Genomic DNA, 227,569 nt, shown 5'->3' with positions numbered 1-227,569 from the left:
ACGTGCAGCCGATTCCGCCGACTCGCGGGCTGATTTTCGACCGCAACGGCGTGGTGATCGCCGATAACCGGCCCAGCTTCAGCCTGAGCATGACCCGCGAGCGGTCCGGCGACTGGCAGAAAGTGCTCGACGTGATTGTCGAAGTGCTGGAGCTGACACCCGAGGATCGGGTGATTTTCGAGAAGCGCATGCGCCAGGGGCGCCGGCCGTTCGAACCGGTGCCGATCCTGTTTGAGCTGAGCGAAGAGCAGATCGCCCGGATCGCCGTGAACCAGTTCCGCCTGCCTGGGGTGGAAGTGGTCGCGCAACTGGTGCGCCACTATCCGCAGGGTGCGCACTTTGCGCACTCGGTCGGTTACATGGGGCGGATCAACGAGAAAGAGCTCAAGTCCCTCGATCCGGTCAATTACAGCGGCACCCACCACATCGGCAAAACCGGCATCGAGCGTTTTTATGAGCCCGAGTTGCACGGCCAGGTGGGCTACGAAGAAGTTGAAACCAACGCTCGCGGCCGCGTACTGCGCGTGCTCAAGCGTACCGATCCGATTCCCGGCAAGGACATCGTCCTGAGCCTGGACATCAAATTGCAGGAAGCCGCCGAAGCGGCGCTCGGTGGTCGTCGTGGCGCGGTGGTAGCACTGGACCCGAAAACCGGCGAAGTGCTGGCGATGGTCAGCCAACCGAGTTTCGACCCGAACCTGTTTGTCACCGGCATCAGCTTCAAGGCCTATTCCGAGCTGCGCGACTCTATCGACCGGCCGCTGTTCAACCGCGTATTGCGCGGCCTGTACCCGCCGGGTTCGACGATCAAACCGGCGGTGGCGATTGCCGGTCTGGACGCGGGCGTGGTGACGGCGTCGTCACGAGTGTTCGACCCGGGTTACTACATGCTGCCCAACTACGATCACAAATACCGTAACTGGAACCGCACCGGCGACGGCTTTGTCGACCTCGATACGGCGATCATGCGTTCCAACGACACCTACTTCTATGACCTGGCCCACAAGCTGGGGATCGATCGGCTGTCGGCATACATGACCAAATTCGGCATCGGCCAGAAAGTCTCGCTGGACATGTTCGAAGAATCGCCTGGGCTGATGCCGTCCCGCGAATGGAAGCGTGCGACCCGTCGGCAGGCGTGGTTCCCGGGTGAGACGCTGATTCTCGGGATTGGCCAGGGCTATATGCAGTCGACCCCGTTGCAACTGGCCCAGGCCACCGCCCTGGTCGCCAACAAAGGCGTCTGGAACCGTCCGCACCTGGCCAAGACCATCGAGGGCGTGAAACCGGTGGATGAAAATCCGATGCCGGACATCATCCTGCGCGACCCGTCGGACTGGAACAAGGTCAATCACGGTATGCAGCAGGTGATGCACGGTGCTCGCGGTACGGCACGCAAGGCCTCGATCGGTGCGCAATACCGGATTGCCGGCAAGTCGGGTACGGCCCAGGTGGTCGCGATCAAGCAGGGCGAGAAGTACGACCGTTCCAAGGTTCAGGAACGCCATCGCGACCACGCCCTGTTCGTCGGTTTCGCGCCGGCCGACGACCCGAAAATCGTGGTGTCGGTGATGGTCGAGAACGGCGAGTCCGGCTCCGGCGTTGCCGCGCCAGTGGTGCGCCAGATCATGGATGCCTGGCTCCTGGACCAGGACGGTCGGTTGAAGCCCGAATACGCCAGCCCTATCAGTGCAGAGGCTACCGCCCGTGATGAATAACTTCGATCGCATGCTCTCCAGTGAGGATGTGATGCGTCGCCGTGCGACGCTGCTGCAACGCTTGCACATCGACGGCCCGTTGCTGATCCTGCTGCTTACCCTGGCGGCCGGCAGCCTGTTCGTACTCTATTCGGCCAGTGGCAAAAGCTGGGATCTGCTGGCCAAACAAGCCACTTCTTTCGGCATCGGCCTGGTGTCGATGATCGTCATTGCCCAGTTCGAGCCACGCTTCATGGCCCGCTGGGTCCCGGTGGGTTATGTGCTCGGCGTGCTGTTGCTGGTAGTGGTCGACATCATGGGGCACAACGCCATGGGCGCCACGCGCTGGATCAACATTCCCGGGGTGATCCGCTTCCAGCCTTCGGAATTCATGAAGATCCTGATGCCGGCGACCATCGCCTGGTATCTGTCCAAACGCACCTTGCCGCCGCAACTCAAGCATGTGGGGGTGAGCCTGTTTCTGATCGGCTTGCCATTCATCCTGATCGTGCGTCAGCCCGACCTCGGCACTTCATTGCTGATTCTGGCGGGGGGCGCCTTCGTGCTGTTCATGGGTGGCCTGCGCTGGCGTTGGATCCTCAGCGTGCTCGCTGCCGCCGTGCCGGTGTCCGTGGCCATGTGGTATTTCGTGATGCACGATTACCAGAAGCAGCGCGTCCTCACCTTCCTCGACCCGGAAAGTGACCCGCTAGGCACTGGCTGGAACATCATCCAGTCCAAGGCCGCCATCGGCTCCGGCGGTGTGTTTGGCAAGGGCTGGTTGCTGGGCACCCAGTCGCACCTGGACTTCCTGCCGGAAAGCCATACCGACTTCATCATTGCCGTATTGGGTGAAGAGTTCGGCCTGGTGGGGATCTGCGCGCTGTTGCTGATCTACCTGCTGTTGATCGGCCGTGGCCTGGTGATTACCGCCCAGGCGCAGACATTGTTCGGCAAGTTGCTCGCGGGCAGCCTGACCATGACGTTTTTTGTTTATGTTTTCGTCAACATCGGTATGGTCAGTGGCCTGTTGCCGGTGGTGGGGGTGCCGTTGCCGTTCATTAGCTACGGAGGAACTTCGCTGGTGACGCTACTGTCAGCGTTTGGGGTTTTGATGTCGATCCATACCCATCGCAAGTGGATCGCGCAGGTTTGAATAAGGTGAAATTTTCAATGCAAGTAATGCGTGGCTGGGCGACTCGATATGCGCCATGGGTCGGCCTGGTAAGCATCCTTGGCACCATGCAGGAAACGTTGGCCGGCGACTACGAAGGCTCACCCCAGGTGGCCGAGTTCGTCGGTGAAATGACCCGCGACTACGGTTTCGCCGGTGAACAATTGATGGGCGTGTTCCGCGAAGCCGAGCGCAAGCAGTCGATTCTGGACGCCATCTCGAAACCCGCCGAACGGGTCAAACAGTGGAGCGAATATCGCCCGATGTTCATCACCGATGCGCGCATAGCCCGGGGTGTGGACTTCTGGCGTCAGCACGAAGCGGTGTTGGCCCGTGCCGAGCAGGAATATGGTGTGCCGGCCCAGGTGATTGTTTCGATCATTGGCGTTGAAACCTTTTTCGGCCGTAATACCGGAAATTTCCGGGTGATCGATGCCTTGTCGACCCTGGGTTTCGACTATCCTCCCCGTGCCGAGTTTTTCCGCAAGGAATTGCGTGAGTTCCTGCTGCTGGCCCGCGAAGAGCAGGTCGATCCGTTGACGCTCAAAGGCTCCTACGCTGGCGCAATGGGCTTGCCGCAATTCATGCCGAGCAGTTTCCGCGCCTATGCGGTGGATTTCGACGGTGATGGCCATATCAACATCTGGACCAACCCGGACGATGCCATTGGCAGTGTCGCCAGTTACTTCAAGCGTCATGGCTGGGTCGCCGGCGAACCGGTGGTCAGCCGCGCCGATGTCCGTGGCGATCAGGTCGACGAAGGTTTGACCGCAGGAATCGAACCGACGAAAACCGTCGGGGAGTTGCGAGCGCTGGGGTGGTCAAGTCATGATGCGCTGCGCGATGATATGCCGGTTACTGCTTTCCGTCTGGAAGGCGACAATGGTTCCGAGTACTGGATGGGCCTGAAGAATTTTTACGCGATCACGCGATATAACCGCAGCGTGATGTACGCCATGGCCGTACATCAACTGTCTGAACAGCTGGTCCAAGCACGGGGCGTCAAGTAATGCGGGCATTGCCTATGAGTAAACCCCTGAAGCTGATGGCATTCGCCGCGTTGGCAGTGCTGGTCGCCAGTTGTTCGACCAGCCGCGCGCCGGCCCAGAAGTCCACCGCCGCCGTGCGCACGACGCCGGGGCTGGACATCAACCGCGCCCACAAGGATGGCGCGCCATGGTGGGATGTCGATGTTTCGCGTATCCCGGACGCCACGCCGACCCTGCACACCGGCCCGTACAAGGCCAACCCGTACACTGTGCTGGGCAAGACTTACTTCCCGCTGCAAGAGTCCAAGACCTATGTGCAGTCGGGTACGGCGTCCTGGTACGGCACCAAGTTCCACGGCCAGAACACCGCCAACGGCGAAGTGTATGACCTGTACGGCATGAGTGCCGCGCACAAGACATTGCCACTGCCAAGTTACGTCCGGGTGACCAACCTGGACAACAACAAGAGCGTGATCCTGCGAGTCAACGACCGCGGTCCGTTCTACTCGGACCGGATCATCGACTTGTCCTACGCTGCCGCCAAGAAACTCGGTTACGCCGAAACCGGCACCGCGCGGGTCAAGGTCGAAGGCATCGACCCGCAGCAATGGTGGGCCGCCAAGGGCCGTCCGGCACCATTAATGCTCAACGAACCGAAAGTCGCACACAATAGCGCCCCGGTGATCACGGCTTCGGCCGGCACCGTCGAGCAATGGACACCGCCGCCACAGCAACACGCCGCCGCGGTGGTGCCTGTGCAGCTTGATGCAAAAAAAAACGCTTCTGCACCAGCCTCTGGCCAGTATCTGCAGGTGGGCGCGTTCGCCAACCCGGACGCTGCAGAACTCCTGAGATCGAAGCTCAGCGGGACGGTGAGCGCTCCGGTGTTCATCAGTTCGATCGTGCGCAATCAGCAGACCCTGCATCGGGTTCGCCTGGGTCCGATCGGATCGCCGGGTGAAATCCAGCAGGTGCAGAACAGTGTGCGCCTGGCCAATCTCGGTTCGCCAAGCGTTGTGACTGAGTAATACGTAGGACTTGATTGACGGTTCATCTGCGGTTTTGGGGGGTGAACCTGGTTGTTGGCTCTTCGAAGAACAAAAGCCCGGCAAAGGGTGATTGGAGTGAGCAACTGAACACGCGATGACTCGTTAGAAAGTCATCTGATTAGTTTTGCCCTTGGGCAGTTTCCATTAGCGATTTCGAGAGACGGATGAACATCACCACCTTTGCCAAACGCCTTTTCCTGTTAGTCCCGCTGCTCCTCTCGCCCGCCGCGTTCGCGGTCGAGATGATGCCGTCGCCACCGCAACTGGCCGCCAAGGCCTACGTGCTCATGGATGCCAGCAGCGGCAACGTGCTGGTCGAGAACAATGGTGACCAGCGTCTGCCACCGGCCAGCCTGACCAAGCTGATGACCGCGTACATCGCGACCCTGGAAATCCGTCGTGGCCAGATCGGTGAAAACGACCCGGTAACCGTCAGCGAAAACGCCTGGCGTACCGGCGGTTCGCGGATGTTCATCAAGGTCGGCTCTCAGGTCACGGTCAGCGATCTGCTGCACGGCATCATCATCCAGTCGGGCAACGACGCCAGTGTTGCGCTCTCCGAGCACATCGCCGGCAGCGAAGACGCGTTCGCCGACATGATGAACAAAACCGTTAGCGACCTGGGCATGACCAACAGCCACTTCATGAACCCGACCGGTCTGCCGAACCCGGAGCACTACTCGTCGGCTCACGACATGGCGGTACTGGCTCGCGCAATCATTCACGAAGACCCGGCTCACTACGCGATCTACTCGCAGAAAGAGTTCTTCTGGAACGGCATCAAGCAACCGAACCGCAATCTGCTGTTGTGGCGTGACAAGACCGTCGACGGTCTGAAAACCGGCCACACTGACGAAGCCGGCTACTGCATGGTGTCTTCGGCCGTACGTGATGGCATGCGCCTGATCGCCGTGGTGTTCGGTACCAACAGCGAAGTGGCCCGTGCCGCCGAAACCCAGAAGCTGCTGACCTACGGTTTCCGTTTCTTCGAAACCCAGACCTTCTATCAGAAGGGCACCGAGCTGGCTCAGGCTCCAGTCTGGAAAGGCTCCACCAACCAGATCAAGGCTGGCCTGGCGCAAGACCTGACCATGACCCTGCCAAAAGGCCAGCTGAAAAAGCTCGCTGCCAGCATGACCATGAACCCGCAACTGATCGCGCCAATCGCCAAGGGCGACGTGATCGGTAAAGTCGAAGTGAAACTGGACGACAAGGTGGTGCACAGCGCCGATCTGATCGCTCTGGACGCCGTCGAGGAAGGTGGTATCTTCCGCCGCATGTGGGATAGCATCCGTCTATTCTTCTTCGGCTTGTTCAACTGAATTTAGTGTGCACCTGCATGGCTCCGCGCTGATCTGGCGCGCAGCCATGCCCGTCGCCACGGCTTACGCTTACGAGGCCGTTACGCCATGACCGATACCGAAGTAAAGGCGCCAAAAATCGAATTCCCAGCCAATGATTACCCGGTTAAGGTGATCAGCGACACCGGCGTGGGCAATAAGGACAGGATCATCGACATCGTTCGCAAACATGCAACGATCAACGATGAGCGTGTTGACGAGCGCCAGAGCAGCAACGGCAAATACACCACCATTCAGTTGCACATCGTCGCGACCGACCAGGACCAGCTGTACAACATCAACAGCGAGCTGCGGGCCACCGGTTTCGTGCACATGGTGCTGTGATGTCTGGCGCGCTGGGCTTTCGCGAACTCGGCCAGATGGCTTACGAGCCAGTCTGGCATGCCATGCAGCGCTTCACCAACGAACGCGGCAGCGATGCCGCCGACGAGATCTGGCTGGTTGAGCATCCCGCGGTGTTCACCCAGGGCCAGGCCGGCAAGGCCGAGCACCTGCTGCTTCCCGGGGATATTCCGGTGGTGCAGGTCGACCGTGGTGGTCAAGTGACTTACCACGGCCCCGGCCAGTTGGTGGCTTACCTGCTGCTGGACGTGCGCAAGCTCGGGTTTGGCGTGCGCGATCTGGTCAGCCGGATGGAGCAATGCCTGATCGAGCTGCTGGCCAGTTACGGTGTGACCGCCGTGGCCAAGCCCGATGCACCGGGTGTCTACGTTGACGGGGCGAAAATCGCTTCCCTGGGTCTGCGGATCCGCCACGGCTGTTCCTTTCACGGCCTGGCCCTGAACGTGGACATGAACCTGGAACCGTTTCGACGGATTAATCCCTGCGGCTACGCCGGGCTGGCGATGACCCAGCTGAGCGATCACGCAGGATCGATTGAATTTGCCGAGGTAAGTGCCCGGCTGCGTGCGCAGCTCGTCAAACACCTCGACTATGCTGAGCAGACGACCCTGACGGGCGGAATCGACTGATATGACTACTGATGCAGTGCAAACCATGATCCCGACGCTCGATGTCACCGAGCGCCCGGCCCCGCGTCCCAAGGTTGAAGCCGGCGTCAAGCTGCGCGGCGCCGAAAAGGTTGCACGCATCCCGGTGAAGATCATTCCGACCACCGAACTGCCGAAGAAACCAGACTGGATTCGTGTACGCATCCCGGTTTCGCCGGAAGTCGACCGCATCAAGGCCCTGCTGCGCAAACACAAGCTGCACAGCGTGTGCGAAGAGGCGTCCTGCCCGAACCTGGGCGAGTGCTTCTCCGGTGGCACCGCGACGTTCATGATCATGGGTGACATCTGCACCCGTCGTTGCCCGTTCTGCGACGTTGGCCACGGTCGTCCGAAGCCACTCGACGTCAATGAGCCGGAAAGCCTGGCCATCGCTATTGCCGATCTGCGCCTCAAGTACGTAGTGATCACCTCGGTAGACCGCGACGACCTGCGTGACGGCGGTGCCCAGCACTTTGCCGACTGCATCCGTGAAATCCGCAAGCTGTCGCCGAACGTGCAGCTCGAAACCCTGGTCCCGGACTACCGTGGCCGCATGGACATCGCGCTGGAAATCACCGCCGCCGAGCCGCCGGATGTGTTCAACCACAACCTGGAAACCGTGCCGCGCCTGTACAAGGCTGCACGTCCGGGTTCCGATTACCAGTGGTCGCTGACCCTGCTGCAACGCTTCAAGCAGATGATGCCGCACATTCCAACCAAGTCCGGTTTGATGCTGGGCCTGGGCGAGACCGACGAAGAAGTCATCGAAGTCATGAAGCGCATGCGCGAACACGACATCGACATGCTGACCCTCGGCCAGTACCTGCAACCGTCCCGCAGCCACTTGCCGGTGCAGCGATTCGTGCATCCGGACACCTTCGCCTGGTTCGCCGAGGAAGGCTACAAAATGGGCTTCAAGAACGTTGCCTCGGGTCCGTTGGTACGCTCCTCGTATCACGCCGACGAGCAGGCCAAGCTGGTCAAGGCCGAGCTGATGTCGTCCTGATCGACTGTGAAACATAAAACGCCCGCAAGGTTTCAACGCCTTGCGGGCGTTTTTTTGCCTGGACCATGGCAACGGCTGTTTTTTCCTGCAACCTGCGGGGCAACGGTTCCTCTTCTGTTTGTCCCCGTTCCTGACTACTGTGTGCTGAAGATTTCACGCAGGGAGATTCACGGATGACCGCTCGACCGACCCACACTCTTTGTCCTCATGCTCCCGTCCCGGCACTGCCGTCGGAAGGCATGATCGGCGTTATCGCACCTGCTGGCCCAGCCCCGCTGGACACCGACAAGGCGGTGCAATGGATGCGTGCCCGGGGTTATTCATTGAAAGTGTTTCCCGGCGTCTACGAAAAAAACGGCTACCTGGCCGGTAGCGACGAGGTGCGACTTGGCGATCTGCATGCTGCGTTCGCCGACAGTGAGGTGGATGCCATCATCTGCCTGCGGGGTGGTTACGGCACGCCCCGGCTGCTCGATCGCATTGATTTTGATTTGCTGCGTGACAACGCCAAGCCGTTTGTCGGCTACAGCGACATCACCGCGCTGCATTTGGCGATCAGTCGTTATGCCGGTTTCGTGACCTTTCATGGTCCGATGCTCAATGCCGACCTGCTGGGTGACAAGCAAAAACCTACGGAACCTTCCTTCTTCAATATGCTGCGAGGGCAGGTGAGGGCGGGAACAGTGCTGGCTCATCCGGTAGCCTGCCCGCTGACCACGATCGAGCCAGGTGTGGCTCATGGGCGCTTGCTGGGTGGCAATCTGGCCATGATCGCCGCGACCATGGGCACCCCTTACGAGATAGATGCCGAGGGCGTCATTCTGTTGATCGAGGACATCAACGAGCCGCTGTATCGCATCGACCGGTTGCTGACCCAGCTGCGATTGGCAGGCACGTTGCACAAGCTGCGCGGCGTGTTGGTCGGGGATGTGGCGGGGGTTGAGGTGGCAGCGCTGGACAGGTTGCTCAAGCAGACCTTCGAGCCATTGAAGATTCCGGTGCTGTCCGGGTGGCGCAGTGGGCATTGTGACCCGAACCTGACGCTGCCCATGGGGGCCTTGGTCAGTCTGGATGCGGGGAGCAAGGAATTGGTGCTGGAGCAGGATGTGGTGGTCAGGCGCTAGATCCTCATCGCCTGTTAGTCAGTCATCGCGAGCAGGCTCGCTCCCACATTGATTTGTGTCGTTAATGTGGGAGCGAGCCTGCTCGCGAAGCTTTTAGCGGTTACGCAGTCCTTCCAGCAACTTGTGCGTCGGATGCCCGTCCGCCGGCCAGCCAAATGACTGCTGGGCGCTGCGAATCGCCTTGCGGGTGTTGGCGCCGATGATCCCGTCGGCGGTGCCGGCGTCATAGTTTTGCGCGCTCAGCAGGTTTTGCAGCTCAATCCGCTCGGTACGGCTCAGAGGCAGGTCATCCTTTGGCCACGTGCCGCTGATCAGGCCTGCGCCATTGAAGCGTTCCGACAACAGGCTCACCCCCAGGGCGTAGGACGACGAGTTGTTGTACTTGAGGATCGCCCGGAAGTTGTCGAGCACCAGGAAGGCCGGGCCACGGTAACCGGCCGGCAGCAACAGTGCGGCAGACAATTGCTCGGAGCCGGCCGGGACCTGGCCACCGTTGGGCAGCATAACGCCCAGTTGTCGCCACTCGGCGACACTCTTGCGAATCGTGCCATCGGCCAGTACGTAGTTGAAACCGCTCGGCAGCTGGACTTCGAAGCCCCACGGCTGACCTCTTTGCCAGCCGGAGCTTTGCAGGTAATGCGCGGTCGAGGCCAGGGCATCGGCCGAGCTGCCCCAGATATCGCGGCGCCCGTCACCATCGAAGTCCACGGCATGGGTGTTGTAGGTGGTCGGGATGAACTGGGTCTGGCCCATGGCGCCGGCCCAGGAACCCAGCATCTTCTCGGGTTCGATGTCGCCTTGTTGCAGGATTTGCAGGGCCGCGATCAATTGCGCGTGGGCGAAACCGGGACGACGACCTTCGTAGGCCAGGGTCGCCAGCGAGTTGATCACCGACTTGCTGCCCTGGAACTGCCCGAAGTTACTCTCCATGCCCCACACCGCCACCAGTGCCTGGCGATCGACGCCGTAGCGCTGCTCGATACTTTGCAGGACATCAGCGTATTGGTTGACCAGCGACTGGCCTTTGCGTACCCGCAGCGGCGACAAGGCGCCGTCGAGGTATTCCCACACCGGTTTTGCGAATTCCGGCTGGCTGCGGTCGGCGCGGATCACGCTGGGGTCGAAGCTGACATCGGCGAAGGCGCGGTCGAACAGATCGGCGCGGATACCGGCGGCCATGGCATCCTTGCGGAAACCCGCCTGCCATTCGGCGAAGGTCTGGGTTGGCTGGATGTCGAGGTTCTCACCGGTCGGAACCACAGGCGGAACAACCGCCGGGGCGGTGGCGACAGGAAGCGTCTGAAGTGGCTGAGCGTCGGCTGCGGTCGGTTTTTCCGCACAGGCGACAAGCAAAACAAGGCTGGAGGCAGCGATCAATTGGCGTAAGTGCCAACGACGGGAAAGACAAAAGGGCATGCACGGGTCCAGGGAATACGAATCAGGTACAGACCTTACCATGTCAAAGGGGTGTTCTGCTTTACGCAGCCAGAAAGTAAGAAGCCTCCCAGCTGTCAGACTGGAAGGCTTCGCGGCGGTAACTGCCTTTGCCCTTGGCCGGGCGTTCCTGGCGGCTGCGGAACAATGGCTGGGCGATGATGGATTTGGCCTTGTTGGGGCCAGGCTTTGATGGCTTTTTGCTCATGATGATGCCTCGCAAGTGAGTGATTTTTGCGGGGCAAATCATCGGCCGAAGTTGAGGGGATGTCTAGTCCCTACATTGTGTAGGAAATGATACCTGTGGCGAGGGAGCTTGCTCCCGTTGGGTCGCGAAGCGACCCTGAAAACCAGCCATCCCTATTTTTCAGGTAAGCCGCATTCGCCGGCTTTGCGGCTGCTGCGCAGCCGAGCGGGAGCAAGCTCCCTCGCCACGGGAAAGCGGATTATTCAGCGGGCAACGTCAGGCGTTGCCCGGCCATCAACAGCGTCAACCGGCTCAAACTCATCCACGGCGAACCGGCCGCCTGGCCCTTGATCTGCGCATCGATGCGCTGCGCTTCGAGCAGCAGTTGCGCCCAACGTTGCGCCGAGTAGCGTTGCAGGGCTTTGCTCATCAACGGTTTGCGTTTGTCCCAGACTGGCGGTTTGGCCAGGCTGAAGGCCTTGTCCAGCGGCGTACCCTGGCTGTATTGCAGGGAAATATTGGCCAGCAGGCGCAACTCCCGCGCCAGGGCCCAGAGAATCACCGGCGGCTCGACGCCTTCGCCGCGCAGCCCTTCGAGCATGCGCAGCGCGTGGGCCGCTTCGCCATTGAGCACCGCATCGGTCAGGCCGAAGACATCGAAGCGCGCACTGTCGGCCACCGCAGCCTGCACGGTTTCGACGGTGATCTGGCCTCCTTCGGCCATCAGTTTGAGCTTTTCGATTTCCTGGGCCGCGGCCAGCAAGTTGCCCTCGACCCGCGCGGCGATCAGCTCAACGGCGTCCTGGCTGGCGGAAAGCCCGGCCTGGGACAGGCGCTGGCGGATCCAGCTCGGCAACTGGGCGACATCGACAGGCCAGATCTGCACGAACTGGGTCTGCTGTCCTTCGACCAGCGCTTTACCCCACTTGGTTTTCTGTGCGCTGCCATCGAGCTTCGGCAAGCTGATCAGCAGTACGGTGTCGTCGGCCGGGCGCGAGCAGTATTCGATAAGTGCGGCGGCACCCTTGTCGCCGGGTTTGCCGGACGGCAGGCGCAGTTCCAGCAGGCGTTTTTCGGCGAACAGCGACATGCTGGCACCGGCTTGCAGCAGCGTCCCCCAGTCGAAACTGGCGTCGGCGGCAAACACCTGGCGTTCATCGAATCCCTGCTGGCGGGCGGCAGCGCGAATGGCGTCGGCCGCCTCCTGGCACAACAGCGGGTCATCGCCGCTGATGATATAGACCGGCGCAAGGGCGCCTTGCAGGTGTTTGGCGAGTTGGGCGGGGGCGAGTTTCATAAGAAAGGGCGAACGGGGCGCCTGAGCGCCCCGTAAGTCTTACTGCTGCGGCAGTTCGACAGGCGACTGACGCGGGGTATCCGCTTCAGCCTTCTTTGCCGCTTCCAGCGCGGCGGCATCAGCCTTGGCCCTGGCTTCGGCAGTCTGCTGCAACTGGTTCAGTTGGGTCGGGCTCAGTTGTTCCAGGCGCAGCATCATGCGCTGGACCATCTCCCGGCGGCCTTCTGTCCGGGCCGTTTCAGCTTCCTGGTCAGAGCCCACCAGGTTGTTGCCGTCGTGCATATAGATCTTCTGTACTTCGATTTTGTCGCTCAGCAGTGGCAGATCGCCGCGACCACGGATGTCGTAGTTCAAAACGGTGGTGATCTGGTACTCGCCGGCACGACCGGCACCTGCGTAGCTGAGGATGCGCTGGCTTTCCTGCTCATTGCTCAGCACCAGCTTGTAAGGAGCGCCGGTATAGACGTTGACGCCGCTGCCAATCAGTACCTGACGCAACTGGGTAACGGTTGGACCATATGCGTTACGGGCGCTCAGGTCGAGTTCCTTGATCGCCAGTTCATTGGTGCCGGTGCCGCGCAGCTGGAAACCGCAGGCGCTCAGCAGAACCGCGAGGCCCATCACCAGCAGATTGCGTTTGATCATCTTGTTGCTCCCCTTGAAACCATGTGGGCCGATCAAGCGGCCCGAAAGGTTTTACTCGGCGCCAGGCTCACCTGGCGCCTGATCCAATTAGCTGGCGACGATATTGACCAGTTTCCCGGGCACTACGATCACTTTACGAATGGTCAGACCGTCGACGAAGCGCAGCACGTTCTCGTTGGCACGGGCGGCTGCTTCGACTTCTTCGCGGCTGGCGCTGGCGGGCATTTCGATGTGGCCACGCAGCTTGCCGTTGACCTGAATCACCAGTTGCAGGCTGTCCTGTACCAACGCGCTGTCATCCACCACCGGCCAACCGGCGTCGATCACAGGTCCAGCGTGACCCAGTTGATTCCACAGCTCGTGGCTGATGTGCGGCGTGATCGGAGCCAGCAGCAGAGTCACGGTTTCCAGGCCTTCGTGAATCAGTGCGCGATCCTGTTCGGTGGCTTGCGCGGCTTTTTCCAGCACGTTCATCAGCGTCATCACCTGAGCGATGGCAGTGTTGAATTTGTGGTTCTGGCCGACGTCCTGGCTGGCCTGCTTGATGGCGAGGTGGATCGAGCGACGAACGGCTTTCTGCTCGTCGTTCAGGCTGGCGACGTCCAGTTTGCCCGGCAGGCCCTGAGTGACGTGCGCTTGAGCCAGGCGCCAGACGCGCTTGAGGAAACGGTGCGAACCTTCTACGCCGGAGTCGGACCATTCCGCACTCATGTCAGGTGGCGAGGCGAACATCATGAACAGGCGGCAGGTGTCTGCGCCGAACTGGTCGATCATCGACTGTGGGTCGACGCCGTTGTTCTTCGACTTGGCCATCTTTTCGGTGCCACCGATTTCCACCGGCAAGCCGTCAGCTTTCAGCTTGGCACTGATCACCTTGGCCTTGCTGTCACGCTCAAGCTCGACGTCCGCCGGGTTGAACCAGGTGTAAGCGCCGTTGGCTTCGCGACGATAGTAAGTCTCGGCGATCACCATGCCCTGGGTCAGCAGGTTCTTGAACGGCTCGTTGGAGCTCACCAGGCCTTCGTCACGCATCAGCTTGTGGAAGAAGCGCGCGTAGAGCAGGTGAAGAATCGCGTGTTCGATGCCGCCGATGTACTGATCCACCGGCAACCAGTGGTCGGCCGCCGATTTTTCCACCAGGCCACCTTCAAAGTGCGGCGAGGCGTAGCGGGCGTAGTACCACGAGGACTCGACGAAGGTGTCCATGGTGTCGGTTTCACGCTTGGCAGGCTGGCCGCATTTCGGGCAGCTGCACTCGTAGAACTCGGGCATGCGCGCCAGTGGCGAACCGGCGCCGTCGGGTACGACGTCTTCCGGCAGCACGACAGGCAGTTGATCTTCCGGTACCGGCACGTCACCGCAAGTGTTGCAGTGGATGATCGGGATCGGGCAGCCCCAGTAACGCTGGCGGCTGATGCCCCAGTCGCGCAGGCGGAACTGGGTACGCGAGGCGCCCAGTTCTTTCTTGATCAGCGCGACTTCGATGGCGTCGAAGGCACCCGCGAAGTCAAGGCCGTCGAACTCGCCGGAATTGATCAGCGTGCCGTACTCGCCGTAGGCGTCTTGCCATGGCGCCGGGTTGCTGTCACCGGAACTGGTGCGCACGACCGATTTAACCGGCAGGTTGTACTTGTGGGCGAATTCGAAATCGCGCTCGTCGTGGGCTGGAACCGCCATTACCGCGCCGTCGCCGTAGTGCATCAGCACATAGTTGGCGACCCAGACCGGCAGTTTTTCGCCGGTCAGCGGGTGCTCGACGAACAGGCCGGTCGGCAGGCCTTTTTTCTCCTGGGTGGCGACGTCGGCTTCGGCCACGCTGCCGCCCTTGCATTCAGCGATGAACGCTTGCAGCTCAGGATTGTTCTGTGCGGCCAGGGTGGCCAGGTGGTGTTCGGCGGCGACAGCGACGTAGGTCGCGCCCATCAGGGTGTCCGGACGGGTGGTGAAGACTTTCAGCGCGCCCGCTTCGCCGATGGAATCGACGTTGTACGGGAACTGCACTTCCATGCCGCGGGATTTGCCGATCCAGTTGCGCTGCATGGTCTTGACCTGTTCAGGCCAGCCAGTCAGCTCGTCGAGGCTCTCCAGCAGCTCATCCGCGTAGGCGGTGATCTTGAAGTAGTACATCGGGATTTCGCGCTTTTCGATCAGCGCGCCGGAACGCCAGCCGCGACCATCGATCACTTGCTCGTTGGCCAGGACGGTCTGGTCGACCGGGTCCCAGTTCACGGTGCCGCTTTTCTTGTAAATCACACCTTTTTCGAACAGGCGAGTAAACAGCCATTGTTCCCAGCGGTAGTAATCGGGCTTGCAGGTGGTCACTTCACGCGACCAGTCCACCGCCAGACCCAGGCTGCGCAGCTGGGACTTCATGTAGGCAATGTTTTCGTAGGTCCACTTGGCGGGCGCTACGTTGTTCTTCATCGCGGCGTTTTCCGCCGGCATGCCAAAGGCGTCCCAACCCATGGGTTGCAGAACGTTCTTGCCTTGCATGCGCTGGTAGCGGGAGATCACGTCGCCGATGGTGTAGTTGCGCACATGCCCCATGTGTAGCTTGCCGCTGGGGTAAGGGAACATCGACAGGCAGTAGTAAGTCTCCTTGCCTGGCTGTTCACTGACTTCAAAGGACTTTTGCTCGTCCCAGAACGACTGGGCGGCGGCTTCGATTTCACGGGGCTGATATTGTTCGTGCATGGCTACTTTTGAACTGAATAGGGGTGGCCTAATCCTCTTCAATGCAACGCTGGACGTTGATCACGCCACATTGGCGTTTTCGATGCCCAGCCGAGCTGGAAGTGGAGTTACAGGAAGCGCCGTAGCATACATGACCGCGCTCTACCGAGGGAAACCCTGATTGCTGCCGCACGTCCTGCAAAAACCGCTGCGAGGGCCGTTGGTCGCGGCGTTCAGCCGGTTTGTTCATGGAAGCTAAGCTCTAACTGGGGAGTAGGTCTTATCTTCCAATGAGGTGAGGGATGGTTGAGTCACAGCAAAAAGCTACAAAACCGGAGCTGTACGAAAGGCTGATCGATCGTTTGGCCTTGGCCCTGGATGCGGCAAGGACCGCTGGCCGGTTGCGCGACGAACACCCTCTGGAACTGGAACTGCGTGGTTTGAGCCCCGCAGAGTTTGCACTGGTCAAGGCGTATCTGGATCGCAGTGAGCGTGAGACACACGGATGCTTGTCAGAAGCGGTAAAGCAACTCGACGTACCACGTTCGGCCAAGATCATCTGGCTCAAGGATAAGGTTCCCGGCAGAGACGCGGTAAAGGTCCGGTCTTTCCAGTTCAAATAGGGCACAGAGCCATGCTCCATGTGTTTTTGAAGCATAGTCCTTCCGTAATGATTGTCGCATTGCGCCAACCCACTTAGGCTTCGGGCATCTCCGGGAGATGCTCAATGCCTTTTCGTTATTTCGTAAAACAACTTCTTTTGCCGCCCGGCATTCTATTGCTGCTGCTTTTGCTTGCCTGGTGGTGGCGCCGTTCAAGGCCAAGGCTTGCCGGTGCGTGCTTTGCTCTGGGGCTGGGTGGTTTCTGGCTGATGAGTCTGCCGGTGGTGGTGCAGTGGAGTGCCGGCTTGCTCGAGCGGGAGCCACCGCTGGCCCGCGATGAATGGGCAATCCTGGGGCAGCGCGCGGACGCGATCGTGGTCCTCGGCTCGGGGCGCGAGCGTGGTGATGCGGCCTGGGGAGCCGACCAGCCCACGGGCATAGGCCTGGAACGCCAGCGCTTTGCCGCGCGGCTGGCCAAGGCTTCCGGCCTGCCGGTATTGACCAGCGGCGGCCTGCATTACGGCACTCCGCCAAGCGAAGCGCAGATGATGGCTGACTCCTTGCGCGACGATTTTGGCGTGACCGTGCGCTGGCAGGAAGGACGCAGCCGAACGACCTGGGAAAATGCGCAGTTCAGCGCTGAGGTATTGCTGCCACAGGGCGTCAAGCGTGTGGTGCTCGTGACTCATGCCTGGCATATGCCACGAGCGGTCTGGAGTTTTCGCAAGGCCGGGTTTGAGGTGGTGCCGGCGCCAGTAGGGTTTCTGGGCGGCGACAATGGGCTGCCACTGGGTGGCTGGATGCCGGAGTTCAAGGCGATCTGGCAGAACGGGCAGTTGATGAACGAGGCGGTGGGGCAGGTCGGTTATTCGTTGTTTTACCGGTAAAGATCAAAAGATCGCAGCCTGCGGCAGCTCCTACAGTTGGAATGCAATCCCCTGTAGGAGCTGCCGCAGGCTGCGATCTTTTCTAGACAGTCTTGGCCATCCGGCTCGCAATCAGCGCCCAGCCAAACAACAACACGCAGAGAATGAGCAATGGCCACGAACGCCATTCCAGGTACGGCGTGAGGTTGTGCATCGGCACCACTTCGCCATACAGGATGCCGCGCTCGAACTGCGGGATCTGATCGGTAATCTGACCGAACGGGTTGATCAGGCCGGACACGCCGTTGTTGGTGGCGCGGATCATCCAGCGGCCGGCCTCCAGTGCACGCATCTGCGCCATCTGCAGATGTTGCAGGGGGCCGATGGAGGTGCCGAACCAGGTGTCGTTGCTGATGGTCAGCAGCAAGTCGCTGCGGGCGGCAAGGCTGGCGGCGAATTCGGGGTAAACCACTTCATAACAGATGAACGGCGCGATCTGATAACCCTTGGCTTGCAGTAGAGGCTGGTCGGCCGGGCCGCGGGCAAAGTCCGACATCGGCAGGTCGAAGAATGCGATCAGCCCACGCAGCACATCCTGCAGCGGAACATATTCACCAAACGGCACCAGTTTTTGCTTCAGGTAAGTGCCGTCGCCTTCACCGGTAACGGTGATGCCATTGAAGAAACGCTTCTCGTTGCGTACCTCCATGCGGACCGGGACACCGGTAATGAACGCCGATTTACGTTCGGCCGCGAAGCTGCCCATCATGTTCAGGTAGCCCTCGGCGGACTCCTTGAGCACCGGGATCGCCGTTTCCGGCCAGATGAGAAGGTCGACGCGCCTGGAGCTGAAACTCATGTCGCGGTACAACGCCAGTTGCGCGTTGAGCTGCGTCGGGTCCCATTTCATGCTTTGTTCGATGTTGCCCTGAATGGCGGCGACGCTCAGTGGCGGGCCCGACGAGCTGGTCCAGGCATGATGTTTGAGGGCCATGCCGAGCAACCATGGGCCGACCAGCAGCAATGCACCGGCGGCGATGAAGCCTTTGCGCCCCGTGCGAACCAGGCGCAAGCCGTTGTAGATCAACGCAGCTGTCAGGGCCAGGGTGAAGGAAATCAGCCACATCCCGCCGATGGGGGCGAGCCCGGCCAGCGGGCCATCGAGCTGGCTGTAACCGGAATACAACCACGGGAAACCTGTCAGGAACCAGCCGCGGAAGGCTTCCTGGCCGACCCACAGCGCCGCGAAGGCCAGGGCGTCGGCCAGCGGCGCCTCATTGCGGCGCAGCCAGCGCGCCCAGATCCAGGCGGGCAGGGCAAAGAACCAGGCAATCGCCGCCGTGAAGAGCAGCATCAGGAAACCGGCCAGCAAGACCGAAGCGCCACCGAAGTGGTGAATGCTGTAGTAGATCCAGCTGGTGCCGGCACCGAACAGGCCGAAACCGAAACACCAGCCGCGACCCAGCGCCTGACGTGGGCTCAGTTCCCGCAGACCGGCATAGAACAGGCCGACGGCGAGCAGTGCCAGTGGCCAGATATCGAACGGCGCCAGGGCCAGTGTGGTGATTGCACCGGCCGCCACGGCCAGCAGGTTACCGGGCCAGCCGGGGCGGGTTGTCCAGCGCATTTCAATCCTTAGCGAGCAATGGGCGTCAGGCGAAGCAAGTGAATCCGACGGCTGTCGGCGTTCAGGATGCGGAAACGGTACGGGCCGATTTCAGTGATTTCGTTACGTTTTGGCAAATGCCCGAACGCGCTCATCACCAGGCCGCCAACGGTGTCGAACTCATCGTCGGAGAACTCGCTGTCGAAAAACTCGTTGAAGTTCTCGATCGGCGTCAGGGCCTTGATCAGGAAATCACCGCTGGGCAGCGGCTTGATGTAGCTGTCTTCTTCGACGTCGTGTTCGTCTTCGATGTCGCCGACGATCTGTTCCAGCACGTCTTCGATGGTCACCAAACCGGCCACGCCGCCGTACTCGTCGATGACGATGGCCATGTGGTTGTGGTTGGCGCGAAATTCGCGCAGCAGCACGTTAAGGCGCTTGGACTCCGGCACGAAGGTGGCCGGGCGCAGCAGGTCCTTGATGTTGAAGCTGTCGCCGTTCTCCTTGAGGATCAACGGCAGCAAGTCCTTGGCCAGCAACACGCCCATCACGTCATCGTGGCTTTCGCCGATCACCGGGTAGCGGGAGTGGGCTGAGTCGACCACGGCAGGCAGGAACTCGCGGGGTGTCTGGGTCGCCTTGATGCTGACCATCTGCGAGCGCGGGACCATGATGTCCCGGACCTGCAGGTCAGCCACCTGGATGGCGCCTTCGACGATGGCCAGCGCTTCGCTGTCCAGCAGTTTGTTCTGGTGTGCATCGCGCAGCAGCTCCAGCAGCTCCTGGCGGTTTTTCGGCTCGTGGGCAAAAGCCTGGGTGAGCTTACCCAGCCATGACTTCTGCCCGTTGCTCGATCGATCTTCGCTCATAGCGATTACTCTGAATCCTTTGTTGTTTCGGTAGGGGATACATCTGCTTCGTCGTCCGCGTACGGATCGGGAAAGCCCAACTCTGCAAGCAACGTTCGTTCCAGTGCTTCCATTTCTTCGGCTTCCTCGTCATCAATATGGTCGTAACCAAGCAGATGCAAGCAGCCGTGAATCACCAGGTGTGCCCAATGGGCCTTGAGCTCCTTGCCCTGTTCAACGGCTTCGCGCTCGACCACGGCCACGCAGATCACCAGATCGCCCAGCAGTGGGATGTCGAGGAACTCATCCGGCACGTCGGCCGGGAATGACAAGACGTTAGTTGCGTAGTCCTTTTGCCGCCAGGTGTGGTTCAGCTCGCGTCCTTCAGCTTCGTCGACCAGACGAATGGTCATCTCCGAGTCGGCGGTGCGCTGGCGCAAAGCCAGTTCGCACCACTGGCGGAACTCGGCTTCGCTGGGGGCGCAGGCTTCGGTGGCGATTTGCAGGTCAAGCTCAAGCATCGCGGCGGCTATCCTTGGCGGCGGCATCATCGGCCGCTTTGGTTTCGAAGCGCTCGTAGGCTTCGACGATGCGCTGCACCAGCGGATGGCGCACGACGTCCTTGGGCTGGAAATGGGTGAAGCTGATCCCCGGCACATCCTTGAGCACTTCAATCACGTGGTGCAGGCCGGACTTGGTGCCGCGTGGCAGGTCGACCTGGGTGATGTCCCCGGTGATGACGGCCGTGGAACCGAAGCCGATCCGGGTCAGGAACATCTTCATTTGCTCGACCGTGGTGTTCTGGCTTTCGTCGAGAATGATGAAGCTGTTGTTCAGCGTACGGCCGCGCATGTAGGCCAGCGGCGCGACTTCGATCACCTGACGCTCGATCAGCTTGGCGACGTATTCGAAGCCGAGCATTTCGTAGAGCGCGTCGTAGAGCGGACGCAGGTACGGGTCGATTTTTTGCGACAGGTCGCCGGGCAGGAAGCCGAGTTTTTCACCCGCTTCGACCGCCGGACGAACCAGCAGGATGCGGCGAATCTGCTCGCGCTCCAGTGCATCCACCGCACAGGCTACGGCCAGATAGGTCTTGCCGGTACCGGCCGGGCCGATGCCGAAGTTGATATCGTTACCGAGGATTTCCTTCACGTAGCGCAGCTGATTCAAGCCACGGGGGCGAATCATGCCTTTTTTGGTGCGTAGGGCCACGGACGGTTCGGCGGGGGAGTGGTTGTCCAGCTGCTCAACGGCAGATTCCTGCAGGAACAGGTGCACCATGTCCGGCGACAGCTCGGTACCCTTGGTTTCCCGGTACAGGCGGCGCAGGAGGTTTTCCGCGGAGGTGGTGTGTTTGGGTTCGCCGATCAGCTCGAACTGGTTTCCGCGATTGCGGATCTCGATGGTCAGGCGCTGTTCGATCAAGCGCAAATGCTCGTCGAATTGCCCGCACAGATTGGCGAAGCGACGAGCTTCAAAAGGCTCGAGGATGAAACGATGTGGTTCTATGGGTGCGTTCAAGGTCGTATTTAGCCGCCCTGGGGCAATAGTGATGAATCAAGGATAGCGCCAGTGGCGTGGGTGCGAAAGCTCTTAAATAACCAACGTCGTACGCGGTCCCTGTGGGAGCGAGCTTGCTCGCGATGACGGCCAGACATTCAACATATCAGTTGTCTGGCCTGACGCTATCGCGAGCAAGCTCGCTCCCACAGGGGTATGCGGTGTTATTGAATCAACGAACCCCGCAACGAGTGCGGCTGCGCGGCATCGATGTGCACATCCGCGAACTGGCCGATCAGGGTCGGATTGTCGCAGCGGAAGTTGACGATACGGTTATTTTCGGTCCGGCCTTGCAGCTCACCCGGGTCCTTTTTCGAGTAATCGGTCACCAGGATCCGCTGGATCGAACCGACCATTTGTCGGCTGATCTCGAAACCTTGCTGGTTCAATCGATGCTGCAGGGCATTCAGGCGTTCTTTTTTCAGTTCTTCCGGAGTGTCGTCGGCCAGATCGGCGGCCGGTGTGCCCGGGCGCTGGCTGTAGACGAACGAGTAGGAAAAGTCGAAACCCACGTCGGCAATCAGCTTCATGGTTTGTTCGAAGTCTTTTTCGGTCTCGCCCGGGAAACCGACGATGAAGTCCGAGCTGATGCAGATCCCCGGCACGGCGGCGCGCAGTTTGCGCAGCTTGGATTTGTATTCCAGCGCGGTGTGGTTGCGCTTCATCGCGGCGAGGATGCGGTCCGAGCCCGATTGCACCGGCAAGTGCAGGTGCTTGACCAGCTCCGGCACGTCGGCGTGGGCCTGGATCAGGCTGTCGGAAAACTCCAGCGGGTGCGAAGTGGTGTAACGGATGCGGTCGATACCGTCGACCGCGGCGACCACGCGGATCAGCTCGGCCAGATCCGCCAGGCGCCCATCATGAGTAGTCCCGCGATAGCCGTTGACGTTCTGCCCCAGCAGCGTCACTTCGCGCACGCCGTTTTCGGCCAGGTGAATGATCTCGGCAAGCACGTCGTCGAACGGCCGGCTGACCTCTTCACCGCGGGTGTAGGGCACCACGCAGAAGGTGCAGTACTTGCTGCAACCTTCCATCACCGACACGTAAGCGCTCGGGCCGTCGATGCGGGGCTCGGGCAAATGGTCGAATTTTTCGATTTCCGGGAACGAGACGTCGACTTGCGGCAGCTTGCTGATGCGCGCGGCGTCGATCATTTCCGGCAGGCGGTGCAGGGTCTGCGGGCCGAAGACCACGTCGACGTACGGCGCGCGATCACGGATGGCCGCGCCTTCCTGGCTGGCCACGCAACCGCCAACGGCGATCACCATGTCCGGGTTGGCCAGTTTCAGCTCGCGCCAGCGACCGAGCTGGGAGTAGACGCGATCCTGTGCGCGCTCGCGGATCGAGCAGGTGTTGAGCAGGATCACGTCGGCGTCTTCGGCGCGGGCGGTGACTTCCAGGGCCTGATGTTCGCCCAGCAGATCGACCATGCGCGAGCTGTCGTACTCGTTCATCTGGCAACCGTGGGTTTCGATGTAAAGCTTCTTGGCCATGGAAAGAGTCATCACGTGATTCAAAGAACCGCGCATTATAGGGAACATGTACCCAGGTTCCTACCGCTGCGCGTCCAATGGCTATGCTATAGTTCGCGCCCTCATTTTTATCCCCCGATGTGTTTCGCCTGCCATGACCAAACGTGAAGCTCCAATCTACAAGGTGATTTTCCTCAACCAGGGCCAGGTGTTCGAAATGTACGCCAAGCAGATCTATCAAAGTGATCTGTGGGGCTTTCTGGAAGTGGAAGAGTTCGTCTTTGGCGAGCGCACGCAAGTGGTCGTCGATCCGAGCGAAGAAAAGCTCAAGGCTCAGTTCGAAGGCGTGGTGCGCAGTTTTGTGCCGATGCATTCGATCGTGCGTATCGACGAAGTCGAGCGTATGGGAACACCGAAAATCAGCGAAGCCCGTGGCGCGGTCGGCAATGTCATGCCGTTTCCGATGCCGATGCCTGAGAAGTAAGTCTCAAGACCGAGTCGCCCCCATCGCGAGCAAGCTCGCTCCCACAGGGAATTGCGGCGCACACAGGTTTTGTGAACGCCAGAGATCAAATGTGGGAGCGAGCTTGCTCGCGATGGGGCCAGTCAGATCAACACAGAATCAGGGCAGTGGCGCGAACGGCGTACGCCCGTCAGCGCTCTGCAATTCCATCAAATATTTACGGAAGATTTGCCCGAGCACCTGGGTAGCAAGCTCCAGTTCTTCGCGGGGCATCTTTTCGGTGACTTCGTCGGCGGTGTCCAGTGCGTCTTCGGCGCCGTTGACCGCCGCCATCTTCAGCAGGATGTACGCCTGAACGTTATTGGCCGGCACGCCTTCGCCGTGGAAGAACATGGTGCCGAGTTTGAATTGTGCCTGGGCGTGGCCTTGCAGCGAGGCTTTTTCGAAATAGCTCAGGGCTTGATTGAGGTCGCGCGGCGTGTTTTTGCCTTCGTAGTAGAACTCACCCAACTCGTATTGCGCTTGCGCATCCCCTTCTTCCGACGCTTTCTGGCAGGCGGTGAGTGCCTGTTCCAGGTCTTGCGGCTGGGTATTGAGGGTGCAGCGACCCATCGCTGGGATTAACAACGAGTTGCCGCCTGCTTGTGCGTGCGCGAGCAGGGGCTGAAGAAGCAACAGGCAGCCCAGTGCAAGGGTGCGGCCGGTGCGGTTCATGGGAATCGACTTACCTCTGAAGGGCGCGCGGACCCATCGAGGGATCCAATAAGCGCGCATTATGAAATAAGCAGGGGCAACCTTACAAAGTCTTTACTCGTTTTTCTGCTGCGCGGGAAATTTATCGCCCACTTTGCGGGGGATTATTAGCAGATGAGTAGGAAAAAACGCGGGAGTGTAGGCGAAAGCTGACGCTGGCAAGGGCCAACGTCAGCATTTGAGCGTTACTTCAAGGCCGCGAAGGCGCGCTCGGCGGCGTCCAGGGTCAGCTTCAGTTCTGCTTCGCCGTGGACGATCGAAGTGAAGCCGGCTTCGAATGCGCTCGGTGCCAGGTACACACCACCTTCGAGCATCAGGTGGAAGAAACGACCGAACAGGGCTGCGTCGCTGGCCATGACGTCATCAAAAGTAACGATGTCGTCGGCACCGCTGAAGTACAGGCCGAACATGCCGCCGGCCTGGGTGGTTACGAACGGAATGCCGGCCGCATCGGCGCGCTGTTGCAGGCCGTCGAGCAGGCGAGTGGTGTAGTCGGTCAGCTCGGCGTGGAAGCCCGGGCGGCTGATCAGGCGCAGGGTGGTCAGGCCGGCGGCCATCGCCAGCGGGTTACCGGACAGCGTACCGGCCTGGTAGACCGGGCCCAGCGGGGCGATGCGCTGCATGATTTCGCGCTTGCCACCGAAGCAGCCGACCGGCATGCCGCCACCGATGATCTTGCCGAAGGTGGTCAGGTCCGGCGTCACGCCGTAGTACGCCTGGGCACCGCCGAGGGCGACACGGAAGCCGGTCATCACTTCGTCGAAAATCAGCACCACGCCGTGCTTGTCGCACAGGGTCCGCAGGCCTTCGAGGAAACCCGGTGCCGGCGGCACGCAGTTCATGTTGCCGGCCACTGGCTCGACAATGATGCAGGCCACGTCCTGGCCGACTTCGGCGAGCATCGCTTCAACAGCATCGATGTCGTTGAACGGCAGGGTCAGGGTGTGTTTGGCGAATGCCGCCGGTACACCGGCCGAACTCGGTACGCCCTGGGTCAGTGCGCCGGACCCGGCCTTGACCAGCAGGCTGTCGGAGTGACCGTGGTAGCAGCCTTCGAACTTGATGATGCTGTCGCGGCCGGTGAAACCACGGGCCAGGCGGATGGCGCTCATGGTCGCTTCGGTGCCGGAGCTGACCATGCGCACCATTTCCATCGACGGCACCAGCGAGCAGACCAGATCGGCCATCTGCGTTTCCATCTCGGTCGGGGCGCCGTAGGACAGGCCGTGCTCAAGCTGTTTGCGCACGGCGTCCAGCACGTCCGGGTGGCTGTGGCCGAGAATCATCGGACCCCAGGAACCGACGTAATCCACATAACGCTTGTCGTCCTCGTCGGTGACGTAGGCGCCTTCAGCGTGCTTGAAGAACAACGGTGTGCCGCCGACGCTCTTGAACGCGCGAACCGGCGAGTTCACGCCACCGGGAATGTGTTTCTGGGCATTGGCAAACAGCGTTTCGGAACGAGACATGATCGGGCTCTCAAATCAGATTTAAAGCTTAAATAGAAAACAATTCGTTGAAGGCGCGGGCGCGGCGGGTCACCTCAGCCGTGCTCTCGGCACCGAACAGGCCATGCACCACCGCCAGCAGATCGACGCCATGGGCCACCAGTGGGGCGGCGTTATCCAGGGTGATGCCGCCGATCGCGCAGATCGGCAGGTGCAACTGCTTGCGGGCCTGGTCGAGCAGGTCGAGGCTGCAGGTCGGTGCGCCGGGCTTGGTGTTCGAATTGAAGAAGCGGCCGAAGGCGACGTAGCTGGCACCTTCCTTGGCGGCCTGTTCGGCCAGTTCGAGCTGCGCGTGGCAGGTCGAACCGATGATCGCCTGACGCCCGAGCAGTGCACGGGCCGGAGTCAGCGGGCCATCGGTCTGGCCCAGGTGCACGCCCACGTTCAGGCGGGCCGCCAACTCGGCGTCGTCGTTGATGATCAATTGCGTCCTGTAGCGTTCGCACAGCCCGCGCAAGGCTTCGGCCTCTCGCAGGCGGCGGGCCTCGTCGCTGCTCTTGTCGCGGTATTGCAGCAAGGTGACGCCGCCTTCCAGCGCCGCCTCCACGTACTTGAGCAACTTACCGTCCAGCAAATGGCTGTCGGTAATGGCGTACAGGCCACGTAGTTTCATCGGACAAGCCTCACCGCATTACAAATAGAAGTTACGAACAGAAATCCAGTGGCAAACGGCGCGGCACAAACTGGCCTTTGCCCAGCTGCTCGGCATCACGCAGGGTGCGCCATGTGTAGTTAAGCGCGGTCTGTACGGCACTGGCGAGGTTTTCGCCTTGGGCCAGACGACCGGCCAGCGCACTGGCCAGGGTGCAGCCGGAACCGTGATAGCTGCCCGGCAAACGCTGGCAGGTATAGGTTTCGCGCAGGCCGTCGCGGCTGTACAGGCGATTGTGGATTTCGGTTTCGTCGCCATGGCCGCCGGTGATCAGCAGGTGTTTGACGAACGGCAGGAGTTTTTCAGCGCACTCGTCCGCGGTGCCTTCTGGCAGTTCAGCGAGGATACGGGCTTCGGGAAGGTTGGGGGTCGCAATGATGGACAAAGGCAGCAGGCGTTCGCGCATGGCATAGCCGACTTCGTCCTTGCCCAGGCGTCCGCCGCCGCCGGCGCGCAGCACCGGGTCGCAGACCACCGGCAAATGCGGATGCGCCGAAAGCAGTTCGACCACGGTGTCGACCATTTCCAGAGAACCGAGCATGCCCAGCTTGACCGCCGCGACTTCGGAATCGTTGAGCACGGCATTGGCCTGGGCCAGTACCCACTCACGGTCGAGGACGCGGAAGTCAGTGACATTGACAGTGTCTTGCACGGTCAGGGCGGTGACGGCCGGAGCCGCATGGCAACCCTGAGCGAGCAGGGCTTCGATATCTGCCTGCAAGCCGGCGCCACCACTTGGGTCGTGGCCGGAGAGACAGAGGACAACGGGGCGAGAGCTGTAGATATTCATGGTGCGCGAGCTTACCACCAAACAACGTTTTTCGGGTGTAGCGACAACCAGCCTGACTGTTGCATTGTGGCGAGGGAGCTTGTCGGATCGCCGCACCGTCCCGTTGGGTCGCGAAGCGGCCCCAACAAACTGTCAGGTTCATCAGTCGGCTGGTTTTACGACTGCTTCGCACTCGAACGGGAACAAGCTCCCTCGCCACGGTGACTCATTAACCACAAAACGCCTTCTGCTAGTCGCTCTGAGACGCCCGTTCTAGAGCCTTTTCAGGAAAAATTTCAATGGTGTTTAATGGCTATCAACGGCTATGCTAGAGTGGATCCAAACCAATAACAGGTGATACCGGTTTTACGTCTGCTCAAAAGGAATGGGGGGCTTCCTGACAGAACCGGACAGGCCACGCTGGGGCTTCAATGCACTATTTGCTGATGTTGCTGTTGTGTTTGCCCCTCCTGGCAAACGCCGTCGAGTTCGATGAGTCCACTCAAAGCCTCCCCTTGGGCCGTACCCTGCAGGTCTATGAGGACGCAGGTGGTCAGGCAACCATCGCGGATATCCGTGCACAAGCGGCGGCCGGCAACTTCAAACCACACCACAAAGACACGCTCAACGCCGGGTACTCGCGTTCAGTGTTCTGGCTGAAAATCGACCTGCATTACCGTCCGGTCAATCCGGCGGCACAACGGACCTGGCTGCTGGAACTGGCCTATCCGCCCCTCGATCATCTCGATCTCTATTCGCCCGATGCGACCGGCAACTATCAGTTGGTCAGGCAAACCGGAGATGCCTTGCCGTTCGCCAGCCGCGAGATTCGTCAGAACAGCTATTTGTTCGACCTGACGTTCAGACCTGACCAGGCCGAAACCGTATTCTTGCGATTGCAAAGCGAAGGCTCGATCCAGGCACCGGTCACTTTGTGGTCGAGCACCGCCTACCTCGAAGAGCAGCCCTTGCGCCTTTACGTACTGGGATTGATCTACGGCGTATTGCTGGGGATGCTGGTCTACAACCTGTTCATCTACCTCAGCGTGCGCGACACCAGTTACCTCTACTACATCTTCTATATCGCCTCGTTCGGTTTGTATCAGCTGTCGGTAAACGGTGCGGCCGTGCAGTATTTCTGGCCAGACAGTCCGTGGTGGGCTAATGCTGCGACGCCGTTTTTCATCGGCTGTGCGGGGCTGTTCGGCAGTCAGTTCGCCCGCAGTTTCTTGCAGATTTCTACCCACAGTCGCTGGCTCGACCGCTTGTTGCTGGCGCTGGTTGCCTTCAGTGCGCTGGTGGTCGGCTTGTCATTGATGACCAGCTACGCCCTGGCCCTGCGACTGGCCACGGCCCTGGCGTTGGCATTCACTGTGGTGATTTTTGCCGCCGGGATCTTTGCCTGGCTGCGGGGCCTGCGCGTGGCGCGGTATTTCATCATTGCCTGGTCGGCGTTTTTGCTCGGCGGCATCGTCAATACGCTGATGGTGCTGGGCTACCTGCCGAACGTGTTCCTGACCATGTATTCCAGCCAGATCGGTTCGGCCATCGAAGTGGCCTTGCTGTCTCTGGCGCTGGCCGACCGCATCAACGACATGCGCGAGCAGCAGGCGCAAACGCTGTTCGACGCCAGTCAGAAGCTTGAAGTCCTCAACCAGCAACTGGCTCGCAGCAACAAGCTCAAGGACGAATTCCTTGCCACCCTGACCCACGAACTGCGCACGCCCATGAACGGGGTGATCGGTTCGCTGGAGCTGATGCAGACGGTCGAGATGGACCCGGAGCTCGAGCAGTATCAGCAAACGGCTTCGGGATCGGCGCGGGACATGATGCGCATGGTCAACGGCATCCTCACCCTTACGGAATTGCAGGCCGGCAAACTCAAGGCCTCGGCCGACACCTTCAGTTTGCGCGGTATGGTCGAGGCACTGCGCACGCAGTTCGAGGGCAACGCATCGGGCAAGTCGCTGGACTTCAAGGTCGATGTCGCGCCAGGTGTGCCGGATCGTTTGCACGGCGACAACGTCAAGATCGCGCAGTGCCTGGAATGTCTGCTGGATAACGCCATCAAGTTCACCCGGATCGGCGGCCTGGCCTTGCGGGTGACCGGCAAGGCCATTGAGCCCGACCGGCTGGCGTTGAGCTTTGCGGTGATCGACACGGGCATTGGTTTCACCGATTTGGGGGAGGCCACGATGTATCAACGGTTCTTCCAGCTCGATGGCTCGATGACCCGTGAATACGGTGGCCTGGGTGTTGGTCTGGCGATTTGCCGACAGTTGATCGAGTTGCTGGGTGGACGCCTGACGCATCGCACCGAGCCAGGACGCGGCAGCCGGTTTCAGCTGGATGTGGAAGTTGGGCTGGCGGTGGCCGAACGTACGGTGACGCCGTTGATGTCCGGGGATTTTCCGCGCCTGCGCTTGCCTCAGGATTGTGCGGTGCTGTTGGTGGATGACAACAGCATCAGCCAGTTGGTGATGCGCGGTATGTTGCTCAAGCTGGGGTTCCGCGTGCGTACGGCCGATAGCGCCTACGTTGCGCTCGATCTCTTGCAGCGCGAAGTGTTTGACGCAGTGCTGGTCGATTGTCAGTTGCCGCTGCAGGACGGTGAGTCGGTGTGCTGCCAGATCCGCGCGTTGCCGGGTTATACCGAACTGCCGCTGTTCATGATCGCTCTGGGCGGTGACCGTGAGCGCTGCTCGATCGGCGCGGTGATTGATCACTTGAGCAAACCGGTGAAATTCGAAGACTTGCAGGCCGCGCTCTACCGCCGCGTGCTCTGCTCGCAATAGGGCGAAAGCGCCGACAGTTAGGCGTATATGACACTTTTTTCAGCCGGGGGGCGGTGCTTAACTGAAGTCCCTTGGCCGACCAAAGGAGCCCTGTCATGAACCTGCATCAGTTCGCCGAAACCCACGAAGTCACCAACCAGCCACCGTCACTGGACGGCGCCAACCTGTACCGTATCGACTTGCCGTTGCAGGAATGGTCGCGGCGGTTCGGGGCCGGTTGGGCCGAATCGCGGATCGACGCCTATGGCGCGCTGGCCGGTGGCCCGTTGATGGAAGCCGGGTTCCTCGCCAATCAGAACAAGCCGGTGTTCAACAGCCATGACCGGTTTGGTCATCGCATCGACCTGGTGGAATTTCATCCGGCCTATCACCAATTGATGCGCACGGCGGTCGAACACGGCCTGACCTCGTTGCCCTGGGCGCACCCGCAAGACGGCGCCCATGTGGCCCGTGCCTCCATGACTTACCTACACAGCCAGGCCGAGGCCGGCAGTGGCTGCCCGCTGACCATGACTTTCGCCAGCGTTCCGGCCATGCGTCTGCAACCGGACCTGGCGGAAAAATGGCTGCCGAAAATCCTCGCCACCGAATACGACCCGCGCAACGTCGGCATGGCCCACAAGGCCGGGGTTACCATCGGCATGGCCATGACCGAGAAGCAAGGCGGTACCGATGTGCGGGCCAATACCACCAAGGCGTATCCGGTCGGTGCCAGCGGTCCGGGCCAGGCCTATGAACTGGTTGGGCACAAATGGTTTTGCTCGGCGCCGATGTGCGACGCCTTCCTGACCCTGGCGCAGACCGACAAGGGCCTGACCTGTTTCCTGCTGCCGCGCCATCGTCCGGACGACACGCGCAATCAGTTCTATATCCAGCGCCTGAAGAACAAGCTCGGCAATTGCTCCAACGCCTCCAGCGAAGTGGAGTTCCGTGGCGCACTGGCGTGGATGGTCGGTGAAGAGGGCCGTGGCGTTCCGACGATCATCGAGATGGTCGCCATGACCCGCTTCGATTGCATGGTCGGTTCCAGTTCGCTGATGCGTCAGGCGCTGACCCAGGCCAGCCATCACTGCGCTCACCGTTCGGTTGGCGGCAAGCTGCTCAGCGAACAGCCGTTGATGCAGAACGTGCTGGCGGATCTGGCGCTGGAAAGCGAAGCCGCCCTGGCCTTGAGCCTGCGCATGGGCCGGGCGCTGGATCATCTGGACGAATCACAGGAAGCCAAGTTCGCCCGGTTGGTGACGGCGGTGGGCAAGTACTGGATCTGCAAGCGGGCGCCGGCGATGATCAACGAAGCGGCCGAATGCATGGGCGGCGCGGGTTATGTCGAAGACAGCATCCTGCCGCGGCTTTACCGCGAGGCGCCGGTGAATTCGACGTGGGAAGGTTCCGGCAACGTGCAGTGCCTCGACGTGCTGCGTGCCCTGTCGAAAGAGCCGGGTGTGCTCGATGCGCTGTTCAGCGAGTTGGGCGATGGCCATGGCGACAAGCGTCTGGCTGCGCACATCAATCAATTGCAGGCGGCCTTCAAGGACACCAGCGACATTCAGTACCGTGCCCGGCAGTTGACCGAGGACATCGCGCTGGGCCTGCAGGCCAAGCTGTTGCTGGAAGCAGGGAATGCGCTGGTCAGTGATGCCTTCATCGCCAGTCGTCTGGATGGTGGTGGCCGAGTGTATGGCGCATTGCCTCGCGGCCTGGATGTGGAAGCCATTGTCGCCCGCTCGACCCCACAAGGCTTCTAAGCAACACCGGCCTCCTGTGGGAGCGAGCCTGCTCGCGAAGGCGGTGTCATATTCAACATTGATGTGACTGACAGACCGCTTTCGTCGGAACGCCGCCCGGAGCAGGCTCGCTCCCACAGTTGTTTTGCGTACACCGCAATGCTGTTTTGCCAACACACTACTGTTCCCGTGAAGCGACGATGCAGGCAAGATGAAGGTCTGCAAGTCAGAACACAGGATGCTGATCGTGACCGAAGCTTTTATTGTCGTTCAAACCGCCGAGCAAGCCGTGGACCGGCTTGCACACTTGCACAATCGTGCAACCACCGCGCTGAGTCAGGCGCTCAAGCGTTACCTCAAGGATCGCGTCGAGCCTGATGCCGAACAGCGAGCGTTGTTCCGTTATCCCGAACTGCGACTGACCTACCACTGCCAGGGCGAAGTCCCGCAGACCACCCGTGCCTACGCCAAGGTCCAGCTGCCGGGCACCTACAGCGTCACCGTCACCCATCCATCGGCTTTCCGTAAATACCTGCTGGAACAGCTCGTTCCGCTGATGCACGACTTCACCGTGACCGTCGAAGTCGGTGTCAGTCAGCAGAACATTCCGTATCCGTATGTGGTCGAGCAGGGCGATGAGCTGGGAGGTTCCGGCGTCACCGCCGCCGTGCTGGCGCGGGTGTTCCCGAGTACCGACCTGTCGGCCGCGACCGACGGCATTGCCGATGGTTTGTACGATTGGGAAAACACCGATCCGCTGCCACTGGCCCTGTTCGATGCTGCGCGGGTGGATTTCTCCCTGCGCCGACTGGTGCATTACACCGGCAGCGACTGGCGGCATGTGCAGCCGTGGATCCTGCTGACCAACTATCACCGCTACGTCGACCAGTTCATCGTCCATGGCCTGGAGCAACTGCGCAGCGATCCGCGTTTTGTGCGCATGGTCCTGCCGGGCAACGTGATCATCGAAAAGAGCATGGATCACGGTGAAGCCTCGGCGATTGCCGCCGGGGTGGTCTGGCACCGCTACCAGATGCCGGCCTATCACCTGATCGCCAGTGACGGCCATGGTGTGACCCTGGTCAACATCGGTGTCGGCCCGTCCAACGCCAAGAACATCACCGACCACCTGGCCGTGCTGCGCCCGCATTGCTGGCTGATGATCGGCCACTGCGGCGGCCTGCGTCAGTCGCAGACCATTGGCGATTACGTGCTGGCCCACGCCTACATGCGTCGCGACGGAATTCTCGACCGGGTGGTGCCGCCGAACATTCCGATTCCGGCGTTGGCCGAAGTGCAACTCGCGCTTCAGCAAGCGGCGGCCAACGTCACCGGCGAGAAGGGCGACGAACTGAAGAAACGCCTGCGTACCGGCACCGTGCTGACCTACGACGACCGTAACTGGGAGCTGCGCTGGGCGCAGGAGCGGCCGCTGATCAACCTGTCCCGCGCCGTGGCGGTGGACATGGAAAGCGGCACGATTGCCGCGCAGGGTTATCGTTTGCGGGTGCCGTACGGTACGTTGCTGTGCGTCTCGGACAAACCACTGCACAGCGAAATCAAGCTGCCGGGCTCGGCCAACGCCTTCTATGAACGCGCGGTCAGCCAGCACTTGAAGATCGGTATCGAGGCGGTGGATCTGCTGCGCACCGAGCTCAACTCGCTGCACTCGCGCAAACTGCGCAGCTTCGACGAGCCGCCGTTCCGCTGATTCACGATGGCCATTTAGCGGTTGGGGCACTAGCATTGTCAGCCCTGATCGCTAGATGTTCTCTCTGCCATGTCTCGTCCTCAACGTCCCGTTTCCAGCCGTCCTGGCGCGAAACCCTCTCCTTCAGCCCCGCGCCGTGTCGCCAAGGCACCACCGGCCGAGCCGAAGCTGATCCTGTTCAACAAACCTTTCGATGTGCTGACGCAATTCAGCGATGGCGAAGGGCGCGCGACGCTCAAGGATTACATCGATGTACCGGGAATCTATCCGGCCGGACGGCTGGACCGCGACAGCGAAGGCTTGTTATTGCTGACCAACGACGGCCAGCTTCAGGCGCGGATCGCCGACCCGAAACACAAGCTGGCCAAGACCTATTGGGTGCAGGTCGAGGGCGAGCCGAGCGCCGAGCAATTGCAGCGCTTGCGTGACGGCGTCGAATTGAATGACGGCATGACCTTGCCCGCCGAGGCGCGGCAACTGGACGAACCCGAGCTGTGGCCACGCAATCCACCAGTGCGCTTTCGTAAAAGCGTGCCGACCAGCTGGCTGGAACTGGTGATTCGCGAAGGGCGCAACCGGCAGGTGCGGCGCATGACCGCGGCGGTCGGGTTGCCGACCTTGCGTCTGGTGCGGGTCAGGATCGGCGACTGGACGATCGAAGGGCTCGATCAGGGCCAGTGGAAGGAAGTGCCGGCGCGCTTATAACGTGCCGGATTCGATCAGGCCGATCACTACGCTCTTGATGATGAACGCGGCCACGCCCAGGCCCAGCACGAAGAACAGAATGAACGAGCCAAAGCGCCCGGCCTTGGACTTCTTCGCCAGATCCCAGACGATGAAACCCATGAAAATGATCAGGATGCTGACCAGTCCGGTCATCATCCACTCTTCGAAAACGGCAGGATCCATCGAACATCTCCAGCGCGGGCGTGGCTAAAAGGGCGCGGGGAGTATACGCCTGCGCGGGTTCGCGCTGTATTGACCTGCGTCGGTGTGTCGCAGTCATTCGTCGCCTGTGCAGGCCTCTTCGCGAGCAAGCTCGCTCCCACAGGTTTTGTATGGATCACAATACTGCAGTCAACACAAAACCTTGTGGGAGCGAGCTTGCTCGCGATGGCGTCTTCAGCTACGCAGATGAGTCAAAGGCAGTTCGGTGCTGTTCAACACCTGATTCAATACAAAACTCGAACGCACGCTGGTCACGCCTTCAATCCGCGTCAGATGCCCCAGCAGCAGTTTCTGGTAGTGATCCATGTCCGGCACCACGACCTTGAGTTGATAGTCGGCATCCATTCCGGTCACCAGGCTGCATTCGAGCACTTGGGGCAGGGTGCGGATGGCCGCTTCGAAATTCTCGAAACGCTCCGGCGTGTGACGGTCCATGCCGATCAGCACGTAAGCGGTCAGGCTCAGGCCGAGCATCTTGCGGTCGAGCAGGGCGACCTGGCGGGAAATGTAGCCGTCGTCTTCCAGTTGCTTGACCCGCCGCGAGCACGGCGAAGGCGACAGGCCGATGCGCTCGGCCAGCTCCTGGTTGGAGATGCGTGCGTCGCGCTGCAATTCCGCCAGAATACTCAGGTCATAACGGTCGAGCTTGCTCATCAAACGGTCCTTTGTCGTAACTATTGCGGAGGATTATGTATCCTGGGTTAAAAATTGCGCAAGTGATGTTTAATTCAGCAATCTTCGCAATCCTCTGCTGGCGCTCCCGGCCTATTCTTATCACCAGAATCACTGCTCGGACAAACAGTCCAGTGCGGCTCGCCGAATCAGGCCCGCCGCGGTCGCCACCCCCACCGGGGATGTGCCGACCCCCGAGCTACACACTGTCCAGAAGACGGCGTGAGGTGAGCCGACGCCACAAGTGTCGAGCCAGGACGAAGTTCTCTAAGGGGAGGCCGACGGGTCTCCCTTTTTTCTTGTGTGGAATTTGACCCGCTGGCCTCAATAAATAAGTTGCGTGACAGATAACCTGTCGCAGAACCGGCCAGCGCTTTCCCAGTCTTACGTACAGGCCCTTACCCGCAATGAGGTAAAGCATGAAATCGCGCATCTGGCGTTTGGCCGGCGTTGGTTTGCTGTGTGTCAGTGTCACCGCGCAAACGATGGCCGATGAACCGCAAAACCGTGGCCATGATGGCGGGCAACACGGCCAGGGTGGGCATCAGGGCGATAACCAGGGCCATGGTGGCAGCAACCAGCCGCACCCGAAAAATGGCCAGCAGCAGAATCAGCCCCGTGCGCAAAACAACGACAATCGCCAGTACGATCACAACGGCCAGAATCAACGTCAGGACAATGACCAGAGGCAGAACCGTCCAGCGCCGGATTTCAACAGCCGGGTGCGATCGCCGCTACCCATGCCGCAGATGCCTGCCACTGACATGCCAATCCAGCCCCGGCCCGACACCGTGCGCCAGACCCAGCAGCCGCAGCGCGGTTACTACCAGGATCAGCCGCGTCGCAACGATTACAACCAGCGCTGGAATGGCTACACAGTCGCACCGTCCTATGACAATTACGGGCAGGGGCGCCCGAGTGGATACGGTAACAGCTGGGGACCTGGTCCCAGGTATCGCCCCGGCCAAGTGATCGACCGCTTCCCCGAGCGCAACTTCCGCGTGCCTTACCGTGGCATGGATTACTACTATTCCGGTGGCTACTGGTATCGCCCGCTGGGCCCGCGTTATGTGGTGGTGGAGCCACCGCGCGGGATTCGTGTCAGGTACCTGCCTGATTACGCCGAGCAGGTGTGGATCGGCGGGGCATTGCTGTTCCTCGCGGCCGGTTCCTATTACGCCTATCAGCAAAGCACTCAGGACTACGTCGTGGTCGAACCGCCGGTTGGCCAATCGCAACCTCCAGCCGGCAACAGTGGTTATGACGTGGAGGCGTATCCAGCCAACGGACAGTCGCCGGAGCAGGTCAGTCGGGATGGTTACGAGTGTTATCAATACGCGGTGCAGCAGAGTGGTTTCGATCCACGAGCCGCCACCTACCAGCCCGACCCGTCGGTGGTGCAAGCCTACCGACAGGCCCAGGGCGATTGCCTGAGCAGTCGCGGTTATCAGGTGACTTACTGATCCCGGGCGGCTTTCACCACTTCCTTCGGATCGGCATGCACCAGTACTTCGGCGCGCGGGTAGGCGCTGTGAATGGCAGCGGCCGCCTGATCGCTGATGCCATGGGCAACTGACAGCGTCAGCTCTCCCGGCAACTCCAGATGCAACTGCACAAACCACTGGTTGCCGGAGATCCGCGTGCGCAGGTCATGGGCACCCAACACGCCAGGCACGCTGCACGCCAATTCCAGCATGTGCTGGCTGACCTCCGGCGGCAGTTCTTCATCCATCAATACCGCAAAGCTCTCCCGGGCGATCTGCACCGCGCTCCACAGAATGTAGGCGGCGATTCCCAGACCGAACCAGGGGTCGACCTGATGCAGTCCAAACCCGGCCAACACCAGCGCGATCAGAATGCTGCCGTTGAGCAGCATGTCCGAGCGGTAGTGCAGGGAGTCTGCGCGCACCGCGTTGGAGCCGGTGGCCTTGACCACCCGATGTTGAAACATCAACAACGCCAGGGTCAGCACGAGGGAAAACACAATCACGCCGATACTGATCCACGGCGCGCCGACCGGTTCGGGATGTTTGAGCCGATCAAAGGCCTGCAACGCGATCAGTACCGCACTGCCGCCAATGAACAACGCCTGGGCCATGCCCGCCAATGACTCGGCCTTGCCGTGCCCGTAGCGATGATCATTGTCGGCGGGGCGCAGGGCGTAATGCACCGCCAGCAGGTTGAGCAATGACGTGACGCCGTCGAGTGTCGAGTCGGTGAGCCCGGCGAGCATGCTCACCGAGCCGCTCAGCCACCAGGCGATGGCTTTGGCGACGATCAGGATGCATGCCACCGCCACCGAGGCACGGGTCGCCAGCCGCAGCAGGCGGGCGTGTTCGGAGCTGGAGGTCATAGGGGCCATCGTTCCTTGAAGAGTCCTTTCACGCGTAGGGATTACGCGGCGGGTTGCAGGCCGAACATCGCCAGTTGCTGGGCGCTGCCCTTGCTCTGGATCAGGCGTGGATCGTCCAGTGGGAAGCTGCGGCCCAGCTCGCTTTCCAGAATAGTCTGCAACTTGCGGTTATCGACCTTGCCGTCGGGACCGATGGCTTCCTTGAGTTTTTCCGGTGCAACTTGTGCGGTCTCTCCCGGCGCGTAGTAAATCGCACCGGTGGCGAAGTCCACGGCAAACGCGATCAGGCCGGGGATGATGTAGAACAGCAGGCCCACGGCGTCGAGCGCGGCGATGGCCGGGTCGATCTTGCCTTCAATCTGGCCACGGCGATCCGGGTAGAAGATCGACCCGCAGGCGGTCACTTGAGTCAGCAAGGTTGCGACCAGAACACCGCCAATCAGGCGAAAGGGAGCACGCATATGAAATCTCCTGGGTAATCTCGAAACGAAACGTCGTCGGTATGAATTAGGACCGTGATTAACGCCACGCAGTTCGCCGTTATACTCGCCGCTCTGTTTGGGAGCCAGCATGATTTCTTTGCCGATCGATGAAGTTTTACCCGCCCTGCGTGAAGCCCTCGCTACACGCCACGAAGCCGTGCTCGAAGCACCACCCGGCGCCGGTAAAACCACCCGGGTGCCTTTGGCCTTGCTCAACGAACCGTGGCTGGCCGGGCAGACCATCCTGATGCTCGAACCCCGCCGGTTGGCCGCGCGTGCAGCGGCGGAGCGGCTGGCCAGTGAGCTGGGGGAGAAGGTTGGCGAAACCGTGGGCTATCGCATTCGGCTCGACAGCAAGGTCGGTCCCAACACCCGCATCGAAGTGGTCACCGAAGGCATCCTCACCCGGCGTTTGCAGGACGACCCTGCGCTCGAAGGCGTAGGCCTGCTGATCTTCGATGAATTTCACGAACGCAGTCTCGACGCGGATCTGGCGCTGGCCCTGAGCCTCAATGGCCGCGAACTGTTCCGTGACGATCAGCCGCTGAAAATCCTCCTGATGTCCGCCACGCTCGAAGGCGAACGCTTGGCCGGGTTACTGGACGACGCGCCGATTCTGCGCAGTGAAGGGCGTATGTACCCGGTGGCGATGCGCTGGGGCCGGCCGTTTCAGTCCGGTGAATTCATCGAGCCGCGTCTGGTGCAGACCATCCTCGAAGCCTTGAACGACGAGACCGGCAGCGTGTTGGTGTTCCTGCCGGGGCAGGCAGAAATCCGCCGCGTGCATCAGCAACTGGCGGATGCCTTGGGCGAAAATACTCAGGTTCTACTGTGCCCGTTGCACGGTGAACTGGACCTCGCCGCGCAACGGGCCGCGATCGATCCGGCACCGGCGGGCAAGCGCAAAGTGGTGCTGGCCACCAACATCGCCGAGACCAGTTTGACCATCAACGGCGTGCGCGTGGTGATCGATGCCGGGCTGGCGCGGGTGCCGCGTTTCGACCCCGGCAGCGGCATGACCCGTCTCGACACCCAGCGCATTTCCAAGGCCAGCGCCACCCAGCGCGCGGGCCGGGCCGGGCGACTCGAGCCGGGCGTGTGTTATCGCTTGTGGTCCCAGGACCAACACGAGCAACTGGCGGCCTATGGCAGTGCGGAAATCCTTTCGGCGGACCTCGCCGGGCTGGCCTTGCAACTGGGACGTTGGGGCGTGACGCCCGGACAACTGGTGTGGCTCGACGTGCCGCCGGCCGCCGCTTATGCACAGGCTCAGGACCTGCTCGAACGCCTGGGGGCTCTGGAGGGTGAAGCGCTGACCCGTCACGGTCAGGCCATGGCCGAGCTGCCGGCGCATCCGCGCATCGCGCATTTGCTGTTGCGCGGCCAGGCGCTGGGCCTGGCGGACATGGCCTGCGATGTCGCGGCACTGCTCGGCGAGCGCGATATCTTGCGCGGCGCCGGGGCGGACTTGCACAGCCGACTGGTACTGCTGTCTGGCGAAGAGCGTGCCGCACGCGGTGCCCAGGGGGGCGTGCAGCGCGCACGGCAACTGGCGCGGCAGTATCGTGGTTACCTGCGCGGCAAAGCCTCGGAGCCGGTCAGCGATCCGGATCACCCGCGCTGGCTCGGCGCGTTGCTGGCGCTAGCCTATCCCGACCGCGTCGCCCAGCAACGGCGCGCCGGTGGAGCGGAATATCGCTTGGCCAACGGCCGTGCCGCGCTGTTCGCCGAGGCTGACAGCCTGATGAAGCAACCGTGGCTGGTGATCGCCGATCTGGGCAGTCGCCAGGGCCAGCGTGAGGAGCGGATTTATCTGGCGACGGACTTCGATCCGGCGCTCTTCGATTCAGTGCTGGCCGAGCAGGTGCGCTGCGTCGATCAACTGGATTGGGATGAACGTGAAGGCGTGCTGCGGGCCGAGCGTCAGCGCAAGGTCGGTGAACTGATCCTCAGCCGCGAGCCACTGACAGGCCTCGACGAAACCGCCCGCAGCCAGGCACTGGTGAACCTGGTGCGACGCAAAGGCCTGGAGCTGTTGCCGTGGACCCCGGAGCTGCGTCAGTGGCAGGCGCGGGTTGCCTTGTTGCGTCAATTGGACCTCGCCGCCAAGGGCGAGAGCCAGTGGCCGGATGTCAGCGACGCGGCGTTGCTCAAGAGTCTGGAGCACTGGCTGATGCCGTATCTGGGCAAGGTTTCGCGGCTCAGTCACTTCGCCAATCTTGATCTGTCGAGCATCGTCCACAACCTGCTGCCATGGCCGCTGCCGCAGCGGCTGGACGAACTGGCGCCCCATCATTTGAGCGTGCCGTCGGGCTCCTCGATTCGCCTGGACTACAGCGAACAGCCGCCGATTCTGGCGGTGCGTTTGCAGGAGTTATTTGGCCTCGCCGAAACCCCGCGCATCGCCGGAGGCCGGCAGGTGGTCAAGCTGCATCTGTTGTCTCCGGCGCGCCGGCCGGTGCAGGTGACGCAGGACTTGGCCAACTTCTGGCGCAGCACCTACGCCGAAGTGAAGAAGGATTTGAAGGGGCGTTATCCGAAGCATTACTGGCCGGATGATCCGCTGGTGGCGGAGGCGACTGCGCGGATCAAACCGCGTAAATAACGGCTGAACGCTGGACTCTGTGGTGAGGGGGCTTGCCACAGAGTTACTGCGATCTTTCGGATTTCGCCGTGAGTTGCTCGCGGCAATAGTCCGCAAACAACTGCGCCGGCTTGGTCAGCTGCCCACGCTTGAGCCATGCCGCCACCAGCCCGGATCCGGTGACGTCTTCGGCGATGTCCACGCACACCACTTTCTGCCCGTCGTAGGTGCACTCCGAATGCGGTTTGGTCACCAGGATCGAGAACCCGAATCCCTGTCCAACCATGCCGCGCACCATCTCGATCGATGGCGAGCTGAAGGCGATGCGTGGCGTCAGGCCCAGTTCATCGAACAGGCTGACGAAATAGGTCCGGCTCGGCTGCACGTCCAGAAGAATCATCGGCTCCAGGTACAGGTCCCGCAGCGACACCTGTGCCTGCTGGGCAAAACGGTGATCCGCCGGCAGTAGCGCGTAAGGTCGTTGCGCCGGCATCAGCGGTTCAGTTTCGATGGTGCCGTCGAGGTCATGTTCATAGAGGATCGCCAGATCGAAGGCTCCGGAGGTCAGGCCTTGCACCAGTTCTTGTTGCTCGCCGTCGCGGATGCGGATTTCCACCCCCGGGTACAACGCCGAAAACCCGGCGATCAATTGCGGCAGGTACAGCGGCGCGACGGTTTCGAAACAGCCGATATCAATCTGCCCGGAGACCACATCGTTGTCGGCCAGGGCGTTCTGTTCGAACTCCTTGGCCATGCGCAGCAGTTCCTGGGCCTTGCGGTAGAAGCGTGCACCGCTGGGGGTCAATGAAACGCCCTGTGCATGGTGACGAATCAGCAGTTGCACGCCAAAACTGTCTTCCAGCCCTTTGATGGCCGTGGAGATCGAAGGCTGGGCGATGTACAGCTTGCGCGAGGCCTCGGCGACGCTGCCGCACTCGACGGTGGTGATGAAGTATTTCAGTTGACGCAGATTGTAGGCAGCCACAGCAAACCTCGGGGGAGAACGGATCAGGCATCCTGGCAATTTGCGCGCCACCCCGATCCGCTCGGGTAGCGATTTGTTGTGTTTGAACAATAACCACATGCTGCGCCAGAAGGGAGATTGGCTACGTAGTTTTTTCTTGGCCTGCGAACACATTTTTACTGGTTTTCCACCGCTTGGGCCTGAGCGACTATCCAATACACAAGAATGTCCTCTGGAGCATCTGAACGTGTTCGAGCTTGAGTATTGGCAACGCAAGGCCGCTTCCCTGCGGTTTCCCGACCAGGCCGTGATCGACGGCCAGCGCCGCCCGGCGCAGTCGGGACAGACTTTCGCCGCGATCAACCCTGCCACCGGGCAATGCCTGGCCAACGTTGCCGCCTGCGGTGAAGAAGACGTGAACGCGGCGGTGCACAATGCGCGGCAGGTCTTCGAGGCTGGCACCTGGGCTGCGCGCTCGCCGACCGAACGCAAGCAAGTGCTGTTGCGCCTGGCCGACTTGATCCTCGAAAACCGTGAAGAGCTGGCGCTGCTCGATTCGCTGAACATGGGCAAGCCCGTCACGGACGCCTACAACATCGACGTGCCGGGTGCCGCCGGGGTGTTCCGTTGGTACGCCGAGAGCCTCGACAAACTCTACGATCAGGTCGCGCCGAGTGCGCAGAACGTGCTGGCAACCATTACCCGCGAAGCCCTCGGCGTGGTGGCTGCCGTGGTGCCGTGGAATTTCCCCCTGGACATGGCCGCGTGGAAACTCGCCCCGGCCCTGGCCGCGGGTAACTCGGTGATCCTCAAGCCTGCCGAGCAGTCGCCGTTTTCCGCCCTGCGCCTGGCTGAACTGGCGCTTAAGGCGGGGATTCCGGCAGGCGTACTCAACGTACTGCCGGGCCTCGGCGAGCAGACTGGCAAGGCCCTCGGCCTGCACCCGGACGTCGATTGCCTGGTGTTCACCGGCTCCACTGAAGTCGGCAAATATTTCATGCAGTACTCGGCCCAGTCGAACCTCAAGCAGGTGTGGCTGGAGTGCGGCGGCAAGAGTGCCAACCTGGTGTTCGCCGATTGTCAGGACTTGGACCTGGCCGCCGAGAAAGCCGCATTCGGGATCTTCTTCAATCAGGGCGAAGTCTGCTCGGCCAACTCACGGTTGCTGGTGCAGCGCTCGATTCATGACGAGTTCGTCGAACGCCTCAAGGCCCAGGCCGAACGCTGGTTGCCGGGCGATCCGCTGGACCCGTCGAGCGCCGCCGGGGCCATCGTCGACAGCCGTCAGACCGCGCGCATCATGAAGTTCATCCAGCAGGCCGAGCAGCAGGGCGCGACCAAGGTTTGTGGCGGTCGGCAGTCGATCTTCAACGGCTCGGACAACTTCATCTTGCCGACGATTTTCACCGGCGTGACACCGGACATGCCGCTGTTTCGCGATGAAGTATTCGGCCCGGTGTTGGCGATCACGCCATTCGACGACGAGGCCCACGCCTTGCAGTTGGCCAACGACAGCGTCTACGGTCTGGCGGCTTCGCTGTGGACCGACGACCTCAACCGCGCCCACCGTGTGGCGCGACAATTGCGGGCCGGTACGGTGTCGGTCAACAGCGTCGATGCGCTGGACGTGACCGTGCCTTTTGGCGGTGGCAAGCAGTCGGGTTTCGGCCGCGACCTGTCCCTGCATTCATTCGATAAATACACCCAGTTGAAGACCACCTGGTTTCAATTGCGCTGATAACAAAACGGAGAACTGGCGATGACCACACCACGTGATACCCGCGACTACCAGGCCGCCGACGCTGCGCACCACATCCATGCGTTCGTCGATCAGAAAGCCCTTAACGACGAGGGGCCACGGGTGATGGTCCGTGGCGAACGCCTGCACCTGTGGGACAACGATGGCCGGCGTTACCTCGACGGCATGTCCGGGCTGTGGTGCACCAACCTCGGTTACGGGCGCAAGGACCTGGCCTTTGCTGCGAGCCAGCAACTGGAACAGCTGCCGTACTACAACATGTTTTTCCACACCACCCACCCGCAGGTGATCGAGCTGTCCGAGCTGCTGTTCAGCCTGCTGCCGGCTCACTACAGCCACGCGATCTACACCAACTCCGGCTCCGAAGCCAACGAGGTGTTGATCCGCACGGTGCGTCGCTACTGGCAGGTGCTCGGCAAGCCCGAGAAGAAAATCATGATCGGCCGCTGGAACGGTTACCACGGTTCGACCTTGGCCGCGACGGCGCTGGGCGGTATGAAGTTCATGCACGAAATGGGCGGCATGATTCCGGACATCGAGCACATCGACGAGCCGTACTTCTTCGCCCACGAAGGCAACCTGACCCCAGCCGAATTCGGTCTGCGCGCGGCACAGCAACTGGAAGCGAAGATTCTCGAGCTGGGTGCGGACAAGATCGCGGGCTTCATCGCCGAACCGTTCCAGGGCGCCGGCGGCATGATCTTCCCGCCGGAAAGCTACTGGCCGGAAATCCAGCGCATCTGCCGCAAGTACGACGTACTGCTGTGCGCCGATGAAGTGATCGGCGGCTTCGGTCGTACCGGCGAATGGTTCGCCCACGAGTACTTCGGTTTCGAGCCGGACACCCTGTCCATCGCCAAGGGCCTGACCTCGGGGTATATCCCCATGGGCGGCTTGATTCTGTCGAAGAAAATGGCCTCGGTGCTGGTGGAGCAGGGCGGCGTGTTTGCCCATGGCCTGACCTATTCCGGGCACCCGGTGGCGGCGGCGGTGGCGATTGCCAACCTCAAGGCCCTGCGTGATGAAGGCGTGGTGACGCGGGTCAAGGACGACATCGGCCCGTACCTGCAGCAGTGCCTGCGCGAAGTGTTCGGCAAGCACCCGCTGGTGGGTGACATCCAGGGCACCGGCATGGTCGCGGCGCTGCAACTGGCTGAAGACAAATCCATTCGCAAGCGTTTCGCCAACGAGAACGACATCGCCTGGCGCTGCCGCACGATTGGCTTCGAGGAGGGGGTGATCATTCGCTCGACCTTGGGCCGGATGATCATGGCGCCGGCGTTGATTGCCAGCCGTGAAGAGATTGATGAGCTGATCAGCAAGACTTTGAAAGCGGTGGATCGCACGGCGCAGGAATATGGTCGGCTCTGATATCGCCTGAAGGTCCTGCGGACCTTATTCGCGAGCAGGCTCGCTCCCACATTGGATTTGTGCCGATCTCAGTAATGAAGTCGGCATAGAACCCCTGTGGGAGCGAGCCTGCTCGCGAATGCTATTGATCATTCGACACATTTTTCATGCCTTGCACTGACCTTGTGCAACTTTGCCATTGCCGCCTTTTAGCAGTGCGCACTAACCAGTTTTTTCATCACTCGCATCCACATATTTCCTCATTTTCCTAATCCCGCCCTTGGGCCAACATCGATCTCGCCAGCCCACCGAATGCTGTCCGCCGAAGGGTCCCCGAGAGACCACAGGTTGCAGCCGATTCAGGGTTCGCCGTACTGCCCATGACAAAACTAAATCAACAGCTTTGGGAGTGCTCCATGATCAAGTCCTTGCTTACCCGCGTTGCCCATCCACTGGCGGTCACCGCCATCGCCGCGACGGTCGCCACCAGCGCCCAGGCCGGCACCCTGTCCATCGGTCATACCACCTGGGTCGGCTACGGCACCCTGCACCTGGCCCGGGACCTTGGCTACTTCAAGGAAAACGGTTTGACCGTCGAATTGCCGGTGGTCGAAGAAGCGGCGATGTACATGGCCGCACAAGCGTCCGGCGAATTGTCCGGCTCGGCGTCGACCATCGACGAGGTGCTCAAGTACCGTCCGCAATTCTGCTTCAAGGCCGTGGCCGCGCTGGACGACAGCCATGGTGGCGACGGCGTGCTGGTGGGCAAGGACGTCAAGAGCCTGCAGGAACTCAAAGGCCAGGCCGTTGCGGTCAACGAAGGTTCGACCTCGCAGTTCTGGCTGTCGTATCTGCTGAAAAAACACGGCATGAAAATGAGCGACATCACCGTGCAGAACATGACGGCCGACGACGCCGCCACCGCGTTCATCGCCGGTCGCGTACCGGCCGCCGTGACCTGGGAGCCGCACCTGTCGATGGTTCGCGACAAAAAGCAGGGCAAGGTGCTGATCGACAGCAGCAGCACACCGGGGGTGATCGTCGACGTGGTCGCACTGAACTGCAGCGTGATCGAAAAGCAGCCGGAAGACGTCAAGGCCCTGGTGGCCGGTTTGTACAAAGCCGTGCAGTACACCAAGGATCATCCGCAGGAAGCCTACAAAATCATGGCCAAGGGTGTCGGCGGTTACCTGGCCGATCCGAAGGAAATGGAAGCGGCCGCCCAGGGCGTGCGTTTCTACGATCAGGCCATGAGCGAAAAACTCCTGGGCTCGCCGGGCAAGCCGGGTGACAGCGCACCGCTGATCAAACTGGCCAACGAGACCGCCAGCGAGCTGCAAGGCAAGCCCTACAACGTCAGCAATGACGACCTGATCGACAACCGCTTCGTCACCCCGCTCTAGGAGGCTGCATGTTCAAGCGCAATTCATGGCTGAGCCGCTGCATCACGCCCAAGACCGGTTTGCCGGTCTCGGTGATCTGGAGCGCGAGCGGCCTGGCCTGGGTGTTGTTGGTCGGCCTGTGGGCCGGCTTGTCCTACGGTGGCGTGGTGCCGGGCATGTTCCTGCCGACGCCGGGCGCGGTGGTCGAGGCCGCCGTGCGCCTGGGTCGCGACGGCACCCTCGGCCAGCATGTATGGGCCAGCGTCGAAGTGGTGATGGTCGGTTTCATCGTGTCGTCCCTGGTGGCGGTGCCGCTGGGGCTGTTGATGGGCAGTTTCCGCATCGTCCAGGCGTTCCTTGAGCCGCTGGTGAATTTCATTCGCTACCTGCCGGTGACCTCGTTCGTGCCGCTGTTCATCCTGTGGATCGGCATCGGTCTGGAGCAGCGGGTGTCGGTGATCATCTTCGGCGTGTTCTTCCAGCAACTGGTGATGATCGCGGACGTGTCCAAAGGCATCTCCAAGGACCTGATCAACGCCTCCTACACCTTGGGTTCGAACCGCCGCGATGCGGTGTTGCATGTGATCGCTCCAGCTTCGCTACCCGGCGTGCTCGACACCCTGCGCGTGACCATGGGCTGGGCCTGGACTTACCTGGTGGTGGCTGAACTGGTCGCCGCTTCCAGTGGCCTGGGTTACCTGAGCCTCAAGGCCATGCGTGGCTTCCAGGTGGATGTGATTTTCCTCGCCATCGCGATTATCGGCCTGCTGGGCCTGGTCACCGATCAACTGTTCCGTTTCCTACGTCTGAGGATCACCGCATGGGCTCAGTAACCGCCGCCACTCATCGTTTTGTCGCCCCTCAGGCTGCACCGGTAAGCGCGCCCCGGCTGAAAGTGGACAAGGTCAGCCTGAGTTACAGGAAACCCGATGGCGGTACCTTTACCGCGTTGGAGGAAGTGTCGTTCGAGGTGCCGGACCAGCAATTTGCGGTACTGGTGGGGCCTTCGGGTTGCGGCAAGTCGAGCCTGCTGTACCTCACCGCCGGCCTGGCCGAACCGACCTCGGGCGAGATCTACGTCGGCGGCCAACAGGTGGAAGGCCCCGGCGCGGACCGTGGCATGGTGTTCCAGAGCTACACGCTGTTCCCGTGGCTGACGGTGCGGCAGAACGTCGAATTCGGCCTCAAGCGCCGCGGCATGCCGGCGGCGCAACGCAAGGACATCGTCGATTACTACGTCAACGAAGTGGGCCTGAGCGGCTTTGCCGACAACTACGCCAAGCAGTTGTCCGGTGGAATGATGCAACGCGTGGCGATTGCCCGGGCGTTGGCCAACGATCCACAGATCCTGCTGATGGACGAACCCTTCGGCGCCCTCGACAGCCAGACGCGCCTGCAAATGCAGCAGTTGTTGCTGCGGGTGTGGGGCAACAGCAAGAAGACCGTGTTGTTCGTGACCCACGACATCGACGAGGCGATTCTGCTGGGTGACCGGGTGTATGTGATGGGCGCCAGGCCGGGGCGGATCAAGCAGATCCTGGATGTGCCGATCGAGCGCCCACGTCACCTCGATATGGTCATGGAACGCTCGTTCATCGAGATGAAGCGCGAGATCTTCGGGCTGCTGCATGATGATCTGGAGGAGGTGCATTAAGGCTGATTGCGGCCATGCACCATCCCTGTGGGAGCGAGCCTGCTCGCGATGGCGTAGTGTCAGTCAATATTGATTTGCCTGACACACCGCAATCGCGAGCAGGCTCGCTCCCACAGGTTATGTGTCTGGCTGGAGTGAGGTGTCAGGGTGCAGCCGGTAGAAGGAACCGCGCAATCACCGGCAGGTGATCGGAGATACGCAACGTATCATCCTGCCGCACCATCGCCTCGACTCGTTTGATCCGCGGGCTGTAGAACAGGTAGTCGACAGTCCGGTCCGGGCCGTTCAGCCCGGGATCGTTCGGGTAATGGGTCAGCCAGCGTTCGCGGTCGATACCACTGGCTTCGTTGTTGGTCGGGATCATCGGGTATTTGTCCCACAGCAGGTGCAACGGGCTGTCGGCGGAGTAGGGGGCGCGTTGCGCGTCGGACAGGCGTCGATACTGGCCCAGCGGCAACAGGTTGAAATCCCCACCGATCAGCCACGGCGTGCCACGGCTTTCGAGTTTATCGAGGGCCCTGGCCACGGCGCTCACCTGGTTCTGCAAGGTATTGTCGGCTTGGTTGGCACGGTCCAGATGGGTATTGAACACCGCTATTTGCCCGCCATCACTCAACGGCAAGTAGCTCACCAGCAAGGCGTCTTTGGGTTTGAATTGGCGGCTGAGCGGATTGCCCGAGGCGATGGGCAGTTGCAGCCGTTCAGCATGTTCGATCCGGTAACGGCTCAGGGTCGCCAGTTGCCGGCCGACACTGCCGAAGATGTGCGGGTTCGGCACGAAGTCGGCCTTCCAGTCGAACGCGCTGGTGCCACAGGGATACAAGTCGGCGAGCCGTTCTTGCAGCAGTTTGAACTGGTGCTGGTAATCGCTGGCCTTGGCGCCGTCGTCCAGTTCCTGCAACAACACGATGTCCGGTTGTTCGTCGCGAATCACCCGCGCCACTTCGTCGAGGCTGAAGGCCATGTCTTCCGCTGTGGGGCGTTCGTCGGTACCGGCGGCCAGGTCATTCCAGAAGACGTAGCGCTTGCCGGCCAGGGACTGGACGTTCCAGGTCATCACCTTCAACGCCTGCCCGGGGACCAGGGAGGGGGCCTGGGCACTGCAACTGACTGGCAATACTTCTTTGGTGTCGGGGCGCCAGGTCAGGCTGTAGATCATCGCGGTGATCAGGCCGGTCACGATCAGCAGGCCCAGCAGGGTGTAGCGCAGTAGACGGGTCATGGCTCGGCTTATTAGCGTTACAGGATTATTGCCGAGCATACCCGAGAGCGATGGTCGTGCCCAAGGTCAGAGCGAGCTGTCATTTCTCTCAGGCAACGGGTTGATCAGCATGAACAGACGGAACAGCACCACGCTGGTAAACAGCTGCAGGAAACTGTGGGCGCTGTCGATCAGCACTGAAACCACCGGGTTCTGAGGTTCCGGGTACGCCGCCAGCGTCACGCCTTTGAGCAGCCACAACGGCCCCATCACACACAGAATGCACAGCAGGATGCGCAAGAAATGCCCTTGGGTCATGCGCAGGCTTTCCTTCATGGCCGCCAGCGGCGCCAGGCCGCGCAACACCAGCAGGTATTCGCCAAACGCCAGGGTCACCATCAGGTAGATACCCGGCAGGAAATACAGCGACAGGCCCAGCAGAATCAGCACGGTATTGAGCGCCGTCAGCAAGGCGAAGCGCGGCCACAGGTAGGCGGACCTAGACAGCAGCTCGCGGTTGCTCGGCGATTCGCCGCGGCTGCGAGCATCGAGAAACAGAATCAGCGCGGCGGTGTACAGCGGGTACACCAGCAAGCCGACAATCACGCTGATGCCCGGGAAACTGTCCGGCTCGGTGGAGTGGTCGACCACTTGTTGCAGTAGTGCCTCAAGCATCACCAGCGGCAGGCACAGCTGCACGATCTGGCGCAGATTGCGCTTGAAGAAATACAGGGAGTCACGCAGCACATCTAACGGATTCATCAGTTGGTATCGCAGGTTGGAAGCAGTGGCTCACTTTAACCGATCAAGCGCCGGGGGACGCAAACGTAAACGTTCGGTAAAGGACATTGAAACATCTTGTTTCAGCCTCCATTAAGGTCGAGCACCTTATCCTCATTGGATAAAGGCAACGATTTTCCCGGCAATCTACGAGGTCGCCATGAACAGCGAAGAACAAACCCTGATCGATGGACTGTTTTCCCGGCTGCAACAGGCCGAAACGGACTCAGCCCCGCGCGACGGCCAGGCCGCGGCGCGGATCAAGGAACACCTGACGCGCCAGCCCGCGGCAGGTTATTTCATGACCCAGGCGATTCTGGTGCAAGAGGCGGCGATCAAGAGCCTCGATGAGCAAAACAAACAACTGACCCAGCAAGTCCAGCAATTGCAGGCCGAACTGCAACAGGCCAAGTCCCAGGCGACCCCGGCTCCGGCACCCAACAGTGGTGGCTTTTTGTCGAGCATCTTTGGCGGCAGCTCTCGTGAGCCTCAGCCCGCGCCAACCCTGAGCACACCAGCATCGAATGCTGGCTGGCGTGAACCGGGACGCCCGTCGTTCGGTTCGCAACCGCCACAGCAGAACTTCGGCGCGCCGCCGCAAAACTATCCACAGCAGGGCTATGCCCCCCAGCAACAGGCTCCGGCAGCGGCTGGCAGCAGTTTCCTCGGTGGTGCGCTGAAAACCGCCGCCGGCGTGGCAGGTGGCGTGATGCTGGCACAAGGCATCAGCAGCCTGTTCCATCACAATCAGCAACCGGAAGTCGTCGAAGTCATCAAGGAAGAGCCGGCCCAGGTCAACGACCAGGGTAACAATGGCTGGGGCGATGACCAGCGCATGGCCGGTAACGATTCCTACAGCAACGATCAGGGCGGGTTCAGCGACGCCGACTACAGCGATGACAGCTCATCGTTCTTCGGCGGCGACGACGATTCCTTCGTCTGACACGCCATTCGTCCGGAGCGCAACCGCGCTCCGGGCCGATTATTCGCGGAACAATCCTTCGGGCTGGCATACTGGGCGACTTTTCGGGCCTGGTGCCTGATTCAGCCTTGAGGAAAGCCGGTGAAAAAAATCGCAGTGTTCGCCGATGTCCAGAACCTCTACTACACCGTGCGTCAGGCTTATGGTTGCCACTTCAACTACGCCGCACTGTGGGCTGACATCAGCAAACAGGGCGAGATCGTCGAAGCCTACGCCTACGCCATCGACCGTGGCGACAGCAAACAGCAGCAGTTCCAGCAGATCCTGCGCAACCTCGGTTTCACCGTGAAGCTCAAGCCGTACATCCAGCGCAGCGATGGTTCGGCCAAGGGCGACTGGGACGTGGGCATCACCCTCGACATCATGGATGCCGCCGACCATGTCGATGAAATCGTCCTGGCCTCCGGCGACGGTGATTTCGACATGCTGCTGGAACGCATCATCAGCAAACACGGAGTGCAAGCGGTGGCCTACGGCGTGCCGGGCCTGACCGCCAACTCGCTGATCCGCGCCGCCAGCCGTTACGTGCCGATCGAAGGCGCGTTGCTGCTCAAGAATTGATTTTTACGGAGTTGAACCAGGTTTGGAACGCATAGCAGTCATCGACTTTGAAACCACCGGGATCTCCCCGAGCAGCAGCTGCCGGGCCACGGAAATCGCCGTGGTGATCCTTGAACAGGGGCGCATCGTCGAGCGTTACCAAAGCCTGATGAACGCCGGCGTGCGCGTCCCGGCCTTCATCGAGCAACTCACCGGCATCAGCAACGCCATGCTGCGCACCGCGCCGTCGGCGGAGCAGGTGATGAACGAAGTGAATGAGTTCGTCGGCTGCACCCCGTTGCTCGCGCACAATGCCGCGTTCGACCAGAAGTTCTGGGACTTCGAACTGGGGCGAATCAAACGCACCCGCTTGCAGAATTTTGCCTGCTCGCTGCTACTGGCCCGCCGCCTGATGCCCGCCGCGCCGAACCACAAACTCGGCACCCTCACCACGTTCGCCAACCTGCCCCATACGGGCAAGGCCCACCGGGCCATGGCCGATGCCGAAATGGCGGCCAACCTGACGGCGCATCTGGCCGAGGAGTTGCGCCAGAAGCATGGCTTGCGCGAGCTGTCCCATGACTTGTTGTGCAAGTTGCAGAAGGTCCCGGCGGCGAAAGTGGGCGAACACCTCAAGCGCTATCGCGGATTCTGAAAACACCGCATACCCCCTGTAGGAGCGAGCCTGCTCGCGATGAACCCGAGAACAGTGCGGGGTGTCAGGTTTCCCGCGTTATCGTTGGCGACCATCGCGAGCAGGCTCGCTCCTACAGGTTCCGCGTTCGATCAAAGCTTGCCATTCCCTTCGATATGCCCCAACGGCACCCGCTTCTCTATCGCACTCGATAACACAATCGACGTCTTGCTGAACCCGAACGTAGCAATCCGGTTGATCAGCTCTTCCAGCTCCGGCATCGAGCCCACCGCCGCTTGCATGATCACGCACGGGTCGCCGGTCACACGATGGCATTCGGTCAATTGCGGGATTTTGATCAGGTCGTCGTAGGCTTTCTGGTTGCCGTGCTGGTTCAGGCGCAGTTCGATCACGCACTGGATCGGCAGGCCGAGCTTGGCCATGTCGACTTTCGCCTGATAACCGGTGATCACGCCGCTGGCTTCGAGCTTGGCCACGCGCTCGGCCACGGCCGGGGCGGACAAGTTGACCTTGCGCGCCAGGTCCGCGTAGGACGCGCGACCGTTTTCCAGCAGGGCGCTGAGCAGCATTCGGTCGTACTTATCCATCGGGGTGACTCCTGAAAATGGCCGACTTTCGAAAACATGGTTTATAGCGCTGAACTCCGTGATTTGAAAAGTGTACCGGCGCTTTAAACAGGTTTTGTAACTTATTTTCCGACGCTGGCCTTTCTAGAATAGCCGTTCACTTGTCCTTGCCTGTGAGCTGCCCCCATGTCCGGCCTTCGTCGCTTTCCCTTACCCTTGATCGCTGCCTTCTTCGCCTTGTATGTGATTTGGGGTTCGACCTATCTGGTGATCCGCATCGGCGTGGAGTCCTGGCCGCCGTTGCTGCTTGCGGGCATCCGCTTCGTGATCGCCGGAACCTTGATGTATGCCTTCCTGCGCTGGCGCGGGGCGCCGGCACCGACCTGGGCGCAGTGGAAAGCCGCCGGGATCATCGGGATTTTGCTGTTGGCGTGCGGCAACGGCGCGGTGAGCGTGGCCGAACACACGGGCGTGGCCTCCGGGGTGGCCGCTTTGGCGGTGGCGACGGTGCCGCTGTTTACCTTGCTCTGCGGCTATTTCTGGGGCGCGCGTAATACCCGTCTCGAATGGGCAGGGATCGTGCTCGGGCTGATCGGCATCGCCATGCTCAACCTCGGCTCCAATCTGCAATCGAGCCCTTTGGGCGCGGCGTTGCTGATATTCGCGGCGGCAACCTGGGCCTTTGGCTCGGTGTGGAGCAAACACTTGCCGCTGCCACAAGGCGCGATGGCCAGCGCAGTGGAAATGCTGGTGGGCGGCGTCGTATTGCTGATTGCCAGCGCAGTCAGCGGTGAACACCTGGAAAAGGTGCCGCCGATCGAAGGCTGGGCCGCATTGGCGTATCTGACCGTGTTCGGTTCGATCATCGCCTTCAACGCCTACATGTACCTGCTGAAACACGTGCGTCCGGCGGCGGCCACCAGTTATGCCTACGTCAACCCGGCGGTGGCGGTGCTGCTGGGGATCGTGTTCGTTGGCGAGACCATCGGTATCGAGGAAGCCCTGGCGATGGCGGTGATCATCAGTGCCGTGGTGTTGATCGGCTTGCCACAATGGCGCCGCACGCCAGAGCGGCCAGTGGTGGCGACGGCAGTACCGACAGAATCCCGTGTGAATTAGGGTAAACTGCGCGGCATTGCATCTTGTTTTGCACACTTGTTTTGAACAACCCGCGCTGAATTTTCCTACGGTACTCCCATGACTTTCGCCACCCTTGGCCTGATCGAACCCTTGCTGCGCTCCCTCGAGACGCTCGGCTACCAGACTCCGACGCCGGTTCAGGCGCAAGCCATTCCGGCGGTGCTGGCCGGTCGTGACCTGATGGCCGCCGCCCAGACCGGCACCGGCAAGACCGCCGGTTTCGCCCTGCCGCTGTTGCAACTGCTGGCCATGGAAGGGCCGAAAGTCACCGCCAACTCGGTCCGCGCGCTGATCCTGGTACCGACCCGCGAGCTGGCCGAGCAGGTTCACGAAGCCGTGCGCCAGTACGCCGAAAACCTGCCGCTGCGCACCTACGCGGTATACGGCGGCGTCAGCATCAACCCGCAGATGATGAAGCTGCGCAGCGGCGTCGACCTGCTGGTGGCGACCCCGGGCCGCTTGCTTGACCTGTTCCGCCAGAACGCGCTGAAGTTCAACCAGTTGCAGACCCTGGTGCTGGACGAAGCCGACCGCATGCTCGACCTGGGCTTTTCCGAGGAACTGGCGAACATTTACCGCGCTCTTCCGAAGAAACGTCAGACGCTGTTGTTCTCCGCGACCTTCTCCGATGACATCCGCCTGCTGGCCGGGCAGATGCTCAACGATCCGCTGACAATCGAAGTCAGTCCGCGCAACGTTGCGGCCAATACGGTCAAGCAATGGATCGTGACGGTGGACAAGAAGCGCAAGCCGGAGCTGTTCGTTCACCTGATGCGCAAGGGCAAGTGGAAGCAGGTGCTGGTGTTCGCCAAGACCCGCAACGGCGTGGATGCGCTGGTGGATAAACTCCAGGGCCTGGGCATCAATGCCGACGGTATCCATGGCGACAAACCCCAGGCGACTCGTCAGCGCGCACTGGATCGTTTCAAGGCGAGTGAAGTGCAGATTCTGGTCGCTACCGACGTGGCGGCCCGTGGCCTGGACATCGAAGACCTGCCGTTGGTGGTCAACTTCGACTTGCCGATCGTCGCTGAGGATTACATCCACCGCATCGGTCGTACCGGCCGCGCGGGTTCGACGGGCGAAGCGATTTCCCTGGTCTGCGCCGATGAAGTTAATCTGCTGTCGGCCATCGAGATGCTGACCCGCCAGACCTTGAAGCGGCAGAACGAACCGGACTTCGAACCGGAGCACCGCGTGCCGGACACCGATGCCAGCGGCCAGGTCGTGAAGAAGCCGAAAAAACCGAAGAAGCCAAAAGCTTCCGGTGGTGGCGGCAAGCGTAATCTTGGCAAGTGGGTGGATAGCGGAGAGGTTGCGCCAGCAGAGCTTTCTATCAAACCTGTTCGCAAGGTGCCGGTGTTCAATACCGGGCCGCGTAAGCGTAAGCCTTAATAGCGGTAGCGTCGGCTAGATCGCCTTCGCGAGCAGGCTCGCTCCCACACTGGATCTGTGTCGTACACAATTTCTGTGTTCACAGAAGATCAATGTGGGAGCGAGCCTGCTCGCGAAGGGCGCGCCTCGGTCTTTAAACTTGGCGCCTCAACCACTCCACCATCCCCAACCCCGCCGCCCGCCCGCTGGCGAAACACGCGGTCAGCAAATAGCCGCCCGTCGGCGCTTCCCAGTCCAGCATCTCTCCCGCGCAAAACACGCCCGGCAGTTGTTTGAGCATCAATCGCTCATCCATCGCTTCAAACAACACGCCACCCGCGCTGCTGATGGCCTCGTCCAGCGGACGGGTTTTCACCAGCGTCAGTGGCAATGCCTTGATCGATTTGGCCAGCAAGTCCATGTCGGCAAAGCAGTCGGCGCTGGTCAGTTCACGCAATAGCGCCGCTTTGACCCCATCGATGCCCAACTGACTGTGCAGGTGCTTGGCCATGGAGCGCGATCCCCGGGGCTTGTTCAACGCCGCCGCAACTTTATCCACAGGCCGGCCGGGCAAGAGGTCCAGATGAATGGTTGCCGAGCCGTGCCGGTTGATTGCCTCACGGATCGGTGCCGACAGGGCGTAGATCAAACTGCCCTCGATTCCGGTGGCGGTAATCACACATTCGCCGAGTCGCGGCACGTCGTCGTTAAGGCCGATGGCGATATTTTTCAGCGGCGCGCCGGCGAATTTGCTGACCATCAATTCGCTCCAAGCCTGCACCTCGAAGCCGCAATTACTGGGTTGCAACGGCGCCAGTCCTACGCCGTGCTGCTCCAGTGGCAGCATCCACGCGCCATCCGAACCCAGTCGCGACCAACTGCCGCCACCGAGGGCGAGCAGGGTGGCATCGGCTTGCACGGTTTTTTCGCCTTCCGGGCTGTCGATGCGCAATCCGCCACGCTCGTCCCAGTCGAGCCAGCGGTGGCGGGTGTGGATAACTACGCCGCTGTCGCGCAGGCGCTTGAGCCAGGCGCGCAGCAGCGGTGCGGCCTTCATGTCGGTGGGGAACACCCGGCCGGAACTGCCAACGAAGGTTTCGATGCCCAGGTCATGAATCCACTGGCACAGCGCTTCGGCGCCGAAGCCGCGCAGCAGCGGGGCGATCTGCGGGGCGCGTTCGGCGTAGCGCGAGAGAAACGCCGGGTAGGCTTCGGAGTGCGTGATGTTCATGCCGCCGACGCCGGCCAGGAGGAATTTTCGTCCGACCGAGGGCATGCCGTCGTACAGGTCGACCTTGATCCCGGCCTGGCTCAACACTTCGGCCGCCATCAGACCGGCGGGGCCGCCGCCGATGATGGCGACGTGAGGGGGAAGGGTTGACGAGGATTGGGTCATGGGATGCGCTGCGGTCTGACGGGATAAGCCGGGCATTCTACCAGCCCCGTCCCCTGTAGGAGCGAGCCTGCTCGCGATGGCGGCGGTACATTCAACATCTGTGGGCCTGACAGACCGCTATCGCGAGCAGGCTCACTCCTACAGGGTTTAGAGGTGTCTTTGAAGGGTGGTTAAAAAACAGTCAGTGTTCTGTAGCCTATACGCCGTGTGGGCTGCAGGCCCTTTCACTCAGGTTATCCACAGGCAGTTCCACAGGCATTGTGGGTAAAGCATCCACAGTTCAGTGACAACCTGATGACTGCCAGACACGCTGCGCGCTGTGATGGAGGATGCCGTGACGGCGTGCCAGGGCCTGGCGGTCCTTGCTGTAGCCGCCGCCGATTACCCCGACCAACGGAATGTCGCGACCCAGGCAATGGCGCATCACGCTTTCATCGCGGGCGGCGACGCCTTCGTCTGTCAGCTTCAGATAACCCAGGGCGTCGTCCTTATGCACATCGACACCGGCGTCATACAGCACCAGGTCCGGTTGGTAGAGCGGCAGCAGGTAGTTGAGTGCATCGTCCACCACCTTCAGGTAGTCGGCATCGCCCATGCCGTTGGGCAGCGGAATGTCCCAGTCACTTTCGGCCTTGCGCGCAGGAAAATTCTTTTCGCAGTGCAGGGAAACGGTCACCGCCTCCGGAGTGTTGTGCAGTATTCGTGCAGTCCCATCACCCTGATGCACGTCGCAATCGAAGATCAGCACCCGATTTACCCGACCACTTTCCAGCAGGTAATGGCTGATCACCGCCAGGTCATTGAAGATGCAGAACCCGGCCGGGTAGTCGTAGTGCGCATGGTGGGTGCCCCCCGCCAGGTGGCAGGCCAGGCCATGCTCCAGCGCCTGCTCGGCCGCCAGCAACGAACCGCCGACCGCCCGCACCGTACGCCGGGTCAGGGCTTCGTTCCAGGGCAGGCCGAGGCGGCGCTGGTCTTCGCGGGACAATTCGCCACTCATGTAGCGTTCGATATACGAAGGGTCATGGGCGAGGGCGAGAATCTCTGCCGGACACAGCTCCGGGCGCAACAGGTCAGCATCGCGGGTCAGGCCGCTGTCCACCAGGTGATCGCGCAACAGGCGGAACTTGTCCATCGGGAAGCGGTGGTCCGCCGGAAACTCGGGGCTGTAGTCTTCGTGATAAATCAGCGGCAGTGGCATGGTCATTTCATGTAGGAATGAGAGAAGGATCCTACCAGCGTTGTAGACTTGCGACATTGAAATGGAGGGGCGGGGCACGATGGAGCCAATACTGGAACTTGAAAGCGCTCGGCTGCTGTTGCGCCAGTGGCGCGATGAAGATTTAGCGGATTTTGCGGCGATGTGTGCCGATCCGCAGGTGATGCGCTATTTCCCGGCAACCTTGAGCCGGCTGGAAAGCGCATCATTGATCGGGCGAATCCGTGGTCATTTCGCCGAGCATGGTTATGGTCTCTGGGCTTTGCAGCGCAAGGACTCTGGCCAGTTCATCGGATTTACCGGGCTCAACGTGGTCGGATTCGACGCGCCTTTCACCCCGGCCACGGAAATCGGCTGGCGCCTGGCCCGCGAGCACTGGGGCCTCGGTTACGCCAGTGAAGCGGCGTGGACCGCTCTGCGCTGCGGGTTCGACCGCTTGCCGCTGAAAGAGGTCGTGGCCTTCACGACGCAAACCAATCTGCCGTCGGAGAAAGTCATGCAGGCCATCGGCATGCACCATGATCCGGCGGATGACTTCGATCACCCGCGACTCGAGGCCGATCATCCGTTGCGTCGGCATGTGCTGTATCGCATCAGCCGCGAGCAATGGCTGCAAACCTTGCATGGATAACCTGACACGGACGTTTACAATGGCCCTCATGGGTAGAGTCCAGAAACTGAATCGACCGTAGCAGCCAAGGCTGCGCGGCAATGTTTTGCGTGAGGAGCATCTGAATGAGCCAAGTGTTGGATGATCTGGTCGACCTGCTGACCCTGGAACCGATCGAAGAAAACCTGTTCCGTGGCCGCAGCCAGGACCTGGGGTTTCGTCAGTTGTTCGGTGGTCAGGTGCTCGGCCAGTCACTGTCGGCGGCCAGTCAGACGGTTGAAGAGGCGCGCCATGTGCATTCGATGCACGGCTATTTCCTGCGTCCGGGCGATGCCGGGTTGCCGGTGGTGTATCAGGTTGACCGGGTGCGTGACGGTGGCAGTTTCAGCACGCGCCGCGTGACGGCGATCCAGAAGGGCCACCCGATCTTCACCTGCAGTGCGTCGTTCCAGTACGACGAGGAAGGCTTCCAGCACCAGACCGAAATGCCGCAAGTGGTCGGTCCGGAAAACCTGCCATCGGAGCTGGAAATCACCCAGCAGCGCGCGCACCTGATCCCCGAGAAAATGCGCGAAAAACTGCTGTGCCCGAAGCCGATCGAATTCCGCCCGGTGACCGAGAAAGATCCCTACAACCCGCTGCCCTCCGATCCGGTCAAGTACGTCTGGTTCCGCGCCGACGGGGCTTTGGCCGATTCGCCAGCTCTGCATAAATACCTGCTGGCCTATGCATCGGACTTCGGTCTGCTGGTCACTTCGATGCAGCCCCACGGCAAGTCGGTGTGGCACAAGGACATGCAGGTCGCCAGCCTCGATCACGCGCTGTGGTTCCACCAGGATCTGCGTGCCGATGACTGGTTGCTCTACGCGATGGACAGTCCGTGGGCGGGCAACTCCCGTGGATTCTCCCGTGGCAGCGTGTTCAACCGCGCCGGGCAACTGGTAGCCTCGGTCACCCAGGAAGGCTTGATCCGTCACCGCAAGGATTGGGCATGAGCCTGGCCGACGTGCGTCACTGGGTGTTTGACATGGACGGCACCCTGACGGTGGCCGTGCACGACTTCGCGGCGATTCGCGTGGCGTTGGCGATCCCTGCCGAACACGACATCCTGACCCACCTCGCCGCGCTGCCGGCCGATGAAGCCGCAGCCAAACATGCGTGGCTGCTGGAGCATGAGCGGGACCTGGCCCTCGGTTCGCAACCGGCACCGGGTGCGGTGGAGTTGGTGCGAGAACTGGCCGGGCGTGGTTATCGCTTGGGCATTCTCACGCGCAATGCCCGGGAGCTGGCACATGTCACGCTGGAGGCCATTGGCCTGGCCGACTGCTTTGCGCTGGAGGATGTGTTGGGCCGAGATGATGCACCGCCAAAACCGCATCCGGGCGGACTATTGAAACTGGCCGAAGCGTGGAACGTGCCGGCGAGCGAGATGGTGATGGTGGGTGACTACCGATTCGATCTCGATTGCGGGCGAGCAGCGGGTGCGCGCACGGTGCTGGTGAATCTGCCGGATAATCCATGGCCGGAATTAACCGATTGGCATGCGGCGGATTGTGTTGAGTTGCGGCAGATGCTGTTGGCTTGAGTGCTTCGTTGCCTGGTCAACCGCCATCGCGAGCAGGCTCGCTCCCACATGTGATCTCTGGTGTCCACAAATGATGTGTTCACCGCAAAATCCTTGTGGGAGCGAGCCTGCTCGCGATGGCGTCAGTTCAAGCCCCGGAAATCTTACTGACCAAACAAAGCCTTCTGCCCCTGCGGCGATGTAAACATCCCGTCCCCGTCATGCCCGACCCCGGGTACTTCAATCAGTTGCTGCTTCAACCCTTGCGGTTGCAGCCGCTTCAGATAATCGAAGTAAAAACGCCCGCGGGCCAATCGAGACGGCCCTTGCGCCTTGGCCTCACAGCTTTTATCCAGCGCCGGATGATTCGGATCGATGTCCTGCTGCCCCAGCAGATAAACGACTTCACGCTTTAGGTAACTTTCCTGCAACTGCGCGGCAGTTTGCCCTTCGGCGTAGGCCGGTAAATCCGCCAGCCCGTACTTCCAGCGATTGAAGTTCGGGCAACCGGCGTGGCTGAACGCCACGGGCCGGCGCTCATCGAAATAAGCGTAGGAGGACGGATTGGCGATCACGTAGCGCACCTGCACGCCGGCCGCATCGAGGTCGGATTGTGCGTGACCGAGCAATGCATAGCGCTGAACCACCTGCGCGCCGCCGGAGTGCCCGGCGATGACGATTTGCTTCACCTCCGAAAACTGCTGACGGTCACCCAAGCGGGCGATGATTTCGTCGAGCGCCGCGTAGGAACTCAGCCGAAACGGCGCCGTGGATTCGCCGCCGGCCATCCATTCATTGCCTTGCCAGCGCAAGACTGTTTCGGCCACCGGATGGACCGCAACGTCGGTTTCATTGAGGAATTGCGGGGCGATCACCAGGGTCGTTGCGCTTTGCCCGGCCAGTTCGGCCGCGTGCTCAGCGCTCTGCAGATAGGTTTGCGCATTGCGCAAGCGGCCGTGGAGGATGATCAGCACCCGTTCGATTTTTGCCGGGGCGGGGCTGATGCCCACCGCGATTTCACCTGATTTCAACAGCAGGCGCCCTGAGCTGAGCTCCTTGACCCCCTGCTCGGCGGCCTGGGACGTTGCGCAAGTAAACAGAACAACCAATAACCACTTCTTCATTTACAGATTTTTCGTCGCAAAGGTATCGCACTGGCTTACCTGGCCTTGGGCGAAACCGGTTTTGAACCAGCGCACCCGTTGCGCCGACGTACCGTGGGTGAACGAGTCCGGGACCACGCGGCCCTGACCCTGCTGCTGCAAACGATCGTCACCAATGGCGTTCGCTGCGTTCAGTGCTTCTTCGATGTCGCCCGGCTCCAGCCAGTTCAGGCGCTTCTGCGCGTTGTTGGCCCAGACGCCGGCCAGGCAATCGGCTTGCAGTTCCTGACGAACCAGCAAACCGCCGTCGCCTTCCATCTGCCGGCCTTGTTGGCGTGCTGCCTGAATTTTTGCGGACACCCCAAGCAGGGTCTGCACGTGGTGTCCGACTTCGTGAGCGATCACGTAGGCCTGGGCGAAGTCGCCCGCGGCGGAAAAACGTTGGGACATCTCCTGGAAGAACGCCATGTCCAGGTAGACCTTCTGGTCGGTGGGGCAATAGAAGGGGCCGGTCGCCGAGGTGGCCAGACCGCAGGCCGAATTCACGCGATTGCTGAACAGCACCAGGGTCGGGTCCTTATATTGGCGGCCTGCCTGCTGGAAAATTGCGCCCCAGGTGTCCTCGGTATCGCCGAGGATCGAGCGCACGAATTCCGCGCTCTCATCGTTGACCGGCGGTGCCTGGCGACTCTGGTTGGTGGCGGGTGCCGATTGCTGGTCCATTTGCCCGGTCAATTGTCCGAGGATCTGCAGCGGATCCTGGCCGGTGATCCAGCCGATGCCGACGATCAGGAGGATCGCCGTCAGGCTCAGGCCTTTGCCACCGCCAAAACGCATGCCGCCACCGCCGCCAACATCATCGCCACGGGCGTCGACCACGTTGTCGCTGCGTCGGCCTTTTTTCCATAGCATGTGGGAATCCTCTTCTGTTCCGGGTAAAGCTCCGTGCGATGAGTGTTGCTGCCAAGTGGGAGCGGCGCCAGTCCGGCCGTCCGTCTTTTTTTCGCGCACAGGTTGATTCCCGGCTACCCGTGAAGGGCTACCGAGAAGGTTTCAGGCTTGTATTGAACACGGATAACCCATCGAATTCCGTCGGGCGATGGGTTTTTATCTTGAAGGCGATCGCCGGTCTTGCGGATTATTCATAAGCAGTGACGCCTGCGATGTGGCGCGCGGCGATGTAGCCGAAGGTCAGCGCCGGGCCGAGATTGATGCCGCCAGCGGGGTAGTGACCGCCCATGATGCTGGCCATGTCGCCGCCCGCCGCGTACAGGCCGGCGATGGGGTGCGCCGCGTCATCCAGGACCTGGGCATGTTGGTTGACCTTGAGCCCGGCGAAGGTGCCGAAGCTGCCCGGCTGGACTTTCACGGCATAGAACGGGCCTTGTTCGATCGGCGCGACGCATGGGTTGGGTTGTTGCAGTGCGTCACCCTGCTTGCGGTTGTAGGGCGTGGAACCACGACCGAACTGCGGGTCTTCGCCGTTGCGCGCGTGGCGATTGTAGTCCGACACGGTGCTGCGCAAGCCAACCGGGTCGATGCCGCAGGCTGCCGCCAATTCCTCAAGGGATTCGCCGGTTTTCAGATAGCCGCTGCGGATGAAGGATGCCAGCGGCACCGGAAATGGCCGAGAGATGCCCAGGCCATAACGACGTTGAAAACCATGGGTGCAGATCAGCCACGACGCCACTTCTTCACCCGGCGGGGCGGCGGCGACCATGGCCGTGACGTAGTCGTAGTAGCCGTTGGCTTCATTGACGAAGCGCTGGCCGTTGCTCAGCACACCGATGATGCCTGGTTTGCCACGCTCGATAATGTGCGGGAAGTGTCCCGTGCTGCCGTCGCTGTGCGGCACTTGCGAAACCGGCGCCCAGGCGACGGCGGACGCCATGTCGCTGTTGACCCGGGCACCGACACTTTCGCCCAGGCGCAGGCCATCGCCGCAAACGCCGAGGGGCGGCAAGGCCAGATGCTCATGCCCGGTCGGTGTGCGGGGGAACAGTGCCTTGCGACGTTCGATGTCATTGGCGAAACCACCGGCCGCGAGCACCACGGCCTTGCGTGCATGGATGCGCACCAAGCCTTTGGCGGTGCTGATCACCGCACCTCGTACCTGATCATTCTCGCGCAGCAATCGGGTCACGGGCGCTGATTCCCAGAGCAACACGCCGAGGTCATCGGCGGATTTCGTCAGGCGCGCCACCAAGGCCACACCGTTGACCAGTTGCATCGCCCGGCCATGCATGGCGAGGTCGAACAGATGACGGCTGAAACGTCGCGTAACGTGCCAGGCCGCCGACAGCGAACGGGTCAGGTTGAGGAATGCCGTGAGGTCCGCCCCCGCCATGATTGGCATGCCCATGAACGAAGTTTCCCGCATGGTTTTGCGCAGACGCTTGAGCAGTGTGCCGACCTTTCGTGCGTCGTAAGGGGCGGCGATCACCGAGCGTCCACCGGTGCCTGCCCCGGGCGTGTCGCCATGAATGTCGGCAATGGCGTTACCGTCGGAAAATTGCAGTGAGGTGTGCTGCTCGAAGAACGACACCATCCGCGGGCCGGCTTCCAGGAAAGCGTCGATCATCGCTGGATCAAAGCGCTCGCCCAGTTCGTGTTTCAGGTAAGTGCGCGGCAGTTCAACGTCTTCGACGATGCCTGCGCGTCGGGCCAGCGGGTTGCAGGGCACCCAGGCCCAGCCACCGGACCAGGCCGTGGCGCCGCCGAACACCGGGTCCTTTTCTACCACTATGACTTTCAGCCCGTGCCACGCGGCGGTCACGGCCGCCGACAGTCCCGCCGCACCGGAGCCAACGATCAGCACATCGCAGTCGATGTCGGGAAGAAAGTGCGCTTCGGCAGGCATTGTTTGAACTCCGGTGCTTTATCGTTTTGGAATCTGGTTCCAGAAAATATAAGAATCAGGTCAGGCCTAACAAGTCTGGAGGGCGTAAAGCGGGCGGTTATCGAACGGTCAGTTCCAGATTTCGCATTCGTGCGGTTGTCTTCTAGAATCGAGCAAATTTTGCGTGGAAGTGACCATGGCCGGCAGTCAGATCGAACGTGTTTTCAGTGTGCTCGAAAGCCTCACCAGCGATCCCCGTGGCCTGCCGATGCAGACCCTGGCGGAGCAACTGGACATCCCCAAGAGCGCGACCCATCGCCTGCTGGCCGAGCTGATCCGCCTCGGTTATGTGCGGCAGAATCCGGATAATTTGCGTTATCACCTCTCGACCAAATTGGTGGCGATGGGCTTCCGTTACCTGTCGAGCAGCGGTGCCGACATCGTGCAGCCGGTGCTTGACCGCCTGGCTCTGGAAACCGGCGAACTGGTGCGTCTCGGGGTGATCGACGGCGAGCGTCAGACCTGGATCGCCAAGTCCCAGGGTGCGCGCTCCGGTCTGCGTTACGACCCGGACATGGGCCGCGATGCGCCGTTGTTCTACACCGCCTCGGGGCATGCGTGGCTGGCGTGCATGAGCGATGCCGAAGCCTTGTCGCTGGTGGAACGACAGGGCGCACAGGAGCCGGAACATGTGGGGCCGAACGCGCCGCGCTCGAACATCGAATTGCTCGAGCGCCTGCGTCTGGCGCGGGAGACGGGCTACGCCTGGGTTGAGGAAAGTTCGGCGGTCGGCACTTCGGCGATTGCGGCAGTGGTGCGCCATCCCGCCGATGGACGGGTGATCGGTGTGCTCAGCATCGCCGGGCCGAGCGCACGGATGCCGGGGGCGCGGCTGCATGAGCTGGCGCCGTTGTTGCTGGCGTACACCGAGGAGTTGAGTGCAGCGAGTTTGGCGTCGGAGTTGTTCAACTAAGGCCTGTGCAAATCGACTGCATTCGCGAGCAAGCCCGCTCCCACATTTTGAACAGCGTTTAACTTGAGAAGCTGTGCGCTGTTCGAACACTTTCAGGACAAGTCTGTGTAAGAATCTGGAACCAGGTTCTAAATTATTGGAATTCATCGCTCCAATAATACTCACAAGAGGACCTCATCTTGAATTCGCCACTTCGCATCGCCCTGATCGGTGCTGGCAACATGGGCCAGCAGCACTACCAGCATCTGCAATCCCTGACTGAAGCGACGTTGTGCGCCGTGGCCGATCCCGGACCGCAGGCGGCCAGTCTTGCGGCGCAATGGGGCGTAGCCTGTTTCGCCGATCATCGTCAGATGCTGGAGCAGGCGAAGCCAGACGCAGTCATCGTCGCCAACCCGAACACGCAGCACGTCAGTACTGCCCTCGATTGCCTCGCGGCCGGCGTGCCGGTACTGCTGGAAAAACCGGTGGGTGTGCATCTGGATGAAGCCAGGGAGCTGGTGGCTGCCTCGAAGGCGAGTGGCGTTCCGGTACTGGTCGGACATCACCGCCGGCACAATCCGCTGATCGTCCGCGCCCACGAACTTGTCCACAGCGGCGCATTGGGTCGGTTGACCACGGTCACGGCGCTCTGGCAGTTGCGCAAGCCCGGCAGCTATTTTGAAACACCCTGGCGCCGCGAGGCTGGCGCGGGGATGTTGTTGACCAACCTGATCCACGACCTCGATCTGCTGCGGCATTTGTGCGGTGAGGTGCGTCAGGTTCAGGCCATCACCAGCAATGCCATTCGCGGGTTTGCCAACGAAGATTGCGCGGCAGTACTGCTGCAATTCGACAACGGTGCACTGGGCAGCCTGACCGGCTCCGATGCGGTGGCGGCGCCCTGGAGTTGGGAGCTGGATTCGGGGGAGAACCCGGTGTATCCGCGTCATCCTGATCAGCCGTGCTACTTGCTGGCCGGAACGGGTGGGGCGCTGAGCATTCCGCAGCTTAAACGCTGGCACTACAACGAAGTCGATGGCGGCTGGCATCAACCGTTGCTGGCAACCCAGGAAAGCTTCAGTGCCGATGAAGCCCTGCGTCTGCAGTTGCAACACTTCGTGCGCGTAGCGCGCCGGGAAGTCGAGCCGCTGGTGAGTGCCGCCGATGCCGCGCGTACGTTGGCGCTGATCGAAGCCATCCGCGAAGCCGCCGAAACCGGGCGTGCCTGCACGCCATCCTTGATCGAGGGTTGAGCATGAGCGAGCGTATTTTCTCCCTGGCCAGCCTGACCGTGCTGGAGTTGTCGCCGCCCGACATGGTCGAGGTAGCCGCGCGGGCCGGTTACAGCCATGTCGGCTTGCGTCTGGTACCGGCGACCCCGGAGGAGCACCATTTTGCCTTGGTGGCCGACCACGAATTGCGGCGCCAGACCCTGGCGCGTCTGCGCGATACCGGTATTCGGGTGCTGGACGTCGAAATCCTGCGGCTCAAGCCGGAAACCGTCGTCGCCGATTTCGAGAAAATCCTGGCAGTGGGTGCCGAGTTCGGCGCCAGTGAGTTGCTGGTGGCCGGTAACGATCCTGACGAGCAGCGGCTGACGCAGCATTTTGCCGAACTCTGTGATCTGGCGGCAGCCTATGGGTTGCACCCGCATCTGGAGTTCATGCCCTGGACCGATGCGCGCAATCTTCAACAAGCCGCGCGTATCGTGGAAAACGCCGGGCGTGAAAACGGCGGCGTATTGGTCGACGCCTTTCACTTCGACCGCTCTGGATCGCGGCTGGAAGAACTGGTCAAAGTTGCCCCCTCACGGTTACGGTATGCACAGTTGTGTGACGTCGCAGGACCACGGCCGACCGACATGGCGGAGATCTTGCGTCAGGCGCGTAACGAACGGCGTTTCCCCGGCGATGGCGATTGTGACCTGCCGGGGTTGTTGCGCGGTTTGCCGGCTGACATTCCATTGAGCCTGGAGATTCCCACCGTGCAGTTGCTGGAGCAGGGCGTGAGTGGATTGGACCGGGCGCAGATGGCGCTGGATAAAACCCGGGAATTGTTGGCGCGGTTGTAAGCGCTGCTGCGCACCTATCGCTTGGAGGAGCGAGCTTGCTCGCGATGGACGTGAGGGCGCCGTGTTTGTCCAGGCGGCCATCATCATCGTTGACGACCATCGCGAGCAAGCTCGCTCCTACATGTGATGCTTTTGACTTCAAGTAAGGAAACCCCATGACCGTCAGCACCCCGCTTTCCGGCGTCAATCAGCCCTTCAAAGGGATCCTGCTGATCGTTGTCGCAACCTTCCTGTTTTCCAGCCACGACGCCTTTTCCAAATACCTCTCCGGTTTCTACCCCATCGTCATGGTGGTCTGGGCGCGCTACGTGGTTCACACCTTGCTGATGGCCGGGATTTTCCTGCCGCAGTCCGGGCTGCGGGTGCTGCGTACCAAACGGCCATTGCTGCAGCTGATCCGGGCGCTGTGCCTGCTGGGCACCAGCCTGTTTTTCACCACGGGGCTGATGTACATCCCGCTGGCCGAGGCCACGTCGGTTAACTTCCTCGCGCCGGTACTGGTCACCGCGTTGTCGGTACCGCTGCTTGGCGAGCGCGTGACCCGGGGGCAATGGCTGGCGGTGATTTTCGGTTTCAGCGGGGTGCTGATCATCGTTCACCCCGGTGGTGATCTGTTTACCCCGGCGGTGTTGCTGCCGTTCTGCTCGGCGTTGTTTTTCTGCTTCTACCAACTGCTGACCCGCAAGCTCAGCGAGATCGACAGCCCGACCACCAGCAACTTCTTCGCCGGCTTGTGCAACACGCTGGTGATGAGTGCGCTGGTGCCGTTCTTCTGGCAGACGCCGAACCTGGTGCATGGCGCGATGATGCTGGCGCTGGGGGCCTGTGGGATGACGGCACACCTGTTCCTGACCCAGGCGTTCCGCCTCGCGGCACCGGCACTGCTGGCACCGTTCAGCTATTGCCAGATCATCTTCGCCGGCCTGCTGGGCTGGCTGCTGTTTTCCCATACGCCGACACTGACCACCGTGCTCGGCATTGCCGTGATCTGCTGCAGCGGGTTGGCAGCGGCCTGGCAGCAAAGCCGACGGTAAAAGCCCAAAGAGAAACGACCTGTAGGAGCGAGCCTGCTCGCGATGTTCGTCAACGATGACGCGGGTTGTCTGGATACCCGCGTCGCTCTCAGGTTTTTCGCGAGCATGCTCGCTCCTACAGGGGGCATTGCGGCGATCTTTAGTCGGTGACGGTCGGAATCTTGCGCGGTGCCATGAAGTACATCCAGATCAGCGCAATGAAGTACATCGCCGGAATCATGGTGAACAGCACGGTGTAGTTGTTGTTGGTGATGGTCAGGATGTGGCCGACCAGTTGGGTCATGAACATCCCGCCAATCGCCGCACACATGCCGCCGAAGCCGAACACCGTACTCATCATGTGCTTGGGCGTGTAGTCCATCACCAGGCTCCAGATGTTCGCGGTCCAGGCCTGGTGTGCGCCGATGGCCAGGGAGATGGCGGCCACCGCGACCCACAGGTTGCTGGAGCCGGCCGCCATGATCACGCCGATGATGCAGCAGGCGAACAGGAACATGGACATCAGTCGCGCCTTGATCGGGTTGACGCCGCGACCGATCAGGAACGAGGAGAGGATGCCGCCGCCAACGCTACCGAAGTCGGCAGTGAGGTAGATGATGATCAGCGGGATACCCATCTGGGTGACGTTGATGCCCAGGTTGTATTGCTGGTTGAGGAACGGCGGCAGCCAGTACAGGTAGAACCAGAACACCGGCGCAGTGATCGAGTAGGCGAGGGCGAAGGCCCAGGTGCCACGCATGCGCAGGATTTTCGAGAACGGCACGCGGGTTTGTTCAGGTTCGACTTCGTTCTGGATGTAGTCCAGTTCCGACTGTTTGACGCTTGGGTGGTCTTCCGGGTTGAAGTACTTCAGGCCCCAGAACAGCAGCCAGATCCCGCCCAGTGCCGCCATGCACAGGAACGCGGCTTGCCAGCCCCAGACGTGCAGGATCAGCGGCAGCAGCATGGGTGTGAACATCGCACCGACGTTGGTGCCGGCGTTGAAAATGCCGGTGGCCACGGCGCGCTCGCCGGCCGGGAACCACAGGCGGGTGGTTTTCACGCAAGCCGGGTAGTTGGCCGCTTCGGTCAGGCCGAGGATGAATCGGCAAACCATGAAGCCGACCGCCGAAGTGGCCAGGCCGTGGGCGCCGGTCGCCAGGCTCCAGAGCAGCACCGCGCAGAAGAACACGCGCTTGACGCCGACCCTGTCGATCAAGCGGCCTTGCAGCACGAAACCAATGGCGTAACCGACCTGGAACCAGAAGTTGATGTTGGCGTAGTCCATCGCCGTCCAACTCATTTCCTTGGCCAGGATTGGCTGCATCACGCCCAGGGCGGCGCGGTCGATGTAGTTCAGGGTGGTGGCGAAAAACACCAGTGCCAGCATCCCCCAACGGGTTTTGCCGACAGCCATGGCGCCGCGAATTTTGTCGCCGATGCCACCGGCAGTGACGTTCATGGCCGGAGCCATGCGTGAGCTTTGGGAAGGAATCATGTGTACCACCCGTTTTTTGAATTTGTTATTTGGTGTTTTGGACATCGCGACCGGTGTTGCGTGTCCGGACTTAATGTGAGGACGATGTTGGGCAGTGGACAAAAAATCGTCAATTCGCTAATCACCATTTTGTTCGATAATCGAACACAAAACTAACTGGGTAGTACACTTTAAATTGCTCAATGCACCGACCGGCTCAATAATCGGTTCACTCTTTTAAAAGCGGCGCAAATTCCCTGTAGCCGAAGCCTCCACCGGGAGCCGAAACATGCAGCGTTCCATTGCCACCGTATCCTTGAGCGGTACCCTGCCGGAAAAACTCGAAGCCATTGCCGCCGCCGGTTTCGACGGCGTCGAGATTTTCGAGAACGACCTTCTCTACTACGACGGTAGTCCACGGGAAATTAAACAGATGTGCGCCGATCTCGGGATCGCCATCACCCTGTTTCAACCGTTCCGCGATTTCGAAGGCTGCCGCCGCGATCGCCTGTCGCGCAACCTGGAGCGCGCCGAGCGCAAATTCGACCTGATGCAGGAGCTGGGCACTGACCTGGTGCTGGTGTGCAGCAACGCCTCGGCCGAGTCCATCGGTGATGAGCGGATTCTGGTCGACGACTTGCGACTGCTGGCTGAGCACGCCGGGGCACGCGGCCTGCGCATCGGTTACGAAGCGCTGGCCTGGGGCCGGCATGTGAACACCTGGCAACAGGTGTGGAACATCGTGCGTCAGGCCGATCACCCAAGCCTTGGCGTGTTGCTGGACAGCTTTCACACCTTGTCGCTCAAGGGCGATCCAAGCGCTATCGCCGAGATTCCCGGGGACAAGATTTTCTTCGTGCAAATGGCTGACGCGCCGATCCTGGCCATGGACGTGCTGGAGTGGAGCCGGCATTTTCGCTGCTTCCCGGGTCAGGGTGAATTCGACTTGCCGGGCTTCCTCGCGCCAATCATCAAGAGCGGATATACCGGGCCGCTGTCGCTGGAGATCTTCAACGACGGTTTCCGCGCCGCGCCGCCACGGGCCAACGCCGCCGACGGCTTGCGTTCGTTGCTGTACCTGGAAGAGAAGACCCGCGAGCGCCTGGCGCAGGAAGCCAAGCCTGCGGCCAACTCTGAGATTCTTTTCGAAACGCCCAAGGCCAGTGAGTACAACGGCATCGAGTTTCTGGAGTTTGCCGTGGACGAAAGCCTCGGCGCCAAGCTCGCCCATTGGCTTGAGCGACTGGGTTTCGTCAAGGCCGGGCAGCATCGTTCCAAGAGCGTCAGCCTGATGCGCCAGGTTGATATCAACCTGATCCTCAACTCCGAGCCTTACTCGTTCGGTCACAGTTTCTTTGAGGCCCACGGCCCTTCATTGTGCGCCACCGCCGTGCGGGTCAAGGACAGCGCCAGCGCGCTGGCCCGCGCCGTGGCCTATAAGGGGCAACCCTATCGCGGGCTGGTCGGCCCCAATGAACTGGAACTGGCGGCGGTGCGTGCGCCGGATGGCAGCCTGATCTATCTGGTGGACCAGGATGCCGACGTCTACGGCACCGACTTCAATCTGCTGGCGGATGCGCCGGTCAGCGGTGGCCTCAAGCGCATCGACCACATGGCCATGGCGCTGCCGGCCGACAGCCTCGACAGCTGGGTGCTGTTCTATAAGAGCCTGCTGGATTTCGAGGCGGACGATGAAGTCGTACTACCGGATCCTTACGGTCTGGTGAAGAGCCGTGCCTTGCGCAGTCGCGACAGTTCGATCCGCCTGCCACTGAACATTTCCGAGAACCGCAACACCGCGATCTCACACGCGCTGTCGAGTTATCGCGGCTCCGGTGTGCATCACATCGCGTTTGATTGTGATGACATCTTTGCCCAGGTCAGTCGTGCAAAAGAGGCGGGCGTGCCGCTGTTGGATATCCCGCTCAACTACTACGATGACCTGGCGGCGCGGTTCGATTTCGATGACGAGTTCCTCAGCGAACTGGCCTACTACAACGTGTTGTACGACCGCGACGCCCAGGGCGGTGAGCTGTTTCATGTGTACACCGAGCCGTTCGAGGGGCGATTCTTCTTCGAGATCATCCAGCGTAAAAAAGGTTATGCCGGCTACGGCGCGGCCAACGTCGCGGTGCGCCTGGCGGCCATGGCCAAATCCCGTAGCGGCGCATTGCGCCAGGCGAAGTTGTAGGAAATTCGTAAACGCGGGATTAAACGTGGGCTGCGCGGCTTCCTTCACCGTGCCGCGCAGCCCATAATCGCCAGCCTGTGCAGTGATGGCCGTGAGCCCGCAATGACAATGACCTCAGAACTCCCCGCAGCCTCCGTAGAACCTGGTACCGAGCCGCGCAAGAGTCGCAAGAACAATCCGGAAAAGACCCGCGAAAACATCCTGCAGGAGGCGATTGTCGAATTCGTCCAGCAGGGGCTTTCCGGGGCTCGCGTCGATGCCATCGCCGAGCGCATCCACACCTCCAAGCGCATGATCTATTACTACTTCGGCAGTAAGGAGCAGCTCTACGTCGAGGTGCTGGAGAAACTCTACGGCGATATCCGCAACACCGAAAATCGCCTGCACCTGGCGGAACTGGCGCCGATCGAAGCCATTCGGCGGCTGGTGGAGTTCACCTTCGATCACCATGATCGCAACGTCGATTTCGTGCGCATCGTCAGCATCGAGAACATTCACAACGCCGAGTACGTGAAGCGCTCCGATGCGATCAAGGCGATGAACAACACCATCCTTGATTCACTGGGCGAGATTCTGCGCCGCGGCGCCGAGCAAGGGCTGTTCCGTACCGGGCTTGATCCGCTGGATGTGCATCTGCTGATCAGTTCGTTCTGCTTCTATCGCGTCTCGAACCGCCACACCTTTGGTGAGATTTTTCAGATCGACCTGCCGGACGAACGCATCAAGCAGCGTCATCGGGAGATGATTTGCGAGTCGGTTCTGCGGTACCTGCAAGCCTGAGGCGAGGTGAGGGGGTTGCCCTCTCACCTCACTTATTCAGTCATTCATTCATGCTCTGAAAATGCTCAAGCATCCGCTGGGCATCCGGCACCACGCCGCTGAACAACTCGAACGCCTTCACCGCCTGAAACACCGCCATGTTGCCGCCGTCCAGCGTCCGGCAACCGAGAGCGCGGGCGTTGCGCAGCAGTTCGGTTTCCAGCGGGAAGTAAACGATCTCCGCCACCCACAATTCGGCCCGCAGCAGCTCGACCGGCACCGGCATGCCCGGCAGCTTTTTCATGCCCATCGGCGTGGTGTTCACCAGGCCATCTGCCTGTGCCATGGCGTTGGGCAGGTCATACCCGGCCACTGCTCGAGCGACGCCGAAATGCTGATTGAGATTGTCAGCCAGATCCTGGGCGCGGCGGATGTCCACGTCAAAAATGCTCAGCTGTTGTACGCCTTCGCTCAACAACGCGTGGGCCACCGCCGCACCTGCGCCGCCGGCGCCCATCTGTACGACACGTTCAACGGCAACGCCTTTCAAACCCCGGCGAAAGCCCTCGGCAAAGCCCAGGCAGTCGGTGTTGTGGCCGATGCGTTTGCCATCCTTGAGCACCACTGTGTTGACCGCACCGATGCCGCGGGCCTCCGGCGAGAGTTCGTCGAGCAGCGGGATGATCGCCTGTTTGCATGGAAAGGTGATGTTCAGCCCGGTGAAGTTCATGCGCTCGGCAGCCATCAACAGGTCGGGCAGGGCGTTGCTGTCGAGTTTCAACTGATCAAGATCAATCAGGCGATAGAGGTAGCGCAGCCCCTGGGCATCGCCTTCATGCTCGTGCATGGCCGGTGTGCGGGAAGCCTGGATGCCGGCGCCAATCAGCCCGGCCAGTATCACGTGGTTCTGAGTCACGGCGATCACCCCTTCAAACGATGACTGAAGTGTTCCAGCGCCAGGCGATAGCCATGACTGCCAAAACCGGCCAGCACGGCGGTGGCAATGGCTGAAACGAAGGAATGGTGGCGGAAGGGTTCGCGGGCGTGGACGTTGGACAGGTGGACTTCGATCACCGGCAGTTCGCTGGCGACCAGGGCATCGCGGATCGCAACGGAGGTGTGGGTCCACGCGGCAGGATTGATGACGATCCCGGCGCAGCGGCCGCGGGCGGCGTGAATCCAGTCGAGCAATTCGCCTTCATGGTTGGTCTGACGAAACTCCACTGCCAGGCCGAATTCTTCGGCGGTACGTGCGCACAGGACCGAAATGTCTGCCAGGGTTTCGTGGCCGTAAGTCGCCGGTTCACGGGTACCGAGCAGGTTCAGGTTCGGGCCGTTGAGCACCAGAACGATAGGGGACATCGGAATCTCTCCACTTATTATTTTTGGAATCGGCCGAGGACTTCAGCCTGTGGAGATAAATTGTACTAACTAGTTAATTTGGTCAATTGAAGTGACGACGCACAGGCTGTTTGTGGGCGGTGATCGGACACTTTCGCAGGTCAGCGCGGCAGGTGCTCCACAAGGAAATCGATAAACGCCCTCAAGCGCAGCGGTACATGACGACTTTGCGGGTACAGCAAGGTAAACGGCCGCGACCGCCCGCCATAGGGCTTGAGCACTTCCACCAGCGAGCCGTCGGCCAGTTCCTTTTCCACGATAAAACGATAGGTCTGAAACAACCCCGCCCCGTGTTTGGCCAAGGTGACACCGCCCAGCACATCGTCGGAACAGCTGAGGCTGCCCTCGGCCAGAATCTCCCGGGGCACGCCTTCATCGTTGAACAGCCAGGCAATGCGCCGGCCGCTGCTGGGCAATTCGTACTGGATGCATTCGTGGTTTTCGAGGTCGTCGAGGGTTTGCGGAATGCCGGCCCGTTTCAGGTAATCAGGGCTGGCGATCATCACCAGGGCGGCATCTTCCAACGGTCGGGCGATCAGGCCGGAATCCGGGATGGCTCGCACGCGAATCGCCATGTCGTAGCCTTCGCCGACGAAATCGATGTTGCGATTACTGATGTGCGACTCGACCTTCACCGCCGGATAGCGCGCCCGAAATTCGGGCAACAAAGGCAGGATTCGATGATGCGCGTAGGTGGTCGGAATACTGATGCGCAAGGTACCGGAAGGCACTTGCTGCTGGCCCATCACCTCGCGCTGGGCCTCGATCAGTTGCGCCAGGGCCAAGCGGCACTCCTCGTAATAGCGGCGGCCACTGTCGGTCAGCTTCACGCTGCGGGTGGTGCGCGCAAACAGACGCACGCCCAGGCGCTCCTCCATGCGCGACACCGAACGGCTCACGGCCGCGGGGGTGACACCCGCCACCAGCGCCGCGGCAGTAAAACTGCCGGCCTCGGCGGCCAGGCAAAACAGCTCAATGCTGCCCAACTGAAGATCGTCGAATTGTCGCTGCATGATTGATTACACCGGGGATCAGATGAAGATACTGGATCAGTATTTATCAGGTGCCAGCGCCGTAATGAAAGGATTTCTTACCATTTTGCGTGGTGTTCCGCAGGGCCGGGAAACGCCAGGACGCTAGCCTGAGGACGCAAGAAATGATTCGACGGCCGATGCCAGCGGTCGGGTTTTCCAGGGAATGCCGAATTCTCGGATTCATTAACCTAACGGATGGGTTAGCATGAAGGTATGCAATTACAAAGGACTGTCGGTAGTGATCATGTTGCGAGACGAGCATTGTCCGCCTCATGCGCATGTGGAGGCGGGTACGTGGAGTGCGAGATTCAGGTTCAGCTTTTGGCACAACGGTGTCGAGCTCTGGGATGTAGTTCCGCTATCGCGTCGGCCACCGTTGGCGGTGCTTGAGGGATTGCGCCAATCGCTCCAGCAACCTGCCCATTTGCGGCGCGCCCGGGGCATCTGGTGGCGAAAATTACAAACAGCCTGTCTTGATAATCAACTGTGGGACTGGCAAAGCAACGAAGTCGTTGTGGTGAAAAGGGTTGTCAGTACCACCAATATGATTGGATCGGCTTGCTACGAACCTGAATCGAACAAGACGTTGCTGTCCCTGATAGGTGCACAGGAAGGTGTGGAGATCGAATTATGAAAACGATAAAAGCCAAGGTTCAGGTCGATAGTCCCGTTACGGAAAGTAGCCTGGACAAAGCCATTGAACGTGGCGAACTACGTAGAAAAAATAGCCTGCAAGCGACAGCGGTTACCTACCTGGCCCCCTGTCTGGCCGTCAGCTTCGAAGACGGCAGCGGCGTATTGTTGCCCGTGGCCAACTATCCGGAGTTCGATGATTTTGAGGGCGGGGACTTCGCCAGTCTGACTGTCGGCTACGCGGGTACTGCCCTGTGCCATGAAGGTAAGGACCTGCATGTATCCATCGCCGGGATGATTTCTGCGAGCAAGCCGCTGATGGCCATGGCGACCTCGGTCGTCGCTTCGCGCAATGGTCGCCAGAGCAGCGCCGCAAAGTCTGAAGCTGCGCGGGCCAACGGCAGGAAAGGCGGGCGCCCGCGCAAGGTCGATGTTGTCTTGCAGGTACCCACAAAAAAGCCGTCGTGAAGACGGCTTTTTTGTGCCTGGCAGGCGCCATCAACGCCGGGTCAGCATCACCCCGGATTCCATGTGATGGGTCCACGGGAACTGGTCGAACATCGCGCATTGGGTGATGCGGTGGGTGTCGTGCAGTTGGGCGATGTTGGCTGCCAGGGTCTCCGGGTTGCAGGAGATGTACAGGATGTTGTCGAAGCGCCGGGTCAGCTCGCAGGTGTCCGGGTCCATGCCGGCACGGGGCGGGTCGACGAACACGCTGCCGAACTCGTAGCTCTTGAGGTCGATGCCATGCAGGCGCCGGAACGGGCGCACTTCATTCAGGGCTTCGGTCAGCTCTTCAGCGGACAAACGCACCAGGGTGACGTTATCCACCGCGTTTTCGCTGAGGTTGCTCAGCGCTGCGTTGACCGAGGTCTTGCTGATTTCGGTGGCCAGCACTTTGCGCACGCGGGTGGCGAGCGGCAGGGTGAAGTTGCCGTTGCCGCAATACAGCTCCAGCAAATCATCGGAGCGATCGCCAAGCGCATCGTATGCCCAGTTGAGCATCTTCTGGTTCACCGTGCCGTTGGGCTGGGTGAACGCGCCTTCGGGCTGGCGATAGCTGAAGGTGCGGCCGCCGACTTCCAGCTTCTCGACCACGTAATCGTGACCGATGACTTCGCGCTTGCCCTTGGAGCGGCCGATGATGCTGACGTTCAGGTCGGCCGCGAGTTTCGACGCCGCCGCATGCCAGTGCTCGTCCAGCGGGCGGTGATAGCACAGGGTGATCATCGCGTCGCCGGCCAGAGTGGTCAGGAACTCCACCTGGAACAGCTTGTGGCTCAGGGGCGCACTCGCTTGCCACGCTGCCTTCAGCTGCGGCATCAACTGGTTGATGCGCAGGCTGGCGATCGGGAACTCTTCGATCAGGATTGGCGTGCGTTTGTCTTCCTGGGAAAACATCGCGTAGTGACGCTCGCCGGCCTCGCGCCACAGGCGGAACTCGGCGCGCAGGCGGAAGTTCTGCAGCGGCGAATCGAAAACGGCTGGCTCCGGTGCATCGAACGGGGCCAGCAGGTCACGCAAGCGCGTGATCTTTTCTTCGAGCTGAACGGCGTAGGCCTGGGAATCAAAAGTCATGCGTTGAACCAACCCAGCTTGATCACGAACAGAATCGACAGGATCACCAGCGCCGGGTTCAGCTCACGGCCGCGACCGGACATCAGCTTGATGGCGGTCCAGGAAATGAAACCGAAGGCGATGCCATTGGCGATGGAGTAAGTGAACGGCATTGCCAGCGCGGTGATCACCACCGGCGCGGCGACGGTAATGTCGTCCCAGTCTATTTCGGCCAGGCCGGATGTCATCAGCACGGCGACGAACAGCAGTGCCGGTGCGGTGGCGAAGGCCGGAACGCTGGCGGCCAGTGGCGAGAAGAACAGCGCCAGCAGGAACAGGAACGCCACTACGATGGCGGTCAGGCCGGTGCGGCCACCGGCACTCACGCCGGCGGCGGATTCGATGTAGCTGGTGGTGGTCGAAGTGCCCAGCAGGGAACCGGCCATGGCTGCGGTGCTGTCGGCGATCAGCGCGCGGCCCATTTTCGGCATGTGGCCGTCTTTGCGCATCAGACCGGCGCGCTTGGCCACACCGATCAGGGTGCCGGAGTTGTCGAACAGGTCGACGAACAGGAAGGCGAAGATAACGCTGACCAGACCGATGTCCAGCGCACCCTTGATGTCCAGTTGCAGGAAAGTCGGGGCCAGGGACGGCGGCATCGACATCACGCCGCCGAATGGGGTGAAGCCCATCACGATGGAAATGATGGTCACCACCAGAATGCCGATCAGCACTGCGCCGCGCACGGCAAGGGCTTCGAGGGCGACGATCAGGGCAAAACCGAGGGTAGCGAGGATCGGAGCCGGTTGTTTCAGGTCACCGAGGCCGACCATGGTCGCCGGGTTGCTGACCACGATGCCGGCGTTGTGCAGGGCGATCAGTGCCAGGAACAGGCCGATGCCGGCGGCAATCGCCGAGCGCAGCGGCAGCGGGATGCTGTTGATGATCCATTCACGGATGCGGAAGATCGACAGCAGGAAGAAACACACCGCCGAGATGAACACCGCGCCGAGCGCCACTTGCCAGGTATGGCCCATGTGCAGGACCACGGTGTAGGTAAAGAAGGCGTTCAGGCCCATGCCCGGTGCGAGGGCGATCGGGTAGTTGGCGATCAGGCCCATGGTCGTCGAGCCGATGGCGGCGGCCAGACAGGTGGCGACGAACACCGCGCCCTTGTCCATGCCGGTCTCGCCGAGGATGCTCGGGTTGACGAACAGAATGTAGGCCATGGCCAAAAAGGTCGTGACGCCCGCCAGAATCTCGGTCCGCACGTTGGTGTTGTGTGCCTTGAGTTGAAACAGCCTTTCCAGCATGTCTGCTCCCCGTGGCGCGCCGGGCGCCGTGAATGTATCGACCTCAACAGCAAAGCACAGGCAGCAGAGCGCGCCTGGAAATTACTGTGGGCCGGAAAAAGCCGCGCATCATACCAGTAGCTTGGGAATATGGCTGCTTTGGCGGTGATCGTCGTCGATGTTTTGCGACAAAGCCAAGTGCGCCATACTGCGCGCTGGTTTTTTGGGGTGGATGGGTCCTGCATGAAAAAGCGTCTGGTTGCCGCCTTCGGAGCATGGGTGGCGTTGTTTCTCGGGACTCAAACGGCCGTGGCGGCCTCTGCTGCGCCACTGACGCAATTGAAAGTACTCAAAGTCGCGTCGCCGTCCTGTGGTGTCGAGAACATCGACGAAGGGCAAACCCGGACGCGCTGCGATCACAATGGCCCGAACATCACGGTGTACGTGCTGGAGGTGGGTTACGGGCGTGAGGCCCATGTCGCCCTCGACGGTTTCGAGGTGAACGGCACACGGACGCCGGTTTGCGCGTTCAAGAACGGCAACCTGACCAGTTGCACCCCCGGGGAAAAAACCGTCGGCTATTTGTACGCCCTCAATCTGGCGGGCAAGCAGGAAGGCACGTTGACCTTCAGCAATACCTCGATCAACGCGCCCGGCAACACGATGTCGACGCAGCTTTACATCAAGTAAACACACGCCTCGAACAAGGGTCGGGAAAGCTGACTACGCTTAAAAGATCATTCCGTGGACAATACCTGATGACCTTTAGAGCCTTGATTGCCCTTGCCGAGGGCACCGACGACCTGCAAACCGTGACCCTGATCGACGTACTGCGCCGCGCCAAAGTAGAAGTGGTGGTGGCCAGTATCGAAGGGCGGCGCATGCTCACCTGCGCCCGCGGCACTCGCCTGACGTCCGATGCGATGCTGGTGGACTTGCTGGCGCAACCCTTCGACCTGATTGCCTTGCCGGGAGGTGCGGTGGGTTCGCAGCACCTGGCAGCACACCAACCCTTGCAACAATTGATCAAGGATCAGGCGGCAGCCGGTCGCCTGTTCGCCGGTATCGCCGAAGCGCCAGCCGTGGCGCTGCAGGCCTTTGGCGTATTGCGTCAACGGCGCATGACCTGCCTGCCCTCGGCCAGCCATCAACTGTCGGGCTGTACCTTCGTCGATCAACCGGTGGTGGTCGACGGCAATTGCATCACGGCCCAAGGCTCAGGCGCCGCTTTGGCGTTTGCCCTGGCGCTGGTGGAGCAACTCTGCGGTAAAGCCATCAGTACAGCGGTGGCGGGGGAGTTGTTGGTTTAGCCTGCTTAGACTTTCGCCTCTTCCTTCTCTTCATCTTTAGCCACGTGCATGCGATCGCGGCTGGCCAGTGTCGGGAACAGTTTGACCCACACCCCGGTCACCACCAGCGTGCCGATCCCGCCCATGACCACGGCTGGCACAGTGCCAAACCAGTGGGCAGTCAGGCCCGATTCGAATTCACCCAACTGATTCGAAGCACCGATGAACAGACCATTGACGGCGCTGACCCGACCGCGCATTTCGTCCGGGGTTTCCAGTTGAACGAACGAGGCGCGGATCACCATGCTGATCATGTCTGCCGCGCCCAACACCACCAACACCGCCAGGGAAAACCAGAACGAGGTCGACAGGCCGAAGGCGATGGTTGCCACGCCGAAGATGCCCACGGCGGTGAACATCACCCGCCCGACGTTGCGCTCCACGGCAAACCGCGCTAGGAACAGCGACATCAGTAGCGCGCCCACCGCCGGTGCCGAGCGCAGCAGGCCCAGCCCCCACGGGCCGGTCAGCAGAATGTCCTTGGCGAACACCGGCAGCAGCGCCGTCGCACCACCCAATAGCACCGCGAACAGATCGAGGGAGATCGCCCCGAGAATGTCCGGACGACTGCGGATAAAGCGAATACCCGCCAGCAGTGAGTCCAGAGTGGCCTTGCCCTTGTTCAGCGGGGTTTGCCGGGCCGGCAGGTTGAGCATCAGCGAACAGGCGATGACATACAGCAGCACCGTCGGGCCATACACCCACACGCTGCCGAAGGCGTAGAGCAAACCGCCGAGGGCCGGGGCGACGATGGTGGCTGATTGCTGGGCCGATTGCGCGGCGGCCACTGCACGGGGAAACAGCGCGCTGGGCACGATACTGGGCAGCAGGGCCTGGGTGGTCGGCATTTCAAAGGAACGGGCGGCACCGAGCAGGAAGGCCAGGATAAAGATCATTTCCCGGGTGACATGATCGGTGGCGCTGCCGATGGCCAGCGACAGGGCGATCAACGCCTGCAGGAACTGGCAGATCGCCGCGACCTTGCGCCGGTCATAGCGGTCGGCGACGTGCCCGGTGTGCAGCATGAACAGTACACGCGGGGCGAACTCGACCAGGCCGACCAGACCCAGGTCGAGCACGTTGCCGGTCAATTGATACAGGTTCCAGCCGATGGCCACGGTGAGCATCTGGAAGCCGCTGGCGGTAAAGACCCGGGCCAGCCAGAACGCGAGAAAAGGGCGATGGTGACGTAACAGCAAGGGCTCTTGGCTGGGCATCTGCGGCAAATCTGGGGAAGGGGAGAGGCGAGGTTATCACCAAGCTGTAACAGGAAGTTGCAGTGACAGAAAATTTAGTTAGCCAGACATCGATTTTCTCCAGGTTCCCACAGGAAATGCATTTCAGCTCGTGACCAAGTCCGTGAGGCAACTTGTCACGCGGCAAAAGACCACGCGAGTCATCCCCGAAATTGGGACTACTCTTTCAACGTTGATTGATCCAGGTCAAAACCCACAAAAGGATTTGATCCGGCGGCCGCAAGGCCAGACTCCCTGCGTTGTGATGCGTGCAAAAAAAAGAACAAGCAGAGATTCGCCACACTCCATATCCGTGGGGGCCGTGGGTGCAGGCTTTAAGCCAGCAGCCGTACTACCTGACAGAGGAAGACTTATGTTCGGTTTAGAGGCACTTGATCTCGCCCGAATTCAGTTCGCGTTCACCATCTCGTTCCACATCCTGTTTCCGGCCATCACCATCGGCCTGGCGAGTTACCTGGCAGTACTCGAAGGCCTGTGGCTGAAAACCCATAACGACACCTACCGTGACCTCTACCATTTCTGGTCGAAGATCTTTGCCGTCAACTTCGGCATGGGGGTGGTTTCCGGCCTGGTGATGGCCTATCAGTTCGGCACCAACTGGAGCCGCTTCTCGGACTTCGCCGGTTCCGTGACCGGACCGTTGCTGACCTATGAAGTGCTCACGGCATTCTTCCTCGAAGCCGGGTTCCTCGGCGTCATGCTGTTTGGCTGGAACAAGGTCGGGCGTGGCCTGCACTTCTTCGCCACCGTGATGGTGGCCATCGGTACGTTGATCTCCACGTTCTGGATTCTCGCTTCCAATAGCTGGATGCAGACCCCGCAGGGCTTCGAGATCGTCAACGGTCAGGTCATACCCACCGACTGGCTGGCGGTTATCTTCAACCCGTCGTTCCCGTATCGCCTGATGCACATGGCCACGGCGGCGTTCGTCGCCACGGCCTTCTTCGTCGGCTCCTCCGCGGCCTGGCATTTGCTGCGCGGCAAGGACAACCCGGCGATCCGCAAAATGCTCTCGATGGCCATGTGGATGGCATTGATCGTCGCGCCGATCCAGGCGGTCATCGGTGACTTCCACGGTCTCAATACGCTTGAGCATCAGCCGGCAAAAATCGCCGCGATCGAAGGCCACTGGGAAAACAAGGGTAACGAGGCGACTCCGCTGATCCTGTTCGGCTGGCCGGACATGAAAGAGGAGAAAACCAAGTTCGCCGTCGAAATCCCGTACCTGGGCAGCCTGATCCTCACCCACTCACTGGACAAGCAAGTCCCGGCGCTCAAGGAGTTCCCGCCTGAAGACCGACCGAATTCGACCATTGTGTTCTGGTCGTTCCGGATCATGGTGGGCCTGGGTTTCCTGATGATCTTCACCGGTTTGTGGAGCCTGTGGCTGCGCAAGCGCGACACCCTCTACACCTCGCGGCCGTTCCTGTATCTGGCGCTGTGGATGGGGCCGTCCGGCCTGATCGCGATCCTCGCTGGCTGGTTCACCACGGAAATTGGCCGTCAGCCATGGGTGGTCTATGGCCTGATGCGTACGGCGGATGCGTCGTCCAACCATAGTTTTATGCAGATGAGCATCACCCTGGTCCTGTTTGTCGTGGTTTATTTCGCGCTGTTTGGCGCCGGTCTTGGCTACATGATGCGCCTGGTGCGCAAGGGGCCGAAGACCGACGAAGGCAAGGAAACCAACGACGGAGGCCCCGGCCAGAAACGCACACCGGCCCGTCCGCTGTCCGCCGCCGCCGACGATGCCGGCCACAGCCTGACCAAGGAGATTTGAATCATGGGTATTGATCTTCCGCTGATCTGGGCCGTGATCATCATCTTCGGCATCATGATGTACGTGGTCATGGACGGTTTCGACCTGGGCATCGGCATTCTCTTCCCGTTCATTCCGGGCAAGACCGATCGCGATGTGATGATGAACACCGTCGCCCCGGTCTGGGACGGCAACGAGACCTGGCTGGTGTTGGGTGGCGCGGCGTTGTTCGGCGCGTTTCCGCTGGCCTATTCGGTGGTGCTCTCGGCGCTGTACCTGCCGCTGATCCTGATGTTGATCGGGCTGATCTTCCGCGGTGTGGCCTTCGAGTTCCGCTTCAAGGCCAGGGACGACAAGCGCCACCTGTGGGACAAGGCATTCATCGGTGGCTCGGTCACTGCGACGTTCTTCCAGGGCGTTGCGCTTGGCGCGTTCATCGACGGGCTGCCGGTGGTCAACCGGCAGTTCGCCGGTGGTTCACTGGACTGGCTGACACCGTTCACGATGTTCTGTGGTGCGGCGCTGGTGGTGGCGTATGCCTTGCTCGGTTGCACCTGGCTGATCATGAAGACCGAAGGCAAGTTGCAGGAACAGATGCATGATCTGGCACGGCCATTGGCCTTCGTGCTGCTGGCGGTGATCGGCATCGTCAGCATCTGGACCCCGTTGGCCCACACGGATATCGCCGCTCGCTGGTTCACCATGCCGAATCTGTTCTGGTTCATGCCGGTGCCGATCCTGGTGCTGGTGACGATGTACGGCCTGATCCGCGCCGTGGCCCGCAACGCGCATTACACGCCGTTCCTGCTGACCCTGGTGCTGATCTTCCTTGGTTACAGCGGGTTGGGCATCAGCCTGTGGCCGAACATCATCCCGCCGTCGATCTCGATCTGGGACGCCGCCGCGCCGCCGCAAAGCCAGGGCTTCATGCTGGTGGGCACGCTGTTCATCATCCCGTTCATCCTGGGCTACACCTTCTGGAGCTACTACGTGTTCCGCGGCAAGGTCACCCATGAAGACGGCTATCACTAGCCCTGTGCGCCACGAAACTAATGTGGGAGCGAGCCTGCTCGCGATGGCGTCCTGACAGACGCCATCGATCTACATCGGAGGATTTATCAATGAACGGCAAACATTCCCTGCACGACATTGAAGAAGCCGAAAAAAAGCCGCTGTGGCAGCGGCTCGGCTGGTTGGTCCTGATCTGGGTCGGCAGCGTGGGCGCCTTGTTCATCGTCGCCAGCCTGATGCGACTGTTCATGAACGCGGCCGGCCTGACCACGCACTGACATCTCTCCCGTGGCCTCGAGGCGCGGATTTACGACCCTCCGACCGGAGGGTTTTTTTTGCCTGTTACTTGCGCGCCTTGAGGATCACGAATTTCGGATTGGCCGCCACTTGCTCGACACCGCGGAACAATCGCGCCAGCTTGCTGTGGTAACCCAGGTGACGATTGCCGACGATGTACAGCGCGCCGCCCACGACCAGCGCTTCGCGCGCCTGCTGGAACATTCGCCAGGCCAGGAAGTCGCCCACCACCTGTTGCTGGTGAAACGGTGGATTGCACAGCACGACGTCAAGCGATTGCGGTTCCTGGCCGGCCAGGCCATCACCGGCTCGCACGATCACTTCCCGTTCACCCAAGGCTGCGCGCCAGTTCTCGGACGCCGATTGCACGGCCATGAACGACTCGTCCACCAGCGTGTAGTGGGCCTCGGGGTTTTGCAGGGCGCTGGCGATGGCCAGGACGCCGTTGCCGCAACCGAGATCGGCGACCCGCGCCGAGCCAAGGTTTTTCGGCAGGTGTGGCAAAAATGCCCGGGTGCCGATGTCCAGGCCTTCGCGGCAAAACACATTGGCGTGGTTGAGCAGTTCGATATCCGGTTCGTCGAGTCTGTATCGCGTTGGGTAAGGCGACACCGCTGGCGTTTTGTCCTGAGCCGTGGCAATCAACAGCCGCGCCTTCTTCACCGCCAACGAGGCTTGCACGGGGCCGATGTAACGCTCCAGCAAGTCGCCCGCCGCCCGGGGCAGATGCTTGATCATGGCGGCGGCAACCACTTGGGCGCCGGGTGCCAGTTGGCCTTGCAGGCGGATCAGTTGTTCTTCCAGCAGCGCCAGGGTTTTCGGTACACGGATGAGTACGCAGTCGAACGGCCCGGCTGGGGTTTCGCTGGCGGGTACGCTCGGCACCGCATCAAACGCCAGGCCGTTGCGCACCAGGTTCTTTTCCAGACCCTGCAAGGCCAGGAACGAATCACCGCTGCTGGCCACCCGCACCTTGCCCGCGAGGCTGGCCGCCAATGCGCCGAAACTGTCATTGAGCACCAATACCCGGGTGTCCGACGCCGGCTGCTGTTCGGCCAGATGATTGAGCAGGTATTCATCGGCTGCATCGAAAGCTTGCAGCGGTTCGTTCTGCTGTTCGGGCTGGCGGATCAGGTCAAGGCTGGCGAAGGGTGTTTCGAGCAAAGGCATGGGGCGGGGCTCTGGGTAATCAACGGATATCCCGCTGCCTGAAGGCGTTGGAGCGGGCGGAGCCGTCCGAGTGTACTGCGTCGTGAAGGTCTACACGCCATCACTCAGGAGGGACCGCAAATGGTACGTTTTTTTTGCCTGGATTACCCGCAGGTTTTCCCGCAGTCGGGCGCTTTCAGATGGCTCCGGACCGGGCCGCGGCGATGACTGCCGCAATCTTGTTGTTGACGCCGAGCTTCTCGATAGCCCTGTGCACATGAAAATTGACCGTGCGTTCACTCAAATTGAGGATCCTGGCAATTTCATAGGCCGTCTTGCCATCGGCCGACAGTTTCAATACTTCGAGTTCCCGCCGTGACAAGGGAGGAACCTGGGGGCGAGCCTTTTTTTTCGGTTGCATCTCGAGCGCCAGAGCGTGCAAATGGCGACTGATGAACACCGAGAATCCGAGATTCTCGTACAGCTCATAAGCTGAAATCGGGCAGTGGCTTCTGGCCAGGCTGAGAATACTGTGCAGGCCGCTCTCCTCATCGTGGATCGCCTGGGACCAGCCATGCCGCAAACCTTGTTGCTGCAGCAACTGCCATAGCCATGGCGTCCTGGAAAAAAGCTCTTCGCTCCAGAGAACAGGCAATGTTGAGTGATTGCAGTGCGCCACTACCGGGTCTATTTGCGTGGTGTTGTTTTTTTCATATTGAATGTTCCACTCATGGGGAAAATTGTTCAGGTTCACCGGACTGGCGCCGGTCACGACTGAGTTCGAAGTAATTGAAAAGCCACAAAATTTATATCCAAGGTTTCTAGCGAAGTTGAGCGCGATTCGATAGGCGGTATTGATCTCTTGTGTGTGTGCCAATTGGTTGAGCTGTGACTCCTTCCAGATCTCCATACAATGATCTCCATTAACGTGTCTTCCGGATGCAATCTTGGATCCAAGATCCGGCACGCCACGAAGTGTAGGACAGTTCCTACGATTATGGTTCGACAATTTTGCTCTTTTGACTGTTGAAAAAGTGTGTTCCTGGTTCTTAGGCAATTGATGAATTATAAAATGCCATTTGTCATTTTGTATTGATGGTTGTGTGCCGCATTTAGTATTCGGTCACTAGTACAGATTAATGTCACTACAAATTGTCGGTGGTTACGCTGCTTTCTTTGCGGGACACTGGGGTATCTTTTGATTGGAGCCTTCCATGTCCGTCAGTGAAGAAAAATTTACCCGTCAGACCTTGCTCGAGGTTCATCCGTTGACCCCGAACCTGTTTACCCTGCGCGCCACGCGGGATGCAGGGTTTCGTTTTCGGGCGGGGCAGTTTGCCCGATTGGGCGTCACCAAGGCTGACGGCAGCACGGTATGGCGCGCCTATTCGATGGTGTCCTCGCCCTTTGACGAGTTCCTCGAGTTCTTCTCCATTGTTGTACCGGGCGGTGAGTTCACCAGCGAACTCAGCCGACTGGGCGTTGGTGATGCATTGCTGGTCGACCGCCAGGCCTTCGGTTACCTGACGCTGGACCGGTTTGTCGATGGGCCTGATCTGTGGTTGTTAGCCACAGGCACGGGCATCGCGCCGTTCCTGTCGATACTCCAGGACTTCGAAGTCTGGGAGCGATTCGAGCGGATCATTCTGGTCTACAGCGTTCGCGAAGCCCGGGAACTGGCTTATCAGGAACTGATCGCAGGGCTGGCGAAACTTGAATATCTGGCGGAGTACGCACACAAACTGCAATTGATCACCACAGTCACTCGTGAGCAACATCCCGGTGCATTGAACGGGCGGATCACCGCGCTGATTGAAAACGGCGAACTGGAGCGCACCGCGGGTGTTGCGCTGACGCCCGAGCACTCACGGGTCATGCTGTGCGGCAATCCGCAGATGATCGATGACACGCGCAAGCTGCTCAAAAAGCGGGATATGCACTTGAGCCTCAGCCGGCGACCCGGCCAGGTGGCGGTGGAAAACTTCTGGTAAGAAAAACGGCGCCTCGAAGGCGCCGTTTTTTTTTGCTAATGCTGTCAAGGCCGGTTGTTCTGGGCCTTGAGCAAGTCGCGGATCTCGCCCAGCAACTCTTCTTCCTTGGTTGGAACCGGCGGCAGGCTAGGGGCCACGGCCTCTTCGCGCTTCAGGCGGTTGATGGCCTTGACGCCCATGAAGATCGCGAAGGCGACGATGACGAAGTCGATGATGGTCTGGATGAATTTGCCATAAGCCAGCATCACTGCCGGAGCAGCACCCTCCGCTGCCTTGAGCGTTATGGCCAGATCACTGAAGTCCACGCCACCGATCAGCATCCCGATTGGCGGCATGATCAGGTCACCGACAAACGACGTAACGATCTTGCCAAAGGCCGCACCGATGATGATACCGACGGCCATGTCGACCACGTTGCCTTTGACCGCGAAGGCCTTGAACTCATTGAGCACGCCCATAGGTTATTTCCTTGTTACAGATGAGGTTGATGCACGCAGTGTAAATCAGCAAATCGCTTCCTGCTCGAATCAACTGCCTGCTGTGCTTGCCAGCAATCGACCCGGGTGGTGTTGAAAAATTCACCGATGGATCTCATCTGTGGGGCGGCCAGGCCTTCTGCGGAGTTTTGCATACGACGATTTTTTTCAGCGAAATGGCGTCGTTTGTGTGGGCGAGCCAAGGTTGAGAGACCATCTCTGAATCGGGGCGTTAAAGATGATCTGGCAGTTAGTGGTCAGAAGGCTCTATTGAAAATTAATTGTAGTTGCAGTGGTATTAACTGTTTCGTTAGTTTTGGGTGTCAGACAAGTTGCGTGTTTCTCTGAATCAATGCTGTGTATTGTGTGAGTGTTTTTGGAATTGTGCATAAAGTATGTAAATGAATAAAGTTTGTATAGGTTTTCAAAGCGTGCGATATGGCAAGTCACTAGAGTTTGTTGGCCGAGTTGAGAAAAATACTTATACAAGGTTTTGTATGGAGGGTGTATTTCAATATACCTGTATTTAATAGGGTTATTTGAAGTCATCAAAGGGGTTGCGAAATATCTGGCCGCACTCGCGCGCCTTGGCTGAGCTATCATCGCGGTTTTTTCCGGGAGTTCCGATGGCCAAGGCCAAGCGCATGTACGGCTGCACCGAGTGCGGCTCAACCTTCCCCAAATGGGCCGGCCAGTGCGGTGAGTGCGGGGCCTGGAACACACTCACCGAAACCATGGTGGAAAGCGGCGGGGCAGCCGCCCCCAGCGGTCGTACCGGGTGGGCCGGACAGCAGGCGCAGATCAAGACCCTGGCCGAAGTCAGTGTCGAAGAAATTCCGCGCTTCTCCACCGCCTCCAGCGAGCTCGACCGGGTTCTGGGTGGTGGTCTGGTGGATGGCTCGGTGGTGCTGATCGGTGGCGACCCTGGCATCGGCAAGTCGACCATTCTGTTGCAAACCTTGTGCAACCTCGCCAAGAGCATGCCGGCGCTGTACGTCACCGGTGAGGAATCCCAGCAGCAAGTGGCCATGCGTGCGCGGCGCCTGGGGTTGCCTCAGGATCAACTGCGCGTCATGACTGAAACCTGCATCGAAGCCATCATCGCCACGGCCCGTCAGGAAAAGCCCAAGGTGATGGTGATCGACTCGATCCAGACGATCTTTACCGAGCAACTGCAATCGGCACCGGGTGGTGTATCCCAGGTGCGTGAAAGCGCGGCATTGCTGGTGCGTTATGCCAAGCAGAGCGGTACGGCGATTTTCCTGGTGGGCCACGTCACCAAGGAAGGCGCGCTGGCTGGCCCTCGGGTGCTGGAACACATGGTCGACACCGTGCTGTATTTCGAAGGCGAGTCCGACGGACGCCTGCGCCTGCTGCGAGCGGTGAAGAACCGTTTCGGTGCAGTCAATGAACTGGGCGTGTTCGGCATGACCGACAAGGGCCTGAAAGAAGTCTCCAACCCCTCGGCGATTTTTCTTACCCGTGCCCAGGAAGAAGTCCCGGGTAGCGTGGTGATGGCAACCTGGGAAGGCACGCGGCCGATGCTGGTGGAGGTACAGGCGCTGGTGGACGACAGTCACCTGGCCAACCCGCGTCGGGTCACACTGGGGCTGGACCAGAACCGGCTGGCGATGTTGCTGGCGGTGCTGCACCGTCACGGTGGCATTCCGACCCACGACCAGGACGTGTTTCTCAACGTGGTCGGCGGGGTCAAGGTGCTGGAAACGGCGTCCGACCTGGCGTTGATGGCAGCGGTGATGTCCAGTTTGCGCAACCGGCCGTTGCCCCACGATCTGCTGGTGTTCGGTGAGGTCGGGCTTTCCGGTGAGGTGCGTCCGGTGCCGAGCGGTCAGGAGCGTTTGAAAGAAGCTGCCAAGCATGGCTTCAAGCGGGCCATCGTGCCCAAGGGCAATGCGCCGAAAGAGGCGCCGGCAGGGTTGCAGATCATTGCTGTCACTCGTCTGGAGCAGGCGTTGGACGCGTTGTTCGAATAGTTTCTGGTTAATACGCAACCCTGTGGGAGCGAGCCTGCTCGCGAAAGCGGTGTATCAGTCAACATATCCGTTGAGGCTGACGACCCCTTCGCGAGCAGGCTCGCTCCCACATTGGTAGCCGGCGACCTCTAGATTTCGATCAGCGCCCCCAATTCTCGCTCCAGCTCCTGCGGGTCAGCGAGGTTGAACTCGATCAATCGTCGCAGGCGCTCGATGGACTCCAGACTGATGTGCAGGCAGACAAACCCTAGTTGGTCATGGTCGTCGTGGGCCAGTTGCACATCCATGGTGATGTCGGCCTCTTCGCTCAGATGAATGTCGACCAGAAAATCCTGCTGCGGATTGCCCAGCCACGGATCGGGTCGCTCGATCAGCAAGCCCTTGAGCGACAGGTCAATCAACTTCACCTGCCACGTGGACTCCCCCTGACTCAGCTCGGTTCGGGCATCGAACGCAATACGTTTGAAGCGGCGACGTTCGGCAGGGTGCTCGCTCATGGCGCGATCCTCGGAAATGTACGCTGACTATAGACCCGCATGATCAACGGCTGCCAGCGCGTGCAGGTGTCCAGACCAATGTCGGGTATGGTCTTTGTCGTCAGGAGCGCTAAACTCGGTGAGGCTGTCTTTCTTGTCCACTCTGGCTGGAATAAAAAAATGAAAAATAATAATAGCCCGCTACGCCATTTGCCTTGGCTGGTGTTGGCAATCGTAGGTGCGTGCGCCCTGGGTGTCGTGGCATTGCGTCGAGGCGAGGCAATCAACGCCTTGTGGATTGTGGTCGCTGCCGTGGCTATCTATCTGGTCGCCTACCGCTACTACAGTCTGTTCATCGCTAACAATGTCATGCAACTCGATGCGCGACGGGCCACTCCCGCTGTGCTCAACAATGACGGTCTGGACTACGTTCCAACCAACAAACACATTCTTTTTGGTCACCACTTTGCGGCCATCGCTGGCGCGGGTCCTCTGGTCGGTCCGGTATTGGCGGCGCAGATGGGCTACCTGCCCGGCACGCTTTGGCTGATCGCCGGCGTGGTGCTGGCCGGTGCGGTGCAGGACTTCATGGTCCTGTTCATGTCCACCCGCCGCAACGGTCGTTCCCTGGGCGACATGGTCCGTGAAGAAATGGGCCGTATTCCCGGGACTATCGCGCTGTTCGGCTGCTTCCTGATCATGATCATCATCCTCGCGGTGCTGGCGCTGATCGTGGTGAAAGCCTTGGCCGAGAGTCCGTGGGGGATTTTCACGGTGATGGCGACCATCCCGATCGCGATGTTCATGGGCATCTACATGCGTTACATCCGCCCGGGTCGCATCGGTGAGATCTCGGTGATCGGCGTGCTGTTGCTGCTTGGTTCAATCTGGCTCGGCGGGCAGATTGCCGCGGATCCGGTGTGGGCCAAGGCATTCAGCTTTACCGGTATCCAGATCACCTGGATGCTGATTGGCTACGGTTTTGTGGCGGCAGTGTTGCCGGTGTGGCTGATCCTGGCGCCCCGTGACTACCTCTCCACGTTCCTGAAGATCGGCACCATCGTCGCACTGGCCATCGGTATCCTGGTGACCATGCCCGAGCTGAAAATGCCGGCCCTGACCCAGTTCGTCGACGGCACTGGCCCGGTATGGAAGGGCGGTCTGTTCCCGTTCCTGTTCATCACCATCGCCTGTGGCGCGGTCTCCGGTTTCCACGCGCTGATCTCTTCCGGCACCACGCCGAAACTGCTGGATAACGAAACCAACGCCCGCTACATCGGTTACGGCGGCATGCTGATGGAATCGTTCGTGGCCATCATGGCCATGGTCGCCGCATCGGTGATCGAGCCTGGCGTGTACTTCGCCATGAACAGCCCGGCGGCCGTGGTCGGCGGTGATGTGGTGGCCGTTGCGACAGCCGTCAGCAACTGGGGTTTTGCCATTACCCCGGAAGCCCTGCAAGCGGTAGCCCACGACATTGGTGAAACCACCATCCTGGCCCGTGCCGGCGGTGCACCGACCCTGGCGGTCGGTATCGCGCAGATCCTGCACAGTGTTCTGCCGGGTGAAAACACCATGGCGTTCTGGTACCACTTCGCGATCCTGTTCGAAGCGCTGTTCATCCTGACCGCGGTCGACGCCGGCACCCGTGCCGGGCGCTTCATGCTGCAGGACTTGCTCGGTTCCTTCGTCCCGGCGCTCAAACGCACCGAATCCTGGACCGCCAACCTGATCGCCACCGCCGGTTGTGTGGCGATGTGGGGCTGGTTGCTGTATCAGGGCGTGATCGATCCATTGGGGGGCATCAACACCCTGTGGCCACTGTTCGGTATCTCCAACCAGATGCTGGCCGGTATCGCCCTGATGCTCGGCACCGTCGTATTGATCAAGATGAAACGCCAGCGTTATGTCTGGGTCACCATGTTGCCGGCGGTCTGGCTGTTGATCTGCACCACCACCGCAGGTTTCATCAAGCTGTTCGACGCCAACCCGGCGATCGGTTTCCTGTCGCTGGCCAAGAAATACAGCGATGCCCTGGCCAATGGCCAGATCCTCGCCCCGGCCAAGGACATCACCCAGATGCAGCACGTGATCTTCAACGCCTACACCAACGCAACGCTGACTGCGCTGTTCCTGTTCGTGGTGTTCAGCATCCTGTTCTATGCACTCAAGGTCGGTATTGCCGCCTGGGGTAAAAAAGAGCGTACGGATAAAGAATCGCCATTCCAGGCGCTGCCGGATGCGTAACCAGAGGATTGCAGCATGTTCAACGACTTGAGTCGCCTCGGTAAATACCTCGGTCAGGCCGCGCGCCTGATGGTCGGCATGCCCGACTACGACAACTACGTCGAGCATATGCAGACCAAACACCCGGACAAACCGGTGATGAGCTATGAGATGTTCTTTCGCGAACGTCAGGAAGCCCGTTACGGTGGCAAGGGTGGGCCGAAGTGCTGTTGATCCGGATTGCGGGTTAACAGCAAAACCTGTGGGAGCGAGCCTGCTCGCGAAAGCGGTGTATCAGTCAGCATATTTGTTGAAGCTGACGGCCCCTTCGCGAGCAGGCTCGCTCCCACATTTGTTTTGTGTTGTTTATTAGTTTTGTGAAACAGGAGATCAATTTTGTCCTCTCCCATCCCGGTCACGATCCTCAGCGGCTTCCTCGGCGCTGGCAAGACCACTTTGTTGCGTCACCTGCTCAAGGCCGAGCACGGCCTGAAAATTGCCGTGATCGAGAACGAATTCAGCGATGCCGGTATCGATACCCAGTTGTTGGGCGATGAACCGGTACAAGTGATGACACTGTCCAACGGGTGCGTCTGCTGCACCATCCATACGGACCTGACTAAAGCGCTTTATCTGTTGCTCGAGCGTTTGGACCGGGGCGACATCGCCTTCGACCGCCTGGTGATCGAATGCACCGGCCTGGCCGATCCGGCACCGGTGGCACAAACCTTTTTCATCGACGAAGAGTTGCGCGAGCGCTATATCCTCGACGGCATCATCACGCTGGTCGACGCGGCACATGCCGACTTGCACCTGACCCAGACCATCGCCCAGGCGCAGATCGGTTTCGCCGACCGCTTGCTGGTGAGTAAGCGCGACCTGGTGGACGAACCGACCTTCACCGCGTTGAGCGAGCGTCTGACCCGCATCAACCGGCGTGCGCCGATCCGCGTGGTAGACCACGGCAAGATCGACCTCGCCGAGTTGCTCGATGTACGCGGCTTCAACCTCAATGCCGACCTCGGTGGCGGCGTGAGTTTGCGCCCGGTCAGCCAGGCTGCTCCGTCCATAGACCGCATTTCCAGCCTGGTGCTGCGCACTGAAAAGCCGCTGGATATCGACAAGCTCAGCGAGTTCATGAACGAACTGCTGGAAGACCATGGCAAGCAACTGCTGCGCTACAAAGGCGTGTTGAATATCCTCGGCGAATCGCGTCGCATGGTGTTTCAGGGGGTGCTGAAGCTTTATGGTTTCGACTGGGATACCGAGTGGGCGGAAGACGACGTGCGCGAAAGCGTGATCGTGTTCATTGCCGATGATTTGCCGGAAGAAAAGATTCGCGAGGGGTTTGCGCGGGTGGCGGCGGATTAAAGTCAGAAATTGCAGCGAGCCTTGAGTCGCCATCGCGAGCAGGCTCGCTCCCACATTTGAAGTGCAGTCCTCCGTGGGAGCGAGCTTGCTCGCGAAAACGGACTAACCTGCGGCACAGTTCTGGCCCAGTGCCGATGCAGGGCTCAGCAACAAGTCTTCCAGATAATCCAGATGCCGGTTGAGCACGGCTTGCGCCGTCGCGGCATCTCCTCGCTCCAGCGCATCCAGAATCCCCATGTGCTCCACGCAATACTCTTTCTGCTGCAGATCAAACTGCGCAATCGCCAACGAAGTCAGCGGTACCAAGCTCTCAAGAAAATGCGCTAGCGGTGCATTCCCCGCCATTTGTGCCAACTGCAGATGAAACTCTCCCGACAAACGAATCGCCCGGCCACGCTCGGCGCATTGACGCTCGTTTTCGACCAGTGTCCGCAGGCGCTTCAAGTCTTGCGCGCATGGACGCTGACAGGCCAGCCGCACCAGCATGATCTCGGCCAGACGTCGGGCATGCAGCGTCTGCCGGGTCTGCTCGACATCAAGTTCGGCGACGCGGGGACGATGGTTGACTCGAAGGATGATGATCTGCTGGTGGGACAGCCGCGTCAGCACATCACGCATGTCGCTGCGCCTTGCACCGAACATCTGCGCCAGGCTTTCTTCCGTAAAGCGACTGGCCGAATGGATGCGCTGTTCGAAAATGGCATCGAGGACCCGCGAATACAGATCATCCACCGAAGGGCGGACGGGCAGGGTAGCGAGCGTTTGTGGCGAGGCAAAGCTGTTCATGGCCAATCTCCAGTTCGAAGAGGTTTCAACTGCCGAGGTTGTCTTCCGGGATGTTCAGTTCGATGCCCATGCGCTGGCCTTCGCGCAAAATGTGCCGACGCATCTCGGCGCTGGCCTGGGCGCTGTTCTTGCTGCGGATCGCCCGCACAACCGCTTCGTTTTCTTCAAGGCGCTCAGCCAGATGCTCCGGGGAGTTGCGCAACACTTCGGCGCTCTGTTTGAGGGCGTTGCTGGTCTGCTGGACCACGCTCTGGAAGATGGGGTTGGATGTGAGCGTGAACAATTCTTCGTGGAACGCGATGTAGGCATTCACGCCGGCTTCACTGTCGATGGCTTCCAGGGCTTCGCGCATGTCCATCAGGGTCAGGCGCAGTTGCCCGACTTCCTTGCTGCTGATGGACTGCGCCACGAGGCCGACGATGAACGGCTCGAGGGTGTAGCGCAGCTGCAGCACGTCTTCCAGGCTCGCTGCGGCCACTGCACTGTCATACGTCTGGCTGTCGACGAGATTGGCTTCGAGCACCACCACGCCTTTGCCCGGCATCGAACGCACCAGACCGAGGGTTTCCAGGACGATGACGGCTTCACGCAGGCTCGGACGGCTGATACCCAGCTGTTCGGCCAGTTCACGTTGCCCCGGCAGCATTTCGCCGGAGCGCCACTGACCTCGGGCCAAAGCGGCCCGAAGTTTTTCTACCACTGAGTTGACGACGGTTGATGAGGTAATCACTTGTTCGCTCCATGAGCCGTGCCTGCGGTCGGCAGGCACGGCGGTCATTCAGAATTCTTTGGCTGCCGCTTGAGCAACCGGTTTTCTCGGCTGGAAGGTATAACCCGCCTGGCCCGAAAGTACCTTGTTCGCCCGCTGCACATCGATGTCCTTTTCCCATCGCGCGATGGCGACGGTCGCCACGCAGTTGCCGATCAGGTTGGTCAGCGCCCGGCCGATGCCCATGAACCAGTCCACGGCCAACACCAGCACCAGACCCACCACCGGAATGGCCGGAATGGCTGTCAGGGTGGCCGCCAGAATCACCAGCGCGGAGCCTGGAATGCCGTGGGCCCCCTTGGAGGTGATCAGCGATACCAACAGAATCGTCAACAGGTCGGTCATTGCCAGCGGCGTGCCGGTGGCATTGGCGATGAACACGATGGCCAGGGTCAGGTAGATCGAGAAACCGTCGAGGTTGAACGAGTAACCCGTTGGAATCACCAGCCCGACCGTTGAACTGCCGATGCCCAGGTGCTCAAGCTTGCGCATGATTTGTGGCAGCACAGCGTCGGACGAAGCGGTGCCCATGACGATCAGAAGCTCTTCGCGCAGGTACTTGAGCAACGGCCACATCTTCAAGCCGGAGAGGCGCATCACCAAGCCGAGAATCAGCGTCACGAAGGCCACGCAGGTCAGGTAAAACAGGCCGACGAGGCTGCCCAGGTGCTGCAGCGAGTCCAGGCCATATTTGCTGGTGGTGAAGGCGATCGCACCGAATACACCGATCGGCGCCAGGCGCACGATCATGCCCATGATGCGGAAGATCACGTGGCTGAGCTCATTGATCAGCCGCGAAATACCCGATGCCGCCTCACCCACCAGATTCAGCGCACTGCCGAACAGCACGGAGAACAGCAGGACCTGCAGGATGTTGTTATCGGCAAAGGCACCGATCACCGACGTCGGAATCAGGTCCATCAGGAACTGTGTGGTGGTGTGCATGTGCTGGCTGCGCTGGGCAATGTCGCCCATGTCGGCTGCTGAAAGCTGTTCCAGGTGAATGTTTGCGCCGCTGCCGATACCGGTGCTGAAGGCGAACACCAACCCGATCACCAGGGCGATGGTGGTCAGGATTTCAAAGTAGATCACCGATTTGAGGCCGATACGGCCGACCTTCTTCAGGTCGCCGGCACCGCTGATGCCGCTGACCACTACGCAAAACACAATCAAGCCAATGAGCATTTTGATCAGCTTGATAAAACCGTCACCGAGCGGTTTGAGCTGAGCGGAGTATTCGGGAAGGGTCAGCCCGCAGACGATGCCGAGCACCAGTCCGAGAACCACTTGGAGGAAGATTGAACGCGAGCACCATCTGAGCATGGGAGGAATCCTGGTCGGTGTCCTGGCTGCCGTGTGCGGAGCACATCAGATTCAGGACTTAATTATTTTGGTCTTACCGGTATGTCCAGTGCAGGCGCAGTCTACGCTCGTTTTTTTCGAGATGACAAGGGGAAATGGAAAAATTGGCATGACCGGTCTTACCAGTTTTGCCTGTGGACTGATGCAATGCGTGAGCCGTTCTGGGCGCTCTGTCAGATTTCGTCCGGATCACCCAGAAAGGAGGCGTTTCGCTCGATGATTCTCAACTTGAATACCACGCCTTCTTCAAGGATCTCGGCCAGATAGCTGTAAGGCGCTCCATCGCGGCGAATGGCGCCGATACGCCCCGAACTGCGAGCCTTGAGTCGAACTCGCTGGATATCACCGTTCATGTCTTCCAGCGTTATGATCCGGTTTTGCAGGCTCAGCAAATTGAAGGATGTGGTATAGCCGCCGGCCGGAAGAAATGCACCCAGCACCCCTGCAAGGTCCTTGCTTATGCAATGCCCTGTGTAAGTGGTATGTGAGCGGATATAGAGGTGGTAATAGTTTTCTGTGCAGCGAAAGTAAATGATTAGTGGCGCAGGGTTTTTTACCTCTCGAAGGGAGAGGCTGCCGAGCAAGTGAGAGTCATCGTGTTCTCTCGACGCACCGGTAAAAAAACCGCCCGAGAAAAGTGTGTCGTGCCGGATCGCGGGAGTGCCATGCAGCGCTCCCAGGAAATCCACTTGTCGCTCGTCAAGTTCCAGTGTCGCAATGAAAGATTTCTGCCTGTTTGTAGTCATGAGTTCATCCTTGAATTTGTAGGGGGAAGTTGATTGTCAGAGCGGATTGCCACTTATTTAGGTATTAAAAATGCCAATGCCCAAGCGCGTTGGGGCATTGGCTTTAATCTTTAAGGCTTAAGGCACAAAGTAATTAAACTGTCGGTAGTGAAGCCGGATGTCGGAAGTTGTGGAGTGTCAGATCTGTTCAGTGTCCGTTGGAGGTGGAGCGTTTGATAATGTTCAGGTTAAAGATTGCCAGGCGCCCGCCTCGGTTAGGGTAATCGGTAATGACTGGGAAACTGGGGAGCTCTCCATAGGTGCAAACTTTCCTATGTTGTGGGCCGCTATAAAGCAGGAAATAACCGCCTTCAAGTGGAATATCATCCAGCTTTATGACAGCGCCGTTATTGTCTTTGATACGGAAATAAGTGGGATCGTCTCCTTCAAAAACAGACCAGTTTCGCAGTTCTCCCTCCATGCTGACCGTGTTAGCGAACTCTCCATTGCTACCCTGGATTTTGATGATGTAGACGCCGTCGTAATATTCGAAGAGGAATAGCTCAGGCGTGAGGCCCTCATCGAATGTCAGAAGGTCAGTGATCGAGCCAGATTCAAGTTTACTTTGGTAGTAGTTGCGCAGTTCTTCGCTGGTCTGCGGATCATCCAGCTTTTGTTGAATGCCTCGCTGATACAGAACTACGGGTTTGTTATCAATGGAAAGTGTGGCGGTAAAAGATTGTTGTGGATCTGGATTGCTCATGGTCGATATGTTCCCTTGCGGGTTGGGCTGGGTTAGGTGTCGTCGGTGTTAAAGCCTTGGGCTTCAAGTAGGATCAATGCTCCCTAGGAGTAGCGTTTCGTGATGTTGACTCTGAAGGCTGCAAGTTGACCGCCCCTGTTTGGGAGGTCGGTGATGACCTGAACATAGGGTAGTTCACCATAAGTGCAAACAGGACGCTCTTGGGGGCCGCTGTATAGAAGAATGTCGTGTTGATCTGAGAGGTCGGTCATTTTTAGAGTGTCGCCTTCGGCATTCTTGATGCGGAAGTAAGTTGGGTCGGTGCCGTCGAAGAGTGTCCAGTTTCGAAGGCTTCCTTCCATACTGGCAGTATTGTCATAGCGGTCGTTGTCATTGATCTCGATGATATAGACACCATCGTGATAGCCGAAAAAAAATAATACAGGAGTTACTCCGTCGCCGAAGGTGAGGAGGTTGTGTGTGTATTCAAGCTCTTCCCGGTAAATGCGTCGCTGTTCTTCGGTCGCTTCCGGGTCGTCCAGTTTTTTTTGCAGGAGTTTTTGAGCCAGCACTACGGGTTTGTTGTTGGTCGAAAGTGTTGCTGCGAACGATTGTTGAAAGTCTGGATCTTGAAACATTGGTGTCTCTCCCTGTTTTCATTGATGGGTGCTGTTGTTTGCTGTGTGTGATGAAGTTAGTGAGTTAACGTGTGAAGCGTTAGTTGAGTTATCCGGTTTGCGTTGGTCTTGTGTGGTTCGGTTTTTTGTGGAAAGGTGCTGATTGGGTTTTTGGATATTAACAGCTTGATTGTTTGTGTGGCTGCTGTTGAGGCTGAATTGTTGTTTCAGGGTTTATTCGAAATTTTAACTGTGGAAATAATGCTATGCATTGTTTCTTGTTCGAAAACTGAGTTTAAGTGAGGGCGAAAAAAAACCGGCACAAGTGCCGGTTTTTTACTGCGGTTTAGCGGGGCGGATTAAGCGCCGTATACCGGCAGCTTCTTGCAGATAGCCTTGACCTTCTCGCGAACGGCGTCGATCACCGCTTCGTTGTTCAGGTCAGCCAGGATGTCGCAGATCCAGCCGGCCAGTTCCTTGCACTCTGCTTCCTTGAAGCCACGAGTGGTCACAGCCGGAGTGCCGAAGCGCAGGCCGGAGGTGACGAACGGGGAACGCGGGTCGTTTGGCACCGAGTTCTTGTTCACGGTGATGAACGCTTTACCCAGAGCGGCGTCGGCGTCTTTACCGGAGATTTCCTGCTTGATCAGCGACAGCAGGAACAGGTGGTTTTCAGTACCGCCGGAAACCACGTCGAAACCGCGCTCGATGAACACGCTGGCCATGGCCTGGGCGTTTTTCACCACTTGTTGCTGGTAAGCCTTGAACTCAGGCTGCAGCGCTTCCTTGAAGCAGATCGCCTTGGCTGCGATCACGTGCTCCAGTGGGCCGCCCTGGGCGCCCGGGAATACCGCGGAGTTCAGCTTCTTCTCGATGTCGGCGTTGGCGCGAGCCAGGATCAGGCCGCCACGTGGACCGCGCAGGGTCTTGTGGGTGGTGGTGGTCACGACGTCAGCGAATGGAACCGGGTTCGGGTAGACGCCAGCGGCGACCAGACCGGCCACGTGGGCCATGTCGACGAACAGGTAGGCACCTACCTTGTCGGCGATTGCACGGAAGCGCGGGAAGTCGAGGATCTGCGAGTAGGCAGAGAAACCGGCCACGATCATTTTTGGCTTGTGCTCAACGGCCAGGCGCTCGACTTCGTCGTAGTCGATCAGGCCATTGGCGTCGATGCCGTACTGAACAGCGTTGTACAGCTTACCGGAGGAGGAAACGCTGGCACCGTGGGTCAGGTGACCACCGTGGGCCAGGCTCATGCCCAGGATGGTGTCGCCAGCCGACAACAGGGCCAGGTAAACGGCGCTGTTGGCTTGCGAGCCGGCGTGCGGCTGAACGTTGGCGTAGTCGGCGCCGAACAGCTCTTTTGCTCGATCAATGGCAAGCTGCTCGACGATGTCGACGTACTCGCAACCGCCGTAGTAGCGCTTGCCCGGGTAGCCTTCGGCGTACTTGTTCGTCAGTACCGAGCCTTGAGCTTCCATCACCGCTGGGCTGGTGTAGTTTTCCGAAGCGATCAGCTCGATGTGTTCTTCCTGGCGCTGAGCTTCTTGCTCCATGGCGGCAAAAAGGTCGGCGTCGTACTTGGCAATGGTCAAATCACGGCTGAACATGGCGGTCCTCAGGGATCGGGGGCGGAAAAGGGGGGCATTCTAACCCAATGGGTTTTAGATGGCATATGAAACGGCATCATGTCGCAGACAAGTGGTGTTCATGCGGGGATTAGCGGTGATCGTGCCGGCCTCTTCGCGAGCAAGCCCGCTCCCACAGGGTTCTCGGGTGCACACAAAATGTGCGAACACTGTAAATCCACTGTGGGAGCGAGCTTGCTCCGGCCGGCGTTCCGACGATGAGGCCAGTCGCCGCGCCGCAAATCTCAATCGAACAAGAAGAGCGCATCATTGCTGAACTGCCCTTCGAACCGACTCGCCGGCATCGGACGGCCGAACAGGTAGCCCTGAACCTCGTCGCAACCGTGCTCCCTCAGGAAATCAAGCTGCTCATGGGTTTCCACGCCTTCGGCAATCACCGCCAGGTTGAGGCTGTGGGCCATGGCAATGATTGCCCGGGCAATTTGTGCGTCCTGCTCGCCGCTGGGCAGGCCATCGACGAAGGTGCGGTCGATCTTCAGCACGTCGATGGGAAATTGCTTGAGGTAGTTCAGGGATGAGTAACCGGTGCCAAAGTCATCCACCGCAATGCTCAGCCCAAGATTTTTCAGCCCGGCGAGAATCTGCATCGCCTCGCTGACTTCGCGCATCAGGATACTTTCGGTGAGTTCCAGTTCCAGGCACGCCGGCGGCAGGCCGGTTTCCTTGAGGATGGTGGCGATCCGCGTGCCGAGCTGACCATCGGAGAACTGCCGCGCCGAGATGTTCACCGACACTTTCGGCACCCGTACCCTGGCCTGATGCCAGGCCTTGAGTTGACGGCAGGCCTCGCTGATCACCCAGTCGCCGACATCCACCACCAGCCCGAGCTCTTCGAGCACCGGAATGAAATCCCCCGGCGGCACCAGGCCGCGGCGTGGATGACGCCAGCGCAGCAGTGCCTCGGCACCGGTCAGACGCTTGCCGTCGCCGCTGAGCTGCGGCTGGTAATACAGCACGAACTCGTTCTGTTCCAGGGCATGGCGCAAGTCGCTTTCCAGCTCAAGTCGCTCCAGGGCGCTGGCGTTCATGTCCGCCTGATAGAACTGGAAGTTGTTCTTGCCGCGCTCCTTGGCGTGGTACATCGCGGTGTCGGCATTCTTCATCAGCTGGCTGAGTTCGTTGCCGTCCTGCGGACTCAGGGCGATACCGATACTGGCCGTGACGAAGAACTCGCGGCCTTCGAGCACGAATGGTTTCACCAGGCTGGCGAGAATCTGTTCGGCCACATGGATCGCCCGATTCAGGGCGATTTCACGGTTGGCTCGCGGTTGCAGGAGCAAAGTGAATTCGTCACCGCCCATGCGCGCCACGGTGTCGTCATCGTCGACGCAACCGAGCAGACGCGTGGCCATTTCCTTGAGCATGCGGTCGCCGGCGGCGTGGCCCAGGGAGTCGTTGATCGGCTTGAAGCGATCGAGATCGAGGAACATCAGCACCACCCACGACTTCTGCCGTTCGGCCGATTGCAGTGCCGTGTGCAGGCGATCCTGAAACAGTGAGCGGTTGGGCAGGTGGGTCAGGGCGTCGTAGTAGGCGAGGCGGTGAATCCGCTGCTCGCTGGCCTTGCGCTCGCTGATGTCGCTGAAGAAACACACATAACTGGCCAGGTCACCTTCGTCGTCGAGTACGGCGGTGATCCCGACCCAGGCCGGGTAGTGCTCGCCATTACGGCGCTTGAGCCAGACTTCGCCTTCCCAGGTGCTGTGCTGGCCCAATTGCTTGAGCACGTAACGCAGATGGGTTTCCTGCTGTTCGTCGACGGTCAGCATGTTCGGCAGCTGGTCGAGGACCTGCTCCACGGCATAGCCGCTGACACGGCTGAAGGCTTCGTTGGCCTGGACGATGTAGCCGGCCGGGTCGGTGATCAGGATTGCCGAGGTCGAGTGTTCGAATACCGTGGCGGCCATGCGCAAGTCTTTTTCGGCCCGGCGTTGCTGGCTGATGTCGCGGCCGACGCCGAGCACGCCTTCGAACGTACCCTGTTCGTCCCAGACCAATACCAGGCGCAGTTCGATCGGGATCTTGCGCCCGTCGGCCCGCAGGCAATCGAACAGGAACAGTTGGGTTTGCACCTGGCTGCGTAACAGCGCCAGTTGGCCCGGTTGATCCAGCGCTTTGCTGACCCGGTCCATCAGGTTGTAGATGCCGGTCAGTTGTTGCGGGTTGGCGATGGTCGATTGCCAGCCGTTCTGGAAAATCCACTCGGCGTCGTAACCCAGCACCGCTTGCACCGAAGGGCTGACGTAATTGAGGTTGAGGCGGCTGTCGGTGGAGAAGATCACGTCGCTGATGCTTTCGGCGAGCATCCGGTAGCGCTGCTCGCTGTCGCGCAGGGATTCGCTGGCTTCGATCTGGTCGGTGATGTCCTTGGCCACGCCGATGATTCGCGTGACCTGATCGTCCTTGTCCCGAGCCAGTGCCTGCTCGCGAATCTCGAAGCGTCGCCACTGGCCGTCCCGATGGCGGAAGCGCAACTGGCACTGCATCAACTGGCGATAGCCGGCCTGGCGCTGGACCTGGCGGGAGCGATGGTAATAGTCGGCGTCTTCGGGGTGCAGGAGGATTTCCCAGAAGTATTCGCCCATCTGGTGCAGTTCGGTGCGGTTGTAACCCAGTGTCTGGCCCAGATGGTGGTTGCTGTAGATCATGCGCTGGCTGATCACATCCTGCACATACAGGTGATCCGGCACGGTGCGCACCACGTCCGACCAGAACCCTTCGCGTTCCTGCAGCGACAGTTCGATGAGCTTGCGGCTGGTGATGTCGGTGATGCTCAGGATCACCGCTTTATAGTCGTCCGTTGCTTGCGGCAGGCGCAGCACCAGCCACAGGTGCTGGTCGCGACCGCTGGCATCCTGCAGTTTGATTTCCAGCTCAAGCTGTTGCTGCTGGTTGAGCACCGCGTCGAGTACCTGGTTGCCGATGGCGGTGCCGTGCTGCGGATGGCCATCGATCAGCAGTTGCCAGGCTTTGTCGGCGCTATCGACATTGAGCAGTTGCAGCGCGACCTGGTTGACCTCGGTGATCCGCAGTTCCTTGAGCAATTGCCGGCGTTGTTCCGGGATCGCCAGCCACGCTTGCAGTTGTTCGCTGCCCTGCAGTTGTGCCTTGTCGAAAAAAACCTTGAGCCCGGACATGTCGAGGACACACAAGGCCACGCCGGTGCCTTCGAAAATGTCCTGGTAACGCCGACGGCCTTCGCTCAATTGGCGCTGACGTCGGCGCGTGTTCAGCAAGGCGATGAACGGCAGCATGGAAAACGCCAGGCCCAGCAGGCATTTGCCGATGAACGCCGGCAGCAGCTCTTCCAGCACGCGCTGGCGGTCGAACAAGCCGCGCAGTTGCCAATCGCTGCCGCTCAGCGCAACCGTCAGCACGCTGTTGGCGACATCATCCGCGGTCAGCGTGCCCGGATTGACCGAGGGCAGCGCTTCGTCGCGGCTGATGATCTGATGATTGATGCGGTTCTCCACCAGCCACAACGGGCGGCGGACGGCTTCGCTTTGCTTGGTCAAGGACGAAAAGAAGGTGGGTGTCAGGCGCAAGACCCAATAGCCTCGGGAACTGCCGCTGGCCTGATGCAACAATAAATGCACCACGGAACCGTCGGTGGCGTTGCTGAAGTAGTGCGTCTGGGCGTGGCTGCGGCGTACCAGTTCACCCAGGTAGTCGCTGTCATCGCTGTCGGGAGCGCTGTCACTGATGACTCTTCCCGAGGGGCTGAGCAACGCCAGGCTGCGCAGATCCGGCAGCGACTGTTGCAGCTTGCGCAGCAGGGCCTGCAGTTCATCGGCGCCTTGCGGTTGTTCGACGATCGGCAACAGGTTGAGGGCGATCTGCGCGTTGAGCGCCATGTTCAGGCTGACCTGCGCGGCCAGATCGGCGGTGTAGTCGATGGTGTACTGACGCTGGTTCTTCTGGTTTTCCCGTAACTGGTCGAGCAACTGCCAGAACAGCAGGGCCAGCAGCAATAATGCGAGTGTCGCCAAGGTGCCCTTCAAGGTCCCGCGCAAGGGGGAGCCGGGCGCTGTGGCCGGCGCGCTGGAAGTCAGAGGCGGAGGGACTTTGGACAAGCTGTCATCCTGCGGTTTGGCTGGACTGGCGCGACGTGCACTATAAGCCGGACGCCCGAAGGGCGGCTAGCATGCCTTGAGTTGTGGCGAAGTGCCAGCCCCTGTCCGTCGGCTGGACTGCCACCGGTCATTAAGGTAGCTTTGCCGGTTACGCGGGAGCGTTCCAGCTCCTAGACTCAGACTTTTTCAGCGTCGCCTCTTACGGACGACGCGCACGGTCTGGCCGGGCATTGCCTGCGCTCCAATCATTCATCAGTCACTGACCCTAGGTTCTCCATGGCTCAATACGTATTCACCATGCATCGGCTGGGCAAAGTTGTTCCGCCGAAGCGGGAAATCCTGAAAAACATTTCTCTGTCCTTCTTCCCTGGCGCCAAGATTGGCGTACTCGGCCTCAACGGTTCGGGTAAGTCCACGCTGCTGAAAATCATGGCTGGCGTTGACACCGAATTCGACGGCGAAGCCCGCCCGATGCCGGAGCTGAACATCGGTTATCTGCCGCAAGAGCCGATCCTGGACCCGACCAAAACCGTGCGTGAAGTGGTCGAGGAAGCGGTCAGCGTGATCAAGAACGCCCAGGCGCGCCTGGACGAGGTCTACGCGGCTTACGCTGAAGAAGACGCCGACTTCGACAAACTGGCTGCCGAACAGGCCAAGCTCGAAGCGATCCTGCAAGCCAGCGACGGTCACAACCTCGATCGTCAGCTGGAAGTCGCCGCCGACGCGCTGCGCCTGCCAGCCTGGGACGCCAAGGTCGAAGTCCTCTCGGGTGGTGAGAAGCGTCGTGTGGCCCTGTGCCGCCTGCTGCTGTCCGCACCGGACATGCTGCTGCTCGACGAACCGACCAACCACCTGGACGCCGACTCCGTTGCGTGGCTCGAGCACTTCCTGCACGACTTCCCGGGTACCGTGGTCGCGATCACGCACGACCGTTACTTCCTGGACAACGTTGCCGGCTGGATCCTGGAGCTCGACCGCGGCGCGGGCATTCCTTACGAGGGCAACTATTCGGGTTGGCTGGAAGCCAAGTCCGATCGTCTGGCTGCCGAATCCAAGCAGCAGTCGGCTCACGAAAAAGCCATGAAGGAAGAACTGGAGTGGGTGCGCAAAGGCGCCAAGGCCCGCCAGTCGAAATCCAAGGCTCGTCTGCAACGCTTCGAAGAAATGCAGTCGCAGGAATTCCAGAAACGCAGCGAAACCAACGAGATCTACATCCCGGCCGGTCCACGCTTGGGCGACAAGGTCATCGAGTTCAAGAACGTCACCAAGGGCTATGGCGACCGCGTGCTGATCGACAATCTGTCGTTCGCCATGCCTAAAGGCGCCATCGTCGGCGTGATCGGCGGTAACGGTGCCGGTAAGTCGACCCTGTTCCGCATGCTGATGGGCAAGGAAACGCCGGATTCGGGCAGCATCGAAGTCGGTGAAACCGTGCAGCTTGCTTGCGTCGACCAGAGCCGTGAAGACCTGGACGGCAGCAAGACCGTGTTCCAGCAGATCTCCGACGGTTCCGACCAGATCCGCATCGGTAACTACGAGATCCCGTCGCGTACTTACGTCGGTCGCTTCAACTTCAAGGGTGGCGATCAGCAGAAGTTCGTCAAGGACCTGTCTGGTGGTGAGCGCGGTCGCTTGCACCTGGCCCTGACCCTGAAGGAGGGCGGCAACGTCCTGCTGCTCGACGAACCGTCCAACGACCTCGACGTTGAAACCCTGCGTTCCCTGGAAGAAGCCCTGTTGGACTTCCCGGGCGCCGCCATTGTGATCTCCCACGACCGGTGGTTCCTTGACCGCGTCGCGACTCACATCCTGGCGTACGAAGACGACTCGCAAGCGGTGTTCTTCGAAGGTAACTACACCGAGTACGAAGCCGACCGTAGAAAGCGCCTCGGCGAAGCGGCTGCCCAGCCGCATCGTGTACGCCACAAGAAACTGGCCTGATTTCAGGTTGGTTGCATAAAGAGCGGAGCCTTCGGGCTCCGTTTTTTTTGCCTGTGTTTTTTCAATGATTCCGCGGCGCGGCTATCGCGAGCAGGCTCGCTCCCACAGGGTTTTGTGGAGGCCACAAATCCCGATCCACCATAGATCCCTTGTGGGAGCGAGCCTGCTCGCGATAGCGGTGTTTCTAATGGTGCAAGACTTGAATTGCGAATCCCTGTACAGGTGCAAAAATGCTGAAAAAAACAGGTTAATTTATATCCCGTGCACCATTTAATTTCATAAATGCGACATTCTGCGCTGTTCTTGTGCGTGAATCGTTTGTTACAGTCCGGCTCAATCTCCTCCAACGACAATAAATTTGCCGAGACTTTTCCATGATCGAATCCGTCGAATCCTTCCTTGCGCGCCTGAAAAAACGCGACCCGGACCAACCCGAATTTCACCAGGCTGTCGAAGAAGTCCTACGTACCCTGTGGCCGTTTCTTGAAGCCAATCCGCATTACCTGACCTCCGGCATCCTGGAGCGCATCTGCGAGCCGGAGCGGGCGGTGGTGTTTCGCGTATCGTGGGTCGACGATCAGGGCCAGGTCCAGGTCAATCGCGGATTCCGCATCCAGATGAACAGCGCGATCGGCCCGTACAAGGGGGGGCTGCGTTTCCACCCGTCGGTGAACATGGGCGTGCTGAAATTCCTCGCCTTCGAACAGACCTTCAAAAACTCCCTGACTTCATTGCCCATGGGCGGCGGTAAGGGTGGTTCGGACTTTGACCCCAAAGGCAAAAGCGACGCGGAGGTCATGCGCTTCTGCCAGGCCTTCATGAGCGAGTTGTACCGCCACATCGGTGCCGACGTTGACGTGCCGGCCGGGGACATCGGTGTCGGCGCGCGGGAGATCGGTTTCCTGTTCGGCCAGTACAAGCGCCTGAGCAACCAGTTCACCAGCGTGATGACCGGCAAAGGCCCAAGCTACGGCGGCAGCCTGATTCGCCCTGAAGCCACCGGTTTCGGTTGCGTGTACTTCGCCGAAGAAATGCTCAAGCGCCGCGGTTTGGCAGTCGAGGGCAAGCGAGTGGCAATCTCCGGTTCCGGCAACGTTGCGCAATACGCGGCGCGCAAGGTCATGGACCTGGGCGGCAAGGTGATTTCGCTGTCCGACTCCGAGGGTACGTTGTATTGCGAAAGCGGTTTGACCGAGGAGCAATGGCTGGCGGTTCTGGAGCTGAAAAACGTACAGCGCGGGCGCATCCGTGAACTGGCCGGCCGTTTTGGCCTGGAGTTCCGCGCCGGTGAGCTGCCATGGAGCCTGAGCTGCGACATCGCGCTGCCGTGCGCAACGCAAAACGAACTGGATGCCCAAGCTGCTCGCACCTTGCTGCGCAACGGCTGCATCTGCGTGGCCGAAGGCGCGAACATGCCGACCACCCTTGAGGCAGTGGATCTGTTCATCGAGGCGGACATTCTGTTCGCGCCGGGCAAGGCATCCAACGCCGGTGGTGTGGCGGTGAGCGGGCTGGAGATGTCGCAGAACGCCATTCGCCTGGCGTGGACCGGTGGCGAAGTGGACAGCAAGCTGCACGCGATCATGCAGTCGATTCACCACGCTTGTGTGCATTACGGCGAAGAGAATGGCCGGGTCAACTACGTCAAGGGCGCGAACATCGCCGGCTTCGTCAAGGTTGCCGATGCCATGCTGGCCCAAGGCGTCGTTTAAGCCGGTTCGATGCGGATCACTTCTATCAATTGATCCCCGACGGGGCGCTGCCACAGCACTTCGTCGTTGAGTCGTGCACCGAGCAGTGCCCGACCCAGCGGCGAACTCCAGTTGATCAGGCCGTGAGCAGCATCGGCCTGATCTTCGCCCACCAGTTGTACCCGGCGTTCGGTGGCATGTTCGTCGGCGTAAGTCACCCAACTGCCGATTTGCACTTTCTCGGTCGAGGTCGCAGCGAGTACGACCTGAGCGCTGCCCAGGCGCTGCTTGAAGTAACGCAAATCACGTTCGAGATCGGCCAGGCGCTGTTTGTCCGCCTGCTCGCCTTTTGCCGATTGCTCGGCATGCAGGGTTTGCAGTTCGGCGACTTTTCCCTGCAACAGGTCCAGGCCTTGCGGCGTGACGTAATTGGGCTGCGCACTGACCTGCCGTTCTACAGGCTGATCGGCTTGCGAGGCGGCGTTATCTTCATTGACGAAGGCACGGCTCATGGAATTCTCCCGGTATAGGGTTTTGGCCATGGTCGCAGGCATTTGGTTTCAGCAAATGTCTGAAAGCGACTTACGGCGAGCGATAGGCCCGTGCGGCGTCCTGATCCTTCTGCTGCCAGGCTTTGTCCCGTTCCTCCAGATGACTGTTGCGTTCATCCCCGCGGTCCTGGATACGCCGCCCATAGTGAAAGTCTAGAAGTGGATTCGTCGGGTGTATGTGAAGGGGGGGCATGCATTTTGTCGAACGCCACATAACCCCTGTGGGAGCGAGCCTGCTCGCGATGGCGGTGTATCAGCCCAACAAATGTTGGCTGACACTACGTTTTCGCGAGCAGGCTCGCTCCCACAGGGAGTTGCGTTGCGTTCGGGTCAGTAGTGATACCACTTCAGCTCCAGCATCACTTCGTTCTCGGCCGTCGCCAAATGGCTGAACTCGCGCTGGGCGCTCAAGCGCAGGCCGAGATTGCGGGATATTTCCCACTGCTGATTCAGGCTCAGGCTACGACGCACTTCACCATTGGTGAAGAAATCGCCCTTGGCTTCCAGGCTCAAATTGCCCAGCGGGTTTTTCCACAGCACACCACTGTTGAAGCCGGCGGCCGGGACAATAAATGCGGCGAAGTCGTTGTTGTGCTCGATACGCACGGTGCCCAGGGCAAAGCCGAGCGTGTCGTCGCCCAGTTGCCAGGTGCCACCGCCCCCGCCGTTGACGTGGCTGACCAGGGTTTGGTCATCATGCTTGCCCGGCACCCGCTCCAGACCACCGGTGACTTGCCATGACAGCGGTTGCAGCAACTTGTTGCGCGGGGTAAGGGAACGAATGGTTGCCAGGTCCAGTTGCTGCACTTGCCATTCGTTGCCTTCGTACTGGCGCAGTTTCAATTGCAGGATTTCGATCTGCGCGCCAAGGGGAAAGCTTTCGTTGTTGTCATTGAGGTCGTGATAAGCCATGCGCAAGCCGTACTCGCCAAAGGCTTTATCTCCACGGGTGCCGAGGCCGAGCTGCCAGGTGCGGGACTCGTGACCGTCCTCAGGCAGGCCCGGTTGCGGGATATCCAGCTCCGGCGCTGGGTTCTGGTTGATTGCCCGCAGCAGTTCGAAGCTGCGCTGGGCGCGCGCCGGGTCGCGCTCCTGACCGTTGGCGCGGTAACGCTCCAGGCGATAGGCCGCATCGATGATCAGCGCCTGGCGGTCGCGGGGTTGAGCCTTGAAGGCCGGGTCTTGCAATTGTTTCTGATCGGCGCTGACTTTCAGCACCCATTGCTGTTCTTCAGGGTTCAACGGCTCGGCGCGACTGAGCAGTTCGCGCTCCCGGGACGGGCGATACTGGATCGATTCCACCAGCCCGGCCTCTTTCACGGCTTTGACGGTGTCGGTCGGGATGGCGGTGAGCGGGAATTGCTCGGTCAGGCGCAAGCCCGGGCGGGCCACTTGCAGCAGTTCCAGCAAGCGGTACGAGCAGTTCTCGTCGAAGAAGAAATAGTCGAACTTGATCTGCTTCAGCTCCCAGACGTGCTCGACCATGCGCGCGGTTTCCTGTTGGGTCAGGTTCAGGCGGTACTCCCACAGGTCGCGGTTTTCCAGGCTGCGGTATTCCGAGAGTTTTTCCTGGTAGGGCACCATCGCGAACAGACCGGGATAGCCGCCCATCAGGCCTTTCCAGGCATAGATGATGCTGTTGTCCGAGCCCTCGATGTAGGCGCCGAAGTTGATCGCGTAACTGAGCAGCGAAGTCTTGTCGCTCTTCACTTCGGCCTGGTCGATGCGCAGCAGGGTATGGCCGAACATCGAGGACGGACTGTTCAGGTAAGCCGCCGGGAAGATCATCACCGCGCTGTCGGGCGAGACGTCCTTGAACCATTGCTTGAACCCGGCGCAGTCCGGCGTCGGCAGGCCGGCCAGGCCGAGTTGTTCTTTCAGCCAGCGGGTGCGGGCAGGGTAGACGCATTGAGCGTGTGTTTCACCGGCACTGGCCGGGGCGTACAAGGCTTGTACAGTCGCCGCCAGTTCATGGTCCGGATGTTCATTGCCGTCAGCGGCGAGGAAAAATTTCCGGTCGCTGACATAGCTGCGCCAGCCACCTGGCTTGGCGGTTTCGTAATGGCCCAGGGATATCCAGAAAGGGTCGTTGGCCAGTTGCTGCAAACGTTGTGGGTCGATCTGAGGCGCGGCGGACAGCGGGGCGCAGGCACACAGCGCCAGCCAGGCAAGGCGTTTGAGCATAGATGGCAACTTAAATACTTGAGAAAAAGACCCAAAAAGAGGCAGGTCCAAAAAGCAAAACCCGCTTCCCGAAAGAAGCGGGGCAGGTCGAGCTTAAGCTTGAGTTGCGTACTTGGCCAGACGAGGGTCGGCTTTGAGCACGGCCAGGGTGTTGGTATGCACGTCTTCGGCAGTCACGTCAGCCTTGCTGAAGATCTGCTGGAAGTGCTCGTGAGTGACGGCGGCGAAGTGCGCACGGTCTTCCGGCGCCACGCCCAGTACCACGGCATAGGTGGTCAGCGCTTCGCCCTGACCCTTGGCCATGTCTTCGGACAGCTCGTTCATCATGCCATTCATGGCAAACCAGGATTTGCCGCCATAGGTCAGCGACGAATTGGTCGCGCAACCGTTGGTGCCGGAGGTCATGCCGAAGGTTGCGTTGCCGGAGGTGCCGTTGGTGGTGGATGCCAGGAAGTGAGCCGGAGTACCACGCTGGCCTTCGAACAGCATGTTGCCCCAGCCGCAATCCGGGCCGCCTGGCGCCTGAGCCATGGCGTTGATGGATACAGCAGTGAAGAGAGTACCGAGAAGAATCCGTTTCATAGCTTTGTTCTCTTTATGTGCCTACCAATGGACAAGGAGTCTGGCCCGTCTGGTGCCAGTGGGCCGGTCATTAGTCCAGCCGCGCAGTTTGGAGTTTAGGCACGATCACGGGGTTCCGTGATTTTTTGCAAAACATTCATGGGAAACGGCAGCGCAGGCCCGGCCCGCCTGGGGTTGGTGGGTTGTCGATGCTCAGGCCTGCGGCGCTCCTTGCCAGTCGGGCATGGGCGGCGCCAGAATGCTGTCATCTGCCCCGCCTGATTGTTAAGGAAGCCCGATGCCTGATCCTGTTGCTGCCAGCTTGCGTCTAGCGCCCGAAGCGCTGACCCGTCCGTTTTCCGCTGAACAGTTCAGCTTCTCTACCACCAATGATCTGGAGCCCTTTCGCGGTGTGCTTGGCCAGGAACGTGCGGTCGAAGCCTTGCAGTTCGGTGTGGCCATGCCACGCCCCGGTTACAACGTATTCGTCATGGGCGAGCCCGGCACTGGCCGGTTCTCGTTCGTCAAACGCTACCTCAAGGCCGAAGGCAAGCGCCTGCAGACCCCGGCGGACTGGGTCTACGTCAACAATTTCGATGAGCCGCGCGAACCACGTGCCCTGGAATTGCCGTCGGGCACTGCCGGTAACTTCATTGGAGATATCAACGGTCTGATCGACAACCTGCTGGCGACCTTTCCGGCAGTCTTCGAGCATCCGTCCTACCAGCAGAAGAAAAGCGCCATCGACCGCGCCTTCAACCAGCGCTACGACAAGGCCCTGGACGTCATCGAGCGTCTGGCACTGGAAAAGGACGTCGCGCTGTACCGCGACGCCAGCAATATCGCCTTCACCCCAATGGGCGACGGCAAGGCGTTAGACGAAGCTGAATTCGCACAATTGCCGGAAGCCGAGCGCGAGCGCTTCCACGAGGATATTTCCGTGCTGGAGGAGCGCCTGAACGAAGAACTCGCCAGCCTGCCACAATGGAAGCGTGAGTCGAGCAACCAACTGCGTCACCTCAACGAAGAAACCATCACCCTGGCCTTGCAGCCATTGTTGTCGCCATTGTCGGAGAAGTACGCCGAGAACGCGGCGGTATGCGGTTATCTGCAAGCCATGCAGGTGTACTTGCTCAAGACCGTGGTCGAGCAATTGGTGGACGACAGCAAGATCGACGCTGTCGCCCGCAAGTTGCTGGAAGAACAATACGCGCCGAGCCTAGTGGTTGGTCATTCGGCCAGCGGGGGTGCGCCGGTGGTGTTCGAGCCGCACCCGACCTACGAAAATCTTTTCGGTCGCATTGAATACAGCACCGATCAAGGCGCGCTGTACACCACCTATCGGCAGCTGCGGCCGGGTGCCTTGCACCGGGCCAACGGTGGTTTCCTGATCCTTGAAGCGGACAAAATGCTCAGCGAGCCGTTCGTGTGGGACGCGCTGAAACGCGCCCTGCAATCGCGCAAGCTGAAAATGGAATCGCCGCTGGGTGAACTGGGCCGTCTGGCCACCGTGACCCTGACACCGCAACACATTCCGTTGCAGGTCAAGGTCGTCATCATCGGTGCCCGTCAGCTGTATTACACGCTGCAAGACCTCGATCCGGACTTCCAGGAAATGTTCCGCGTCCTGGTGGATTTCGACGAAGACATCCCGATGGTCGACGAGAGCCTGGAGCAGTTTGCCCAGTTGCTCAAAACCCGTACTTCCGAAGAAGGCATGGCTCCGCTGACCGCCGATGCGGTGGCACGCCTGGCGACCTACAGCGCGCGTCTGGCCGAGCACCAGGGGCGCTTGTCGGCGCGTATCGGGGACTTGTTCCAACTGGTCAGCGAGGCGGATTTCATTCGTCACCTGGCAGGCGATGAAATGACCGACGCGGGGCACATCGAGCGTGCGCTCAAGGCCAAGGCCACGCGGACCGGGCGGGTTTCGGCGCGGATTCTCGATGACATGCTGGCCGGGATCATCCTGATCGACACCGCGGGCGCGGCGGTCGGCAAGTGCAACGGCTTGACGGTGCTGGAAGTCGGTGACTCGGCCTTTGGTATTCCGGCGCGGATTTCCGCCACGGTATACCCGGGCGGCAGCGGCATTGTCGACATCGAGCGCGAGGTCAACCTCGGCCAGCCTATCCACTCCAAAGGCGTGATGATCCTTACCGGTTATCTGGGCAGTCGTTACGCCCAGGAGTTTCCGCTGGCGATTTCCGCGAGCATCGCCCTGGAGCAATCCTATGGTTATGTCGATGGCGACAGTGCTTCCCTGGGCGAGGCCTGCACCCTGATCTCGGCCTTGTCGAAAACCCCGCTCAAGCAGTGCTTTGCCATCACCGGTTCGATCAACCAGTTCGGCGAAGTGCAGGCGGTCGGCGGAGTCAACGAAAAGATCGAGGGCTTCTTCCGTCTGTGCGAAGCCCGCGGGTTGACCGGCGAGCAGGGGGCAATCATTCCTCACGCCAACGTCGCCACGCTGATGCTCGACGAGAAGGTGCTGGCGGCGGTGCGTGCGGGGCAGTTCCATGTCTACGCGGTCCGTCAGGCCGACGAAGCCTTGAGTTTGCTGGTCGGCGAGCCGGCCGGCGAGCCGGACGAGAATGGCGCGTTCCCTGAAGGCAGCGTGAATGCGCGGGTCGTGGAGCGCCTGCGGGTTATCGCGGAAATGATCAGTGAAGATGATCTGAAGGAAGCCGAGAAGGAGTTGGCGCAAGAGGCGTTGGCGGAAACCAAGCCGGCTTGATGCGCACTTGAACTAACTCACACCGCTCTACTGTGGGAGCGAGCCTGCTCGCGATGAGGAACTGACATTCAACCCATGTGTTGACTGACGGTCCGCCTTCGCGAGCAGGCTCGCTCCCACATTTTTATATATGTATTGCCGAAAAAGCGTCATCGAAATGACGTCAATATTCACGCTGTGACCATTCGGCGCCTTTCGGTCTCGCCTCGGCCTGCAAGGCAGACTTTTCTTCTATTCTCAGCTCAAGGATATCGATAGTAATCACAGGATCGAAACAGCCTTCCCATGGGGGCTGAATACCGGATCTACCGAGGGTCGCCGCCATGTCGCGCAACCTCTGCCTCACCCGTCAATGCCTGGGCCTTGTGACCCGTATCGAGTGCTCCATCCGTCCATTGGCGGGAGATACGGGCATGTGGACTCTGCTGTTCGCCGCCGGAATGGCCGGTGAACAACCTTCGGCCATCAAGGCCCAAGGCCCGTTTCACGGTCCATTCGTCGCTGAATCAATCCTCGACACCATCGTTGAAAGCCTGACCTTGCACGGCTACGAGTTGGCCGACGATCCGCAAATCTGGTGCCTGCATCTGCAAGCCCAGCTACGGGAAATCAACGGTGGTCGCTGCCGGAACATGGGCGGTTTCGAGTTTCACCCCGAGCACTGAGTCGCACTATTGATCAAGGCGCGTCATGTCGGCCTTGTCGAGTTTGACCTCGAAACCATATTGCACGGTGTCGAGGTCAGTGCGCTGATAGGTTTCCAGGCGCGTAGGCTGCCCGTAGAAGTAATGCACGGCAAACTGCGCCGGACCTTGTGCGCTCGCGTCATGACTGACCGATAGAATCTCCTTCAAGTAATTACCGCTGTCGTCCTTGGCGAAAAAGCGCCAGTCCTGGGCGGGGAATGCCTTCAGGTCCACCACCAGTGCGTTGTCCTTGAGCGCGAGGCCTTTGGGCATTTGACGGGCATCGACGGTTTTCTTTTCGACCGTGGCCAGGAACAGCGGCATGGAGCCCACTGCATAGGCTGGGGTTTGCGGAAACAGATTCAGATCGTAAGTGATGGTGCCGCGCAGAGGGTCAATCTGGTACGCCTCTGGTGGCAGTTCGATCGGTTCGTCGCGTTTGCCAGCAGCGTCTTCGGTAAAGAAACTCACCGGACTTTCACCGGGGTTGAACGAGGTGCCGAGCAGTTCATCGTTAAAGGTGCGCAGGTGAGTGAACTCGATTCGCGCAGCGCTGGGGTCGTCGACCGACTGACTGATGTTGACGTTCTTTTTCAGTTGCTCCTCACTCAGCGTTGCTCCTTTCAGCCAGCCCACCGCCTGGTCGTCATAGACCACCACGGGCAGGTTCAAGGGCTGGATGGACTTGGCCGTGGTATTGGCATCGAAACGCCGGATCGGAAGGTCGAGGTTCTTTCGGGTGGCCGTGACGGCGGAAAAATCCAGCATGCTGACTTCGAGGGTTTCGATCGTCCCGTTGAAGTACACCTTCGAATAATGTCGAGCCTGCTGTTTCTCAAAGTTGCGTTGTTCTTCGTCGAGCTGTTTTTCCAGGGCCTCGCTCCAGCTCTTCTGCTGCTGCATCTTGGCCAGCTGCTGCTGATAGAAGGCAATTTGTACCGAGGTTTCATTGATTGAGCCGGCGCGCGAGATAAATTGCCCGGTGCTGTCTTTGGCCTGGACGATCAGCGGGTTCAGCGGTGTATCACTGACTTCAGGGGCCAGCGGCGCGCTGTTGTTGTATTCGATTTCCGCGTAGTTGTTCGTCAATGTGAGCAGGGTGACGCTCAGGTTGTCATTGGTGCGGGTCTGGCCTACGTCCTTTTTCGTCAGGTCGAAGCTGTAGAGGCGGCGTGGCGCGATGACTTCGACTTTGCCTTGCAGGCTCACCGGTTGCGGTTGCTGCTTTCGGTCGATGTCGAGGCCTTCGATGAAGGGGTAGGCCAAGGTCAGGTCATCGGGGTTGGTCAGGTTGGAGCTCGATGGGCTGAGCTGAATGCCGGGGTCGGTTTCCGACCATTCCGGCTGGAATGGAATCACCCGTTTGTTGCTTAGCGTGACCGACTGCCATTCCAGGCCGTGGGGAAACAAAAACGCGGCAGGAACGCTGAAAGTGAAGGGGAACACTGGCTGCAGATCGGTCAGGTAGTCGGAGCCGGAGTCCTTTTGCAGCACGAACAACCCGTTGATGTAGGTATCGACCAGAGCCTGCGGGGTCGGGTAGTGCTTGAGCATGGCGAGGGCGTCTTCGCCGTATTCGGTTTCCACCGGCTTGCTGTCGAGCTTGAGTTGCGCGCGTTCGAGCAGCAGCAGTGAGCCGCCCAGCTCTGACACGGCATCCTTGAGCTTCGGATCCTGGATGGCGTCCAGCGATTTTTCGAACAGCGCGGTTTTTTCTTCGAGGCTGAGCTGGCGCTTTTCATCGCTGGGTGAGCAGCCGCTCAGCAGCAGCGCCAGGAAAATTCCGGCACTCGTCAAAGGCAATCGCACATCCATTTCCAGTCTTCCTGTCCGACATCGCTGAGCAGTCAATGATTTGGACACTAGCAGAAAAACTTTGATACACAGGCGCAGGTGGCGGATTTTTCGACGGTTTCTGGCTGCTTCTGGGTATAGACGGGTGGCTGGTATACTCGCGGCCATTTTCAGACCAACATGTGAGATTCAATGGAACGCTTTATCGAAAATACAATGTACGCCTCGCGCTGGCTGCTGGCGCCGATCTATTTCGGCCTGTCCCTCGGGCTGTTGGCGCTGGCACTGAAATTCTTCCAGGAAGTCTTCCACGTCATCCCAAACGTGTTTTCGATGGCCGAATCGGACTTGATCCTGGTGCTGCTGTCACTGATCGACATGGCGCTGGTGGGCGGTTTGCTGGTGATGGTGATGATTTCCGGCTACGAGAACTTCGTCTCGCAACTGGACATCGACGACAGCAAGGAAAAGCTCAACTGGCTGGGCACCATGGACTCTTCGTCGCTGAAGATGAAAGTGGCCGCGTCGATCGTGGCGATCTCGTCCATTCACCTGCTGCGCATCTTCATGGACGCCAAGAACGTTGATCCTGAACATCTGCAGTGGTACGTGATCATCCACATGACCTTCGTGATCTCGGCATTTGCCATGGGTTACCTGGATAAACTCACCAAGCACTGATTTCAACTTCCATTGCGGGTTGCAAACCAGACGGGCGGCGTCGTTTGTGGCTTGTGCTTTGATGCGCTGAAGCCTATCCCTGTAAAGAGGCTCGCTACTGCGTGAGGTGCGCTCATGAACCTGCAAGAGTTGAATGCGTATGCCATCGCCGGGAAGGTGGACGAGCTGAACCTGATCTCGATGGAGGGCGGCATCTACCTGCTGGAGGCGCGGATGCATGGCACGGCGTATCCCTTGAGCGATACGCACGGGCACATGATGAGCCTGCGTTCGGTGGAGCATGCCCGCGATGTGCTGCGCTCCTTTCCCAAGTTGCACTTCAACCTCGTGCACACGGTCGTGCATGACGAAATGTGTGGGTTGGTTGCCGATGTCGAGGAAAACCTGAAGGTGCCGATCGCCTGACGTCCCTCATCAATGGCATGACATCTGTGCTAGTCTGCTGGCCCTTTTGGTTCCGGGCGCTCCGGGACGCGCTGTGCACGCATGGCAAGTTCCCGAGCCGTCCGCACAGCGGAGTAGTGTCATGTCCGAAGTAAATCTGTCCACCGACGAAACCCGCGTCAGCTACGGTATTGGCCGTCAGCTGGGCGATCAACTGCGCGACAACCCGCCACCGGGCGTAAGCCTGGACGCGATCCTGGCAGGTCTGACCGACGCATTCGCCGGCAAGCCAAGCCGTGTGGGCCAGGAAGAAATGTCCGCCAGCTTCAAAGTCATCCGCGAAATCATGCAGGCCGAAGCTGCAGCCAAGGCTGAAGCGGCTGCTGGCGAAGGCCTGGCCTTCCTGGCTGAAAACGCCAAGCGTGACGGCATCACCACTCTGGCTTCCGGCCTGCAGTTCGAAGTGCTGACCGCTGGCGAAGGCGCCAAGCCATCCCGTGAAGACTCCGTGCGTACTCACTACCACGGCACCCTGATCGACGGCACTGTGTTCGACAGCTCCTACGAGCGCGGCGAGCCTGCAGAATTCCCGGTCGGCGGCGTGATCGCCGGCTGGACCGAAGCCCTGCAACTGATGAACGCCGGCAGCAAATGGCGCCTGTACGTGCCGAGCGAACTGGCTTACGGCGCTCAAGGCGTTGGCAGTATCCCGCCGCACAGCGTACTGGTGTTCGACGTCGAGTTGCTTGACGTTCTGTAATACCCGGCCTGTCTGCATGACAGGCTGATGTGGGAGCCAGCCTGCTGGCGATAGGGGTGACCGGTTTTTTCTTCAAGACCGCGTTGATACCATCGCCAGCAGGCTGGCTCCCACAGTTTTTTGGGTGTCGCTCATAGTTCGATCTTGTTGTGCAATTCACTCGTCGGGCGCAACGCCCGGGCATAGCAGAACAGAAACAGATTACGCACCAGTTCCTTGAGCACCACCGGCTCGCTGGAACTCAGGCCATTGAGGTCAAGATCACCCTGGTCCTGCAGTTCGCTCAAGGCTTCCTCTTCCAGCACCGCACAGACTTCCCCGGTTTCCCGATGCAGGATCCTGAGGTAAGGGTGTGGGCGGTCCAGCCAGGCATCGATCAAATAAGTCATGGTTCTCATCTCCACTGAGGGGTTTTATGAGAATAATTCCTATTCAATAAATAGCAAGGGCCTATTGGCGGTTTGCGCTTTTTTCCGGGTAAAGATTGCGTCAGGTCAAAACGACTGGCGTTTGGCTATTGCGAGGATTTACTGGGCGAAACGGGGGAGGGTGATGCGCCATCCCACGCCGGGCGCGGGATGGACAACAGCAGGTTCAGACTTTTCTGACGAACTCGGACTTGAGTTTCATCGGGCCGATGCCGTCGATCTTGCAATCGATGTCGTGATCGCCATCGCACAGGCGGATGTTCTTGACCTTGGTGCCGACCTTGACCACCAAAGACGTACCCTTGACCTTGAGGTCCTTGATCACGGTGATGGTGTCGCCGTCCTGCAGGACGTTGCCGACCGAATCCTTTTTCACTGCGTCATCGGACACAGCTTCGGCCTCACCGCTGGCGGACCATTCGTGGGCGCACTCGGGGCAGATCAGCTGGGCGCCGTCTTCATAGGTGTATTCGGAATTGCATTTTGGGCAGGGTGGCAACGTGCTCACTAAGGCTCCTTGGATTCAGGATCGCTAAAAAGCGCACATTGTATAGGGTTTTAGGAGGAAGAGGGCACAGCGCAGGAAAACCTGTGGGGAACAAACCTGTGGGAGCGAGCCTGCTCGCGATGGCGGTGTGTCAGTCAACATCACAGTCGACTATCAGATCGCAATCGCGAGCAAGCTCGCTCCCACAGGGTTTTGCAGTGTTGTCAGTGCGTACGCGCGACCGCGAACTCACTCAGTTCAACCAGTGCATCGCGATATTCGCTGGCAGGCAGCGCTTCGAGGCACTTGATCGCGCGGGCCACATAGTCACGGGCCAGTTGCGCGGTGTAATCCAGCGAGCCCGAGGCTTCCACGGCTTCGCGGATGCTTTCCAGATCTTCAATTCCGCCTTTCTGGATCGCCTTGCGCACCAGGGCGGCCTGTTCAGGCGTACCTTCGCGCATGGTGTAGATCAGCGGCAGGGTCGGCTTGCCTTCGGCCAGATCGTCACCGACGTTCTTGCCCAGGGTTTCGGCGTCGCCTTTGTAATCGAGCAGGTCGTCGACCAGCTGGAAGGCCACGCCCAGGTGATCACCGAAAGTACGCAGGGCTTCGGCCTGTTCCGGCGAGGCTTCGCACAGGGCTGCAGCACTGTGGGTCGAGGCTTCGAAGAGCATCGCGGTCTTGCCGCGGATGACTTCCATGTAGGTTTCTTCGGTGGTGCTGGCGTCACGAACCTTCGACAGCTGCAACACTTCGCCTTCAGCGATGATGCGCGTGGCTTGCGAAAGGATCTTCATCACTGGCATCGAGCCCAGCTCGACCATCATTTCGAAGGAGCGCGAATACAGGAAATCACCCACCAGCACGCTTGGCGCGTTGCCCCACATGGCGTTGGCGGTCGAGCGGCCACGGCGCATGCCGGACATGTCGACCACATCGTCATGCAACAGGGTAGCGGTGTGCAAAAACTCGATGGTCGCGGCCAGCAGGCGCAGGTCATCGCCTTCGCGACCCAGGGCCTTGCCACACAGCAGCACCAATAAAGGACGCAGGCGTTTACCGCCGGCCGAGGTGATGTAATCGCCGATTTTCGATACAAGCGGCACGCGCGAAGTCAGCTGCTTCTTGATGATGCCGTCGACGGCGCTAAAATCGTCCGCCACCGCGCGGTAGAAAGCTTGGGGTTGCATCAGCGACAGTCGCTCCAGAAGGGTTGCGCGGCATGCTAGGACCCGCGTCCGGGCCTGTCAAGGCGCGATGGACGGCCCCTTGCAAGGCGCTCGTGCCTTGCGTACAATCGCGCACCCTGAACTTCCTGGGCAGCACCTGCCTTACGCAATTGCAAGCGGGCCTCCAGCCCCATGCAGCCATGCCAGCCAATACCTCTTCTTATAAAGAGCTGGGTGAGCAGGATTATCGGAGAAATACCATGTCTTATGCAGTAATCGTTACTGGCGGCAAGCAGTACAAAGTCGCCCCAGGTGAATACCTGAAGATCGAAAAACTGGAAATCGCTACCGGCGAATCCGTTACCTTTGATCGCGTTCTATTGGTTGCCAATGGTGACGACGTGAATATCGGCGCTCCAGTTGTTGCTGGCGCTACCGTTGTGGCTGAAGTGATCTCCCAAGGTCGTCACGATAAAGTCCGCATCATCAAGTTCCGTCGCCGTAAGCACCACATGAAGCGTATGGGCCACCGCCAGTGGTACACCGAGATCAAAATCACCGGTATTCAGGCTTAATTACAGCCTAATTCCTCACTAGGAGAATTGAACTCATGGCACACAAAAAAGCTGGTGGTAGTACCCGTAACGGTCGCGACTCAGAAGCCAAACGCCTTGGCGTGAAGATGTATGGCGGCCAGGCTATCAAAGCAGGCAACATCATCGTGCGTCAGCGCGGCACCCAATTCCACGCTGGCTACGGCGTTGGCATGGGTAAAGATCACACCCTCTTCGCTAAAGTCGAAGGCGTGATCAAGTTCGAAGTAAAAGGCGCCTTCGGTCGTCGTTACGTGAGCGTAGTCGCAGCTTAATTGCGCGATCGCTGGAAAAGCCCTGTCTCGCGACGGGGCTTTTTCGTTTGTGGGGTGAGTCTCTTGCAAAGCTGTTTGTATGGGCTGTCGGCGTACGATGTAGGTGTCGTGGTTTAGGGTCGCTGCGCTCATTTTTGCAAGAGTCTTATGTCTTGATTGTTTTTCGGCTCGTCCGTATGGCGAGAGGCGTTTGTTATGAAGTTTGTTGATGAAGTATCGATTCGCGTAAAGGCTGGTGATGGCGGCAATGGCGCCATGAGTTTCCGTCGGGAAAAATTTATCGAGAACGGTGGCCCGAACGGCGGTGATGGCGGTGACGGCGGTTCCATCTACATGATGGCCGACGAAAACCTCAACACCCTGGTGGACTACCGTTACACCCGGCACTTCGATGCCGAGCGCGGCTCCAACGGCGGCAGCACCGACTGCACCGGCAAGAAGGGTGAAGACCTGATCCTGCGCGTTCCGGTCGGCACCACGGTGATCGACTCCGCGACTCAGGAAGTCATCGGCGACCTGACCAAGGCCGGTCAGAAGTTGATGGTAGTGCAGGGCGGCTGGCACGGTCTGGGCAACACCCGTTTCAAATCCAGTACCAACCGTGCGCCGCGCCAGACCACTCCGGGCAAGCCGGGTGAGCAGCGCGACCTGAAGCTGGAAATGAAAGTGCTGGCTGACGTAGGTCTGCTGGGTTTGCCGAACGCCGGTAAAAGTACCTTTATCCGTTCGGTTTCGGCTGCCAAGCCGAAAGTTGCCGACTACCCGTTCACCACGCTGGTGCCGAACCTGGGTGTGGTCAGCGTCGATCGCTGGAAGAGCTTCGTCATTGCCGATATTCCGGGCTTGATCGAGGGTGCTTCCGAGGGTGCTGGTCTGGGTATTCGCTTCCTCAAGCACTTGGCGCGTACGCGTCTGCTGCTGCACCTCGTGGATATGGCGCCGCTGGATGACGCCAGCGCACCGGATGCCGCTGAAGTGATCGTCAACGAGCTGATCAAGTTCAGCCCGTCCCTGGCGGAGCGTGATCGCTGGCTGGTCCTGAACAAGTGCGACCAGATCCTTGATGAAGAGCACGATGCGCGCGTCAAGGAAATCGTTGATCGCCTGGAATGGACGGGTCCGGTCTACGTGATCTCGGCCATCTCCAAGCTCGGTACCGAGCGTCTGTGCCACGACATCATGCGTTACATGGAAGATCGTGCTGATCGCCTGGCCAATGATCCGGCTTACAAGGAAGAGTTGGCCGATCTCGATCAGCGCATCGAAGACGAAGCTCGCGCGCAACTGCAGGCGCTGGATGACAAGCGTGCCCTGCGTCGCAGTGGCGTGAAGTCGGTCCACGACATCGGCGACGATGATTGGGACGAAGAAGATGTGGATGACGAAGACGGTCCGGAAATCATTTACGTGCGTGACTGATTCGTTGCGATAAACTTAAGCGCCGCTCAATCGAGCGGCGTTTTAGTATCTGGAAATCGATTGTTGGTCACGAATAACCACGAATAACGTCACGGGCAGTGCTAGGTCGCGCTGCCCTCAAGCTAAGGTTGAAGATGATGCGGAGCAAGGTGACAGGTGCGCAGCGTTGGGTCGTGAAGATCGGCAGCGCTTTGCTGACGGCGGACGGCAAAGGCCTGGATCGCGCGGCAATGGGTGTCTGGGTTGAACAGATGGTGGCCTTGCATGAGGCGGGTGTCGAGCTGGTGCTGGTGTCCTCCGGGGCGGTGGCGGCCGGCATGAGCCGTTTGGGCTGGACCTCGCGACCCAGTGCGATGCACGAACTTCAGGCTGCCGCCGCAATCGGCCAGATGGGGTTGGTGCAGGCCTGGGAGTCGAGCTTTGCCGAGCATGGCCGGCATACCGCGCAGATTCTCCTGACCCACGATGACCTGTCCGACCGCAAGCGTTACCTGAATGCCCGCAGTACCCTGCGCGCATTGGTCGAGCTCAAAGTCATTCCGGTCATCAACGAAAATGACACCGTGGTCACCGACGAAATCCGTTTTGGCGACAACGACACCCTGGCAGCGCTGGTGGCGAACCTGGTCGAGGCGGATTTGCTGGTGATCCTGACGGATCGCGACGGCATGTTCGATGCCGACCCGCGCAACAATCCGGATGCCCAGCTGATTTACGAGGCGCGCGCCGATGATCCGGCGCTCGACGCGGTGGCGGGCGGCACTGGTGGTGCGCTGGGTCGTGGTGGCATGCAGACCAAATTGCGTGCTGCGCGCCTGGCGGCCCGTTCCGGTGCTCACACCATCATCGTTGGTGGGCGCATCGAGCGTGTGCTGGACCGCCTCAAGGCGGGCGAACGCATCGGCACCTTGCTGTCGCCGGAGCGCGGCATGCTGGCGGCACGCAAGCAGTGGCTGGCCGGTCATCTGCAAACCCGTGGCACCCTGGTGCTGGATGCTGGTGCGGTGATCGCGTTGTCCCAAGGCAACAAGAGCTTGCTACCGGTAGGCGTCAAATTGGTGCAGGGCAGCTTCCGTCGCGGTGAGATGGTGGTCTGCGTGGCGCCGGACGGTCGTGAGATTGCCCGTGGCCTGGCCAACTACAGTGCGCTGGAAGCGCAAAAAATCATCGGTCAGTCGTCTGAGGCGATTGTCGGTCTGTTGGGTTACATGGCGGAACCGGAACTGGTTCACCGCGATAACCTGATCCTGGTTTGAAGGAATACCTGAATGCGTGTGGCAAAAGGATTGTTGGGATTGCTGCTGGCGATGCCACTGCTGGCTTCGGCCGAAGAGATTGGCCAGGTGTCGACGGTGTTCAAGTTTGTCGGGCCGAATGACCGGATCGTGGTCGAGGCCTTTGATGACCCCAAGGTCGACGGCGTGACCTGCTATCTGTCGCGCGCCAAGACTGGTGGGGTGAAAGGTGGTCTTGGTTTGGCCGAGGATCGTGCTGAAGCGTCTATCGCTTGCCGGCAGGTCGGGCCGATCAGCTTCAAGGGTGAGCTCAAGGATGGTGACGAGGTGTTCAAGGAGCGCACGTCCCTGGTGTTCAAGACCATGCAGGTGGTGCGCTTTCTCGACAAGAAGCGTAATACGCTGGTGTATCTGGTGTATAGCGATCGCTTGATCGAGGGCAGTCCGCAGAATGCGGTGACGGCGATTCCGATTTTGCCGTGGGCGAGCGCTCAATAGTCTGATGTAAGTCGAGCTGTGGGAGCGAGCCTGCTCGCGAAAACGGTGTGCCATTCAGCATCAATGTTGACTGGCATGGCCTCTTCGCGAGCAGGCTCGCTCCCACATTTTTTTGCGTCAGGTCCATCAAATCGCAGGCAATAAAAAACCGACCCTGAGGTCGGTTTTTTAATGAACGAGTCGCTTAGGCAGCAGCGGCAACGTTCAGGGCCTTGACGTGGCCATTCAGGCGGCTCTTATGACGAGCGGCCTTGTTCTTGTGGATGATGCCTTTATCGGCCATACGGTCGATAACTGGCACAGCCAGAACGTAAGCGGCTTGAGCTTTGGCAGCGTCTTTTGCGTCGATGGCCTTAACTACATTCTTGATGTAGGTACGAACCATGGAACGCAGGCTGGCGTTGTGGCTGCGACGCTTCTCAGCCTGTTTTGCACGTTTTTTGGCGGAAGGTGAGTTGGCCACCGTCGAGCTCCTCGAAAGACTTTTTAGGAAATAGCAAACAAAATAGGCCGCGAATCATGCCGATGAGTTGAGGTCTTGTCAAGGGCGGTTGAGACGTTCCGCTAAGTGGTAGGTGAAGCAAGCTTGGAGATTTCTTTCCAGCGTGCGACCTGTAAACTCGCGAGCTTTGGCTCTGTGCTGTTGCGGCGCGGAGTATCGCATAAGTAGGCGCGTAGTTCGCCTGCTGTTTATCGACAGGCACAAACTCTTTCCATGAATCTGCTCAAATCGTTGGCCGCCGTCAGCTCTATCACGATGCTTTCCCGGATTTTGGGATTTGTTCGGGACACCCTCATTGCGCGCGCATTTGGCGCAGGAATGGCGACCGACGCCTTCTTTATCGCCTTCAAACTGCCCAATTTGCTGCGGCGGATATTTGCCGAAGGGGCGTTTTCCCAGGCGTTCGTGCCAATTCTTGCCGAATATAAAAGCCAGAAGGGTGAAGAGGCGACGCGTACGTTCATTGCCTACGTCTCGGGCCTGTTGACGCTGGTGCTGGCGCTGGTCACGGCGTTGGGCATGATCGCCGCGCCGTGGGTCATCTGGGTGACCGCGCCGGGTTTCACTGACACGCCCGAAAAATTCGAACTGACGTCCAGCCTGCTGCGGGTGACCTTTCCCTACATCCTGCTGATTTCCCTGTCGTCGCTGGCCGGCGCGATCCTCAACACCTGGAACCGCTTTTCGGTGCCAGCCTTCGTGCCGACCCTGCTCAATGTCAGCATGATCATATTTGCGGTGTTTCTGACGCCGTACTTCGATCCGCCCGTAATGGCGCTCGGCTGGGCGGTACTGGTCGGCGGCCTGGCGCAGTTGCTCTATCAGCTGCCGCACCTGAAAAAGATCGGCATGCTGGTACTGCCGCGCCTGAACCTGCGCGACACCGGCGTCTGGCGTGTAATGAAGCAAATGCTGCCAGCCATCCTCGGTGTCTCGGTGAGCCAGATTTCGCTGATCATCAACACTATCTTCGCTTCGTTCCTGGTTGCCGGTTCCGTGTCGTGGATGTATTACGCCGACCGTTTGATGGAGCTGCCGTCCGGCGTGTTGGGCGTGGCGCTGGGGACGATTCTGCTGCCGACCCTGGCCAAGACCTACGCCAACAAGGATCGTCACGAGTATTCGCGCATCCTCGACTGGGGCCTGCGCCTGTGCTTCGTATTGGTGCTGCCTTGCTCCCTGGCATTGGGGATTCTGGCTGAGCCGCTGACGGTTTCTTTGTTCCAGTACGGCCAGTTCAATGCGTTTGATGCATCGATGACCCAGCGTGCCCTGATCGCCTACTCGGTCGGGTTGCTCGGAATTATTGTGGTCAAAGTGCTGGCCCCTGGCTTTTATGCGCAACAAAACATCCGTACACCGGTAAAAATTGCGATTTTCACCCTGGTGATCACCCAGTTGTTCAATTTGATGCTGATCGGCCCCCTGGCTCACGCGGGCCTGGCCTTGGCGATCAGTGCCGGCGCCTGTCTCAATGCCGGGTTGCTGTTCTATCAACTGCGCAAGCAGCAGATGTACCAGCCGCAGCCGGGCTGGGCGAAGTTCACTTTGAAGTTGCTGGTCGCGGTGGCAGTGATGTCCGCGGTACTGTTGGGTACGATGCACTTCATGCCGGCCTGGGAACAGGGGCATATGCTCGAACGCTTCTTGCGTCTGGGGGCATTGGTGGCGGCGGGTGTGGTGGCTTATTTCGGCATGTTAGTGTTGATGGGCTTCCGTTTGCGCGACTTCAATCGCAAGGCGCTGGGCTGAGGTTCTGGCCTTGATATACACGGGCGAGCCGGCGGTTTTGTCGGCTCGATCACTTTGGGTTACGGTGTTGCCTGTCGTCGGCCGCCGGGTGTGGTTATAATCGACCACTTTATGAGCAAGAAGCGCGTTATGCAGCTGGTTCGAGGCCTCCACAATCTGCGCCCCCAGCATCGGGGCTGTGTCGCCACTATTGGCAACTTTGACGGTGTGCACCGTGGCCACCAGGCTATCCTGGCGCGGCTGCGTGAGCGCGCGCTCGAGTTGGGTGTGCCCAGTTGCGTGGTGATTTTCGAGCCGCAGCCGCGAGAGTTCTTTGCTCCGGACACCGCGCCGGCCCGTCTGGCCCGCCTGCGGGACAAGCTGCAATTGTTGGCCGCAGAAGGCGTCGACCGTGTTCTGTGCCTGGCGTTCAACCAGCGCCTGAGCAAGCTCAGCGCCAGCGAGTTCGTCGATACGATTCTGGTGGATGGCCTTGGCGTCCAGCACCTGGAGGTCGGGGACGACTTCCGTTTCGGCTGTGATCGCGCGGGAGATTTCGATTTCCTGCAACAGGCCGGCATCGTTCAGGGTTTTACCGTCGAAGCGGCGCAAACCGTCGAGCTGGATGGCATCCGGGTCAGCAGCACACAGGTCCGCAACGCCCTGGCTGCCGCTGATTTCGCCCTGGCCGAACGCCTGCTCGGGCGGCCGTACCGAATTGCCGGTCGCGTATTGCATGGCCAGAAGCTCGCGCGGCAGTTGGGTACGCGCACCGCCAACATACAACTCAAGCGTCGTCGCGTGCCGTTCACCGGGGTTTACCTGGTGGATGTCGAGATCGACGGCAAGACCTGGCCCGGCGTCGCCAACATTGGCGTGCGGCCCACGGTTCAAGGTGATGGCAAAGCCCACCTGGAAGTGCATCTTTTAGATTTTGCCGGCGATCTGTATGACCGGCGTTTAACGGTGGTTTTCCACCACAAGCTGCGTGAAGAGCAGCGTTTCGCCTCTCTGGAGGCGTTGAAAACGGCGATCAACGCGGATGTCGCCGCCGCCCGTGCACTAGCCGCACCTAGCGCCCATCGCTAATGAAGAGCCTTAAATGACCGACTATAAAGCCACGCTAAACCTTCCGGACACCGCCTTCCCAATGAAGGCCGGCCTGCCCCAGCGCGAACCGCAGATTCTGCAGCGCTGGGACAGCATTGGCCTGTACGGAAAGTTGCGCGAGATTGGCAAGGATCGTCCGAAGTTCGTATTGCACGACGGCCCTCCGTACGCCAACGGCTCGATTCACATCGGTCATGCGCTGAACAAGATTCTCAAGGACATGATCATCCGCTCGAAGACCCTGTCGGGCTTCGACGCGCCTTATGTCCCGGGCTGGGACTGCCACGGCCTGCCGATCGAGCACAAAGTCGAAGTGACCCACGGCAAGAACCTGGGTGCGGACAAGACCCGCGAACTGTGCCGGGCCTATGCCACCGAGCAGATCGAAGGGCAGAAGTCCGAGTTCATTCGCCTCGGCGTGCTGGGCGACTTCGCCAATCCGTACAAGACCATGGACTTCAAGAACGAGGCCGGTGAAATCCGTGCCTTGGCCGAAATCGTCAAGGGCGGTTTTGTGTTCAAGGGCCTCAAGCCTGTGAACTGGTGCTTTGACTGCGGTTCGGCCCTGGCCGAAGCGGAAGTCGAATACGAGAACAAGAAGTCCTCGACCATCGACGTGGCGTTCCCGATTGCCGATGAAGCCAAGCTGGCTGCCGCCTTCGGTCTGCCATCGCTGGCCAAGCCTGCCTCGATCGTGATCTGGACCACCACCCCGTGGACCATCCCGGCCAACCAGGCGCTGAACGTTCACCCGGAATTCAACTACGCCCTGGTCGACGTCGGCGACAAGCTGCTGGTGCTGGCTGAAGAGCTGGTCGAGTCGTGCCTGGCGCGCTACTCGCTGGAAGGTTCGGTCATTGCGACCACCACCGGTAAAGCGCTGGAACTGATCAACTTCCGTCACCCGTTCTACGACCGTCTGTCGCCGGTTTACCTGGCCGACTACGTTGAACTGGGCGCTGGCACCGGTGTGGTTCACTCCGCTCCGGCCTATGGCGTGGACGACTTCGTGACCTGCAAGAAGTACGGCATGGTCAACGATGACATCCTCAATCCGGTACAAAGCAACGGCGTTTACGTACCGTCGCTGGAATTCTTCGGCGGCCAGTTCATCTGGAAGGCCAACCCGGCCATCGTCGACAAGCTGACCGAAGTCGGTGCGCTGCTGCACACCACCATCATCGAACACAGCTACATGCACTGCTGGCGCCACAAGACCCCGCTGATCTATCGCGCCACCGCGCAGTGGTTCATCGGCATGGACAAGCAGCCGACCACCGGCGACACCCTGCGTCAGCGCTCGCTCAAAGCCATCGAAGAAACCCAGTTCGTTCCGGCCTGGGGCCAGGCGCGCCTGCACTCGATGATTGCCAATCGTCCGGACTGGTGCATTTCCCGTCAGCGCAACTGGGGCGTGCCGATCCCGTTCTTCCTGAACAAGGAAAGCGGCGAGCTGCACCCTCGCACCGTCGAGCTGATGGAAGAAGTCGCCAAGCGCGTTGAAGTCGAAGGCATCGAGGCCTGGTTCAAGCTGGACGCCGCCGAGTTGCTGGGCGATGAAGCGCCGCAGTACGACAAGATCAGCGACACCCTGGATGTCTGGTTCGACTCGGGCACCACGCACTGGCACGTCCTGCGCGGTTCGCACCCGATGGGCCACGAAACCGGCCCGCGCGCCGACCTGTACCTGGAAGGCTCGGACCAACACCGTGGCTGGTTCCACTCGTCGCTGCTGACCGGTTGCGCCATCGACAACCACGCACCGTATCGCGAACTGCTGACTCACGGCTTCACGGTCGACGAGTCCGGCCGCAAGATGTCCAAATCCTTGGGCAACGTGATTGCGCCACAGAAAGTCAACGACACCCTGGGCGCCGACATCATGCGTCTGTGGGTCGCTTCGACCGACTATTCAGGCGAAATGGCGGTTTCCGAGCAGATCCTGCAACGCAGTGCGGACGCCTATCGGCGTATACGTAACACCGCGCGCTTCCTGCTTTCGAACCTGACCGGCTTCAACCCGGCCACCGATCTGCTGCCGGCCGAAGAAATGCTGGCTCTGGACCGTTGGGCCGTAGACCGTACTCTGCTGCTGCAACGCGAGCTGCAAGAGCACTACGGCGAATACCGCTTCTGGAACGTATACTCGAAGATCCACAACTTCTGCGTGCAGGAGCTGGGCGGTTTCTATCTCGACATCATCAAGGACCGTCAGTACACCACTGGCGCCGACAGCAAGGCCCGCCGTTCGTGCCAGACCGCGCTGTTCCACATCTCCGAGGCGTTGGTGCGCTGGATTGCGCCGATCCTGGCGTTCACCGCCGACGAACTGTGGCAGTACCTGCCGGGCGAGCGTAACGAGTCCGTCATGCTCAACACCTGGTACGAAGGCCTGACCGAATTGCCGCAAGGCTTCGAGCTGGATCGCGCTTACTGGGACCGGATCATGGCGGTCAAGGTCGCGGTCAACAAGGAAATGGAAATCCAGCGTGCAGCCAAGGCTGTCGGTGGCAACCTGCAGGCCGAAGTGACGCTGTTCGCCGAAGACGCGCTGACCGCGGACTTGGCCAAGCTGAGCAACGAACTGCGCTTCGTGCTGATCACGTCGACCGCCAGTGTTGCGCCATTGGTGCAGGCACCAGCCGATGCCGTGGTCACCGAAGTCAGCGGCCTGAAGCTGAAGATCGTCAAGTCGAGCCACGCCAAGTGCGCCCGTTGCTGGCACTGCCGTGAAGACGTCGGCGTGAACCCGGAGCATCCGGAAATCTGTGGTCGTTGCGTGGATAACATCAGCGGCTCTGGCGAGGTCCGTCACTATGCCTAATGCCGTTGGCCGTTTCGGACGGCTGAGCTGGCTCTGGTTGAGTTTGCTGGTTTTGGTCATCGACCAGGCCAGCAAGTTCTACTTCGAAGGCAAGCTCCAGATGTACCAGCAGATCGTAATCATCCCCGATTACTTCAGCTGGACCCTGGCCTACAACACTGGCGCGGCGTTCAGCTTCCTGGCTGACAGCTCCGGCTGGCAGCGCTGGCTGTTCGCGTTGATCGCGGTCGTGGTCAGTGTGGTGCTGGTGGTGTGGCTCAAGCGTCTGGGGCGCAACGAAACCTGGCTGGCGGTTGCGCTGGCACTGGTGCTCGGCGGTGCGCTGGGCAATCTGTACGACCGCATTGCCCTGGGCCATGTGATCGATTTCATTCTGGTGCATTGGCAGAACCGCTGGTATTTCCCGGCGTTCAACTTTGCCGACAGTGCGATCACTGTAGGCGCTGTCATGCTGGCACTGGATATGTTCAAAAGTAAAAAGACCGGAGAAACCGTTCATGACTGAACAGGTATTGGCTGAGCAACGCATCGGCCAGAACACGGAAGTCACCTTGCATTTCGCATTGCGCCTGGAGAACGGCGACACAGTGGACAGCACCTTCGATAAAGCCCCGGCAACCTTCAAGGTTGGTGATGGCAACCTGTTGCCAGGATTCGAAGCGGCCCTGTTCGGTTTCAAGGCCGGTGACAAGCGTACGCTGAGCATCGAGCCGGAAAACGCTTTCGGCCAGTCCAACCCGCAAAACGTGCAGATCATCCCGCGCTCCCAGTTCCAGGACATGGAACTGTCGCCTGGCTTGCTGGTGATCTTCAACGATGCGGCCAATACTGAATTGCCGGGCGTGGTGAAAGAGTTGGATGACGCGCAAGTGACCGTCGACTTCAACCACCCGCTGGCGGGCAAGACGTTGACCTTTGACGTGGAAATCATTTCCGTCAAAGCACTGTAACTGACCGAGCACGGTCAAAATGTGGGAGCGGGCTTGCTCGCGAAAGCGGTGTGTCAGTCAGCAAGAATGTTGGATGTGATGACGCCTTCGCGAGCAAGCCCGCTCCCACACTGGTTTTTCTCTGTTTTCGATATTTCTTGCGCGCAAGACACGAGGCACAGCATGCAAATCAAACTCGCCAACCCCCGTGGCTTCTGCGCCGGCGTGGACCGGGCGATCGAAATCGTCAACCGCGCCCTGGAAGTCTTCGGGCCGCCGATCTATGTGCGCCACGAAGTGGTCCACAACAAATTTGTCGTCGAAGACCTGCGCTCCCGTGGTGCGATTTTCGTCGAAGAGCTGGACCAGGTGCCGGACGACGTCATCGTGATCTTCAGTGCCCACGGCGTTTCCCAGGCCGTGCGCAGCGAAGCGGCTGGTCGTGGGCTGAAAGTGTTCGACGCCACCTGCCCGCTGGTGACCAAAGTCCACATCGAAGTGGCGCGTTATAGCCGTGACGGCCGAGAGTGCATTCTCATCGGCCACGCCGGTCACCCGGAAGTCGAAGGCACCATGGGCCAGTACGATGCTGGCAGTGGTGGCGCGATCTACCTGGTCGAAGACGAGAAAGATGTCGCGGCGTTGCAGGTAAGGAACCCTGAAAAGCTCGCCTTCGTGACCCAGACCACCTTGTCGATGGACGATACCAGCCGTGTTATCGACGCTCTGCGTTCGCGCTTTCCGGCCATCGGTGGACCGCGCAAGGACGACATTTGCTACGCCACGCAAAACCGTCAGGACGCGGTCAAGCAACTGGCCGACGAGTGCGACGTGGTGCTGGTGGTCGGCAGCCCGAACAGCTCCAACTCCAATCGCTTGCGCGAATTGGCAGAACGCATGTCCACGCCGGCCTACCTGATCGACGGTGCCGAAGACCTGCAAAAGAGCTGGTTCGACGGCGTCGAGCGTATCGGCATCACCGCTGGCGCATCCGCCCCGGAAGTCCTGGTGCGCGGCGTGATCCAGCAGTTGCAGGCCTGGGGTGCCACCGGTGCCGATGAGCTGGCCGGTCGCGAGGAGAACATCACGTTCTCGATGCCTAAAGAACTGCGCGTTCGCTCGTTGACCTGAGTTTTCTCCTTTTTTCGCATAACGGATGCTCAGCCTTGTCGCTACGCAGGCTGACGCGACCGGTCCGGGCCAACACCACTTGATGTTGGCTGACTGGTTCGCGAACAGCGCAAACGTGTAGCGTCCCTCCAAACAGTGACTCGCCCTGACCTCTGAAGCGTATTGAGCTTTCGACCGTACTGTTCCCCACAATCGACAGGCGTGCTCTGCTCTGGCGTTCGGCCAGCAGTGGATTGTCGCTGTCCATCTCCCCCTTGCCGCTGATATCCAGAATGATCCTCCAGCCTTGGCTCCAATCGCCATTGATGCCGTGAATCACCACGGCCTGGTTGCGGACGATGGCTTCGCTGCGGGCAGTGCGAATACCACTGGAAAGAGCCTGTGCCGCTTGTTGTCTTTGGTTCGACTCGACCAGCGTTGCGAACGCCGGACTGACCAAATGCAGAACAATTCCGGTAATTGCCAGTCCCATGAGCAGTTCGATCAGGCTGAAGCCTTGTTGCCGCATAACATCTCCCTCCGTGGCGTGCTGTGGCTCACGCAATCCCTGCACGAGAAATGGCAACGCAAACGCACGGCATCGCTCGAATGTTGTGCCGCGCAAGAGCAGGTATAGCCGAAGGAAACAGAAGGCCCCGATGGATCATCCTACAAAAGGTTTCACGCTGATCGAGTTGCTGGTCGCGCTCGCGATCCTTCTGATTCTGCTGACTATGGCCGTCCCGGCGTTTACCCGCTCGGCGCAAACAACCAGGGCTGACACCGAAATAGCTGACCTGCGACGAGCCTTGAATTTTGCCCGGCTCGAAGCCATCGATCGGGGTAATACCACACGGGTGCGCCCAGCGGCGGGTGGGGATGTCTGGAGTGGGGAGCTGGCGGTTTACGACGGTACTGGCGCTTTGGCCAATGTATTACGGGTTGTTCCGCCGATGAGCAGCGGCGCAACTCTGGCGCTAACCTCTGGCGTCACGGCCATCGATTTCAACAGCCTGGGCGGATTGTCATCACCGTCCACAGAGGTGCTGATCAGCTATGGGCGGGGAGCACAAAGCAGGACGCTGACAGTGTGTTTGAACGGACGAATTCTATTGGGTGGAAGTTGCGGATGAGGGCATGGAGCAAACGTACGCAGGAAGGTGTGACGCTGGTCGAAGTCCTGGTGGCATTAGTCATTCTGGGAGTGGGCTTGTTGGGGGCGGCGGCGTTTCAGCTCAATGCGCTGAAGTACACGGACAGCGCGCGCATGATCAGTCAGGCCAGCTTTATCGCCTACGACATGATGGACCGCATTCGCGCCAACGCCGCTGCGGACTACACCATTGCGCCGCCGGCTTCGGGCAACCCCGACGTTACCCGGGATCAAGACCTGTTTGACTTCAACGCCAACATTGTCAGTTCACTCGGCGCCACCGCGACGGGTAGTGTCAGCGTCAATCAGCAGGTGTACACCATCACAATTACCTGGGACGACTCACGGGCTGCGAAGGCTGCCGACTCTCGGCGCAGTTTCGTCCTGAGCAGTCGCGCGGCCATTGATCCGGTGGTGATCCCGTGAGTCGCCGCAGCAGGGGGTTCAGCCTGGTCGAGTTGCTGATCGCCCTGGCATTGAGCCTGATCGTGGTGCTGGGCGTGGTGCAGGTTTTCATTGCGGCCAAGAACACTTATCTCAGCCAGAATGCCGCCGCGAACATGCAGGAGGACGCACGTTTCGTGTTGAGCAAAATGATTCAGGAAGTCCGCATGGTCGGGATGTTCGGTTGCCTGGAAGCGATCACCGATTCAAGTAAGAAAGGTGATTTTCATGCCAGTCAGCTAGTACCGATCCGCTGGGACAACGGTGGCCGCAAGTTGACACTGGTTACGACGGATGTTGGCGGCAATGGCAGCGAACCGGACTGGACCGTACTTTCCGATTGTAGAACCCATTCGACGGCCTACAGTAAAGGTCGGATGCCAGTGGCAGGGCAACTGGCCTTTCCGGTCCGGCGGCTGATTTACAGCTTCAGCAACAACCAACTGCTGATGAAAGGCGGGGCCGCAGCAGACCAGATATTGGTGGACAACGTCAGCGCTTTCGACGTGAGCTTCGGCCTGGCCAGCACGGCCACTGACCTGGCTGCTTCCCGCTACAGCAGCAACCCGCCGGACCCCGCGCTGATTCGTAGCGTTCGCCTGAGCCTGACTCTCTTCGATCCGAACCACCGGGTGGCCGATCAAACCTTCAACGTGGTTGCCGCACTGCGCAACCGCTTGCCATGAGGGAGTGCCAATGAATCGTTCTCCCATGACGTATTACGCCCAACGCGGCATGGCGCTGTTGGTCAGTCTGGTGTTCTTGCTCCTACTGACGCTGATTGGCCTTTCATCAATGCAGAGCGCCACCCTGCAGGAAAAAATGGCCGGTAGCGTCACCTTGCGAAACCAGTCGTTCCAGAGTGCCGAAGCCGCGTTGCGGGTGGGCGAGGGTACAGTGCAGCGGGACAGCTATGCACTACCTGTTTGCAGCGGCATCGTGCAATGTGCGCCACCCTCCGAGTCTTCGACTATTACCGCTGGCGGTTTCAACGCCTCTTCCGGAGTGACCTGGATTGCATCGGGCAAGGGCTTTTATGGCGTGCAAAACATCGGAGTCAGCCGAAATGCGGTGAATGTGCCAATCAATACCCCGGCAACCTTGTATCGGGTAACGGCAGTCGGCATCGCGGGGCATTCGCGCAGTGTGGTGGAGAGCATCTATGCGAAGTACTGAGCGACCTGTCAGGTTATGGTTACAACTATTTGGTGTCGTCGTCGCGCTTAACCTGTCGGTGTCGGTGCACGCTGCCACATCAGTGGATTCGCCAGCGCTGAACCGGCCAACCTGTCTGGCCAATGGCAACTGGTACGGCTTTTACCACAGCAATCAGGGGTTGAAGGCCGTCTGCCTGAAGCTGCCCGAGGCGATCAGCGTTAAGATGCTCGACAGCAACGCCGATGGAGTGGTCGACAACAGCGACACGCTATCCGATGGCGTGATCTTTATCGGAGAACATTCGACCCAGGACGCCAGCGACAATGGCGGGGCCGTGAACGATTCCACTGGCGACGGTACTGCGGGGATGGAAAAATCCGGCGGCAGCCGTCGCATCATGTGGCGACAAATACAGTGAGTGAGAATTGATGCATGCGTAGTTCCAACCGCGGTTTTACCCTGATCGAAATCATGATCGTGATTGCGATCATCGGTATTGTCATGACCATTGCTGCCCCAAGTCTCACCGAGTACATGAACAAGGGCCGTCGCGCAGAAGTAGCCGGTTTGCTCTCGGAGCAGGCGCAGCTGCTGGAGCGCTTCTACTCGCAGAAAAATGCCTACACCGATGCGACGGGCCTCAGTGCCGGCAATGATTACTACAGCATCACACCGACCCTGACCGACCAGGCCTTTCTGCTGACCGCGGTGCGCAAGGCTGACTCGAGCATGGCCACCGACAAGTGCGGTGATCTGACCATCACCAACACCGGTGTGCTCGGTATGGTCAACGCGAAATCCGGCCTGACCAGCAAAGACTGCTGGGGGCGCTGAGTTTCTTTTTCGGGTGCCTTTTGTACCCTCTGTCTATTTAACGATTGGATCAGAACATGACCAGGCAACAGCAAGTGGTGATTGTCGGCGGTGGGGTGATTGGATTGCTGACGGCGTTCAATCTCGCCTCCGAAGTGCAAAGCGTTGTGCTGCTGGATCGCTCGAACGTCGGTCAGGAGTCGTCCTGGGCCGGTGGTGGCATCGTTTCGCCGCTTTACCCGTGGCGCTACAGCCCGGCGGTCACCGCGTTGGCTCACTGGTCCCAGGACTTTTATCCACAGCTGGGCGAGCGCTTGTTTGCCGCCACTGGCGTTGATCCTGAAGTGCACACCACTGGTCTGTACTGGCTGGATCTGGATGACGAGGCTGAAGCGCTGGCATGGGCCGCCCGGGAAAATCGTCCGCTGAGCGCGGTGGATATTTCGGCGGCACACGACGCCGTGCCGGTGCTGGGCAGTGGTTTTTCCCGGGCGATCTATATGGCCGACGTCGCCAACGTGCGCAATCCGCGTCTGGTGAAGTCACTCAAGGCCGCGTTGCTGGCGCTGCCGAACGTGACGATCCATGAGCAGTGCGAAGTCAGCGGATTTGTTCGTGATGGCAACAAAGTGGTCGGCGTACAGACCTCCACTGGTACTGTCCTGGGCGATCAAGTTGTCCTGACGGCGGGGGCCTGGAGCGGTGATTTGCTCAAGTGTCTTGATCTGACGCTGCCGGTCGAGCCGGTGAAAGGGCAGATGATTCTCTACAAGTGTGCGGCGGATTTCCTGCCGAGCATGGTCCTGGCCAAGGGGCGTTATGCGATTCCCCGGCGTGACGGGCACATACTGATCGGCAGTACGCTGGAGCATGAAGGCTTTGACAAGACGCCGACCGGGTCGGCACTGGAAAGCCTGAAGGCGTCCGCCGTGGAACTGATCCCGGCGCTGGCCGATGCCGAAGTGGTGGGGCATTGGGCCGGATTGCGCCCGGGATCACCCGAGGGCATTCCTTACATCGGCCCGGTGCCGGGGTTTGACGGGCTCTGGCTCAACTGCGGGCATTACCGTAACGGGCTTGTGCTGGCTCCGGCGTCATGCCAGCTGTTTGCCGATGTGATGCTGGGCCGGGCACCGATTATCGATCCGGCGCCTTATGCGCCTGCCGGAAGACTTTAAAGCCTCAATCCAATCCCAGCTTCTTGAGCCGGTAACGCATTGACCTGAATGACAGATTCAACCGCTGAGCCGCCGCCGTGCGGTTCCAGCGTGTTTCCTCCAGGGCCTGGAGCAGCAGTTGGCGTTCGACGTTTTCCAGGTAGGTTTCCAGATTGTCGATCCGGGTCAGGTCCGGCACGCCACCCTCAGCCCCACAGTTGCCTTCAGCCAGGCGCAGGTCGCCGGCTTCGATCTGTTTGTTCTCACACAAGGTGTGCGCCCGTTCGAGCATGTTTTCCAGTTCCCGAACATTGCCCGGGAAGCGATAGCTTTTCAGCGCATCGAGGGCTTGGGGGTGGAGTCTCGCGGCAGGTTGACCGGTATCGGCGGCCAGGCGCTTGAGTATGTGGCTGGCTAGCATTTCGATGTCATCACGACGCTCGCGCAAGGGCGGCACCGGGAGTTCGATCACGTTCAAACGGTAGTAAAGATCATGACGAAATCGTCCGGCGGCAACTTCGGCGCCAAGGTCTTTGTGGGTGGCGCAGAGAATGCGCACATCCACCGCCACTTCCTGCTGCCCGCCGACGCTGCGTACGGCTTTTTCCTGAATCGCGCGCAGCAGTTTGACTTGCATGGTCAGTGGCAGGTCAGCCACTTCGTCGAGGAGCAGGGTGCCGCCGTGTGCTGTCTGGAACAGGCCGGATTTGTCTTCGATGGCGCCGCTGAAACTGCCTTTGCGATGGCCGAAAAACTCGCTCTCCAACAGCTCCGAAGGGATCGCCGCGCAGTTGATCGCAATGAACGGCTGATTGACGCGGGGGCTTTGATCATGGATCAGGCGCGCGACCAATTCCTTGCCGCTGCCGGATTCTCCGCTGATGTATACCGTCGCATGGCTGCTGGCCAGTTTGGTGATGTGTTTGCGCAGGTTACGCATGGGCAATGAGTCGCCCAGCAAGCATCGATCGATACCGCCCCCGCGGGCAGGAACCAGCAGGGCGCTGGTGACCAGTTCACGCAAGCGCGTAAGGTCCACCGGTTTGGTCAGGAAGTCGAATGCCCCGGCCTTGAGCACATTGATCGCGTTTTCGAGACTGTCATAGGCGGTGATCATCGCCACCTGGACCTGAGGGTGGCGCTGCTGGATGTGCTGCACCAGCTCCAGGCCGGTACCGTCCGACAATTGCATGTCGGTCAGGCATAGATCGAAGGTTTCGCGTTTGAGCAGGGATTGCGCTTCGCCGACGTTGCGGGCGTTGAACGTCTCCAGTTTCATCCTTCCCAGGGTGATTTCCAGGAGTTCGCGAATGTCCGGTTCGTCATCGACGATCAAGACTTTTTGTCGTGGTCTGGTGTTCAATGTGGGGTTCGTCCGTGAGCATAGGTCATGCAAAAGCAGCCGCTTTCCTGGCGTGCTTTGAAGTCTAGGCGGGACAGAATGCTTTCGCCCGGCTGGCCGGACAGATAAAGCCCCAGGCCTTTGATATGGCGGGCTGGGGCTTCATTATCGAGTATTTCCAGTGATTTCAGGTCGAGCCGTAGCGGCGACATTTGCTCGCGGCGCAGCAGGTGCAGGACGTTTTCGATTACCCGGTTCATTCGCAGAGAGTGATCTTGAATAATCTGCGTCAGACGTCGATCGATGCCTTTCAGTTCCTTGGGGGCGCGCGATAGTTCTCAATCGACCGCCATTTCGGGTGAGGTGTCAGCGGCCTTTGGAACCTTTGTCTTGCTCGAGATGAGCCTGGCTGCAATACCATTGCTGGTCGAGGCTCAGTGCGCGGTCGCGCGGCAGGTGAACGCCGCAATGGGCGCAACGGACCATTGGCGCCGCTTCCCGTTCGGCAGGGGGCTTGGGGGTGGAGGCCTGCCCCTTGAATTTGCGCCAGAACCATACTGCAGCGGCAATCAGGGCAATCCAGAACAATAAACGAAGCATGGTGAGCTGCTTTTTGATTGATGAAGCGGCAGTTTAGCCAAGGACCAGACAGGCGCACAGTGTAATAAAGCGCTGAAATAAAAAAGGGAGACTCGAAAGTCTCCCTTTTTGCACAACCTAAGGTGTCAGTCGAACACGCCGAAGGTCATGTAGCTGAACCACGAACGGTCGCTGTCGTTGCCTTGCGCTTCGTGATTTTCTTCTTCAAGCGCTTCGCCATTGTCGTCTTTAGGCTTGAGCTCGCTCGGGATTGCGTCCTTGGCGTCCTGGAACTGCTTCTGCACGTCCTGGTTGGCGCGGGTTTCGCCCGGTGGCAGCGGCGGACGGGACTCGATCAGGCCCAGGGTCGTCTTGCTCAGCCACGAACGGTTGTCGGCTTCGGCCACGGTCGGTACGAACTGACCGTCCACCAGCGTCGGGTGGTTCGGGTAGTTGAGCTTCAGGGTTTCCAGGCTGGTGGCAGCCAGTTCGTCCAGGTGCAGGCGCTGGTAGGCCTCGGTCATCACCGCCAGGCCGTCGCCGACCGAAGGGGTTTCCTGGAAGTTTTCCACCACGTAACGACCGCGGTTCGCGGCGGCGACATAGGCCTGACGGGTCAGGTAGTAGTCGGCCACGTGAATTTCGTAGGCCGCCAGCAGGTTGCGCAGATAAATCATGCGCTGCTTGGCGTCTGGCGCGTAGCGGCTATTCGGGAAGCGGCTGGTCAGCTGGGCGAACTCGTTATAGGAGTCGCGGGCGGCGCCCGGGTCACGCTTGGTCATGTCCAGCGGCAGGAAACGCGCCAGCAGGCCGACATCCTGGTCGAAAGAAGTCAGGCCCTTGAGGTAGTAGGCATAATCGACGTTCGGATGCTGTGGGTGCAGGCGAATGAAGCGTTCCGCTGCAGACTTTGCAGCCTCAGGCTCGGTGTTCTTGTAGTTGGCGTAGATGAGTTCGAGTTGCGCCTGATCGGCATAGCGACCGAACGGATAACGCGATTCCAGAGCCTTCAGCTTGGCGATGGCACTGGTGTAGCTGCTATTGTCCAGGTCGGCTTGAGCCTGTTGGTACAGCTCGACTTCACTGAGGTTTTCGTCTACGACTTCCTTCGATGAGCAAGCAGCGGTCAATGCGAGGATGGCGATCAGCAGCAGGTGTTTCACTTGCATGGCGGCTTGCGTCCCTATGACGGCCGCTGTCTTGGGCGTGGCCGTCCTGTTATGATGAGCGCCCCGTTGAATAGCCTCGGGGCAAAAGACGCCGTATTTAACCACAAGCGCGCAGCCGAAACCAAAGGCTGTGCCGACGCCTAGTCTGAGCATGTCCGATAAAATTGAACTTCGCGCAGAGGTGCCGTCCGAATTGGGCGGCCAACGCCTCGATCAAGTCGCCGCACAACTATTCGCTGAGCACTCGCGCTCGCGCCTTTCCGCCTGGATCAAAGACGGCCGCCTGACTGTGGATGGGGCGGTTATCCGCCCGCGAGACATCGTCCACGGCGGCGCCATCCTTGAGCTGACTGCCGAGCAGGAAGCTCAGGGCGAATGGGTCGCTCAAGACATAGCCCTGGATATCGTCTACGAAGACGACGACATCCTGGTGATCAACAAGCCTGCGGGCCTGGTGGTGCACCCGGCTGCCGGTCATGCCGACGGCACCTTGCTCAACGCCTTGCTGCACCACGTGCCGGACATCATCAATGTACCCCGCGCCGGTATCGTGCATCGCCTGGACAAGGACACCACCGGCCTGATGGTGGTGGCCAAGACCATTCAAGCGCAGACGCAGCTGGTTACACAGTTGCAGAGCCGCAGCGTCAGCCGGATCTACGAGTGCATCGTGATCGGTGTGGTGACAGCCGGTGGCAAGATCAACGCGCCGATCGGTCGTCACGGCCAGCAACGCCAGCGCATGGCCGTGATGGAAGGTGGCAAGCAAGCCGTCAGCCATTACCGCGTGCTCGAGCGCTTCCGCTCCCACACTCACGTGCGGGTGAAGCTGGAAACCGGTCGTACGCACCAGATTCGCGTGCACATGGCGCACATCAACTACCCGTTGGTCGGAGATCCTGCCTACGGCGGTCGTTTCCGTATTCCGCCGGCCGCCAACCCGACCATGGTCGAGTCGCTGAAAAACTTCCCGCGTCAGGCGCTGCATGCGCGTTTCCTGGAACTGGATCATCCGACCACCGGTCAGCGCATGAGCTGGGAGTCGCCGTTGCCGGAAGATTTCGTCTGGTTGCTGACCCTGCTCAAGCAAGATCGCGAGGCGTTCATCGGATGAGTGACTGGCTGATTCCTGACTGGCCCGCGCCGGCCGGGGTCAAAGCCTGTGTGACCACCCGTGCGGGCGGCGTCAGTGTGGCGCCGTTCGACAGCCTCAACCTCGGCGATCACGTCGACGACAGCCCCGAAGCTGTTGCCGAGAATCGCCGTCGTCTTACCGATCATTTCTCCATTCAACCGGCCTGGCTGCAGCAGGTCCACGGCATTGTCGTGGCCCATGCCGATCCAGGCCGGGTGGATACGGCTGATGCCAGTTGGACATCAACGCCGGGCGTCGCCTGCGCGGCGATGACGGCCGATTGTCTGCCAGTGTTGTTTTGCGACCGTGCCGGCACCCGTGTCGCAGCGGCTCATGCCGGTTGGCGCGGGTTGGCGGCGGGCGTGCTGGAGGCCACCCTCGACAGTCTGGCCGTGCCACCTGCCGAAGTATTGGTCTGGCTCGGCCCGGCTATCGGCCCGCAAGCCTTTGAAGTTGGTCCGGAGGTGCGCGAAACCTTCGTACAGCAGTTGCCGCAAGCGGCAGAAGCCTTTGTACCGAGCCAAAACCCCGGCAAGTTCATGGCCGACATCTATATGCTGGCCCGCTTGCGTCTGGCAGCTCGTGGTGTAACGGCTGTCTATGGTGGTGGTTTCTGCACCGTAACCGACCCTCGCTTCTTTTCTTATCGCCGTGCGTCCCGCACCGGCCGATTCGCCTCGCTGATCTGGCTCGCCCGCTAAGCTTCCCTGACCTGCATCAACGTCCCGACGCTTGAAACTCCCAGAATCGACCACATCTATTGTGGTATCTGGCAGGTTTCTTCATTCAGGATGTTTTATAGGTCCGGCCTGCTCAAAAGGAAGGTGACCCATGCGTATAGACCGTTTAACCAGCAAATTGCAGTTAGCGTTGTCCGATGCCCAATCCCTGGCAGTCGGTCACGATCATCCGGCCATCGAGCCGGCGCACTTGATGCAAGCCTTGCTCGAACAGCAGGGTGGCTCGATCAAGCCCCTGTTGATGCAGGTGGGCTTCGACGTCAATAGCCTGCGTAAAGAGCTGACCAAAGAGCTCGACCAGCTACCGAAAATCCAGAACCCGACCGGTGACGTGAACATGTCGCAGGATCTGGCGCGCCTGCTCAACCAGGCCGACCGTCTGGCCCAGCAAAAGGGCGACCAGTTCATTTCCAGCGAACTGGTGCTGCTCGCCGCCATGGACGAAAACAGCAAGCTCGGCAAACTGTTGCTCGGCCAGGGCGTGAGCAAGAAAGCCCTGGAAAATGCGATCAACAACCTGCGCGGTGGCGAGGCCGTCAACGACCCTAACCACGAAGAAGCGCGACAGGCGCTGGACAAATACACCGTCGACCTGACCAAGCGTGCCGAAGACGGCAAGCTCGATCCGGTGATCGGCCGTGACGATGAAATTCGCCGCACAATCCAGGTGCTGCAACGTCGGACCAAGAACAACCCAGTGCTGATCGGTGAGCCTGGCGTGGGTAAAACCGCCATCGCCGAAGGCCTGGCCCAGCGCATCATCAATGGCGAAGTGCCGGATGGCCTCAAGGGCAAGCGCCTGTTGTCCCTGGACATGGGGGCGCTGATTGCCGGTGCCAAGTATCGCGGTGAGTTCGAAGAGCGCCTGAAATCCCTGCTCAATGAACTGTCGAAGCAGGAAGGGCAGATCATCCTGTTCATCGACGAACTGCACACCATGGTCGGCGCCGGTAAGGGCGAAGGCTCGATGGATGCGGGCAACATGCTCAAGCCGGCCCTGGCCCGCGGTGAGCTGCACTGCGTAGGCGCCACCACGCTCAACGAGTACCGCCAATACATTGAGAAGGACGCCGCCCTCGAGCGACGTTTCCAGAAGGTGCTGGTGGATGAGCCGAGCGAAGAAGACACCATCGCCATCCTGCGTGGCCTCAAGGAACGTTATGAGGTTCACCACAAGGTGGCGATCACCGACGGCGCGATCATTGCCGCGGCCAAGCTCAGCCATCGCTACATCACTGACCGACAGTTGCCGGACAAGGCCATCGACCTGATCGATGAAGCCGCCAGCCGCATCCGCATGGAGATCGACTCCAAGCCGGAAGTGCTGGACCGTCTGGAGCGTCGCCTGATTCAGCTGAAGGTGGAATCCCAGGCGCTGAAGAAAGAAAGCGATGACGCAGCGAAGAAGCGTCTGGAAAAATTGCAGGAAGAAATCGCTCGGCATGAGCGTGAGTACTCGGATCTCGAAGAAATCTGGAACTCGGAGAAAGCCGAAGTTCAGGGTTCTGCGCAGATCCAGCAGAAGATCGAACAGTCCCGTCAGGAACTGGAAACCGCTCGCCGTAAAGGCGACCTGAACCGCATGGCTGAATTGCAGTACGGGGTGATCCCGGACCTGGAGCGCAGCCTGCAAATGGTCGACCAGCACGGCAAACCGGAAAACCAGTTGCTGCGCAGCAAGGTGACTGAAGAAGAGATCGCCGAAGTCGTTTCGAAGTGGACCGGTATTCCGGTGTCGAAAATGCTCGAAGGCGAGCGTGAAAAGCTGATGAAAATGGAAAGCCTGTTGCACCAGCGTGTGATCGGCCAGGACGAAGCGGTGGTTGCGGTTTCCAACGCTGTGCGGCGTTCCCGCGCCGGGTTGTCCGACCCGAATCGCCCGAGCGGCTCGTTCATGTTCCTCGGCCCGACCGGTGTCGGTAAAACCGAGCTGTGCAAGGCGCTGGCCGAGTTCCTCTTTGATACTGAAGAGGCGATGGTGCGGATCGACATGTCCGAGTTCATGGAGAAACATTCCGTGGCTCGCTTGATCGGTGCGCCACCAGGCTACGTGGGGTATGAAGAGGGCGGTTACCTGACCGAGGCCGTACGTCGCAAGCCGTATTCGGTGATCCTCATGGACGAAGTCGAGAAGGCGCACCCGGATGTGTTCAACATCTTGCTGCAGGTGCTCGAGGATGGTCGTTTGACCGACAGCCATGGCCGCACGGTGGACTTCAAGAACACCGTGATTGTCATGACCTCCAACCTGGGGTCGGTGCAGATCCAGGAACTGGTCGGTGATCGTGAGGCGCAGCGTGCAGCGGTGATGGATGCGATTTCCAGCCACTTCCGGCCGGAGTTCATCAACCGGGTCGACGAAGTGGTGATCTTCGAGCCATTGGCACGAGATCAGATCGCCGGTATTACCGAGATCCAGTTGGGTCGTCTGCGCAGCCGCCTGACCGAGCGGGAACTGAAGCTTGAGCTCAGCCCTGAAGCCATGGACAAGCTGATCGCGGTCGGTTACGACCCGGTGTATGGCGCACGGCCGCTCAAGCGTGCTATCCAGCGCTGGATCGAGAACCCGCTGGCGCAGCTGATCCTGTCCGGTCGATTCATGCCGGGCGATACCGCTCACGGTGTGGTGGAAAACGACGAAATCGTCTTCGTCTGATTCAAAACGGCAGCAAAATCGAAAAGGCCTCGCATAACGAGGCCTTTTTTTCGTTAGGCTGTTGAACTCAAAGGAAAAGGCTTGTAAAGTGCGCCCCGCAGTAAGTCACCCGCCAGGGTTTCCGCTCCCCAAGCAGGAATCCAAAATAAGTTGCAAATCATTAACTTGAAAGCAATTTAGGGGGTTGACAGAGGTGCTGAAGATTGTAGAATAGCGCGCCTCAGACACACGAACGCAGTGATGCGAACGGGTCGAAGAGAACGCAGTAAAGCTTCAAAGTTGTAAATTGAAATGTGTAGTTCCGTGATAGCTCAGTCGGTAGAGCAAATGACTGTTAATCATTGGGTCCCAGGTTCGAGTCCTGGTCACGGAGCCAATTTCAAACCGGGGTATAGCGCAGTCCGGTAGCGCGCCTGCTTTGGGAGCAGGATGTCAGGAGTTCGAATCCCCTTACCCCGACCATTTTTGGGTCGTTAGCTCAGTTGGTAGAGCAGTTGGCTTTTAACCAATTGGTCGTAGGTTCGAATCCCACACGACCCACCATTTTTGAAACCAGTTAACGCTGGAATCGAATCTTAAGATCAGAGGCCAAAAGCGCTGATCGAAGAAGGCGCCTTCAAGGGTGCCTTTTTTTTACCGGGGTATAGCGCAGTCCGGTAGCGCGCCTGCTTTGGGAGCAGGATGTCAGGAGTTCGAATCCCCTTACCCCGACCATATTAAAAATCCTCGTATCGAAAGATACGGGGATTTTTTTTGCTTTCGAAAATACTGGGCGTGCCACAAAACCCTGTGGGAGCGAGCTTGCTCGCGATGGCGGTGTATCAGGCGACATTGATATCGACAGAAAGGACGCCATCGCGAGCAAGCTCGCTCCCACAGGTTTACATCAGTGCAGCTTGAGCCGTGGCTCGGTACCGCGACCGATCTTGCTGCCCAGCATCAGCATCGCCGTGCGGAACGGCCCGTACAGCGCCATCTGGTGCATGCGGTACAGCGACACGTAGAACATCCGCGCCAGCCAGCCTTCGAGCATCACGCTGCCGGTGAGGTTGCCCATCAGGTTACCCACAGCCGAAAAACGCGACAGCGAGATCAGCGAGCCGTAGTCGGTGTACTTGTACTCCGGCAGTGCCTTGCCTTCGATGCGCAGTTTCAGCGATTTGGCCAGCAACGAAGCCTGCTGGTGAGCGGCCTGGGCACGTGGTGGCACATTGCGGTCGCTGCCCGGTTGCGGGCAGGCGGCGCAGTCACCGAAGGCGAAGATGTTCTCGTCACGGGTGGTTTGCAGGGTCGGCAGCACTTGCAGCTGATTGATGCGGTTGGTTTCCAGGCCATCGATGTCCTTGAGGAAACCCGGTGCACGAATCCCTGCGGCCCAGACTTTCAGGCTGGCCTTGATTTCGTTGCCGTCGGCGGTGATCAGGCTGTCGGCCGTCACCTCGCTGACAGCGGCATTGGTCATGACGTTGACCCCGAGTTTCTCCAGGGTTTTATGCACAGGTCCGCCAATCCGCTCTGGCAGCGCCGGCAGCACCCGTGGACCGGCTTCGATCAGGGTGATGTGCATGTTTTCCGGTTTGATCCGGTCCAGGCCATAGGCTGCCAGTTCGTGGGCGGCGTTGTGCAGTTCGGCGGCCAGTTCGACCCCGGTGGCACCGGCGCCGACGATGGCCACGCTGATTTGCTCGATCGTGTCGGTCTGACCGGCGTGAGCGCGCAAATAGTGATTGAGCAGTTGCTGGTGGAATCGCTCAGCCTGTTTGCGGGTGTCGAGGAACAGGCAGTGCTGCGCCGCGCCCTGAGTGCCGAAATCGTTGGTGGTGCTGCCGACGGAGATCACCAGCGAGTCGTAAGGCACTTCGCGGGCTGGCACCAACTCCACACCAGCTTCGTCATAGGTGGCGGCCAGCTGGATTTTTTTCTTCGCGCGATCGAGCCCGCTCATGCGCCCCAGCTGGAACTCGAAATGGTTCCATTTGGCTTGGGCGACATAGTTGAGTTCGTCTTCGGAAGAGTTCAGGGAACCGGCCGCCACTTCGTGCAACAAGGGTTTCCAGATGTGGGTCAGGTTCGCGTCGACCAGCATCACGCTGGCTGTGCCGCGCTTGCCCAGAGTCTTACCCAGACGGGTAGCCAACTCCAGACCGCCGGCGCCGCCGCCGACAATAACAATACGATGGGACATGGGGATAACTCGCAAGGCTAAAAGAAATCGGTGCAATTACCCGAGCGAGCGCAAGGCAGCTCATAGCGTCAGGTAACTTATAAGTCGGCTCAACAGGCCCAGACCAATGGTCACTGCCAAGACCAGTACAAGGAGCATCCACGGCCGGAAAGGCCGGCGCTCGACTTGGTGCTGGGACAACTGCAGGTACTCTTCGACATGCTTTTGGTCGTCGGGGTTCAGGCGGCTGGTCATATCGGGCCTCGTCAGGGGTAGACGTTGCTGAATGTGTAGAAGCTACAGGGAAATTATTCGGCTGTGAACGGAGCTTAGCTGCTGGCCGGGGAAAGGCTCGAGGCTCACAGGCTGATCCCGACGTCGAACACAATGCTGCGCCCCAGGTTGCTGCGTAAGAAGTCCGGCGCATCCGGGTGAGCGAACAGCACGCGGGCAAATGTCGGCCCAACCAATGACAGCGAGCGCCAGCCCTGGCGCAGGTATTCGGTCGGCGGCGGGAAATGGCTGTTGAGGTCCAGCACTTCGCGTTTGAGGCTGGCGAAGGCAATGATGTCCAGTTCACCCAGATCCATGCCGCGCTCTTTGTAGTTGTGCGCTTTTTTACGCAAGGTCGGCGCCAATCGCAGCAAAAACTCGTTGGCGGGGATACGTCGTGGCTTGGCCTCGCGGCGCACCAGTTGACTCAGGGAAAACGCGCTGCGGCGGCGTTGCAGTTCGTCACGCCATTCATCGTTGAGGCGTCGACCCTCGTCGAGCACGAAGAACACCTCGAAACTGGCATCGCGAAACAACACGTCCGGCGGCTCCCCGGCGGGGGCGAATTCATCGGCACGATAGGGAATGTTCAAGCCTTGCAGCAGGCGCTGGCAGACCCAACGCTCACGCTCCCATTTGCGGGCATTGGACAGGAACGCGTTGGCTTGCTCGGCCGCGATGGTCAGCAGGCGTAAATAATCTGAGTCATCCATAGGCCCAAGCTTAGCGTTCAAATGTGATCGCAAAGAAGACAATTTGTCGCAGAGGCTCATAGCCTCCCGTTCCCATGCCCGTTTCAGGGCCCTGCACAAAACGGATAGTGATCTGCGCTCACTGGCTATTGCCACGTATTGGGCGGCTCTACCCTCGGCTGTACGGACGTAAGCCGTGTTACCGCCGCTCTAATAAAACAACAACAAGAGATAGATGCCATGCGCAAGATCGACGTACATGAGGTCATCGACAACGCTCGTTTCAACCGCTTTCACTGGATGGTGCTGTTCTGGTGCGCCTTGATCATTATCTTCGACGGTTACGATCTGGTGATCTACGGCGTGGTCTTGCCGATGCTGATGAAAGAGTGGGGGCTCAGTCCCCTGCAAGCGGGTGCACTGGGCAGTTATGCACTGTTCGGCATGATGTTCGGCGCGCTGTTCTTCGGACCGCTGTCGGACAGGATCGGCCGCAAGAAAGCCATCACGATCTGCGTGATGCTCTTCAGTGGTTTCACCGTGCTCAATGGTTTCGCCCGAAACCCCACCGAGTTCGGCCTCTGCCGCTTCATTGCCGGGCTCGGCATTGGCGGCGTGATGCCTAACGTCGTGGCGCTGATGAACGAGTACGCGCCGAAAAAAATCCGCAGCACGCTGGTGGCGATCATGTTCAGCGGTTACTCGGTGGGCGGCATGCTGTCCGCCGGACTGGGCATTGTGCTGATCCCGAGTTTCGGCTGGCAGTCGGTGTTTTACGTGGCGGTCCTGCCGTTGCTGTTGTTGCCGCTGATCATGTATTTCCTGCCCGAATCGGTGGGCTTCATGTTGCGTCAGGGGCGTAATGAAGAGGCGCGCAACATTCTTCAGCGGATTGATCCGGCCTACGTCGCGCAAACCTCCGATCAATTGCACATGGTCGAAGTGAAAGGCACGGGCACCCCGGTGTTGCAGCTGTTCCGTGAAGGCCGTGCGCTGCGCACGCTGATGCTGTGGCTGGCGTTTTTCTGCTGCCTGTTGATGGTGTACGCGCTGAGTTCCTGGCTGCCGAAACTGATGGCCAACGCCGGTTACAGCCTGGGTTCGAGCCTGTCGTTCCTGCTGGTGTTGAACTTCGGGGCGATCTTCGGCGCGGTCGGTGGCGGGGTGCTGGGCGACAAACTCAATCTGCCGCGGGTGCTGTCGGTGTTTTTCGCCATGGCGGCGGTGTCGATAACCCTGTTGGGCTTCAACAGCCCGATGCCGGTGTTGTACCTGCTGATCGCCATTGCGGGTGCCACCACCATTGGCTCGCAGATTCTTTTGTACGCCTGCGCCGCGCAGTTTTATTCCATGACGATTCGTTCTACCGGCCTGGGCTGGGCGTCGGGCATCGGGCGCAACGGGGCCATCGTCGGTCCGCTGCTGGGTGGTGCGTTGCTCGGGATCAGCTTGCCCCTGCAACTGAACTTCATGGCGTTTGCCTTGCCCGGTGCGGTGGCGGCCCTGGCCATGACTGTGTTCGCCATCAGCAGCCGACGCAGCGCTGCTGGCGTCAACCCAGCGTTGTCAGCGACCGGTGCCTGAATCATGAAAGCGTTTTTCCAGGACTTCTCGTTGTCAGCCGCCGTGGCTGGATTGATTGCCACGGTGATTTCCTATGCCGGCCCGTTGGTGATCATCTTTCAGGCGGCAGAAGCGGCACATCTTTCGCGGGAAGTGTTGTCGTCCTGGATCTGGGCGATCTCCATTGGCAGCGCCGTGCTCGGTATCGGTTTGAGCCTGCGCTACCGCGTTCCGGTGATCATCGCCTGGTCGGCGCCGGGCTCGGCGTTGCTGGTGACGCTGTTGCCGGACATCTCCATGGCAGAGGCGGTGGGGGCTTATCTGGTCAGCAGCCTGATCATTTTCGTGGTTGGCATCTCGGGCGCTTTCGACCGGATCATCAACAAGCTGCCCGCCGCCATCGCGGCGGCGATGCTGGCGGGGATCCTGTTCAGTTTCGGCACCGGGTTGTTCGTGTCGATGCAGCACAAGCCGTTGCTGGTCCTGGCGATGTTTGCCTGCTACCTGATCTGCAAGCGTGTGATGCCGCGTTATGCAGTGATGATGGTGCTGCTGGTGGGCTGTTCGATTGCCGCGTTCACCGGTGATTTGCATCGTGAAGCGCTGGTGATCGGCCTGGCCACGCCGGTGTGGATCACGCCTGAGTTCAGCCTGGGTGCGATCCTGAACATCGCCTTGCCGCTGGTGATGGTGGCGCTGACCGGTCAATTCGTGCCCGGTATGGCGGTGCTGCGCGCCAGTGGATATCCAACGCCGGCGAGCCCGATCATCGCCAGTAGCGCGCTGGGCACGGCATTGCTGGCGCCGTTCGGGTGCCATGGACTGAATCTGGCGGCGATCACCGCGGCGATCTGCACGGGTCGCGAAGCCCACGAAGATCCTCGCAAACGCTACGTGGCCGGGGTCGTCGGCGGCCTGTGTTACCTGCTGTTGGGGATCTTCGGTGCCACGCTGGTCTCGCTGTTTTCAGCGTTCCCCAAAGAGCTGATCGGGGCACTGGCCGGGCTGGCCCTGTTCGCCGCCATTGCTGGCGCGTTAACGGGCGCGATGGCGGTGCCGAGCGATCGTGAAGCCGCGCTGGTGACCTTTCTGGTCACGGCTTCGGGCATGTCGTTGTTCGGTTTGTCCGCGGCGTTCTGGGGGCTGATTTTCGGCATGGTCACCCATGTGCTGTTGAGCGCCCGTCGTTCCGTTCCCCGTCGAAAATCCACTGCAACTGAAGTCCTTCAACCAGTCGATCAATAACAATAAGAGAAAAACGATGAAACAGATTCTCCCAACAACCGGTTCGGCGTTGTCCCTGGCTGTCGTCTCGGGTTTTTCCACGGGTGCGATGGCGGCTGAAACCGGCTTTGTCGAAGACACCACCGCGACGTTGCAGGCGCGCAATTACTACTTCAGCCGCGACTATTCCGACATCGTCGGCGCCAACCAGCAATCGAAGGCTGAAGAGTGGGCCCAGGGTTTCATACTCAACGTGAAGTCCGGATACACCCAGGGCACCGTCGGGTTTGGGGTGGACGTCATCGGCTTGCTCGGCCTCAAGCTCGACAGCGCTCCGGACCGGACCAACACGGGTTTGCTGCCGGTGCAGGACGACGGCCGCGCGGCGGACAACTACAGTCGTCTGGAAGGCGCGTTGAAGATGCGCTACTCCAAAACCGAGCTGAAAGTCGGTGAGCTGCAACCCAATCTGCCAGTGTTGGCATTCAGCGATATTCGCCTGCTGCCACCGAGTTATCAGGGCGCAAGCATCACCTCCAACGAGATCAATGGCCTGACGCTGCAGGGTGGTCACTTGAGTTCAACCAGCCTGCGCAATGAGGCTGGCGACGAAAAGATGCAAGCGATGTTGGGCCATGTGCCGCAGCGCCAGGTCAGCAGTGACGGTTTCAATTTTGCCGGCGCTGATTATGTCTTCAACGACAAGCGCAGCTCGGTCAGCGCCTGGTACGGGCAACTGGAAGATACCTACAACCAGCGTTTTCTGGGTTTAAAACACAGTGAGCCGGTGGGCGACTGGATCCTCGGTGCCAACCTCGGTTACTACGATTCGCGCGAGGACGGCAAGAAACTGTTGGGCAACATCGACAACCAGGCGTTCTTCTCGTTGCTGTCGGCCAAGCGTGGCGGCCATACGTTTTACGTCGGCTATCAGGGCATGTTCGGTGACAGTGCGTTCCCACGGGTGTTTGCCAACATCTCACCACTGGGCAACGAAGTGCCGACCTACGAGTTCGCCTCCACCGATGAACGTTCCTGGCAGGCGCGCTACGACTACGACTTCGCGGCGCTCGGCGTACCGGGGCTGACCAGTACCGTGCGCTACATCAGCGGCAATAACGTCGATACCGGCAAGGGGTTTGAAGGCAAGGATCGCGAGCGTGACCTGGACATCGGCTATGTGCTGCAGAGCGGCAGCCTCAAGGGCCTTGGCATCCGTGTGCGCAATGCGATGGCGCGTTCAAACTACCGCAGTGATATCGACGAGAACCGCTTGATCCTCAGCTACACGTGGACCTTGCTGTGAGCCATTGATCACAGGTTGCTGGTGCAATCACCCATGACGTTGTAGGTCACGCGATGGGTCTGGCCCTGATGATCGACATACTCCATGGTCGCCGGTACAACCCCGCACGCGGTCGCCGTGTCGGACACAGAAACCACCTTGGCGATGTCCAGGGGCTGTGCCGGGTTATACAGGACCGCGAGGGGTTCGTTGTCGGCGGCCATGGCCGAGGTGGCGATGACGGTCAGCAACAGGCTGATCAACGTTTTCATGTTGGCGTGCTCCGTGTCGGTTCTGATGTCTGAATTTTAGTCTTTGCCACCGACGGATAAAGGGGCGAACGGCGGATGCAGCCTTACATAAAACGTAACAGTCATCGCCCGAGGGGGGCTTATGGATGTGCTTAACAACTTGCGCGTGTTCATCCGGGTGGTGGACTGCGCCAGTTTCACCGGGGCTGCCGATGCGCTGGATCTGTCGACCGCGCAGGTATCCCGATTGGTGGCGGATCTGGAGGAGCATGTTCAGGCGCGACTGCTGCAACGCACCACGCGGCGCTTGAGCCTGACCGACGCCGGCGAGCGCTTCCTGCTGCGCAGCCGACAAATCGTCGAAGCCATGGACGAGGCGACGGCCGAGGCCCGGGGCGCTCATATCAATCCGGCCGGACGCCTGCGGGTGCACAGCATGAACGGCCTGGGTGTGCTGCTCACGCCGTTGATCGCCCGCTACAGCGAGCTCTATCCCGATGTGGTGTTCGAGCTGACCTTGTCGCAGCGCAATCCCGATCCGCTGGAGGAAGGGCACGATGTGGTGATTTCGATAGCGCCCGAACTGGCCGACTCACAAATGGTTGCGCAGGCCGTCGGGCAGATCTACAGCGTGCCCTGTGCCTCCCCGGCTTACTTGCAACGCCGGGGCGTGCCGCAGCAGCCTCTGGCGCTGAGCGATCATCAATGCCTGCGCATGCTCGACCCGTTGTACAGCGATCAATGGTTGTTCCAGGACGAGCAAGGCGAGCACGCCGTCAGCCCGGCCAAGACCTTTCAGTGCAATGTTGCCGAGTCGATGGTCAAGGCTTCGGAGGCGGGCATGGGCATCAGCCTGCTGCCGTTCTACACCGCGACGCGGCCCTTGAGCGACGGCACTTTACTGCGCGTGTTACCGGCATGGCGCCTGCGCGAACGCAATGTGTATGCGCTGTATCCTTCGCGACACTTTCTCGATGCCAAGGTGCGTACCTGGGTGGACTTTCTCAAGTCAGAGCTACCGAAGCTGTTCGCCGAGCATGACGCGGTGATGAACGATCCGCGGCATTGGGCTTGAAGTCGAAGGGCAGGCGAGCGGCGGTGTAGACTGAGTGCCTGTTGTTCTTCGCCTGGGAGGCGCGCGTAGCCATGATCGGTGCAGAGTTGCTGTCATCGCAAACCCTTGCGGTCGGCTGGCTGATCTATGTGCCGGTGTTGATCTGGGCGATCTGTCGCGCACCGTGGGTTGAACTGTTCACCGACAGCCGTCGTCAGCATCTGCTGTTTGGAACGGTGTTTGCGCTGTTTCTGTTGTGGCTGGTGCGGCGCGATTTTGATACTGGCGTGTCTTACCACTTCATCGGCATGACAGCGGTGACGCTACTGCTGGACTGGCCGCTGGCGCTGGTCGGCGGGTTGGTGGCGCAAACGGGGCTGGTGTTGCTCGGTCGGCAGGATCTGATGGCGGTCGGGATCAATGGCGCGCTGTTGATTGCGCTGCCGGTGCTGGTCACCGAGTGCTGCGCGATCCTGGTGGAGCGTGCTCAGCCGCGAAATCCCTTTGTGTATATCTTCGTTTCCGGATTTTTTGCGGCGGCGCTGTCGGCGTTGCTGTGCCTGCTGCTGGCGCTTTGGTTGTTATGGTTCGACGAGCGTTTTGCCATGCCGTACTGGCTGGAAGACTTTGTCGGATATCTGTGGCTGATCATTTTTCCCGAAGCGTTTATCAACGGCATGATCGTCAGTGCGCTGGTGGTGTTCTGCCCGGAGTGGCTGGAGACGTTCAACCGCACCCGCTACCTCTCGGCTCCCTGGAAGGACGACGATCCCAAGCCTTGATCCGGATCAAAGCCTGAAATCGCCGCGGTCGGAATCAATGACGCGGGTCGAAGTCACCGCTGAACATCTCGTCCTCGGCATCGGGAGCCACTGGAATCTTGTGCTCTTCGGACGCCCAGGCGCCCAGGTCGATCAGTTTGCAGCGGTCGGAGCAGAATGGCCGGAATTTGCTCTCGGCGGTCCATTCCACGGGGGCGCCACAGGTTGGGCATTCGACGGTTGTTGGTTGGCTCATGACTGGCCTCCACGCAAAGAAAGATAAAAGTGATGCAGGCGTTCGACCTCACTGTGCAGCCAGGCAAGGTCGCGGTCATTGACCACGACGTCGTCGGCATGGCTCACGCGATCCTGACGGCTGGACTGGGCCTTGAGGATCGCCTGGACTTGCTGCTCGCTGGTCTGGTCACGTTGCAGGGTACGTTCGATCTGCAATTGTTCGGGGGCATCGATCACTAGCACCCGTTGGGTCATGGTGTATTGCCCGGACTCGATCAGCAGCGGCGAAACCAGAATCGCATAAGGCGATTTTGCCAGCGCCAGGTGGTGAGCGATCTCCTCGCCGATCAGCGGATGCAGGAGCGCCTCCAGCCAGCGGCGCTCTTCAGGCACCTCGAAGATCAATTTGCGTAGTGCGGCGCGCTCCAGTTGCCCGTCGGCCTGCAACACGCCGGTGCCGAAGTGCTCGGCGATTTGCGCCAGTGCCGGGCGGCCGGGTTCCACTACCCAGCGAGCGGCATGATCGGCGTCGACCACATGCACGCCCAGATCGATGAAGTGTTGGGCGGCCGCACTTTTGCCGCTACCGATGCCGCCGGTCAGGCCGAGAATCCAGGGTTTTTCCACAGGGCTATTCATTTCAAACCGACAAACTGCCAATAGAGGTCGGTTATTTGACCACCCCAGAGCAACGCAATCCAGCCGGCAATGGCCAGATAGGGACCAAAAGGGATCGGCGTCGAGGTTTTTGCATTGCGCCAGCGCAGCAGGATCAGCCCGATAATGGCACCTACCAGCGAGGACAGCAGGATGGTCAGCGGCAAAATCTGCCAGCCACCCCAGGCACCCAGCATCGCCAGCAGCTTGAAATCACCGTAGCCCATGCCGTCCTTGCCCGTGATCAGCTTGAACAGCCAGAACACCGACCACAGCAGGCCGTAGCCGGCGATCGCCCCCCAAAGCGCCTCGTGCAACGACACGAACAGGCCGAAACTGTTGACGATCAACCCCAGCCATATCAACGGCAGCACCAGTACGTCCGGCAATATCTGATGTTCGGCGTCGATCAGGCTCATCGCCAGCAACCCCCAGCTCAGGACCAGTACCAGGGCGGCCGGCCAACCAAAGCCGAAGTGCCAGGCAACAAACGCCGACAGCAGCCCGCAGGCCAGTTCGGTCAACGGATAGCGCGGGCTGATCGCTGCCTTACAGGCTGAGCAGCGGCCGCGCAAAAACACATAACTGAGCAGCGGGATGTTTTCCCAGGCGCGGATTCGGTGACCGCAGTGCGGGCACTGGGAGTGGGGCAGCAACAGGTTGTAGGTCGGCAGCGGCGTTTCGCCAGGCAGCCCGAGAATGTCATGGGCCTGCTCACGCCAGTCGCGTTCGAGCATTTTCGGCAGGCGCCAGATCACGACATTGAGGAAACTGCCGACCAGCAGGCCGGTGATGCCTGCGAGAAGGACAAAGGCCAGCGCAGAGTGAATCAGGATTTCATTCAAGGGCATGTCAGATCGCTGAGCCAAGTTGGAAGATGGGCAGGTACATGGCAACTACCAGTCCACCGACGATAACACCCAGCACCACCATGATGAACGGCTCCATCAGGCTGGTGAGGTTATCGACCATATTATCGACGTTGTCTTCGTAGAACCCCGCGACTTTGTCGAGCATAGCGTCCAGGGTGCCTGACTCTTCGCCGATGGCGGTCATTTGTATCGCCATGTTCGGAAAGACGCCGCAGGTACGCATGGCGAAATGCAATTGCATGCCGGTCGAGATGTCCTGCCGGATGCGCAATACCGCGCGCTTGAACACGACATTGCCGGTCGCACCGGCCACTGATTCCAGGGCCTCCACCAGCGGCACGCCGGCAGCAAAAGTGGTCGACAGTGTACGGGCGAACCGGGCCACGGCGGACTTGTGCATCAGGGTGCCCACCAGCGGCAGTTTCAGCAGCCAGGTATCCATCCGGTCACGGAAGGCCGGGGATGTCCTGAGGGCGTGGCGCACGCCGAAGGCCGTGGTGACCAGCGCGCCAAGGACCACCCACCACCAGGCCTGCATGAATTGCGACAGGCCAATGACCATTACGGTGAAGGCCGGCAGTTCTGCACCAAAGCCTTTGAACACCGACTCGAACTGCGGCACGACATTGACCAGAAGAATCCCGGTGACAATTGCCGCGACGAACACCACGACCAGCGGGTAGGTCATGGCTTTCCTGATCCTGGCCTTGAGGCTTTCGCTTTTTTCCTTGTAGGTCGCGACCCGCTCCAAAAGGGTGTCGAGGGCACCGGCCTGCTCGCCGGCATCCACCAGGTTGCAATACAGCTCATCGAAATACCGGGGCTTCTTGCGCAGGGCGGCGGCGAAGCTGCTGCCTGCCGCAACTTCCTGTTTCAGTTCGTCCACCAGCTTGCGCATGGCCGGATTGTCGAAGCCCTCGCCGATGATGTCGAAGGACTGCAACAACGGCACCCCGGCCTTCATCATCGTCGCCATTTGCCGGGTGAACAGGGCAATGTCCTGGGCCTTGATGCGCTTGCCCATGTTGAACACCGAATGGTTTTTCTTGCGGACCTTGCCGGGACTGATGCCTTGCTTGCGCAGTTTCGCCTTGATCAGCGCCGGGTTTTGAGCGCTGAGTTCGCCGGTCACTTTTGTGCCTTTGCGGTCGATGCCTTCCCATGCATACACGCTGATTTTCGCTGCCTTGACCGCCATGTTCAGTCCTGGGTATTCCGATTGAATTGCTCTTATAGCCTAGTCAAGGGACGGGGCCAAACCCGCAAGGGTGAGGTGACAAAAAACGTCAGATAGTGCTGATCCTGGTAGTAGGCAAGGGCTGTGCGGCCACCACGCCCCCTGCCAACAGGGGCTTCTGGCCTTGGCACAGGCTGTGCTGCCATGGGGCAGGTCATGAGCCTTCGACTCATGCATGGAGCTTGTACATGAACAATCAGAAAGGTTTTACCCTGATCGAGTTGCTCGTCGTGGTGGCGATCATCGGGATCCTGGCAACACTGGGTCTGCCGATGTATTCCAAGTACCAGGCTCGGGCCAAGGTCACGGCGGCGCTGGCCGAACTGACTGCAATGAAGGTGCCGTTCGAGGATGTGATCAGCCAGGGGGAAACCCCGACAATTGCCAACGTGGCGCCCGCTGGCGAGACATCGACCAACCATTGCGCCCTGTCTGTGACGGCTACGACGCCGGCGGGAGCGGGATCAATCGTTTGTACGTTGCACAATGCCCCGGGGGTGGTCCAGGGAAAAACCGTCACCCTGACACGGGACGAAGACAAAGGCTGGTCATGTAAAAGCAGCGTTTCCAAGGATTACTTGCCAAAAGGGTGTTCCGGTTCTGCGGCATGAAGTGCTGAATCAAGTCCCCGCTTTTGCGGGGATTTTCCTGTTTGTCGACCCGTCGTCAAATGCCGCAGATAAAGCTCAGAAATTCAGCATCTTAGGAACTTTCCATAAACCCGCAACTTGCATGCAGTGTTCGTGCTTCTCGTGCATTTTGCATGATTCCGAAAATTGGCTGATTTTATAACTTGTTGATTAATAAGGTTTTTAACTCTGTTTAAAAGTTGGCATAGCGTTCGCAATATCCTTGGTAACCCTGCCGAAAAGACACCCGGCAGACTTTCCGAAAAACAGGAGTTACTCGTATGAAGAAGTTCGCTATCACTGCCGCTGCTGCTACCGCGCTGACCCTGACCATGGCCAACCCCGCGTTTGCTCAAACCACCCAGGCAACCCAGTCGCCAATGGTGCTGGCTGCCGGTGAAATGACCGAAGCGAAAGAAGCTACTTCCGATACCTGGATCACCACCAAAGTCAAAGCTGACCTGATGACCGAAAAAGGCATTCCAGGTACCGACATCAAGGTTGAAACCAACAAAGGCGTGGTATCGCTGTCGTCGACCACCGCCGTGACCGATTCGCAAAAAGAAATGGCTGTGGCCATCGCCAAGAAGATCAAAGGCGTCAAGGCGGTCTCCGCTGACGGCCTCAAAGCCGAGTAAGGCAAGACTTCTCGCCTGGACCGGGGCCAAACGAATGTTGGCCACCACAGACCCCGCGCATTTTTGCCGGGGCCTGCTCTATATGCAGCGCTTAAAATCATTGTGGGAGCGGGCTTGCTCCCACATTGGCTAGTGCTAATCAATTGCCGCGTTTGCTGGTGATCTGTTTCAGCCGATTACCTTCGAACCGCAAGTATTGATACATCCCGCCATTCGGTCCGTAGGTCCATTCCTCGACTTGAAACTCTTCGCGCCGATCTGCACTGCGTTTGTAACCCAGCAGGTCGCGACTGACCGGTTCACCGCATTTCTGCAAAACCTCACTCGAGCGATCGCCGACGCTGATCAACTGGCTGCCACAGCGCAGGGTATCGGCCGCCCAGGCCTGACTGGCGGAGAGCGCCAGGATCAGGCCAGTCAGCTGCCGCCGCATCATCACTCGGCATCCAGATGCATCGGCGTCACCACGCGGCCGTCGCTTTGCGCCTCGCCCAGATTGGCGTCGATGAAATACACCCGGTCATCTTCCAGCTGGGCCTTGTCGACCAGGTAATCCTTGATGCTGCTGGCGCGTTCCTGGCCCAGTTGACGCAACAGCACGTCGCTGGAACTCCAGAACTTGATCACCTCGGCACGCATTTTCGCGGTGCGCTCTTCCTTGCCCAGGTCCTTCCATTCGGCAGGGGGCTGGGTTTTCAGGCGGGTGCGGTAGATACCTTCGAGCAGCGGGCCTTTTTCCCCGTCCGGCACTTCCAGCAACGAAGCCTGGGCCGGGACCTTGTCACCGCGGCGCTGGAGCATTTTGTAGTAGTTGTACTGGTACTCACGCTCCAGGCGTTGTTCGGCGATCAGCGGGCCATCGCTGCTCTGGGCGGCGGTGCCTTCGATTTCCAGGCGCAGGGCCGGACGTTCCTTGAGCGCCTTGGACAGTTTGTCCAGGGCGCCTTCGGCGTCCTTGCCCAATTCACTGGAACCGGCTGCGAATGAAACGCTGCCCAGGTCTTCCGAGCCGCCACCGTTGACCAGCCCGCCAATGAGTTTGAACGGTGCTGCCGCGGTTTTGACGATCAGGTTGCGCAGGGTCTGCCAGATAATCGGCATGACGCTGAACTGAGGGTTGTTCAGGTCGCCGCTGACCGGCAGTTCGATGGAGATCTTGCCGTCGACGTCCTTGAGCAAGGCAATCGCCAGTTTCAGCGGCAAGCTCACGGCATCCGGGCTGTCGACTTTTTCACCCAGCTGCAGTTGTTCGACCACCACTTTGTTTTCAGCTTTGAGCTGACCCTTGGTGATCTGGTAGTGCAGGTCGAGATTGAGCCGGCCCTTGCGGATACGGTAGCCGGCGAACTTGCCGGAGTAGGGCGTCAGTGTGGTCAGTTCCACGCGTTTGAAGCTGGTGGCGATGTCGAGGCTGGCCATCGGGTCGAACGGATTGACCGAACCCTTGATGGTCACAGGCGCGTAGCGATCGACCTTGCCCTTGACGTCGACACCGGCCGGTTTCGGCTGGCGGCTGTCGATGGTGCCGATCTGCCCATTGAGTTGCTGGATGGCGGTGGCGAAGTTCGGGGTCAGGCTGAAGTCGGCGAAGTTGGCCGAACCGTCATTGATGAAAATGCCGCCGATGTGGATGCCCAGCGGTTTTTCGTTGCTGGCCGGTTTGCTCGCCGCCGGTTTTGCCCCGGAGTCCACCGGTTGCGGAATCAGCAGGTCATCGATGTTGGTGGTGCGATCATCGTTGATCATGAAGCGCGCATAGGGCTGGAACAGGTTGATCTTGTCGATCGACAGGCTGTCCCCATGCTGATAGTTCAGGCCTTCGACCACGACCTGTTGCCACTTGAGGAAGTCGCGGGTTTTCAGGGTGTCCAGGGTATGCAACTGATCGACCTGGGCGCGGCCTGTAACGTTGAACGCCAGAGGCTCAGTGCTTTTCAGGTCGACCGCCAGATCGCTGCCGAGCATGCCGCTGCGCAGTTCCAGGCGAATGAACGGCGTGATGTAGGACTGGGCAACCCGCAGGTCGATGTCCTTGGTCTGTACCTTCAGCCTGGCGCTGACCGGGGCCAGGTTGACCTCGCCGTCGGCCATGATCCTGCCTTGCTTGCCCACGCCGGTATCGAGCTTGAGGGTAAAGGGGGAACCGTTGAGGCTGTCGAAGTTTTGCAGGTCGAGGTTCAGCGGAGCCAGATCCAGGGCGACGGCAGGCTGTGCCTTGCGGTCAGCCAGATGCACCTGGTAATCGCGCAACTGCACATCCTTGAGCAACACCTGCCAGGGTTTGTCTGGGGCGGCCGGTTCAGGTTTCGGTGAGTCTGCCGCCGCCGGAGTGCTGGCCGGTTCGGCATCCGCCTTGGCTTTGGCAGCGGGTTTTGACGGTTGGCTGGCGAACAGTTTCTGCCAGTCGAGTTGGCCGTCCGATTCCAGCGCGGCCCAGGTTTCCAGTTTGTGGCTGCGGATCTTGCCGACCACCACTTGCTGCTTGGCCAGGTCCACGGTGGTTTCGCTGACGTCCAGGCGCTCGAGCCTCACCAGCGGCCGGCCATCCGGGGCCTTGATCGCGAAGGGTGCAATGTTGACCGCTACATTGCTCAGCAGCAGCTCGGTTTCCTTGGCCAGGCTGAATTTGTAGTCGGTACTGATGCTCATGACGCCGTTTTCGAGGTCCAGTGGCACGGCGTCGCGCACATAGGGCCAAAAGGCTTTCATCTTGCCATCAGTGATTTTCAGCTTACCTTCGGAAGCGATCGGGATCAGGCTGAAGTTGCCGGTCCAGTCGATCTGTCCGCCATTGGGGCCGACGGCCACCAAGGTCATGTCGGCACTGTCATCGGGCAGGGTGCTGAGGTTCTTCAGCTCGAAATCGAGTGTGTCGTATACAAACTCGATGGGCTCGCTGGGCCGGGCATCTTCAAAGTGCACGGCGCCGCCCGCCAGTTTGATTCGCTCGATGCGCAGCGGAAACGGCTTGGCATCCGGGTCGGCGGGTGTGGGTTCGTTCGCTGGCAGTTTGAACAGCCCCAGCAGATTGAGTTTGCCATCCTTGCTGAACAGGATTTCGGTCTTGGCCTTGTCCAGTTCGACATCGGACAGGTGCACCGCCTTGGTCCACAGGCTGTCGAGTTGCAGATTGGCATACAGGCGTTCGAAACCGACCTGCTCCTTACCGGGCTCGCCGATGTTCAAGCCCCAAAGGGTCAGTTCAAGGCTGAACGGATTGAATTCGATCCGCTGGATCGTGGCGGGTGTGGTGGCGTAGTTGGCCAGTTGCTGGTTGGCAACGCGCAGCGCGACACCCGGTAAAATCAGAAAACCCAGCAAGCTGTAGAGGGCCAGAGCAGTCAACAAGGCGCCGATGGCGCGAATCAATCCTTTGTACATGTGCGGCTTCATCTGTCTGGATCGGAGTGCCTTGGAGTATGGCACGCGTTTCCGGTTCCCAAGTGATTGGACTGATCAGGAAGTTTCAGATTTCTCCCACAGCGGTCAGAGCTGCAGAATCAGGGTTTTCAGCGGTGGTTGCTGATCCATCGACGGGAAGTCGGCGCCCGGTTTCATCACGCTCCACTCACGCACCGGCCGCCCGGCCTTCTCTGCGCAACGCAAAACCTGCTCGCGCCAGTCGTCCATGCTGACTTTCGCCAGGTTGTTGCAGCAGATCAGCACGCCGTTGTCGGCGGTGGTCAGCAGGGCCGGTTTGAGCAGGCTCTGGTAGTCGCGCAGCAGGTCGACGGTGCCGAATGCGCTCTTGGCCCAGGCCGGTGGATCGAGCAGTACCAGATCGTACTGGCGCTGTTCCAGGCGCGGATAGCTCGGCAGTTTTTGCCCGCGGCGCTGGCTGATCGGCAGGCCGGCCAGTTGGCGAATGGCCGGGAAGTAGTCGGACTGGATAAATTCCATGGTCGGCAACTGCGGGTTGAGTTGGCCGTTCTCCCGACCGACCGCCAGATTGCCTTCGGCGAAGTCCAGGTTGCACACCTCGCGCGCACCACCGGCGGCGGCACTGAGGCCGACACCACAGGTGTAGGCGAACAGGTTCAGTACGCTTTTGTTCTTGCTGTGATCCTTGACCCAGCCGCGGGTGTTGCGCAGGTCGAGGAACAGCAGCGGGTCTTGTCCGGCATGGCGACCCCGTACCCGATAGTTCAGGCCCCATTCGTGGCCGACCAGGTCTTGCAGGGCGGCTTCGTCGGCGCGGTAGACAATGTCTTCGCGATCGATGCGCGAATTGCCACGGGAGCGGTCGTTGTAGACCAGCAGGGTGTCAAAACCCAGGTGTTGATTGATCGCTTCGTGCAGTTGCAGCAGCGTCTCGCGCTCCAGCGGCTGGTGGAAACTCTGCACCAGCAATTGCGGGCCGTAGCGGTCGATGGTCAGGCCCCCGGCGCCCTCCTGGCTGCCGTGGAACAGGCGATAGCAATCGGTACCCTGGCTGTGCAACTCCACCAGCAGATCCTGGCGACGTTCGAGGGCGGCGCGCAGCGCCTGATTCAAGGAAGACATGCTGGGCGCCTTGCAGGAGGGAATTGGGCGCGGGAGTTTAACAGTTTTGGCACGGGACCGAGGTGCTGCCTTCGCGAGCAAGTCGAGTCGTCGCACCGCCGCTCCCACATCGGATTTTCTGTGAACATAAAACTCGAGTTCGACATAGATCCAATGTGGGAGCGGCGGTGCGACGACTCGACTTGCTCGCGAAGCTTTTGATCTTTGTTCTTTCTAAGGAATCCCCATCCGCCGCTTGGCCCGCTGCACCGACCCATTACGCACCGCCCAGCGCAGCATCGGCGCACTGCGATTGACGCTGGCGCGGATCAGCTTGCGTTGCAGCGGATTCTGGCTGACACCGAGCATATCGCTGGCCCAGTCCGGCAGCAGGTCGATCCCGGCCTGCATCATCAAACCACCGAAAGGCTTGGCCAAGCGGCTGGGGGAGGGGGCGTTCAGCAACAGGCGCAGGACTTCTCGGCTGCGTTCGTCGCACAGCAAATGTGGACGCATGCGCTCAAGGTAGTCGGCAATTTCCTGCCGCGAACGGGGCACATCCCGGGCCCCGAGGCGCTCGGCAACCAAGGCAATTTCGGCGTAATAGCGATCCTGATCGACCTGCGACAGGTGCGGATTGCGATAGCGCAAATGTGCGGTGAGGAAGTTGCTGACTTCCGCTACGTGCACCCACGTCAGCAATTCGGGGTCGCTGGCGGCGTAGGCGCGTCCGTCCGGTGCCGTGCCGGTGATCTGCAAATGGATGGTGCGGACTTTTTCGATCAGCCAGTCGGCATCCTGTCGAGAACCGAAGGTGGTGCCGGAGATGAACTGCCCGGTGCGACGCAAGCGGCCGAGCATGTCTTCACGGAAATTCGAATGGTCCCAGACCCCGGCCAATGCCAGAGGATGCAGGGCTTGCAGCATCAGGGCACTGATGCCACCGATCAGCATGCTGCTGAAATCGCCATGGACTTGCCAGCTCACCGAGTCCGGCCCGAACAGGCCGGGGTCGCCCTTGGGGTTTTCCAGATCGAGTTTGCCCAGGGACAAACCGGTCAGGCTCATGATCTGGGTTTCGATGCGGGTGCGGATGAATTCCATGGTGAACCTGTAGGAGCGAGCTTGCTCGCGATGGACGTTAACGATTACGCGTGTTTCCTGAATGTACGCGGCGCGTCGGAGTTCATCGCGAGCGATCGAGCGTCGACCGGCTGCTCCTACAGTGCGCAGTCCGTTACTGGTTCAGGCGTTTGTCGATCAGGCCCTGCACCACACTCGGGTCAGCCAGGGTCGAAGTATCACCCAGGCTGTCCAGTTCGTTGCAGGCGATCTTGCGCAGAATGCGCCGCATGATCTTGCCTGAGCGGGTTTTCGGCAAGGCCGGGGCCCACTGGATCAAGTCCGGCTTAGCGAAACTGCCAATTTCCTGGCTGACGAGGGCCAGCAATTCTTTCTTCAGTTCATCGTTGGTTTCGGCGCCGTTCATGGGCGTGACGAAGACGTAGATGCCCTGGCCCTTGATGTCGTGGGGGTAACCGACCGCAGCGGCCTCGGCGATGCTCTGGTGTAGCACCAGGGCGCTTTCCACTTCGGCGGTGCCGATACGGTGGCCGGATACGTTGATCACATCGTCGATGCGCCCGGTGATCCAGTAGTCGCCATCTTCATCGCGCCGCGCGCCGTCACCGGTGAAGTAGTAGCCGGGGTAGGGCTTGAAGTAGGTGTCGACCATGCGTTGCGGGTCGCGATAAACGCTGCGGATCTGCGCCGGCCAGCTGGACTTTATGGCCAGTACGCCGCTGCCGGCACCTTTGATTTCCCTGCCTTGCTCGTCGAGCAGCACCGGTTGTACGCCGAACATCGGTTGTGTCGCACAACCAGGCTTGATCCGCTGGGCACTGACCAGCGGGCTGAGCATGATGCCGCCGGTTTCGGTCTGCCACCAGGTATCGACGATCGGGCAACGCTCTTCGCCGACTGCATGGAAATACCATTCCCAGGCTTCCGGGTTGATCGGCTCGCCGACCGTGCCGAGTAGCCTGATGCTGGCGCGGGATGTTTGCTTCAACGGTTCGGGGCCTTCGCGCATCAGTGCGCGCAGGGCCGTCGGGGCGGTGTAGAAAATGTTCACTTTGTGCTTGTCGATCACCTGCCAGAAGCGCGAGGTGCTCGGGTAGCTCGGCACACCTTCGAAGATCAGCGTGGTCGCGCCGTTGGCCAGCGGACCGTAGACGATGTAGCTGTGGCCAGTGACCCAGCCGACGTCGGCGGTGCACCAGAAGACTTCGCCATCGCGGTAGTCCAGCACGTACTTGAAGGTCATCGCTGCTTGCAGCAGGTAGCCACCGGTGGTGTGCAGCACGCCTTTGGGTTTGCCGGTGCTGCCGGAGGTATAGAGGATGAACAGCGGGTCTTCGGCGTCCATCGGCTCGGGCGGACAATCGGCGCTGGCTTCGCTCAGGGCCTGCTGGTACTTGATGTCCCGTCCTTCGACCCGGTTCACCTGCCCCTTGGTGCGCTCGACCACCAGCACGGTGCTCACGTCAGGGCAGCTTCGCAGCGCCTTGTCGACGTTCTGCTTGAGTGGCACGACCTTGCCGCCGCGCACGCCTTCGTCCGCGGTAATCACTGTGCGGCACTCGGCGTCGAGAATGCGGTCACGCAACGAGTCCGGGGAGAAGCCGCCGAACACCACCGAGTGCACCGCGCCGATGCGGGTACAGGCCAGCATGGCGTAGGCCGCCTCGGGAATCATCGGCAGGTAGATGCACACGCGGTCGCCTTTTTTCACGCCACGGCTTTTTAGTACATTGGCCAGGCGGCAGACGTTTTCATGCAGTTTTTTGTAGGTGATCGATGTCGAGTCGGCAGGGTCGTCGCCTTCCCAGATGATGGCAACCTGATCGCCGCGTTTCTCCAGGTGCCGATCGATGCAGTTGTAGCTGACGTTCAATTGCGCGCCGGCAAACCAGCTGGCTTCACCGGTTTTCAGGTTGTAGCGCTGGACGGTTTCCCAAGGCGCGCTCCAGTCGAGAAAACGCGTGGCTTGTTCGGCCCAGAAGGTGCTGGGGTGTTCGACGGATTGGCGGTACATGCGCTGATAGTCGTCTTGACTCAATTGTGCAGCCCGGCGGACGGCATCGGCTTTGGGGAACGTGCTGATATCGAACATGACGGTTCCTTATTCTTGTTTTGCGACAAAGATAAAGATGCGCCGAGTAGTCAAAGGGTTCAAGTCAGTCGCCAATCGGCATGGAGACAGGCTCACCGCAGAATGAGAGAACACCATAAACCACTGTGGGAGCGAGCTTGCTCGCGATGAGGGCATGGCGGTCAACATGGTTGTCGACTGACAGTCCGTAATCGCGAGCAAGCTCGCTCCCACAGGGAATTGTTTTTGCCCACAGGATTCGGGTTGATCCAAAGCCCGTGGGTGGTGCTGTCAAATCACCCGCGGTGACGACCACGGAAGTAATTGATCAGCCCTTGTGTCGAGGCGTCCTCGGCCGGGGTTTCTTCGCTGCCGACCAGGCGGTTGTAGACGCCTTTGCCCAGCTCTTTGCCCAGCTCCACACCCCACTGGTCGAAGGCATTGATGCCCCAGATCACGCTTTGCACGAAGACTTTGTGTTCGTACATCGCCACCAGAGCGCCGAGGCGACGCGGGCTGATGCGTTCGACCACCAGGGTGTTGCTCGGACGGTTGCCCGGGATCACCTTGTGCGGCGCGAGCTTTTGCACATCGTCTTCGCTCATGCCTTTGTCGCGCAGTTCGGCTTCAGCCTCAGGCAGGGTCTTGCCGAGCATCAGCGCCTGGCTCTGCGACAGACAGTTGGCGTACAGCCACTGGTGGTGGTCGGACACCGGGTTGAAGCTGACGATCGGCACGATGAAGTCGGCCGGGATCAGTTGGGTGCCCTGGTGCAGCAACTGGTGGTAGGCGTGTTGACCGTTGCAGCCGACGCCGCCCCAGATCACCGGCCCGGTGTCGGTGGACACTGGCTTGCCGTCCTGGCGCACGCTCTTGCCGTTGGATTCCATGTCCAGCTGTTGCAGGTGCTTGGTGATGTTACGCAGGTAGTGATCGTACGGCAGGATCGCGTGGCTTTGCGCGCCCCAGAAGTTGCCGTACCACACCCCGAGCAAGGCCAGCAGCACTGGCATGTTCTGTTCGAACGGTGCGCTCTGGAAGTGCTGGTCCATGGTGTAGGCACCGGACAGCAACTCCTTGAAGTTGGACATGCCGATGGCCAGGGCAATCGGCAAACCGATGGCCGACCACAGCGAGTAGCGCCCGCCAACCCAGTCCCACATCGGGAAGATGTTCTCTTCACGGATGCCGAACGCTACCGCGGCGGCGTTGTTGCTCGAAACCGCGATGAAGTGGCGATATAGCTCGGCTTCCGAACCACCCTGGGCCAGATACCAGGCACGGGCAGCCTGGGCGTTCTTCAGGGTTTCGAGGGTGTTGAAGGATTTCGACGAGACGATGAACAGCGTGGTCTCGGCGCGCAGCTTCATGGTCAGTTCGTGGAACTCGCTGCCGTCGATGTTCGCCAGGTAATGGCAACGCACGCCTTTCTGGGCGTAGGACAACAGCGCTTCGGACACCAGCTCAGGGCCGAGGAACGAGCCGCCGATGCCGATGTTCACCACGTCGGTGATCGGCTTCTCGGTGTAACCGCGCCACAGACCATCGTGGATACGGCCGACGAGGTCGGTGATCTGGTTCAGCACCTTGTGCACTTCGGGCATCACGTTGACGCCGTTGACCGACAGCTTGTCGCCAACCGGGCGGCGCAGGGCCGTGTGCAGGGCCGGACGGCCTTCGGAAGAGTTGACGATTTCGCCGTCGAACAGCGACTTGATCGCGCCCTTGAGGTCGACTTCGTTGGCCAGGCCCACCAGCAGATTGCGGGTCTCGGCGTTGATCAGGTTTTTCGAATAGTCGAGAAACAGGCCGCAGCTGCTGAGGGTGAATTGAGTAAAACGCTGCGGGTCGGCATTGAAGGCTTCGCGCATGCTGAAATCCTGCATGGCTTGGCGGTGGTCATTCAACGCTTGCCAGGCAGGCAGAGCGGTAACGTCGTGAGGAGTGCGGTAATACGCCATCGCTGCGGGTTTCCTTATTACTTGAACGGCCTTTTGAACACTAAAAATCCCGGAGCGCTGTGGGTGGGCGTCCCGGTCAACTGCGTCGACACGATTTCATGGCGCAGGGCGGATACAGTAAACCCCGCGCAATGATCTGTCTTGACTTTGTCTGACCTGTTTCCGGTACTTTTTTAACACCAAAGTTAGGAACGGTCCGACAAACGGAAGAGACAGGACTCGGATCAGGCGACCTGGACCGGAATGGCGTTGCTGGTGTGGCTCAATTCATTGCCCGGTGCCATGTAGAGCATGCGCGGCTTGAAGTTGAGCAGTTCGGCTTCGCTGTAATGAGCGTAAGCGCAGATGATCACGCGATCGCCAACCTTGGCCTTGTGCGCGGCGGCGCCGTTGACCGAGATCATGCGCGAACCTTCTTCACCACGGATGGCGTAGGTGGTGAAGCGCTCGCCGTTGTCGACGTTGTAGATCTGGATCTGTTCGTACTCACGAATGCCGGACAGGTCCAGCCATTCACCGTCGATGGCGCAGGAGCCTTCGTAATCGAGTACAGCGTGGGTGACTTCGGCGCGATGCAGCTTGGCTTTGAGCATGATGGCGTGCATGAGTATTTCCCAGGTCGGAATCGAACGGCGGGCAGTTTGCCCGAAGGGTTTGTGGGCGGCAATACGGCTTGGAAACCGGCGCAGATCCCCTTGTGGGAGCGAGCCTGCTCGCGATGGCGGTGTATCAGTCAAAATTGTTGTGACTGAACAACCGCTATCGCGAGCAGGCTCGCTCCCACAGGGGAATTGTGTTGGCTAGACGGGCGCGTCGAGATTCAGATGCAGGTTGTCGATCAACCGCGTCGTACCGAGGAACGCCGCCACCAGAATCACCAGGTCACGATCCTGCGCCGTCGCCGGGCGCAAGGTCAGGGCATGGCGGATTTCCAGATAGTCAGGACGCAGGCCGGCTGTTTCGAGCTGTTTGATCAGCGTGCCGATCAGCGCCGGGTAGTCGCGTTCACCCTGCTTGATCGCCTCGCCGATCGCTTTCAGCGTGCGGTAGACAACCGGTGCCACAGCGCGTTGCTCTTCGCTGAGGAAACCGTTGCGCGACGACAGTGCCAGGCCATCGGTTGCGCGAACAGTGGGCTCACCGATGATCTGGATCGGCATGTTCAGGTCATGAACCAGTGCGCGTATCACCGCCAGTTGCTGGAAGTCTTTCTCGCCGAAAATCGCCAGGTCCGGCTGGACCATGTTGAACAGCTTGCTGACCACCGTCGCCACGCCTTCGAAGTGACCCGGACGGCTGGCGCCGCACAGGCCTTCGGACAATTGCGGGACACTGACGCGGGTCTGGCCGGCCATGCCGTCGGGATACATCTCCTCAACAGTGGGGGCAAACAGCAGATGGCAACCGGCCTGGAGCAGCTTTTCCTGGTCGGCGGCGAGGGTGCGCGGGTACTTGTCGAGGTCTTCGCCAGCACCGAATTGCAGCGGGTTGACGAAAACGCTAGCGACCACGAAGTCCGCCCGTTGGGAGGCTTTGGTCACCAACGCCACGTGGCCGCTGTGCAGGTTGCCCATGGTCGGCACAAAGGCGATGCGCTTGCCTTCGCCACGGGCACGGGCCACGGCGGCCCGCAGTTCGCGTACGGTTTTTACGGTGTTCATGCAGAAAATCCGTGTTCGATCCCAGGGAAAGTTGCCGCTTTGACTTCAGTCACGTAGGCATTCAATGCAGCTTCAATGCTGGTCTGGCCAGTCATGAAGTTTTTCACGAATTTTGGCACGCGGCCGGTAATGGACAGCCCCAGCATGTCGTGCAGAACCAGCACCTGGCCATCGGTGCGATTGCCGGCGCCAATACCAATCACCGGGATCTTCACCGCCTGGGTGATTTCCTCCGCCAGTTCGCTCGGGACGCACTCGAGCAGCAGCATTGCCGCGCCAGCCTGTTCCAGGGCAATCGCGTCGGCACGCATCTGCCGCGCCTGGTTTTCATTGCGACCCTGGACCTTGTAGCCGCCAAGGATGTTCACCGATTGCGGCGTCAGGCCCATGTGCGCGCAGACAGGGATGCCGCGCTCGGCCAGCAGGCGGATCGAATCGGCCAGCCACAACGCCCCTTCAACCTTGACCATGTGCGCGCCGGCCTGCATCAACAGGGCGCTGTTGACCATGGCTTGCTCGGTGGTGGCGTAGGCCATGAAAGGCAGGTCGGCGAGGATCAGGGCATCGCTGTTACCGCGTTTGACGGCGGCCACGTGATAAGCCATTTCTGCGGTGGTGACAGGCAAGGTGCTGTCGTGGCCCTGCAAAACCATGCCGAGGGAGTCGCCCACCAGCAGCACTTCGACGCCGGCCTGGTTGCAGGCGTGGGCGAAGGTCGCGTCGTAGCAGGTCAGCATGGTGATTTTTTCACCTTTTTGCTTCAGACCTTGCAGGGTGGTCAGGGTGATGGCTGGCATGAAAAGTTCCTCATTCAGGCGCTGTGGAAACTACTGCGAGTAACGCGCGTGATTCTTCGTTGAATACAGGCGCACGCTCTTTCGTCGTGCTTTTAAGGCCTGGATTGCGCCCTTGAACGCCGTGTTGGCGGCAGCGGGACGCCTATAGTCGTGAGGAGAACGAGGGAAGTCAATTGCGTGTGTTACCGCATTGTTACGGGTGGGGTGTTACCGGGGTAACTGATGCGATTCAGCAGGTTTGTTCGATTCGGCGGTTGGCTGCACTTTTGTGTTCGCCACAACCAATGTGGGAGCGAGCCTGCTCGCGATGGCGGTGTGTCAGTCCATATCAATATTGAATGTACTCCCGCTATCGCGAGCAGGCTCGCTCCCACAGGGGATCTTCGTCAAATCTGGGGGAGGCGTTCCAGGCCGACGAACGGGCATGCCTTGAGCAGTTCGGCCAAGATCCGGCCATCGGCCAGGCGCAGATCCGCAGGTGCCAGTTCCGCCAGCGGATACAGCACGAAGGCCCTTTCCTGCATGTGGTAATGGGGAACCTTGAGGCGCGGTTCGTCGATCAGCCGATCACCGAACAGCAAGATGTCGAGGTCCAGCGTGCGCGGCCCCCAACGCTCAAGGCGCTCACGACCCTGGCCGTTTTCGATAGCCTGCAAGGCATCGAGCAAATCCAGCGGCGCCAGCGTGCTGTCGAGAGCGGCCACCGCATTGGTGTAGCGCGGTTGTCCGGGTAGCAGCGAGTCGCTTTGATAAAACGCAGAAACCCCAACCAGCTCCGTTTGCGGCAACTGCGCCAGCGCCTCGACGGCGCTGCGCAATTGGTCGGCGGGGTCAGCCAGATTGCTGCCCATGCCGATGTAGATGCGTTCCATGGATTACTCGCCCGTGGTGCTCGAAGCGCCGGCGGCGCGTTTGCGCTTGGAACCACCGCTGCGGCGACGCTTGCGCGGAGCGCCGGTGCCTTCTTCCTTGCCGCTGAGGTCGCGAATCATGTCGCGACGCTCGCTTTCGTTGGCGTCCTGATAGTCCGTCCACCATTCGCCCAGGCCATCGGTCTGCTCGCCGGCGCTTTCGCGTAGCAGCAGGAAGTCGTAGCCGGCACGGAAGCGTGGATTGTCCAGCAGCAGATCGGCACGCTTGCCGCTGCGGCGGGGCAGGCGTTCCTGCATGTCCCAGATCTCGCGGATCGGCATGGTGAAGCGTTTCGGAATCGCGATGCGCTGGCACTGTTCGGCAATCAGCTCGTGCGCCGCTTCCTGCATCGCCGGAATCGGCGGCATGCCACGCTCCTGCAAGCGCAGGACGCGGGCCGGCAGGGCAGGCCAGAGCAGGGCTGCAAACAGGAACGCCGGGGTTACCGGTTTGTTCTGCTTGATCCGCAGGTCGGTATTGATCAGGGCTTCGCTGATCAGGGTGTGGGTGTACGTCGGGTTGTATTCCAGTGCTTCGGCGCTGGCCGGGAACAGTGGATCGAACAACTGCAGGTCGACCAGCATTTCAAACGTATCGGCGGCATGGCCGGAGAGGAACAGCTTGAGCACCTCTTCGAACAGGCGGGCCGACGGGATCTCGCGCAGCATCGGCGCCAGGCCGCGGATTGGCAGGGCGCTGTGTTTTTCGATGCCGAAGTTCAACTTGGCGGCGAAACGCACGGCCCGCAGCATCCGTACCGGGTCTTCCTGGTAACGTTGCGTCGGATCGCCGATCAGGCGGATCAGGTGGTTGCGGATGTCGTGTACGCCGTTGGCGTAGTCGAGGATGCGTTCGCTGACCGGATCGTAATACAAGGCATTGATGGTGAAGTCGCGACGTTGCGCGTCTTCCTCCAGGGTGCCATAGACGTTATCGCGCAAGATGCGCCCGCTTTCGTTGCGCGAAGACTGATTGCTGTCTTCCTCGTCTTCGTTCTGCGGGTGATTGGCGCGGAAGGTCGCGACTTCGATGATTTCGCGGCCGAAGTGGATGTGCACCAGCTTGAACCGGCGCCCGATGATTCGCGCGTTACGGAATTCGGCCCGTACCTGCTCGGGTGTGGCGCTGGTGGCAACGTCGAAATCTTTCGGTGTGATACCCAGCAGCATGTCGCGCACGCAACCGCCCACCAGGTAAGCCTGATAACCGGCGTTCTGCAGGCGTTCAACGATATTCACCGCGTAGCGGCTGAATTGCGCCTTCTGCAGCGAGTGTTGGCCGCTGTTGAGCACTTCAGGCGTGCTGCGAATGTGTTGCGTAGGACGCTTGGGAGTACGGAATGACTGGAACAGCTTCTTCAGCATGGGATGCACTGTTTGAAGGAATATTCGGCCATAACAGAAGAATGACCGCATGATGGGCGGGGATTCTAGCATTTAGTCGGGGGATGGTGTAGGACACAGCAGATATGAGCTGTAGGCCGCAGGCTTCAAGGCCGGAACGAGTCGATTTGCGGGGGATTTGCGAATCACGGAAACCACAAGGGGAGCCGAAGCTCCCCAAGAAGTAGTTGCATGCTCTATTTTTATTTTTGGTTTCGGGCTTCTTGTTTTTGTTGAGTGCCCTCGCCATGAAGCTTTCCTTCATGGCCCTCCCAATCAGGAGCCAAGAGCAAACGGATTGCTTTGGTCGCTGAATTGCAGTGATCTTTCGATCCAACCAGTACAGGCTCTGTCTTAAGACAGTTTTTTGTTGTTCTCAGCCTGGTCGTGGGGCAAGCCCCAAATACAACGCCTCTCCAAAAGAATCAGTTAGCTGCGCCTCTCGCCGTCTTGTTTTTATTGTGCGTGAGTCGATTCGTCTTATTTTTATTGTCTTGTGCATTGCTTGTTATTGTTCTTGTACCAAACATATAGCAGGGTGCGTGCCAACTTTTGCGAAACCCAATAAAACAAGGGGTTAGGCCGGTCGGCAGGCATTTCGAGGGCCAAAAAAAGCCGGGGCTTCGTTACCGTAAGCCCCGGCTTCTGTTACGTGAAAAAGCTGAGGTAACAGTTTTTTCAGAAAGTCACGTGTTACCCGCACATGAGACAGGTACGGTTCAGCTTTCGCTGGCCACCCCGGTCTTGCGCCGCGGGATGCCAAGGCGCTGACGGCGCTCCCACAGGCATTTGCGGCTGACCCCGAGTTTGCGGGCCAACTCGGTTTCGGTCATGTGGTCCTGATGCTCGAGGACGAAATGCTGGAAGTAGTCTTCCAGGGAGAGGTCTTCGGTCGGTTCGTGGTTGCTGTTACTGGCGTTGCCGTTGCCCTGTTGTGGGGGCAGGCCAATGAACTCGTCGTCTTCCAGGTCGCCCAGTTCGATGTCGATGCCCAGCAGCTCGGCGGAAATTTCCGGGCTTTCGCACAGGATAACGGCGCGCTCGACGGCGTTTTCCAGTTCACGAACGTTGCCCGGCCAGGAGTAGTGGCGAATGGCTTGCTCGGCGTCCGCGGCGAACTTCAGGTCGGTGCGGTTGATCCGCGCACTTTGCCGCGCCAGGAAGGCGTTGGCGATTTCGTTGACGTCCGCACCGCGTTCGCGCAGGGCTGGCAGCTTCAGCGCGATAACGTGGAGGCGGTAATACAAGTCTTCACGGAACTGGCCGATTTTCGCCAGGCTCTTGAGATCGCGGTGAGTCGCGGCGATCAGGCGCACATCGACTTTTTGCGACTGCACCGAGCCCACGCGACGAATTTCGCCTTCCTGCAATACGCGCAGCAGGCGAGCCTGGGCTTCCAGTGGCAGTTCGCCAATTTCGTCGAGGAACAAGGTGCCGCCATCCGCCGCTTCCACCAGGCCGGCGCGCCCGGCGCTGGCGCCGGTGAATGCGCCTTTTTCGTGGCCGAACAGTTCGGACTCGATCAGGCTTTCCGGAATGGCCGCGCAGTTCACCGAAATCATCGGCGCCTTGGCGCGTTTGGACAGGTTGTGCAGGGCGCGCGCCACCAGTTCTTTACCGGTACCCGATTCGCCCTGGATCAGAACGTTGGAGTCGGTCGGTGCCACTTTGCGGATCTTGCCGTACAGGTCCTGCATCGGTGGGCACGAGCCGATAATGCCGATTTCACCGTTGCTGTTGTCGGTACCGGATTTCGCTGCACCGTTGGCGGCTTTGCCGGCAACCGCTTCACCGCCGGCTTGTACCGTTTGTCGGTCGCGCAGGATTCGTGCGGCCGCTTGCAGCATTTCGTCATGGTCGAATGGCTTGGCAATGTAGTCCACCGCGCCCATTTTCATCGAGTCGACCGCCGAGCGCAGGCTGGCATAGCTGGTCATGATCAGCACCGGCGTGCCCTGGGCGAGCTTGATCAACTCCGTGCCAGGCGCGCCCGGCAGGCGCAGGTCACTGATGATCAGGTCGAACGAGGGAATGGTGAAGCGTTCTTGTGCTTCCTGCACTGATCCGGCTTCGCTGACCTGGTACTGGTTACGTTCCAGCAGACGGCGCAAGGCGGAGCGGATAATGGTTTCGTCTTCGACGATCAAAATGTGCGGCATTGATTCGATACTCTCGACGGTCTCAGTTCACAGCGGACGTCGCTTCGACATGACGCGGCAAGGTAACCCTGATTCGGGTGCCGCGTTGGCTTTGAACATCAGCCGGGCTGTCGATGGTGATTTGTCCATAATGCTCTTCAACGATGGAATAGACCAGTGCAAGGCCCAGACCGGTGCCTTCGCCAGGGTCCTTGGTGGTGAAGAAAGGTTCGAACAATCGGTCCATGATGCTCGACGGAATACCGCTGCCTTCGTCTTCCACGATCAGATCGACCGTGTGTTCGCCGGCTTCGCTCTTGACCCGTACCGCACTGCCGGGAGGCGAGGCGTCACGGGCGTTTGATAGCAGGTTGATCAATACCTGGGCCAGCCGTTGCGGGTCGCCTTCGACCCAGTGTTCGGGGTCGCACAGGTTGTAGAACTGCACTTCGAAATTGCGTCGGTTCAGGGCCAGCAGGCCGATGGCATCCTGAGCCACTTCGGCCAGACAGACGGGCTCGTCGCTATGCTGATGGCTGCCGGCATGGGCAAAGCTCATCAGCGACTGGACGATGCGCGACACGCGTTTGGTCTGCTCGAGGATCTGGCCGCTGATTTCCTTCAGCTCGCCGTCTTCTTCACGTTCTTCGCGCAGGTTTTGCGCCAGGCACGCGATACCGGTGATCGGGTTGCCGATTTCATGGGCCACGCCGGCCGCCAGTCGACCGATGCTGGCCAGGCGCTCGGAGTGCACCAGTTTGTCCTCGAGCATCTGGGTTTCGGTCAAGTCTTCCACCAGCAACACCAGGCCGCTGTTGCCCGGCGCGAGGGGTTCGTCGATCGCCGCCTTGTGCAGGTTCAGCCAGCGTGTCTGGCCGTCGAGGGCCAGGTGCTGTTTGTGCAAGTGTTCGTCCGGCAGATTGATGAAGCCTTGCAGCAGTTCTTTCCATGGGTCGGCAATGGTACTCAGGCGCGAACCGACCACGCGCTGCGCGGCGATGCCGGTCAGTTCCTCCATGGCCTTGTTCCACATGAGGATTTCCTGATCCTTGGCCAGCGAGCAAACGCCCATCGGCAATTCCTGCAGGGTCTGGCGGTGATAGCGGCGCAGGGCATCGAGTTCGGCGGCCAGACCGGTCAGGCGCGAGTGGTAATCCTCGAGGCGGCTTTCGATGAAGTGAATGTCTTCGGTGACGTAGTTTTCGCCGCCAGCCTTGTACGGCAGAAACGTCTCGACCATGTCCTGGGCCACGCTCGGGCCCATCAGGCCGGAGAGGTTGGCCTCGATGCGGTCACGCAAGCGGCGCAGGGCATAGGGTCGGCGTTCGTCGAAAGGCAGATAGAGATCGCGCAGTGCCTGTTCCACTTCTTTCTGCGCCGCTTTTGCACCCAGTGGCTTGGCCAGTTGCGTGGCGAATTCCTGGGGCGAGGCGGCGTGCAGTTCCCGGCGTTGCGGACGGCGCACGTTATCCACGGCGCAGGCTTCGGCAGCGCTGGCCTCCTCGGTGCTGGCGTTGGTGAACAGCGAGATCAGGGTGAACATCAACACGTTGGCTGCCAGCGAGGCAATCGCCGCCATGTGCCAGCTGGTGTCGTCCAGCACGTAGATCATGTTCAGCAGCGGAATGTAGAAGCCCTGCAGGTTGCCGACCAGTGGTAACAGCATGGTCACCAGCCACACCAGGATCCCCGCCAGCAAGCCGGCGATGAAGCCGCGACGGTTGGCGGTCGGCCAATACAGGACCGAGAGCACGCCCGGCAGGAACTGCAACGTGGCGACGAAAGCGACAATGCCGAGGTTGGCCAGGTCCTGCTCGGCACCGAGCATCAGGTAGAAGCCGTAGCCGGCCATGATGATCGCGACGATCAGCGCCCGGCGGGTCCACTTCAGCCAGCGGTAGATGTTGCCTTCGGCCGGTGGTTGATACAGCGGCAGCACCAGGTGGTTCAAGGCCATCCCGGACAGCGCCAACGTGGTGACGATGATCAGGCCGCTGGCGGCGGACAACCCGCCGACATAGGCCAGCAACGCCAAAGCCTTGCTGTTGGCGGCGATGCCGATGCCCAGGGTGAAGTATTCCGGGTTGGTGGTGGCGCCCAGTTTCAGGCCGGCCCAGAGGATCAGCGGTACTGCCAGGCTCATCAGCAACAGGAACAGCGGCAGGCCCCAGCTCGCACTGACCAGCGAGCGCGGGTTGAGGTTCTCGGTAAAGGTCATGTGATACATGTGCGGCATCACGATCGCCGAGGCGAAGAACACCAGCAGCAGCGTACGCCACGGGCCTTCCTGCAACGGCGTGTGCAGGGCGGCGAGCGCGGTCTGGTTTTGCAGCAGCCACAGTTCAAGCTGTTGCGGGCCGTCGAACACGCCGTAAAGCGCATACAGCCCGACACCGCCGAGGGCGATCAGCTTGATCACCGACTCGAAGGCAATCGCGAACACCAGGCCTTCATGCTTTTCGCGGGTGGCGATGTGGCGGGAGCCGAAGAAAATCGTGAACAGCGTAATCAATGCGCAGAAGCTCAAGGCCACGCGATGCTGTACCGGCTCTCGGGTGAGGATACTGATGGAGTCGGCGACCGCCTGAATCTGCAAGGCCAGCAGCGGCAGTACGCCGACCAGCATGAAAATCGTGGTCAGCGCACCGGCCCAGGTACTACGGAAGCGGAAGGCAAACAGGTCCGCCAGCGACGACAGTTGATAGGTGCGGGTGATCTTCAGGATCGGGTAGAGCAGCACCGGCGCCAACAGAAATGCCCCGGAAACACCCAGGTAGCTGGACAAAAAGCCGTAGCCGTACTGATAGGCCAGGCCCACGGTGCCGTAAAACGCCCAGGCGCTGGCGTAGACGCCCAGCGACAGGGTGTAAGTCAGCGGGTGGCGAATGATCGCCCGGGGAATCATGCCCCGTTCGCTGATCCAGGCCACACCGAACAGCACCGCCAGGTACGCGGCGCTGATCAGGATCATCTGGGTCAGGCTAAAGCTCATCGGCATCTTTTTGGCTCTGCAGGATGAAGGTCACGACGATCAGAATCAGCCAGAGCAGATAAGGGCGATACCAGGCGCCAGTGGCGTCGATCCACCAATCCATGATGGCCGGGGAAAACAGGTAAATCCCCACTACCAAAAGCAGGACCAAGCGATAGATGTACATCCCGGCCTCTCTTTTTTTATGCGCGTGCCCGAAAACGTGCGGCGATGGTAACGGATGGGCGCGCCACTGCAAGTGCGATCACAATAGCTGTGCCTCGGGCAGGCTCAGTGTGCGCGGGATCAACGAGGCATCCCAGTGGGCAATGCCCCAATTCAACACTTCCCGTGGCGTGGCGTACGTCAGTTCGGTTCCAGGGTTCTGTCCCAGCGCCCGTAGCGCCCGCAGCAGCAGGGGCGTTGCCTGATCCTCGGTCAACGGCGGCGAACGGTAGGATTTGCCGAGTTTGTTGCCATCGGGCTGGGTAATCAGCGGGATATGCAAATAACGCGGTTGAGGCAGGCCTAGCAGTTCTTGCAGGTAGAGCTGGCGGGGCGTGGAATCCAGCAGGTCGGCACCCCGAACGATATCGGTGATGCCCTGCCAGGCGTCGTCCAGGACCACGGCCAATTGATAGGCGTAGAGCCCGTCGCGGCGGCGGATCACGAAGTCGCCGACTTCCCGCCCCAGATGTTGCCGGTATTGGCCCTGCACCCGGTCGATGAAGTGGTATTCCAGTTCCGGTACGCGCAGGCGGATGGCCGCGTCGTCAGTGCCATGGCCAGCATTGCGGCAGAACCCAGGATAAATCCCGTGATACTGCTCCAGCTGTTTGCGCGAGCAGGTGCAGGCGTAGGCCAAGCCTTGATTGAACAGGCGATTGAGCACCTCGGCGTAGGCATCGTGCCGCTCGCTTTGGCGAACCAGGTCGCCATCCCACTCGAAGCCATAGCTTTGCAGTGCCTTGAGAATGGCCGCCTGGGCGCCGGGTTCTTCTCGGGGTGGATCAAGGTCTTCCATGCGCATCAGCCAGCGTCCGCCCACCGAGCGCGCGTCAAGGTAGGAGGCCAGTGCGGCGACCAGCGAGCCGAAGTGCAGATGGCCGCTAGGGGTGGGGGCGAAGCGCCCGATGTAGGGGGTGTTGGCGGTCATGAATGCATTTAAAGCCAAAAAAACATCAGAAACAAAAACGGAGCGTTCGCACGCTCCGTTCTTCGTTCAAGTCGCAATTATTTGCCGACTTGCTTTTCCTTGATTTCCGCCAGGGTCTTGCAGTCGATGCACAGGTCGGCGGTAGGGCGCGCTTCGAGGCGCTTGACGCCAATCTCGATGCCGCAGGATTCACACCAGCCGTACTCTTCGTCTTCGATTAGCTGAAGTGTCTTGTCGATCTTCTTGATCAACTTGCGTTCACGATCGCGGGCACGCAGTTCGAGGGCGAATTCCTCTTCCTGGCTGGCACGGTCTGCCGGATCAGGAAAGTTGGCCGCTTCGTCCTTCATGTGGTCCACGGTCTTGTCGACACCTTCCATCAGCTCTTTCTTCCACTGATTCAGGACCTTGGTGAAGTGCTTGCGCATGGGCTCGCCCATGTACTCTTCGCCGGCTTTCTGAACATAGGGCTCGAAGCCGCTGATCGCCTGGTTTTGCTGCTTTGCTTGGGTGGACATGAAATAGACCGCCTCTACTCTTGTAATCCATCTGCGCAGGATTGCTCCATCACCGGCACCTGCCGGCCCTGCGGCTGCAAGCGGGCGAACTTACCAGATCAACTCGGGCCGCGCTACTCCCGGATGTCGAGCTCGCGGCACATGGTGCTTGCAAATGATGACAAACCGTTGTCTGGTGGCTCTGGAACCCTGCTCAATTATTGATTTTAGTCAAACCTTGCGCGCGCGCTTGAGTCGTTTGTGATCGGGGTTACAAGGCCTCTGACCGCTTTAGGTTCTCGCTCGTTCCTGCGCTTGGGTAGAATCGGTTTTTTTTCCGTTGAAGGAAGGCCAATGGCTCAGTCCTACAGTGCCCGCAGTCGCGCGATCGAACCTTTCCATGTCATGGCGCTGTTGGCGCGGGCCAATGAATTGCAGGCCGCTGGCCACGATGTGATCCACCTGGAAATCGGCGAGCCGGACTTCACTACCGCCGAACCGATCATCCAGGCCGGCCAGGCTGCGCTGACAGCGGGGAAGACCCGTTACACCGCCGCGCGCGGCATTCCGGAGCTGCGCGAGGCCATTTCGGGCTTTTATCAGCAGCGTTACGGTTTGAACATCGACCCTCGGCGCATCCTCATCACGCCTGGCGGGTCCGGCGCGTTACTACTGGCCAGCGCATTGCTGGTCGATCCTGGTAAGCACTGGCTGCTGGCGGACCCGGGCTACCCGTGTAACCGGCACTTCCTGCGACTGGTCGAAGGTGCGGCGCAATTGGTGCCGGTCGGTCCGGATGTGCGTTATCAATTGACACCGGGCCTGATCGAGCGCCATTGGGACCACGACAGCGTCGGCGCATTGGTGGCGTCGCCAGCCAATCCGACCGGCACGATTCTGACCCGCGACGAGCTGGCGAAGCTGTCTGTCGCGATCAAGGAGCGCCACGGTCATCTGGTGGTCGACGAGATTTATCACGGCCTGACCTACGGCACCGATGCGGCCAGCGTGCTGGAAGTCGACGACAGTGCATTCGTTCTGAACAGTTTTTCGAAGTACTTCGGGATGACCGGTTGGCGGCTGGGATGGCTGGTGGCCCCCGACGCGGCCGTCGGTGAGCTGGAAAAGCTCGCCCAGAATCTCTATATCAGTGCTCCAAGCATGGCGCAGCACGCTGCACTGGCCTGTTTCGAGCCGGCAACCATCAGTATTCTCGAAGAGCGTCGCGCCGAATTTGGCCGGCGCCGGGATTACCTGCTGCCGGCCTTGCGCGAATTGGGCTTTGGCATTGCCGTGGAGCCGGAAGGGGCGTTCTACTTGTACGCCGATATCAGCAAGTTCGGCGGCGATGCCTTCGCGTTCTGTAAACACTTTCTCGAAACCGAACATGTGGCATTCACCCCGGGGCTGGATTTCGGGCGTTATCAGGCCGGGCATCATGTGCGGTTCGCCTACACGCAAAATCTCGAGCGTTTGCAGGAGGCGGTCGAGCGCATTGCCCGTGGGTTGCGGAGCTGGCAAGGCTGATGCGTTTTCATCCTCCCCTCGAAGAAGGGCGCCTGATCCGACGTTACAAGCGTTTTCTCGCCGATATCGAAACCGTTGATGGCGAGTTGCTGACCATTCACTGCCCGAACACAGGCTCGATGCTCAATTGTCAGGTCGAGGGCGGGCAAGTCTGGTTCAGTCGCTCCAATGACCCGAAACGCAAGTTGCCTGGCACCTGGGAGGTCGGTGAAACCCCGCAAGGGCGGCTGTTCTGCGTTAACACCGCCCGCGCCAACGGTTTGATCGAGGAGGCGCTGCGGGCGGGCGTCATTACCGAGCTGAACGGTTTTACCGGGCTCAAGCGCGAAGTGGCTTATGGCCAGGAAAACAGTCGTATCGATTTCCGCCTCGATTACCCCGAAGGGCCTGCCTATGTCGAAGTCAAAAGTGTGACCCTGGGTTTCGACGGTACGGCGGTGGCGGCGTTTCCCGATGCGGTCACCCAGCGTGGCGCCAAGCATCTGCGGGAGCTGGCGCACTTGGCCAGGGACGGTATTCGCGCGGTGCAGTTGTACTGTGTTTGCCTGACCGACATCGAGGCCGTGCGCCCGGCGCAGGAAATCGACCCGGCTTATGCACAGGCCTTGCGTGAGGCTATCGCCTGCGGGGTCGAGGTATTGGCTTACGGTGTGCGGTTGAGCCACGAAGAAATGTTGGTCGACCGGCGTCTGGACGTGTTACCGGGTGGTTAAAGGCTGATCCAGATCCCCTGTTCATCCTCGCGGCAGGCCACGCCGGTCAAGGCTTGCCCCGCGCAAGGGCCGGCGACGCATTCACCGTCTTCGATCAGGAACAGTGCGCCATGGGTGGCGCACTGGATCAGGCTGTTGCTGGGGTCGAGAAACTGGTCGGGATGCCACTCCAGGGCAACGCCCCGGTGCGGGCAGCGATTGATGTACACATAAACCTGGCCACTGCGGCGCACTGCAAAAAACTTTTGACCATCGATGTCGAACCCGCGGCTGCTGTCATTGACCAGCTCGGCACCTGCGCAAAGCAACTTCATGTCTGTCCTCGGTCCCGCGGCTCGTGACCGGATATGTCCGAGCTTGAGTGTTGAATGCTATCAAATGGCGGACTTGCCCGTGGAATCCTTGGAAGGACGCTGCGCCTGACCCTGTCAGTACTTTTCCACAGGCAAAAAAAGACCCGGCAAGAGCCGGGTCAAATAACCGTGATTAGCCTGATGAGGAGATAATCCGAGAGTCCGAACCAAGGGCTTTTCAGAATATCGACCAGTCTCGCGACCAGTTGTGATAATCATATCGATTCTCATTACCAAGTCAACCGCTGTTTTTTGATTTCTTTGCGATTTGCCGGATTTGCGTTTGCAGGCCCCGTAATCATTGGGTTTCGGGTTGCAAAGCTGCAGAAGTATTTGTCGGATCAAATCTTGTGTCGTGTAGAGATGGCTTCCAGTTGTTTGTTCAGCGCTTCCTTGCGCTCGGCAGGAATGTCGTTCCAGTGAACGTCCATCAGGGCGCCTTCAATTGCGTACAACAACACCTTGGACGCCCGAAAACCGCGCGTGCGCACGGCCCGATAAGCATCCACCGCCCCGAGGCGACGCAAGTCCGAAGCGCTATGGATGCCCACGGCATGCAGCCATTGCGCTGACGTCTTGCCAAGATTCTTCAGGTGTTGCAGTTCATCATTCATCAAGCCTCCTTGCGATGGCCGAATGGAGAGCGTGGGCAATCTTCTGAGGAGTGTAGCCATCAGTAGGAAAAGCGTGATTGTTTGCTCGTTTTCGACGCAAATGCTTCTAAGAAACGAGTATTGGCAGAGCGTGAAAAATCAGCGAACGCGGTGGGAAGAGGCGGGGAAGAATCAGGAATTACGGGTGAGCGTCCACCCACAGTCCAGCGCAACCAAGGGCGCTGGACGTGTCAGTCAGCGACGTTGGTCAGCGGGTGCGATAACGCAATCGCGTGCCGAAGTTCATCGACATCAGGATTTCGTCGGCACTGAGTTCCACCGGAAAGTACGTACCGGAGATCTGCGCGTGGGCCAGGCTCGCGCCTTCCAGGTTCGCTTTACTGAAATCAATGCCGCGCAAGTCGGCGGAACGGAAGTAGGCGTTGCTGAAATCCACACCGTCGGCATTCAGCTCGCGCAGATCCAGCCCCCGGAAATCTCCACCCGCCATGTCGATGTGGCCATCCTTGGGGCGTTCACTGTTGAAGCCTCTGATGTCGTCTTTGTGCAGCAGGGCATAAAGCGGTGTGTCGAGAAGTTTCGGCTGGCTCATGTCGCATCACCTGTTGGTTTTATGACGCCATTATAGTGCCACTATTTGACGGCCGTGAAGCCAGCGGTGGCTTCACGGCTGAAAAACTTCCTTACAGGCCCGGAAGGCGCTGACGAATTTGCGCGACAACGGTATCGAGCGTCCCGCTTTCATTGGTCTGGACGCGCTTGCTGCAGAGGATTTCTGCGGGTGTCAGCGCTTCCCGGCTGGCTTGCTGGGCTGCGATAACAGCCAGGGTGGCGTCGGACGGGTCTTTCTTGTCTGCCTGGCGCATGGCCAGCCAGCTTTCGATCACGGCCTGTGGCGCATTGCAGTCGAGGATCAGGAAGGGTGCGCCCGTGGCCTCGGCCACCTTTGCGGCACTGTCACGCTGATCACGCTTGAGGTAAGTGGCATCGACCGCCACCGGGAAGCCTGCACGCAGAATGACGTCGGCGATTTCGTGGAGGCGGGCATAGGTCGCCGCACTGGCGTCGGCGCTATAGATACCGGCCTGTACATCATTCTCGACGGTTTGCTCGCCGAACAGGCGCTTGCGCTCGACATCGGAGCGCAGGCGAATTGCGCCCAGGGCTTCGACCAGGCGCATGGCGACATGGCTCTTGCCGACGGCGGAAACGCCGCAGGTAATAGCCATGAAGCGCGAAGGAATGGTGCTGTAGCTTTCTGCCAGGTTGGCGTAGTTGCGGTACTGGCGCAGGGTTGTGGCGCGCTGCACCGCAGTAGCGTCGGCCGGCATGCTGAACAGGGCAACCTTGGCGCGGACCAGTGCGCGGTAGGCTTTATAGAAGTTCAGCAGTTCGAGACCGCGATAGTCACCGGTCAGCTCCAGGTACTGGCTGATGAAGCGACGCGCCAGGCACTTCAGGCCGCGATCTTCCAGGTCCATCGCCAGGAAGCCGGTGTCGGCATAAACGTCGGTAAAGCGAAACGGTTCGTTGAATTCGATGCAGTCGAAGATCACGACCTTGCCGTCGATCACGGTTGCGTTGCCCAGGTGGATATCCCCGTGGCATTCACGAATGAAACCTTCGGCCTTGCGCTGGGCGAACAGCGGTTTGAGGCGCTCGAAGCTGCTTTCGGCCCAGGCTTGCAGGGCGTCGAGTTGCAACAGGTCGGCTTTGTCGCTGAGGAACGGACGGATCTGTTCGAAGTTCTGCCGCACCGGCGCCATGACGCTGTCAGGGGTGCCGGCTTCGTGCCCGGCCGGTACTTTCGGTGCGCTGAGGTGGAAGCGGGCGATTTGCTCGGCCATCTCATCGATGTGCGCGGTGGTCAGTTCGCCATTGGCTTGAAGGGAGCTGAGCAAGCCGTTTTGCGGGAACTGGCGCATCTTCAGTACATATTCGATGGCCGGGCCTTCGCCGCCCAGTTGCGGAGCCTCGACGCTGCCGGTGACGGGCAGCACTTCGAGGTACAGATCGTCGGTCAGGCGCTGGTTCAGGCGCAGTTCTTCAGCGCAAAAGTGTTCGCGGGCCTCAAGGCTGGTGAAGTCGAGAAAACCGAAATTGACCGGCTTCTTCACTTTATAGGCATAGGGGCCGGTGAGCAGTACCCAGGAAATATGGGTCTCGATGACCTGGAATCCCTCTACAGGATGCGGGTAGAGGGCAGGGTTTTGCAGGGCAGCGATCAGGGACTGGCTCACAGGCGATCCTTCAGAGTCGGGGAAATTCAAGGCCGTCATTATGGCCGCAAGTCCGCTCGACGCAAACCTCGGAGCGCTCCTGTTGAGGATGAATAAAGTGCGTATAATCCGCCGCCATGACTCGTACTCGAACTCCCCGCACCCCGAAAAAACCACCCTCCAGGGGCCTGCGCCCGTGGCTGGGCTGGGCCATTAAACTCAGTCTGGTCGCCCTGGTGGTGCTGGCCGGATTCGCCGTTTACCTTGATGCAATCGTCCAGGAGAAGTTCTCCGGCAAGCGCTGGACCATTCCGGCCAAGGTTTACGCGCGCCCGCTCGAACTGTTCGTCGGACAGAAACTGAGCCGGGATGATTTCCTGACTGAACTCGATGCCCTGGGCTATCGCCGTGAAAGCGTGGCCAATGGTCCGGGGGCAGCGTCGGTCAACGGCAATACCGTTGACCTGAACACCCGTGGCTTCCAGTTCTATGAAGGCATGGAGCAGGCGCAACCGGTGCGGGTGCGTTTCTCCGGCGATTACGTGGCCGAGTTGGCGGGGGCAAAGGGCTCGAAACTGTCGGTGGTGCGCCTGGAGCCGCTGCTGATCGGCGGCCTGTACCCGAAAAACCTCGAAGATCGGATTCTGATCAAGATCGATCAGGTGCCGCCGTACCTGCTTGAAACGCTGGTGGCGGTCGAGGACCGTGATTTTTATCATCACTTTGGTGTTTCGCCGAAGTCGATCGCCCGCGCAATCTGGGTCAACGGTTCGTCCGGGCGCATGCGTCAGGGCGGCAGTACCCTGACTCAGCAGTTGGTCAAAAACTTCTACCTGACCAACGAGCGCAGCCTGAACCGCAAACTCACCGAAGCGATGATGGCGCTGCTGCTTGAACTGCACTACGACAAGCGCGAAATCCTTGAGGCTTACCTCAACGAAGTGTTTGTCGGGCAGGACGGTCAGCGTGCGGTGCACGGTTTCGGTCTGGCCAGCCAGTTCTTCTTCAGCCAGCCGCTGGCCGAGCTCAAGCTGCATCAGGTCGCGCTGCTGGTCGGCATGGTCAAGGGGCCTTCTACCTATAACCCCCGTCGTAATCCGGAGCGTGCCCTCGAGCGGCGCAACCTGGTACTCGATGTGCTGCAAGAGCAGGGCGTCGCGACCGCCGAGCAGGTTGAGGCGGCGAAGAAAATGCCGCTGGGCGTGACCAAGCGCGGCAGTCTGGCGGACAGCTCGTTCCCCGGCTTCCTCGATCTGGTCAAGCGTCAATTGCGCGAAGACTATCGCGACGAAGACTTGACCGAAGAAGGGCTGCGCATCTTCACCAGTTTCGATCCGATCCTGCAGATGAAGGCTGAAGCTTCGGTCAACGACACCTTCAAGCGTCTGGCGGGGCGCAAGGGTTCCGATGACGTCGAAGCGGCAATGGTCGTGACCAACCCGGAGACCGGGGAGGTGCAGGCCATGATCGGCAGTCGCCAGGCCGGTTTTGCCGGGTTCAACCGGGCGCTGGATGCGGTACGGCCGATCGGCTCGCTGATCAAACCGGCGGTTTACCTGACCGCGCTGGAGAAACCAAGCCAGTACACGTTGACCAGCTGGCTGTCGGACGAGTCCTTCTCGGTCAAAGGCGCGGACGGTCAGGTCTGGAAGCCGCAGAACTATGATCGTCGTTCTCACGGTACGGTGTTCCTCTATCAAGGCCTTGCGCATTCCTACAACCTGTCGACCGCGCGTCTCGGTTTGGCGGTAGGAGTGCCGAACGTATTGAAGACGGTGGAGCGCCTGGGTGTGACTCGTGAATTCCCGGCCTTCCCGTCGATGTTGCTCGGGGCCGGCGGCATGACGCCAATCGAAGTGGCGACCATGTACCAGACCCTCGCCAACGGCGGTTTCAATACGCCGATGCGCGGGATTCGCAGCGTGCTGACTGCAGAGGGCGAGCCGCTCAAGCGTTATCCATTCCAGATCCAGCAGCGTTTCGATCCGGCCTCCATTTACCTGATCCAGAGCGCCATGCAGCGGGTGATGCGTGAAGGTACCGGCAGCTCGGTCTATAACGCGTTGCCAAGGACCCTGACCCTGGCGGGCAAGACCGGTACCAGTAACGACTCGCGGGACAGTTGGTTTGCCGGTTTCAGCCAGGACTTGCTGGCGGTGGTCTGGCTGGGTCGCGACGACAACGGCAAGACGCCATTCACCGGCGCCACCGGAGCCCTGCAGGTCTGGACCAGCTTCATGCGCAAGGCCGACCCGTTGCCGCTGGACATGCCGCAGCCGGATAATATTGTTCAGGCCTGGGTTGATTCGCGAACCGGGCAAGGTTCTGACGCCGGTTGCCCAGGTGCCGTGCAGATGCCGTATATTCGCGGCAGCGAACCGCCTCCCGGTGCCGCTTGCGGTGGTGAAAACCCTGCCGAGTCGGTGATGGACTGGGTCAAGGGCTGGATGAATTAAGCAAAGAGGGTTTCAAGTGAACAAGTGGTTGATTCCAGCGGTTGCCGCCGTAGCTTTGCTCAGCGGTTGCTCTAGCGTACAACGTGGCTCGATTCCGGTTGTGGATTCCGGCACCGCCGTGTCCAACAGTGAGCGGATCTCGGCCAATGGCGGTTTCCGCCAGACGACCGTCAAGCGCCCTGCGCAAGGCCAGTCGCAGACCCAGGCGATTGCGCAAGGTGACAGCGGCGTAGTGGTGATGGTGCCAGGTGCTGCAACGACCTCGACGCCGATCAGCACGACACCGATTACCCCGGGTCCGATCACGCCGGGGCCGATTGACACGTCGCCGGTCCAATCGGCGCCGATCAATCAGGGCAGCTACAGCATGCCGTCGTCGCCAAGCGGGATTCCATCGGCCAGTTCGGGCGGGCTTTCTGCAGATGAGCAACTGGACGGCCCGGTACTGGCTTTGCTGACCACTGCTCAACAGCAACAGGCGAGCGGTGATCTCAACGGTGCCGCCTCCAGCCTCGAACGCGCCCAACGCGTTGCACCACGAGAGCCGCAGGTGCTTTACCGTCTGGCGCAGGTGCGCATGGCTCAGGGCGATGCCGCCCAGGCCGAGCAGTTCGCTCGCCGCGGGCTGACCCTTGCCAATGGCCGTCCAGCCCTTCAGGCCAACTTGTGGGAGCTGATTGCCCAGGCGCGCACGAAGCAGGGTGACTCTCAGGGCGCGGCATTGGCTCGTCAGAAGGCCAAGGTAACGCTGTGATGGATGCGCGCTTTCTGAAAATCGCCGATCAACTGTTGTTGATCGAGCGCGAGCTGCGGGTGCAAGGGTGGTGGGATGAAGTCCCGCCCTCCGCCGAAGCGCTTTCCAGTGTCGAGCCGTTTTCGGTCGATACACTGGATTTCGAGCAATGGCTGCAATGGATCTTCCTGCCACGCATGAAGATGATCCTCGAGCAGGATTTGCCGCTACCCAATGCTTCGGGCATTCAGGAAATGGCTGAAATGGTCTTTGCCGGGCGCAATGTCCAGGGCAAGGATCGGCAGTTGCAGGTATTGCTCAAACAGTTTGATCAGTTGATCACGGCGTCTCGCTGAGCCAGAAGCTGCCAGCGTCCGCTGGCAGTTGTTCACAATATCTCTCTATTTTGTCGGCCGCTGCAGGGTAAGTGCATGCGCGTGCCAATTTTTTGCCAAAAGTTGCGCAATCGAAGCTAACACACGGCTGGTTTACGGGTTTTTTCTTGCGTTCTCATGTGCTTAGTAGAATAAAGCACATAGACGGCTTGACTTGCGAAGGACGAAACAGAAGAATCCAAAGTCCGCTGTACAGGGACTGCCAGAAGCAGACCCTCTCAGCAGATCATGAGGCGCATATCCGCGTCGACCTGTTACACCCGCAACGCGTTACCTCGCGCTGGGTGGGAAAGCCCCGCAACACTTGGGACGATCCCAATACTTGCTCAGTCAGTGCTGACGTAGTCGGCGACCACCGTCGCTCATGCTCTGCCGAGAAGTAAACCTATTAAGACCCGTCCCATTTTTCGTGGGCGGTATTCTGGCGTTTTAGAGGTGAGCAACGTGGAGCTTTTATCTGGCGGTGAGATGCTCGTCCGCTTCTTGCGTGACGAAGGCGTCAAATATATCTACGGGTACCCGGGTGGTGCTCTTCTTCATGTTTACGATGCCCTGTTCAAAGAACCGGAAGTGACCCACATCCTGGTTCGTCACGAGCAAGCGGCTACCCATATGGCTGACGGCTACGCCCGTGCCACCGGTAAAGCCGGTGTGGTACTGGTGACTTCCGGTCCTGGCGCAACAAACGCCATCACCGGTATCGCCACCGCTTATATGGACTCCATTCCGATGGTGATCATTTCCGGCCAGGTGCCTAGCACCATGGTGGGTACCGATGCGTTCCAGGAAACCGACATGATCGGTATCTCCCGGCCGATCGTGAAGCACAGCTTCATGATCAAGCACGCGTCGGAAATCCCGGAAGTCATGAAGAAGGCTTTCTACCTGGCGCAATCCGGTCGTCCTGGCCCGGTCGTTGTCGATATCCCGAAAGACATGACCAACCCGGCCGAGAAGTTCGAATACGTCTTCCCGAAAAAAGCCAAGTTGCGCTCCTACAGCCCGGCTGTTCGCGGTCACTCCGGTCAAATCCGCAAGGCGGCAGAAATGCTCCTGGCGGCCAAGCGTCCTGTGTTGTATTCGGGCGGCGGCGTGATCCTGGGTGGTGGTTCCGCACCACTGACCGAACTGGCGAAGATGCTCAACCTGCCAGTGACCAATACCCTGATGGGCCTCGGTGGCTTCCCTGGCACCGACCGTCAGTTCATCGGCATGCTCGGCATGCATGGCAGCTATACCGCCAACCTGGCGATGCACCATGCTGACGTGATCCTCGCCGTCGGCGCACGTTTCGACGACCGTGTCATCAATGGCGCGTCGAAGTTCTGCCCGAACGCCAAGATCATCCACATCGACATCGACCCGGCTTCGATCTCCAAGACCATCAAGGCCGACGTGCCTATCGTTGGTCCGGTTGAGAGTGTCCTGACCGAAATGGTCGCGATCCTCAAGGAAATCGGCGAGACCCCGAACAAGGAGTCCGTTGCCAGCTGGTGGAAGCAGGTTGACGAGTGGCGCGGTGATCGCGGTCTGTTCCCGTATGACAAGGGCGACGGCAGCAAGATCAAGCCTCAGACCGTGATCGAAACCCTGTGCGAAGTGACCAATGGCGACGCCTTTGTGACCTCCGACGTGGGCCAGCACCAGATGTTTGCTGCCCAGTACTACAAGTTCAACAAGCCGAACCGCTGGATCAACTCCGGTGGCCTGGGCACCATGGGCTTCGGTTTCCCGGCGGCCATGGGCATTCAGTTGAGCTATCCGGATGCCGACGTTGCCTGTGTAACGGGCGAAGGCAGTATCCAGATGAACATCCAGGAACTGTCCACCTGTCTGCAATACGGTTTGCCGGTAAAAATCGTCATTCTGAACAACGGCGTTCTGGGTATGGTTCGTCAGTGGCAGGACATGAGCTATGGCAGCCGTCACTCGCACTCCTACATGGAGTCGTTGCCTGACTTCGTCAAGCTGGCTGAAGCCTATGGCCACGTTGGCGTGCGCATCACTGAATCGAAAGATTTGAAGTCGAAGATGGAAGAAGCGTTCGCCATGAAAGATCGCCTGGTGGTGATCGATATTTCGGTCGATACCAGCGAGCACGTCTACCCGATGCAGATCAAAGACGGCTCCATGCGCGATATGTGGCTGAGCAAGACGGAGCGTACCTAATCATGCGGCACATTATTTCCTTGCTTCTGGAAAACGAACCCGGTGCTCTGTCTCGTGTGGTTGGCCTGTTCTCGCAGCGCAACTACAACATCGAAAGCCTGACCGTGGCCCCGACCGAAGACCCGACCCTGTCGCGTCTGACGCTGACCACGGTTGGTCACGATGAAGTCATCGAGCAGATCACCAAGAACCTGAACAAGCTGATCGAAGTGGTAAAACTGGTCGACCTGTCGGAGAGTGCTCACATCGAGCGCGAACTGATGCTGGTCAAGGTCAAGGCCACCGGCGCCCAGCGTGCCGAGATCAAGCGCACTACCGATATTTACCGTGGGCAGATCGTCGATGTCAGCGCCAGCGTGTATACCGTTCAACTGACCGGTACCAGCGACAAGCTCGACAGCTTCATTCAGTCCATTGGCACCGCCTCGATTCTGGAAACCGTCCGTAGTGGCGTGACCGGCATTGCCCGCGGCGACAAAGTACTCAGCATCTAAACCAAATTAGCGAACGGCCTGAACGGCCTGATATAGGGGAAATTCATGAAAGTTTTCTACGATAAAGACTGCGACCTGTCGATCATCCAGGGCAAGAAAGTTGCCATCATCGGTTACGGTTCCCAAGGCCACGCTCAAGCGTGCAACCTGAAAGACTCCGGCGTTGACGTGACTGTCGGCCTGCGTAAAGGTTCGGCTACCGTTGCCAAGGCTGAAGCCCACGGCCTGAAAGTGACTGACGTTGCTTCCGCTGTTGCAGCTGCCGACCTGGTCATGATCCTGACCCCGGACGAGTTCCAGTCCTCCCTGTACAAGAACGAAATCGAGCCGAACATCAAGAAAGGCGCCACTCTGGCCTTCTCCCACGGTTTCGCGATCCACTACAACCAGGTTGTGCCGCGCGCTGACCTCGACGTGATCATGATCGCGCCGAAGGCTCCAGGTCACACTGTGCGTTCCGAGTTCGTGAAGGGCGGTGGTATCCCTGACCTGATCGCTATCTACCAGGACGCCTCGGGCAACGCCAAGAACGTCGCTCTGTCCTACGCTGCCGGCGTTGGCGGCGGTCGTACCGGCATCATCGAAACCACCTTCAAGGACGAGACTGAAACCGACCTGTTCGGCGAACAAGCCGTTCTGTGCGGCGGTACTGTTGAGCTGGTCAAGGCCGGTTTCGAAACTCTGGTTGAAGCTGGCTACGCGCCAGAAATGGCCTACTTCGAGTGCCTGCACGAACTGAAGCTGATCGTTGACCTCATGTACGAAGGCGGTATCGCCAACATGAACTACTCGATCTCCAACAACGCCGAATACGGCGAGTACGTGACCGGCCCTGAAGTCATCAACGCCGAATCCCGTCAGGCCATGCGCAACGCCCTGAAACGTATTCAGGACGGCGAATACGCCAAGATGTTCATCAGCGAAGGCGCTACCGGCTATCCTTCGATGACCGCCAAGCGTCGTAACAACGCCGCTCACGGTATCGAAATCATCGGCGAGCAACTGCGCTCCATGATGCCGTGGATCGGTGCCAACAAGATCGTCGACAAAGCTAAAAACTAAGTCACGCGCTTGTACGAAAAACGCGGCTTAGGCCGCGTTTTTTCGTTTGGGGGGCCGGTTCTGGTATAAAGCTGCATCGTTTGCGGCCGAACCGTCGTCCCAGACACCTGTCCAAACTTTCCACCCGTTGCAAGGTAATGTCCATGAGCGAACGCCCCGAAGAGCCAAACCAGGCCTCTGACGCCGATAGCCTGCTGCCCATCGATGAACATGTCGAAGAAGGGCATGACGCTGAAGGTCGTAAAGTCCGGCATCGTGGTATCTATCTTCTGCCGAATCTGTTCACCACTGCGAACCTGTTCGCAGGGTTCTATTCCATCATCAATTCGATGAGCGCGCAGGCGGCCTTGAGCGCCGGCGACTCAGTCAATGCAAGCAAGTACTTCGCCTTTGCTGCCATCGCGATCTTCGTTGCCATGGTGCTCGACGGCCTCGACGGCCGCGTTGCGCGCATGACCAATACCCAGAGCGCCTTCGGTGCCGAGTACGACTCACTGTCGGACATGGTCGCCTTCGGCGTTGCCCCGGCATTGCTGGCATTTGGCTGGGCCCTCGGTGACATGGGCAAGGTCGGCTGGATGGTCGCCTTCATCTATGTCGCGGGTGCGGCGTTACGCCTGGCGCGTTTCAATACCCAGGTCGGTACCGCGGACAAACGCTACTTTATCGGTCTGGCCAGTCCCGCCGCTGCGGGTGTGGTTGCAGGTATCGTCTGGGCGTTCAGCGACTACGGCATCCAGGGTTCCAAGATGTCTTTCCTGGTTGCGCTGATGGTGGCGGCAGCCGGCATGCTGATGGTCAGCAACATCAAGTACAACAGCTTCAAGGAACTGGACCTGAAGGGGCGAGTGCCTTTCGTGGCGATTCTCGCAGTAGTGTTGGTGTTCGCGGTTGTTTTCAGTGATCCGCCGCGCATTCTGCTGCTGGTCTTCCTCGCCTATGCCGCGTCCGGCCCGGTTCAATACCTGTTACATCTTCGTCGGCGTAAAAGCGTCGAGTGATGTAATTTCCCTCATACTCCGCAGTCTGTTGGTGCATCTGTTCTCCAATACTGCGGAGTAGCCATGCTGATCAAAGTCCCTAAGGCATCCGACTGCCATGAGTCGGATGTCACGCCTGAATCCATCTATCTTTCTCGACGCAATGTATTGGGTGTTGCTGTTGCCGGTTTGGCCGTGAGCGGTCTTCCTCGGTGGGCGGCTGCCGACGATGTGGCGCGTTATGCGGACGTCGAGCCTGGCAAGGCGCCTTCCTGGTTCAGCGAAAAGCTTTCCTCGGTCAAGTGGGGAGCGGTTGTCGTCAAGGATGAGGCAATCACACCCTTCAAGGATGCGACCCACTACAACAACTTCTACGAGTTCGGCACCGATAAAGGTGATCCGGCTGCCAATGCCGGCACGCTGAAGACGGAGCCGTGGTCGGTGGTGGTGGACGGGGAGGTGGGCAAGCCCGGGCGGTATGCGATCGAAGACTTCATGAAACCGTATCAGCTGGAGGAGCGAATCTACCGTTTGCGCTGTGTTGAGGCCTGGTCGATGGTCATTCCCTGGATCGGTTTTCCGCTCTCGGCCTTGCTCAAGGAAGTCGAGCCGACCTCGAAAGCCAGATTCATCCGCTTCGAAACTCTGCAGGATCCCAAAAGCATGCCGGGTCAGCGCTCCGGTTTTGCCTTGATCAACTGGCCATATATAGAGGGGCTGCGTCTGGATGAGGCGATGAACCCGTTGGCGATTCTTGCGGTCGGCATGTACGGGCGTGAGTTGCCTAATCAAAACGGCGCGCCGTTGCGTTTGGTGGTGCCCTGGAAATATGGCTTCAAGAGCATCAAGTCCATCGTACGGATCAGTCTGGTCAGCGAGCAGCCGAAAACCACCTGGCAGAGCATTGCTGTGGATGAATATGGCTTTTATGCGAACGTGAATCCCACTGTTGATCATCCTCGCTGGACTCAGGCGCGTGAACGCCGCCTGCCCAGTGGCTTGTTCAAGCCCAATATACGTGACACGCAAATGTTCAACGGCTATTCAGAGGAAGTCGCCTCTCTATATACGGGGCTCGACCTGAGGAAGAACTACTGATGCGCTATCCGTTTTGGCGCATCGGTGTCTTTGTCGTAGTGCTGGTGTGGCCGCTGCTGTGGTTGTATCAGGCCTGGGAGGATGTCCTCGGGCCGGATCCGGGCAAGGTACTGGTCGATCGGCTGGGTTTGGGGACGCTTGTTCTGCTGCTCGTAATCTTGAGCTTGACGCCTTTGCAGAGACTTACGGGTTGGGCAGGGTGGAATGCCGTGCGGCGACAGTTGGGATTGTGGTGCTTTGCCTATGTGCTGCTCCACCTCAGTAGTTATTGCGCATTCATTCTTGGTTTTGACTGGTCGCAGCTGGGTGTCGAGTTGCGCAAGCGGCCTTACATTATTGTCGGGGTGTTGGGTTTTCTTGGTTTGCTGGCATTGGCGGTGACTTCCAATCGATACAGTCAGCGACGACTGGGTTCCCGCTGGAGGAAGTTGCATCGCCTGGCGTATGTCATTCTCGGGCTTGGATTACTGCATATGCTCTGGATTGTGCGCGCCGACCTGAAGGAGTGGGCGATCTATGCATCCATAGGTGCATTGCTGTTAGTGCTGCGGCTACCGCCTTTGGCTCGTCGAATCCCGCGTTTAATGGCTAAAAAGGGCTCTTCCGCCAAAAAAGCGTAAATAGTGGTTGACGGCAGATTCCAGGTGTCTATAATTCACCCCACTTCCGGCGCAGTCGAAACGGAAAACTCCTTGGTAAACAACGAGTTACGCAGTTTTCGGCAGCAGGTTGCTTCAGTTCATCGAAGCCGAAAGGGAGTTGAAAAAGAGGTGTTGACAGCAGTGTGTAACGCTGTAGAATTCGCCTCCCGCTGATGAGAGATCTGAAGCGCAAGTGGTTGAAGTTGTTAAAGATTTCCAAGCGAAACTTTGAAAACTTCTGAAAATAATCACTTGACAGCAAATGAGGCTGCTGTAGAATGCGCGCCTCGGTTGAGGCGAAAGATCTTAACCAACCGCTCTTTAACAACTGAATCAAGCAATTCGTGTGGGTGCTTGTGGAGTCAGACTGCTAGTCAACAGATTATCAGCATCACAAGTTACTCCGCGAGAAATCAAAGATGTAACCAACGATTGCTGAGCCAAGTTTAGGGTTTTCTCAAAACCCAAAGATGTTTGAACTGAAGAGTTTGATCATGGCTCAGATTGAACGCTGGCGGCAGGCCTAACACATGCAAGTCGAGCGGATGACAGGAGCTTGCTCCTGAATTCAGCGGCGGACGGGTGAGTAATGCCTAGGAATCTGCCTGGTAGTGGGGGACAACGTTTCGAAAGGAACGCTAATACCGCATACGTCCTACGGGAGAAAGCAGGGGACCTTCGGGCCTTGCGCTATCAGATGAGCCTAGGTCGGATTAGCTAGTTGGTGAGGTAATGGCTCACCAAGGCGACGATCCGTAACTGGTCTGAGAGGATGATCAGTCACACTGGAACTGAGACACGGTCCAGACTCCTACGGGAGGCAGCAGTGGGGAATATTGGACAATGGGCGAAAGCCTGATCCAGCCATGCCGCGTGTGTGAAGAAGGTCTTCGGATTGTAAAGCACTTTAAGTTGGGAGGAAGGGCATTAACCTAATACGTTAGTGTTTTGACGTTACCGACAGAATAAGCACCGGCTAACTCTGTGCCAGCAGCCGCGGTAATACAGAGGGTGCAAGCGTTAATCGGAATTACTGGGCGTAAAGCGCGCGTAGGTGGTTTGTTAAGTTGGATGTGAAAGCCCCGGGCTCAACCTGGGAACTGCATTCAAAACTGACAAGCTAGAGTATGGTAGAGGGTGGTGGAATTTCCTGTGTAGCGGTGAAATGCGTAGATATAGGAAGGAACACCAGTGGCGAAGGCGACCACCTGGACTGATACTGACACTGAGGTGCGAAAGCGTGGGGAGCAAACAGGATTAGATACCCTGGTAGTCCACGCCGTAAACGATGTCAACTAGCCGTTGGGAGCCTTGAGCTCTTAGTGGCGCAGCTAACGCATTAAGTTGACCGCCTGGGGAGTACGGCCGCAAGGTTAAAACTCAAATGAATTGACGGGGGCCCGCACAAGCGGTGGAGCATGTGGTTTAATTCGAAGCAACGCGAAGAACCTTACCAGGCCTTGACATCCAATGAACTTTCCAGAGATGGATTGGTGCCTTCGGGAACATTGAGACAGGTGCTGCATGGCTGTCGTCAGCTCGTGTCGTGAGATGTTGGGTTAAGTCCCGTAACGAGCGCAACCCTTGTCCTTAGTTACCAGCACGTCATGGTGGGCACTCTAAGGAGACTGCCGGTGACAAACCGGAGGAAGGTGGGGATGACGTCAAGTCATCATGGCCCTTACGGCCTGGGCTACACACGTGCTACAATGGTCGGTACAGAGGGTTGCCAAGCCGCGAGGTGGAGCTAATCCCACAAAACCGATCGTAGTCCGGATCGCAGTCTGCAACTCGACTGCGTGAAGTCGGAATCGCTAGTAATCGCGAATCAGAATGTCGCGGTGAATACGTTCCCGGGCCTTGTACACACCGCCCGTCACACCATGGGAGTGGGTTGCACCAGAAGTAGCTAGTCTAACCTTCGGGAGGACGGTTACCACGGTGTGATTCATGACTGGGGTGAAGTCGTAACAAGGTAGCCGTAGGGGAACCTGCGGCTGGATCACCTCCTTAATCGACGACTCAGCTGCTCCATAAGTTCCCACACGAATTGCTTGATTCATTGAAGAAGACGATATAGAAGCAGCCCGAAATTGGGTCTGTAGCTCAGTTGGTTAGAGCGCACCCCTGATAAGGGTGAGGTCGGCAGTTCGAATCTGCCCAGACCCACCAATTTTGTGTGGGAAACGCCTGTAGAAATACGGGGCCATAGCTCAGCTGGGAGAGCGCCTGCCTTGCACGCAGGAGGTCAACGGTTCGATCCCGTTTGGCTCCACCACTACTGCTTCTGATTGTATAAAGCTTAGAAATGAGCATTCCATCGAGACGATGGTGAATGTTGATTTCTAGTCTTTGACTAGTTCGTTCTTTAAAAATTTGGGTATGTGATAGAAAGATAGACTGAACGTTACTTTCACTGGTAACGGATCAGGCTAAGGTAAAATTTGTGAGTTGCTCTTAGGAGCTCAATCGAATTTTCGGCGAATGTCGTCTTCATAGTATAACCAGATTGCTTGGGGTTATATGGTCAAGTGAAGAAGCGCATACGGTGGATGCCTTGGCAGTCAGAGGCGATGAAAGACGTGGTAGCCTGCGAAAAGCTTCGGGGAGTCGGCAAACAGACTTTGATCCGGAGATGTCTGAATGGGGGAACCCAGCCATCATAAGATGGTTATCTTGTACTGAATACATAGGTGCAAGAGGCGAACCAGGGGAACTGAAACATCTAAGTACCCTGAGGAAAAGAAATCAACCGAGATTCCCTTAGTAGTGGCGAGCGAACGGGGACTAGCCCTTAAGTGGCTTTGAGATTAGCGGAACGCTCTGGAAAGTGCGGCCATAGTGGGTGATAGCCCTGTACGCGAAAATCTCTTGGTCATGAAATCGAGTAGGACGGAGCACGAGAAACTTTGTCTGAATATGGGGGGACCATCCTCCAAGGCTAAATACTACTGACTGACCGATAGTGAACTAGTACCGTGAGGGAAAGGCGAAAAGAACCCCGGAGAGGGGAGTGAAATAGATCCTGAAACCGTATGCGTACAAGCAGTGGGAGCCCACTTTGTTGGGTGACTGCGTACCTTTTGTATAATGGGTCAGCGACTTATTTTCAGTGGCGAGCTTAACCGAATAGGGGAGGCGTAGCGAAAGCGAGTCTTAATAGGGCGTCTAGTCGCTGGGAATAGACCCGAAACCGGGCGATCTATCCATGGGCAGGTTGAAGGTTAGGTAACACTGACTGGAGGACCGAACCGACTACCGTTGAAAAGTTAGCGGATGACCTGTGGATCGGAGTGAAAGGCTAATCAAGCTCGGAGATAGCTGGTTCTCCTCGAAAGCTATTTAGGTAGCGCCTCATGTATCACTGTAGGGGGTAGAGCACTGTTTCGGCTAGGGGGTCATCCCGACTTACCAAACCGATGCAAACTCCGAATACCTACAAGTGCCGAGCATGGGAGACACACGGCGGGTGCTAACGTCCGTCGTGAAAAGGGAAACAACCCAGACCGTCAGCTAAGGTCCCAAAGTTATGGTTAAGTGGGAAACGATGTGGGAAGGCTTAGACAGCTAGGAGGTTGGCTTAGAAGCAGCCACCCTTTAAAGAAAGCGTAATAGCTCACTAGTCGAGTCGGCCTGCGCGGAAGATGTAACGGGGCTCAAACCATACACCGAAGCTACGGGTATCACCTTCGGGTGATGCGGTAGAGGAGCGTTCTGTAAGCCTGTGAAGGTGAGTTGAGAAGCTTGCTGGAGGTATCAGAAGTGCGAATGCTGACATGAGTAACGACAATGGGTGTGAAAAACACCCACGCCGAAAGACCAAGGTTTCCTGCGCAACGTTAATCGACGCAGGGTTAGTCGGTCCCTAAGGCGAGGCTGAAAAGCGTAGTCGATGGAAAACAGGTTAATATTCCTGTACTTCTGGTTATTGCGATGGAGGGACGGAGAAGGCTAGGCCAGCTTGGCGTTGGTTGTCCAAGTTTAAGGTGGTAGGCTGAGATCTTAGGTAAATCCGGGATCTTAAGGCCGAGAGCTGATGACGAGTGTTCCTTTGGAACACGAAGTGGTTGATGCCATGCTTCCAAGAAAAGCTTCTAAGCTTCAGGTAACCAGGAACCGTACCCCAAACCGACACAGGTGGTTGGGTAGAGAATACCAAGGCGCTTGAGAGAACTCGGGTGAAGGAACTAGGCAAAATGGCACCGTAACTTCGGGAGAAGGTGCGCCGGTGAGGGTGAAGGACTTGCTCCGTAAGCCCACGCCGGTCGAAGATACCAGGCCGCTGCGACTGTTTATTAAAAACACAGCACTCTGCAAACACGAAAGTGGACGTATAGGGTGTGACGCCTGCCCGGTGCCGGAAGGTTAATTGATGGGGTTAGCTAACGCGAAGCTCTTGATCGAAGCCCCGGTAAACGGCGGCCGTAACTATAACGGTCCTAAGGTAGCGAAATTCCTTGTCGGGTAAGTTCCGACCTGCACGAATGGCGTAACGATGGCGGCGCTGTCTCCACCCGAGACTCAGTGAAATTGAAATCGCTGTGAAGATGCAGTGTATCCGCGGCTAGACGGAAAGACCCCGTGAACCTTTACTATAGCTTTGCACTGGACTTTGAATTTGCTTGTGTAGGATAGGTGGGAGGCTTTGAAGCGTGGACGCCAGTTCGCGTGGAGCCAACCTTGAAATACCACCCTGGCAACTTTGAGGTTCTAACTCAGGTCCGTTATCCGGATCGAGGACAGTGTATGGTGGGTAGTTTGACTGGGGCGGTCTCCTCCTAAAGAGTAACGGAGGAGTACGAAGGTGCGCTCAGACCGGTCGGAAATCGGTCGTAGAGTATAAAGGCAAAAGCGCGCTTGACTGCGAGACAGACACGTCGAGCAGGTACGAAAGTAGGTCTTAGTGATCCGGTGGTTCTGTATGGAAGGGCCATCGCTCAACGGATAAAAGGTACTCCGGGGATAACAGGCTGATACCGCCCAAGAGTTCATATCGACGGCGGTGTTTGGCACCTCGATGTCGGCTCATCACATCCTGGGGCTGAAGCCGGTCCCAAGGGTATGGCTGTTCGCCATTTAAAGTGGTACGCGAGCTGGGTTTAGAACGTCGTGAGACAGTTCGGTCCCTATCTGCCGTGGACGTTTGAGATTTGAGAGGGGCTGCTCCTAGTACGAGAGGACCGGAGTGGACGAACCTCTGGTGTTCCGGTTGTCACGCCAGTGGCATTGCCGGGTAGCTATGTTCGGAAAAGATAACCGCTGAAAGCATCTAAGCGGGAAACTTGCCTCAAGATGAGATCTCACTGGGACCTTGAGTCCCCTGAAGGGCCGTCGAAGACTACGACGTTGATAGGTTGGGTGTGTAAGCGCTGTGAGGCGTTGAGCTAACCAATACTAATTGCCCGTGAGGCTTGACCATATAACACCCAAGCAATTTGCGTCGAAAGGCCAGATTGCGGTGTGTGAAGACGAAAGAACCGAAAGTTCGTGATACTCACAAAACACCAAGCTGTCACATACCCAATTTGCTGAAGCGCGGCCAACCGGCCACGACTCAGTACCCGAATTTCTTGACGACCATAGAGCGTTGGAACCACCTGATCCCATCCCGAACTCAGCAGTGAAACGATGCATCGCCGATGGTAGTGTGGGGTTTCCCCATGTGAGAGTAGGTCATCGTCAAGATTAAATTCCGAAACCCCAATTGCGAAAGCAGTTGGGGTTTTGTTTTTGTCCGCAGGAAAAGCACGATCAATCAAGCACAAATTGACGCAGTTATTTTTGTCCCGGGACACTAGAATAGGTCCAACTTTTTCAGAGTCAGAGCGCTTATGCCGGATTCGGTTGACGCCAAAGAGCTGTCAGAATTACCACTAGAAAATCTGGTTGCCTGTCATGAGTGCGACTTGCTCATGCGTAAACCAGAACTCGCCCATGGCGAAAAAGCCCTGTGCCCGCGCTGTGGCTACGAGCTTTATGCCAATCGGTACAACGTCGTACAGCGCAGTCTCGCCCTGGTCATCGCCGCCTTGTTGTTGTTTATTCCGGCGAACTTTTTACCCATCATGCAGCTCAATCTACTCGGGCAATCTTCGCAAGACACTGTCTGGAGCGGTGTTGTCGCTCTTTTTGACACAGGCATGCAAAGTGTTTCAGTGGTGGTGTTCCTGTGCAGCATAGGAATTCCGTTACTCAAGCTGCTGTGCCAACTGGCCGTATTGTTGAGTATCCGTTTTGATGTCGGACGCAGCTACGGCTTGTTGCTCTATCGCATTTATCACCATATACGCGAATGGGGGATGCTCGAGGTTTACTTCATGGGCGTACTGGTGGCGATCGTAAAACTGGCAGATATGGCAACCATCACCGTAGGCGTTGGCTTGGTGTGCTTCATTGGTTTGTTGCTGATCCAAGTCTGGCTGGAGGTCGTAATGTCGCCCCACCAGATCTGGCAAGCGTTATCAGGAGAGGATGCCCATGCGGGCGATTGATGCAGGCATTCTGATTTGCAAGGAATGTCATGAATTGAACAGGCAGGAAGCTGATACCGATGAGCAAGTCTGTACACGCTGCGGAGCGCTGGTGCATGCCCGCAGCCCGAATAGCCTGGTGCGCACCTGGGCATTGCTGATTACCGCCGCCATTCTTTACATACCGGCCAATTTGTTGCCAATCATGACCGTGAACTCTTTGGGCAAAGGTGCGCCCAGCACGATCATGGCGGGTGTCATCGAGTTGGTGCACTACGGCATGTTTCCCATTGCGGCCGTTGTGTTTATCGCCAGTATCCTGGTGCCCACCTTCAAGCTGGTGGGCATTGGTTTGTTGCTGTTTTCCGTGCAGCGTCGTCAGCCCCTTTCGGCTCGCCAGCGTATCTGGATGTACCGTTTCATTGAATTCATCGGCCGCTGGTCGATGCTCGATATCTTTGTGATCGCCATCCTCGTGGCGGTCGTGAATTTTGGGCGGCTTGCCAGCATCGAAGCCAATCCTGGTGCCATCGCTTTCGCCACGGTGGTGATTCTGACGATGCTTGCCGCGGTAACTTTTGATCCCCGACTGATTTGGGATAACACGGAGTCGGACGACGACCATGACTGATTTGCCTGTAGCGAAAACCCGACCGGCTTCGAACTGGTCTGCCATTTGGGTGTTGCCCCTGATCGCCTTGATCCTCGGCGGCTGGCTCGGCTGGCGTGCCTATAACGAGACCGGTATCCAGATTCAGGTGCGTTTTGAGAGCGGCGAGGGCATTCAGGCCAACAAGACCGAAGTTGTCTATAAAGGCATGTCGGTCGGCAAGGTCAAAAGCCTCAAGCTCGATGACGAGGGCAGTTCCAAAGGCGTGATCGCCAGCATCGAAATGAACAAGGACGTAGAGCAATACCTGCGAACCAGCACGCGTTTCTGGCTGGTCAAGCCGAGCGTGACGCTGGCAGGGATTACCGGTCTTGAGACGCTGGTTTCAGGTAACTATGTCGCCATCAGCCCGGGGGAAGGCGAGCCGGTCCGCAAGTTCAAGGCGCTGGCCGAGGAACCGCCGCTCTCCGATGCCCAACCCGGTCTGCACTTGACCATCAAGGCTGATCGCCTGGGCTCGCTGAACCGTGGTAGTCCGGTGTTCTACAAACAGATCAAAGTAGGCCAGATCAAAAGCTATGTGTTGTCCGAGGACCAGAACACTGTCGAACTCAAGGTCTTCATTGAGCCGACTTACGCCAAACTGGTGCGCAAACACACACGTTTCTGGAACGCCAGCGGCATCAGCATCGACGCCAATCTGTCGGGTGTGAAAGTTCGCAGTGAATCCCTGGCCAGCATCGTCGCCGGCGGCATTGCCTTCGCCACCCCGGAAAACCGCAAGGACAGCCCGCCTACCGACCCAAGCCTGCCGTTCAGACTCTATGAAGACTTCGATGCAGCGGCGGCCGGTATCCGGGTCAAGGTCAAGCTCAGCGACTTCGAAGGCTTGCAGGCCGGTCGCACGCCGGTGATGTACAAAGGCATTCAAGTCGGCAATCTCAAGGCGCTGAAGGTCGATCCTGACCTGTCCGGGGCCACCGCCGAATTGACGATGGACCCATTGGCCGAGGATTACCTGGTCGAAGGCACCCAATTCTGGGTGGTCAAACCGTCGATTTCCCTGGCGGGGATTACCGGCCTCGAGGCGTTGGTCAAAGGCAACTACATCGCTGTGCGGCCTGGCGACAAGGGTTCGGCACCTCAACGGGAGTTTGTGGCACGGGCCAAGGCACCGCCGCTGGATCTGCGTGCACCGGGCCTGCACCTGGTGTTGTTCACGGAAAATCTCGGCTCGCTGGAAGTCGGCAGCCCGGTTCTCTACAAGCAGGTTAAAGTCGGCTCCGTACAGAGCTATCAGTTCTCACGCACCAAGAAACAACTGATCATTGGTGTGCACATCGAGAAGGAATACGAAGGCCTGGTCAACGCCTCGACGCGCTTCTGGAACGCCAGTGGCATCACCCTCACGGGCGGACTGACCGGCGGGGTCCAGGTTAAAAGCGAGTCGTTGCAGAGCTTGATGGCCGGCGGCATTGCCTTCGAGACCCCGCAAGACAAAGCCCCGTTGCAGAAGCGTATTCCGCGTTTCCGCCTGTTCGCGAACCATGAAGACGCCACGCAGAAAGGCGAAGTCATCACGCTCAGGCTCGATCGCGCTGATGGCCTGCGTACCGGCACTCCGATTCGTTTCAAGGGGCTGGATGTCGGCAAGGTGGAGGATGTTGATCTCAGCGAGGACCTGCAATCGGTGCTGCTGACCGCGCGGATTACCGAAGTGCCGGAGCGCATCGCCCGGGTCGGCAGTCAGTTCTGGGTGGTCAAGCCTGAGCTGGGCCTGATCAAGACGTCCAACCTCGAAACCCTGGTGACCGGGCAATACATCGAGGTGCAACCGGCGCCTAAGAACCTGGGACCGCAGAAGAACTTTGTCGCTTTGGCCGCAGCTCCCGAAACTGCCAAGCAGGAAGCGGGTTTGAGTCTGGTGCTGAGCGCAGCCCGTCGTGGTTCGCTGAAGGCCGGCGTACCAGTGACCTATCGCGAAATCACCGTGGGCAAGGTAACGGGTTATGAGCTGGGCGAGACCGCTGATCGCGTCCTGATCCATATCCTGATCGAACCGAAGTACGCGCCACTGGTACGCAGCGGTACACGGTTCTGGAACACCAGCGGTTTCGACTTCGATGTCGGTCTGTTCAAAGGTGCAACGGTGCGTACTGAATCACTGGAGACGATGATTCAGGGCGGTGTGGCCTTTGCCACGCCGGATGGCGAGCGCATGGGCAGCCCGGCGCGACCGGAGCAGACGTTCGCGCTGTTCGACAAGTTTGAAGAGGAGTGGCTGGGGTGGGCGCCGAAGATTTCCATCGGCAAGTAGCCAATTGGAGGCAGTGCTGTCCCCATCGCGAGCAGGCTCGCTCCCACATTAGATCGGTGTTGAACACAATCCAGTGTGGGAGCGAGCCTGCTCGCGAAGAGGCCTTCAAACGCACTGAAAGGCCAAAAACGGGTTGATAAAAAAGGCCGCGATCCATTGGACCGCGGCCTTTTTCATTGCCTTCTATTCAAGCCTCAGACCGCATCCAGCTCCGGTTCATCCGCTTCTTCGTTGACCGTCGTCTTCACCTGATCGTGACGACGGATGTACTTCCAGTCCGCCTCATCGATGTAGATGCCGGCCGGGCCGCTGCCGCCTTCCAGGTCGATGGCGACACTGGCGCAGACCTGCGGCTTCACGCTCGCCAGGATCGGCACGAAGCCCAGTTGCAGGCTGGTTTCCAGCAAGGCGGCCTGGTTTTTCTCATCGATGTCCGCCGCCTCGTCGAGGTAGTACGGCAGGCGCACGCGACCGGCCTGGTCACGGTCCATCAAGTGCAGCAACAAGTACATGTTGGTCAGCGCCTTGATGGTCATGGTGGTGCCGTTGGAAGCGGCGCCGTCGATGTCGGTATGGATCACCGGTTGGCCGTTGACCTTGGTGATCTCGAACGCCAGTTCGAACAAGTCCTTGAGGCCGAGCTGGTTGTGGTTGGCCGCCACCAGCCGCGCCAGGTATTCCTTGGCCTCTTCGTTCTTGTTGTCCTGCTCGGCGCTTTGGCTCAGGTCGAAGACCGACAGGGTTTCGCCTTCTTCGTACTGACCGGCGCTGTGGATGATCTGGTCGATGTGCTTGAGCGCTTCCTTGTTCGGGGCGAGCACGATGCGGAAGCTTTGCAGGTTGGAGACCTGACGTTTGTTGATCTCGCGGTTGAACAGTGCCAGTTGGTGTTCGAGGCTGTCGTAGTCGCTGCGGATGTTGCGCAGGGTCCGGGCGATGTCCGTTACGGCCGCACGGCGAGCCTTGCCCAGGGTCAGGGCTTCGTCGGTGCGGTGCGCATAGGCGTTGATCAGCAGTTGCAGGCGACGCTCCATATCGTCTTCGCTGTCGAACTTGGCCACGCCCTTGAGGCGCACCTGAGCGTACAGCGCTTCGATCTGGCCATCGGCCCGCAGCAGGCCTTGCCAACTGTCCTGGTAGTCGTTGAGCAGCGGCAGCAGGTTGTCCATGGAGTCGTCGATCGGGTCCATGAACGGTGTGCCGAACGGCAGGTCCGCCGGCAACAACTGGCGACGGCGCAGGGCGTCGTCGAGTGTGCGTTGTTTGGCTTCCATGTCGCCGATCTGGCGGCCGACCAGTTGCAGCTTGGCCGACAGTTGCTGGACGCGCTCGGTGAAGGCGTCGCTGGAACGCTTCAATTCGTCCTGAGCGGCTTCCATCTGCGCCAACTGTTCCAGCTTGTCGCCTTCCTCGGCGCTCAGGGTTTGCGCGCGACGGAAGTCTTCCAGGGCTTTCTGCGCATCAAGCACTTGCTGATACAGCGCTTCGGTCTGGGTCTTGCTCGCGGCGCGGTCGGCGGCCACGGCCTGCTGGGTCTTGAGTTGCTTGAGTTCTTTGTCCAGGCGTTCCTTCTGGTCGCGCAATGCTGCGCGGTCAGCCAGGGCCTGCAATGCCGGCGGTTCGATGTGGGAGATGTCGATGGACAGGCCCGGCACTTCGAAGCGTTCGCCTTTGAAGCCGTCGAGGATCAGCTCCACGGATTTCACCCAGTCGCCGTTTTCGTCGAGGGTGATGCCGTGTTCGCCTAGCGGCAGGCTGAACAGCGCGCTGTTGAACAGGCGCATCAGGCGTTCGACGTCTTGCTGCGAGAACTCTTCGCGCAGGCGGGCGTAGCTGTTGTTGTCGGCGTGATCGAGTTGCTGCTTGACCGACTTCAGGCGTTTTTCCAGGTCGCGCAGACGTTCGTCGAGATCTTCGGCGCTGAACTGGCGGGACTGTGCCAGCGCACCGGCCAGTTCGTCGTGGGCGTCCTTGGCCGCCAGCAGTTGTTGCTCCAGCACCTTGACGTCATCGATCAGGGCAAAGCGATGCTTGAGCACCGACAATTCGCCGAGCCAGCGCTGGATGCCAGTGATTTCCCGCTCCAGACGCATCAGTTCCTGGGTACCGCCGCGCTGGTCGTTTTGCAGGGCGTCCTGCTCGTTGCGGTAGTGTTCGGCCTGAATGGTCAGCTCTTCCTTGCGCGCACTGGCGTAGTCCGACCAGGTACCCAGCAGGGAGTCGAGTAGCGGAGAGATCCGGTGCAGCTTGCCGCGCAGGATGTCGCGTTGCTTCACGCCGTTCGCCAGCGCCTCGACCAGCGGGCCGGCGGCGACCAGCGAGTTGTAGTCCTGCTCCATGCGACGTACATCGCGGAACGCTTCTTCGCACGCGGCGATGTAGTCGACGCTACCGGAGCGCAGGCTGTGCTCGAAGGCATCGAGGAACAGCTGCTTGAGCTTGGCCGCAGTGATTTCGCGCATGTGCAGCAGGTTGATGAACAGTGCGCGGAAGGTCTTCAGGCTCTGCTCGCTGGTGGAGCGCAATGGAATCAGCGTCAGGTCCAGCGGGATCGAGGTGTGACCGCCGACCAGCAAACGGCGCAGTTCATCCGGCTTGAGTTCGTAGGCTTTCAGGCCTTCGCGCTCAAGGTTGGTGAACAGCTCTTTCTGGCGCAGGCAGGTGTCGTTTTTCTGGTAGTGGGCCAGGTCCAGCTTGCCGGCATAGGCAAAGAACTGGTGACCGAAACCGCCGCCCGGGCCGCGGCCGACCACACCGATCACGTGGGGGCCGTGGGGCAGGTTCACTTCGACCAGGATGTAGCTGGTGTCCGAGGCGAAGTAGAAGCGCCGGGATTGCTCCAGGCTGTACTTGCCGAAGCTCATGTCCGACATGCGCGCCAGGATCGGGAACTGCAAGGCGTTGATCGAGGCGGATTTACCGAGGTTGTTCGCGCCGTAGACCGACAGCGGCTCTTCCAGCGGGAACAGGCCGAGGCTGTAGCCGGCGGTGTTCAAAAGGGCAAAGCGGCGGATGCCGTAACGTTCCTTGCTCATGCGTCGAGCTCCTGTTCTTCGGCAATGGCGCGGGCCAGGGCGTCTTCTTCGCTTTCGTCTGCAAATTCCGCGAGGTCGAGCGGGTCGTCGGTCTGCAGCAGTTTTTCGTCACTGTCTTCGTCGATCAGCACCGGCACCGGCAACGGCAGGACGCTGTGCAGGCTGGCGGCCAGATCGCGGTCCTGCTGCACCGACAGGCACACATCGAGGAAGCGGTGCATCGGCGGCAGGAAACGGTAGATGCCGTTTTCTTCGCTGGCGAAACCGAGCTGGGTCATGCGGCGCATGATTTTTTCTTCGAGCTCGTCCTGGGTCTGCACCTCGGCCTGGATGAACAGGTCGCGGTACTTTTCCAGCAACGACGGAAGCTCATCGCGACCGAGGCTGCCGCCGTCGAGCACGGAGATCGGGTCGCGGCCCTGGTCGGCCAGGTGCTCGACGAGGATGAAGGTGAACAGCGCCAGACGCTGGGCGGTCTTGTTCACCGCGGCCGCCGCGAGGTCCGGCACGAAGTAGTAGAAGCCGCGGGTGTCGCAGACCAGTTCAAAGCCCAGGGCCTTGAACAGCGTGCGGTACTGGTCCTGAAAGTTCGACAACTGTGCGTACAGCTCCGGATCGCGGCGGCTGACGTGGTAACCCTTGAACAGCTCGCGAAAGATCGGTGCCAGATGGGACAGTTCGGATAGATCAAGTTGCATAAGAAGTGCTCGCAGAATCCTCGGCGGTGGTGTCGCTGACCGAGAGCAGGGCGAAGGAGCGCAGGCTGACCTGATGCTCGTGTGTGTAGTAGTCGCGACGTTCCAGACGCTCGCGCGTGAAGCGTTTTTCCCGCGACAGGCGCGAGAACCAGTACAGCAATTCGTCGGTGGCGCCGTCCGGTTCCTGCTCCAGCAGCCAGGTCATCAGGTCTGGCATCGGCAGGGCGTCTTCGCAGCGTTCGAGCATTTCCCGAACGGTGCGTGGCGCCCGTGGCGCTTCGCCTTTCTGGGTCTTGTGCGCCTTGGGGAAGCGCGCCGGTTTCGGCTCGAAACGCGCTAGGGCATAAACGTAGGCTTCGACCTGACTGGCACTGCCGAGGAAGGTACTCTGCGGGCGAGTGAACATCGGCATCGCCGCTTGTGGCACGGCGTCGATGCCCTTGCGACGGATCATCGACAAGGCCAGCGCCGCGCCACGGGTCACGGCATTGTGCCGGCGCGCTTCTTCACGCAGCGGCAGCAGCAGCTCGCGGGCGTGACGCAGGGTCAACTGGGCGCTGGTCTGCATTTCGAGGATGCGTGCGTGGGTGCGCAGCAGCATGTCGTCGTCGACCAGGTGGCCGAGGCGCTGCTGTTCGCTGAGCATCTTCAGCAGGACGGTTTCGACCTTGCGCACGCCTTGTTCGAAGGCGCCGTCGGCGTTCACCAGATCAATCATCGGCTCGACGTATTCGTCCCAGGTCGCCAACACTTCAGCGTAACGCTGGCGCAACGGAATCTGCCGGTCGCTGGTTTTCGCCCGTTCGGCGACGGCCACCAGTGCCTGTTCGTCGTTATCGAGTTTTTTCAGTACATCGCGAACCCGCATGTCGAGCAGGCGCAACTGGCGCGCCAAGTCATTGCCGTCGCGGATATCGAACGCGTCCTGGATATAACCGGCCAGACGCTCGAGGTGGCGCAGGTAGGCTTCGATTTCCAAACACAGGCCAAGGCGGTGTTCGCGGCGCAGGTAGGCGAGGAAGTCGTGAATCTGCGCATTGAGCTCGAAACGGTTTGGGCTTTTGGCCACGGGAACCAGGATGTCGAGGCGAATCCACACGTCCAGCAGGCTGGTGATGTCCTGCGGCGTACTGTCGAGTTGCTGGGTGGTCAGTTGCGTGCGCAGTTCGTTCAGGCTCAGTGTGCCTTGGTCGAAGTGCTCGCACAGTGGCTCCAGAAGTGCCCAGTGTTCAGCGAGGGCGCGCAAGACGCGCTTGGGTTCGATCATCGTAATGGCCGGCTGGTTGGCGATTAAAAGCCGCGATTGTACTGCATCGGGGGCAATGCGATTCAATCTCGGGACGGGCTGTCGCCTTCTTTTCGGTAAAGTGCATCGATCAACTGCGGGCGATCTTTAGCGAACGGCGGTAGAATCAGCGCACTTTAGTTATCCACAAGTGGCCGACCTTTGCTTATCGAGTCCCGTCGTCGCGCTTATCTGGCCGCCATGCAGGTGGTCAACTGGCTGCCGCGCACCGAATTGCCCTTTGCCGCGCCGTCGCGGCCCGAGCTGCTGGAGATCCCCGAGCCGGTTGTGGTCGCGCCTGTCGTTCCAGCTGTTGTGGCTCAGACGCCCGTGGCGCCTGTCGCCAAGCCGGCCGAGCGGGCGAAGTTCGAGGTGCCGCGACCATCGCTGACCAGCACCCGCACCGGGGCCAAACCGGTGGAAGAGGCCGAAGAGGCGCCCGTGGTGGTCAAGGCGCCGATCGTGCCGCCGCCGCGTTTTGCCCTGCAATTGCTGCGGGCCGGGCGTTGCCTGCTGCTGGTGGAGTTACCCACAGGCGAATCCTTCCAGACGCGCGATCCTGCCTACCTGCTGCTCAAGGACATGCTGCGTGCCGCCGGTCTGCCGGACAGCCCGCAGATCGTCGGCGAGCCGGTGCGTTGGCCGCTGCTGGTGCGTGGCACGATGGATCAGGGCCCGGAAGCGGCCCGCGACTTCGTGCAAGGTTTTCTCTCGGTGCGCATGGAAGAAGCGCCCTGCGCCTGTTTGTGGCTGATCGGCCTGCCCGCGGTGCGATTTGCCGGCGAAGCGGATGCCGAGGCGTTCAATCGCGAGTTGCAGATCGAAGGCCTGGGCTCGGCCTGGGCGGTACCGGGCCTGGAATTATTAATGGAAGAGCCACAGCGTAAGGCTGATGTCTGGCAAGCCATGCGTCGGCTGATGGCGCGCTGGAAAGAATCGAATGAGTGACGCTGTATCGTTTCGCCCGATGACCGAGGCGGATCTGGAAACTGTACTGAAAATCGAATACGCGGCCTACAGCCATCCCTGGACCCGCGGGATTTTCCTCGATGGCCTGGGCAAGTATCAGATCTGGCTGATGTTCGAAGGTCAGCAACAGGTCGGCCACGGTGTGGTGCAGATCATCCTCGACGAGGCGCACCTGCTGAACATTACGGTCAAGCCGGAAAACCAGGGCCGTGGCCTGGGGCTGACATTGCTTGAGCACTTGATGTCGATTGCCTACAAGGCCGACGCCCGGGAGTGTTTCCTGGAAGTGCGCGACAGCAATACCGCGGCGTTCAAGCTGTATGAGCGATATGGTTTCAACGAGATCGGCCGGCGTCGGGATTACTACCCGGCGGTGGGCGGGCGCGAAGATGCGGTGGTCATGGCCTGCACTTTGGTGGATTGAGCCTCAAAAGCTTCGCGAGCAGGCTCGCTCCCACAGAGATTTGTGTCGTACATAAAACCTGTGGGAGCGAGCCTGCTCGCGATGGCGATCTTTCAGACACTGAAGATCAGCGCTTGCCGTCCATCGGATCGCGTCGCGCCAGTTCCGCCTCATCCAGGCCATTGCCACCGCCAATATCGTCCTCATCGACGATGCTCAGGTCCCAATCCGCGCGCTTATCATCGCCCGCCTCATGGGCATCCCGGGCGCCGTCTTCACGGATCAGGGTTTCCGGGCTCAGGTCGTCGTCGGTAGGTTGATGGTCACTGGTCGAGGCACCAGTCAGGCCCGCTTCACGTCCGCGGCGACGAGGCATCAGTTGCTCGCGCTTCTCGTCCGTCAATTCGTCACCGATTCTGGCGCCGGGCTCTTCTTCATCGAAATCCAGCTCACGCACCGAGCCCATGCGGTCTTCGTTGTCATCAACGGGTTCCGGTTGCACCGCATCGTACGGACGTCGTGAATCATTCATGGCAATTCCTCATACTGTAGGCCTTACTACGGTTGACCCTCGTGGCGACCGAGAATTCCACCGGCATGGAGCCCCGTGTGTTCCGGATCAGGAGAGCATCTGCATTTCGCGCGTGACCCCGACGGACGGTTGTCAGTCAAAGCTGCGCATCATTCTTGAGGCTTCAAAGCATGAACGAATTACAAGATCTGATTGATAACAACGAGCGTTGGGCCGCTGCGATCAAGGAGGAAGATCCTGACTTCTTCGCCAAGCTGGCTCGCCAACAGACCCCTGAGTTCCTGTGGATCGGATGTTCCGACGCCCGGGTGCCGGCCAACGAGATCGTTGGCATGCTGCCAGGCGATCTGTTCGTACACCGTAATGTGGCCAACGTCGTGCTGCACACCGACCTCAACTGCCTGTCGGTGATTCAGTACGCGGTCGATGTGCTCAAGGTCAAACACATTCTCGTCACCGGCCATTATGGCTGCGGCGGTGTGCGTGCTTCGATGCAGGATCGCCAGTTCGGCCTGATCGACGGCTGGCTGCGTTCGATTCGCGATCTCTATTATGAAAAACGCGAAGAACTGGCCAAATACGCCACTGAAGAGGAGCGCGTCGACCGTCTCTGCGAACTCAACGTGATCCAACAGGTGGCCAACGTCGGTCACACCAGCATTGTACAAAACGCCTGGCACCGTGGGCAGAGCCTGTCGGTCCACGGCTGCATCTACGGCATCAAGGATGGCCGCTGGAAGAGCCTGAACGCGACCATCAGCGGTTTCGAGCAACTGCCGCCGCAGTACCGTCTGCGTCCGTTCGAACCCCTGTAAAGCCCTTCAGCACGGACTTTGCCGACGCCACTGTTGCAAAAACAGCTGGCCGTCGGCGTTCGGCTCTTCATCGTAGCCGGTAATCCAGCCACGGCACTCGTATGAGCCGCACTGGCAGGCGAACTGGCGTTGCAGTTTGTCTTCGCTGGCGGCGAAGTCCATGGTCAGCCAGTCACCCTTGCTGATGTCCTTCAGCGCCCATAACCACAACTCGCTCAAGTCGAGAAAGACATTGGGGTCGCAGGAGTGCCGCAACAGTCCGCAGAAGCGCGGGTCGTAAACGTGCACACCCGGGGCGAGCTGGCGGGTATGCCGGCAGCGATAGGGCAGCAAGTGCCCCGACGCCCGACAGAGACGAGTGATTCGCGGGAATTCGCGCCGTGCGGCAATAGCCGTGGCTTCGCCCTTGGCGTTTTCAATGATTTCGAAGTCGGCCAGGGAAGGAAATCCCAGGCGAACGGGCAGCTCCGAAAAGGGGTAAACACCTTGCGGCGGTTGTGGGCGTTTTCCTTGAGGGGCGTGAGCTTTCATAACGATCCCTGTCTGCTGGGTGCTGCGACTTCCTTGCGCTGACGTTCCTGTCAGCGCTGCGGCACATGGGTTCAGCCCAAGCCTCTCGCAGATACTACGGGCGGTCTACTGTCATAAGTGACAGATGGGCAGCCGTTCATCGGGTTACAACGGCGGAGCAGGTTTTGCCGTGGCTGGCGCTGGGGTCTTGAGTTGTTTGAGCTGGGACACGATCGAAGCTGTCGCGCATTTACCCGCGGCCTGTTGGGGCGACAGGTGGCGGATCGAGGTGTAGAACAGCTCGCAGGTTTTTTCTTTGCGGGCCACTTGCCAGGTTTGCCTGCAGGTATTGAGCTCAACGTCTGGATTGCTGTCCGGTTGACGGCCCATGGCGGCCTGCCAGCACGCGGCACTCAAATCCTGGCCCATGACTTTCAGGCCTGCCGCATCGGCCTTGGCCTGGGCGTCACTGCCGGTGTAGCTTGCCGGATCGGCGGCATACCATATGTAGCTCGGGTGGTTTGAGCCCAATACGGGGACTTTCACGCCGTTGTCCGGGTTGATCTGGGTCAGGCCCAACACGTTCACCGTCGGCCCGTATTGCTCTTTGATCCAGTTACGCACCGGTGTGCCGAAGGCGACCATCGGCAGTGCTGCGCCGCTGGCATTCAGGCTGACTTCCTTGACCATGGTGGTCTGGTAATCCTTGAAGTAGCCGTAGACGCCTTCGAGGTCCTTGCCCGCGTTGGAAGGTGCGGCAATCGGGGCGATGTCGATGATCGTCTGGTAACCCGGCGTCTGCTCGGCCGGGATGCCGTTGGCGGTCAGCAGCGTGGCCCAGCGATCCGTAGTGGCGGACCTCAGGTAATCCTGTGCCTGGGTCAGCGAATAATCTGGCGGGAAGTGCAGCAGTTCGACGCTTTTGCGATTTTCCAGGGCCATGCCCAGCGGCAGGAACAGATACCAGCTGTACGCCCACTTGCCATCGGCATTCAGTTTGCTGGCGCCGTCATAGGCCAGGTCACCGGCGTCGAGCAGCGCGGCCAGGGGCTTTTCATAGCCGTTGGGTACGCCGCTGATTTCGGCATAAAGCTGATTGTTATCGGTCTTGATCAGAACCTTCGCCCCGGTGTAGCCATCACGCTGCACGCTTTGGGTCAGGTAATGCTCGACCGTTTGCTCAAGCGTCCAGTTGCGAAAGCAGATCACGTTACAGTTGTTGGGGTAGGCGAAGAGACGGGTAACGCGTTCGGTAGTGCCCAGCTTCAGGTTGACATCGGCGTGGGCGGTGGTGCTCAGGGTGAGGGCTGCGAGAGTGAGTGCCGCGAGTTTGAACATGCTCAGATCCTTTTCAGCGTATTAAGACCAGCAGTTACTGAAACAGACAGGGCGGAACAAAAAGGGCCGATATCAATACCGGCCCTTTTTTATGGTTACGGCATTACCGGCGGCGTATACGCCAGCGTCGTCCCCAGTGCCCATAACAACACTAGCACCAGTGGCGTGTGTACCAGCAACTGCACGAACGAGAAACCGATCAGGTCCCGCGCCTTCAACCCCAGCACGCCCAGCAACGGCAGCATGTAGAACGGGTTGATCAGGTTCGGTAAGGCTTCGGAGGCGTTGTAGATCTGTACGGCCCAGCCCAGGTGATAGTTCAGGTCGTTGGCCACCTGCATCACGTATGGCGCTTCGATGATCCACTTGCCGCCGCCGGATGGAATGAAGAAGCCGAGGATCGCCGAGTACACGCCCATCAGCAGGGCATAGGTGTCGTGGGAAGCAATGCTGACGAAAAAGGTCGAGATGTGGTGCGCCAGGGACTGTGCATCGGCGCCCTTGACCGTGGTCATCAGCGCAGCGATCGAGCCATACAGCGGGAACTGGATCAACACACCGGTGGTGGTCGGTACCGCACGGGACACGGCGTCCAGAAAACTGCGCGGACGCCAGTGCAGCAGGGCACCCAGCATGATGAACAGGAAGTTGTAGGTGTTCAGCCCGGAAATCGCACTGATGGCCGGTTTGGTCGAGAACTCGTGAAACAGCCATCCGGCTGCCAGCAACACCAGCAGAATCGTCAGCAGCGGGCTGTGTTCCAGCCATTCGCCAGGGCGGGTGCGTGGTTGCAGCGGTGGCAGGTTGAAACTCGGATCGACGCCGCACGCCTTGGCGTCACGCGCCGAGTTCGGGCCCGGGGCGGTGGCGTAGGCAATGATCAGCGAGATCACGATCAAGGCCAGCAACATGGCACCGGACTGCCAGAGGAAAATCGTCTGCGTGAATGGAATCACTCCGGTGATCGACAGAATCGACGGCGGCAGGCTCGCCGGGTTGGCCTGCAATTGTGCTGCGGACGACGACAGGCCCAGGGCCCACACCGCGCCAAGCCCCAGATAGGCGGCAGCACCAGCGGCACGGTAATCCATTTTCAGATCGGTGCGGCGGGCCAGGGCGCGCACCAGCAGTCCGCCGAACACCAGGGACAGGCCCCAGTTCAGCAACGACGCGACCATCGAAATCAACGCGACCCAGGCCACGGCGGAGCGGCCGTTTTTCGGCAGTTTGGCCAGACGGTCAATCAGTTTCACCGCCGGTGGCGAACTGGCGACCACGTAGCCACCGATCACTACAAAGGCCATTTGCATGGTGAAAGGGATCAGGCTCCAGAAGCCGTCACCGAACGCCATCGCGGCATCGGTGGGCTTGGCACCCATCGCCATGGTGGCCAGGGCCACGATAATCACCGCCAGGGCAGCAAACACCCAGGAGTCGGGAAACCAGCGTTCGGCAAAACTTGAGCAGCGCAGGGCAAAGCGGGCGGAGCGGCTATCTTCGATATCAGCGGCCACGGGGGTACCTCGGATTTTTATGTTTGTTTTGGTCTTCGGGGCAGTAACCGCCCGTCTGGACAGACGCCAACATTAATTCAAGCCGAGGATTTTTGCGGGGCTGTTTCGTGGCTATGGGACTTTGGTCTAACGGGTTGTCCGCCAGTGCATTTGCGTAGACCATGGGCGCCTTGGTTTTTGCCTGTGCCAGAGTTCTTTTCATGACTGCCAACACCGATTCGCGCCCGACGCCGTTCAACCGCTCGGACTACAAGACCCTGGGGCTCGCCGCGCTCGGCGGGGCGCTGGAAATCTACGACTTCATCATCTTCGTGTTTTTCGCCCTGACCCTCAGCCAGTTGTTCTTCCCGCCGGAAATGCCCGAGTGGCTGCGCCTGCTGCAAAGTTTCGGGATTTTCGCCACCGGTTACCTGGCGCGACCGCTGGGCGGCATCCTGATGGCGCACTTCGCCGACCGTCTGGGGCGCAAGAAAGTCTTCAGCCTGAGCATCCTGATGATGGCGTTGCCCTGCCTGCTGATCGGGATCATGCCGACCTACGCGCAAATCGGCTATTTAGCACCCTTGCTGCTGTTGGCCCTGCGCATCCTCCAGGGCGCGGCGGTGGGCGGTGAGGTGCCCAGTGCCTGGGTATTCGTCGCCGAGCACGCGCCCATCGCCCATCGCGGCTATGCCTTGGGCTTCTTGCAGGCGGGGCTGACCTTCGGTTATTTGATCGGCGCATTGACCGCCACCTTCCTGGCGCAGGCATTCACACCAACGGAAATCCTCGATTACGCCTGGCGTTACCCCTTCCTGCTGGGTGGCGTGTTTGGCGTGATTGGCGTCTGGCTGCGTCGCTGGCTCAGCGAAACCCCGGTGTTCATGGCCATGCAGGCGCAACGCGAGGCGGCCGGCGAACTGCCGCTGCGCACGGTCTTGCGCGAGCATCGGCTGGCCATTTTGCCGGCGATGATTCTCACCTGTGTACTGACCTCGGCCGTGGTGGTGTTCGTGGTCATCACCCCGACCATGATGCAGAAAACCTTTGGCATGACCGCCAGCCATACCTTTGCCTTGAGCGCACTGGGCATCGTGTTCTTGAACATCGGCTGCGTGCTCGCCGGGCTGTTGGTCGACCGCATCGGCGCCTGGCGCACGGTGATGCTCTATAGCCTGCTGCTGCCGCTGGGCATCGGCGTGCTGTATGCCTGCCTGATCATGGGCGGCGATTGGATCGGCCTGGCCTACGCCGTGGCAGGGCTGTCCTGCGGGGTGGTCGGCGCGGTGCCATCGGTGATGGTCAGCCTGTTCCCGGCGCGGATTCGCGTCTCGGGCATTTCGTTCACCTACAACATTGCCTACGCCGCGTGGGCGAGTGTCACACCGCTGTTGTTGATCGGCCTGATGCCGTGGAGTCCATGGATCTGCGTGATGTTCAGTGCGGTGATGGGCGCGGTGGGCGTGGGCAGTGCGGCTTATTTCGGTGCACGGATGCCGAGAATCGCAGGCTGTTCTGCAGCTGGCGCGCATTGATTGTGCGTGTCGTGACTATTTTTGTGGGGCAAGCCTGAAGCACACTTAAGAAAATGTTTCCAAGGCCGATGGTTAGGCTGCATATCGCTTTCTACCCCTGTCCATCGGTGCTTTCCCATGTTCAATAAACGCTTGAAGCAGGAGCTGTCGGCTCTTCGTGAAGAACTCTCCAGCCTCCAGCAAGTGAAGGAAAGCCTGGAAAGCGAGATGCTGGTACTGACCCTCGAAAGCGATGGACGGGTTCAGTCGGTCAATCAGAACTTCCTTGGCGAAATGCATTACAAGAGTGGCGACCTGATTGGCCGACACATCGACGAACTGGTTCCGGATCACGTGAAATCCGATGAATTCCAGCTGCGTTTCAAGAGCGCGCTGACCCGTGGCGAGCACTTCGCCGGCGCAGTGCGCCTGTTGCGCGGTACCGGCCAGGAAGCGTGGTTGCGATCAATCCTGCAACCGGTGCGCTCGGCGGATGGGCGGATCAGGCATTTTTCGATTTTCTCCAGCGACCTGACCCGCACCATCGAGGCCTCCCGCGAACACGAGAACCTGATCGGCGCACTGGTGCGCTCCACGGCGGTGATCGAATTCGACCTCAATGGCAATGTGCTCGCCGCCAACGACCGTTTCCTCAGCGGCATGGGTTACAGCCTGGCGCAGATCAAAGGCAAACATCACCGCACCTTCTGCCTGCCGGAGGAGTACAACAGTGCCGAGTACCAGGACTTCTGGCGTCGCCTGAACGCGGGCGAATACGTGGCCAACCGTTTTAAACGAGTCGACAGCCATGGTCGTACGGTCTGGCTGGAGGCGTCCTACAACCCGGTGGCCGATGCCAACAACAAGCTCTACAAGGTGGTGAAATTCGCCACGGTGATTACCGATCAGGTCAATCAGGAACATGCCGTCGCCGAGGCCGCCAACATCGCCTACAGCACCTCGCAGCAAACCGACCAAAGCGCCCAGCGCGGTAACGCCGTGGTGACCCAGGCCGTGGACGTGATGCGCGACCTGGCCAGGCATATGCAAACCGCCGGCGATGGCATTGAAGCCCTGAACGAGCAGTCGCTGGTGATCGGTAGCATTGTCAAAACCATCAGCGGCATTGCCGAACAGACCAACCTGCTGGCGCTCAACGCGGCCATCGAAGCGGCGCGAGCGGGCGAGCAGGGGCGGGGGTTCGCCGTTGTGGCGGATGAGGTCCGGCAACTGGCTTCGCGCACCAGCCAGGCCACCGACGAAATCGTCCTCGTGGTGCGGCAGAACCAGGACATGGCGCGTAACGCCGTGGCCCTGATGACCGACGGCAGGCTTCAGGCCGAGCAGGGCCTGGCGTTGGCGGCGGAAGCGGGTACGGTGATTGTCGAGATTCAGGACGGCGCGCAGAAAGTGGTCAATGCTGTGGGGCAGTTTGCCAATCAACTCACTAACTGACCTGCGATCAGCTCTTGGTGGGAGCGGGCTTGCTCCGGGCGGCGTTCCGACGAAAGCGGTGTGTCATTCAACGCAACTGTGACTGAACTGACGCCTTCGCGAGCAAGCCCGCTCCCACAGGGTTACGTGGGCGCTACAATCGGCTCTTTTCCCCAGGAGCAGACTTCAATGAGCGTTTCTCACCGCCGTCCGGTTCCCTTGTCCAAGGCCTATCGTCTGCTCAATCATGGCCCGACCGTGCTGGTCAGCGCAGCCCACGGTGGCCAGCGCAATATCATGGCGGCAGCCTGGGCCATGCCGCTGGATTTCGAACCCCCGAAAATTGCCGTGGTGCTGGACAAGTCCACTTGGACTCGCCAGTTGCTGGAAGCCTCGGGCACCTTTGTGTTGAACGTACCCTGCGCCGCCCAGGCCGACATTGTGCAAACCGTCGGTTCGACCTCCGGCCTGGAATTGACCCAGGGTCAGGGGCGCGACAAGTTTGAAACCTACGACTTGCAGACGTTCACCGGCCAGTCGGTTGATGCGCCGATGCTCGAAGGCTGCGTGGCCTGGCTGGAGTGTCGCCTGTTGCCGGAGCCGAACAATCACCAGCGGTACGATCTGTTCCTGGCCGAAGTGATTGCCGCCCAGGCTGACGAGCGTGTGTTCAGCGAAGGCCGCTGGCACTTCGAAGGGCAAGATGCCTTGCGCACCTTGCACCACGTGGCGGGGGGGCACTTCCTGACCATTGGCGAGCCGGTGGATGGCAAGACCTTGCAGGCTTGAGCCGGTCAGCGCTCATATCCACACATCATTCTCGGCCGTGCGTTCGCCACCCTCACTGCCGGTGTTGAGCACGCCCTTGGGTTCGATCAGCAGGAGTTTTACCTCCTGCTCGGCACTGGGCTTGTGCTCGACGCCTTTGGGCACTACATACATTTCCCCAGCGTTCACCAGCACGTGGCCATCGCGAAAATCGATGCGCAGCCGGCCTTCGAGCACGATGAAGGTTTCGTCGGTATCGAGGTGGTCGTGCCAGATAAAGTCCCCCAGCAGCTTCACCACCTTGAACTGGTAGTCGTTCATTTCGGCGATGACCCGGGGCGACCAGTGGGAATCGATCCGGCTGATTTTTTCAGCGAAGTTCAGGCTTTCGTAAGCGTTCATGTAACAGCTCTCGCGGTGGTTGATGAACCCACAATAGCCAGCGACTCAACGCGCTTCTTGTACGATTGTGCGTGGCTCAACGGCGCTGCATGTTGAGCCAGCGGGCCGGTGACAGGCCGTAGGTTTTGCTGAATTGCCGGGTCATGTGGCTCTGGTCGGTGAAGCCTGCGATCAGCGCGGCGCTGACCAGGCTCTGACCCTGAATCAGCAGCGCACGGACCATGTCCAGGCGGCGCATGGTCAGGTAGCGGTAGGGGCTGGTGCCGAACAGCAGGCGAAAATCCCGGGACAGGCTCCAGCGATCCCGACCACTGTGCTGCGCCAGTTCATCCAGGGTCACGGTGCGATCCAGGGCGCCGTGGATGTATTCCCGCGCACGCTGTGCGGCCACGTAATCGAAACCCGAGCGTTTGCCCGGCGCACCGGAAACCATGCTCATGGCTTGCGCCAGATCGAACAGCGCGTCCTGTTCTTCCAGTGGATCGAGCGGGCAATCCAGGCTGCGCAGCAACGCGCCCGTGGCGGCGAACAGGCGGGGATCGTTCGACAGCCCGGTTTTGATGAACGGCAGCGCTTGCCCGCCGAGCATCTGCTGGATCAGCGCCGGTTCGATGTACATCATCCGGTACTGGAAACCGGACTCGGTCCCGGCCTCGCCATCGTGGGCTTCGTCCGGGTGCAGCACGATCGTTGCGCCCGGCAGGCTGTGACGCCAGCCGCCGCGATACTGAAAGCTCTGCACCCCGGCCAGGGTGTGGCCGATGGCATAGGTGTCGTGGCGGTGAAGGTCGTAGCCATGGCCGGCAAAAAACGCCTCGAAACGCTGCAGCCCGCCGACATCGGGCGCGCGAAGGAACCAGTCATTGCGAGGCGGACGCTTGGCCATGGTGATGATTGTCTTGAGCTTGATGCGCAACACGGTAACCCAGCCAACGGTTCGCTGTCTTCTGATCGGAAGGCGGCTTGTCCGCTAGAAAACCAAGGGCAAATACTGCACTGTGGGGCGCATTCGCTACAGGTTGTTTTTTATTTGTCAGGATGAGGCCAGGTCATGAGCAAGTTGCGCGTGGGGATCATTTTCGGGGGCCGTTCGGCCGAGCATGAGGTGTCGTTGCAGTCGGCGAAAAACATCGTCGATGCGCTAGATCGCTCACGCTTCGAACCGGTGCTGATCGGCATCGACAAACAAGGCCACTGGCACCTCAACGACCCTTCGAACTTTTTGCTGAACCAGGAAAACCCGGCGCTGATCGCCCTCAATCAGTCCAATCGCGAACTGGCCGTGGTGCCGGGCAAAGCCAGTCAGCAACTGGTGGAAACCTCCAGCCAGGAAATGCTCGGTCACGTCGATGTGATCTTCCCGATTGTCCACGGCACCCTCGGTGAGGACGGTTGCCTGCAAGGCTTGCTGCGCATGGCCGATCTGCCGTTTGTCGGCTCCGATGTGCTCGGCTCGGCCGTGTGCATGGACAAGGACATCAGCAAGCGCCTGCTGCGCGATGCCGGCCTGGCCGTGACGCCGTTCGTGACATTGACCCTCGCCACGGCGGCGCGCACCGGGTTTGCCGAGGTGCGGGGCAAGTTGGGTTTGCCACTGTTCGTCAAGCCGGCGAATCAGGGCTCTTCCGTGGGTGTGAGCAAGGTCACCGACGAGGCTGAGTACAGTGCTGCGGTGGAGCTGGCCTTGAGTTTCGATACCAAGGTGTTGATCGAATCTGCCGTCAGCGGCCGCGAGATTGAATGCGCGGTGCTTGGCAATGAAGACGCCATCGCCAGTGGCTGTGGCGAGATCGTGGTGCGCAGCGGGTTCTATTCCTACGACAGCAAATACATCGACGACACGGCTGCTGAAGTGGTGGTGCCGGCCAATATCAGCGTCGAGGCCAGCGAGCGCATTCGCGCCCTGGCCGTCGAAGCGTTCCAGGTACTGGGCTGCTCCGGCCTGGCCCGCGTCGATGTATTCCTGACCGACAGTGGCGAAGTGCTGATCAATGAAATCAACTCGCTGCCCGGCTTCACCCGCATCAGCATGTACCCGAAACTGTGGCAGGCCACCGGCATGACCTACAGCGAACTGGTGACGCGACTGATCGAGCTGGCGTTGGAAAAACACCAGGTTCGGCAGGGATTGAAAATCAGTAGATAGCGACTTGCTCATGTACAAAGGGCCTACCCACCGGTAAGCCCTTTCTCATCCCTGCGTACGACTCAATCCCCCAACGCTTGCCCCTCACGCCGCGGATCGGCCCCGCCTGTCAGCGACGCTTTGCCTTGGGCGTCCTTGACCCGAACAATCGCCTGGGTGCCGCTGGTCATGTCGATTTCGCTCACGCTGTGCCCTTTGTCTTTCAGCGCCTGAATCAACGTCGGGCTGAACTGCCCCTGTTCCAGTTCAGTCGGGCCGTTGCGGCTGCCGAAGTTGGGCAGGTTGATGGCGGCTTGCGCATCGAGGTTCCAGTCGAGCAGGCCGATGGTGGATTTGGCCACGTATTCGATGATTTGCGAGCCGCCGGGGGAGCCGACGGTGGCGAGGAATTCGCCGCTCTGGCGGTCGAAGATCAGGGTCGGGGCCATGGAGGAGCGCGGGCGTTTGCCGGGCTCGACGCGGTTGGCGACTTTTTGCCCGTTTTCCTCGGGGATGAACGAGAAGTCGGTCATCTCGTTGTTGAGCATGAAGCCCTGAACCATGATGTGGGAGCCGAACGCCGACTCGATGGTGGTGGTCATCGACACGGCACCGCCTGCATCATCGACGGCCACCACTTGCGAGGTGGAAATCCGCAGCGGCGAACGGTCCGGCGCATAGGCCACCCGGATGCCCGGCGGAGTGCCGGGTTTGGCCGTGCCCATGCTGCGTTCGCCGATCAGGGCGGCGCGACTGGCGAGGTAGGCCGGGTCGACCAAGCCCTTGACCGGCACGGGGACGAAGTCTGCGTCGGCTAAGTATTGTGCGCGGTCGGCGTAGGCCAGGCGTTCGGCCTCGGAAATCAGATGCACGGCTTGCGGATCGGGTTCGATGCCGGCCGGGGCCGTGGTCTTGACCGGTTTCAGCGGCGCCAGCGCCAGGCGCTTGTCGCGAGTCTCCAGGGCTTGCAATGTGCCGAGGATCTGCGCCACGGCGATCCCGCCCGACGATGGCGGCGGCATGCCGCAGACTTGCCAGCGCTTGTAGTCGGTGCACAGCGGCGCGCGCTCCTTGGCCTGGTAGTTGGCGAGGTCGCTTACGGACAAGCTGCCGGGGTTGGCGTGTCCCTGAACCTTGGTCGCGATTTCCTCGGCGACCGGGCCTTTGTACAGGGCGTCCGGGCCTTCATGGGCGATGCGCTTGAGTACGGCGGCCAGTGCCGGGTTCTTCAGGTTTGTGCCGGCGGCTTTTGGGCTGCCATCAGCATTACGAAAGTACGCCATCATTTCCGGCGAGCGCGGCATGGACGGATCCGCGGCGATCAACCGGTGCAGGCGTGGCGAAATGGCGAAGCCTTGCTCGGCGAGCTGGATGGCCGGTTCAAACAGCTGCGCCCAGGGCAGGCGTCCGTGTTTTTGATGGGCCAGTTCCAGGGCGCGCAGCACGCCGGGCGTGCCCACCGAGCGGCCGCCAATCTGCGCTTGGGTGAACCCCATCGGTTGTCCGTTGGCTTGCAGGAAAAGCTTCTCCGTCGCGCCGGCCGGGGCGGTTTCACGTCCGTCGTAGGTGCGCACGGCCTTGCCATCCCAGAGTACGATCAGAGCGCCGCCACCAATGCCCGAAGACTGCGGCTCGACCAGCGTCAACACCGCTTGCATCGCAATTGCCGCGTCGATGGCCGAGCCGCCCCGGCGCAGTATCTCCCGCCCAGCTTCGGCCGCCAGCGGGTTGGCCGCCGCGGCCATGTATTTTTCGGCGTGTTGGGTGCGCAGGTCGGTGCGAAAACCGGAAGCGCTTTCCGGTGCGAGCGGGAGCGGCAGCGTCGGCACCGAAGCGTTGTTGCATGCGGCCAGGGTCAAGGCACTGGCGAGCAGAATCAGGGCTGGCAGGCGATAGCGGCGCAAAGGGAAGGTTGAGAACACGTGGGGTACTCCGTCCGTTGGATCTACGATCAGCCGACTTTATCGGCCGACCGGGAGGGAAGCAAACCGGGTCCTGCGGCACAGACGTTTTTGTCCTTCATCAATGGCGGGATTTTCTGTAGGGTCGTTGCCAACGGGCAGGCCGGAAAATCAACAAGAGGCAGACATGCAAACCGAGTTCCCCACCCAGTCCAGCTATCGCACCCAGCGTGAACAGTTCCTGGCCGCCGCGACCACGGCAGGCGCAACGCTGACGGAGTATCCACACCCGCTCAAAGGACCGTTCGGCGAACCCCTGAGTACCGATGTGGCGGTGCTGGGTGATCCGGGCGCCAAGCGGCTGCTGATCGCGTTGAGCGGCACTCACGGGGTCGAAGGCTTCTATGGCTCGGGCTGCCAGATCAAATGGCTGCAGGAGTTGGGCAAGCGTTCCCTGCCAACGGATGTCGCCGTGGTCATGATCCATGCCATCAACCCTTGGGGCATGGCGTGGTTGCGAAGGGTCAACGAAGACAACATCGACCTGAACCGCAATCACCTGGATTTCCAGCGCCCGCTGCCGGACAACCAGGCCTACAACGCCCTGCATGAAATCTATGCCTGCCCGCAGTTGCGTGGCCCGCAGCGTGATCGCGCCGATGCCTTGCTCGACGAGCAGATTCGCCTGCACGGCTGGCCGGCAGTCATGTCGATTGTCGAGGGCGGTCAGCATGCTCATCCCGACGGCCTGTTTTTCGGCGGGCTGGCGCCGAGCTGGTCGAACCGCACGTTGCACAAGATCGTGCAAAAGCACGTGGCCCATGCCGAGGTCGCCATGTGTTTCGACTTGCACACGGGCGCTGGCGAGTACGGTCATCCGATGTTGTTGACCATCACCGAGTCCGCCTATCCGGCGCTGGCGGATGCGCAGGCGATTTATGGTCCGTGGCTCTACAGCCTGCAAACCGGCGCCGACACCCTGAGCGAAACCGGCGTGGCGGCAACGGCCACGGGCTACACCTCGCAAGCACTGATCAATGCGCTGCCGCAGGTGCGGCTGATGCCGTTTGTCATCGAGTGCGGGACTTATCCGGGGCCGGACGTTCACCGTCATCTGCGCGATGACCACTGGCTGCATCTGCATGGCAACCCGAGTGATGCAGTCGGGCGCGAGATCAAGTTGAATCTGCTTGAGCAGTTCTATCCCGCCGACAGCGATTGGCAGGCGATGGTCTGGTTGCGGACGTGGCAGATCTGGGAGCGGGCATTGGCCGCATTGCCGACGATTCGAACCTGATCGACGGGTGTGTGCGGTTCAGGATTTCCTGCAACCGCGGCCCACTTTTATCGAGGCATAAAAAAACGGCTTACCTTGCGGTAAGCCGTTTTTAGTACTTGGTGGCTACACAGGGACTTGAACCCCGGACCCCAGCATTATGAATGCTATGCTCTAACCAACTGAGCTATGTAGCCAAGTGGCGCGCATTATTCACCGGTAACGGGGATGCGTCAAGCACAAATCTAAAATATTTCTCTGCGCTTTCAACCGTTTATCAAAATCTATCCTCTGAGCAGGGGTGAAGGGCAGCGCTGGAACCAGCGGCTGGCCTGTTCGTACGCGTGCGCCAGTTGCAGGACAGCGAAGTCGGCCTGGTGTCTGCCGATGATCTGCAGGCCCATGGGCAGGCCGTTCTGGTTGAAGCCCACTTGTACGTTAGCCACCGGGCAGCCGGACAAGGTGCCGGGAATCACCACCTCCATCCAGCGGTGATAGGTGTCCATGGTCACGCCTTCGATGGAGGCAGGCCACGGTTGGGTTTTATCGAACGGGAATACCTGGGCGCTGGGCAGCAGCAGATAGTCGTATTTTTCGAATAGCCTGGAGATCGCCCGATACCAGTCGCTGCGCGTCACCGAGGCGGCAAACACGTCAGTGGCCGAGAGTTTCAGGCCGTTTTCCACTTCCCAGCAGGCTTCCGGTTTCAACAGCGCCCGTTTTTGCGGGTCGGCATAAGTCGCGCCCAACGAGCCGGCGACCATCCAGTGGCGCAATGTCCGCCAACTGCTCCACAGCTTCTCTGGCGCGAATTTGGATTGAACGGGTTCAATGTGGCAACCCAGGCTTTCGAAGTCGGCAAAGGCCTTCTCGCATAGCGAGAGGATGCCTTGCTCCATCGGCAGGTAGCCGTTGAAGTCGCCGAGCCAGCCCAGACGCGTGCCTTTGAAGTCTCGATCCAGCGGTGCGGCAAAGGCGCTGCCCGATTCGGCAATCGATAGCGGCGCCCGCGCATCGGCCCCGGCCTGCACCGACAACAGCAACGCTGCATCGCGCACGCTGCGAGCCATGGGGCCTTCGTAGCCGAGTTGGTCGATAAACAGATCGGCACTGTCATCGAAGGGCACGCGGCCCTGGGACGGACGGAAACCGAAGATGTTGTTGAAGGCCGCCGGGTTGCGCAGCGAGCCCATCATGTCGCTGCCGTCGGCCACCGGCACCAGGTGCATGGCCAACGCCGCCGCCGCGCCGCCGCTGCTGCCCCCAGCGGTCTTGCTCGGGTCGTAGGCACAACCGGTCGCGCCGAACAGCGGGTTATAGCTTTGCGAACCGAGGCCGAATTCCGGGGTGTTGCTCTTGCCGATGATGATCGCGCCCGCCGCTTTGATCCGCTCGACCATGATGCCGTCGCGTTCGGGGATGAAGTCCTTGTACAGCGGCGAACCCAGGGTGGTGCGGATGCCGCGGGTCAGGGACAAGTCCTTGATGGCGTGGGGCAGGCCGTGCATCCAGCCACGGTATTGACCTTTCGCCAGTTCGGCGTCGCGGATATCGGCCTGGGCCAGCAGGTCTTGCGGCGCTTGCAGGCTCACCAGCGCATTGACCTGCGGGTTGAAGCGTTCGATATGGGCAAGATAAGTCTGCATCACTTCCCGGCAGGAAACCTGGCGCAGGCGGATGCGTTCGGCGAGCTCATGGGCCTGCAACAGGACCAGTTCGCTGATGTTATTCGAGTTCATTGCAAGCGGCCTTTCAGACGGCTGGAAAAACGCCCCGCCATTTGCGTCGGGGCGGTAGAGATCAACGCATCAGGTTGGTCCAGAGACGGTCGGCCAGGCGGATTGCGCCTTCGCCGCAGGTCTTGCTGAACACCACGTTGGTGCCTTCGGGAATGTGCAGCTCCGGCGCGTCCTTCAGGCCCGCATCGAGGAAGGGTTCCACACCCTTGATCGGGCTTTGGTGCTTGAGGAAGTTCTGGGTCATCGCCGCGTTTTCAGGCTGGCTGAGGAACGCGATGAAGGCCTTGGCGTTCGCTGGGTTCTTGCTGCCGGTCGGGATGACCATGTTGTCGACCCAGGCCAGTACACCTTCTTTTGGGTAAAGGTATTTCAGGCTCGGTTTCATCTCCCGGGCGCGCATCGACGAGCCGCCCCAGAAGGTCGACATGTCGATTTCACCCGAGGCGAGGTTTTCGCGGATCGAACCGGCCTTGGAACTGTAGGTCTTGACGAAGGGTTTCTGCGCCTTGAGCAGGGTCAGGACCTGCTGCATCTGCTTCGGGTCTTCACTGCACAGCGGAATGTTCAGGTACAGGCTGGCCATGTCCACCACGTCGCTGACCGAGTCGAACATGTTGATCCGCCCTTGCAGTTCGGCCGGCGGCTCGTAAAGCACCTTGAGGCTGTCGGTGGGGCCCTTGTAGCGCTCGGTGTTGAGCACCACGCTGGTGGTGCCCCAAATGAACGGCACGGAGTAGGCGCCTTCCGGGTCCCAGGTGGGTTTTTTCAGGTTGTCGACGACGCTGGCGTAGTAGGGCTGGCTGACCGGGTCGAAACGCTCCAGCAGTTTTTCCTTGATCAGGATCGGCACGAACTGGTGCGACGGGATCGCCACGTCATAACCGGCACCGCCCTGTTTCAATTTGGCCAGCAGGGTTTCGTTGGAATCGTAGGAGTCGACTGTGACTTCGATGCCGGTTTGCTTCTGGAACTTGGCGAGAATCTCCGGTGAAAAGTAGCCGCTCCAGCTCACCACGTTGAGTTTTTCCGCGGCCTGAACGCTGCCGACCATGGTCAGCGGTAAAGTCAGGAACAACGAAGTGCCGATGCTTGCAATCAACTTGCTCATGCTATTTCCCCACAGTACGTAGAAGGTTCAGGTTTTCTTTTTGCCCAGCAGATAAGAGAGCGTGACGAACAGCACCGAGACGCCCAGGATCAGGGTCGAGACGGCGTTGACGTCCGGTGTCACGCCCATGCGCAACAGGCCGAAGATGAAGATCGGCAGGGTCGTGGTACCGGCCTGGGAGACCATCATCGAGATCACGAAGTTATCCAGCGACACGATGAAGGCAAGCATCAGCCCGGAGAAAATCCCCGGCATCAGCAGCGGCAGGGTGACCTTGCGGAAGGTCCGCCACGGGCCGGCATACAGGTCGGCCGAGGCTTGTTCCAGGGACAGGTCCATGTCGTTCAGGCGTGCCCGTATCGGCAAAAAGGCGAACGGAATGCAGAACACCGTGTGCGCGATGATCAGGTTGCCGTAGCCCAGGGACAGACCGATGGTGGAGAACAGCGCCAGGGTGGCGACCCCGACCACGATTTCAGGCAGCACCAGGGGCAACATGATCGCGCCCATGGACAGTTGCAGGCCCTTGAACTTCGCACCCCGTGAAGTGCCGAGGGCGGC

The 227,569-nt window shown here is 59.9% G+C and carries 205 protein-coding genes, 7 tRNA genes, 3 rRNA genes and 2 pseudogenes (2 of these 217 cut by a window edge); 116 read left to right on the top strand and 101 right to left on the bottom strand.

All coding sequences use genetic code 11. The features are described 5' to 3' along the window. The 9 genes from mrdA to WHX55_RS27390 all read left to right on the top strand — a co-directional run. On the top strand, window positions 1-1,718 hold the 3' portion of the coding sequence (gene mrdA / locus WHX55_RS27430) for a penicillin-binding protein 2 (protein ID WP_150726956.1). The gene continues 178 nt to the left of window position 1, outside the view; 1,718 of the gene's 1,896 nt are visible here — the last part of the coding sequence; the start codon falls outside the window, past its left edge; its stop codon occupies window positions 1,716-1,718. Between the two features lie 31 nt (window positions 1,719-1,749). Next, window positions 1,750-2,853 carry a rod shape-determining protein RodA gene (gene rodA, locus WHX55_RS27425; RefSeq protein WP_053162859.1) on the top strand — a complete coding sequence of 368 codons (1,104 nt, stop codon included), beginning with the start codon at window positions 1,750-1,752 and terminating at the stop codon, window positions 2,851-2,853. A gap of 17 nt (window positions 2,854-2,870) precedes the next feature. Further along, window positions 2,871-3,881, top strand: a complete 1,011-nt coding sequence (gene mltB / locus WHX55_RS27420; protein WP_150726957.1) for a lytic murein transglycosylase B — start codon at window positions 2,871-2,873, stop codon at window positions 3,879-3,881. Next, entirely contained in the window at window positions 3,881-4,888 is a 1,008-nt protein-coding gene (locus tag WHX55_RS27415; protein ID WP_150726958.1) for a septal ring lytic transglycosylase RlpA family protein, read from the top strand. The genes mltB and WHX55_RS27415 overlap by 1 nt, the downstream gene beginning before the upstream one ends. A gap of 185 nt (window positions 4,889-5,073) precedes the next feature. After that, entirely contained in the window at window positions 5,074-6,231 is a 1,158-nt protein-coding gene (locus WHX55_RS27410; RefSeq protein ID WP_150726959.1) for a D-alanyl-D-alanine carboxypeptidase family protein, read from the top strand. An 87-nt stretch (window positions 6,232-6,318) separates the two neighbouring features. Beyond that, window positions 6,319-6,594, top strand: a complete 276-nt coding sequence (locus WHX55_RS27405) for a DUF493 domain-containing protein (RefSeq protein ID WP_095941984.1) — start codon at window positions 6,319-6,321, stop codon at window positions 6,592-6,594. Next, entirely contained in the window at window positions 6,594-7,241 is a 648-nt protein-coding gene (gene lipB / locus WHX55_RS27400; protein ID WP_151214182.1) for a lipoyl(octanoyl) transferase LipB, read from the top strand. Before WHX55_RS27405 ends, lipB begins: the two co-directional genes overlap by 1 nt. A 25-nt stretch (window positions 7,242-7,266) precedes the next feature. Beyond that, window positions 7,267-8,265 (top strand): lipoyl synthase, encoded by a 999-nt coding sequence (lipA, locus tag WHX55_RS27395; protein ID WP_162130289.1) that lies wholly within the window; start codon window positions 7,267-7,269, stop codon window positions 8,263-8,265. Between the two features lie 173 nt (window positions 8,266-8,438). Next, entirely contained in the window at window positions 8,439-9,389 is a 951-nt protein-coding gene (locus tag WHX55_RS27390; protein WP_150755368.1) for an LD-carboxypeptidase, read from the top strand. A gap of 93 nt (window positions 9,390-9,482) precedes the next feature. On the opposite strand, the gene WHX55_RS27385 is transcribed toward WHX55_RS27390, so the two are convergent. The 5 genes from WHX55_RS27385 to leuS form a co-directional block, all read right to left on the bottom strand. Beyond that, on the bottom strand, window positions 9,483-10,805 hold the full coding sequence (locus tag WHX55_RS27385) for a lytic murein transglycosylase (protein ID WP_151214181.1): 1,323 nt from the start codon (window positions 10,803-10,805) through the stop codon (window positions 9,483-9,485). A gap of 61 nt (window positions 10,806-10,866) precedes the next feature. Then, entirely contained in the window at window positions 10,867-11,031 is a 165-nt protein-coding gene (arfA, locus tag WHX55_RS27380) for an alternative ribosome rescue factor ArfA (protein ID WP_353741640.1), read from the bottom strand. A gap of 238 nt (window positions 11,032-11,269) precedes the next feature. Beyond that, complete coding sequence (gene holA / locus WHX55_RS27375) at window positions 11,270-12,307, bottom strand: DNA polymerase III subunit delta (protein WP_150755365.1); 1,038 nt, start codon at window positions 12,305-12,307, stop codon at window positions 11,270-11,272. Between the two features lie 39 nt (window positions 12,308-12,346). Continuing rightward, window positions 12,347-12,952, bottom strand: a complete 606-nt coding sequence (gene lptE, locus WHX55_RS27370; protein WP_150755364.1) for an LPS assembly lipoprotein LptE — start codon at window positions 12,950-12,952, stop codon at window positions 12,347-12,349. 87 nt (window positions 12,953-13,039) lie between these two features. Next, window positions 13,040-15,646 carry a leucine--tRNA ligase gene (gene leuS, locus WHX55_RS27365; RefSeq protein ID WP_150726965.1) on the bottom strand — a complete coding sequence of 869 codons (2,607 nt, stop codon included), beginning with the start codon at window positions 15,644-15,646 and terminating at the stop codon, window positions 13,040-13,042. 281 nt (window positions 15,647-15,927) lie between these two features. Between leuS and WHX55_RS27360 the strand changes: the two genes are divergently transcribed. Together WHX55_RS27360 and WHX55_RS27355 are read left to right on the top strand one after the other, a co-directional pair. Further along, window positions 15,928-16,248, top strand: coding sequence for a hypothetical protein (locus tag WHX55_RS27360; RefSeq protein ID WP_108216349.1), 321 nt, complete (start codon window positions 15,928-15,930; stop codon window positions 16,246-16,248). A 104-nt stretch (window positions 16,249-16,352) separates the two neighbouring features. After that, window positions 16,353-17,114 (top strand): YdcF family protein, encoded by a 762-nt coding sequence (locus WHX55_RS27355; protein WP_353741639.1) that lies wholly within the window; start codon window positions 16,353-16,355, stop codon window positions 17,112-17,114. 82 nt (window positions 17,115-17,196) lie between these two features. Here WHX55_RS27355 and lnt read toward each other — a convergent pair whose 3' ends face one another. From lnt to miaB, 5 genes are all read right to left on the bottom strand, one after another. Then, window positions 17,197-18,720 carry an apolipoprotein N-acyltransferase gene (gene lnt, locus WHX55_RS27350; protein WP_353741638.1) on the bottom strand — a complete coding sequence of 508 codons (1,524 nt, stop codon included), beginning with the start codon at window positions 18,718-18,720 and terminating at the stop codon, window positions 17,197-17,199. Between the two features lie 8 nt (window positions 18,721-18,728). Next, on the bottom strand, window positions 18,729-19,568 hold the full coding sequence (locus WHX55_RS27345; RefSeq protein WP_027924283.1) for an HlyC/CorC family transporter: 840 nt from the start codon (window positions 19,566-19,568) through the stop codon (window positions 18,729-18,731). Window positions 19,569-19,573: 5 nt separating this feature from the next. Beyond that, a complete protein-coding gene (gene ybeY, locus WHX55_RS27340) occupies window positions 19,574-20,068 on the bottom strand; it encodes an rRNA maturation RNase YbeY (RefSeq protein WP_150726968.1) in 495 nt (164 codons plus the stop codon). Further along, a complete protein-coding gene (locus WHX55_RS27335) occupies window positions 20,061-21,068 on the bottom strand; it encodes a PhoH family protein (protein ID WP_008022966.1) in 1,008 nt (335 codons plus the stop codon). The genes ybeY and WHX55_RS27335 overlap by 8 nt, the downstream gene beginning before the upstream one ends. Window positions 21,069-21,271: 203 nt before the next feature. Next, window positions 21,272-22,600, bottom strand: coding sequence for a tRNA (N6-isopentenyl adenosine(37)-C2)-methylthiotransferase MiaB (gene miaB / locus WHX55_RS27330; RefSeq protein WP_046041698.1), 1,329 nt, complete (start codon window positions 22,598-22,600; stop codon window positions 21,272-21,274). A 133-nt stretch (window positions 22,601-22,733) separates the two neighbouring features. On the opposite strand from miaB, the gene WHX55_RS27325 reads away from it, so the two are divergent. Further along, window positions 22,734-23,063 (top strand): DUF1820 family protein, encoded by a 330-nt coding sequence (locus WHX55_RS27325; protein ID WP_008052403.1) that lies wholly within the window; start codon window positions 22,734-22,736, stop codon window positions 23,061-23,063. A 138-nt stretch (window positions 23,064-23,201) separates the two neighbouring features. Here WHX55_RS27325 and WHX55_RS27320 read toward each other — a convergent pair whose 3' ends face one another. From WHX55_RS27320 to WHX55_RS27305, 4 genes are all read right to left on the bottom strand, one after another. Beyond that, window positions 23,202-23,756 carry a tetratricopeptide repeat protein gene (locus WHX55_RS27320; protein WP_150726970.1) on the bottom strand — a complete coding sequence of 185 codons (555 nt, stop codon included), beginning with the start codon at window positions 23,754-23,756 and terminating at the stop codon, window positions 23,202-23,204. Window positions 23,757-23,980: 224 nt separating this feature from the next. Beyond that, window positions 23,981-25,264 carry a glutamate-1-semialdehyde 2,1-aminomutase gene (gene hemL, locus WHX55_RS27315; protein WP_353741637.1) on the bottom strand — a complete coding sequence of 428 codons (1,284 nt, stop codon included), beginning with the start codon at window positions 25,262-25,264 and terminating at the stop codon, window positions 23,981-23,983. Between the two features lie 28 nt (window positions 25,265-25,292). Further along, window positions 25,293-25,916: a thiamine phosphate synthase gene (gene thiE / locus WHX55_RS27310; protein ID WP_150755031.1), complete on the bottom strand. Its 624-nt coding sequence runs from the start codon at window positions 25,914-25,916 to the stop codon at window positions 25,293-25,295. Window positions 25,917-25,947: 31 nt separating this feature from the next. Then, on the bottom strand, window positions 25,948-26,745 hold the full coding sequence (locus WHX55_RS27305) for a hydroxymethylpyrimidine/phosphomethylpyrimidine kinase (RefSeq protein ID WP_008052407.1): 798 nt from the start codon (window positions 26,743-26,745) through the stop codon (window positions 25,948-25,950). Between the two features lie 410 nt (window positions 26,746-27,155). Between WHX55_RS27305 and WHX55_RS27300 the strand changes: the two genes are divergently transcribed. The 4 genes from WHX55_RS27300 (at window position 27,156) to WHX55_RS27285 (ending at window position 33,659) form a co-directional block, all read left to right on the top strand. After that, on the top strand, window positions 27,156-29,519 hold the full coding sequence (locus WHX55_RS27300) for a 7TM diverse intracellular signaling domain-containing protein (RefSeq protein WP_353741636.1): 2,364 nt from the start codon (window positions 27,156-27,158) through the stop codon (window positions 29,517-29,519). Window positions 29,520-29,614: 95 nt separating this feature from the next. Then, window positions 29,615-31,264 carry an acyl-CoA dehydrogenase family protein gene (locus tag WHX55_RS27295; protein ID WP_150726973.1) on the top strand — a complete coding sequence of 550 codons (1,650 nt, stop codon included), beginning with the start codon at window positions 29,615-29,617 and terminating at the stop codon, window positions 31,262-31,264. A gap of 190 nt (window positions 31,265-31,454) precedes the next feature. Then, entirely contained in the window at window positions 31,455-32,954 is a 1,500-nt protein-coding gene (gene amn / locus WHX55_RS27290) for an AMP nucleosidase (protein WP_191624916.1), read from the top strand. A 69-nt stretch (window positions 32,955-33,023) separates the two neighbouring features. Next, complete coding sequence (locus WHX55_RS27285; protein WP_151214171.1) at window positions 33,024-33,659, top strand: pseudouridine synthase; 636 nt, start codon at window positions 33,024-33,026, stop codon at window positions 33,657-33,659. Here WHX55_RS27285 and WHX55_RS27280 read toward each other — a convergent pair. Beyond that, window positions 33,654-33,863 (bottom strand): DUF2788 domain-containing protein, encoded by a 210-nt coding sequence (locus WHX55_RS27280; protein WP_039594082.1) that lies wholly within the window; start codon window positions 33,861-33,863, stop codon window positions 33,654-33,656. The two genes, WHX55_RS27285 and WHX55_RS27280, sit on opposite strands and share 6 nt — an antisense overlap. 213 nt (window positions 33,864-34,076) lie before the next feature. Then, a complete protein-coding gene (locus WHX55_RS27275; RefSeq protein ID WP_007937367.1) occupies window positions 34,077-34,556 on the bottom strand; it encodes an Lrp/AsnC family transcriptional regulator in 480 nt (159 codons plus the stop codon). A 437-nt stretch (window positions 34,557-34,993) separates the two neighbouring features. Here WHX55_RS27275 and WHX55_RS27270 point away from each other — a divergent pair, with 437 nt between their 5' ends. After that, the gene (locus WHX55_RS27270) at window positions 34,994-36,037 is read left to right on the top strand and encodes a DUF6515 family protein (protein WP_150726976.1); all 1,044 of its coding nucleotides are present in this window, start codon (window positions 34,994-34,996) and stop codon (window positions 36,035-36,037) included. Here the strand turns inward: WHX55_RS27270 and WHX55_RS27265 are convergent. Then, window positions 36,031-36,927: a cation diffusion facilitator family transporter gene (locus tag WHX55_RS27265; RefSeq protein WP_150755025.1), complete on the bottom strand. Its 897-nt coding sequence runs from the start codon at window positions 36,925-36,927 to the stop codon at window positions 36,031-36,033. The two genes, WHX55_RS27270 and WHX55_RS27265, sit on opposite strands and share 7 nt — an antisense overlap. 41 nt (window positions 36,928-36,968) lie before the next feature. Then, window positions 36,969-37,388 carry a polyribonucleotide nucleotidyltransferase gene (locus WHX55_RS27260; RefSeq protein ID WP_353741635.1) on the bottom strand — a complete coding sequence of 140 codons (420 nt, stop codon included), beginning with the start codon at window positions 37,386-37,388 and terminating at the stop codon, window positions 36,969-36,971. A gap of 109 nt (window positions 37,389-37,497) precedes the next feature. On the opposite strand from WHX55_RS27260, the gene hrpB reads away from it, so the two are divergent. After that, entirely contained in the window at window positions 37,498-40,014 is a 2,517-nt protein-coding gene (hrpB, locus tag WHX55_RS27255) for an ATP-dependent helicase HrpB (RefSeq protein WP_353741634.1), read from the top strand. 43 nt (window positions 40,015-40,057) lie between these two features. Here hrpB and WHX55_RS27250 read toward each other — a convergent pair whose 3' ends face one another. Then, entirely contained in the window at window positions 40,058-40,978 is a 921-nt protein-coding gene (locus tag WHX55_RS27250; protein WP_007994018.1) for a LysR family transcriptional regulator, read from the bottom strand. Between the two features lie 226 nt (window positions 40,979-41,204). Here WHX55_RS27250 and WHX55_RS27245 point away from each other — a divergent pair, with 226 nt between their 5' ends. The 5 genes from WHX55_RS27245 to WHX55_RS27225 all read left to right on the top strand — a co-directional run bounded on the left by WHX55_RS27245 (window position 41,205) and on the right by WHX55_RS27225 (window position 47,102). Beyond that, window positions 41,205-42,695: an aldehyde dehydrogenase gene (locus tag WHX55_RS27245; RefSeq protein ID WP_353741633.1), complete on the top strand. Its 1,491-nt coding sequence runs from the start codon at window positions 41,205-41,207 to the stop codon at window positions 42,693-42,695. Between the two features lie 21 nt (window positions 42,696-42,716). After that, window positions 42,717-44,087, top strand: a complete 1,371-nt coding sequence (locus WHX55_RS27240) for an aspartate aminotransferase family protein (RefSeq protein ID WP_151214167.1) — start codon at window positions 42,717-42,719, stop codon at window positions 44,085-44,087. Window positions 44,088-44,482: 395 nt separating this feature from the next. Further along, window positions 44,483-45,469 (top strand): ABC transporter substrate-binding protein, encoded by a 987-nt coding sequence (locus tag WHX55_RS27235; protein WP_353741632.1) that lies wholly within the window; start codon window positions 44,483-44,485, stop codon window positions 45,467-45,469. Window positions 45,470-45,477: 8 nt separating this feature from the next. Continuing rightward, the gene (locus tag WHX55_RS27230; protein ID WP_007990681.1) at window positions 45,478-46,281 is read left to right on the top strand and encodes an ABC transporter permease; all 804 of its coding nucleotides are present in this window, start codon (window positions 45,478-45,480) and stop codon (window positions 46,279-46,281) included. Beyond that, window positions 46,269-47,102, top strand: a complete 834-nt coding sequence (locus tag WHX55_RS27225) for an ABC transporter ATP-binding protein (RefSeq protein WP_353741631.1) — start codon at window positions 46,269-46,271, stop codon at window positions 47,100-47,102. Before WHX55_RS27230 ends, WHX55_RS27225 begins: the two co-directional genes overlap by 13 nt. A 142-nt stretch (window positions 47,103-47,244) precedes the next feature. On the opposite strand, the gene WHX55_RS27220 is transcribed toward WHX55_RS27225, so the two are convergent. Further along, a complete protein-coding gene (locus WHX55_RS27220) occupies window positions 47,245-48,324 on the bottom strand; it encodes an endonuclease/exonuclease/phosphatase family protein (RefSeq protein WP_353741630.1) in 1,080 nt (359 codons plus the stop codon). A gap of 66 nt (window positions 48,325-48,390) precedes the next feature. Beyond that, window positions 48,391-49,065: a YciC family protein gene (locus WHX55_RS27215; RefSeq protein WP_353741629.1), complete on the bottom strand. Its 675-nt coding sequence runs from the start codon at window positions 49,063-49,065 to the stop codon at window positions 48,391-48,393. Between the two features lie 178 nt (window positions 49,066-49,243). Between WHX55_RS27215 and WHX55_RS27210 the strand changes: the two genes are divergently transcribed. From WHX55_RS27210 to WHX55_RS27200, 3 genes are all read left to right on the top strand, one after another. After that, window positions 49,244-50,026 (top strand): DUF2076 domain-containing protein, encoded by a 783-nt coding sequence (locus WHX55_RS27210; RefSeq protein WP_150755017.1) that lies wholly within the window; start codon window positions 49,244-49,246, stop codon window positions 50,024-50,026. A gap of 120 nt (window positions 50,027-50,146) precedes the next feature. Beyond that, window positions 50,147-50,626 (top strand): NYN domain-containing protein, encoded by a 480-nt coding sequence (locus tag WHX55_RS27205; RefSeq protein ID WP_007990686.1) that lies wholly within the window; start codon window positions 50,147-50,149, stop codon window positions 50,624-50,626. 22 nt (window positions 50,627-50,648) lie between these two features. Then, entirely contained in the window at window positions 50,649-51,260 is a 612-nt protein-coding gene (locus tag WHX55_RS27200) for a 3'-5' exonuclease (RefSeq protein ID WP_150755016.1), read from the top strand. Between the two features lie 131 nt (window positions 51,261-51,391). On the opposite strand, the gene WHX55_RS27195 is transcribed toward WHX55_RS27200, so the two are convergent. Beyond that, the gene (locus WHX55_RS27195; RefSeq protein ID WP_007994028.1) at window positions 51,392-51,847 is read right to left on the bottom strand and encodes an Lrp/AsnC family transcriptional regulator; all 456 of its coding nucleotides are present in this window, start codon (window positions 51,845-51,847) and stop codon (window positions 51,392-51,394) included. 165 nt (window positions 51,848-52,012) lie between these two features. Between WHX55_RS27195 and yedA the strand changes: the two genes are divergently transcribed. Both yedA and WHX55_RS27185 read left to right on the top strand, forming a co-directional pair. Beyond that, window positions 52,013-52,945, top strand: a complete 933-nt coding sequence (gene yedA, locus WHX55_RS27190) for a drug/metabolite exporter YedA (protein WP_150755015.1) — start codon at window positions 52,013-52,015, stop codon at window positions 52,943-52,945. A gap of 78 nt (window positions 52,946-53,023) precedes the next feature. Further along, a complete protein-coding gene (locus WHX55_RS27185) occupies window positions 53,024-54,361 on the top strand; it encodes a DEAD/DEAH box helicase (RefSeq protein WP_150755014.1) in 1,338 nt (445 codons plus the stop codon). A 133-nt stretch (window positions 54,362-54,494) separates the two neighbouring features. On the opposite strand, the gene WHX55_RS27180 is transcribed toward WHX55_RS27185, so the two are convergent. Together WHX55_RS27180 and WHX55_RS27175 are read right to left on the bottom strand one after the other, a co-directional pair. Beyond that, the gene (locus WHX55_RS27180; protein ID WP_353741628.1) at window positions 54,495-55,736 is read right to left on the bottom strand and encodes a TIGR03862 family flavoprotein; all 1,242 of its coding nucleotides are present in this window, start codon (window positions 55,734-55,736) and stop codon (window positions 54,495-54,497) included. 280 nt (window positions 55,737-56,016) lie between these two features. After that, complete coding sequence (locus WHX55_RS27175; protein WP_150755012.1) at window positions 56,017-56,937, bottom strand: histone deacetylase; 921 nt, start codon at window positions 56,935-56,937, stop codon at window positions 56,017-56,019. A 79-nt stretch (window positions 56,938-57,016) separates the two neighbouring features. On the opposite strand from WHX55_RS27175, the gene WHX55_RS27170 reads away from it, so the two are divergent. The 3 genes from WHX55_RS27170 to WHX55_RS27160 all read left to right on the top strand — a co-directional run bounded on the left by WHX55_RS27170 (window position 57,017) and on the right by WHX55_RS27160 (window position 59,150). After that, window positions 57,017-57,586 (top strand): GNAT family N-acetyltransferase, encoded by a 570-nt coding sequence (locus WHX55_RS27170; RefSeq protein ID WP_150726990.1) that lies wholly within the window; start codon window positions 57,017-57,019, stop codon window positions 57,584-57,586. Between the two features lie 104 nt (window positions 57,587-57,690). Beyond that, window positions 57,691-58,560 (top strand): acyl-CoA thioesterase II, encoded by an 870-nt coding sequence (gene tesB / locus WHX55_RS27165; protein ID WP_046041726.1) that lies wholly within the window; start codon window positions 57,691-57,693, stop codon window positions 58,558-58,560. After that, window positions 58,557-59,150: an HAD family hydrolase gene (locus WHX55_RS27160; protein WP_150755010.1), complete on the top strand. Its 594-nt coding sequence runs from the start codon at window positions 58,557-58,559 to the stop codon at window positions 59,148-59,150. Before tesB ends, WHX55_RS27160 begins: the two co-directional genes overlap by 4 nt. Before the next feature lie 143 nt (window positions 59,151-59,293). Here WHX55_RS27160 and WHX55_RS27155 read toward each other — a convergent pair whose 3' ends face one another. From WHX55_RS27155 to WHX55_RS27145, 3 genes are all read right to left on the bottom strand, one after another. Then, window positions 59,294-60,253: an alpha/beta hydrolase gene (locus WHX55_RS27155; RefSeq protein WP_151214164.1), complete on the bottom strand. Its 960-nt coding sequence runs from the start codon at window positions 60,251-60,253 to the stop codon at window positions 59,294-59,296. Beyond that, window positions 60,254-61,144 carry a neutral zinc metallopeptidase gene (locus tag WHX55_RS27150; protein WP_353741627.1) on the bottom strand — a complete coding sequence of 297 codons (891 nt, stop codon included), beginning with the start codon at window positions 61,142-61,144 and terminating at the stop codon, window positions 60,254-60,256. 226 nt (window positions 61,145-61,370) lie between these two features. Continuing rightward, window positions 61,371-63,092 carry an FAD-dependent oxidoreductase gene (locus WHX55_RS27145; RefSeq protein ID WP_353741626.1) on the bottom strand — a complete coding sequence of 574 codons (1,722 nt, stop codon included), beginning with the start codon at window positions 63,090-63,092 and terminating at the stop codon, window positions 61,371-61,373. Between the two features lie 175 nt (window positions 63,093-63,267). Here WHX55_RS27145 and WHX55_RS27140 point away from each other — a divergent pair, with 175 nt between their 5' ends. The 5 genes and pseudogenes from WHX55_RS27140 to WHX55_RS27120 form a co-directional block, all read left to right on the top strand. Then, window positions 63,268-64,044 (top strand): IclR family transcriptional regulator, encoded by a 777-nt coding sequence (locus WHX55_RS27140; protein WP_150755007.1) that lies wholly within the window; start codon window positions 63,268-63,270, stop codon window positions 64,042-64,044. 179 nt (window positions 64,045-64,223) lie between these two features. Next, the gene (locus WHX55_RS27135) at window positions 64,224-65,279 is read left to right on the top strand and encodes a Gfo/Idh/MocA family oxidoreductase (RefSeq protein ID WP_353741625.1); all 1,056 of its coding nucleotides are present in this window, start codon (window positions 64,224-64,226) and stop codon (window positions 65,277-65,279) included. Window positions 65,280-65,281: 2 nt separating this feature from the next. Continuing rightward, window positions 65,282-66,097: a sugar phosphate isomerase/epimerase gene (locus WHX55_RS27130; RefSeq protein ID WP_353741624.1), complete on the top strand. Its 816-nt coding sequence runs from the start codon at window positions 65,282-65,284 to the stop codon at window positions 66,095-66,097. A gap of 155 nt (window positions 66,098-66,252) precedes the next feature. Beyond that, a complete protein-coding gene (locus WHX55_RS27125) occupies window positions 66,253-67,131 on the top strand; it encodes a DMT family transporter (RefSeq protein ID WP_095965683.1) in 879 nt (292 codons plus the stop codon). Window positions 67,132-67,173: 42 nt separating this feature from the next. Then, window positions 67,174-67,251: pseudogene (locus WHX55_RS27120) on the top strand (outer membrane lipoprotein carrier protein LolA); the annotation flags it as partial. Window positions 67,252-67,270: 19 nt separating this feature from the next. Here WHX55_RS27120 and WHX55_RS27115 read toward each other — a convergent pair. Continuing rightward, on the bottom strand, window positions 67,271-68,608 hold the full coding sequence (locus WHX55_RS27115) for an MFS transporter (protein ID WP_150726998.1): 1,338 nt from the start codon (window positions 68,606-68,608) through the stop codon (window positions 67,271-67,273). Between the two features lie 268 nt (window positions 68,609-68,876). On the opposite strand from WHX55_RS27115, the gene quiC reads away from it, so the two are divergent. Both quiC and WHX55_RS27105 read left to right on the top strand, forming a co-directional pair. Then, window positions 68,877-70,778: a 3-dehydroshikimate dehydratase QuiC gene (gene quiC, locus WHX55_RS27110; RefSeq protein ID WP_353741623.1), complete on the top strand. Its 1,902-nt coding sequence runs from the start codon at window positions 68,877-68,879 to the stop codon at window positions 70,776-70,778. Window positions 70,779-70,880: 102 nt separating this feature from the next. Beyond that, window positions 70,881-71,558, top strand: a complete 678-nt coding sequence (locus WHX55_RS27105; RefSeq protein WP_150727000.1) for a TetR family transcriptional regulator — start codon at window positions 70,881-70,883, stop codon at window positions 71,556-71,558. A gap of 40 nt (window positions 71,559-71,598) precedes the next feature. Here WHX55_RS27105 and WHX55_RS27100 read toward each other — a convergent pair whose 3' ends face one another. The 3 genes from WHX55_RS27100 to WHX55_RS27090 all read right to left on the bottom strand — a co-directional run bounded on the left by WHX55_RS27100 (window position 71,599) and on the right by WHX55_RS27090 (window position 73,951). Then, window positions 71,599-72,453, bottom strand: a complete 855-nt coding sequence (locus WHX55_RS27100; RefSeq protein ID WP_150755002.1) for a shikimate dehydrogenase — start codon at window positions 72,451-72,453, stop codon at window positions 71,599-71,601. Window positions 72,454-72,458: 5 nt separating this feature from the next. After that, a complete protein-coding gene (aroQ, locus tag WHX55_RS27095) occupies window positions 72,459-72,899 on the bottom strand; it encodes a type II 3-dehydroquinate dehydratase (RefSeq protein WP_150727002.1) in 441 nt (146 codons plus the stop codon). Between the two features lie 140 nt (window positions 72,900-73,039). Further along, on the bottom strand, window positions 73,040-73,951 hold the full coding sequence (locus WHX55_RS27090) for a LysR family transcriptional regulator (RefSeq protein ID WP_150755001.1): 912 nt from the start codon (window positions 73,949-73,951) through the stop codon (window positions 73,040-73,042). Between the two features lie 226 nt (window positions 73,952-74,177). Between WHX55_RS27090 and WHX55_RS27085 the strand changes: the two genes are divergently transcribed. Both WHX55_RS27085 and WHX55_RS27080 read left to right on the top strand, forming a co-directional pair. Continuing rightward, window positions 74,178-74,606, top strand: a complete 429-nt coding sequence (locus WHX55_RS27085; RefSeq protein ID WP_150755000.1) for a DUF4160 domain-containing protein — start codon at window positions 74,178-74,180, stop codon at window positions 74,604-74,606. Then, window positions 74,603-75,073 (top strand): DUF2442 domain-containing protein, encoded by a 471-nt coding sequence (locus WHX55_RS27080; protein WP_353741622.1) that lies wholly within the window; start codon window positions 74,603-74,605, stop codon window positions 75,071-75,073. Before WHX55_RS27085 ends, WHX55_RS27080 begins: the two co-directional genes overlap by 4 nt. A 30-nt stretch (window positions 75,074-75,103) precedes the next feature. Here WHX55_RS27080 and trmA read toward each other — a convergent pair whose 3' ends face one another. Further along, on the bottom strand, window positions 75,104-76,183 hold the full coding sequence (gene trmA, locus WHX55_RS27075) for a tRNA (uridine(54)-C5)-methyltransferase TrmA (protein WP_353741621.1): 1,080 nt from the start codon (window positions 76,181-76,183) through the stop codon (window positions 75,104-75,106). Then, complete coding sequence (locus tag WHX55_RS27070) at window positions 76,180-77,475, bottom strand: NCS2 family permease (protein WP_008050771.1); 1,296 nt, start codon at window positions 77,473-77,475, stop codon at window positions 76,180-76,182. The genes trmA and WHX55_RS27070 overlap by 4 nt, the downstream gene beginning before the upstream one ends. Window positions 77,476-77,697: 222 nt before the next feature. Between WHX55_RS27070 and WHX55_RS27065 the strand changes: the two genes are divergently transcribed. Then, window positions 77,698-78,144 (top strand): DUF4879 domain-containing protein, encoded by a 447-nt coding sequence (locus WHX55_RS27065; protein WP_150754997.1) that lies wholly within the window; start codon window positions 77,698-77,700, stop codon window positions 78,142-78,144. Between the two features lie 68 nt (window positions 78,145-78,212). Further along, window positions 78,213-78,764 (top strand): DJ-1 family glyoxalase III, encoded by a 552-nt coding sequence (locus tag WHX55_RS27060; RefSeq protein ID WP_150754996.1) that lies wholly within the window; start codon window positions 78,213-78,215, stop codon window positions 78,762-78,764. A 5-nt stretch (window positions 78,765-78,769) separates the two neighbouring features. Here the strand turns inward: WHX55_RS27060 and WHX55_RS27055 are convergent, their stop codons facing one another. Continuing rightward, window positions 78,770-80,020 (bottom strand): MFS transporter, encoded by a 1,251-nt coding sequence (locus tag WHX55_RS27055; RefSeq protein ID WP_353741620.1) that lies wholly within the window; start codon window positions 80,018-80,020, stop codon window positions 78,770-78,772. A 391-nt stretch (window positions 80,021-80,411) separates the two neighbouring features. Here WHX55_RS27055 and WHX55_RS27050 point away from each other — a divergent pair, with 391 nt between their 5' ends. The 3 genes from WHX55_RS27050 to WHX55_RS27040 all read left to right on the top strand — a co-directional run bounded on the left by WHX55_RS27050 (window position 80,412) and on the right by WHX55_RS27040 (window position 83,107). Next, window positions 80,412-81,839, top strand: coding sequence for a cytochrome ubiquinol oxidase subunit I (locus WHX55_RS27050; protein WP_353741619.1), 1,428 nt, complete (start codon window positions 80,412-80,414; stop codon window positions 81,837-81,839). 3 nt (window positions 81,840-81,842) lie between these two features. Beyond that, window positions 81,843-82,850, top strand: a complete 1,008-nt coding sequence (gene cydB, locus WHX55_RS27045) for a cytochrome d ubiquinol oxidase subunit II (RefSeq protein ID WP_056728750.1) — start codon at window positions 81,843-81,845, stop codon at window positions 82,848-82,850. Window positions 82,851-82,939: 89 nt separating this feature from the next. Next, complete coding sequence (locus tag WHX55_RS27040; RefSeq protein WP_353741618.1) at window positions 82,940-83,107, top strand: DUF2474 domain-containing protein; 168 nt, start codon at window positions 82,940-82,942, stop codon at window positions 83,105-83,107. Window positions 83,108-83,171: 64 nt separating this feature from the next. Here the strand turns inward: WHX55_RS27040 and WHX55_RS27035 are convergent, their stop codons facing one another. Both WHX55_RS27035 and WHX55_RS27030 read right to left on the bottom strand, forming a co-directional pair. Continuing rightward, complete coding sequence (locus tag WHX55_RS27035) at window positions 83,172-84,296, bottom strand: methyltransferase (RefSeq protein ID WP_353741617.1); 1,125 nt, start codon at window positions 84,294-84,296, stop codon at window positions 83,172-83,174. 175 nt (window positions 84,297-84,471) lie between these two features. Continuing rightward, window positions 84,472-85,185 carry an autoinducer binding domain-containing protein gene (locus WHX55_RS27030; protein ID WP_353741616.1) on the bottom strand — a complete coding sequence of 238 codons (714 nt, stop codon included), beginning with the start codon at window positions 85,183-85,185 and terminating at the stop codon, window positions 84,472-84,474. 304 nt (window positions 85,186-85,489) lie between these two features. Between WHX55_RS27030 and WHX55_RS27025 the strand changes: the two genes are divergently transcribed. Further along, window positions 85,490-86,266 (top strand): ferredoxin--NADP reductase, encoded by a 777-nt coding sequence (locus WHX55_RS27025; RefSeq protein WP_353741615.1) that lies wholly within the window; start codon window positions 85,490-85,492, stop codon window positions 86,264-86,266. 44 nt (window positions 86,267-86,310) lie between these two features. On the opposite strand, the gene mscL is transcribed toward WHX55_RS27025, so the two are convergent. Further along, window positions 86,311-86,724 carry a large-conductance mechanosensitive channel protein MscL gene (gene mscL, locus WHX55_RS27020; RefSeq protein ID WP_353741614.1) on the bottom strand — a complete coding sequence of 138 codons (414 nt, stop codon included), beginning with the start codon at window positions 86,722-86,724 and terminating at the stop codon, window positions 86,311-86,313. A gap of 644 nt (window positions 86,725-87,368) precedes the next feature. On the opposite strand from mscL, the gene radA reads away from it, so the two are divergent. After that, window positions 87,369-88,736 (top strand): DNA repair protein RadA, encoded by a 1,368-nt coding sequence (gene radA / locus WHX55_RS27015; protein ID WP_008004292.1) that lies wholly within the window; start codon window positions 87,369-87,371, stop codon window positions 88,734-88,736. 128 nt (window positions 88,737-88,864) lie between these two features. On the opposite strand, the gene WHX55_RS27010 is transcribed toward radA, so the two are convergent. Further along, window positions 88,865-89,233, bottom strand: a complete 369-nt coding sequence (locus WHX55_RS27010; protein WP_150754990.1) for a PilZ domain-containing protein — start codon at window positions 89,231-89,233, stop codon at window positions 88,865-88,867. Window positions 89,234-89,392: 159 nt separating this feature from the next. Here WHX55_RS27010 and WHX55_RS27005 point away from each other — a divergent pair, with 159 nt between their 5' ends. The 3 genes from WHX55_RS27005 to yjiA all read left to right on the top strand — a co-directional run bounded on the left by WHX55_RS27005 (window position 89,393) and on the right by yjiA (window position 92,809). After that, window positions 89,393-91,459 carry a carbon starvation CstA family protein gene (locus WHX55_RS27005; RefSeq protein ID WP_057713219.1) on the top strand — a complete coding sequence of 689 codons (2,067 nt, stop codon included), beginning with the start codon at window positions 89,393-89,395 and terminating at the stop codon, window positions 91,457-91,459. A gap of 15 nt (window positions 91,460-91,474) precedes the next feature. Next, complete coding sequence (locus WHX55_RS27000) at window positions 91,475-91,672, top strand: YbdD/YjiX family protein (protein WP_007895266.1); 198 nt, start codon at window positions 91,475-91,477, stop codon at window positions 91,670-91,672. A 162-nt stretch (window positions 91,673-91,834) separates the two neighbouring features. Next, on the top strand, window positions 91,835-92,809 hold the full coding sequence (gene yjiA / locus WHX55_RS26995) for a GTPase (RefSeq protein ID WP_353741613.1): 975 nt from the start codon (window positions 91,835-91,837) through the stop codon (window positions 92,807-92,809). A 102-nt stretch (window positions 92,810-92,911) separates the two neighbouring features. Here yjiA and WHX55_RS26990 read toward each other — a convergent pair whose 3' ends face one another. From WHX55_RS26990 to WHX55_RS26955, 8 genes are all read right to left on the bottom strand, one after another. Next, the gene (locus tag WHX55_RS26990) at window positions 92,912-93,595 is read right to left on the bottom strand and encodes a GntR family transcriptional regulator (RefSeq protein WP_353741612.1); all 684 of its coding nucleotides are present in this window, start codon (window positions 93,593-93,595) and stop codon (window positions 92,912-92,914) included. 25 nt (window positions 93,596-93,620) lie between these two features. Beyond that, window positions 93,621-94,325: a FadR/GntR family transcriptional regulator gene (locus WHX55_RS26985; RefSeq protein ID WP_150755032.1), complete on the bottom strand. Its 705-nt coding sequence runs from the start codon at window positions 94,323-94,325 to the stop codon at window positions 93,621-93,623. 48 nt (window positions 94,326-94,373) lie between these two features. Beyond that, window positions 94,374-95,687 carry a C4-dicarboxylate transporter DctA gene (locus WHX55_RS26980; RefSeq protein WP_150727017.1) on the bottom strand — a complete coding sequence of 438 codons (1,314 nt, stop codon included), beginning with the start codon at window positions 95,685-95,687 and terminating at the stop codon, window positions 94,374-94,376. A gap of 212 nt (window positions 95,688-95,899) precedes the next feature. Further along, on the bottom strand, window positions 95,900-96,472 hold the full coding sequence (locus WHX55_RS26975) for a hypothetical protein (RefSeq protein ID WP_353741611.1): 573 nt from the start codon (window positions 96,470-96,472) through the stop codon (window positions 95,900-95,902). Window positions 96,473-96,659: 187 nt separating this feature from the next. Then, window positions 96,660-97,214: a hypothetical protein gene (locus WHX55_RS26970; protein ID WP_353741610.1), complete on the bottom strand. Its 555-nt coding sequence runs from the start codon at window positions 97,212-97,214 to the stop codon at window positions 96,660-96,662. Between the two features lie 83 nt (window positions 97,215-97,297). Further along, window positions 97,298-97,831 carry a hypothetical protein gene (locus WHX55_RS26965; RefSeq protein ID WP_353741609.1) on the bottom strand — a complete coding sequence of 178 codons (534 nt, stop codon included), beginning with the start codon at window positions 97,829-97,831 and terminating at the stop codon, window positions 97,298-97,300. Window positions 97,832-98,169: 338 nt separating this feature from the next. Then, window positions 98,170-99,423, bottom strand: a complete 1,254-nt coding sequence (gene glyA / locus WHX55_RS26960; protein ID WP_150727019.1) for a serine hydroxymethyltransferase — start codon at window positions 99,421-99,423, stop codon at window positions 98,170-98,172. 263 nt (window positions 99,424-99,686) lie between these two features. Continuing rightward, window positions 99,687-103,535, bottom strand: a complete 3,849-nt coding sequence (locus WHX55_RS26955; RefSeq protein ID WP_353741608.1) for an EAL domain-containing protein — start codon at window positions 103,533-103,535, stop codon at window positions 99,687-99,689. A gap of 276 nt (window positions 103,536-103,811) precedes the next feature. Between WHX55_RS26955 and ettA the strand changes: the two genes are divergently transcribed. Both ettA and gdhA read left to right on the top strand, forming a co-directional pair. Continuing rightward, complete coding sequence (ettA, locus tag WHX55_RS26950; protein WP_150727021.1) at window positions 103,812-105,476, top strand: energy-dependent translational throttle protein EttA; 1,665 nt, start codon at window positions 103,812-103,814, stop codon at window positions 105,474-105,476. Between the two features lie 374 nt (window positions 105,477-105,850). Next, window positions 105,851-107,188, top strand: a complete 1,338-nt coding sequence (gene gdhA, locus WHX55_RS26945; protein WP_353741607.1) for an NADP-specific glutamate dehydrogenase — start codon at window positions 105,851-105,853, stop codon at window positions 107,186-107,188. On the opposite strand, the gene WHX55_RS26940 is transcribed toward gdhA, so the two are convergent. The 3 genes from WHX55_RS26940 to WHX55_RS26930 all read right to left on the bottom strand — a co-directional run bounded on the left by WHX55_RS26940 (window position 107,185) and on the right by WHX55_RS26930 (window position 110,484). After that, a complete protein-coding gene (locus WHX55_RS26940; protein ID WP_353741606.1) occupies window positions 107,185-107,679 on the bottom strand; it encodes a GreA/GreB family elongation factor in 495 nt (164 codons plus the stop codon). The two genes, gdhA and WHX55_RS26940, sit on opposite strands and share 4 nt — an antisense overlap. 369 nt (window positions 107,680-108,048) lie before the next feature. Beyond that, on the bottom strand, window positions 108,049-109,902 hold the full coding sequence (locus WHX55_RS26935; RefSeq protein WP_353741605.1) for a DUF4105 domain-containing protein: 1,854 nt from the start codon (window positions 109,900-109,902) through the stop codon (window positions 108,049-108,051). 93 nt (window positions 109,903-109,995) lie between these two features. Then, window positions 109,996-110,484, bottom strand: coding sequence for a DUF3015 domain-containing protein (locus tag WHX55_RS26930; RefSeq protein ID WP_150727025.1), 489 nt, complete (start codon window positions 110,482-110,484; stop codon window positions 109,996-109,998). Window positions 110,485-110,761: 277 nt separating this feature from the next. Between WHX55_RS26930 and WHX55_RS26925 the strand changes: the two genes are divergently transcribed. After that, the gene (locus tag WHX55_RS26925) at window positions 110,762-113,200 is read left to right on the top strand and encodes an ATP-binding protein (RefSeq protein ID WP_150754979.1); all 2,439 of its coding nucleotides are present in this window, start codon (window positions 110,762-110,764) and stop codon (window positions 113,198-113,200) included. A gap of 323 nt (window positions 113,201-113,523) precedes the next feature. After that, window positions 113,524-113,865: a hypothetical protein gene (locus WHX55_RS26920; RefSeq protein ID WP_046041767.1), complete on the top strand. Its 342-nt coding sequence runs from the start codon at window positions 113,524-113,526 to the stop codon at window positions 113,863-113,865. Between the two features lie 6 nt (window positions 113,866-113,871). Here WHX55_RS26920 and WHX55_RS26915 read toward each other — a convergent pair whose 3' ends face one another. After that, entirely contained in the window at window positions 113,872-115,701 is a 1,830-nt protein-coding gene (locus WHX55_RS26915; protein WP_353741604.1) for a hypothetical protein, read from the bottom strand. Window positions 115,702-115,872: 171 nt separating this feature from the next. Here WHX55_RS26915 and WHX55_RS26910 point away from each other — a divergent pair, with 171 nt between their 5' ends. The 3 genes from WHX55_RS26910 to WHX55_RS26900 all read left to right on the top strand — a co-directional run bounded on the left by WHX55_RS26910 (window position 115,873) and on the right by WHX55_RS26900 (window position 117,505). After that, a complete protein-coding gene (locus tag WHX55_RS26910) occupies window positions 115,873-116,361 on the top strand; it encodes a TIGR00645 family protein (protein WP_150727027.1) in 489 nt (162 codons plus the stop codon). 114 nt (window positions 116,362-116,475) lie between these two features. Next, window positions 116,476-116,766 (top strand): DUF6482 family protein, encoded by a 291-nt coding sequence (locus tag WHX55_RS26905; RefSeq protein WP_150727028.1) that lies wholly within the window; start codon window positions 116,476-116,478, stop codon window positions 116,764-116,766. 121 nt (window positions 116,767-116,887) lie between these two features. Further along, window positions 116,888-117,505 carry an FKBP-type peptidyl-prolyl cis-trans isomerase gene (locus WHX55_RS26900; protein ID WP_008052058.1) on the top strand — a complete coding sequence of 206 codons (618 nt, stop codon included), beginning with the start codon at window positions 116,888-116,890 and terminating at the stop codon, window positions 117,503-117,505. 131 nt (window positions 117,506-117,636) lie between these two features. Here WHX55_RS26900 and WHX55_RS26895 read toward each other — a convergent pair whose 3' ends face one another. From WHX55_RS26895 to WHX55_RS26885, 3 genes are all read right to left on the bottom strand, one after another. Then, window positions 117,637-117,894 carry a hypothetical protein gene (locus WHX55_RS26895; protein WP_150727029.1) on the bottom strand — a complete coding sequence of 86 codons (258 nt, stop codon included), beginning with the start codon at window positions 117,892-117,894 and terminating at the stop codon, window positions 117,637-117,639. Window positions 117,895-118,099: 205 nt separating this feature from the next. Then, window positions 118,100-118,441, bottom strand: coding sequence for a zinc ribbon domain-containing protein YjdM (locus WHX55_RS26890; RefSeq protein ID WP_020798653.1), 342 nt, complete (start codon window positions 118,439-118,441; stop codon window positions 118,100-118,102). 203 nt (window positions 118,442-118,644) lie between these two features. Further along, entirely contained in the window at window positions 118,645-119,613 is a 969-nt protein-coding gene (locus WHX55_RS26885) for a polyprenyl synthetase family protein (protein WP_150727030.1), read from the bottom strand. A gap of 239 nt (window positions 119,614-119,852) precedes the next feature. Between WHX55_RS26885 and rplU the strand changes: the two genes are divergently transcribed. From rplU to WHX55_RS26860, 5 genes are all read left to right on the top strand, one after another. Next, window positions 119,853-120,167, top strand: a complete 315-nt coding sequence (rplU, locus tag WHX55_RS26880; protein ID WP_003176051.1) for a 50S ribosomal protein L21 — start codon at window positions 119,853-119,855, stop codon at window positions 120,165-120,167. A gap of 35 nt (window positions 120,168-120,202) precedes the next feature. Next, on the top strand, window positions 120,203-120,460 hold the full coding sequence (gene rpmA, locus WHX55_RS26875) for a 50S ribosomal protein L27 (RefSeq protein ID WP_003281574.1): 258 nt from the start codon (window positions 120,203-120,205) through the stop codon (window positions 120,458-120,460). A gap of 195 nt (window positions 120,461-120,655) precedes the next feature. Next, window positions 120,656-121,879: an Obg family GTPase CgtA gene (gene cgtA, locus WHX55_RS26870; protein ID WP_008052064.1), complete on the top strand. Its 1,224-nt coding sequence runs from the start codon at window positions 120,656-120,658 to the stop codon at window positions 121,877-121,879. 137 nt (window positions 121,880-122,016) lie between these two features. After that, window positions 122,017-123,135, top strand: a complete 1,119-nt coding sequence (gene proB, locus WHX55_RS26865; RefSeq protein WP_150727089.1) for a glutamate 5-kinase — start codon at window positions 122,017-122,019, stop codon at window positions 123,133-123,135. A gap of 12 nt (window positions 123,136-123,147) precedes the next feature. Beyond that, on the top strand, window positions 123,148-123,612 hold the full coding sequence (locus tag WHX55_RS26860; RefSeq protein WP_085718443.1) for a CreA family protein: 465 nt from the start codon (window positions 123,148-123,150) through the stop codon (window positions 123,610-123,612). Window positions 123,613-123,796: 184 nt separating this feature from the next. On the opposite strand, the gene rpsT is transcribed toward WHX55_RS26860, so the two are convergent. After that, window positions 123,797-124,075 (bottom strand): 30S ribosomal protein S20, encoded by a 279-nt coding sequence (gene rpsT / locus WHX55_RS26855; RefSeq protein ID WP_007970922.1) that lies wholly within the window; start codon window positions 124,073-124,075, stop codon window positions 123,797-123,799. 252 nt (window positions 124,076-124,327) lie between these two features. Between rpsT and murJ the strand changes: the two genes are divergently transcribed. The 6 genes from murJ (at window position 124,328) to ispH (ending at window position 131,839) form a co-directional block, all read left to right on the top strand. Further along, window positions 124,328-125,866: a murein biosynthesis integral membrane protein MurJ gene (gene murJ, locus WHX55_RS26850; protein WP_353741603.1), complete on the top strand. Its 1,539-nt coding sequence runs from the start codon at window positions 124,328-124,330 to the stop codon at window positions 125,864-125,866. Between the two features lie 129 nt (window positions 125,867-125,995). Continuing rightward, window positions 125,996-126,934 carry a bifunctional riboflavin kinase/FAD synthetase gene (gene ribF / locus WHX55_RS26845; RefSeq protein WP_150727032.1) on the top strand — a complete coding sequence of 313 codons (939 nt, stop codon included), beginning with the start codon at window positions 125,996-125,998 and terminating at the stop codon, window positions 126,932-126,934. Window positions 126,935-126,947: 13 nt separating this feature from the next. Beyond that, window positions 126,948-129,779, top strand: a complete 2,832-nt coding sequence (ileS, locus tag WHX55_RS26840) for an isoleucine--tRNA ligase (RefSeq protein ID WP_353741602.1) — start codon at window positions 126,948-126,950, stop codon at window positions 129,777-129,779. Continuing rightward, window positions 129,772-130,284, top strand: coding sequence for a signal peptidase II (gene lspA, locus WHX55_RS26835; protein WP_150754975.1), 513 nt, complete (start codon window positions 129,772-129,774; stop codon window positions 130,282-130,284). The genes ileS and lspA overlap by 8 nt, the downstream gene beginning before the upstream one ends. 7 nt (window positions 130,285-130,291) lie before the next feature. After that, the gene (gene fkpB, locus WHX55_RS26830) at window positions 130,292-130,729 is read left to right on the top strand and encodes an FKBP-type peptidyl-prolyl cis-trans isomerase (RefSeq protein ID WP_191633640.1); all 438 of its coding nucleotides are present in this window, start codon (window positions 130,292-130,294) and stop codon (window positions 130,727-130,729) included. A 162-nt stretch (window positions 130,730-130,891) separates the two neighbouring features. Next, entirely contained in the window at window positions 130,892-131,839 is a 948-nt protein-coding gene (ispH, locus tag WHX55_RS26825; RefSeq protein WP_150727036.1) for a 4-hydroxy-3-methylbut-2-enyl diphosphate reductase, read from the top strand. On the opposite strand, the gene WHX55_RS26820 is transcribed toward ispH, so the two are convergent. After that, the gene (locus WHX55_RS26820; protein ID WP_353741601.1) at window positions 131,808-132,347 is read right to left on the bottom strand and encodes a GspH/FimT family pseudopilin; all 540 of its coding nucleotides are present in this window, start codon (window positions 132,345-132,347) and stop codon (window positions 131,808-131,810) included. The genes ispH and WHX55_RS26820 overlap by 32 nt on opposite strands. Before the next feature lie 130 nt (window positions 132,348-132,477). On the opposite strand from WHX55_RS26820, the gene WHX55_RS26815 reads away from it, so the two are divergent. The 7 genes from WHX55_RS26815 to thiO are packed head-to-tail and all read left to right on the top strand — an operon-like array spanning window position 132,478 to window position 136,564. Continuing rightward, complete coding sequence (locus WHX55_RS26815) at window positions 132,478-132,951, top strand: GspH/FimT family protein (RefSeq protein WP_150727038.1); 474 nt, start codon at window positions 132,478-132,480, stop codon at window positions 132,949-132,951. Then, entirely contained in the window at window positions 132,948-133,397 is a 450-nt protein-coding gene (gene pilV, locus WHX55_RS26810) for a type IV pilus modification protein PilV (RefSeq protein WP_150754971.1), read from the top strand. Before WHX55_RS26815 ends, pilV begins: the two co-directional genes overlap by 4 nt. After that, window positions 133,394-134,101 (top strand): prepilin-type N-terminal cleavage/methylation domain-containing protein, encoded by a 708-nt coding sequence (locus tag WHX55_RS26805; protein WP_150754970.1) that lies wholly within the window; start codon window positions 133,394-133,396, stop codon window positions 134,099-134,101. Before pilV ends, WHX55_RS26805 begins: the two co-directional genes overlap by 4 nt. A 10-nt stretch (window positions 134,102-134,111) precedes the next feature. Continuing rightward, the gene (locus WHX55_RS26800) at window positions 134,112-134,591 is read left to right on the top strand and encodes a PilX N-terminal domain-containing pilus assembly protein (RefSeq protein WP_150754969.1); all 480 of its coding nucleotides are present in this window, start codon (window positions 134,112-134,114) and stop codon (window positions 134,589-134,591) included. Beyond that, window positions 134,578-134,991, top strand: coding sequence for a hypothetical protein (locus WHX55_RS26795; RefSeq protein ID WP_150727042.1), 414 nt, complete (start codon window positions 134,578-134,580; stop codon window positions 134,989-134,991). Before WHX55_RS26800 ends, WHX55_RS26795 begins: the two co-directional genes overlap by 14 nt. A 14-nt stretch (window positions 134,992-135,005) precedes the next feature. After that, complete coding sequence (locus WHX55_RS26790) at window positions 135,006-135,407, top strand: type IV pilin protein (protein WP_150757741.1); 402 nt, start codon at window positions 135,006-135,008, stop codon at window positions 135,405-135,407. A 56-nt stretch (window positions 135,408-135,463) separates the two neighbouring features. Then, window positions 135,464-136,564, top strand: a complete 1,101-nt coding sequence (gene thiO / locus WHX55_RS26785) for a glycine oxidase ThiO (protein WP_150754967.1) — start codon at window positions 135,464-135,466, stop codon at window positions 136,562-136,564. Window positions 136,565-136,568: 4 nt separating this feature from the next. On the opposite strand, the gene WHX55_RS26780 is transcribed toward thiO, so the two are convergent. From WHX55_RS26780 to WHX55_RS26765, 4 genes and pseudogenes are all read right to left on the bottom strand, one after another. Beyond that, window positions 136,569-137,906: a sigma-54 dependent transcriptional regulator gene (locus WHX55_RS26780; RefSeq protein WP_150754966.1), complete on the bottom strand. Its 1,338-nt coding sequence runs from the start codon at window positions 137,904-137,906 to the stop codon at window positions 136,569-136,571. Next, window positions 137,903-138,223: pseudogene (locus WHX55_RS26775) on the bottom strand (hypothetical protein); the annotation flags it as partial. The pseudogene WHX55_RS26775 and the gene WHX55_RS26780, both read right to left, overlap by 4 nt. A gap of 28 nt (window positions 138,224-138,251) precedes the next feature. After that, on the bottom strand, window positions 138,252-138,485 hold the full coding sequence (locus WHX55_RS26770) for a PP0621 family protein (RefSeq protein ID WP_150727047.1): 234 nt from the start codon (window positions 138,483-138,485) through the stop codon (window positions 138,252-138,254). A 125-nt stretch (window positions 138,486-138,610) separates the two neighbouring features. After that, complete coding sequence (locus tag WHX55_RS26765; RefSeq protein WP_150754964.1) at window positions 138,611-139,633, bottom strand: outer membrane protein assembly factor BamD; 1,023 nt, start codon at window positions 139,631-139,633, stop codon at window positions 138,611-138,613. Window positions 139,634-139,784: 151 nt separating this feature from the next. On the opposite strand from WHX55_RS26765, the gene rluD reads away from it, so the two are divergent. From rluD to WHX55_RS26730, 7 genes are all read left to right on the top strand, one after another. Then, window positions 139,785-140,747, top strand: coding sequence for a 23S rRNA pseudouridine(1911/1915/1917) synthase RluD (gene rluD, locus WHX55_RS26760; RefSeq protein WP_008052092.1), 963 nt, complete (start codon window positions 139,785-139,787; stop codon window positions 140,745-140,747). Further along, window positions 140,744-141,469, top strand: a complete 726-nt coding sequence (pgeF, locus tag WHX55_RS26755) for a peptidoglycan editing factor PgeF (RefSeq protein WP_150757737.1) — start codon at window positions 140,744-140,746, stop codon at window positions 141,467-141,469. The genes rluD and pgeF overlap by 4 nt, the downstream gene beginning before the upstream one ends. Window positions 141,470-141,599: 130 nt before the next feature. Further along, window positions 141,600-144,164, top strand: coding sequence for an ATP-dependent chaperone ClpB (gene clpB, locus WHX55_RS26750; RefSeq protein ID WP_353741600.1), 2,565 nt, complete (start codon window positions 141,600-141,602; stop codon window positions 144,162-144,164). 300 nt (window positions 144,165-144,464) lie between these two features. Beyond that, window positions 144,465-144,540, top strand: a tRNA-Asn gene (locus tag WHX55_RS26745). 9 nt (window positions 144,541-144,549) lie between these two features. Beyond that, a tRNA-Pro gene (locus WHX55_RS26740) sits at window positions 144,550-144,626 on the top strand. A gap of 5 nt (window positions 144,627-144,631) precedes the next feature. Continuing rightward, window positions 144,632-144,707 (top strand) — tRNA-Lys (locus WHX55_RS26735). A gap of 94 nt (window positions 144,708-144,801) precedes the next feature. Then, a tRNA-Pro gene (locus tag WHX55_RS26730) sits at window positions 144,802-144,878 on the top strand. A 172-nt stretch (window positions 144,879-145,050) separates the two neighbouring features. Here WHX55_RS26730 and WHX55_RS26725 read toward each other — a convergent pair. The 3 genes from WHX55_RS26725 to WHX55_RS26715 form a co-directional block, all read right to left on the bottom strand. Beyond that, window positions 145,051-146,349, bottom strand: a complete 1,299-nt coding sequence (locus WHX55_RS26725; RefSeq protein ID WP_150727051.1) for an NAD(P)/FAD-dependent oxidoreductase — start codon at window positions 146,347-146,349, stop codon at window positions 145,051-145,053. 60 nt (window positions 146,350-146,409) lie between these two features. Beyond that, window positions 146,410-146,583: a DUF3094 domain-containing protein gene (locus WHX55_RS26720; RefSeq protein WP_007970531.1), complete on the bottom strand. Its 174-nt coding sequence runs from the start codon at window positions 146,581-146,583 to the stop codon at window positions 146,410-146,412. A gap of 104 nt (window positions 146,584-146,687) precedes the next feature. Further along, window positions 146,688-147,314 (bottom strand): DUF1780 domain-containing protein, encoded by a 627-nt coding sequence (locus WHX55_RS26715; protein WP_007970534.1) that lies wholly within the window; start codon window positions 147,312-147,314, stop codon window positions 146,688-146,690. Window positions 147,315-147,533: 219 nt separating this feature from the next. Here WHX55_RS26715 and WHX55_RS26710 point away from each other — a divergent pair, with 219 nt between their 5' ends. From WHX55_RS26710 to WHX55_RS26700, 3 genes are read left to right on the top strand one after another with little or no spacing between them, the layout of a single operon-like run. Beyond that, window positions 147,534-148,877, top strand: a complete 1,344-nt coding sequence (locus tag WHX55_RS26710; RefSeq protein ID WP_353741599.1) for an aromatic acid/H+ symport family MFS transporter — start codon at window positions 147,534-147,536, stop codon at window positions 148,875-148,877. Between the two features lie 3 nt (window positions 148,878-148,880). Further along, window positions 148,881-150,101, top strand: a complete 1,221-nt coding sequence (locus WHX55_RS26705) for a benzoate/H(+) symporter BenE family transporter (protein ID WP_353741598.1) — start codon at window positions 148,881-148,883, stop codon at window positions 150,099-150,101. Between the two features lie 16 nt (window positions 150,102-150,117). After that, window positions 150,118-151,386: an OprD family porin gene (locus tag WHX55_RS26700; RefSeq protein ID WP_353741597.1), complete on the top strand. Its 1,269-nt coding sequence runs from the start codon at window positions 150,118-150,120 to the stop codon at window positions 151,384-151,386. Window positions 151,387-151,394: 8 nt separating this feature from the next. On the opposite strand, the gene WHX55_RS26695 is transcribed toward WHX55_RS26700, so the two are convergent. Then, entirely contained in the window at window positions 151,395-151,637 is a 243-nt protein-coding gene (locus WHX55_RS26695) for a DUF2790 domain-containing protein (RefSeq protein ID WP_057713259.1), read from the bottom strand. Between the two features lie 121 nt (window positions 151,638-151,758). Here WHX55_RS26695 and WHX55_RS26690 point away from each other — a divergent pair, with 121 nt between their 5' ends. Continuing rightward, on the top strand, window positions 151,759-152,691 hold the full coding sequence (locus tag WHX55_RS26690; RefSeq protein ID WP_151214147.1) for a LysR family transcriptional regulator: 933 nt from the start codon (window positions 151,759-151,761) through the stop codon (window positions 152,689-152,691). A 71-nt stretch (window positions 152,692-152,762) separates the two neighbouring features. Next, entirely contained in the window at window positions 152,763-153,452 is a 690-nt protein-coding gene (locus WHX55_RS26685) for an energy-coupling factor ABC transporter permease (RefSeq protein WP_150727090.1), read from the top strand. 34 nt (window positions 153,453-153,486) lie between these two features. Here WHX55_RS26685 and yacG read toward each other — a convergent pair whose 3' ends face one another. From yacG to WHX55_RS26665, 4 genes are read right to left on the bottom strand one after another with little or no spacing between them, the layout of a single operon-like run. Then, window positions 153,487-153,687 carry a DNA gyrase inhibitor YacG gene (gene yacG, locus WHX55_RS26680; RefSeq protein WP_007970539.1) on the bottom strand — a complete coding sequence of 67 codons (201 nt, stop codon included), beginning with the start codon at window positions 153,685-153,687 and terminating at the stop codon, window positions 153,487-153,489. Beyond that, entirely contained in the window at window positions 153,684-154,307 is a 624-nt protein-coding gene (coaE, locus tag WHX55_RS26675) for a dephospho-CoA kinase (RefSeq protein ID WP_353741596.1), read from the bottom strand. The genes yacG and coaE overlap by 4 nt, the downstream gene beginning before the upstream one ends. Next, window positions 154,304-155,176 (bottom strand): A24 family peptidase, encoded by an 873-nt coding sequence (locus WHX55_RS26670; protein ID WP_353741595.1) that lies wholly within the window; start codon window positions 155,174-155,176, stop codon window positions 154,304-154,306. The genes coaE and WHX55_RS26670 overlap by 4 nt, the downstream gene beginning before the upstream one ends. Window position 155,177: 1 nt before the next feature. Further along, the gene (locus tag WHX55_RS26665) at window positions 155,178-156,395 is read right to left on the bottom strand and encodes a type II secretion system F family protein (RefSeq protein ID WP_151214145.1); all 1,218 of its coding nucleotides are present in this window, start codon (window positions 156,393-156,395) and stop codon (window positions 155,178-155,180) included. A gap of 227 nt (window positions 156,396-156,622) precedes the next feature. Between WHX55_RS26665 and WHX55_RS26660 the strand changes: the two genes are divergently transcribed. Next, complete coding sequence (locus WHX55_RS26660; RefSeq protein ID WP_150757730.1) at window positions 156,623-157,045, top strand: pilin; 423 nt, start codon at window positions 156,623-156,625, stop codon at window positions 157,043-157,045. 299 nt (window positions 157,046-157,344) lie between these two features. Continuing rightward, a complete protein-coding gene (locus WHX55_RS26655) occupies window positions 157,345-157,701 on the top strand; it encodes a BON domain-containing protein (RefSeq protein WP_150757729.1) in 357 nt (118 codons plus the stop codon). 139 nt (window positions 157,702-157,840) lie between these two features. Here WHX55_RS26655 and WHX55_RS26650 read toward each other — a convergent pair whose 3' ends face one another. The 16 genes from WHX55_RS26650 to dksA all read right to left on the bottom strand — a co-directional run bounded on the left by WHX55_RS26650 (window position 157,841) and on the right by dksA (window position 178,833). Further along, the gene (locus tag WHX55_RS26650) at window positions 157,841-158,137 is read right to left on the bottom strand and encodes a DUF2845 domain-containing protein (protein ID WP_223446861.1); all 297 of its coding nucleotides are present in this window, start codon (window positions 158,135-158,137) and stop codon (window positions 157,841-157,843) included. After that, a complete protein-coding gene (locus WHX55_RS26645) occupies window positions 158,137-161,094 on the bottom strand; it encodes a DUF748 domain-containing protein (protein ID WP_150727062.1) in 2,958 nt (985 codons plus the stop codon). Before WHX55_RS26645 ends, WHX55_RS26650 begins: the two co-directional genes overlap by 1 nt. Window positions 161,095-161,187: 93 nt before the next feature. Further along, window positions 161,188-162,204: a class I SAM-dependent methyltransferase gene (locus WHX55_RS26640; protein ID WP_150757727.1), complete on the bottom strand. Its 1,017-nt coding sequence runs from the start codon at window positions 162,202-162,204 to the stop codon at window positions 161,188-161,190. A gap of 213 nt (window positions 162,205-162,417) precedes the next feature. Continuing rightward, window positions 162,418-163,287: an oxygenase MpaB family protein gene (locus WHX55_RS26635; protein ID WP_151214140.1), complete on the bottom strand. Its 870-nt coding sequence runs from the start codon at window positions 163,285-163,287 to the stop codon at window positions 162,418-162,420. Between the two features lie 133 nt (window positions 163,288-163,420). Next, on the bottom strand, window positions 163,421-165,358 hold the full coding sequence (gene acs, locus WHX55_RS26630; protein WP_353741594.1) for an acetate--CoA ligase: 1,938 nt from the start codon (window positions 165,356-165,358) through the stop codon (window positions 163,421-163,423). A gap of 275 nt (window positions 165,359-165,633) precedes the next feature. After that, window positions 165,634-167,298: a glucose-6-phosphate isomerase gene (pgi, locus tag WHX55_RS26625; protein ID WP_008050169.1), complete on the bottom strand. Its 1,665-nt coding sequence runs from the start codon at window positions 167,296-167,298 to the stop codon at window positions 165,634-165,636. A 224-nt stretch (window positions 167,299-167,522) separates the two neighbouring features. Beyond that, complete coding sequence (panD, locus tag WHX55_RS26620; protein ID WP_003228271.1) at window positions 167,523-167,903, bottom strand: aspartate 1-decarboxylase; 381 nt, start codon at window positions 167,901-167,903, stop codon at window positions 167,523-167,525. Between the two features lie 195 nt (window positions 167,904-168,098). Beyond that, the gene (panC, locus tag WHX55_RS26615) at window positions 168,099-168,959 is read right to left on the bottom strand and encodes a pantoate--beta-alanine ligase (protein ID WP_353741593.1); all 861 of its coding nucleotides are present in this window, start codon (window positions 168,957-168,959) and stop codon (window positions 168,099-168,101) included. Beyond that, window positions 168,956-169,756, bottom strand: a complete 801-nt coding sequence (gene panB, locus WHX55_RS26610; RefSeq protein WP_150727069.1) for a 3-methyl-2-oxobutanoate hydroxymethyltransferase — start codon at window positions 169,754-169,756, stop codon at window positions 168,956-168,958. Before panB ends, panC begins: the two co-directional genes overlap by 4 nt. A 386-nt stretch (window positions 169,757-170,142) precedes the next feature. After that, on the bottom strand, window positions 170,143-170,628 hold the full coding sequence (gene folK, locus WHX55_RS26605; protein WP_353741592.1) for a 2-amino-4-hydroxy-6-hydroxymethyldihydropteridine diphosphokinase: 486 nt from the start codon (window positions 170,626-170,628) through the stop codon (window positions 170,143-170,145). Window positions 170,629-170,631: 3 nt separating this feature from the next. After that, window positions 170,632-172,032 (bottom strand): polynucleotide adenylyltransferase PcnB, encoded by a 1,401-nt coding sequence (locus tag WHX55_RS26600; RefSeq protein ID WP_191624915.1) that lies wholly within the window; start codon window positions 172,030-172,032, stop codon window positions 170,632-170,634. A gap of 737 nt (window positions 172,033-172,769) precedes the next feature. Further along, entirely contained in the window at window positions 172,770-174,209 is a 1,440-nt protein-coding gene (locus WHX55_RS26595) for a sigma-54 dependent transcriptional regulator (RefSeq protein WP_150754948.1), read from the bottom strand. A gap of 22 nt (window positions 174,210-174,231) precedes the next feature. Further along, window positions 174,232-177,186 (bottom strand): sensor histidine kinase, encoded by a 2,955-nt coding sequence (locus WHX55_RS26590; RefSeq protein WP_191624914.1) that lies wholly within the window; start codon window positions 177,184-177,186, stop codon window positions 174,232-174,234. Next, on the bottom strand, window positions 177,170-177,346 hold the full coding sequence (locus WHX55_RS26585; protein WP_003176118.1) for a hypothetical protein: 177 nt from the start codon (window positions 177,344-177,346) through the stop codon (window positions 177,170-177,172). The genes WHX55_RS26590 and WHX55_RS26585 overlap by 17 nt, the downstream gene beginning before the upstream one ends. Window positions 177,347-177,424: 78 nt before the next feature. Then, window positions 177,425-178,315, bottom strand: a complete 891-nt coding sequence (gene gluQRS, locus WHX55_RS26580) for a tRNA glutamyl-Q(34) synthetase GluQRS (protein ID WP_151214135.1) — start codon at window positions 178,313-178,315, stop codon at window positions 177,425-177,427. 77 nt (window positions 178,316-178,392) lie between these two features. After that, window positions 178,393-178,833 (bottom strand): RNA polymerase-binding protein DksA, encoded by a 441-nt coding sequence (gene dksA, locus WHX55_RS26575; protein WP_007971100.1) that lies wholly within the window; start codon window positions 178,831-178,833, stop codon window positions 178,393-178,395. 333 nt (window positions 178,834-179,166) lie between these two features. On the opposite strand from dksA, the gene WHX55_RS26570 reads away from it, so the two are divergent. Together WHX55_RS26570 and sfsA are read left to right on the top strand one after the other, a co-directional pair. Next, a complete protein-coding gene (locus tag WHX55_RS26570; RefSeq protein WP_150757720.1) occupies window positions 179,167-180,339 on the top strand; it encodes a pyridoxal phosphate-dependent aminotransferase in 1,173 nt (390 codons plus the stop codon). After that, window positions 180,339-181,052: a DNA/RNA nuclease SfsA gene (gene sfsA / locus WHX55_RS26565; RefSeq protein ID WP_150757719.1), complete on the top strand. Its 714-nt coding sequence runs from the start codon at window positions 180,339-180,341 to the stop codon at window positions 181,050-181,052. The genes WHX55_RS26570 and sfsA overlap by 1 nt, the downstream gene beginning before the upstream one ends. Here the strand turns inward: sfsA and WHX55_RS26560 are convergent. The 4 genes from WHX55_RS26560 to WHX55_RS26545 form a co-directional block, all read right to left on the bottom strand. Next, entirely contained in the window at window positions 181,049-181,366 is a 318-nt protein-coding gene (locus WHX55_RS26560; RefSeq protein ID WP_150757718.1) for a Rieske (2Fe-2S) protein, read from the bottom strand. The genes sfsA and WHX55_RS26560 overlap by 4 nt on opposite strands. 380 nt (window positions 181,367-181,746) lie before the next feature. After that, on the bottom strand, window positions 181,747-182,019 hold the full coding sequence (locus WHX55_RS26555) for a TfoX/Sxy family protein (RefSeq protein WP_108216473.1): 273 nt from the start codon (window positions 182,017-182,019) through the stop codon (window positions 181,747-181,749). Window positions 182,020-182,266: 247 nt separating this feature from the next. Further along, window positions 182,267-182,611, bottom strand: a complete 345-nt coding sequence (locus WHX55_RS26550) for a pentapeptide repeat-containing protein (protein WP_150754944.1) — start codon at window positions 182,609-182,611, stop codon at window positions 182,267-182,269. A 91-nt stretch (window positions 182,612-182,702) separates the two neighbouring features. Beyond that, a complete protein-coding gene (locus tag WHX55_RS26545) occupies window positions 182,703-184,259 on the bottom strand; it encodes a bifunctional aminoglycoside phosphotransferase/ATP-binding protein (RefSeq protein ID WP_353741591.1) in 1,557 nt (518 codons plus the stop codon). Window positions 184,260-184,375: 116 nt separating this feature from the next. On the opposite strand from WHX55_RS26545, the gene mrcB reads away from it, so the two are divergent. The 17 genes from mrcB to WHX55_RS26460 all read left to right on the top strand — a co-directional run bounded on the left by mrcB (window position 184,376) and on the right by WHX55_RS26460 (window position 203,663). After that, the gene (gene mrcB / locus WHX55_RS26540; protein WP_150754942.1) at window positions 184,376-186,694 is read left to right on the top strand and encodes a penicillin-binding protein 1B; all 2,319 of its coding nucleotides are present in this window, start codon (window positions 184,376-184,378) and stop codon (window positions 186,692-186,694) included. 16 nt (window positions 186,695-186,710) lie between these two features. Beyond that, window positions 186,711-187,448 carry a tetratricopeptide repeat protein gene (locus WHX55_RS26535; protein WP_353741590.1) on the top strand — a complete coding sequence of 246 codons (738 nt, stop codon included), beginning with the start codon at window positions 186,711-186,713 and terminating at the stop codon, window positions 187,446-187,448. After that, entirely contained in the window at window positions 187,448-187,783 is a 336-nt protein-coding gene (locus WHX55_RS26530) for a YqcC family protein (RefSeq protein ID WP_046041827.1), read from the top strand. The genes WHX55_RS26535 and WHX55_RS26530 overlap by 1 nt, the downstream gene beginning before the upstream one ends. Before the next feature lie 483 nt (window positions 187,784-188,266). Then, window positions 188,267-189,991 (top strand): acetolactate synthase 3 large subunit, encoded by a 1,725-nt coding sequence (locus WHX55_RS26525; protein WP_008053903.1) that lies wholly within the window; start codon window positions 188,267-188,269, stop codon window positions 189,989-189,991. Window positions 189,992-189,993: 2 nt separating this feature from the next. Beyond that, a complete protein-coding gene (gene ilvN / locus WHX55_RS26520) occupies window positions 189,994-190,485 on the top strand; it encodes an acetolactate synthase small subunit (protein WP_003176102.1) in 492 nt (163 codons plus the stop codon). Window positions 190,486-190,530: 45 nt separating this feature from the next. Then, window positions 190,531-191,547, top strand: coding sequence for a ketol-acid reductoisomerase (gene ilvC, locus WHX55_RS26515; protein WP_003228216.1), 1,017 nt, complete (start codon window positions 190,531-190,533; stop codon window positions 191,545-191,547). A gap of 143 nt (window positions 191,548-191,690) precedes the next feature. Further along, a complete protein-coding gene (pssA, locus tag WHX55_RS26510; RefSeq protein ID WP_150727084.1) occupies window positions 191,691-192,548 on the top strand; it encodes a CDP-diacylglycerol--serine O-phosphatidyltransferase in 858 nt (285 codons plus the stop codon). 63 nt (window positions 192,549-192,611) lie between these two features. Beyond that, window positions 192,612-193,625 (top strand): protein-methionine-sulfoxide reductase catalytic subunit MsrP, encoded by a 1,014-nt coding sequence (msrP, locus tag WHX55_RS26505; RefSeq protein WP_353741589.1) that lies wholly within the window; start codon window positions 192,612-192,614, stop codon window positions 193,623-193,625. Beyond that, on the top strand, window positions 193,625-194,245 hold the full coding sequence (msrQ, locus tag WHX55_RS26500) for a protein-methionine-sulfoxide reductase heme-binding subunit MsrQ (RefSeq protein ID WP_353741588.1): 621 nt from the start codon (window positions 193,625-193,627) through the stop codon (window positions 194,243-194,245). The genes msrP and msrQ overlap by 1 nt, the downstream gene beginning before the upstream one ends. 497 nt (window positions 194,246-194,742) lie before the next feature. Next, window positions 194,743-196,279, top strand: a 16S ribosomal RNA gene (locus WHX55_RS26495). An 82-nt stretch (window positions 196,280-196,361) separates the two neighbouring features. Beyond that, window positions 196,362-196,438: transfer RNA gene (locus tag WHX55_RS26490), tRNA-Ile, on the top strand. 30 nt (window positions 196,439-196,468) lie between these two features. After that, a tRNA-Ala gene (locus tag WHX55_RS26485) sits at window positions 196,469-196,544 on the top strand. Window positions 196,545-196,791: 247 nt separating this feature from the next. Continuing rightward, window positions 196,792-199,685: ribosomal RNA gene (locus WHX55_RS26480) — 23S ribosomal RNA — on the top strand. 150 nt (window positions 199,686-199,835) lie between these two features. Further along, window positions 199,836-199,951, top strand: a 5S ribosomal RNA gene (rrf, locus tag WHX55_RS26475). The 16S, 23S and 5S rRNA genes sit together here with 2 tRNA genes alongside, the layout of an rRNA operon. A 146-nt stretch (window positions 199,952-200,097) precedes the next feature. Further along, window positions 200,098-200,757 (top strand): paraquat-inducible protein A, encoded by a 660-nt coding sequence (locus tag WHX55_RS26470; RefSeq protein WP_150728042.1) that lies wholly within the window; start codon window positions 200,098-200,100, stop codon window positions 200,755-200,757. After that, on the top strand, window positions 200,744-201,367 hold the full coding sequence (locus WHX55_RS26465) for a paraquat-inducible protein A (protein WP_150728041.1): 624 nt from the start codon (window positions 200,744-200,746) through the stop codon (window positions 201,365-201,367). The genes WHX55_RS26470 and WHX55_RS26465 overlap by 14 nt, the downstream gene beginning before the upstream one ends. Continuing rightward, window positions 201,360-203,663 (top strand): MlaD family protein, encoded by a 2,304-nt coding sequence (locus tag WHX55_RS26460; protein WP_353741587.1) that lies wholly within the window; start codon window positions 201,360-201,362, stop codon window positions 203,661-203,663. The genes WHX55_RS26465 and WHX55_RS26460 overlap by 8 nt, the downstream gene beginning before the upstream one ends. Window positions 203,664-203,857: 194 nt before the next feature. Here the strand turns inward: WHX55_RS26460 and mksF are convergent, their stop codons facing one another. From mksF to mksB, 3 genes are read right to left on the bottom strand one after another with little or no spacing between them, the layout of a single operon-like run. Next, window positions 203,858-206,698 carry an Mks condensin complex protein MksF gene (mksF, locus tag WHX55_RS26455; protein WP_150756395.1) on the bottom strand — a complete coding sequence of 947 codons (2,841 nt, stop codon included), beginning with the start codon at window positions 206,696-206,698 and terminating at the stop codon, window positions 203,858-203,860. Next, window positions 206,695-207,396: an Mks condensin complex protein MksE gene (gene mksE, locus WHX55_RS26450; RefSeq protein ID WP_150759032.1), complete on the bottom strand. Its 702-nt coding sequence runs from the start codon at window positions 207,394-207,396 to the stop codon at window positions 206,695-206,697. Before mksE ends, mksF begins: the two co-directional genes overlap by 4 nt. Further along, complete coding sequence (mksB, locus tag WHX55_RS26445) at window positions 207,386-208,663, bottom strand: Mks condensin complex protein MksB (protein WP_353741586.1); 1,278 nt, start codon at window positions 208,661-208,663, stop codon at window positions 207,386-207,388. The genes mksE and mksB overlap by 11 nt, the downstream gene beginning before the upstream one ends. A gap of 219 nt (window positions 208,664-208,882) precedes the next feature. Here mksB and WHX55_RS26440 point away from each other — a divergent pair, with 219 nt between their 5' ends. Continuing rightward, window positions 208,883-209,629 carry an energy transducer TonB gene (locus WHX55_RS26440; RefSeq protein ID WP_353743089.1) on the top strand — a complete coding sequence of 249 codons (747 nt, stop codon included), beginning with the start codon at window positions 208,883-208,885 and terminating at the stop codon, window positions 209,627-209,629. After that, window positions 209,622-210,074: a ribosomal protein S18-alanine N-acetyltransferase gene (gene rimI / locus WHX55_RS26435; protein ID WP_007978046.1), complete on the top strand. Its 453-nt coding sequence runs from the start codon at window positions 209,622-209,624 to the stop codon at window positions 210,072-210,074. Before WHX55_RS26440 ends, rimI begins: the two co-directional genes overlap by 8 nt. Window positions 210,075-210,180: 106 nt before the next feature. Here the strand turns inward: rimI and WHX55_RS26430 are convergent, their stop codons facing one another. Next, window positions 210,181-210,585: a serine kinase/phosphatase gene (locus tag WHX55_RS26430; RefSeq protein ID WP_150728036.1), complete on the bottom strand. Its 405-nt coding sequence runs from the start codon at window positions 210,583-210,585 to the stop codon at window positions 210,181-210,183. Window positions 210,586-210,755: 170 nt separating this feature from the next. Here WHX55_RS26430 and can point away from each other — a divergent pair, with 170 nt between their 5' ends. After that, window positions 210,756-211,400 (top strand): carbonate dehydratase, encoded by a 645-nt coding sequence (gene can / locus WHX55_RS26425; RefSeq protein ID WP_150728035.1) that lies wholly within the window; start codon window positions 210,756-210,758, stop codon window positions 211,398-211,400. Between the two features lie 6 nt (window positions 211,401-211,406). Here the strand turns inward: can and WHX55_RS26420 are convergent, their stop codons facing one another. From WHX55_RS26420 to WHX55_RS26410, 3 genes are all read right to left on the bottom strand, one after another. Next, a complete protein-coding gene (locus tag WHX55_RS26420) occupies window positions 211,407-211,931 on the bottom strand; it encodes an SET domain-containing protein (protein ID WP_150728034.1) in 525 nt (174 codons plus the stop codon). 144 nt (window positions 211,932-212,075) lie between these two features. Beyond that, the gene (locus WHX55_RS26415; protein ID WP_353741585.1) at window positions 212,076-213,248 is read right to left on the bottom strand and encodes a hypothetical protein; all 1,173 of its coding nucleotides are present in this window, start codon (window positions 213,246-213,248) and stop codon (window positions 212,076-212,078) included. Window positions 213,249-213,343: 95 nt separating this feature from the next. Next, on the bottom strand, window positions 213,344-214,762 hold the full coding sequence (locus WHX55_RS26410; RefSeq protein ID WP_353741584.1) for a TIGR00366 family protein: 1,419 nt from the start codon (window positions 214,760-214,762) through the stop codon (window positions 213,344-213,346). Window positions 214,763-214,962: 200 nt separating this feature from the next. On the opposite strand from WHX55_RS26410, the gene WHX55_RS26405 reads away from it, so the two are divergent. The 3 genes from WHX55_RS26405 (at window position 214,963) to WHX55_RS26395 (ending at window position 218,478) form a co-directional block, all read left to right on the top strand. Next, window positions 214,963-216,276, top strand: a complete 1,314-nt coding sequence (locus tag WHX55_RS26405) for an MFS transporter (RefSeq protein WP_150728031.1) — start codon at window positions 214,963-214,965, stop codon at window positions 216,274-216,276. Window positions 216,277-216,393: 117 nt separating this feature from the next. Then, window positions 216,394-217,710, top strand: a complete 1,317-nt coding sequence (locus WHX55_RS26400) for a PAS domain-containing methyl-accepting chemotaxis protein (RefSeq protein WP_151213799.1) — start codon at window positions 216,394-216,396, stop codon at window positions 217,708-217,710. Between the two features lie 168 nt (window positions 217,711-217,878). Beyond that, window positions 217,879-218,478 (top strand): flavin reductase family protein, encoded by a 600-nt coding sequence (locus tag WHX55_RS26395; protein WP_150759026.1) that lies wholly within the window; start codon window positions 217,879-217,881, stop codon window positions 218,476-218,478. A gap of 12 nt (window positions 218,479-218,490) precedes the next feature. On the opposite strand, the gene WHX55_RS26390 is transcribed toward WHX55_RS26395, so the two are convergent. Next, window positions 218,491-218,859, bottom strand: a complete 369-nt coding sequence (locus WHX55_RS26390) for a cupin domain-containing protein (RefSeq protein ID WP_150728024.1) — start codon at window positions 218,857-218,859, stop codon at window positions 218,491-218,493. A 76-nt stretch (window positions 218,860-218,935) separates the two neighbouring features. Next, window positions 218,936-219,745, bottom strand: a complete 810-nt coding sequence (locus tag WHX55_RS26385; RefSeq protein ID WP_151214024.1) for an AraC family transcriptional regulator — start codon at window positions 219,743-219,745, stop codon at window positions 218,936-218,938. A 165-nt stretch (window positions 219,746-219,910) separates the two neighbouring features. Between WHX55_RS26385 and ddlA the strand changes: the two genes are divergently transcribed. Beyond that, window positions 219,911-221,005, top strand: a complete 1,095-nt coding sequence (ddlA, locus tag WHX55_RS26380) for a D-alanine--D-alanine ligase (protein WP_353741583.1) — start codon at window positions 219,911-219,913, stop codon at window positions 221,003-221,005. Window positions 221,006-221,067: 62 nt separating this feature from the next. Here ddlA and ggt read toward each other — a convergent pair whose 3' ends face one another. Then, window positions 221,068-222,906: a gamma-glutamyltransferase gene (ggt, locus tag WHX55_RS26375; protein ID WP_353741582.1), complete on the bottom strand. Its 1,839-nt coding sequence runs from the start codon at window positions 222,904-222,906 to the stop codon at window positions 221,068-221,070. A gap of 166 nt (window positions 222,907-223,072) precedes the next feature. On the opposite strand from ggt, the gene WHX55_RS26370 reads away from it, so the two are divergent. Further along, window positions 223,073-224,182 carry a DUF2817 domain-containing protein gene (locus WHX55_RS26370; RefSeq protein WP_353741581.1) on the top strand — a complete coding sequence of 370 codons (1,110 nt, stop codon included), beginning with the start codon at window positions 223,073-223,075 and terminating at the stop codon, window positions 224,180-224,182. Between the two features lie 99 nt (window positions 224,183-224,281). Here the strand turns inward: WHX55_RS26370 and WHX55_RS26365 are convergent. From WHX55_RS26365 to WHX55_RS26350, 4 genes are all read right to left on the bottom strand, one after another. After that, window positions 224,282-224,358: transfer RNA gene (locus WHX55_RS26365), tRNA-Met, on the bottom strand. Between the two features lie 87 nt (window positions 224,359-224,445). Beyond that, the gene (locus WHX55_RS26360) at window positions 224,446-225,900 is read right to left on the bottom strand and encodes an amidase (RefSeq protein WP_150756384.1); all 1,455 of its coding nucleotides are present in this window, start codon (window positions 225,898-225,900) and stop codon (window positions 224,446-224,448) included. Between the two features lie 61 nt (window positions 225,901-225,961). After that, a complete protein-coding gene (locus tag WHX55_RS26355; protein ID WP_150759021.1) occupies window positions 225,962-227,008 on the bottom strand; it encodes an extracellular solute-binding protein in 1,047 nt (348 codons plus the stop codon). 27 nt (window positions 227,009-227,035) lie between these two features. Then, window positions 227,036-227,569, bottom strand: the 3' portion of a protein-coding gene (locus WHX55_RS26350) for an ABC transporter permease (RefSeq protein ID WP_353741580.1). It continues 276 nt past the right edge of the window; the window shows 534 of its 810 coding nt (coding positions 277-810); the start codon falls outside the window, past its right edge — the gene reads right to left on this strand; the stop codon is at window positions 227,036-227,038.

Source organism: Pseudomonas fluorescens, from assembly GCF_040448305.1.
Taxonomy (GTDB): domain Bacteria; phylum Pseudomonadota; class Gammaproteobacteria; order Pseudomonadales; family Pseudomonadaceae; genus Aquipseudomonas; species Aquipseudomonas fluorescens_BH.
The sequence above is the reverse complement of the archived record's forward strand: the minus strand, read 5'-3'. Positions and strand labels throughout refer to the sequence as shown.

Bases quoted from the DNA above. Each gene is read 5' to 3' on its own strand.
- radA (WP_008004292.1), top strand. From the start codon at position 87,369: ATGGCCAAGGCCAAGCGCATGTACGGCTGCACCGAGTGCGGCTCAACC.
- WHX55_RS27080 (WP_353741622.1), top strand. From the start codon at position 74,603: ATGAAAACGATAAAAGCCAAGGTTCAGGTCGATAGTCCCGTTACGGAA.
- WHX55_RS27180 (WP_353741628.1), bottom strand. From the start codon at position 55,736: ATGACCCAATCCTCGTCAACCCTTCCCCCTCACGTCGCCATCATCGGC.
- WHX55_RS26420 (WP_150728034.1), bottom strand. From the start codon at position 211,931: ATGAAAGCTCACGCCCCTCAAGGAAAACGCCCACAACCGCCGCAAGGT.
- WHX55_RS27320 (WP_150726970.1), bottom strand. From the start codon at position 23,756: ATGAACCGCACCGGCCGCACCCTTGCACTGGGCTGCCTGTTGCTTCTT.
- WHX55_RS26385 (WP_151214024.1), bottom strand. From the start codon at position 219,745: ATGGCCAAGCGTCCGCCTCGCAATGACTGGTTCCTTCGCGCGCCCGAT.
- aroQ (WP_150727002.1), bottom strand. From the start codon at position 72,899: ATGTCCCCTATCGTTCTGGTGCTCAACGGCCCGAACCTGAACCTGCTC.
- WHX55_RS27325 (WP_008052403.1), top strand. From the start codon at position 22,734: ATGACCAAACGTGAAGCTCCAATCTACAAGGTGATTTTCCTCAACCAG.
- lspA (WP_150754975.1), top strand. From the start codon at position 129,772: ATGCCTAATGCCGTTGGCCGTTTCGGACGGCTGAGCTGGCTCTGGTTG.
- WHX55_RS27155 (WP_151214164.1), bottom strand. From the start codon at position 60,253: ATGAAGAAGTGGTTATTGGTTGTTCTGTTTACTTGCGCAACGTCCCAG.
- WHX55_RS26715 (WP_007970534.1), bottom strand. From the start codon at position 147,314: ATGGATGACTCAGATTATTTACGCCTGCTGACCATCGCGGCCGAGCAA.
- WHX55_RS27405 (WP_095941984.1), top strand. From the start codon at position 6,319: ATGACCGATACCGAAGTAAAGGCGCCAAAAATCGAATTCCCAGCCAAT.
- gdhA (WP_353741607.1), top strand. From the start codon at position 105,851: ATGATCGAATCCGTCGAATCCTTCCTTGCGCGCCTGAAAAAACGCGAC.
- panB (WP_150727069.1), bottom strand. From the start codon at position 169,756: ATGCCAGCCATCACCCTGACCACCCTGCAAGGTCTGAAGCAAAAAGGT.
- WHX55_RS26415 (WP_353741585.1), bottom strand. From the start codon at position 213,248: ATGTTCAAACTCGCGGCACTCACTCTCGCAGCCCTCACCCTGAGCACC.
- WHX55_RS27240 (WP_151214167.1), top strand. From the start codon at position 42,717: ATGACCACACCACGTGATACCCGCGACTACCAGGCCGCCGACGCTGCG.
- mksE (WP_150759032.1), bottom strand. From the start codon at position 207,396: ATGCAACTTGATCTATCCGAACTGTCCCATCTGGCACCGATCTTTCGC.
- rimI (WP_007978046.1), top strand. From the start codon at position 209,622: ATGAGTGACGCTGTATCGTTTCGCCCGATGACCGAGGCGGATCTGGAA.
- WHX55_RS26910 (WP_150727027.1), top strand. From the start codon at position 115,873: ATGGAACGCTTTATCGAAAATACAATGTACGCCTCGCGCTGGCTGCTG.
- WHX55_RS26400 (WP_151213799.1), top strand. From the start codon at position 216,394: ATGTTCAATAAACGCTTGAAGCAGGAGCTGTCGGCTCTTCGTGAAGAA.
- proB (WP_150727089.1), top strand. From the start codon at position 122,017: ATGCGGAGCAAGGTGACAGGTGCGCAGCGTTGGGTCGTGAAGATCGGC.
- WHX55_RS26550 (WP_150754944.1), bottom strand. From the start codon at position 182,611: ATGAGCCAGCCGAAACTTCTCGACACACCGCTTTATGCCCTGCTGCAC.
- ddlA (WP_353741583.1), top strand. From the start codon at position 219,911: ATGAGCAAGTTGCGCGTGGGGATCATTTTCGGGGGCCGTTCGGCCGAG.
- WHX55_RS27265 (WP_150755025.1), bottom strand. From the start codon at position 36,927: ATGACCTCCAGCTCCGAACACGCCCGCCTGCTGCGGCTGGCGACCCGT.
- WHX55_RS27160 (WP_150755010.1), top strand. From the start codon at position 58,557: ATGAGCCTGGCCGACGTGCGTCACTGGGTGTTTGACATGGACGGCACC.
- WHX55_RS26920 (WP_046041767.1), top strand. From the start codon at position 113,524: ATGTCGCGCAACCTCTGCCTCACCCGTCAATGCCTGGGCCTTGTGACC.
- WHX55_RS26935 (WP_353741605.1), bottom strand. From the start codon at position 109,902: ATGCTCAAACGCCTTGCCTGGCTGGCGCTGTGTGCCTGCGCCCCGCTG.
- rluD (WP_008052092.1), top strand. From the start codon at position 139,785: ATGTCCGATAAAATTGAACTTCGCGCAGAGGTGCCGTCCGAATTGGGC.
- WHX55_RS26635 (WP_151214140.1), bottom strand. From the start codon at position 163,287: ATGGAATTCATCCGCACCCGCATCGAAACCCAGATCATGAGCCTGACC.
- msrP (WP_353741589.1), top strand. From the start codon at position 192,612: ATGCTGATCAAAGTCCCTAAGGCATCCGACTGCCATGAGTCGGATGTC.
- WHX55_RS27175 (WP_150755012.1), bottom strand. From the start codon at position 56,937: ATGCCACTGCCGCTGATTTATCACGAAGACTACAGCCCCGAGTTTCCG.
- WHX55_RS27215 (WP_353741629.1), bottom strand. From the start codon at position 49,065: ATGAATCCGTTAGATGTGCTGCGTGACTCCCTGTATTTCTTCAAGCGC.
- WHX55_RS26650 (WP_223446861.1), bottom strand. From the start codon at position 158,137: ATGATGCGGCGGCAGCTGACTGGCCTGATCCTGGCGCTCTCCGCCAGT.
- lnt (WP_353741638.1), bottom strand. From the start codon at position 18,720: ATGCGCTGGACAACCCGCCCCGGCTGGCCCGGTAACCTGCTGGCCGTG.
- miaB (WP_046041698.1), bottom strand. From the start codon at position 22,600: ATGGCCAAGAAGCTTTACATCGAAACCCACGGTTGCCAGATGAACGAG.
- WHX55_RS26570 (WP_150757720.1), top strand. From the start codon at position 179,167: ATGGCTCAGTCCTACAGTGCCCGCAGTCGCGCGATCGAACCTTTCCAT.
- WHX55_RS27040 (WP_353741618.1), top strand. From the start codon at position 82,940: ATGAACGGCAAACATTCCCTGCACGACATTGAAGAAGCCGAAAAAAAG.
- tesB (WP_046041726.1), top strand. From the start codon at position 57,691: ATGAGCCAAGTGTTGGATGATCTGGTCGACCTGCTGACCCTGGAACCG.
- arfA (WP_353741640.1), bottom strand. From the start codon at position 11,031: ATGAGCAAAAAGCCATCAAAGCCTGGCCCCAACAAGGCCAAATCCATC.
- WHX55_RS27360 (WP_108216349.1), top strand. From the start codon at position 15,928: ATGGTTGAGTCACAGCAAAAAGCTACAAAACCGGAGCTGTACGAAAGG.
- WHX55_RS26915 (WP_353741604.1), bottom strand. From the start codon at position 115,701: ATGGATGTGCGATTGCCTTTGACGAGTGCCGGAATTTTCCTGGCGCTG.
- ribF (WP_150727032.1), top strand. From the start codon at position 125,996: ATGCAGCTGGTTCGAGGCCTCCACAATCTGCGCCCCCAGCATCGGGGC.
- clpB (WP_353741600.1), top strand. From the start codon at position 141,600: ATGCGTATAGACCGTTTAACCAGCAAATTGCAGTTAGCGTTGTCCGAT.
- WHX55_RS26705 (WP_353741598.1), top strand. From the start codon at position 148,881: ATGAAAGCGTTTTTCCAGGACTTCTCGTTGTCAGCCGCCGTGGCTGGA.
- WHX55_RS26900 (WP_008052058.1), top strand. From the start codon at position 116,888: ATGTCCGAAGTAAATCTGTCCACCGACGAAACCCGCGTCAGCTACGGT.
- WHX55_RS26885 (WP_150727030.1), bottom strand. From the start codon at position 119,613: ATGCAACCCCAAGCTTTCTACCGCGCGGTGGCGGACGATTTTAGCGCC.
- WHX55_RS27005 (WP_057713219.1), top strand. From the start codon at position 89,393: ATGAAAAATAATAATAGCCCGCTACGCCATTTGCCTTGGCTGGTGTTG.
- WHX55_RS27115 (WP_150726998.1), bottom strand. From the start codon at position 68,608: ATGATTCCTTCCCAAAGCTCACGCATGGCTCCGGCCATGAACGTCACT.
- thiE (WP_150755031.1), bottom strand. From the start codon at position 25,916: ATGAAACTACGTGGCCTGTACGCCATTACCGACAGCCATTTGCTGGAC.
- pilV (WP_150754971.1), top strand. From the start codon at position 132,948: ATGAGGGCATGGAGCAAACGTACGCAGGAAGGTGTGACGCTGGTCGAA.
- ilvN (WP_003176102.1), top strand. From the start codon at position 189,994: ATGCGGCACATTATTTCCTTGCTTCTGGAAAACGAACCCGGTGCTCTG.
- coaE (WP_353741596.1), bottom strand. From the start codon at position 154,307: ATGAATAGCCCTGTGGAAAAACCCTGGATTCTCGGCCTGACCGGCGGC.
- WHX55_RS27000 (WP_007895266.1), top strand. From the start codon at position 91,475: ATGTTCAACGACTTGAGTCGCCTCGGTAAATACCTCGGTCAGGCCGCG.
- mksB (WP_353741586.1), bottom strand. From the start codon at position 208,663: ATGATCGAACCCAAGCGCGTCTTGCGCGCCCTCGCTGAACACTGGGCA.
- WHX55_RS26590 (WP_191624914.1), bottom strand. From the start codon at position 177,186: ATGCCGATGAGCTTTAGCCTGACCCAGATGATCCTGATCAGCGCCGCG.
- hrpB (WP_353741634.1), top strand. From the start codon at position 37,498: ATGATTTCTTTGCCGATCGATGAAGTTTTACCCGCCCTGCGTGAAGCC.
- WHX55_RS27305 (WP_008052407.1), bottom strand. From the start codon at position 26,745: ATGAATATCTACAGCTCTCGCCCCGTTGTCCTCTGTCTCTCCGGCCAC.
- WHX55_RS27025 (WP_353741615.1), top strand. From the start codon at position 85,490: ATGTCCGTCAGTGAAGAAAAATTTACCCGTCAGACCTTGCTCGAGGTT.
- WHX55_RS26645 (WP_150727062.1), bottom strand. From the start codon at position 161,094: ATGAAGCCGCACATGTACAAAGGATTGATTCGCGCCATCGGCGCCTTG.
- can (WP_150728035.1), top strand. From the start codon at position 210,756: ATGAACGAATTACAAGATCTGATTGATAACAACGAGCGTTGGGCCGCT.
- WHX55_RS27050 (WP_353741619.1), top strand. From the start codon at position 80,412: ATGTTCGGTTTAGAGGCACTTGATCTCGCCCGAATTCAGTTCGCGTTC.
- WHX55_RS26690 (WP_151214147.1), top strand. From the start codon at position 151,759: ATGGATGTGCTTAACAACTTGCGCGTGTTCATCCGGGTGGTGGACTGC.
- yacG (WP_007970539.1), bottom strand. From the start codon at position 153,687: ATGAGCCAACCAACAACCGTCGAATGCCCAACCTGTGGCGCCCCCGTG.
- WHX55_RS26530 (WP_046041827.1), top strand. From the start codon at position 187,448: ATGGATGCGCGCTTTCTGAAAATCGCCGATCAACTGTTGTTGATCGAG.
- WHX55_RS26390 (WP_150728024.1), bottom strand. From the start codon at position 218,859: ATGAACGCTTACGAAAGCCTGAACTTCGCTGAAAAAATCAGCCGGATC.
- WHX55_RS26720 (WP_007970531.1), bottom strand. From the start codon at position 146,583: ATGACCAGCCGCCTGAACCCCGACGACCAAAAGCATGTCGAAGAGTAC.
- pgeF (WP_150757737.1), top strand. From the start codon at position 140,744: ATGAGTGACTGGCTGATTCCTGACTGGCCCGCGCCGGCCGGGGTCAAA.
- WHX55_RS27085 (WP_150755000.1), top strand. From the start codon at position 74,178: ATGAAGGTATGCAATTACAAAGGACTGTCGGTAGTGATCATGTTGCGA.
- murJ (WP_353741603.1), top strand. From the start codon at position 124,328: ATGAATCTGCTCAAATCGTTGGCCGCCGTCAGCTCTATCACGATGCTT.
- WHX55_RS26460 (WP_353741587.1), top strand. From the start codon at position 201,360: ATGACTGATTTGCCTGTAGCGAAAACCCGACCGGCTTCGAACTGGTCT.
- dksA (WP_007971100.1), bottom strand. From the start codon at position 178,833: ATGTCCACCCAAGCAAAGCAGCAAAACCAGGCGATCAGCGGCTTCGAG.
- WHX55_RS26980 (WP_150727017.1), bottom strand. From the start codon at position 95,687: ATGCTCAGATGGTGCTCGCGTTCAATCTTCCTCCAAGTGGTTCTCGGA.
- msrQ (WP_353741588.1), top strand. From the start codon at position 193,625: ATGCGCTATCCGTTTTGGCGCATCGGTGTCTTTGTCGTAGTGCTGGTG.
- trmA (WP_353741621.1), bottom strand. From the start codon at position 76,183: ATGACTTTTGATTCCCAGGCCTACGCCGTTCAGCTCGAAGAAAAGATC.
- mscL (WP_353741614.1), bottom strand. From the start codon at position 86,724: ATGGGCGTGCTCAATGAGTTCAAGGCCTTCGCGGTCAAAGGCAACGTG.
- WHX55_RS26765 (WP_150754964.1), bottom strand. From the start codon at position 139,633: ATGCAAGTGAAACACCTGCTGCTGATCGCCATCCTCGCATTGACCGCT.
- WHX55_RS27105 (WP_150727000.1), top strand. From the start codon at position 70,881: ATGACAATGACCTCAGAACTCCCCGCAGCCTCCGTAGAACCTGGTACC.
- acs (WP_353741594.1), bottom strand. From the start codon at position 165,358: ATGTTCGATATCAGCACGTTCCCCAAAGCCGATGCCGTCCGCCGGGCT.
- WHX55_RS26555 (WP_108216473.1), bottom strand. From the start codon at position 182,019: ATGAATGATGAACTGCAACACCTGAAGAATCTTGGCAAGACGTCAGCG.
- WHX55_RS26930 (WP_150727025.1), bottom strand. From the start codon at position 110,484: ATGAAACGGATTCTTCTCGGTACTCTCTTCACTGCTGTATCCATCAAC.
- WHX55_RS27275 (WP_007937367.1), bottom strand. From the start codon at position 34,556: ATGAGCAAGCTCGACCGTTATGACCTGAGTATTCTGGCGGAATTGCAG.
- WHX55_RS27145 (WP_353741626.1), bottom strand. From the start codon at position 63,092: ATGCCTGCCGAAGCGCACTTTCTTCCCGACATCGACTGCGATGTGCTG.
- pgi (WP_008050169.1), bottom strand. From the start codon at position 167,298: ATGGCGTATTACCGCACTCCTCACGACGTTACCGCTCTGCCTGCCTGG.
- cgtA (WP_008052064.1), top strand. From the start codon at position 120,656: ATGAAGTTTGTTGATGAAGTATCGATTCGCGTAAAGGCTGGTGATGGC.
- ettA (WP_150727021.1), top strand. From the start codon at position 103,812: ATGGCTCAATACGTATTCACCATGCATCGGCTGGGCAAAGTTGTTCCG.
- holA (WP_150755365.1), bottom strand. From the start codon at position 12,307: ATGAAACTCGCCCCCGCCCAACTCGCCAAACACCTGCAAGGCGCCCTT.
- mksF (WP_150756395.1), bottom strand. From the start codon at position 206,698: ATGAGCAAGGAACGTTACGGCATCCGCCGCTTTGCCCTTTTGAACACC.
- WHX55_RS26925 (WP_150754979.1), top strand. From the start codon at position 110,762: ATGCCTGATCCTGTTGCTGCCAGCTTGCGTCTAGCGCCCGAAGCGCTG.
- WHX55_RS26355 (WP_150759021.1), bottom strand. From the start codon at position 227,008: ATGAGCAAGTTGATTGCAAGCATCGGCACTTCGTTGTTCCTGACTTTA.
- thiO (WP_150754967.1), top strand. From the start codon at position 135,464: ATGACCAGGCAACAGCAAGTGGTGATTGTCGGCGGTGGGGTGATTGGA.
- WHX55_RS26905 (WP_150727028.1), top strand. From the start codon at position 116,476: ATGAACCTGCAAGAGTTGAATGCGTATGCCATCGCCGGGAAGGTGGAC.
- WHX55_RS27070 (WP_008050771.1), bottom strand. From the start codon at position 77,475: ATGCTGGAAAGGCTGTTTCAACTCAAGGCACACAACACCAACGTGCGG.
- WHX55_RS27090 (WP_150755001.1), bottom strand. From the start codon at position 73,951: ATGCAGCGACAATTCGACGATCTTCAGTTGGGCAGCATTGAGCTGTTT.
- WHX55_RS27220 (WP_353741630.1), bottom strand. From the start codon at position 48,324: ATGACCCGTCTACTGCGCTACACCCTGCTGGGCCTGCTGATCGTGACC.
- WHX55_RS26940 (WP_353741606.1), bottom strand. From the start codon at position 107,679: ATGAGCCGTGCCTTCGTCAATGAAGATAACGCCGCCTCGCAAGCCGAT.
- WHX55_RS27390 (WP_150755368.1), top strand. From the start codon at position 8,439: ATGACCGCTCGACCGACCCACACTCTTTGTCCTCATGCTCCCGTCCCG.
- WHX55_RS26860 (WP_085718443.1), top strand. From the start codon at position 123,148: ATGCGTGTGGCAAAAGGATTGTTGGGATTGCTGCTGGCGATGCCACTG.
- WHX55_RS27130 (WP_353741624.1), top strand. From the start codon at position 65,282: ATGAGCGAGCGTATTTTCTCCCTGGCCAGCCTGACCGTGCTGGAGTTG.
- pssA (WP_150727084.1), top strand. From the start codon at position 191,691: ATGAGCGAACGCCCCGAAGAGCCAAACCAGGCCTCTGACGCCGATAGC.
- quiC (WP_353741623.1), top strand. From the start codon at position 68,877: ATGCAGCGTTCCATTGCCACCGTATCCTTGAGCGGTACCCTGCCGGAA.
- WHX55_RS26790 (WP_150757741.1), top strand. From the start codon at position 135,006: ATGCGTAGTTCCAACCGCGGTTTTACCCTGATCGAAATCATGATCGTG.
- WHX55_RS26725 (WP_150727051.1), bottom strand. From the start codon at position 146,349: ATGTCCCATCGTATTGTTATTGTCGGCGGCGGCGCCGGCGGTCTGGAG.
- WHX55_RS26990 (WP_353741612.1), bottom strand. From the start codon at position 93,595: ATGAACAGCTTTGCCTCGCCACAAACGCTCGCTACCCTGCCCGTCCGC.
- WHX55_RS26975 (WP_353741611.1), bottom strand. From the start codon at position 96,472: ATGACTACAAACAGGCAGAAATCTTTCATTGCGACACTGGAACTTGAC.
- amn (WP_191624916.1), top strand. From the start codon at position 31,455: ATGAAGGTCTGCAAGTCAGAACACAGGATGCTGATCGTGACCGAAGCT.
- WHX55_RS27225 (WP_353741631.1), top strand. From the start codon at position 46,269: ATGGGCTCAGTAACCGCCGCCACTCATCGTTTTGTCGCCCCTCAGGCT.
- WHX55_RS26585 (WP_003176118.1), bottom strand. From the start codon at position 177,346: ATGTACATCTATCGCTTGGTCCTGCTTTTGGTAGTGGGGATTTACCTG.
- WHX55_RS26700 (WP_353741597.1), top strand. From the start codon at position 150,118: ATGAAACAGATTCTCCCAACAACCGGTTCGGCGTTGTCCCTGGCTGTC.
- WHX55_RS26770 (WP_150727047.1), bottom strand. From the start codon at position 138,485: ATGCTTCGTTTATTGTTCTGGATTGCCCTGATTGCCGCTGCAGTATGG.
- WHX55_RS27230 (WP_007990681.1), top strand. From the start codon at position 45,478: ATGTTCAAGCGCAATTCATGGCTGAGCCGCTGCATCACGCCCAAGACC.
- ileS (WP_353741602.1), top strand. From the start codon at position 126,948: ATGACCGACTATAAAGCCACGCTAAACCTTCCGGACACCGCCTTCCCA.
- WHX55_RS26685 (WP_150727090.1), top strand. From the start codon at position 152,763: ATGATCGGTGCAGAGTTGCTGTCATCGCAAACCCTTGCGGTCGGCTGG.
- lipB (WP_151214182.1), top strand. From the start codon at position 6,594: ATGTCTGGCGCGCTGGGCTTTCGCGAACTCGGCCAGATGGCTTACGAG.
- WHX55_RS27185 (WP_150755014.1), top strand. From the start codon at position 53,024: ATGACTTTCGCCACCCTTGGCCTGATCGAACCCTTGCTGCGCTCCCTC.
- lptE (WP_150755364.1), bottom strand. From the start codon at position 12,952: ATGATCAAACGCAATCTGCTGGTGATGGGCCTCGCGGTTCTGCTGAGC.
- panC (WP_353741593.1), bottom strand. From the start codon at position 168,959: ATGAACACCGTAAAAACCGTACGCGAACTGCGGGCCGCCGTGGCCCGT.
- leuS (WP_150726965.1), bottom strand. From the start codon at position 15,646: ATGCACGAACAATATCAGCCCCGTGAAATCGAAGCCGCCGCCCAGTCG.
- WHX55_RS27410 (WP_150726959.1), top strand. From the start codon at position 5,074: ATGAACATCACCACCTTTGCCAAACGCCTTTTCCTGTTAGTCCCGCTG.
- mltB (WP_150726957.1), top strand. From the start codon at position 2,871: ATGCAAGTAATGCGTGGCTGGGCGACTCGATATGCGCCATGGGTCGGC.
- WHX55_RS27210 (WP_150755017.1), top strand. From the start codon at position 49,244: ATGAACAGCGAAGAACAAACCCTGATCGATGGACTGTTTTCCCGGCTG.
- WHX55_RS26710 (WP_353741599.1), top strand. From the start codon at position 147,534: ATGCGCAAGATCGACGTACATGAGGTCATCGACAACGCTCGTTTCAAC.
- ybeY (WP_150726968.1), bottom strand. From the start codon at position 20,068: ATGCTTGAGCTTGACCTGCAAATCGCCACCGAAGCCTGCGCCCCCAGC.
- gluQRS (WP_151214135.1), bottom strand. From the start codon at position 178,315: ATGACCGCCAACACCCCCTACATCGGGCGCTTCGCCCCCACCCCTAGC.
- hemL (WP_353741637.1), bottom strand. From the start codon at position 25,264: ATGTCTCGTTCCGAAACGCTGTTTGCCAATGCCCAGAAACACATTCCC.
- WHX55_RS26970 (WP_353741610.1), bottom strand. From the start codon at position 97,214: ATGAGCAATCCAGATCCACAACAATCTTTTACCGCCACACTTTCCATT.
- lipA (WP_162130289.1), top strand. From the start codon at position 7,267: ATGATCCCGACGCTCGATGTCACCGAGCGCCCGGCCCCGCGTCCCAAG.
- WHX55_RS27035 (WP_353741617.1), bottom strand. From the start codon at position 84,296: ATGCCTTTGCTCGAAACACCCTTCGCCAGCCTTGACCTGATCCGCCAG.
- WHX55_RS26405 (WP_150728031.1), top strand. From the start codon at position 214,963: ATGACTGCCAACACCGATTCGCGCCCGACGCCGTTCAACCGCTCGGAC.
- WHX55_RS26360 (WP_150756384.1), bottom strand. From the start codon at position 225,900: ATGAACTCGAATAACATCAGCGAACTGGTCCTGTTGCAGGCCCATGAG.
- WHX55_RS27385 (WP_151214181.1), bottom strand. From the start codon at position 10,805: ATGCCCTTTTGTCTTTCCCGTCGTTGGCACTTACGCCAATTGATCGCT.
- WHX55_RS27055 (WP_353741620.1), bottom strand. From the start codon at position 80,020: ATGCCCAGCCAAGAGCCCTTGCTGTTACGTCACCATCGCCCTTTTCTC.
- WHX55_RS27235 (WP_353741632.1), top strand. From the start codon at position 44,483: ATGATCAAGTCCTTGCTTACCCGCGTTGCCCATCCACTGGCGGTCACC.
- rodA (WP_053162859.1), top strand. From the start codon at position 1,750: ATGCGTCGCCGTGCGACGCTGCTGCAACGCTTGCACATCGACGGCCCG.
- WHX55_RS26665 (WP_151214145.1), bottom strand. From the start codon at position 156,395: ATGGCGGTCAAGGCAGCGAAAATCAGCGTGTATGCATGGGAAGGCATC.
- WHX55_RS27415 (WP_150726958.1), top strand. From the start codon at position 3,881: ATGCGGGCATTGCCTATGAGTAAACCCCTGAAGCTGATGGCATTCGCC.
- WHX55_RS27270 (WP_150726976.1), top strand. From the start codon at position 34,994: ATGAAATCGCGCATCTGGCGTTTGGCCGGCGTTGGTTTGCTGTGTGTC.
- WHX55_RS26640 (WP_150757727.1), bottom strand. From the start codon at position 162,204: ATGTCTTCCTTGAATCAGGCGCTGCGCGCCGCCCTCGAACGTCGCCAG.
- WHX55_RS26430 (WP_150728036.1), bottom strand. From the start codon at position 210,585: ATGAATGATTCACGACGTCCGTACGATGCGGTGCAACCGGAACCCGTT.
- WHX55_RS27150 (WP_353741627.1), bottom strand. From the start codon at position 61,144: ATGCTATGGAAAAAAGGCCGACGCAGCGACAACGTGGTCGACGCCCGT.
- WHX55_RS26465 (WP_150728041.1), top strand. From the start codon at position 200,744: ATGCGGGCGATTGATGCAGGCATTCTGATTTGCAAGGAATGTCATGAA.
- WHX55_RS27260 (WP_353741635.1), bottom strand. From the start codon at position 37,388: ATGCGTGCTCCCTTTCGCCTGATTGGCGGTGTTCTGGTCGCAACCTTG.
- WHX55_RS27010 (WP_150754990.1), bottom strand. From the start codon at position 89,233: ATGAGCGAGCACCCTGCCGAACGTCGCCGCTTCAAACGTATTGCGTTC.
- WHX55_RS26470 (WP_150728042.1), top strand. From the start codon at position 200,098: ATGCCGGATTCGGTTGACGCCAAAGAGCTGTCAGAATTACCACTAGAA.
- sfsA (WP_150757719.1), top strand. From the start codon at position 180,339: ATGCGTTTTCATCCTCCCCTCGAAGAAGGGCGCCTGATCCGACGTTAC.
- WHX55_RS26370 (WP_353741581.1), top strand. From the start codon at position 223,073: ATGCAAACCGAGTTCCCCACCCAGTCCAGCTATCGCACCCAGCGTGAA.
- WHX55_RS27300 (WP_353741636.1), top strand. From the start codon at position 27,156: ATGCACTATTTGCTGATGTTGCTGTTGTGTTTGCCCCTCCTGGCAAAC.
- yedA (WP_150755015.1), top strand. From the start codon at position 52,013: ATGTCCGGCCTTCGTCGCTTTCCCTTACCCTTGATCGCTGCCTTCTTC.
- panD (WP_003228271.1), bottom strand. From the start codon at position 167,903: ATGCACGCCATCATGCTCAAAGCCAAGCTGCATCGCGCCGAAGTCACC.
- WHX55_RS27125 (WP_095965683.1), top strand. From the start codon at position 66,253: ATGACCGTCAGCACCCCGCTTTCCGGCGTCAATCAGCCCTTCAAAGGG.
- ilvC (WP_003228216.1), top strand. From the start codon at position 190,531: ATGAAAGTTTTCTACGATAAAGACTGCGACCTGTCGATCATCCAGGGC.
- WHX55_RS26895 (WP_150727029.1), bottom strand. From the start codon at position 117,894: ATGACTTATTTGATCGATGCCTGGCTGGACCGCCCACACCCTTACCTC.
- WHX55_RS26560 (WP_150757718.1), bottom strand. From the start codon at position 181,366: ATGAAGTTGCTTTGCGCAGGTGCCGAGCTGGTCAATGACAGCAGCCGC.
- WHX55_RS26440 (WP_353743089.1), top strand. From the start codon at position 208,883: ATGCAGGTGGTCAACTGGCTGCCGCGCACCGAATTGCCCTTTGCCGCG.
- WHX55_RS27285 (WP_151214171.1), top strand. From the start codon at position 33,024: ATGTCTCGTCCTCAACGTCCCGTTTCCAGCCGTCCTGGCGCGAAACCC.
- WHX55_RS26965 (WP_353741609.1), bottom strand. From the start codon at position 97,831: ATGTTTCAAGATCCAGACTTTCAACAATCGTTCGCAGCAACACTTTCG.
- cydB (WP_056728750.1), top strand. From the start codon at position 81,843: ATGGGTATTGATCTTCCGCTGATCTGGGCCGTGATCATCATCTTCGGC.
- WHX55_RS26800 (WP_150754969.1), top strand. From the start codon at position 134,112: ATGAATCGTTCTCCCATGACGTATTACGCCCAACGCGGCATGGCGCTG.
- glyA (WP_150727019.1), bottom strand. From the start codon at position 99,423: ATGTTCAGCCGTGATTTGACCATTGCCAAGTACGACGCCGACCTTTTT.
- WHX55_RS26600 (WP_191624915.1), bottom strand. From the start codon at position 172,032: ATGCTGAAGAAGCTGTTCCAGTCATTCCGTACTCCCAAGCGTCCTACG.
- WHX55_RS26655 (WP_150757729.1), top strand. From the start codon at position 157,345: ATGAAGAAGTTCGCTATCACTGCCGCTGCTGCTACCGCGCTGACCCTG.
- WHX55_RS27060 (WP_150754996.1), top strand. From the start codon at position 78,213: ATGACCTTTAGAGCCTTGATTGCCCTTGCCGAGGGCACCGACGACCTG.
- mrcB (WP_150754942.1), top strand. From the start codon at position 184,376: ATGACTCGTACTCGAACTCCCCGCACCCCGAAAAAACCACCCTCCAGG.
- WHX55_RS26815 (WP_150727038.1), top strand. From the start codon at position 132,478: ATGGATCATCCTACAAAAGGTTTCACGCTGATCGAGTTGCTGGTCGCG.
- WHX55_RS27065 (WP_150754997.1), top strand. From the start codon at position 77,698: ATGAAAAAGCGTCTGGTTGCCGCCTTCGGAGCATGGGTGGCGTTGTTT.
- WHX55_RS26660 (WP_150757730.1), top strand. From the start codon at position 156,623: ATGAACAATCAGAAAGGTTTTACCCTGATCGAGTTGCTCGTCGTGGTG.
- WHX55_RS27295 (WP_150726973.1), top strand. From the start codon at position 29,615: ATGAACCTGCATCAGTTCGCCGAAACCCACGAAGTCACCAACCAGCCA.
- WHX55_RS27140 (WP_150755007.1), top strand. From the start codon at position 63,268: ATGGCCGGCAGTCAGATCGAACGTGTTTTCAGTGTGCTCGAAAGCCTC.
- WHX55_RS26795 (WP_150727042.1), top strand. From the start codon at position 134,578: ATGCGAAGTACTGAGCGACCTGTCAGGTTATGGTTACAACTATTTGGT.
- WHX55_RS27345 (WP_027924283.1), bottom strand. From the start codon at position 19,568: ATGAGCGAAGATCGATCGAGCAACGGGCAGAAGTCATGGCTGGGTAAG.
- WHX55_RS26820 (WP_353741601.1), bottom strand. From the start codon at position 132,347: ATGCGGCAACAAGGCTTCAGCCTGATCGAACTGCTCATGGGACTGGCA.
- WHX55_RS27195 (WP_007994028.1), bottom strand. From the start codon at position 51,847: ATGGATAAGTACGACCGAATGCTGCTCAGCGCCCTGCTGGAAAACGGT.
- WHX55_RS27355 (WP_353741639.1), top strand. From the start codon at position 16,353: ATGCCTTTTCGTTATTTCGTAAAACAACTTCTTTTGCCGCCCGGCATT.
- WHX55_RS26695 (WP_057713259.1), bottom strand. From the start codon at position 151,637: ATGAAAACGTTGATCAGCCTGTTGCTGACCGTCATCGCCACCTCGGCC.
- rpmA (WP_003281574.1), top strand. From the start codon at position 120,203: ATGGCACACAAAAAAGCTGGTGGTAGTACCCGTAACGGTCGCGACTCA.
- WHX55_RS26395 (WP_150759026.1), top strand. From the start codon at position 217,879: ATGAGCGTTTCTCACCGCCGTCCGGTTCCCTTGTCCAAGGCCTATCGT.
- WHX55_RS27280 (WP_039594082.1), bottom strand. From the start codon at position 33,863: ATGGATCCTGCCGTTTTCGAAGAGTGGATGATGACCGGACTGGTCAGC.
- WHX55_RS26670 (WP_353741595.1), bottom strand. From the start codon at position 155,176: ATGCCCTTGAATGAAATCCTGATTCACTCTGCGCTGGCCTTTGTCCTT.
- ispH (WP_150727036.1), top strand. From the start codon at position 130,892: ATGCAAATCAAACTCGCCAACCCCCGTGGCTTCTGCGCCGGCGTGGAC.
- WHX55_RS27170 (WP_150726990.1), top strand. From the start codon at position 57,017: ATGGAGCCAATACTGGAACTTGAAAGCGCTCGGCTGCTGTTGCGCCAG.
- WHX55_RS26595 (WP_150754948.1), bottom strand. From the start codon at position 174,209: ATGCCGCACATTTTGATCGTCGAAGACGAAACCATTATCCGCTCCGCC.
- WHX55_RS27030 (WP_353741616.1), bottom strand. From the start codon at position 85,185: ATGGAGATCTGGAAGGAGTCACAGCTCAACCAATTGGCACACACACAA.
- folK (WP_353741592.1), bottom strand. From the start codon at position 170,628: ATGGAACGCATCTACATCGGCATGGGCAGCAATCTGGCTGACCCCGCC.
- rplU (WP_003176051.1), top strand. From the start codon at position 119,853: ATGTCTTATGCAGTAATCGTTACTGGCGGCAAGCAGTACAAAGTCGCC.